The 230686-nt window shown below is 45.2% G+C and carries 188 protein-coding genes, 12 tRNA genes, 2 rRNA genes and 2 riboswitches (2 of these 204 running past the window's edge); of the genes, 43 read left to right on the top strand and 159 right to left on the bottom strand.

The window, feature by feature from the left end; genetic code table 11:
• Positions 1–1203: the 3' portion of a catalase KatA gene (katA, locus tag ACSQ8P_RS05165; RefSeq protein ID WP_436234200.1), read on the top strand. Its footprint begins 255 nt before the window's first position; only the last 1203 of its 1458 coding nucleotides appear in the window; its start codon lies beyond the left edge, outside the window; the stop codon is at positions 1201–1203.
• Positions 1204–1296: 93 nt separating this feature from the next.
• Here the strand turns inward: katA and ACSQ8P_RS05160 are convergent, their stop codons facing one another.
• The 5 genes from ACSQ8P_RS05160 to ACSQ8P_RS05140 form a co-directional block, all read right to left on the bottom strand.
• Entirely contained in the window at positions 1297–1521 is a 225-nt protein-coding gene (locus tag ACSQ8P_RS05160) for a DUF896 domain-containing protein (protein WP_436239457.1), read from the bottom strand.
• A 124-nt stretch (positions 1522–1645) separates the two neighbouring features.
• Entirely contained in the window at positions 1646–2083 is a 438-nt protein-coding gene (locus ACSQ8P_RS05155) for a Dps family protein (protein WP_436234199.1), read from the bottom strand.
• A 73-nt stretch (positions 2084–2156) separates the two neighbouring features.
• Positions 2157–2351, bottom strand: coding sequence for a CDGSH iron-sulfur domain-containing protein (locus ACSQ8P_RS05150; protein WP_436234198.1), 195 nt, complete (start codon positions 2349–2351; stop codon positions 2157–2159).
• 40 nt (positions 2352–2391) lie between these two features.
• Positions 2392–4224: an amidohydrolase gene (locus ACSQ8P_RS05145; RefSeq protein ID WP_436234197.1), complete on the bottom strand. Its 1833-nt coding sequence runs from the start codon at positions 4222–4224 to the stop codon at positions 2392–2394.
• Positions 4225–4323: 99 nt separating this feature from the next.
• Positions 4324–4497 carry a DUF1427 family protein gene (locus ACSQ8P_RS05140; RefSeq protein ID WP_436234196.1) on the bottom strand — a complete coding sequence of 58 codons (174 nt, stop codon included), beginning with the start codon at positions 4495–4497 and terminating at the stop codon, positions 4324–4326.
• A 300-nt stretch (positions 4498–4797) separates the two neighbouring features.
• Here ACSQ8P_RS05140 and ACSQ8P_RS05135 point away from each other — a divergent pair, with 300 nt between their 5' ends.
• The 6 genes from ACSQ8P_RS05135 (at position 4798) to ACSQ8P_RS05110 (ending at position 10967) form a co-directional block, all read left to right on the top strand.
• Positions 4798–5436: a hydrolase gene (locus ACSQ8P_RS05135; protein WP_436234195.1), complete on the top strand. Its 639-nt coding sequence runs from the start codon at positions 4798–4800 to the stop codon at positions 5434–5436.
• 73 nt (positions 5437–5509) lie between these two features.
• Complete coding sequence (locus ACSQ8P_RS05130) at positions 5510–6346, top strand: alpha/beta fold hydrolase (RefSeq protein WP_436234194.1); 837 nt, start codon at positions 5510–5512, stop codon at positions 6344–6346.
• 586 nt (positions 6347–6932) lie between these two features.
• Positions 6933–8390, top strand: coding sequence for a spore germination protein (locus ACSQ8P_RS05125; protein ID WP_436234193.1), 1458 nt, complete (start codon positions 6933–6935; stop codon positions 8388–8390).
• Positions 8387–9607, top strand: a complete 1221-nt coding sequence (locus ACSQ8P_RS05120; RefSeq protein ID WP_436234192.1) for a Ger(x)C family spore germination protein — start codon at positions 8387–8389, stop codon at positions 9605–9607. Before ACSQ8P_RS05125 ends, ACSQ8P_RS05120 begins: the two co-directional genes overlap by 4 nt.
• 8 nt (positions 9608–9615) lie before the next feature.
• On the top strand, positions 9616–9837 hold the full coding sequence (locus ACSQ8P_RS05115; protein ID WP_436234191.1) for a hypothetical protein: 222 nt from the start codon (positions 9616–9618) through the stop codon (positions 9835–9837).
• Positions 9838–9857: 20 nt separating this feature from the next.
• Positions 9858–10967, top strand: a complete 1110-nt coding sequence (locus tag ACSQ8P_RS05110; RefSeq protein WP_436234190.1) for a GerAB/ArcD/ProY family transporter — start codon at positions 9858–9860, stop codon at positions 10965–10967.
• A 432-nt stretch (positions 10968–11399) separates the two neighbouring features.
• On the opposite strand, the gene ACSQ8P_RS05105 is transcribed toward ACSQ8P_RS05110, so the two are convergent.
• The 23 genes from ACSQ8P_RS05105 to ACSQ8P_RS04995 all read right to left on the bottom strand — a co-directional run bounded on the left by ACSQ8P_RS05105 (position 11400) and on the right by ACSQ8P_RS04995 (position 49814).
• Positions 11400–13691, bottom strand: a complete 2292-nt coding sequence (locus ACSQ8P_RS05105; RefSeq protein ID WP_436234189.1) for a beta-glucosidase family protein — start codon at positions 13689–13691, stop codon at positions 11400–11402.
• Between the two features lie 24 nt (positions 13692–13715).
• A complete protein-coding gene (locus tag ACSQ8P_RS05100; protein WP_436234188.1) occupies positions 13716–14606 on the bottom strand; it encodes a carbohydrate ABC transporter permease in 891 nt (296 codons plus the stop codon).
• 12 nt (positions 14607–14618) lie between these two features.
• The gene (locus ACSQ8P_RS05095; protein WP_436234187.1) at positions 14619–15551 is read right to left on the bottom strand and encodes an ABC transporter permease; all 933 of its coding nucleotides are present in this window, start codon (positions 15549–15551) and stop codon (positions 14619–14621) included.
• Positions 15552–15740: 189 nt separating this feature from the next.
• Entirely contained in the window at positions 15741–18029 is a 2289-nt protein-coding gene (locus ACSQ8P_RS05090) for a glycoside hydrolase family 2 protein (RefSeq protein WP_436234186.1), read from the bottom strand.
• 105 nt (positions 18030–18134) lie between these two features.
• Positions 18135–19640, bottom strand: a complete 1506-nt coding sequence (locus ACSQ8P_RS05085) for an ABC transporter substrate-binding protein (RefSeq protein ID WP_436234185.1) — start codon at positions 19638–19640, stop codon at positions 18135–18137.
• Positions 19641–19782: 142 nt separating this feature from the next.
• Positions 19783–21390 (bottom strand): response regulator, encoded by a 1608-nt coding sequence (locus tag ACSQ8P_RS05080; protein WP_436234184.1) that lies wholly within the window; start codon positions 21388–21390, stop codon positions 19783–19785.
• Between the two features lie 17 nt (positions 21391–21407).
• Entirely contained in the window at positions 21408–23144 is a 1737-nt protein-coding gene (locus tag ACSQ8P_RS05075; RefSeq protein ID WP_436234183.1) for a sensor histidine kinase, read from the bottom strand.
• Between the two features lie 184 nt (positions 23145–23328).
• The gene (locus tag ACSQ8P_RS05070) at positions 23329–25974 is read right to left on the bottom strand and encodes a glycosylhydrolase-like jelly roll fold domain-containing protein (RefSeq protein WP_436234182.1); all 2646 of its coding nucleotides are present in this window, start codon (positions 25972–25974) and stop codon (positions 23329–23331) included.
• 104 nt (positions 25975–26078) lie between these two features.
• Positions 26079–27671 (bottom strand): ABC transporter substrate-binding protein, encoded by a 1593-nt coding sequence (locus ACSQ8P_RS05065; protein ID WP_436234181.1) that lies wholly within the window; start codon positions 27669–27671, stop codon positions 26079–26081.
• 68 nt (positions 27672–27739) lie between these two features.
• Positions 27740–28609 (bottom strand): carbohydrate ABC transporter permease, encoded by an 870-nt coding sequence (locus tag ACSQ8P_RS05060; protein WP_082562226.1) that lies wholly within the window; start codon positions 28607–28609, stop codon positions 27740–27742.
• A gap of 2 nt (positions 28610–28611) precedes the next feature.
• Positions 28612–29517: an ABC transporter permease gene (locus tag ACSQ8P_RS05055; protein WP_436234180.1), complete on the bottom strand. Its 906-nt coding sequence runs from the start codon at positions 29515–29517 to the stop codon at positions 28612–28614.
• Positions 29518–29773: 256 nt separating this feature from the next.
• Positions 29774–31969, bottom strand: a complete 2196-nt coding sequence (locus tag ACSQ8P_RS05050) for a helix-turn-helix transcriptional regulator (RefSeq protein ID WP_436234179.1) — start codon at positions 31967–31969, stop codon at positions 29774–29776.
• 24 nt (positions 31970–31993) lie between these two features.
• Positions 31994–33550, bottom strand: a complete 1557-nt coding sequence (locus tag ACSQ8P_RS05045; RefSeq protein ID WP_436234178.1) for an extracellular solute-binding protein — start codon at positions 33548–33550, stop codon at positions 31994–31996.
• Between the two features lie 139 nt (positions 33551–33689).
• Positions 33690–35996, bottom strand: coding sequence for a glycoside hydrolase family 2 protein (locus ACSQ8P_RS05040; protein ID WP_436234177.1), 2307 nt, complete (start codon positions 35994–35996; stop codon positions 33690–33692).
• On the bottom strand, positions 35993–38806 hold the full coding sequence (locus ACSQ8P_RS05035) for a family 78 glycoside hydrolase catalytic domain (RefSeq protein WP_436234176.1): 2814 nt from the start codon (positions 38804–38806) through the stop codon (positions 35993–35995). The genes ACSQ8P_RS05040 and ACSQ8P_RS05035 overlap by 4 nt, the downstream gene beginning before the upstream one ends.
• 73 nt (positions 38807–38879) lie before the next feature.
• On the bottom strand, positions 38880–40433 hold the full coding sequence (locus ACSQ8P_RS05030) for a glycoside hydrolase family 43 protein (RefSeq protein ID WP_436234175.1): 1554 nt from the start codon (positions 40431–40433) through the stop codon (positions 38880–38882).
• Between the two features lie 167 nt (positions 40434–40600).
• On the bottom strand, positions 40601–42133 hold the full coding sequence (locus ACSQ8P_RS05025) for an ABC transporter substrate-binding protein (protein WP_436234174.1): 1533 nt from the start codon (positions 42131–42133) through the stop codon (positions 40601–40603).
• A gap of 104 nt (positions 42134–42237) precedes the next feature.
• Positions 42238–43842 (bottom strand): response regulator transcription factor, encoded by a 1605-nt coding sequence (locus tag ACSQ8P_RS05020; RefSeq protein ID WP_436234173.1) that lies wholly within the window; start codon positions 43840–43842, stop codon positions 42238–42240.
• Entirely contained in the window at positions 43839–45596 is a 1758-nt protein-coding gene (locus ACSQ8P_RS05015; protein WP_436234172.1) for a sensor histidine kinase, read from the bottom strand. The genes ACSQ8P_RS05020 and ACSQ8P_RS05015 overlap by 4 nt, the downstream gene beginning before the upstream one ends.
• 129 nt (positions 45597–45725) lie before the next feature.
• The gene (locus ACSQ8P_RS05010) at positions 45726–46610 is read right to left on the bottom strand and encodes a carbohydrate ABC transporter permease (protein WP_436234171.1); all 885 of its coding nucleotides are present in this window, start codon (positions 46608–46610) and stop codon (positions 45726–45728) included.
• A gap of 14 nt (positions 46611–46624) precedes the next feature.
• Positions 46625–47587 (bottom strand): ABC transporter permease, encoded by a 963-nt coding sequence (locus ACSQ8P_RS05005; RefSeq protein WP_436234170.1) that lies wholly within the window; start codon positions 47585–47587, stop codon positions 46625–46627.
• A gap of 172 nt (positions 47588–47759) precedes the next feature.
• Positions 47760–48521 (bottom strand): glucose 1-dehydrogenase, encoded by a 762-nt coding sequence (locus ACSQ8P_RS05000; RefSeq protein WP_436234169.1) that lies wholly within the window; start codon positions 48519–48521, stop codon positions 47760–47762.
• Between the two features lie 15 nt (positions 48522–48536).
• A complete protein-coding gene (locus tag ACSQ8P_RS04995; RefSeq protein WP_436234168.1) occupies positions 48537–49814 on the bottom strand; it encodes a glycoside hydrolase family 1 protein in 1278 nt (425 codons plus the stop codon).
• A gap of 257 nt (positions 49815–50071) precedes the next feature.
• On the opposite strand from ACSQ8P_RS04995, the gene ACSQ8P_RS04990 reads away from it, so the two are divergent.
• Positions 50072–50881 carry an SDR family NAD(P)-dependent oxidoreductase gene (locus ACSQ8P_RS04990; RefSeq protein ID WP_436234167.1) on the top strand — a complete coding sequence of 270 codons (810 nt, stop codon included), beginning with the start codon at positions 50072–50074 and terminating at the stop codon, positions 50879–50881.
• 39 nt (positions 50882–50920) lie between these two features.
• Here the strand turns inward: ACSQ8P_RS04990 and ACSQ8P_RS04985 are convergent, their stop codons facing one another.
• The 6 genes from ACSQ8P_RS04985 to ACSQ8P_RS04960 form a co-directional block, all read right to left on the bottom strand.
• Positions 50921–51448, bottom strand: a complete 528-nt coding sequence (locus tag ACSQ8P_RS04985; protein ID WP_436234166.1) for a GNAT family N-acetyltransferase — start codon at positions 51446–51448, stop codon at positions 50921–50923.
• A gap of 22 nt (positions 51449–51470) precedes the next feature.
• Positions 51471–51923, bottom strand: a complete 453-nt coding sequence (locus tag ACSQ8P_RS04980; RefSeq protein WP_436239456.1) for a MarR family winged helix-turn-helix transcriptional regulator — start codon at positions 51921–51923, stop codon at positions 51471–51473.
• Between the two features lie 394 nt (positions 51924–52317).
• Entirely contained in the window at positions 52318–53676 is a 1359-nt protein-coding gene (locus tag ACSQ8P_RS04975; RefSeq protein ID WP_436234165.1) for a hypothetical protein, read from the bottom strand.
• Between the two features lie 28 nt (positions 53677–53704).
• The gene (locus tag ACSQ8P_RS04970) at positions 53705–54475 is read right to left on the bottom strand and encodes a DODA-type extradiol aromatic ring-opening family dioxygenase (RefSeq protein ID WP_436234164.1); all 771 of its coding nucleotides are present in this window, start codon (positions 54473–54475) and stop codon (positions 53705–53707) included.
• Between the two features lie 8 nt (positions 54476–54483).
• Positions 54484–55143: an alpha/beta hydrolase gene (locus tag ACSQ8P_RS04965; protein ID WP_436234163.1), complete on the bottom strand. Its 660-nt coding sequence runs from the start codon at positions 55141–55143 to the stop codon at positions 54484–54486.
• 22 nt (positions 55144–55165) lie between these two features.
• Complete coding sequence (locus tag ACSQ8P_RS04960; protein ID WP_436234162.1) at positions 55166–55570, bottom strand: DoxX family protein; 405 nt, start codon at positions 55568–55570, stop codon at positions 55166–55168.
• Between the two features lie 147 nt (positions 55571–55717).
• Between ACSQ8P_RS04960 and ACSQ8P_RS04955 the strand changes: the two genes are divergently transcribed.
• Complete coding sequence (locus ACSQ8P_RS04955; RefSeq protein ID WP_436234161.1) at positions 55718–56269, top strand: helix-turn-helix domain-containing protein; 552 nt, start codon at positions 55718–55720, stop codon at positions 56267–56269.
• Between the two features lie 84 nt (positions 56270–56353).
• Here the strand turns inward: ACSQ8P_RS04955 and ACSQ8P_RS04950 are convergent, their stop codons facing one another.
• Together ACSQ8P_RS04950 and ACSQ8P_RS04945 are read right to left on the bottom strand one after the other, a co-directional pair.
• Positions 56354–58717, bottom strand: coding sequence for an EAL domain-containing protein (locus tag ACSQ8P_RS04950; protein ID WP_436234160.1), 2364 nt, complete (start codon positions 58715–58717; stop codon positions 56354–56356).
• 53 nt (positions 58718–58770) lie between these two features.
• Positions 58771–59817: a galactose ABC transporter substrate-binding protein gene (locus ACSQ8P_RS04945; RefSeq protein WP_436234159.1), complete on the bottom strand. Its 1047-nt coding sequence runs from the start codon at positions 59815–59817 to the stop codon at positions 58771–58773.
• Positions 59818–60068: 251 nt separating this feature from the next.
• Here ACSQ8P_RS04945 and ACSQ8P_RS04940 point away from each other — a divergent pair, with 251 nt between their 5' ends.
• The 4 genes from ACSQ8P_RS04940 to ACSQ8P_RS04925 are packed head-to-tail and all read left to right on the top strand — an operon-like array spanning position 60069 to position 62823.
• Positions 60069–60398, top strand: a complete 330-nt coding sequence (locus ACSQ8P_RS04940) for a PadR family transcriptional regulator (protein ID WP_436234158.1) — start codon at positions 60069–60071, stop codon at positions 60396–60398.
• A 15-nt stretch (positions 60399–60413) separates the two neighbouring features.
• The gene (locus ACSQ8P_RS04935; RefSeq protein WP_436234157.1) at positions 60414–61280 is read left to right on the top strand and encodes a pentapeptide repeat-containing protein; all 867 of its coding nucleotides are present in this window, start codon (positions 60414–60416) and stop codon (positions 61278–61280) included.
• A gap of 13 nt (positions 61281–61293) precedes the next feature.
• Entirely contained in the window at positions 61294–62055 is a 762-nt protein-coding gene (locus tag ACSQ8P_RS04930; RefSeq protein WP_436234156.1) for an ABC transporter ATP-binding protein, read from the top strand.
• Positions 62056–62823: an ABC transporter permease gene (locus tag ACSQ8P_RS04925; protein ID WP_436234155.1), complete on the top strand. Its 768-nt coding sequence runs from the start codon at positions 62056–62058 to the stop codon at positions 62821–62823.
• A gap of 150 nt (positions 62824–62973) precedes the next feature.
• Here ACSQ8P_RS04925 and ACSQ8P_RS04920 read toward each other — a convergent pair whose 3' ends face one another.
• The 4 genes from ACSQ8P_RS04920 to ACSQ8P_RS04905 form a co-directional block, all read right to left on the bottom strand.
• Positions 62974–65166 (bottom strand): family 78 glycoside hydrolase catalytic domain, encoded by a 2193-nt coding sequence (locus tag ACSQ8P_RS04920; protein WP_436234154.1) that lies wholly within the window; start codon positions 65164–65166, stop codon positions 62974–62976.
• Between the two features lie 164 nt (positions 65167–65330).
• Positions 65331–65645 (bottom strand): DMT family transporter, encoded by a 315-nt coding sequence (locus ACSQ8P_RS04915; RefSeq protein WP_436234153.1) that lies wholly within the window; start codon positions 65643–65645, stop codon positions 65331–65333.
• Positions 65645–65986, bottom strand: a complete 342-nt coding sequence (locus tag ACSQ8P_RS04910; protein WP_436234152.1) for a DMT family transporter — start codon at positions 65984–65986, stop codon at positions 65645–65647. The genes ACSQ8P_RS04915 and ACSQ8P_RS04910 overlap by 1 nt, the downstream gene beginning before the upstream one ends.
• 27 nt (positions 65987–66013) lie before the next feature.
• A complete protein-coding gene (locus ACSQ8P_RS04905; protein WP_436234151.1) occupies positions 66014–66592 on the bottom strand; it encodes a TetR/AcrR family transcriptional regulator in 579 nt (192 codons plus the stop codon).
• A 183-nt stretch (positions 66593–66775) separates the two neighbouring features.
• On the opposite strand from ACSQ8P_RS04905, the gene spoVB reads away from it, so the two are divergent.
• Complete coding sequence (gene spoVB, locus ACSQ8P_RS04900; protein WP_436234150.1) at positions 66776–68326, top strand: stage V sporulation protein B; 1551 nt, start codon at positions 66776–66778, stop codon at positions 68324–68326.
• Between the two features lie 138 nt (positions 68327–68464).
• On the opposite strand, the gene ACSQ8P_RS04895 is transcribed toward spoVB, so the two are convergent.
• Positions 68465–69229 carry an ArsR/SmtB family transcription factor gene (locus ACSQ8P_RS04895; RefSeq protein ID WP_436234149.1) on the bottom strand — a complete coding sequence of 255 codons (765 nt, stop codon included), beginning with the start codon at positions 69227–69229 and terminating at the stop codon, positions 68465–68467.
• Between the two features lie 144 nt (positions 69230–69373).
• Here ACSQ8P_RS04895 and ACSQ8P_RS04890 point away from each other — a divergent pair, with 144 nt between their 5' ends.
• The 4 genes from ACSQ8P_RS04890 to ACSQ8P_RS04875 all read left to right on the top strand — a co-directional run bounded on the left by ACSQ8P_RS04890 (position 69374) and on the right by ACSQ8P_RS04875 (position 71355).
• Positions 69374–69925, top strand: coding sequence for an NADPH-dependent FMN reductase (locus tag ACSQ8P_RS04890; RefSeq protein WP_436234148.1), 552 nt, complete (start codon positions 69374–69376; stop codon positions 69923–69925).
• 79 nt (positions 69926–70004) lie between these two features.
• Positions 70005–70352, top strand: coding sequence for an ester cyclase (locus ACSQ8P_RS04885; RefSeq protein WP_436234147.1), 348 nt, complete (start codon positions 70005–70007; stop codon positions 70350–70352).
• A 45-nt stretch (positions 70353–70397) separates the two neighbouring features.
• Positions 70398–70799 (top strand): ester cyclase, encoded by a 402-nt coding sequence (locus ACSQ8P_RS04880; RefSeq protein WP_436234146.1) that lies wholly within the window; start codon positions 70398–70400, stop codon positions 70797–70799.
• Positions 70800–71139: 340 nt separating this feature from the next.
• Complete coding sequence (locus tag ACSQ8P_RS04875; protein WP_436234145.1) at positions 71140–71355, top strand: hypothetical protein; 216 nt, start codon at positions 71140–71142, stop codon at positions 71353–71355.
• A gap of 243 nt (positions 71356–71598) precedes the next feature.
• Here ACSQ8P_RS04875 and ACSQ8P_RS04870 read toward each other — a convergent pair whose 3' ends face one another.
• Together ACSQ8P_RS04870 and ACSQ8P_RS04865 are read right to left on the bottom strand one after the other, a co-directional pair.
• Complete coding sequence (locus ACSQ8P_RS04870) at positions 71599–72165, bottom strand: DUF1361 domain-containing protein (protein ID WP_436239455.1); 567 nt, start codon at positions 72163–72165, stop codon at positions 71599–71601.
• Positions 72166–72510: 345 nt separating this feature from the next.
• Positions 72511–72732, bottom strand: coding sequence for a hypothetical protein (locus ACSQ8P_RS04865; RefSeq protein ID WP_436234144.1), 222 nt, complete (start codon positions 72730–72732; stop codon positions 72511–72513).
• A gap of 46 nt (positions 72733–72778) precedes the next feature.
• On the opposite strand from ACSQ8P_RS04865, the gene ACSQ8P_RS04860 reads away from it, so the two are divergent.
• Positions 72779–73045 carry a TetR-like C-terminal domain-containing protein gene (locus ACSQ8P_RS04860; protein ID WP_436234143.1) on the top strand — a complete coding sequence of 89 codons (267 nt, stop codon included), beginning with the start codon at positions 72779–72781 and terminating at the stop codon, positions 73043–73045.
• 27 nt (positions 73046–73072) lie between these two features.
• Here the strand turns inward: ACSQ8P_RS04860 and ACSQ8P_RS04855 are convergent, their stop codons facing one another.
• Positions 73073–73567 carry a VanZ family protein gene (locus ACSQ8P_RS04855; RefSeq protein ID WP_436234142.1) on the bottom strand — a complete coding sequence of 165 codons (495 nt, stop codon included), beginning with the start codon at positions 73565–73567 and terminating at the stop codon, positions 73073–73075.
• 1111 nt (positions 73568–74678) lie between these two features.
• The gene (locus tag ACSQ8P_RS04850; RefSeq protein ID WP_436234141.1) at positions 74679–74978 is read right to left on the bottom strand and encodes a hypothetical protein; all 300 of its coding nucleotides are present in this window, start codon (positions 74976–74978) and stop codon (positions 74679–74681) included.
• Between the two features lie 721 nt (positions 74979–75699).
• Between ACSQ8P_RS04850 and ACSQ8P_RS04845 the strand changes: the two genes are divergently transcribed.
• Positions 75700–76104: a VOC family protein gene (locus ACSQ8P_RS04845; RefSeq protein ID WP_436234140.1), complete on the top strand. Its 405-nt coding sequence runs from the start codon at positions 75700–75702 to the stop codon at positions 76102–76104.
• 519 nt (positions 76105–76623) lie between these two features.
• On the opposite strand, the gene ACSQ8P_RS04840 is transcribed toward ACSQ8P_RS04845, so the two are convergent.
• From ACSQ8P_RS04840 to ACSQ8P_RS04825, 4 genes are all read right to left on the bottom strand, one after another.
• On the bottom strand, positions 76624–77406 hold the full coding sequence (locus ACSQ8P_RS04840; protein WP_436234139.1) for a copper amine oxidase N-terminal domain-containing protein: 783 nt from the start codon (positions 77404–77406) through the stop codon (positions 76624–76626).
• 288 nt (positions 77407–77694) lie between these two features.
• The gene (locus ACSQ8P_RS04835) at positions 77695–78144 is read right to left on the bottom strand and encodes a hypothetical protein (RefSeq protein ID WP_436234138.1); all 450 of its coding nucleotides are present in this window, start codon (positions 78142–78144) and stop codon (positions 77695–77697) included.
• Between the two features lie 1273 nt (positions 78145–79417).
• Entirely contained in the window at positions 79418–80893 is a 1476-nt protein-coding gene (locus tag ACSQ8P_RS04830; RefSeq protein WP_436234137.1) for a sulfatase-like hydrolase/transferase, read from the bottom strand.
• A 25-nt stretch (positions 80894–80918) separates the two neighbouring features.
• Positions 80919–82427, bottom strand: coding sequence for a sulfatase family protein (locus tag ACSQ8P_RS04825; protein WP_436234136.1), 1509 nt, complete (start codon positions 82425–82427; stop codon positions 80919–80921).
• A gap of 1026 nt (positions 82428–83453) precedes the next feature.
• On the opposite strand from ACSQ8P_RS04825, the gene ACSQ8P_RS04820 reads away from it, so the two are divergent.
• Positions 83454–84902 (top strand): hypothetical protein, encoded by a 1449-nt coding sequence (locus ACSQ8P_RS04820; RefSeq protein ID WP_436234135.1) that lies wholly within the window; start codon positions 83454–83456, stop codon positions 84900–84902.
• A gap of 302 nt (positions 84903–85204) precedes the next feature.
• Here the strand turns inward: ACSQ8P_RS04820 and ACSQ8P_RS04815 are convergent, their stop codons facing one another.
• The 6 genes from ACSQ8P_RS04815 to ACSQ8P_RS04790 form a co-directional block, all read right to left on the bottom strand.
• Positions 85205–85612 (bottom strand): DUF6210 family protein, encoded by a 408-nt coding sequence (locus ACSQ8P_RS04815; RefSeq protein ID WP_436234134.1) that lies wholly within the window; start codon positions 85610–85612, stop codon positions 85205–85207.
• 252 nt (positions 85613–85864) lie between these two features.
• The gene (locus tag ACSQ8P_RS04810; protein WP_436234133.1) at positions 85865–86866 is read right to left on the bottom strand and encodes a type I glyceraldehyde-3-phosphate dehydrogenase; all 1002 of its coding nucleotides are present in this window, start codon (positions 86864–86866) and stop codon (positions 85865–85867) included.
• 38 nt (positions 86867–86904) lie between these two features.
• Positions 86905–87468 carry an NADPH-dependent FMN reductase gene (locus ACSQ8P_RS04805; protein ID WP_436234132.1) on the bottom strand — a complete coding sequence of 188 codons (564 nt, stop codon included), beginning with the start codon at positions 87466–87468 and terminating at the stop codon, positions 86905–86907.
• A 161-nt stretch (positions 87469–87629) separates the two neighbouring features.
• Positions 87630–87854 carry a DUF896 domain-containing protein gene (locus ACSQ8P_RS04800; RefSeq protein ID WP_436234131.1) on the bottom strand — a complete coding sequence of 75 codons (225 nt, stop codon included), beginning with the start codon at positions 87852–87854 and terminating at the stop codon, positions 87630–87632.
• A 384-nt stretch (positions 87855–88238) separates the two neighbouring features.
• Positions 88239–88874 (bottom strand): MarC family protein, encoded by a 636-nt coding sequence (locus ACSQ8P_RS04795; protein ID WP_436234130.1) that lies wholly within the window; start codon positions 88872–88874, stop codon positions 88239–88241.
• A gap of 452 nt (positions 88875–89326) precedes the next feature.
• Positions 89327–90091, bottom strand: a complete 765-nt coding sequence (locus ACSQ8P_RS04790; RefSeq protein WP_436234129.1) for an SDR family oxidoreductase — start codon at positions 90089–90091, stop codon at positions 89327–89329.
• 181 nt (positions 90092–90272) lie between these two features.
• On the opposite strand from ACSQ8P_RS04790, the gene ACSQ8P_RS04785 reads away from it, so the two are divergent.
• Positions 90273–90608: a hypothetical protein gene (locus tag ACSQ8P_RS04785; RefSeq protein WP_436234128.1), complete on the top strand. Its 336-nt coding sequence runs from the start codon at positions 90273–90275 to the stop codon at positions 90606–90608.
• A gap of 107 nt (positions 90609–90715) precedes the next feature.
• On the opposite strand, the gene ACSQ8P_RS04780 is transcribed toward ACSQ8P_RS04785, so the two are convergent.
• Positions 90716–90958, bottom strand: a complete 243-nt coding sequence (locus ACSQ8P_RS04780; protein ID WP_436234127.1) for a hypothetical protein — start codon at positions 90956–90958, stop codon at positions 90716–90718.
• 117 nt (positions 90959–91075) lie between these two features.
• On the opposite strand from ACSQ8P_RS04780, the gene ACSQ8P_RS04775 reads away from it, so the two are divergent.
• Both ACSQ8P_RS04775 and ACSQ8P_RS04770 read left to right on the top strand, forming a co-directional pair.
• Complete coding sequence (locus tag ACSQ8P_RS04775) at positions 91076–91543, top strand: MarR family winged helix-turn-helix transcriptional regulator (protein ID WP_436234126.1); 468 nt, start codon at positions 91076–91078, stop codon at positions 91541–91543.
• A 43-nt stretch (positions 91544–91586) separates the two neighbouring features.
• Complete coding sequence (locus ACSQ8P_RS04770; RefSeq protein WP_436234125.1) at positions 91587–92525, top strand: NADP-dependent oxidoreductase; 939 nt, start codon at positions 91587–91589, stop codon at positions 92523–92525.
• A gap of 249 nt (positions 92526–92774) precedes the next feature.
• Here the strand turns inward: ACSQ8P_RS04770 and ACSQ8P_RS04765 are convergent, their stop codons facing one another.
• The 17 genes from ACSQ8P_RS04765 to ACSQ8P_RS04685 form a co-directional block, all read right to left on the bottom strand.
• Positions 92775–99701 carry an Ig-like domain-containing protein gene (locus ACSQ8P_RS04765; protein WP_436234124.1) on the bottom strand — a complete coding sequence of 2309 codons (6927 nt, stop codon included), beginning with the start codon at positions 99699–99701 and terminating at the stop codon, positions 92775–92777.
• A gap of 381 nt (positions 99702–100082) precedes the next feature.
• Complete coding sequence (locus ACSQ8P_RS04760) at positions 100083–100523, bottom strand: hypothetical protein (RefSeq protein WP_436234123.1); 441 nt, start codon at positions 100521–100523, stop codon at positions 100083–100085.
• Between the two features lie 50 nt (positions 100524–100573).
• A complete protein-coding gene (locus ACSQ8P_RS04755) occupies positions 100574–101998 on the bottom strand; it encodes a glycoside hydrolase family 30 (protein ID WP_436234122.1) in 1425 nt (474 codons plus the stop codon).
• A 169-nt stretch (positions 101999–102167) separates the two neighbouring features.
• The gene (locus ACSQ8P_RS04750) at positions 102168–106559 is read right to left on the bottom strand and encodes a family 16 glycoside hydrolase (RefSeq protein WP_436234121.1); all 4392 of its coding nucleotides are present in this window, start codon (positions 106557–106559) and stop codon (positions 102168–102170) included.
• A gap of 2 nt (positions 106560–106561) precedes the next feature.
• Positions 106562–108220: an S-layer homology domain-containing protein gene (locus ACSQ8P_RS04745; RefSeq protein ID WP_436234120.1), complete on the bottom strand. Its 1659-nt coding sequence runs from the start codon at positions 108218–108220 to the stop codon at positions 106562–106564.
• Between the two features lie 115 nt (positions 108221–108335).
• Complete coding sequence (locus ACSQ8P_RS04740) at positions 108336–110621, bottom strand: helix-turn-helix domain-containing protein (protein ID WP_436234119.1); 2286 nt, start codon at positions 110619–110621, stop codon at positions 108336–108338.
• A 119-nt stretch (positions 110622–110740) separates the two neighbouring features.
• Complete coding sequence (locus ACSQ8P_RS04735) at positions 110741–112288, bottom strand: extracellular solute-binding protein (protein ID WP_436234118.1); 1548 nt, start codon at positions 112286–112288, stop codon at positions 110741–110743.
• Between the two features lie 55 nt (positions 112289–112343).
• The gene (locus ACSQ8P_RS04730; RefSeq protein ID WP_436234117.1) at positions 112344–113228 is read right to left on the bottom strand and encodes a carbohydrate ABC transporter permease; all 885 of its coding nucleotides are present in this window, start codon (positions 113226–113228) and stop codon (positions 112344–112346) included.
• A gap of 23 nt (positions 113229–113251) precedes the next feature.
• Positions 113252–114220: an ABC transporter permease gene (locus tag ACSQ8P_RS04725; RefSeq protein WP_436234116.1), complete on the bottom strand. Its 969-nt coding sequence runs from the start codon at positions 114218–114220 to the stop codon at positions 113252–113254.
• 338 nt (positions 114221–114558) lie between these two features.
• Positions 114559–116064, bottom strand: a complete 1506-nt coding sequence (locus tag ACSQ8P_RS04720) for a malate:quinone oxidoreductase (protein WP_436234115.1) — start codon at positions 116062–116064, stop codon at positions 114559–114561.
• A 344-nt stretch (positions 116065–116408) separates the two neighbouring features.
• The gene (locus ACSQ8P_RS04715; RefSeq protein ID WP_436234114.1) at positions 116409–116537 is read right to left on the bottom strand and encodes a hypothetical protein; all 129 of its coding nucleotides are present in this window, start codon (positions 116535–116537) and stop codon (positions 116409–116411) included.
• Positions 116538–116612: 75 nt separating this feature from the next.
• Complete coding sequence (locus tag ACSQ8P_RS04710) at positions 116613–117401, bottom strand: polysaccharide deacetylase family protein (RefSeq protein ID WP_436234113.1); 789 nt, start codon at positions 117399–117401, stop codon at positions 116613–116615.
• 22 nt (positions 117402–117423) lie between these two features.
• The gene (locus ACSQ8P_RS04705) at positions 117424–118170 is read right to left on the bottom strand and encodes an MGDG synthase family glycosyltransferase (RefSeq protein ID WP_436234112.1); all 747 of its coding nucleotides are present in this window, start codon (positions 118168–118170) and stop codon (positions 117424–117426) included.
• Positions 118149–118541: an MGDG synthase family glycosyltransferase gene (locus ACSQ8P_RS04700; RefSeq protein WP_436234111.1), complete on the bottom strand. Its 393-nt coding sequence runs from the start codon at positions 118539–118541 to the stop codon at positions 118149–118151. The genes ACSQ8P_RS04705 and ACSQ8P_RS04700 overlap by 22 nt, the downstream gene beginning before the upstream one ends.
• Positions 118538–119131: an undecaprenyl-diphosphatase gene (locus ACSQ8P_RS04695; protein WP_436234110.1), complete on the bottom strand. Its 594-nt coding sequence runs from the start codon at positions 119129–119131 to the stop codon at positions 118538–118540. Before ACSQ8P_RS04695 ends, ACSQ8P_RS04700 begins: the two co-directional genes overlap by 4 nt.
• Positions 119132–119226: 95 nt before the next feature.
• A complete protein-coding gene (locus ACSQ8P_RS04690) occupies positions 119227–120642 on the bottom strand; it encodes a HAMP domain-containing sensor histidine kinase (RefSeq protein ID WP_436234109.1) in 1416 nt (471 codons plus the stop codon).
• Positions 120639–121313, bottom strand: coding sequence for a response regulator transcription factor (locus ACSQ8P_RS04685; RefSeq protein WP_436234108.1), 675 nt, complete (start codon positions 121311–121313; stop codon positions 120639–120641). Before ACSQ8P_RS04685 ends, ACSQ8P_RS04690 begins: the two co-directional genes overlap by 4 nt.
• Before the next feature lie 195 nt (positions 121314–121508).
• Between ACSQ8P_RS04685 and ACSQ8P_RS04680 the strand changes: the two genes are divergently transcribed.
• Positions 121509–122171: a phosphatase PAP2 family protein gene (locus tag ACSQ8P_RS04680; RefSeq protein WP_436234107.1), complete on the top strand. Its 663-nt coding sequence runs from the start codon at positions 121509–121511 to the stop codon at positions 122169–122171.
• A gap of 92 nt (positions 122172–122263) precedes the next feature.
• Here ACSQ8P_RS04680 and ACSQ8P_RS04675 read toward each other — a convergent pair whose 3' ends face one another.
• Positions 122264–122806 (bottom strand): hypothetical protein, encoded by a 543-nt coding sequence (locus tag ACSQ8P_RS04675; RefSeq protein WP_436234106.1) that lies wholly within the window; start codon positions 122804–122806, stop codon positions 122264–122266.
• A 113-nt stretch (positions 122807–122919) separates the two neighbouring features.
• On the opposite strand from ACSQ8P_RS04675, the gene ACSQ8P_RS04670 reads away from it, so the two are divergent.
• Positions 122920–123801 carry a YheC/YheD family protein gene (locus tag ACSQ8P_RS04670; RefSeq protein WP_436234105.1) on the top strand — a complete coding sequence of 294 codons (882 nt, stop codon included), beginning with the start codon at positions 122920–122922 and terminating at the stop codon, positions 123799–123801.
• Positions 123802–124009: 208 nt separating this feature from the next.
• Here ACSQ8P_RS04670 and ACSQ8P_RS04665 read toward each other — a convergent pair whose 3' ends face one another.
• The 5 genes from ACSQ8P_RS04665 to ACSQ8P_RS04645 all read right to left on the bottom strand — a co-directional run bounded on the left by ACSQ8P_RS04665 (position 124010) and on the right by ACSQ8P_RS04645 (position 128849).
• The gene (locus tag ACSQ8P_RS04665) at positions 124010–124252 is read right to left on the bottom strand and encodes an HPr family phosphocarrier protein (RefSeq protein WP_436234104.1); all 243 of its coding nucleotides are present in this window, start codon (positions 124250–124252) and stop codon (positions 124010–124012) included.
• Between the two features lie 48 nt (positions 124253–124300).
• Positions 124301–125728, bottom strand: coding sequence for an NAD-dependent malic enzyme (locus ACSQ8P_RS04660; RefSeq protein WP_436239454.1), 1428 nt, complete (start codon positions 125726–125728; stop codon positions 124301–124303).
• 5 nt (positions 125729–125733) lie between these two features.
• Positions 125734–127260 (bottom strand): tripartite tricarboxylate transporter permease, encoded by a 1527-nt coding sequence (locus ACSQ8P_RS04655; RefSeq protein WP_436234103.1) that lies wholly within the window; start codon positions 127258–127260, stop codon positions 125734–125736.
• Position 127261: 1 nt separating this feature from the next.
• The gene (locus ACSQ8P_RS04650; RefSeq protein ID WP_436234102.1) at positions 127262–127723 is read right to left on the bottom strand and encodes a tripartite tricarboxylate transporter TctB family protein; all 462 of its coding nucleotides are present in this window, start codon (positions 127721–127723) and stop codon (positions 127262–127264) included.
• A 67-nt stretch (positions 127724–127790) separates the two neighbouring features.
• Positions 127791–128849 (bottom strand): tripartite tricarboxylate transporter substrate binding protein, encoded by a 1059-nt coding sequence (locus tag ACSQ8P_RS04645; RefSeq protein ID WP_436234101.1) that lies wholly within the window; start codon positions 128847–128849, stop codon positions 127791–127793.
• 234 nt (positions 128850–129083) lie between these two features.
• Between ACSQ8P_RS04645 and ACSQ8P_RS04640 the strand changes: the two genes are divergently transcribed.
• Positions 129084–130721 (top strand): ATP-binding protein, encoded by a 1638-nt coding sequence (locus ACSQ8P_RS04640; protein WP_436234100.1) that lies wholly within the window; start codon positions 129084–129086, stop codon positions 130719–130721.
• Entirely contained in the window at positions 130693–131409 is a 717-nt protein-coding gene (locus tag ACSQ8P_RS04635) for a response regulator (protein ID WP_436234099.1), read from the top strand. Before ACSQ8P_RS04640 ends, ACSQ8P_RS04635 begins: the two co-directional genes overlap by 29 nt.
• 99 nt (positions 131410–131508) lie before the next feature.
• On the opposite strand, the gene ACSQ8P_RS04630 is transcribed toward ACSQ8P_RS04635, so the two are convergent.
• Genes ACSQ8P_RS04630 through ACSQ8P_RS04605 form a run of 6 tightly spaced genes read right to left on the bottom strand, consistent with a single transcriptional unit; the run spans position 131509 to position 136075 of the window.
• Positions 131509–131979: a YhcH/YjgK/YiaL family protein gene (locus ACSQ8P_RS04630; RefSeq protein WP_436234098.1), complete on the bottom strand. Its 471-nt coding sequence runs from the start codon at positions 131977–131979 to the stop codon at positions 131509–131511.
• A 53-nt stretch (positions 131980–132032) separates the two neighbouring features.
• A complete protein-coding gene (locus tag ACSQ8P_RS04625) occupies positions 132033–132806 on the bottom strand; it encodes a sulfite exporter TauE/SafE family protein (protein WP_436234097.1) in 774 nt (257 codons plus the stop codon).
• Between the two features lie 12 nt (positions 132807–132818).
• Complete coding sequence (locus ACSQ8P_RS04620) at positions 132819–133721, bottom strand: nitrilase-related carbon-nitrogen hydrolase (RefSeq protein WP_436234096.1); 903 nt, start codon at positions 133719–133721, stop codon at positions 132819–132821.
• Position 133722: 1 nt separating this feature from the next.
• The gene (locus ACSQ8P_RS04615; protein ID WP_436234095.1) at positions 133723–134502 is read right to left on the bottom strand and encodes an amino acid ABC transporter ATP-binding protein; all 780 of its coding nucleotides are present in this window, start codon (positions 134500–134502) and stop codon (positions 133723–133725) included.
• A 12-nt stretch (positions 134503–134514) separates the two neighbouring features.
• The gene (locus ACSQ8P_RS04610; protein WP_436234094.1) at positions 134515–135165 is read right to left on the bottom strand and encodes an amino acid ABC transporter permease; all 651 of its coding nucleotides are present in this window, start codon (positions 135163–135165) and stop codon (positions 134515–134517) included.
• Between the two features lie 31 nt (positions 135166–135196).
• Positions 135197–136075, bottom strand: a complete 879-nt coding sequence (locus ACSQ8P_RS04605; protein WP_436234093.1) for a transporter substrate-binding domain-containing protein — start codon at positions 136073–136075, stop codon at positions 135197–135199.
• 273 nt (positions 136076–136348) lie between these two features.
• Between ACSQ8P_RS04605 and ACSQ8P_RS04600 the strand changes: the two genes are divergently transcribed.
• Positions 136349–137938, top strand: a complete 1590-nt coding sequence (locus tag ACSQ8P_RS04600) for a PucR family transcriptional regulator (protein WP_436234092.1) — start codon at positions 136349–136351, stop codon at positions 137936–137938.
• On the opposite strand, the gene ACSQ8P_RS04595 is transcribed toward ACSQ8P_RS04600, so the two are convergent.
• From ACSQ8P_RS04595 to ACSQ8P_RS04555, 9 genes are all read right to left on the bottom strand, one after another.
• Complete coding sequence (locus tag ACSQ8P_RS04595; protein WP_436234091.1) at positions 137933–138547, bottom strand: fumarylacetoacetate hydrolase family protein; 615 nt, start codon at positions 138545–138547, stop codon at positions 137933–137935. The two genes, ACSQ8P_RS04600 and ACSQ8P_RS04595, sit on opposite strands and share 6 nt — an antisense overlap.
• A 24-nt stretch (positions 138548–138571) precedes the next feature.
• On the bottom strand, positions 138572–139339 hold the full coding sequence (locus tag ACSQ8P_RS04590; protein ID WP_436234090.1) for a hypothetical protein: 768 nt from the start codon (positions 139337–139339) through the stop codon (positions 138572–138574).
• A 50-nt stretch (positions 139340–139389) separates the two neighbouring features.
• Positions 139390–140313, bottom strand: coding sequence for an FTR1 family iron permease (locus ACSQ8P_RS04585; RefSeq protein WP_436234089.1), 924 nt, complete (start codon positions 140311–140313; stop codon positions 139390–139392).
• Positions 140314–140401: 88 nt separating this feature from the next.
• Complete coding sequence (locus ACSQ8P_RS04580) at positions 140402–141883, bottom strand: copper amine oxidase N-terminal domain-containing protein (RefSeq protein ID WP_436234088.1); 1482 nt, start codon at positions 141881–141883, stop codon at positions 140402–140404.
• Between the two features lie 47 nt (positions 141884–141930).
• On the bottom strand, positions 141931–143025 hold the full coding sequence (locus ACSQ8P_RS04575; RefSeq protein WP_436234087.1) for a hypothetical protein: 1095 nt from the start codon (positions 143023–143025) through the stop codon (positions 141931–141933).
• 71 nt (positions 143026–143096) lie between these two features.
• Positions 143097–144626 carry a nucleoporin-interacting protein gene (locus ACSQ8P_RS04570; RefSeq protein WP_436234086.1) on the bottom strand — a complete coding sequence of 510 codons (1530 nt, stop codon included), beginning with the start codon at positions 144624–144626 and terminating at the stop codon, positions 143097–143099.
• The gene (locus ACSQ8P_RS04565; protein ID WP_436234085.1) at positions 144623–145381 is read right to left on the bottom strand and encodes a glycosyltransferase family 2 protein; all 759 of its coding nucleotides are present in this window, start codon (positions 145379–145381) and stop codon (positions 144623–144625) included. Before ACSQ8P_RS04565 ends, ACSQ8P_RS04570 begins: the two co-directional genes overlap by 4 nt.
• On the bottom strand, positions 145374–146834 hold the full coding sequence (locus tag ACSQ8P_RS04560; protein WP_436234084.1) for an alkaline phosphatase family protein: 1461 nt from the start codon (positions 146832–146834) through the stop codon (positions 145374–145376). The genes ACSQ8P_RS04565 and ACSQ8P_RS04560 overlap by 8 nt, the downstream gene beginning before the upstream one ends.
• A gap of 1 nt (position 146835) precedes the next feature.
• Entirely contained in the window at positions 146836–147804 is a 969-nt protein-coding gene (locus ACSQ8P_RS04555; RefSeq protein ID WP_436234083.1) for a lysylphosphatidylglycerol synthase transmembrane domain-containing protein, read from the bottom strand.
• A 403-nt stretch (positions 147805–148207) separates the two neighbouring features.
• Here ACSQ8P_RS04555 and ACSQ8P_RS04550 point away from each other — a divergent pair, with 403 nt between their 5' ends.
• From ACSQ8P_RS04550 to ACSQ8P_RS04540, 3 genes are read left to right on the top strand one after another with little or no spacing between them, the layout of a single operon-like run.
• Positions 148208–149548 carry a spore germination protein gene (locus ACSQ8P_RS04550; protein ID WP_436234082.1) on the top strand — a complete coding sequence of 447 codons (1341 nt, stop codon included), beginning with the start codon at positions 148208–148210 and terminating at the stop codon, positions 149546–149548.
• A gap of 3 nt (positions 149549–149551) precedes the next feature.
• Complete coding sequence (locus ACSQ8P_RS04545) at positions 149552–150661, top strand: hypothetical protein (protein ID WP_436234081.1); 1110 nt, start codon at positions 149552–149554, stop codon at positions 150659–150661.
• Complete coding sequence (locus tag ACSQ8P_RS04540) at positions 150658–151743, top strand: Ger(x)C family spore germination protein (protein WP_436234080.1); 1086 nt, start codon at positions 150658–150660, stop codon at positions 151741–151743. The genes ACSQ8P_RS04545 and ACSQ8P_RS04540 overlap by 4 nt, the downstream gene beginning before the upstream one ends.
• 138 nt (positions 151744–151881) lie before the next feature.
• Here ACSQ8P_RS04540 and ACSQ8P_RS04535 read toward each other — a convergent pair whose 3' ends face one another.
• The 17 genes from ACSQ8P_RS04535 to ACSQ8P_RS04455 all read right to left on the bottom strand — a co-directional run bounded on the left by ACSQ8P_RS04535 (position 151882) and on the right by ACSQ8P_RS04455 (position 176048).
• Positions 151882–152589, bottom strand: coding sequence for a FadR/GntR family transcriptional regulator (locus tag ACSQ8P_RS04535; protein WP_436234079.1), 708 nt, complete (start codon positions 152587–152589; stop codon positions 151882–151884).
• A 13-nt stretch (positions 152590–152602) separates the two neighbouring features.
• On the bottom strand, positions 152603–153343 hold the full coding sequence (locus ACSQ8P_RS04530; protein ID WP_436234078.1) for a LutC/YkgG family protein: 741 nt from the start codon (positions 153341–153343) through the stop codon (positions 152603–152605).
• Complete coding sequence (locus tag ACSQ8P_RS04525) at positions 153336–154850, bottom strand: LutB/LldF family L-lactate oxidation iron-sulfur protein (RefSeq protein ID WP_436234077.1); 1515 nt, start codon at positions 154848–154850, stop codon at positions 153336–153338. The genes ACSQ8P_RS04530 and ACSQ8P_RS04525 overlap by 8 nt, the downstream gene beginning before the upstream one ends.
• The gene (locus ACSQ8P_RS04520; protein WP_436234076.1) at positions 154847–155575 is read right to left on the bottom strand and encodes a (Fe-S)-binding protein; all 729 of its coding nucleotides are present in this window, start codon (positions 155573–155575) and stop codon (positions 154847–154849) included. The genes ACSQ8P_RS04525 and ACSQ8P_RS04520 overlap by 4 nt, the downstream gene beginning before the upstream one ends.
• Positions 155576–155795: 220 nt before the next feature.
• On the bottom strand, positions 155796–155927 hold the full coding sequence (locus ACSQ8P_RS04515) for a hypothetical protein (protein ID WP_436234075.1): 132 nt from the start codon (positions 155925–155927) through the stop codon (positions 155796–155798).
• Between the two features lie 74 nt (positions 155928–156001).
• Positions 156002–157018, bottom strand: coding sequence for a sialidase family protein (locus ACSQ8P_RS04510; protein ID WP_436234074.1), 1017 nt, complete (start codon positions 157016–157018; stop codon positions 156002–156004).
• A 71-nt stretch (positions 157019–157089) separates the two neighbouring features.
• Positions 157090–159813, bottom strand: coding sequence for an exo-alpha-sialidase (locus ACSQ8P_RS04505; RefSeq protein WP_436234073.1), 2724 nt, complete (start codon positions 159811–159813; stop codon positions 157090–157092).
• Between the two features lie 124 nt (positions 159814–159937).
• Positions 159938–160987, bottom strand: a complete 1050-nt coding sequence (locus tag ACSQ8P_RS04500) for an SGNH/GDSL hydrolase family protein (RefSeq protein WP_436234072.1) — start codon at positions 160985–160987, stop codon at positions 159938–159940.
• An 82-nt stretch (positions 160988–161069) separates the two neighbouring features.
• Positions 161070–162770, bottom strand: coding sequence for an extracellular solute-binding protein (locus ACSQ8P_RS04495; RefSeq protein WP_436234071.1), 1701 nt, complete (start codon positions 162768–162770; stop codon positions 161070–161072).
• Between the two features lie 19 nt (positions 162771–162789).
• Positions 162790–163656, bottom strand: a complete 867-nt coding sequence (locus ACSQ8P_RS04490; RefSeq protein WP_436234070.1) for a carbohydrate ABC transporter permease — start codon at positions 163654–163656, stop codon at positions 162790–162792.
• A gap of 20 nt (positions 163657–163676) precedes the next feature.
• A complete protein-coding gene (locus ACSQ8P_RS04485; RefSeq protein ID WP_436234069.1) occupies positions 163677–164633 on the bottom strand; it encodes an ABC transporter permease in 957 nt (318 codons plus the stop codon).
• 155 nt (positions 164634–164788) lie between these two features.
• Entirely contained in the window at positions 164789–167530 is a 2742-nt protein-coding gene (locus tag ACSQ8P_RS04480; protein ID WP_436234068.1) for a cache domain-containing sensor histidine kinase, read from the bottom strand.
• Between the two features lie 23 nt (positions 167531–167553).
• Positions 167554–169125: a response regulator transcription factor gene (locus ACSQ8P_RS04475; RefSeq protein WP_436234067.1), complete on the bottom strand. Its 1572-nt coding sequence runs from the start codon at positions 169123–169125 to the stop codon at positions 167554–167556.
• 122 nt (positions 169126–169247) lie between these two features.
• Positions 169248–172169 (bottom strand): exo-alpha-sialidase, encoded by a 2922-nt coding sequence (locus tag ACSQ8P_RS04470; protein WP_436234066.1) that lies wholly within the window; start codon positions 172167–172169, stop codon positions 169248–169250.
• A gap of 532 nt (positions 172170–172701) precedes the next feature.
• Positions 172702–174396: an ATP-binding protein gene (locus ACSQ8P_RS04465; protein ID WP_436234065.1), complete on the bottom strand. Its 1695-nt coding sequence runs from the start codon at positions 174394–174396 to the stop codon at positions 172702–172704.
• 222 nt (positions 174397–174618) lie between these two features.
• Positions 174619–175089: a YhcH/YjgK/YiaL family protein gene (locus ACSQ8P_RS04460; protein ID WP_436234064.1), complete on the bottom strand. Its 471-nt coding sequence runs from the start codon at positions 175087–175089 to the stop codon at positions 174619–174621.
• An 11-nt stretch (positions 175090–175100) separates the two neighbouring features.
• Positions 175101–176048, bottom strand: a complete 948-nt coding sequence (locus ACSQ8P_RS04455) for an N-acetylneuraminate lyase (RefSeq protein ID WP_436234063.1) — start codon at positions 176046–176048, stop codon at positions 175101–175103.
• A gap of 231 nt (positions 176049–176279) precedes the next feature.
• Between ACSQ8P_RS04455 and ACSQ8P_RS04450 the strand changes: the two genes are divergently transcribed.
• Positions 176280–177077, top strand: coding sequence for a helix-turn-helix domain-containing protein (locus tag ACSQ8P_RS04450; protein WP_436234062.1), 798 nt, complete (start codon positions 176280–176282; stop codon positions 177075–177077).
• A 209-nt stretch (positions 177078–177286) separates the two neighbouring features.
• Here the strand turns inward: ACSQ8P_RS04450 and ACSQ8P_RS04445 are convergent, their stop codons facing one another.
• Positions 177287–178930, bottom strand: coding sequence for a hypothetical protein (locus ACSQ8P_RS04445; RefSeq protein ID WP_436234061.1), 1644 nt, complete (start codon positions 178928–178930; stop codon positions 177287–177289).
• A 253-nt stretch (positions 178931–179183) separates the two neighbouring features.
• On the opposite strand from ACSQ8P_RS04445, the gene ACSQ8P_RS04440 reads away from it, so the two are divergent.
• Positions 179184–180086, top strand: a complete 903-nt coding sequence (locus ACSQ8P_RS04440) for a helix-turn-helix domain-containing protein (RefSeq protein ID WP_436234060.1) — start codon at positions 179184–179186, stop codon at positions 180084–180086.
• Here the strand turns inward: ACSQ8P_RS04440 and ACSQ8P_RS04435 are convergent.
• From ACSQ8P_RS04435 to ACSQ8P_RS04375, 13 genes are all read right to left on the bottom strand, one after another.
• Positions 180070–181152, bottom strand: coding sequence for a Gfo/Idh/MocA family protein (locus tag ACSQ8P_RS04435; protein ID WP_436239453.1), 1083 nt, complete (start codon positions 181150–181152; stop codon positions 180070–180072). The two genes, ACSQ8P_RS04440 and ACSQ8P_RS04435, sit on opposite strands and share 17 nt — an antisense overlap.
• Positions 181153–181173: 21 nt before the next feature.
• Positions 181174–182328: a Gfo/Idh/MocA family protein gene (locus ACSQ8P_RS04430; protein ID WP_436234059.1), complete on the bottom strand. Its 1155-nt coding sequence runs from the start codon at positions 182326–182328 to the stop codon at positions 181174–181176.
• A gap of 414 nt (positions 182329–182742) precedes the next feature.
• Positions 182743–183471, bottom strand: a complete 729-nt coding sequence (locus ACSQ8P_RS04425) for an ECF transporter S component (protein ID WP_436234058.1) — start codon at positions 183469–183471, stop codon at positions 182743–182745.
• Positions 183438–185141: an ABC transporter ATP-binding protein gene (locus ACSQ8P_RS04420; RefSeq protein WP_436234057.1), complete on the bottom strand. Its 1704-nt coding sequence runs from the start codon at positions 185139–185141 to the stop codon at positions 183438–183440. Before ACSQ8P_RS04420 ends, ACSQ8P_RS04425 begins: the two co-directional genes overlap by 34 nt.
• Positions 185114–186007, bottom strand: coding sequence for an energy-coupling factor transporter transmembrane component T (locus ACSQ8P_RS04415; RefSeq protein ID WP_436234056.1), 894 nt, complete (start codon positions 186005–186007; stop codon positions 185114–185116). The genes ACSQ8P_RS04420 and ACSQ8P_RS04415 overlap by 28 nt, the downstream gene beginning before the upstream one ends.
• Complete coding sequence (locus tag ACSQ8P_RS04410) at positions 186004–186912, bottom strand: DUF4430 domain-containing protein (protein ID WP_436234055.1); 909 nt, start codon at positions 186910–186912, stop codon at positions 186004–186006. The genes ACSQ8P_RS04415 and ACSQ8P_RS04410 overlap by 4 nt, the downstream gene beginning before the upstream one ends.
• A 62-nt stretch (positions 186913–186974) precedes the next feature.
• The gene (locus tag ACSQ8P_RS04405; protein ID WP_436234054.1) at positions 186975–188612 is read right to left on the bottom strand and encodes an S-layer homology domain-containing protein; all 1638 of its coding nucleotides are present in this window, start codon (positions 188610–188612) and stop codon (positions 186975–186977) included.
• Positions 188613–188683: 71 nt separating this feature from the next.
• Complete coding sequence (locus tag ACSQ8P_RS04400; protein WP_436234053.1) at positions 188684–191830, bottom strand: DUF4430 domain-containing protein; 3147 nt, start codon at positions 191828–191830, stop codon at positions 188684–188686.
• A gap of 176 nt (positions 191831–192006) precedes the next feature.
• Positions 192007–192201: riboswitch (cobalamin riboswitch) on the bottom strand.
• Between the two features lie 141 nt (positions 192202–192342).
• Positions 192343–192627, bottom strand: a complete 285-nt coding sequence (locus tag ACSQ8P_RS04395) for a hypothetical protein (RefSeq protein ID WP_436234052.1) — start codon at positions 192625–192627, stop codon at positions 192343–192345.
• A 296-nt stretch (positions 192628–192923) separates the two neighbouring features.
• Positions 192924–193547: an MBL fold metallo-hydrolase gene (locus ACSQ8P_RS04390; protein WP_436234051.1), complete on the bottom strand. Its 624-nt coding sequence runs from the start codon at positions 193545–193547 to the stop codon at positions 192924–192926.
• Positions 193548–193567: 20 nt separating this feature from the next.
• The gene (locus ACSQ8P_RS04385) at positions 193568–194134 is read right to left on the bottom strand and encodes a thioredoxin family protein (RefSeq protein WP_436234050.1); all 567 of its coding nucleotides are present in this window, start codon (positions 194132–194134) and stop codon (positions 193568–193570) included.
• Between the two features lie 74 nt (positions 194135–194208).
• Positions 194209–194808, bottom strand: a complete 600-nt coding sequence (locus tag ACSQ8P_RS04380; protein ID WP_436234049.1) for a DedA family protein — start codon at positions 194806–194808, stop codon at positions 194209–194211.
• Positions 194809–195105: 297 nt separating this feature from the next.
• Entirely contained in the window at positions 195106–196020 is a 915-nt protein-coding gene (locus tag ACSQ8P_RS04375; protein WP_436234048.1) for a LysR family transcriptional regulator, read from the bottom strand.
• A gap of 112 nt (positions 196021–196132) precedes the next feature.
• On the opposite strand from ACSQ8P_RS04375, the gene ACSQ8P_RS04370 reads away from it, so the two are divergent.
• The 6 genes from ACSQ8P_RS04370 (at position 196133) to ACSQ8P_RS04345 (ending at position 202011) form a co-directional block, all read left to right on the top strand.
• Complete coding sequence (locus ACSQ8P_RS04370; RefSeq protein WP_436234047.1) at positions 196133–196612, top strand: HPP family protein; 480 nt, start codon at positions 196133–196135, stop codon at positions 196610–196612.
• Positions 196613–196692: 80 nt separating this feature from the next.
• Positions 196693–197139 (top strand): cupredoxin domain-containing protein, encoded by a 447-nt coding sequence (locus ACSQ8P_RS04365; RefSeq protein WP_436234046.1) that lies wholly within the window; start codon positions 196693–196695, stop codon positions 197137–197139.
• A gap of 150 nt (positions 197140–197289) precedes the next feature.
• Positions 197290–197970, top strand: coding sequence for a response regulator transcription factor (locus ACSQ8P_RS04360; protein ID WP_436234045.1), 681 nt, complete (start codon positions 197290–197292; stop codon positions 197968–197970).
• Entirely contained in the window at positions 197967–199346 is a 1380-nt protein-coding gene (locus tag ACSQ8P_RS04355; RefSeq protein ID WP_436234044.1) for a sensor histidine kinase, read from the top strand. The genes ACSQ8P_RS04360 and ACSQ8P_RS04355 overlap by 4 nt, the downstream gene beginning before the upstream one ends.
• Positions 199347–199420: 74 nt before the next feature.
• Positions 199421–201622: an MMPL family transporter gene (locus ACSQ8P_RS04350; protein WP_436234043.1), complete on the top strand. Its 2202-nt coding sequence runs from the start codon at positions 199421–199423 to the stop codon at positions 201620–201622.
• A gap of 71 nt (positions 201623–201693) precedes the next feature.
• Positions 201694–202011 (top strand): dehydrogenase, encoded by a 318-nt coding sequence (locus tag ACSQ8P_RS04345; RefSeq protein WP_436234042.1) that lies wholly within the window; start codon positions 201694–201696, stop codon positions 202009–202011.
• Between the two features lie 168 nt (positions 202012–202179).
• On the opposite strand, the gene ACSQ8P_RS04340 is transcribed toward ACSQ8P_RS04345, so the two are convergent.
• Together ACSQ8P_RS04340 and ACSQ8P_RS04335 are read right to left on the bottom strand one after the other, a co-directional pair.
• Positions 202180–207435, bottom strand: coding sequence for a M4 family metallopeptidase (locus tag ACSQ8P_RS04340; RefSeq protein WP_436234041.1), 5256 nt, complete (start codon positions 207433–207435; stop codon positions 202180–202182).
• 215 nt (positions 207436–207650) lie between these two features.
• Positions 207651–208949 carry an alpha-glucosidase/alpha-galactosidase gene (locus tag ACSQ8P_RS04335; protein WP_436234040.1) on the bottom strand — a complete coding sequence of 433 codons (1299 nt, stop codon included), beginning with the start codon at positions 208947–208949 and terminating at the stop codon, positions 207651–207653.
• A 146-nt stretch (positions 208950–209095) separates the two neighbouring features.
• Here ACSQ8P_RS04335 and ACSQ8P_RS04330 point away from each other — a divergent pair, with 146 nt between their 5' ends.
• The gene (locus tag ACSQ8P_RS04330; protein ID WP_436234039.1) at positions 209096–209956 is read left to right on the top strand and encodes an AraC family transcriptional regulator; all 861 of its coding nucleotides are present in this window, start codon (positions 209096–209098) and stop codon (positions 209954–209956) included.
• A 244-nt stretch (positions 209957–210200) separates the two neighbouring features.
• On the opposite strand, the gene ACSQ8P_RS04325 is transcribed toward ACSQ8P_RS04330, so the two are convergent.
• The 3 genes from ACSQ8P_RS04325 to ACSQ8P_RS04315 all read right to left on the bottom strand — a co-directional run bounded on the left by ACSQ8P_RS04325 (position 210201) and on the right by ACSQ8P_RS04315 (position 212951).
• The gene (locus ACSQ8P_RS04325) at positions 210201–210494 is read right to left on the bottom strand and encodes a Dabb family protein (RefSeq protein WP_436234038.1); all 294 of its coding nucleotides are present in this window, start codon (positions 210492–210494) and stop codon (positions 210201–210203) included.
• Between the two features lie 129 nt (positions 210495–210623).
• Positions 210624–211307 (bottom strand): NAD(P)H-binding protein, encoded by a 684-nt coding sequence (locus tag ACSQ8P_RS04320; protein WP_436234037.1) that lies wholly within the window; start codon positions 211305–211307, stop codon positions 210624–210626.
• A 21-nt stretch (positions 211308–211328) separates the two neighbouring features.
• Positions 211329–212951: a sensor domain-containing diguanylate cyclase gene (locus ACSQ8P_RS04315; RefSeq protein ID WP_436234036.1), complete on the bottom strand. Its 1623-nt coding sequence runs from the start codon at positions 212949–212951 to the stop codon at positions 211329–211331.
• Positions 212952–213128: 177 nt separating this feature from the next.
• On the opposite strand from ACSQ8P_RS04315, the gene ACSQ8P_RS04310 reads away from it, so the two are divergent.
• Positions 213129–215276 carry a DNA topoisomerase III gene (locus tag ACSQ8P_RS04310; RefSeq protein WP_436234035.1) on the top strand — a complete coding sequence of 716 codons (2148 nt, stop codon included), beginning with the start codon at positions 213129–213131 and terminating at the stop codon, positions 215274–215276.
• 65 nt (positions 215277–215341) lie between these two features.
• Here ACSQ8P_RS04310 and ACSQ8P_RS04305 read toward each other — a convergent pair whose 3' ends face one another.
• From ACSQ8P_RS04305 to ACSQ8P_RS04290, 4 genes are all read right to left on the bottom strand, one after another.
• Positions 215342–215677 (bottom strand): hypothetical protein, encoded by a 336-nt coding sequence (locus ACSQ8P_RS04305; protein WP_436234034.1) that lies wholly within the window; start codon positions 215675–215677, stop codon positions 215342–215344.
• Between the two features lie 93 nt (positions 215678–215770).
• Positions 215771–216247 (bottom strand): signal peptidase II, encoded by a 477-nt coding sequence (gene lspA, locus ACSQ8P_RS04300; protein WP_436234033.1) that lies wholly within the window; start codon positions 216245–216247, stop codon positions 215771–215773.
• A gap of 155 nt (positions 216248–216402) precedes the next feature.
• On the bottom strand, positions 216403–217038 hold the full coding sequence (locus ACSQ8P_RS04295) for an HAD-IA family hydrolase (protein ID WP_436234032.1): 636 nt from the start codon (positions 217036–217038) through the stop codon (positions 216403–216405).
• Positions 217032–217328, bottom strand: a complete 297-nt coding sequence (locus ACSQ8P_RS04290) for a hypothetical protein (protein WP_436234031.1) — start codon at positions 217326–217328, stop codon at positions 217032–217034. The genes ACSQ8P_RS04295 and ACSQ8P_RS04290 overlap by 7 nt, the downstream gene beginning before the upstream one ends.
• A 164-nt stretch (positions 217329–217492) precedes the next feature.
• Between ACSQ8P_RS04290 and ACSQ8P_RS04285 the strand changes: the two genes are divergently transcribed.
• On the top strand, positions 217493–218095 hold the full coding sequence (locus ACSQ8P_RS04285; RefSeq protein WP_436234030.1) for a hypothetical protein: 603 nt from the start codon (positions 217493–217495) through the stop codon (positions 218093–218095).
• A gap of 380 nt (positions 218096–218475) precedes the next feature.
• On the opposite strand, the gene ACSQ8P_RS04280 is transcribed toward ACSQ8P_RS04285, so the two are convergent.
• The 25 genes from ACSQ8P_RS04280 to ACSQ8P_RS04160 all read right to left on the bottom strand — a co-directional run.
• Positions 218476–220416 (bottom strand): ABC transporter ATP-binding protein, encoded by a 1941-nt coding sequence (locus tag ACSQ8P_RS04280; protein ID WP_436234029.1) that lies wholly within the window; start codon positions 220414–220416, stop codon positions 218476–218478.
• A 69-nt stretch (positions 220417–220485) separates the two neighbouring features.
• Positions 220486–221019, bottom strand: coding sequence for a spore protease YyaC (gene yyaC / locus ACSQ8P_RS04275; RefSeq protein WP_436234028.1), 534 nt, complete (start codon positions 221017–221019; stop codon positions 220486–220488).
• Positions 221020–221386: 367 nt separating this feature from the next.
• On the bottom strand, positions 221387–222046 hold the full coding sequence (locus tag ACSQ8P_RS04270) for a hypothetical protein (protein WP_436234027.1): 660 nt from the start codon (positions 222044–222046) through the stop codon (positions 221387–221389).
• A gap of 185 nt (positions 222047–222231) precedes the next feature.
• Positions 222232–223119, bottom strand: coding sequence for a C40 family peptidase (locus ACSQ8P_RS04265; protein WP_436234026.1), 888 nt, complete (start codon positions 223117–223119; stop codon positions 222232–222234).
• Between the two features lie 3 nt (positions 223120–223122).
• Positions 223123–223285: riboswitch (cyclic di-AMP (ydaO/yuaA leader) on the bottom strand.
• Positions 223286–223409: 124 nt separating this feature from the next.
• Positions 223410–223931 (bottom strand): GNAT family N-acetyltransferase, encoded by a 522-nt coding sequence (locus ACSQ8P_RS04260; RefSeq protein ID WP_436234025.1) that lies wholly within the window; start codon positions 223929–223931, stop codon positions 223410–223412.
• Between the two features lie 64 nt (positions 223932–223995).
• Positions 223996–224943, bottom strand: a complete 948-nt coding sequence (locus ACSQ8P_RS04255) for an acetylxylan esterase (RefSeq protein WP_436234024.1) — start codon at positions 224941–224943, stop codon at positions 223996–223998.
• A gap of 418 nt (positions 224944–225361) precedes the next feature.
• Positions 225362–225432, bottom strand: a tRNA-Gly gene (locus tag ACSQ8P_RS04250).
• Between the two features lie 18 nt (positions 225433–225450).
• Positions 225451–225527 (bottom strand) — tRNA-Pro (locus ACSQ8P_RS04245).
• Positions 225528–225547: 20 nt separating this feature from the next.
• Positions 225548–225624 (bottom strand) — tRNA-Arg (locus tag ACSQ8P_RS04240).
• Between the two features lie 6 nt (positions 225625–225630).
• Positions 225631–225705, bottom strand: a tRNA-Gly gene (locus tag ACSQ8P_RS04235).
• 102 nt (positions 225706–225807) lie between these two features.
• Positions 225808–226506 carry an AIM24 family protein gene (locus ACSQ8P_RS04230; protein WP_436234023.1) on the bottom strand — a complete coding sequence of 233 codons (699 nt, stop codon included), beginning with the start codon at positions 226504–226506 and terminating at the stop codon, positions 225808–225810.
• 26 nt (positions 226507–226532) lie between these two features.
• Complete coding sequence (locus tag ACSQ8P_RS04225; protein WP_436234022.1) at positions 226533–226982, bottom strand: hypothetical protein; 450 nt, start codon at positions 226980–226982, stop codon at positions 226533–226535.
• Between the two features lie 51 nt (positions 226983–227033).
• Positions 227034–227660: a GyrI-like domain-containing protein gene (locus ACSQ8P_RS04220; RefSeq protein ID WP_436234021.1), complete on the bottom strand. Its 627-nt coding sequence runs from the start codon at positions 227658–227660 to the stop codon at positions 227034–227036.
• 134 nt (positions 227661–227794) lie between these two features.
• Positions 227795–228304, bottom strand: a complete 510-nt coding sequence (locus ACSQ8P_RS04215; RefSeq protein WP_056620645.1) for a ferritin — start codon at positions 228302–228304, stop codon at positions 227795–227797.
• Between the two features lie 113 nt (positions 228305–228417).
• Complete coding sequence (locus tag ACSQ8P_RS04210; RefSeq protein ID WP_436234020.1) at positions 228418–228669, bottom strand: DUF1450 domain-containing protein; 252 nt, start codon at positions 228667–228669, stop codon at positions 228418–228420.
• A gap of 151 nt (positions 228670–228820) precedes the next feature.
• Positions 228821–228900 (bottom strand) — tRNA-Leu (locus ACSQ8P_RS04205).
• 19 nt (positions 228901–228919) lie between these two features.
• Positions 228920–228995, bottom strand: a tRNA-Lys gene (locus ACSQ8P_RS04200).
• Positions 228996–229013: 18 nt separating this feature from the next.
• Positions 229014–229090: transfer RNA gene (locus ACSQ8P_RS04195), tRNA-Asp, on the bottom strand.
• Positions 229091–229121: 31 nt separating this feature from the next.
• Positions 229122–229198, bottom strand: a tRNA-Met gene (locus ACSQ8P_RS04190).
• A gap of 71 nt (positions 229199–229269) precedes the next feature.
• A tRNA-Val gene (locus tag ACSQ8P_RS04185) sits at positions 229270–229345 on the bottom strand.
• A 17-nt stretch (positions 229346–229362) separates the two neighbouring features.
• A tRNA-Glu gene (locus tag ACSQ8P_RS04180) sits at positions 229363–229437 on the bottom strand.
• A 34-nt stretch (positions 229438–229471) separates the two neighbouring features.
• Positions 229472–229563: transfer RNA gene (locus ACSQ8P_RS04175), tRNA-Ser, on the bottom strand.
• 29 nt (positions 229564–229592) lie between these two features.
• Positions 229593–229668: transfer RNA gene (locus ACSQ8P_RS04170), tRNA-Asn, on the bottom strand.
• A 5-nt stretch (positions 229669–229673) separates the two neighbouring features.
• Positions 229674–229790 (bottom strand): 5S ribosomal RNA (gene rrf, locus ACSQ8P_RS04165).
• 72 nt (positions 229791–229862) lie between these two features.
• A 23S ribosomal RNA gene (locus tag ACSQ8P_RS04160) occupies positions 229863–230686 on the bottom strand; it runs 2091 nt beyond the window's last position.

The raw sequence follows: 230686 nt of genomic DNA, 5'->3' as shown, positions 1-230686 counted from the left end.
AAACGTACACCGATTTTTATACGCTTCTCCACGGTAGCAGGTGAACTAGGATCGGCAGATACCGTACGTGACCCGCGTGGCTTTGCTGTAAAGTTTTATACAGAAGAAGGAAACTATGATTTGGTGGGCAATAACACGCCTGTCTTCTTCATTCGGGATGCCATTAAATTTCCGGATTTCATTCATACCCAGAAACGCCACCCTCAAACTCATCTAAAAAACCCCAATGCTGTTTGGGATTTCTGGTCCTTGTCTCCCGAATCCTTGCATCAAGTCACTATCTTGATGTCCGATCGTGGTATTCCTGCGACTCTCCGTCATATGCATGGCTTCGGAAGCCATACGTTTAAGTGGGTCAATGCGGACGGACAAGGCATTTGGGTCAAATATCATTTTAAAACGGAACAAGGCGTGAAGAACCTGAATGTCGAGCTGGCCGCCAAGCTTGCCGGTGAAAACCCAGATTATCATATCGAGGATTTATTTAACGCCATTGACAAAGGTGACTTCCCCGCATGGAAGCTGTATGTACAAATGATGCCGATGGAAGATGCCAAGACCTATCGTTTCGATCCTTTCGATGTAACGAAAGTGTGGTCGCAAAAAGATTACCCTCTTATCGAGGTTGGACGCATGGTCCTCAACCAAAACCCGGACAATTATTTTGCCGAAGTAGAGCAAGCAACCTTCTCCCCTGGAGCGTTCGTATCCGGTATTGAGGCTTCACCGGATAAAATGTTGCAAGGCCGTTTATTCGCCTATGCCGATGCTCACCGGTATCGGGTTGGGACAAACCACAATACCCTTCCAATTAATAAACCTGTTGTCGAAGTAAATAACAACCAGCGCGATGGCCAAATGCGTTTCGATCCCAATGGGGGAAATTCGATATACTATGAACCAAACAGTTATGGCGGAGCTGTCGAAGCTGCAGCGCATAAGACAGCCCCGTTTGAAGTAACCGGTCCAGCCGATAGCGTCCCGTATGACCAGGATGATCATTACACTCAAGCTGGTGACCTGTATCGATTGCTTAGTGTAGAGGAACGCAGCCGTTTAATAAATAACATTGTAATTGCCATGAAGCCAGTAGAGAATGATGAAATCAAACTCCTTCAAATCTCTCACTTCTATCAAGCGGATCCCGAATGGGGGCAAGCGATCGCCGAGGGGCTTGGTTTAAGAGTTCCACAACTGACTTAATACGATCCGTCGAAAAAGAGCAGTTCACACAGCAAATAGTAGCTGGGGAACTGCTCTTTTTTTACTGAAGGAATTCTCCATTACACTAGCCAGCTAAATTTTCGGCTCTTCTTTCTCGTGCACCAGCTTTAACGGAGTTACGTCATTACCTTCTGGGTCTACAACGGATAAGCTTAACATGGTAGACAAAACTTGGCCTCTAATAAGCCGCAAATACTCTTGACGCAATGCTGCTTGTTCAGATTTCTCCTCTTCTGTCAAACCAATTCCGCGTTGTTTCCTGCTCAGCTGGTTGATACGCCCAAGAATAGGGATCATTCTCTTCACCTCAATATCAAAAATTCCTCATATTTAAAGGAAAAGACCTTCAAGAAAGGTAGCTTTTTAAGGCCGCTCTCTTTCAGGTCTTTCAGCAATCCATTATTCTTTGGAAAGATTTCAATTATCCTAAGTACGACTTCAACATCCATACATGCTTTTCCAGGGAGCTATGAATCGACAAAAGCATATCACTAGTTGTCTCATCGCCTTCACGGGATGCAATACTCATACCCTCTTTAAGCTCACCAACAATAATCCCAAAATCTGCTACAAGCGTGCGGACCATTTCATTTGCATCCTCATTGCCCACTGCATCTTTTACTGTAGATTTTTCAATAATTTCATAAAGTGTCGCTACTGGATTACCGCCTAATGCCAGCAGACGCTCGGCAAGATTGTCCACATGAAGTGCAGCTTCTGTATAAAGTTCTTCGAACTTTAGATGTAAAGTGAAGAACTGCGACCCTTTAACATACCAGTGATAGTTATGAAGTTTGGTGAATAACAGACTCCAATTAGCGATTTGAATATTAAGCACTTCCGTTAGTTTTTCTGTCATCAAAAAACTCCTTTCAAATTTAGCAAAATTTCCAACTATAAGCTTAGGCTATATAATCTTTTAATCTAAGTAATTAAGCTCGAGGTGCGCTTTCAAACTTACCTTTGTGAGCCAAATCGCAAAACGGTTTTTGACTGGATAAACCGCACCTGCAAAGAATAAAACTTTCCTTGGTCTCAAAGCGATTTCCCACCGCATCCACCATTTCTACTTTGCCTGTAATACGCAATGGTCCATTATCGTTTACTTTGATCGTAACTTCAGACATGATAATCTCGCCTCTTTTGGATTATTTTGGTGAAACGTACTCAGAAAACGAAGCAATCCAGGTCACAAAAGCCACTGCCATGGTGATGGTTGCATCCATGATGATGGTGCGCCTTTTGAGGTGCCTGAACTCCCGCTCCGCCTCCTCCGTAATTTGTTCCCTTGTAGTAACCTCCAAAGATATTATGCGGAGACCAGTCTGGACTTGCTTGGGGTGCTGGCGGCGACAAAGACTGAAATTCGTTAGTACCGTAGACAATCTTGCCTCCTACAACAGTGAAGACAGCTTCAATTTTTTTAATAGCTTCTTCAGAGATAAGAAAAAAGTTATCAGAAAGAATCGAAAAATCGGCATATTGACCTTCTTTAATTTGCCCTTTCACATCTTCCTCTTTTGAAAACCATGCATTTCCCGCCGTATACATGCGAAGCGCTTCATGCCTCTCTACACGATTGGAAGCAGGGTACAAAATTAGCCCACCAAGTGTCTTGCCCGTTACTAACCAATATAAGGCAACCCAAGGATTATAACTGGCTACTCTAGTTGCATCTGTCCCTACCCCAACACGCAATCCGGCTTTAATCATCTTGGTGATCGGTGGCGCATTTTCTGCCGCTTCAGCCCCGTATCGATCGACGAAATATTCACCTTGAAAAGCCATTCGACTTTGAACAGCGATCGAACCGCCTAATGCAACAACTCGCTCCAAATCCTTCTCCTGGATTGTTTCGGCATGATCCAAAATCCAGCGCAAGTCTTTGAAGGGAACCTCTTTGTTCACGCGTTCAAATACATCGAGAAAACGTGTGATGGATTCTCCATATGTGGCATGAAGACGAAATGGCCAACGTTGTTGAACGAGATGCTGAGTAACTCCGAAGAGCTCATCTTCCAGTACAACTGGAAGTTCCGGACGAGGTTCTACAAAATCTTCAAAGTCTGCTGCGCTATAAACAAGCATTTCACCTGCTCCGTTATGACGATAGTAGGGGCTGCCTGTATACGGCTGCGTTGTAGCGGTCCATGCTTTAAAATCGCTTAGTTCATTCTTGGGATGCTGGGTAAATAAATTATACGCCGTGCGAACCGTAATTTCTCCACGTCTATCAAGCTCATCAAATACCTGATAATCGTCAGGGTAGTTTTGAAAGCCCCCACCAGCGTCAATAACGCTTGTGACTCCGAATCGATTCAATTCCCTCATAAACAATCGGGTTGAATTGATTTGATCCTCGTATGAAAGCTTCGGTCCTTTCGCTAATGTAGCATACAAAATAGTAGCATTAGGTCTAGCGATGAGCATTCCTGTCGGATTCCCTTGGCTATCCCTTTGGATTTCTCCACCTGGCGGATTCGGCGTATCTTTCGTATATCCGATGACTCGCAAGGCTGCTTTATTCAAAAAAGCCTGACGGTAAAGATTGAGAATAAATACCGGTGTATGCGGAGCAATTCGATTGATTTCATCCAAAGTTGGCATTCGGCGTTCCGCGAATTGGAATTCTGTCCAACCGCCAACAACACGAACCCAGTGAGGTGCTGGCGTTCGATCCACCTGCTTTTTCAGCATCCGCAAGGCATCCGCAATGGATGGCACGCCATCCCATCGAAGCTCGAGATTATAATTGAGACCGCCTCGAATGAGATGAATATGGGAATCGTTCAAACCTGGAATCAACATTCGCTTATTTGCGTCCACAACCTGCGTGGTAGGCCCAACATATTTCATGATATCGGCATCGTCCCCCACGGCCAGGAATTGGCCGTTCTTCACTGCAATGGCTGTTGCAGTTGGATTAGAATCGTCCATGGTCACGATATTGGCATTATGAATGACTAAACTTGCTTCAACAATCCTTGCTTTCTCAGACATGATTTCGTTCTCCTTTGTTATTTATTGGGAACTAGGTTTACTTCAACAATCGTTGGTTTCTCAGACATGATTTTGTTCTCCTTTGTTATTTGTTGGGTGTTATTTGCGGTTTAACCAAAGTTGTATCCAAGGCATCAACCGTTGTCCTAAAAACATTCCTAAGAGACCAAGTAATCCCAAAAAAGGCGGCGCCGGAGAGGGAATCTTCAACAATTGAAAAACAACGCCAATGACGATACCTGTAGCTAAAGCGAGAAGCATTGAACCCCACATACAAACTTTCCTCCTTCAATCCTGTCATTAATGATGTTCTTTGTTCAATCATTTACCTTCTATTTAAGTTTATAAGTCAGGATTCTTTCTATCAATAAGGCTTTCTCTATAACAGCCATAGGTATTACTTATACATTATTTTTATTATTATGTTGTAATCTATAGTTTTTACCTATGGGCTATATAGAAAAATGAAGATTGTTCATCCGTTTACATTTCAATAGACTTGTGATGTGCAGCAGGTTCAGGTTCTCATATGTGAATCTGTTGTAACCATAAATAGAAAGTAGGGATTTTTACATGTTTAACGACAAGTCCGATTTACTAACAGCTGAGAACTCCGCTATTATCCTAGTAGACCATCAGCCTCAAATGCTTTTTGGCGTACAAAGCGCCGATCGCCAAACGATTATTAACAATACGGTTGGACTGGCTAAAACAGCTAAAGTTTTCAATGCGCCCATTATTCTTACAACGGTTGCTGCTGAATCGTTTTCTGGCCCTATTCATCCGCACATTCAAGATGTATTTCCTGATCAAAAGCCAATTGACCGAACAACAATGAACTCCTGGGAAGACGAAAACTTCGTGGAAGCAGTGAAGAAAACAGGTCGCAAGAAACTGATTATGGCAGCACTGTGGACAGAAGTTTGTCTTGCTTTCCCTACAATTTCAGCCATTAAAGATGGATATGAAGTATATATTGTAACGGATGCCTCAGGCGGGACGACGACGGAAGCGCATAACATGTCCGTTCAACGCATGATTCAAGCTGGAGCCATTCCCGTGACTTGGCTATCTGTTCTTCTTGAGTATCAGCGCGATTGGGCACATCAAGAAACGTATGATGCCGTTCTGGAGATTGCTAGGCAACACAGTGGTGCCTACGGTGCGGGTATTGTTTATGCTCAAACAATGTTTGGGGGCCACGGAGGGTAACCTATTCAAAGATAGTCAATTAATTTTGACTGTCTCAGCTTAAGCAAAACCAATTCGAGAGGAAATATGAAACATGGCTAAATTAACAGTAGGAACAGAAAACGAGCAACCCATTGAATTATATTTTGAAGATCTTGGCGCAGGCAAACCTGTCGTTTTGATCCATGGCTGGCCGCTGAGCGGGCGCTCGTGGGAGAGTCAAGTCCCAGCACTCATCGATGCAGGTTACCGCGTGATTACATATGACCGCCGTGGATTCGGACAATCCTCCCAACCGTGGGCCGGTTACGACTATGATACGTTTGCGACGGATCTCCATAAGCTCATCGAATATCTGGACCTTAAGGACGTGACACTGGTCGGATTTTCGATGGGTGGCGGAGAGGTTGCTCGTTACGTTGGTACATACGGAACAAGCCGTGTCAAAAAAGCCGTGTTGGCTGCTGCAGTTCCGCCGTTCTTCTACAAATCCGATGAGCATCCGGAAGGTGGTTTGGATGAAGGCACCATTCAGGGCTTCCAAGACGGTTTGAAAAAAGACCGCATCGCCTTCCTTGACGGCTTCTCTCACAATTTCTTTAAAGCAGGGGATAGAACCGACTTGGTCAGTGAGTCCTTCCGTGTTTACAACCTTAATATTGCTTCTTACGCTTCACCAAAAGGGACGCTGGATTGCGTTGATGCCTTCGGCCGGACGGATTTCCGTGGCGATTTGGCTAAATTTGATATTCCATTGCTTGTTATCCATGGCGATTCCGATGCGATTGTGTCGCTTGAAGTAAGCGGTCAACTTTCCAACGAAGCTGTTGCAGGCAGTCAACTCGTCGTAATTGAAGGTGGGCCGCATGGCTTGAACGCGACTCACCCTGAACAATTCAATACCGCTTTGATTAACTTCCTTAAAAACTAGATTATATGAAGAGGCTATCCCAAAAGTAACAATTATTGATGTTCGGGACAGATCTCATCGTAAAAAAGTGAATATTTGAAATGAAAAAGGGAGCTAAGCGGCCTATTTGCGCTTAGCTCTTTCGTTTTTCTAGAACTAGTTACTCTCTCTCTTGTACCCAAAAATACTGCCCACCATAATCCCTTCTTGCCACTTCAAAAATATAACTTCCAGCCATAGAAGAAACAGAGTCCAATGCATCATTATCTAATTCATAATCACACAATTCTTCAAGTATATCGTCTATTTTAAACCGGCTTCGTATAGTGGATCACTTACAAGCCGGGACTCGGATCAGAATAAGGTTAACAAAGCTCCAAGTAAGAAACATACACACAAACTTTTCAGTCCTACCGTTTCCCAGTAGGAAAAGGGGGCGTTTTCATTATTATGGGACACGTTCCCATTTACTCCTTTAATTTTCTATCACAAAAAAGTCCACTTTGGTGGAACTCCGAGTATATGGGGGCAACGAACGCGTATCGTACCTCTCTTCTGATTGAACTACCTTTTATTGGTAATAATAATGTGGTAAGGAGGGCTATTCATGATTGAACGGGTACCGGACCACGGATTTTCTTCGCATCTGCCAGACAATATTGCACTTATTCAATCTTTCATGGGAAAAAGTTCAGACTTCATAGTCCGCGAGGTCACAATTGCGACTCATCATCGAGTAGCACTTTTCTATCTGGACGGCATGGTCGATATGCAAACGGTACAGAACAGCGTCATCTCCGCTCTTCTCGACCGAAGCCCTGCCGGTGCTATAACAGTCCAAATGATCAAGGAATCTGTGCTTGATGCTGGTGAAGTCAGCGAAGCAATATCAATTGAAACCTCCCTGGAACATGTTTTATCCGGTGGATTGCTACTCCTGTTAGACGGCTTCACCGCTGGTATCATAATTTCCCTGCCGGGCTGGGAAGACCGCGCCGTCACTGAATCGAAAACTCAATCAGTCGTCAGAGGACCGCAAAATGCTTTCACCGAGACACTGCGTACCAATACCACATTAGTACGTCGCAGGGTGAAGGATTTGAACGTGCAAGTTCAAACGATTAAAGTCGGCAAACTATCCAAGACCGATGTCGCAATTATGTATATCCATGGCTTGGCTGACGAGGAGTTGCTTCACCAACTGGTTGAGCAGCTTAGTAATGCCCACCAGGAACGTGTTCTTGAAGGTGAATACCTGGAAGAGATTCTACTCGGCAAGAAGAAAGTGACGATTTTTCCTATCTTCTACAATTCCGATCGCCCGGATACGATTGCAGCTGGGATTATGGATGGGAGAATTGCCGTCTTCATTGATGGGACCCCCTTTGTCTTACTGGTTCCTTCACTCTTTGTCGACTTCATTCAATCTGCTGAAGATTACTATCAGTCTTTTATTTTTAGCTCATTAATGCGAATCCTGCGTTACATCGCCTTGTTTATTTGCATGCTTGCACCGTCTATCTATATCGCTCTCACCACCTATCACCAGGACATGTTGCCAACTACCTTACTGTTAAGTCTGGCAGCTCAGCGGGAAGGCATCCCATTCCCCGCATTCGTGGAAGCAATGTTGATGGAAGTTACGTTTGAGATACTGAGGGAAGCCGGTATTCGGATGCCGCGCACCATCGGACAAGCAGTCTCCATCGTCGGCACGATTGTGATCGGGCAAGCTGCCGTAGAAGCAAGTATCGTATCTGCTGCAATGGTTATTATCGTTGCCATTACAGGAATTGCGAGTTTTGTCATTCCATCCTATGCTATGTCTATTCCGATCCGCATCCTCCGATTTGCATTCATGATCATGGCTGCGACTTTCGGCGTATACGGACTGACGATCGGTATCTTCATTTTAGTCATTCATTTATGTAATTTGATTTCCTTTAATAGGCCCTATATGAGTCCGATTGCCCCATACAACCGCGACGAACAAAGTGATGCGATCCTTCGTTTCCCCTTCTGGTACTCGGGTAATCGGAAGTCAAAACGGAGACAACAGCCATGAGACGGACTTCGTCTTTGCTGTCGCCACTCTGTCTCGTGATTTGTATGGGGGTACTGATGATGCTGTTAACCGGATGCTGGAACCGCAGAGAACTTAACGAGCTTGCGGTTGTTTTGGCAGTAGGAATAGATTCGGCTGACGGTCAGTATGAAGTATCTGTGCAAGTCGCCGAGCCGTCGCAAATGTCCAGAAACCGTGGATCGGATCGTTCACCAGTCTCAATCTTTTCACAAAAAGCGTCGACTTTATTTGAAGCCCTTCGGAAAATAACGACAAAATCATCGCGGAAAATGTATGTTGCGCATATTCGGTTAGTCATTTTTGACGAACAGACAGCAAGGAATGGGATCAAAGAGCCGCTGGATTTCCTTTTTCGCGATCATGAGGTTCGGCCAGATTTCTATATAGTTGTTACTAAGGGCACAACAGCCAAGGATGTGGTTTCATTCATCACCCCGACCGAGATGCTTCCTTCAATCGGCTTGTACAAGACGTTAAAGGTTTCGGAGAAGGTGTGGGCTCCTACAGCAGCCGTTAAGGTGACCGAAATGCTGGAAAAGTTGAGCAAGACCGGAGTTGAGCCTGTATTGCCCTGGGGGAAGATCGTCGGGGATGTCGAGAAGGGCAAAACAATGGAAAATGTAAAACAGTCTACTAGGTTTTCGGAATTTCAATATTTCGGCGTCAGCGTTTTCCGGGATGATCGACTGGTCGGGTGGTTAAATGAGTCGGACAGCAAAGCATACAACTATATTACCAATAATGTATCAAGTACTGTCGGCAAAATAAAATGTCCTCAATCAGAGGGCGATTTTGTTGTGGAGGTAACGCGTTCCAAGGTCAAGATCGTTCCATCTATTCAACAGGGAGAACCACGTATCCAATTGGATACAAAAATAGAGGCAAACCTTGGAGAAATCGGCTGTCCGGTTGATCTGTCTGATGAAGCCACGTTGCATGCAATGCAGGAAGCTGCCCAGGAAAGTCTTGGGAAGATCTTTATGCACGGAGTCCGCGAAGCGCAATCCATGGGCTCGGATATTTTTGGATTCGGCGAAGCTTTTCATCGAAAGTATCCGCGTCAGTGGGCGCAATGGAAGGCAAACTGGAATCAGAAATTCAAGCAAATTCCGGTTGAGATTAAGATCGATTACAAGCTCCGTAAGATTGGCAAAATAATCAGTCCTTTCGATAATAGTCCAACGGAAAAGGAGTGAGGAAGCCAATGCTAGCTTCTATCCTGGTTCTATTCCTCGTTGCGGCGCTCTTGGAATATCGCAGTTTAAAAATACAGAAACGATACCGGGAAATGATCTCCAGCGCTTTTCTTTTAGCTGCTGGATTAACACTCGGCTTACTACGATTGCTTCATGTGGACATACCGAGTCCTATGTCCGGGATCAAGATGCTGTTTCAGCCATTAAGCCAACTTCTCACCATGTTTTAAATATAGAGAGGGGGAGTTTCATGACCACGCAACAAGACATGACCGCAAGGCAAGCTGCGATGTGGTTAATTCTTTTTCAATTGGGCAGCGCATTCCTTCTGCTCCCCAGAGTGCTTGCGGGTACAGCGAAGCAGGATGCATGGTTGTCCGTTCTGCTCGCGATCGGTGCTTTTTTCCTGCTAATGCCTCTTTATATAGCTATTGCCAAACAAGTCAAGGAAACTTCCATCTGTGACCATATTCTTGAACTGTTCGGTCGGATTGGTGGCAAAGTTCTGCTGTGCGGATTTATATTAGGATACCCCTATCTCCTCTATATTGTAGTATTGCGGGACCTAAGCGACTTTCTCACGACCTCTTTCATTCCAGAGACACCGGCTGAACCTATTCTGGTTCTCATGATGGTCGCTGTTATCTACATTGTCCGATCCGGTCCTGCCGTCATAGGGCGAACGGCGGAGATTTTGTTCTTTTTAGTGATGCTGCTGTTCGTGTTTGGGTATGCCTCGCTCATTCCAAGTTCGGAAGTGACCAATCTTATGCCTGTCCTAGAACACGGATGGAAACCTGTCCTTCTTGCTGCATCCATGATGCTTATTTTTCCATACTCTGAGACGATGTTGTTCCTCTTCCTGGTGCCATACATTCGTCAAACTCACAAATGGAAAACAGCGGTTATCAAAAGCGTCTTGGTGAGCGGCAGTATGTTTCTTCTTATGACACTTCTGACGATTACCGTTCTGAGCGATGGTGTTGTTTCGAATGTCATGTACCCGAGTTACTTTGTCGTGCGTACAATCAGCATCGGTGACTTTTATGAACGATTCGAAGTATTGGTTGCAGTCTTGTGGTACACCACCATTTTTTACCGCTTGTCATTGTTTTTGCATGTGTCCGTTCAAGGGCTGGCCGTTGTTCTCGGTCTGCAGGATCCGCGGCCCTTGCTAATTCCCTTGTCCTTGATCGCTCTGGTCATGTCGTGTATCCTCTGGGATAACACAGCAGAACAAACGGCAGCTCTCCAGGTATGGCCCTTCTACTCAATGTTCTTCGGGATTGCTTTGCCCATCCTGATCTGGGTGGTCGGCATTTTTAAAAGATCAAAGAATTCTATAAGGAAAGAGAATTAGCATGGTAAGTATGCCGGATGAAGGAATGTGAATAGGGAAATATGGTCGTAATCTAAGAAAACGACATTTTTTGTGGTATCAAGAGACGGACAACCGGCTTATAAACCGGAACACCTTCAGGAGGTCATTAAATAAGAAAAAAACTGAGGACGAAAAGGCAAAGCGCCCATTTAAGCAAACATTACCCCTTGAGCGACCCTACCAATGTCCCTTTTACGAAAAAAAAATTATCCAAAGTTTGAATGTGGGATCTCAGAAATGAAAAAACTGAAAAGCATCAATGATTCATTAACGGGCTATGATGATGACCTTGACCGAGATCTGTGTGGACTTGGTGGAAAATAAAAGGGTAACCGCGACTGCCGCTGTTACCCTTTTATAGTTTATTGTTTTGGTAAACAATAATTCCCAAATCTGTTCGTGCATTACCTACTATTTCACCACATTTGGTATGAAGTTTGCCTGATTCAGCCGCTCGAGCAATGAATCAAGAGACTCATCCGTCAGTCCGCCTCCACTGAATGCAGCTAATCCGCGCAGTGGCAAATACTTCAGGAAGGCAGCCATCAGTTCGGACATGCCTTCCTCTCCGCCACCGGAAGAGCCAAACGGCGAATGCTTCAATAAATCCCCTACGATTGCAGCTGCTTGCGGATTCTCCATCAGATCGCCAACTGTTGAATTTCGGGTATACGCTTTCGCTATCGTTATCGTCGAATTCACTCGCATGGTCCTCTTAAGTACGATATCCGCTGAAGATTTTCCGACCAGAATCTCGAACTCGCCTGTCTCAACATGCCAATTACTCATTTCGACGTTGAAATAAGCAAATGATCTCATGTCAAGCCTAAAGGTGACGGTTTTCTCTTCTCCAGGCTTAAGCGCTACTTTGACGAATCCTTTCAGTTCCTTCTCCGGGCGTGACACGCTACTATGCACATCCCGCACATAAAGCTGCACCGTCTCTTTGCCAACTCTGCTGCCGGTATTTTTAATATTGACAGAGACGTTGACCGAATCGGTGTCGTCCATCTCATCTTTGTCAAACACAAGTCCGCTGTATTCAAAAGTTGTATAGCTAAGCCCGTGACCAAATGGGAACAGTGGCCGAAGCTTCTTCTTGTCATAATAGCGGTAACCTACGTAGATTCCTTCCTTATATTCCACAAGGTCTCCATCTCCCGGGAAATTCAAATAAGACGAATTGTCGCTCAACTGAACAGGGAACGTCTCGGCCAGCTTACCGCAAGGATTGGCATCGCCGAAAAGCAAATCGGCAATCGCTCCGCCCAGCGCTTGGCCGCCTAAGTAAGCCTCGAGCACTGCTTTTACACTCCCGATCCAAGGCATTTCCACCGGAGCTCCATTGCTTAGTACGATTACTGTCTGTTTTTGCACCGCGGTCACCGCTTCTATCAACTCCGTTTGATTGAACGGGAGGTTCAAATGCTCACGATCAAATCCTTCCGATTCATATCGATCAGGCAAACCGACGAAGAGAATAACGACCGATGCATCTTCTGCAAGCTTGAGTGCTTCCTTCAAAAGCTGTGGATTCGTTTGGTCTCCGCTCAACTCATAGCCTTGGGCATACTCAATGTCCGCACCACTTCCCGCCGATTTGGCAAGCTCCTCGCTGATATCCTCGAGCTTGGTTGGCTTAATATGCGAGCTCCCTCCGCCTTGATATCTCGGCTGCTTGGCAAGTTGCCCGATGACAGCGATTTTGCCGGACTTCGGCAATGGCAAGATGCCATCATCGTTTTTAAGTAGCACCATACTTTCACGTGCGACTTCCCGTGCCAATAGATGATGAGCCTCCTGATCGAAGAAAGCATCCGGCTTCTTGCTGTCGACCGCCTTGAAGACAATGCTCAATATCCGCTCAACAGCCGCGTCGAGCTTTTTCTCTGACAGCCTGCCGCTTTTCACCACTTCGACGATTTTACGGTCACCAGCGCCGTTACTTGTCGGCATCTCCAGTTCAAGCCCTGCCGACAATCCATCTGCACGCTCGTTCACTGCGCCCCAGTCAGAAACGACAAAACCCTCATGTCCCCACTCGTCCTTCAAAATGTCCGTAAGCAGACGCTCATTTTCAGCGCAGTACTCTCCGTTAAGCTTGTTATAGGCGCACATGACCGTCCACGGCTGACCTTTCTTAACTGCTCCTTCGAAGCTGGCCAAATAGATTTCTCGCAGCGTTCGCTCATCGATGACCGCATCGGTCGTCATTCGGCGGTGCTCCTGATTGTTCGCCGCGAAATGCTTCAACGACGTGCCCACGCCCTGGCTCTGCACACCTTGGATGTGTGCGGCTGCCATCTCAGAAGATAAGTAGGGATCTTCCGAGAAGTATTCGAAGTTGCGCCCGCATAGCGGCGATCTCTTGATATTTGCTCCGGGACCAAGCAAAATGGCGACGTCTTCAGCCTGACACTCTTCCCCTAGCGCCACACCGACCTTGCCGATCAGCTCACGATCCCACGAAGAAGCAAGCCCCGCTGCAGATGGGAAGCACGTAGCAGGAACGCTATCAAACAGTCCCAAATTATCTGCCGACGCGCGCTGCTTACGAAGTCCATGAGGCCCATCCGTCATCATGACGGACGGAATGCCGAGCCGCTCGATTCCTTTCGTATGCCAAAAATCAAGTCCCGAGCAGAGTGATGCTTTCTCTTCCAAAGTCATTTGTGAAATCAATTCTTGAATATTTCTTTTCATGGTTACCCTCCTAATGTAATGAAATCAACCTTTAACAGCACCAATGGTCATGCCTTTAACGAAGTATTTCTGGAAGAACGGATAGGCGATCAGAACCGGGATCACGGCAATCACAGCAATCGCCATGCGGAATGTTTCGCTAGGCAGCTGCGCAATGCTCTCCCCAGCTTGCGAGCCGATATCGCTGTTACTAGCCAAGAACTGGATGTCGCTCATAATCCGGTTGAGTACGTTCTGTAGACTGAACAATTTGGGGTTGGTTACATAAATTAATCCGTTATTCCAGTCGTTCCAGTAAGCCAATCCTTGAAACAAGCCGACGGTGGCCAGAATCGGCAGCGAGAGTGGCAGTACAATTTTGTAATACATTTTAAATTCGCTTGCACCGTCTATGCTGGCTGATTCCAATACCGGAACCGGAACTGTCGTCATAAAGAACGTTCGCATAAGAAGCACGTTAAAGCCATTCATTAGAAGTCCTGGAACGATCAACGCCCAAAGCGTATTCTTGATATGGAATAATTGTGTATAAATCAAGTACGTTGGAACAAGTCCGCCATTGAACAACAAAGTGAAAAACAGCAGAAAGGCGAAGAACGTTCCGCCCGGCAAATCACGACGCGATAAAGGATAAGCGAGCAACGATGTGATTAATAGACTGATCGTTGTCCCTATTATGGTTATGAGAATTGTAATCCCGTAAGCATTAAAAACGAGCGACGATTGCTGCCACAAATATTCGTATGCGTTTAAACTGAACTGTTTTGGAAACAAAGAATACCCATTCTGCAGGATTGTCTTTTCGTCCGTTATGGACGACATTGTCAAAAGAACAAACGGAAGCAGGCAACTGATTGAAAACAAGATCATCACAAGATGTGCGGCCCACTGCCAAACACGATTTTCATTATTCATGTATATCCCCCTTTAGAACAGCGCGTTTTCTTTGTTGACTTTACGAACAACATAGTTGGAGACGATAACCAGCACGAACCCGACTATCGATTGATAGAAGCCAGCGGCTGATGACATGCCGATGTTACCAAGCTGCAATAGACCGCGGAACACGTACGTATCGATGACGTTCGTAGTACTGAAGAGGGCTCCTGCATTCATCGGGACTTGATAGAACAGGCCGAAGTCTGAGTAGAAAATGCGTCCGATCGCCAGGAGCGTCAGCATGATGATTACGGGAGTGATCAGCGGTATTGTAATCGTGCGGATTTGCTGCCACTTGGATGCCCCGTCCAGCTTCGCCGCTTCGTAATATTCCGGATCAATGCCGATGATGGCTGCCAGGTAAATGATACATGCGTACCCTGCGCCCTTCCAGGTATGAACTAAGGTCAGAATGACCGGCCAGTATTTCGGCTCGTTGTACCAAGAAATTGGCTCGATGCCCAGCGCCGGGAGGATCGTCTTATTCATAAATCCGCTCTCGATGCTCAGCGTCGAAAATACGAGATAACTGACCAATACCATCGAAATCAGAAATGGTAGAATGATAATGCTTTGATACAGACGGGACGCAAACTTGCTCTTGATTTCGTTCAGCAGAATGGCAAAGCCAACCGCAACGACGAGGCCGATCACAATGAAAGCTGCGTTATAAAGAATCGTATTGCGGGTAATCAAATAAGCGTCAGATGTTTGGAACAGAAACTTGAAATTCTGAAAACCAACCCAATCGGAACCCCATATTCCTTTAGCGAAATTGATGTCCTTGAAAGCAATCGTGAGACCGAACATTGGTAAATAATTATTGATGATCAAATATGCAATTCCTGGAAGCATCATTAGATAGAGCGGGCTGTATTTCCAAATTCTCTTCCTGGCATTGTTTTGCGTACGTTTTGTCATTCCGAAAGTTCCCCTTTCCATTTCTATCGCCTTGTATAGTATCTTGCTGTACTCTCATAGTAATGAAATCCCGTTCGTCCCACTACCGTTTCAACGACTTCTGGTTTGCACTTTGCCGACTAGCCTTCCACCTTCGATTCAATAAATTGTCCCTGTCAACAGGCAAAGTTGACAGGGACAATACAGTAATCATTTTTTTATCGCATTCAGTTCTTTGTCGATAACTGCCACCAATTCCGGGACAATACCCAATTGCACCAGTTGGGACATTTTCTGAATAGACATAACCCCTCTCATCACCTCAAAGAACGGATTATTTGCCATATCTTCAAAGTATTTAAGATATACCGTTTTCGCCTCTTCATTGCTATAGAGGTCTTCAATCGTGTCAAATGTAGAATAGTAGCCTTCTTTCAATTCGATAGGCTCAGCATTGGATAGATCAAATTTTTCGAACCAGTTGACGACATTTTTTGCTTTTTCCGGTTTAACATGGGTATAACTTTCGTCTATTTCCGCTGCATGATGAAGCACAATCTCATCCGTATGGATAACGCCTAATTCATCCGTAGCTTCGACTTTCACATAATTCTCCCCTGTGATCAATGGTACATCCTTTATGATTTTCATCGGTGCGCCGCTCTTGATTTCGGTAAGAAGGATATGGTTTAAATAAACTTTAACATGGTGCAAATTAGACAGGATCACAATATCATTGAGCTCTTGGTGTCTATTCACAAATCGTCGACCGGCTAAATGAACGAAAGGAACCTTAGACCAGTAAGCTTTATACAGATAAAAGGCATCCTTCTTAATTTTCCGGTCAATGGTAACAAGTCCCTTCAAGTTCTTTCCTGTTTCACCGCCTTCTTTTCTGTTTGCGCTGCCGAAATCAAACATGTTCCATACATAACCGCCTACTACAAACGATCGCTTATCGAAGGCTTCCAGGGCATTGTGATGGAATAAAAGCTGGTATTCCTCCGTATAATCTTGGACCCCAGGCGTATAAGAATGGTACTTGGGATTCGTATCCACCCCATATTCGGATACGAATACAGGGATTTTAGGTTGAGCTTGATGAAACTCATCAAGGCGATCTTGCAAGTCTTTGATTTCACCATAATACCAGCCGTAGTATAAATTGTATCCGATCAGGTCAGTAAAGCTATTTATAATACTTTCATTCTCGACACCGTTAATATTAGCTTGAACGGTTAAGCGACTAGGGTCTAACTGTTTGGCCAGAGCCTCTAGTTTTCTAATAGTCTTATAGGTTTGCTCCGTCTCTACAGCAATTGTAATCTCATTTTGGACCCCCCAACAATAGATAGAACAATGATTATAGGCCTGCTTAATAAGCTTTTCCAGTTGTTCTTCCGCATTATGATTCTCCGGGTCCTTGGTGGAAGGAATGCTGATAAATGGAATTTCTGCCCATACCAACAGTCCGTAACGGTCGCATAAGCTGTAAAAATAGTCATCATGCTGGTAATGGGCAAGACGAAGGCTGTTCGCTCCGATTTCCCGGATCAAGGCCATATCTTCATCCATATGCATTTTCGTAATAGCATTGCCTACATCGGCGAAGTCCTGATGACGGCATACGCCGTTTATCTTGACTGGTTTGCCATTCAAGAGCAAGCCTTGTTCCGTCGTTGCTTCAACCGTCCTAAATCCTATCGCGACATGCCGAGAATCGCAGACTTCTCCCTCAATGACGACAGATACCTCTACCGTATAAAGATACGGTTGATCTACACCGTCCCAAAGAATCGGATTTGCAATTTCGCTTCTTATGTTGAATTTTGCTTCATTTTCAAGAGCAAGTCCTGAGCTTGCCTCCATTATTGATCTTCCTGCTTCATCCTTGAGCAGTATCTTAAGGACTCCCTCTTTGGAGACAAAGGACTCATTCACGATTTGACCATGAACGGCCAATTCAAATGTTTCTGGGGCAATTTTCTGCTGCGTCAAATAGACGCCATCCCGTCCGTTGTCCATAACGTCAAAATGAATATCGTCCATCACAAGAAGCTTCACTTCTCTGTACAATCCGCCATAGAAGGTGAAGTCAGCCATTAGAGGAAACACCGTATTGTCGTAGCTGTTATCAACCATAATGGAGATAAGATTTTCTCCCTCTTTCAAGTAGGGGGTTAAAGGGACTCTAAACATAGCATATCCACACCGGCTGTCCCCGGCCAAGTTGCCATTGACATAAACATGACCCATATTTCCAGCGGCGCCGATTTCCAGGTAGATGCGTTTTGTCAAATCCTCATGGGAGATGTCCAAAATCCGCTGATACCAGCATTGCCCCCGATAGTACTGTTCGCTACCGCCCTGACCGTCTGTATCGTTCCAAGAATGAGGCAGTGTGACAGACTGACCATCTTCTATGGACTCGAGTACGTAGGTGGGATTATTCGTTTTCGTGAATATCCATTGATCGTTTAATGGCATGATTTGTACCATAATAATTTCCCCATTCGGTGTTTATTTCTGATGATTGGATTCCTGTCAAAAATTCCCCGACCAACAAGGATGTTGACCGGGGCAAATGAATAAGTGCCGAAATGATTATTTTCTGCTTTTCGCCCACTCGTCGAGCTGCTTTTGCTTCTCTGCAATTATTTTGTCAATTCCAGCAGATTTCAGCTTGGAGATAAACTCTGGCAAGATTTTCTCCGGTTCGACACTCCCAGTCTCAAGCGGAAGCTTGTACTGCGTAACCACGTTGGTTACCGCGGCATATTCAGCCTTGACCGGATTTGCGTCGAACGTAAAGCCCAGCGCCTTCGACTTTAATGCCGATTTGTTGAATTGATCCATCTTCTCCCAAATTTTTGGATCGTCACCTTTAAATACATAGGAGAGGAATTGATTACCGAACATATATCCCATATTCGGATTATAGCCTGAGGTTTTGGCGTCAACGCCTTGAGGGAAGTCGATGACGTTGTCCGATTTAACATAATGTTTTCCTTCCACACCCCAATCGAACAGGTTGACGATATCTTTGTCTGAATACATAAGGTTCAAGAAATCCATCGCTTTTTCCGGTGTTTTGGAGTTAATTGGTATCCCCCACATGACACCTGTGACGTTCGTAGTTGTAGAAACAGGCTGAAGTAAGTTTGCCGTGACCATAGGCACACCGCTGCTCTTCGTTTCTTGCTGTTCAAACCCGGGTTTCATATTGGAGAAATAGGCAAATCCGCGGTTCGACTTGATCAAATCAAACTGAGAAGTTTTATTCGTTGAGGCGTCTTTCAGAATCAAGCCAGATGTATACCATTTTCTCATCTTTTTAATAAACTGAGCATATTCATCCGTTTCGTACAAATTGACTACTTTAAGATTATTGTCAAAATTCGGAAGAACACCAAGTGAGTCCCCAAGCATGTCAAACGTACGGTACGAATCGAGCATCGTTTTGCCAATACTGCCTGGAATCAGTGGCGTCACATTTGGCTCTTTCTCCTTGATCGTTTTCAATGTGGCCTCCACATCGTCTAGCGTACGAATTTTACTGACATCGATTTGATACTTGTCGACCAAATCCTTCCGCATTGTCAGACCATTATACGCGGCAAAGTCGCGGATGGTAGGAATAGCGTAGACTGATCCAGCAATTTTGGCTGCATTGAGATAGGACGATTCCATCACTTTTGCAATCCCTTGGCCATGCTGCTCGAGCAGTTTATCCAGCGCAACAATTTGACCTTTTGAAACATAGCTGCTGTAGCCGGTGCCTGATACAAACATTAAATCCAGCTTTTCGCTGCTGCTCAGCATCAGGTTAACTTGCTGCTCCCAGTTCCCAATGCTGATCGGCGTCAACTTCACAGTTGCATTGATTTTTTTCTGTGCGATTTGATTAATGGAATCCTGCACCAAGGACATCTCCTTAGGCACGGCACCGAATATCGGGAAAGCAACCGTCAGTTCCGTCGGTTTTTCCTCCGGCTTTGCCGTTTTATCCCCGGCTACCGGCGCCGTATCTCCGCTATTGTTGCTGCAAGCAGATAGAACAAGCATAGACCCTATAATGAGTGCGCTTACCGACATGAATCTCTTCTTCATAGTACTCCCCCATTTACTGTTTGGCGTTTGCTTACTGAAACTGTTTGCGATACTTGGAATCTTCAGCAAGCATATTTTCATTTTACTTTTGCTGCAGATTCGGTTCTGCTCCGCTCACGACTTTTCGTTGTGCATTTGCCGACTACCTTTCACTTTGGACTGTTTGGTGCAGTTGGCGGTATTCAATCGGATTCAGGTCGGTATGCTTCTTGAACATTCGGGAGAAATGGGAGAAATTCGCATACCCGATATGCGATGCCACGGCGCTGATCAGCATATCGGTTTTCTCGAGCAGTTCCTGGGCAAGCTTAAGCCGTTCGTGGAACAGATAATCCGATACGGCCATGCCCGTTTCCTTTTTAAAGATCCGGGTCAAATAGTCTGGATTCAAAAACACGTGATTCGCAATCTCTTCCCTCGACAAGTCTTCTGCAATATGCTGCTTAATGTAACTAATAACTCTTTGGACAACACTGTTGGACTGTTCAACTGTGTTCACATACTCCATCGCTTTGCTTACAACGTGGTTCATCCATGCGATCAGATCGGTTACTGAGCGGGTCGCGTTTGTGGAAAACTCCAGCGAGATGGTATCGCTAAACAATTGGTGAGCTTGAATACCTTTCATCTGGAGCATATAATACATCGCTTGCTGAAAATCCTGGTAAAATTGGCGGAGCAGGTTTGCATCCAAACCATTCTGCCGCAACAGTAGATCCAAATAAGAGGTTGCTTCTTCCAATACTTTGGCGAACTCCCCCTCCTTCAGCATAATCGACCACGTGCTCATATCGGGGAGCTGTCTACTAACAGGTTGTAATTGATCCCCGGAAAGCAGGAAAATCTTATTGTTATAGGCCACGTTGTTTTTCTCATTTTCACCAAGTCGTTTTACCATCTCAAACATTTGGTGACCGTGTACTTTTTCACCAATATAACAGGAAAGATCGCAGTAAAAATACTTCCTGCAGGCGTCAATGAAGCGCTCGCAAGATTGTTTCAACAACAGCTCGATGTCGGAATTACTTTCGGCAGATAAGATAGCTAGCAATCTTCCGCTGTTTAGCGTTATAATTTGTCCGTTTTTTTTGTCTTCCAGAATGATTTCTTCAGCCGTATTTGTAAGTGCATATTCCAATATCTTCTCTTCGCGCAACGTCACATGCTTGTGCCATCTCTGCACGCTAATTAACACCGGGGCAAATGTCATTTTATCGGCATAAGGAATGTTGCGATCCGCCGCGGCTCGACTTACCGACTCCGCTCTAGGCGGTATCGTCTGGTTGATAATATCCAACCAGAACCGCTCAATCAGCATGGGTTGATGTTGGTACCAGAATTGGCCATATTGGCGGAATTCAACTAATTCCGAATCTTTATTGATTTTCTCAACCGCTTTAAGGATCGTTTTTTCCAACTCATCGAAGGGAATCGGCTTGAGAAGGTAGTCCAAACTCCCTAACTGGAGAGCTTGTTGGGCATATTTGAAATCCGCATGACAGGTCAAGAAAATCATCGCCGTGCTCGGATATCGTTCCATAACCCATTCCGCCAGTTCCAGTCCCGATACTTGCGGCATCTCGATATCGCAAAGCATAATATCGATTCGCTCATTTTCGAACAGCTCTTTCGCTTGTTTGACGGTAAAAGCCGAGAATACTTCAGTTATACCAAGCTTCTGCCACTCGACTCCCGACCGTACTCCTTCAACAGCATGAATTTCATCGTCTACAATCAATAATTGAAGCATACTAGGGAACCCCTTTCCTATCTTTCCGATTGATATGGAAGCTTGATTTCTATAACAGCGCCGCTAGGGAAACCATTGTAACAGGATAGGGTCGCACGCTCTCCATATAACAGTAGCAATCGTTTACGAACGTTCCAAATACCAATATGCTCGCCTTGTTCGTCGACCACGCGGTTTCCATAACGAATCTCGGCTAATACATCCTCCAAAAACCCTTTGCCAGTATCACGAATGATGATTTCGATATAGGGCTCCAGTCCGGTTTCCAACAAATCGATGGCAACTGAAATATGCACGGGTTCTTCCAGCGTGACACTGTGCTTGATGGAATTTTCCAAAAAAGTTTGAATCACCAAAGGGGGAATCGGAATATTTTCTAGGAAATCGGGTGAATCGATCGTACATGTTAAGCTGTTTGGAAACCGGAGCTCCTGAATCCGGATATAGTTTCGGACATGCTGCAATTCTTCCCGCAAAGTAACAAACGTCAAATTACTTCGAAACATGAATCTGAAATACTGGACAAGACATAACGTCATTTCCTGAATTAATTCATAGTTTTTCACTTGAGCCAGATTAAACAGGATGTTCAAAGAATTCATGAAAAAATGCGGGTTAATCTGCAGCTGCAAATGCTGAAGCTCTGCTTTGTGTTTACTAAGCTGTTCTTCGTACACATTGATTTTCAACTCTTCGATTTGCGACATCATGCGGTTAAAGGTTTGGTTGACCAATAGAAATTCATCAGAAGCCGGATAAGACTCGATTCGAACGTTCACGTTTCCATTATTGATCCTTCTCATAACTGCAATCATCCGTTTAAGCGGAACGAGCAGAATATGGCGGAGAAAAAAAAGACTTATCGGTATAAGCACAATGGAGGCAAATGAAATCACCTCTATGATACGCGTCAAATTAGGCAAATTTTGTAGAATTTGTTTGTCCGGCATAACCGCTACCAGGTTAAAGTCGCCTTTTTGCGAGGGTTCCCCGACAATTAGCAAGTTATTCTTGCTTCCCGATATATAAAAATGCTGAAAGCTTTTCGAGAAATCAATGTTTTCATCAGCCAATGGATTGGTGCTGACCATCAACTCTCCTTGATTTGTTACAAAAAGAGCGCTCCCTTCACTGCCCAAATTAATTAGATTCAACGGTATGAGCAGCGTCTTAGCGTTGACCCATGCCCCGACATAGAGATCACCCGATTGAATGACACGCAACATGTAATAGTCTTGTCCGATTTTCTGAACGAACCAGCTGTTGCGGATCTCAGCGAGATTAGGACGTTCGCTCAGCAAACGATGTAAATATTGCTCGACTTGATCCCTCTCCTGAAATGTAACTGATGCTTTGAAAATGTCCAACAAATCCTGCCTTGACTGTGAATACACATAAAAAGCATCAATCGATTTGTAAAGCACAATATCGTTAGATAGTTTATCCGAAACGCTATGTTTGGCCAGCTGATATTCATCTTCCGAATTAGGCGTATTCATCGAACGGAAATCATAATCCGACGTTACTAAGCTGAGCAAATTTCGATCCGCATCTTGCAGTTGGGTATCAATTTGCCCCTCATACAAAGAGATTAAATTTTTAATTGACGACGCCACCTGATTGTGTACGACATGAATGCTGTAGAAATTCGTGTAGATCAGCAGCGTGATGAGAGGAACTGTCACAAAGAGCAGCCCGGCTACCAGCTTAAACCGAATGGAATTCCATGATATATGCGGAAGCCGCAGTCCCATCCAATGTCTCTCCCTTCTGGAAATCTAAAAGGACCGCTGAGAATCCTCTCAGCAGTCCATCTTTATTCATTAGTATGCCAATGTAATCATATCGGATTCCTAGATGTCTTCGCTACCGTTTTGACGACATATCCCTATGCATTTAACGACTTTAGCCGTCTTTCGCTATAGACTGAGAAGGATTTCATAATCGGATCACCCGGACGGGTCCAAGAAGTCCGCTTGGTTCTTGCTGCGCAAATGCCGACAAGAAATCGGGTTGCTCTTTCGCCAACGTATTTGTAACTTCGATAACTAACTTGTTTTTACCCTTATTGATCAGGCCATTGATCTCAACGCGGTAAGGCGGACAGATGCGCACTCCTGCTTCCTCACCGTTTATCCATACTTGTGCGGTTTCATAGACCTCACCCAAGTCTAAAAGAACCCGGTCCGTAGACTCATCCCACTCAAACTCCGTCTCGTATCGGAAGGTGCCTGTAAATCGAGGTAAATAATCAGGCCTACTCATATTCGTCAGATCAGCCAGTCTTCCCCATTCTTTAAAATGTGGATACTGTTCAGCCTCAGAAGTGGATACGGTCCATTCGCCTTTTAGCTCAAATTCGGCCCCGGCTATATACTGCGGCAACGCATTATAACCTTCAAGGACAGTACCATGGAGCAGTACAATGGACTCATACGGATGAAGAATAACCTCCACCGCATTTGCACCGTTCTCCCGATTTACATGTAAACCAGTCAACTTATTCATGAATGCATCATAGGCATATACATCACCTTGGACAGGCAAAACAATTTTCCTACGAATAGTTTGATGCGGATGTTCGTTAAAGAACATAAAAACATCCAAACCGTCATGAATATAGTGATAGTTCCGTAGATACGGCTCGTGTTCGTCGACGCTAATCTCATAATGTCCGTCAGCAATAAGCAATTGTGCTAGATCGTCTAAAGCAACAACCTTCACATTCCGGTGATCGGCAAGGCAAGCTAGTTCAGCAGAAACCTCAGTACCCTCACTGGATCGTGCGGGCAACCCGCCGACAAAGCGAACAGCTAGTCCTTGTTCGGAAAACTCCACCAACCGGCGAATCATTGCTGCCGGAAACGCTTCTGCATAGGGCACGATAAGGCACTGGAAATCCTCATTATTGACATGCAGCTTGTTGTCTTTCACACTTGCTGCATCAAGTAGAATATCAATGGGAATCACATCGCAGTCGATCTGATGCTGCATCAATTGCTTCACAGGCTTTTGAAAATACATCGCTTCCCCAGACCATTCGGCTTCAGCGTGGTATACGACGCCTGCAGTGGCCACATGTCTTCCGCCTGAGATCAAGTGACTAATCCGATTCATGTAATGATTTAAATGTTTGTAATAGCGGTATTGTGGATTTTTCCCGCCTGCATACATATGCGGCGGGCAGTCCGGATCAGGAGCTTTTTGAGAAAAAGCATGCGGGACAAAGTAATTAACACCACGAACTAACATATGATCTGTGAGCCATTTCATTAGTTTCAGACCTTCTGCCCAGCCGTAAGCACCATACACCTCACACATGGTTCGACCTTGTTTTTTCGGATCGATATGTGCAAGCGATACACCAAGCTTAGCAAGGCCGTAGTGGAAAAATTCACTATCCGTATCACCGCCAGGCTTGCTATAAGACAATTCATCAAAGCCGGGAACAATCTGCCATAGCACCACATCGAGACCAGACATATCTTGTCCCCACATTGAGCGGAAGAAGTGTCCGGCTCCGGAGCCAAGCCTTGCATGTACATTGTTGTCTTCGAGGACATGTCCAATGTATTCTACACCGCGGTCTCTGCACCACTCTCCGATTTGGCTGCAAAAGTTATCCGCGTAGAGCTTGCTGACAATATTCATATAAGCGTACCGTACGATATTGGTCTGTTCTCCCGCATCATGCCAGAGAAGATATAGATGCTTTCGGTAGTCCTCACCCAATGCTTGCTCAAGCAAGGCCGGCATTTCACTGCTCCAAGGAAGCGGCACTCCTTTTTTTCCTGGTCTTGAATTGAAGTCAAATGTCGTCTTATCGTTGTAAAATCCGGGTTCGTCCGAGAAGAATCCGGCAAATGTCTTCCCGAAATCTGTCTTGTATCGTTCATACACTGCTTCATACACCGTATCAAGCAAAATACGAGCGGAATCTCGATCTAGCGGGTTCAGATAATCCTCCTGCTGTAGGCTGCCGCCATCCTTATTTTCGGAAATAATGAATACGCGCCAATATCCTTCAGGGATATCCCAATAGAGTATACCGTCTTGTACAAGATCCGTGATATCCATACAATCATCGAGTAATTCTCCACTAGAAGGATGTCGGCGGACCGCGACTACGGAGATTAGTTTATTCTTTCCACTCGCTTTTTCGGGCTGTGAAATGGTCGGTCGAAGCCCACGCATCAGCAAAGTATCCAGCAGCAGAGAGGTTCCTTGCGCAGGACCGAGCGTATCGATATAACGTTCACCCAAAAACTTGCGATGAAGCTCTTCTGGAGCCTCCTTTACCTTGCCTGCCGCATGTCCCGTTGGAAAATGATCGTCATCCAGCAGCCATACCTTCATACCGCGATTCCGAGCTTCATCCATAATAATGTCCATATCTGTCCACCATTTCGGTCCGAGAAAATCAGGATGAGGACGAGCCTCAACGCATACTGCCCCGATTCCAGATTCATGAACACGGGCTATTTCTTCCCGAATCACATGCTCTTCCTCACCATGCTGCCAGAGAAAAGGAAGGATATAATTATGTTCTTTACCCTCAAGCACTTCCTTAATACGATTACTCATTATTTTGTAGCCCCCTATAACAGCTAGGATTCTTCGATCCTAAACATGGATTAAAATATCCGCCCGACTTCGATGAGAAGCCGAGCGGATATTCCCGTTCATTCTTATTTTTTTACTTTTGCTAACCAGTCTCTCGCGCGTTTCGTAACCTCTTCCCCGCCCGATTTGTTCCATTTCTCTACGAATTCATCGAACTTGCTGATCGGGTACTGCCCTGTAATGATCTTGCTAGCGTACTCAATATAGAGTGTGCGATTTTGGATATCTGGGAAACCTTCATAGACGCTGGCTGGCATTCCGTCTCCAGCAATGACTTTCGCATACTTTTGGGCATCCTGCATGATTTGAACGGTTTGATCAATTTCCCACATTCTGTCTTCGGATGCAGTGCTTTTAAGGAGACTGCTTGTAAAATCAAGGGTCGAAATTTTGGAATAAGGATCAAGAATAAGATTCTCTTGGGTGCTTTTATCATCCGGAAGTTTAACGGCTTTGCCATCCTTCATCGTATAGTGCATGCCTTCAACACCAAGGTACAAAGCGTTCCAATTCTTCTTGTCATACATGTTGTTCAGCAATTTTAAAGTTGCCATCAACTTCTTTTGATCCTTGTTGTTCTTCACAACCCATGCCGGAGGTGTAAATCGCTTCCAAGTATAGAAACCCTTATAACCTTGAACCTCTGGCAATGGAAGAGAAGCAAATGTACCTTTGACACCACTGTTCTTTTGCAAGTTATCTAAATACAGATTCGTTTGTTCAGCCCAGTGGAAGTAGTTGCCTACCTTGTTAGCTGCAACCTTGCCATCCCACTTCGCTTTATCGTTCAGTAGGGATTCTTTATCGATTAATCCATCCTTGTACATCTTGGAGATAAACTCCAAGGCAGACTTCATATTCGGTGATACCGCGGAGTAAGTCAGCTTACCGTCATAAAGGTCCCAATCCGGATAGCCCTCAAACATAGCTACACCGTACATCGCAAACAATTGATCCATCCAGCGCGCTTCCTGACGGCCACCTGCCGGAAGCTCATCCTTCTGCCCATTGCCATTAGGATCCTTATCCCTGAATGCTTCCAGAACCTTTACATATTCGTCTTGCGTCTTCGGCATCTGTAAACCTAATTTGTCTAACCAATCTTTGCGGATCATGCCGGAATACCTTCCGTAGTCTACCATACCAGGGATATAGTAAATTCTGCCCTGACCAGTAGGGTCATTCGCTTTCACAATATCCCACATATCTTTCGGAATCGCTTCCCATAAATTGGGCGCATATTTAGGCAATAAATCGGTTAGATCAGCGATAGCTCCGTTTTTTGCCAACGTATTTTCAAGGCCTTGTTGTGGCAAGAACAAATCAGGTAATTCTCCGGATGCGATTTTAAGGTTTAACGTATTTAAATAAGCAGTTCCACCGTTCCATTCCACATATGGACTAATTACGCCAACGCCTAATTTTTCTTTATAAAATTCATACAATTTGCTGCCTTTGGTGGTTGGTTTATAGCCGATGTTTGTTCCCCAAACTTCAATATCAACAATTTCTTCCGCCTTGGGAGATGCCCCTTGGCTCGGCGCCGCCGATGAAGAACTTGCACTTTCGGAAGAATTCGATTTGTCGCTACAACCTGTCACTACTGTAAAAGCAAGGGCGCTGACTGCCGCAAGTACCCCAATCTTTTTGATGACCATTCCATGTTCCCCCTAATTATTAAAATAGTTTATGTTTAAGACTCAATGAGCCTACAAACCGATGTGGATTATCCTTTTACAGAGCCAAGCATAGCTCCTTTAACGAAGTATTTTTGCAAGAAAGGATATACAGCCACAACAGGGATCATAGCAAAAATAACAGTTGTCGCCCGAAGGGTACGCTCATTGTACGCTAAACCAGCTGTAGAAACGGCTCCTGTAACCAATATGTTGTCGTCGGTGATGAACTGCCGAATCTTAATTTGCAGTGGGAATAGATTCGTGTCTTGCAAGAACATCAGCGGATGCTGGAACTGGTTCCATAACACAACACCGTAGAATAAAGCCAGAGTAGCTAGTACAGCCTTGGAAAGCGGAAGTACGAATTGGAACAGCATTCGGAAATATCCACAGCCCTCTATAAAGGCAGCTTCTTCCAACTCTTTGGAAAACTGCTTGAAAAATGTACGCATGATGATCAAATTAAATGGATTTAAGATATGAGGTATGATTAACACCAATGGGTTATTGTAAAGCCCGATTCCTTTGACTGTCAGAAAATAAGGAACAAGAGGCGCCTTGAAGATCATCGCAATTACGACACCGATCATAATGACAGGGCCCCAACGAAATTCCGATTTAGACAACGGATATGCAAGAAGGGCCGTGACGAGCAGCGCCAAAATCGTTCCAATCACCGTTGTGCCCAGTGTTAAGAAGAACGACTTCCATAGATCGGGACGATACATCATAAAATCCCATGAGGCTAATGTAAATTCCTTTGGCCAAATTGTGACCAGATTCATGTCCACCATCCGTTTAGAACTAAATGAGGTCGAGAGTACGGATAATAGCGGAATAATTGCGATGAAAGATACAAGTAGGAGGATGATAGTAACGACTGAACCGAATAATTTTTCCCCTCTGGATTCAAGCATACTTACCATAACCCCCCGTCTGAAACTTTTTTCGACAACTTATTGAAAGTAAATACTAGGATAAATCCAATTAACGATTGAAATAATCCGACGGCTGTCGCAAAGCTATACTGACCTTGTTGAATGCCTGTACGGAACACGTAAGTATCTAAGATATCGGAAACACTATACGTCATTGGCGTCTGTAAATTAAACACTTGATCAAAGCCCAAATCCAAGAAATTACCGATTTCTAGTAATAGTAAGACTAATACCGTAGGTAGCAGCAGTGGAAATGTTATATACCGGATTTGCTTGAACCTGGATGCTCCGTCAATCATCGATGATTCGTACAACTGTGGATCTATCGAACTGATGGCTGCCATATAAACAACAGTTCCCCACCCCGCATCTTTCCAGATGGCAGAAAGCACATATACAATACGGAAATAGGAACTTTCCTGCATAACCAAGGTAGGATCATGGTGAAACCACCCGATCACGATGTTAAATAGGCCGCTTAGTGAAAACATATCAAATACAATGCCAGATACGATGACCCATGAAAGGAAATGTGGCACATACAGAGCCGTTTGAATCCCTTTCTTCAAAGCCGATTTCCGGATTTCATTGATCATGAGCGCCAACAGGACAGGAATTGGGAACACAATAACAATGCGCAGAAATCCAAGCACCAGTGTATTGCTGAACACCCTAATAAAATCCGGATACTGGAACAAGGTTTCAAAGTTTTTGAATCCAACCCATGGACTATCCAAGAATCCTTTGAATACAGAATAGTTTTGAAATGCGATTACGGAGCCCGCAAGCGGAATGTACTTAAATATAATGAGAAAAACTATACCTGGTATAGCCATGATATACAGCGGCCAAAATACCTTCATACGATGAGATGCAACTACTTTCAACTTATTCCCCCCTGAATCTGATTCTTAGTTGTTAGTTACTGTGATCGGCTCAGCTCTACCTGACCCCTCCACTTCTGTTTGATCCAACAATACGGTCATCTGTATCCAGACTCAACATTGAAGTTGCCCAATCCACCACTGAATCCAACAAATTACCGTATTAATGGTGGATATAGTTATGAATTGTTGAAAATGAAGATAAAAAAAATAGAAGCGGAGATGCTTTTTCAGCTTCTCCGCTTCACATATAAGTCTTTTATTCTTTAAATTTGCCAGGTGTAATCCCTTTAATTTTTTTAAAGTTACGTATAAAACTATTTTCGCTAGCGTAACCAACTTTCTCAGAAATCTCAATTACCTTCAAATTCGTATTTTTAAGTAATTCTTCCGCTTTCTCAATTCGTACTTGTGTAATATAATCGTAAATCGAAGTTCCGGTTTCTTGTTTAAAAAGGACATTTGCCTGAGACTGACTAATGCTTCCAGCCTCGGCTACATGCGATACGCCAATATTTTCTGGATAATGCTCTTGGATGTACTCGACCATCTTCCTAAAATAATTCTCATGCTTTGTTGGTTTTCTTTTCTTCACTTCTTCTGCTAGGTAGGTAGCTTCATCCAATGTCATTTGATGCAAATCTGAAAACGTCAACGTTTGAAGGGAATCCAACGAATCCATGATTTCCTGGAATTGTTCATCTTCTGGGTCTCTGAATTTCGTTATCATTTCCTTAATTACATTGGAATACCAGCGGTATACGTGTAGAGGTTTTGCATTTGACGTTTCCCACTCCATCCGTATTTTCTCTAGGATGTTGTTTGTATATTCCGTCTTTCCTTCTTTAATCCCTTGAGCAATTTCATGCATGGTTTCATTTTTAGAGCCAGGGCCTTGCGCTTCTGAGTAGGGTAATGCTTGCTCCGGCACATGAAGTTTTTTATACCCCATATACAAGCGATCCAGCAGCAACACTTCAGCTTGCTTGTAGCGACTGCTGAGATCACCGCTAATCGGATATAGCGATTCGGCAACACCTACTGATAATGAAATTTTCAATAGTTTTTCTGCGATTTCAATCCCATTTGAAAGTTTATTATAGAGCATTTGCAAATCCATATCAGAAGACAAGGGTTGTACAATGAGGGCACTGCGATCCTGGGTTAAATCCTCAAACTGCACCCTAAAACTCTCTCCCAGAATTTCCTCGAAAATATTACCTACTGCAAACTTAAGTAATAACTGATCATCTTGCTTGTACCCATTCAACCAATTGTAATAGGCATCCACCGAAACAATAACAGCATAAACAGGTAAGTCAGGACGCCATTCTGAGTAAAGCAGCCGCCATTTCCGATCAAATTCCTTACGACGTAGTCTTCCGTAAACCATATCTTGAATAAATTTGGCTTTTAGTTCTTTGTTGCTGCCATGCAAAAAAGTTAGTTGCGTGAGCAGTCTGCCGACATAGGACTCCAATTGAGTGAAGTCAACTTCTAACGCCTCATTCCGATGGCTCTGAACCGTTTTAATCAATCGTTCAATAGGTCTGAACGTAATGCGGTTAACTTGGAAGATAATCAGCATTCCGATTAACATGGTAACCGCGGACACTACGAAAGTCATGGTCCGAATCCAATACAATTTGCCGAAAATTTGTTTTTGAGGAACTGCATACACGTAATTCCATTGCGTTGAAGTTGAAGTCAGGCGAGTAATAAAGTATTTGTTGGGGTTCACCTGCTCTTTCTTATTTTCACCAATTGAGAATAACGTTTCTCCCTTTGCGTCTTGAATGATTCGAACTGCTTCATTGTTAGATGAACCTTCCGGAATGATCTGGGAAAATAGTTTGGAAGATTTCAAGTTTATGATCAGGTATCCGGATATTTGGTTACCCTCGTATATCCGTTTAATGAAACTTATCATTTCGCCTTGGTCTTTCATCCTTTTAGCGAAAGTCACATTGTTTGCGTCCTGTTCAGCTAAAGACAATTGAGACAACCAGCCTTTGTCACCAAAAGTCTCAATACTGGAATTAAACCCGAAGGGAGAACTGCCAACAACATGACGATTTTTCTCATCATAAATATAGATACTATCTATGATCGAACTATTTTGAGTTAATGTATCCAACATGGACACAACTCCAAGGATGGTATCCATACTTTTATGATTGTCATAACGCAAGAAATCGATCGTCAGCGGGTCAAGAACTGCATAAATTGATGTTGTCATAATATCGTTCATTTTCCTGTCAACATCATCCCTGACAAAGGTCAACATCTGTTGGTGCGGAACTTTAATCTCCTCTAATAGTGAATGTCTGGCGAGGCTGTACATGACAGTACCAACCAATGCAATAGCAAGGCAAATAACCAGTGTCAGTATGAGGATTAATCTTGTTTTGATATTCGAGAAAATCAGTTTCGCTTTGTACTTGTATACATTCATGCTTTCCCCTGCCGTTTTCCCTCGTTATTTCTTCTTTGCATACCACTCACGCGCCCGATTCGTGACGTCGTCTCCGCCACTACTTTTCCATCTTTGAATGAATTCATCAAATTTTTCAATCGGCCAATCACCAATAATAATTTTGGACATGTATTCTTGATACAGCTTGTTCGATTTAATGTCTGAGAAGCCATCATAGATCGATACAGGTATTCCATCGCCGGCAATCCGTTTACCGTCTCTTCCACCTACCATCATGGCATCTATCATCATCTGGGCAACCTTCGGTTCATACTGATCCTGAAGCGTCAGTGCCATCTGCTCCGTTGTTATAACTGGAAATAAATCGATCAGATAAGTTTGATCCGAACTGATAGGCAGCCGCTTTTTTATGCCATCCTTCATTTCATAATGTTCGCCTTCAATTCCAAAAGACGCAAAATTACGATTCTCGGGCTTCGCATAAAATTCAAGGAGCTTCAAAGCTTCTATTGCGTTCTTGGATGATTTGGGAATGGCCCACTCCATATTATTGATAAGCGGTCTCGGAGTAAAACCATCAAACCCTTCTACTTTAGGGACCGGCATTCCGACAATATAGGCATTCGGATTTATTTTAGGCAAATTCTCAAAAAAGTTTTGCTTAATTCCATACGGAACATGATACCAAACGCCAACTTTATCCTGCTGAATCTTAGCTTTCCATGTCAATTCTTTATTCAAAAATGTTTCATTATCCAGCAATTTGTCTTTATAAAGTTCTCTTGCAAATGTAAGAGCTGCTTTCATATTGGGAGTGACAGCCGAGTACGTAAGTTCATTGTTATACAGATCCCAAACCGGGTACCCTTCTACCATAGCGACACCGTACATCAAGAATATGTCATCCATCCATCGCCCCGCTTCTCGTCCGCTGGTAGGAATCTCGTCCTTTATACCGTTACCGTTGGGATCTTGATCACGAAATGCCTTAAGGACAGCAACATATTCATCCTTTGTTGTCGGTATCTTCATATTTACCTTGTCTAACCAATCTTTGCGAATTAATGAACTATATCTTGGATACAAATTAACTCTCGGAATAAAATAAATTTTTCCATCCGGAGAGTTGGCTCGGACACTTTCCCACACATCTTGAGGAATTGCCTTCCATAAGGTAGGTGCATACTGTGGCAGCAAATCATCCAGGGCAAGTAAAGCACCTTGCTTGAGTAGCGTATCTTCAACCCCGTGAGGTAAGAACAGATCTGGTAGTTCGTTAGCTGCAATCTTCACATTTAAACCCTTTGTAAAGTCCGTGCCGCCATTCCAAGGAAGCGTTGATGTGTTAACTGCAATACCTGTTTGCTCTGTAACGTATTTCATCTGCTTATCGTTTGGCCCAGGCATTCTCCCATAATCGCTGAACATGAGAATGTTCACTGCCTTAGCTTCCTTCTTCTGTTCACTCCCTGAAGCACTTCCAGTTGCGGTGTCATTTCCACCTGAACCAACACTTGAACATCCTGTTACTGTTAGGGCAAGCAATGCGCCTACGGTTAACAATACGATCATCCGCATTATTCTTGATTGTACTGCCATCTTTCTTGCCCCTTTCAATTTGCAACTATTTAAATAGTATATCATTGTGAGGACTCAAGCCCAACATTGTACTTGCTTTAGGTGAAAATGCGAAAAAAAGCCGGAATCACCGGCTTTTTTCGATACTCTTTAATGAACATTACTTGTTCTTGTTAATTTTCGTAAGCTCTCTATTTAGTGCATATAATAGCTTGTCTGTGAAGTGCTCTGGCGCCATTTCAGCCAAGGTATCAATCTTAAATCCTTGCGTCATACTATACGTTGGTCTCTCCCTGAAACTTTCTCCTAAATATTTATTTAAGACCACAGCCGCATCTTTATTCTCGAAAAGCTCTTTAAACGTGCAACGCGTAGAATAAACATCGTCCGTGAACTGTAATTCCTCGATCCCTCCATCCAGATCAGGCATTTGGAACCAGTTCGTAACTTCGCCGCCTTTTTCCTCTACGGGAGCTTCATAACTTGGATTGGGTTCTTCCACCTTGTTAAATTTGGCGATATCAACGTACTGCGCGTTATCTTCGGTGGCCACTGCACGTATGTCATTCAACCCTTTAACTAAGGATACATTCTCGAAAATGAAAACCTTATCCTCGCTGATTTTAGATTGAAATTCAGTTCCATTGACATATAGCACTACGTTGTTGCAGTTTGAGTACACTTTAACTGTCATGTTGCTCTCTGCTCGATCCACATGGCGCTTACTCGTGATATGAACAAATTTTTCCTCAGACCAATGAGCTTTATACATGTAGAAGGCATCCTTCTTGATCTTTCTGTCATAGGAGACAAGACCCTTGTTGTTTCTTCCCTGGACTCCACCTTCATCTCTGATATTCGCTCCGAAATCAAACATATTCCATACATAAGTTGCCCAAAGGAAAGGTCTCTTCTCGAAAGTCTTCCAAACCGTTTCATGGAACAGTGCATGATATTCTTCCGTGTAGTCTTTTACCTTGGGATCAGCACTATGGTATTGGACAATACCTTCTGCCCCATATTCAGATATACAAAGCGGCACATCGGGGTTAATGCGGTGAAACTTATCAAGCCAAGGTGCAAAATCCCCCGCGTTTCCGTGATACCAACCATAATATTTATTGTATCCGATTACATCCGTCATACGATTATATTCATCTTCCTCACTGACAAATAAAACATTAGCCATTGTCGTAAGGCGAGTAGGGTCTTCTTTTTTCGTTAAGTCATGTAACTCTTTAACAAGTCTTCTGACCTCTGGTCGTTCACCGCCGATTTGAATTTCGTTCTGTATCCCCCAGAATACGATGGAAGGATGATTGTAATTCTGCCTGATCAATTCGACCATCTGCTGCTTCGCATTGATCCCTTCTAACTCGTTTTGCGACATCACGGAAATGAATGGAATTTCAGCCCAAATCACCATACCTTCTTTATCGCATAAATCATAAAAATATTGGCTGTGCTGGTAATGCGCTAATCGAATGGAAGAGGCTCCTATTTCCCGAATGAAAGCCATATCTTCAACTTGTTCTTGTTCCGTAATGGCCCAGCCCATATCCTTCCTGTCTTGGTGTCTAGATACACCATGCAAAGGCAGATGCTCGCCGTTTAAGAAGAAGCCCTTTTCAGGATCAACATGAAAGTATCTTACGCCAAAAGGAATCGATACTTCATCAATCGTGTCATTAAAGCTAGTCATAGATAGATTGGCACTGTACATATAGGGATTTTTTCTACCGTGCCAGAGTGTTGGATGGTCAATGACACAAGGCATCTCTTCCGTTCGAGTTTCTCCTGCAGCCAGTATAACTTCCTTAGAGGCATAAGTTACACTATGATGATCAGCATCGAAAATATCTGCCCACAGTCTAACTTTTTTCTCTTCATTACTGTCATTTACAAGATTTGCTCTAATGCTTAGTTGGGCTCTATCCTTTGATACCTCTTCCTGAACTATATAAACACCCTGTGAGCCATGGTCCATCAAATCGAAATGAACAGGATTCGTGACTACCACTTTTACATTGCGGTAAATCCCCCCGTAGAAGGTAAAGTCTGCTTTCTGAGGATAAACATCATCCACAACTCTATTGTCAACTTTTACTGCAATTACATTTGTAGCTCCATGTATAACGACGTCTGTGATATCAAACCTGAACGTGGAGTACCCTCCTTTGTGCTGCCCTAAATGCTGACCATTTACGTAGACATCCGTAATGCTGTTAGAACCATTGAATTCAATAAACAACTGACTTCCCTCGTAAGACGGCTCAACGGCAAAAGCCTTTCTGTACCAACAAGCGCCTTGATAATATTCATAGCCATTTGCCCCATCGATCGCGTTCCATGTATGGGGAATATTCACCGTATTCCAATGATCATCCTTGTACAATTTGCTTGCAGCTTGTTCTTCGTCCTGACGAATAAATCTCCAAGTCTCGTTGATCTCTATACTTCTTCTCATTGTGCAGCCACTCTCCCTACCAAAATTGTAAACTGATATTCGCCGCTCCCTGCCGTACATACAATTCGACCATTTTCATATCGGGCATCTGGGAATTCGATGGATACTTGCTGAAGATCTTCTTGATGACCTGGAAGCATGATCGTCGCTATCGTATTCGCCGGTACCTCGAAACGATAGTTTACAGCCTGATTCGTTTTTTCCCAGCTAGATGCAATGGTTCCATAGAGAGATTCATACGTAGCGGATGCTTGCGTCAGCGTTCCTCCAACCATTGGTTTCAATATGAAATGCTTGTAGCCTGGTTTCTCCCAAACAGGACGTATTCCGGCTATGCCCGAAAAGAGAAAATCACATACGGCCCCGTACGAATAATGATTCAATGAACCTGATAGTTCTCCGTCAGGCGAGATTCCTTTCCAGCTCTCCCAAATTGTCGTAGCACCCTTACTGACAGCAAATAGCCATGACGGACACGTATCTTGCTCCAACAACCGGAAAGCGATATCAGCGTAACCGTAATCCGCCAATACTTGTAGTATGAATGGTGTCGAAAGAAATCCCGTATTTAAATGATAATTCTGTTCTACTACTAGCTGCGCCAGCCTATCGGCGACTGCTTGTTGCTTCTCTTCATACGCCAAGCCAAATGCTAGCGCACGTACATTCGGGGCCTGTCTGCCTTCCAAAATACTGCCATCATCTTTAATAAAATACTGATTATATACGCGTTTAATTTTCTCATAAAGTGCTTGGTATTTGGCTTCTTCCTCCGTCTTTCCTAGAACAGAAGCCATTTCTTCCAGCAAACGGGTTGAATATGCGAAATAGGCGGTTGATACATCTGGATGGTTTCCTTTGGTTTTGCTCAAAACGGCCATGAGATCACTGAACTCCGTATCCGTTTCAAGCCACTCTCCCCAATGGAACCTTGTATCCCAGATGTAATCAGCGTCAAGCTCCCCGTCCGTAAAATTTTGATAGGCAGGCGAATCTTGGTATAGCTCATTCGCATTCTTCGCACAGGCAGCCATGTAATCGACCCATGCCTTCGCTGAGTCAAACTGCCTCTCTACAATAGCCTTGTCTCCGTAACACAGATACATCGTCCAGGGAATGATCACAGCCGCATCGCCCCAACCTGCAGAACCGTCAAGTATACTGGCTGTACCAGGTTTGGGCCTGCGCATAGCCACCATCGGGTTGTTATTTTGCTCCATGAATCGTTGCCATTCCTCCACGCTGTGATGCCCAATAACGGTTGGCACTGTGCTGCCGACTGAACCGTCAGTAAATTGTTCCGCCGCAACGTCGGCCATCCATTTTTCAAAGAATGGGTACACGTTCATGAAATCCGACGCCGTTCTAGCGAATACTTGTGCGTCCCCTGTCCATCCGGCTCTTTCCCTGGTTGGGCAATCGGTAGGCACCTCCATAAAGTTTCCCTTCTGGCTCCATTTGGAGTTAGATACTAACTTCGTGATTAATGGATTTGAACAGGTGAAATCTCCCGTTTCGTCTAAGTCGGAATATACCGCCACGCCAGTAAAATTTTCAGGTATGATTTCTCCTGGATAATTCTTAACGAGTACATAGCGAAAGCCAAAGATCGAAAAACGTGGACGATAGCTCTCTACACCATGTCCAGACGTAATGTAATGAACCTCTTGGAAATCCTCCAATGTTCCATGACTCGCCAGATTTTGTAAAGTAAAGTTCCCGTGCATATCTAAAGCTTCCCCATGGATTAAAACAATCTCCGTCCCTGCATCGCCTTGAACCTTCATTTCTACCCAGCCTGCGATGTTTTGACCAAAATCGAGAATCATTTCGCCATTTGGCGTTCGTATTACTTTTGGCGTAAATCTTTCTCTTTCTCTTACCGCGACGCTTCGGGTAGCAATCAAGTTGTCGAATCCATCGGCAGCGAGCTGGGCAGGCTCCCAGGAGGAATCGTCATAGGAAGGTTGATTCCATCCCTCTATGTTGATTCTGGCATCATAAAGATCTCCCGCCTTCATATCCGATTTCAACAAAGGCCCATGGGAAGTCTTAAAAGAGGCATCACTGCCGATGATCTCGCGGCTTCCATCTTCGTAGTCCAACACCAGTTGCCCCAGAAAAGCTACTTTATAGCCAAAATTGTTCTTTAAACTTGCTCCACCCGTAGCCCCTCTCCACCAACCGTCCCCGAGAATGACACCTAGCGCATTTGCGCCTTCTTGCAAAAATGAAGTTACATCGTAAACTTGGTATTGCAGGCGTTTGTAATAAGAAGTGAACCCGGGCGTGAACAGATGATCCGTACCCTCGATTCCGTTCAGATAAAAGCTGTACAATCCCTTCGATGTCAGGCAAGCTCTGGCCGATTTGAGCCCCTTCTTTACCGTGAATTCCTTCCGGATATACGGAGCCGGCTTATAGGCGTGAATATCCACTTCTTTCTCCGGTTCAATCCATCGAGCCTTCCAATCCGAAGCGTTCAGCAATCCAGTTTCAAAGAAAACAGGATCGCTGAAAGTTGACTCCTCTTCATGATTACTCCAAACTTTAACTCTCCAATAGATCCGTTCAAGCGATTTTAATTCCGCACCCTCATACAGAATGCCCTGCGGTTTGTCCGTCTCAACCTTGCCGCTGTCCCAAATCATGTTAGTGAAGCTCTCGGTTGCAGATGCTTGAACTTGATATGCGGTTTGTATGACGTTCCTGCCGTCACAACGGAGCTTCCAACCTAGACGAGGCTTTTGCGTATCCAATCCCAAGGGATTTTCCAAATACTCCGTTCGCAATGATACTACTTTCAACATTGTGGTAACCTCCCAAAGCTAAGATTGATAATTAAAGTCCGGAATCGATCTTTAACGCAATTCATATGCCATTTCACATAGTAGGGGTATATTGAAACCAATCGAACGATGCGGGAACCGTACACGATTTGCCGTTACCCGTTGCGTACAGCCCAAAGTACACGCCCGTAAAACCACCGGCTACCTCGGTCGAAAGCAGCGCGCACTCACCGGACCCAAATGGTTTACGCTCCCCATTCGGGGAAGAGTAATAGAACGCGTATTTAGCTGGCTCCGCTTCCAAACCGAGGATAATGTCTGAGCCTTCAAACTCATCTTCGAGCTCTACTTTCCAGAGCGACCCGATTCGCCTGCGAAGGATCACTTGGCGGCGTCCTTCCGCTCCACAAGTAAGTGCTATCTCATAATGGAATCTCTCATTCATATACACCGTAAGTCCAGCTTCTTCGCCTTCATGTAAAGGATCGAATGACATTAGCGTAGAAACGCTGCACCTGAAATGCTGCTGTCTCCGTCCGATAAACGCAGGAGAACCGACTTCATTTAAAGTTAAGGCTGAACCGCGAAGTGTCAACCAACCCGGTCTTTCTTCCAGTGACCAGTCCTCGTCTCGCGGATTTCTTAAGAAGTTCCACTCAAGCTGCAGCTGATTGGAATTAAAATCATCAACGTCAGGCGTAGGCGTCTCATCGACTACAAGAGGAAGCGTTCCGGCATCCATCTTCTCAGCAATCTTGCCGCCATCCCCGATCACAGGCCATCCGTCCGTGGACCAAGTAACCGGAGCTAGGAAAGTCTCACGCCCCAAATGGTGGTGCCGCCCGCTAAACGGAACGGATACGGGACGAATCCCTAGGAAAACGGCCCACCAGCTTCCATCCTCCAGTTGGACGAGATCCGCATGGCCCGTTGCCTGGATGGAACTTCCCGAACTCCGGTGAGTCAGGATAGGATTGTCAGGATTGCTTTCGAACGGTCCGTATGGCGAATCGCTCCTTGCGATTGTAACCATATGACCATATTCGGTCCCTCCCTCTGCAATCATCAAAAAATACTTCCCGTTAACCCGATACAGATGCGGGCCTTCCGCAGATTTTGCGCCCGTTCCTTGCCAGATGAGACGTCGTTCGGATAACAATTCTCCGGACTCCAGGTCGATTTCCGCTTGATAAATCCCCTTCGGCTCGTCCCCGAAAAAACCGCCGGTTCCTGTAATGTAAACGCGCCCATCTTCATCAAAAAATAGGGACGGATCCACGCTTGGCCACTCTGGCCATATCGGTTCAGACCATGGCCCCTCAGGACTTTCAGCCCATACGTAGAAATTGCGAAACATTTTAACATTCGTTGTAATCATATAGAAACGGCCGTTATGAAAGCGAATAGTTGGCGCATAGATGCCCATTGAGCTTCTGCAGCCTTCCAGGTCCAACTGGCCTTGACGGGTAAGGCAGTGTCCAATTTGCTTCCAATGAACGAGATCTCGGCTATGGAAGATCGGAACGCCAGGAAAATATTCAAAAGAACTTGTAACCAGATAAAAATCTGCACCTACCCGACAAACACTTGGGTCAGGATGAAAGCCGGGGATTACTGGGTTTGAATATTGAATTGTTGACTCCGCCATTTTGATCGCCCTTTCTTTGTTTAACGCTCTACTAACATCTTAATGTCAATCTAAATATGGCACTAACACTCTCACGACACATCCATAACGTTTTACCGACTTCCTTTTAAGTATGAAGGGCAAATAAAAACCAGGCCCATTAAAATGGAAACCTGGTCTTAACGTTCTTATTTTTTGTTTGCAACCGCCCAAGCATCTAGCTGCTTTTGCTTCTCCGTAATAACTTTATCAATACCCGCGGCTTTCAGTTTAGCTCTGAAGTCAGGCAATTTATCGGCCGGATCGAGTGTTCCTGACTCTAAACCTTTTGCATACTGATCTGTTACATTTTTAAGAGCAATAACCTCATTTTTAACAGGTTCCGAATTGAATGTAAATCCAAGTGCTTTAGACTTGATAGCTTTTTGATTAGCTTCTGCAGTCAATTTCCACATGTCCTGTAAGTCTGACTTCATTAGATAGGCGATGGATGGATTAGCGTAAATCCAACTTTGAATCGAATATCCAACTGTCTTGGAATCAATACCTGCAGGGTAATCGATTGAATTCTCCGACGCCTTCACATAGTGCTTCCCTTCGATTCCATAAATAAACAAATTTGCAAGTTCCTTATCTGTGTACATCAAATTCATAAGCATCATGACACGTTCAGGATTAGTAGAATTTACGGAAATGGTCCACAAACCACCTTGCGTATTGGACGTAGTCGAATAAATATTAGACATCAAGGGCGCATACACGAGCTCTTTGCCGTTCGCTCGGATTTCCGACTCCAAGTTGCCCGGTCTAAGGCCGATGAAATAAGAAAATGCCTTGTCAGCCTTCAACAAATCTGAGGCGTTAGCTTGGGTTGTAGCAGCATCCTTATTGATATAGCCTGCCTTAGCCCAACTATGAACCTTATTCAAATAATTTTCATACTCTTTGGTCTCGAACAAATTCACGACTTTCAAACCATTGTCATACTCAGGCAATACACCTAAGCGATCCCCCAGTTTATCATACCAGACATAAACATCTGACGGCATGGATAATCCTGCTCCGAGTGGAGCGATAGTTGGCTCATTTTCCTTAATCGTCTTATACACTTGATCCAAGTCATCAATCGTCTTAATAGATGCTACATTAATTTTGTACTTTTCCACTAAATCTTTCCGCATAAGTACTCCAGGAACTCCTGTCGTGTAATCCTTATAGACAGGCACGCCATAGGTCTTCCCATCAATTTTAACGCTAGACAGAAAGGCAGGATCGATCTGTTTTTTTATTCCGTCGCCATACTTATCCAATAGATTGTCGATCGCGACAAAGTTTCCAGTCGCCACACTTGAGCTGTACCCTGCACCAAATTCAAAGGACAAATCCAGTTTCTCACGGCCAGAAGTCATTAAATTCTTTTGTTGAGCCCAAGCCCCGATACTAATAGGTATTATTTTGACTGTTGCGTTAATTTTGGCCTTTGTAATTTTGCTTATTTCATCTTGCACGGCTTGCGTATCCTTCGGAACTGCTCCGAACGCCGGCATGGCAATTGCGATCTCATAAGGATCTTTCGTCGCACTACTCAGAGTTGTGCTAGAAGTTGGAGTTGCAGTTGCACCACTATTTCCATCAGTTTTCGAAGATGAACATCCAGTAATTGCTCCCGTTAACATAACTGTGACAAGCGATAATGTCGCCAACTTTAATTTCCTTTTCATCTCGTATCCCCCCCCCAAAGTATCAATCATTTACACCTTCATCATATCCTTCAATGAAGTGGGCGACTAACACTCTACCGACATCATAATAGCGTTTTCACGACTTATTGATCTTTGTTATTTTGACTTCGATACTCCATTGGCCCTAAGCCAACGTGTTTTTTAAATAGTTTTGTAAAATAGGAAAAATTCGTGTATCCCAAAGTCGATGCAATTAAGCTTACAGGGCGCTCTGTATGTGACAATAACTCTTTGGCCACTTTGACTTTTTCAATCACAATATAATCCGATAAAACGTAACCCGTCTCTTTTTTGAAAATTCTAGTTAAATAATCGGGATGTAGAAAGACTTGGTCTGCAATCATTTCACGTGTCATATCTTGATCCAGGTTATGTGAGATATATGTTTTAACGATCTGAACTATTTTCTCTGTCTCTTTAATCGCTTCTGCATGGATCATCGCCTTGTTAACAGCATGACGAGCCCAGATGAGCATATCCATGATGGACCGCACCGCCGATTCCGAGATATGTCTTGATTCTTCATCACCAAATAATTGATTGGCTTCAATCCCTTTCAAGTTCAGAAAGGAGTATACAACTTGGGTAAAATTTTGATTGAATTGGTGTAAAATATCAGCATTCATTCCTTGGTTTTTGACAAGACTGTCCAAAAGCGTTTCCACTTCATGAACGACAGCATCCTTCGTCGCTGTTTTCATAAGTGAGGCAACTATGCTGAGTGCTGGCAGCTTTGCTTGAGGCATAGAAGTGCCTTTATCAGGCTGAAGATAGACTTGGTTTACGAATGCAACATTATTCCGATCTTGTCTCCTTAACTCTGCTACCATTTCGGCCATTTCATAAGCTTCTACGGCGTGTCCAAAATAACAAGAGAGATCACTATAAAAATATTCGTTACACGAATAGATATACTGTTCACAAGCTCGATATAGATGTTCGTATTCCCAATTCGTCCCCCTATTTGCGACCATAATCAACAAGAGCATTCCCCGATCCAAATGAAAACATATTCCATTTGAACCTTCACCAATTATGATTTCTTCGGCTGAATTTTTAAGGGCATATGCTAGAATCTTCTCGTCTCTTCGATTTAACTCTTTTCTCCACTTTTGGACCGAAATGAGAATGGGAAGAAAGACCGAATCTTCCGTTATAGGAATGTGATGCAATTCCACTTGATCTCGTATCGCGGAGGGCTGGCTAGGTATTGAATGGTTGATCAAGTCCACCCAGAACCTTTCAATAATAAAGGAATGGTGCTTGAGCCATAGTTGATGGGATTGACTGTTTCTATTGAACTCACTGTTTCGATTTATGATGTCCTGCGCCTTTCGAATGGCATTTTCCAAGTCAGCTGCACGGACAGGCTTAAGTAAATAATCAACACTACCCAGTTGAAGTGCTTCTTTCGCGTACTTAAAATCAGCATGACTTGTAAAGAAGATCGTTGCTGTATTCGGATGATGCTCTCTCACCCAAGTCAGCAAATCAAAACCGCTGCCTTGGGGCATCTCGATATCACACAACAAAATGTCGATTCTTTCCCTTACGAATAAGTCTTTGGCTTGTCTGACATTAATGGCTGTATGCAGTCTGCTGATGCCTAATTTATTCAGATCAAGGTCGGATTTTACCCCTTCAATAGCCAGAACTTCGTCGTCTACAATGAGCAGATGATAATTCATCTCGTTTCCTCCAATCCTGGGTTTGTAGGGACAATAATTTCTATTTTAGCTCCAAAGGTATGAAGATCGTTATCATATACGATAGATGCGACTTCACCGTACAAAAGTCGTAATCGCCGTTCCACATTCCAAATCCCAGTATGCTCACCACGTTCATTTTCCACACTTCTGCCTGCCTGCAGTTTTTCAAGTATGTCTTTCTTAAATCCTGGTCCTGTATCTCTTATGCTTATTTTCATTCTGGAGCCATGCTCTTCAATCAGAAATTCAATCTGAACCTCAATAATGAGCGGTTCATCCAACGTAACGGCATGCTTAATTGAATTCTCGACAAAGGATTGAATGACGAGTGGAGGGATCGGGACATCTAATAAGTAATCCGGTGAGTGGATCGTCCATTTCAATTTTTCAGGAAAACGCAAGTTCTGGATCTTTAAATAATTACGAGTATGTTCAAGCTCGTCTTTAAGCGGTACGAAAGACGTATTGCTCCGGAACATAAATCGGAAATATTCGATTAAAGACATGGTCATATCCAAGATCAAATCATAATTCTTAATCTTAGCCAGATTATAGATAATATTGAGTGTATTTAAGAAGAAATGAGGATTGACTTGCAGTTGTAGCCTCTGTAATTCCTCCTTTTGCTTATTCAACTGCTCCTCATAGACGTTAATTCGGAGCCGTTCAACCTCTGACATCATGGCATTAAACGCCCCACCCATCAGTTGAAATTCTCCCGAAGTATTGCTAAGCTCTACCCTACTGCTCCAATCTCCTTCTCGAACTTTTTTCATTGTGCGTAGTAATCGATAAAGTGGCACCAGAACAGATTGCCTCATAGCATATAGGCCTATTGGGATAAAGAGAAATGCAGCGATCGTGATAAACCAAACAATGGACTGCAGATAGGGAAGCTTAGCTAATATATAATGATCGGGTATTAATACATTTAAACTAAAATCTCCTCGATTAGACAGAGCACCCACTACAAGAAATTTCTTTTTCGTGCCTGAAATATAATATTCATTTACTTTCTGTTGAAGTTCAATCCCATATTCACTTACTAGTTTTGAATTGGAAATAGGTTCGCCTTGTGTATTGGCTAATAAAACCTCTCCCTCTTCTCCAATTTGAAGCGAACGAAGGGGATTTACCAATTCCTCCGTATTAATCAAAGCGCCCAGGTAGGTGTCACCAGCACGCACAATATCAACAAGGTAATTAACTTGGTTAATTTGCACATATTTCCAAACTTTAGAGGAACTACCCTTCAAAAATAAATCAGAATGAATATATTCAATCAGATATTTTTCAATAATGTCATTTCCCTTAATGTCTGAAGCATTCTTCTTAGAAATAGTTAAGAAATCTTGCCGATGATCCGTATAGGCAAAAAAAGAACTAATCGGATCGTACAAGTTAATATCCTTACTTAACTTGTTAAACAAATATATTTTAGCACTGTAATACTCCCCATCAGCTGCCTCCTGGCTAAGCGATAACAAATCGTATCCTGTGCCGGCAACCGTACGTATATACGAATCGATGTCGTCTAATTGAGAATCACTCTGATCCGTATACAGATTCAACGTATTCTTATAAGAATCCGCAACCTGACCCCTTACGACATGAATAGCATAGTAGTTGTTGTATAAGAGCATCCCCACCAGCGGCATCGTCATAATGAACACGCTGACGATTAACTTGACTCTCAATGACGCTCGTCTCCAGTACCATGCGGGTGTTTTCATGTCGTTTCGGCTCCTTTTGTTACTCAAATTTAAATTTCAGATCTATCATACTCTTATAAGAACTGGCAACGCCACAACCATAATAAGTCAGTTGTGGCGTTGAGCATATAAGAGAATCCAACCGGCACCTTATCCTTTTACAGCACCAATCATAATTCCTTTGATAAAGTATTTTTGGAAGAATGGGTACGCCACCAGGATAGGGAGGACCCCAATGACTGCTATGGCCATTTTTACAGCATCTGTAGGCATTTGTTGCATAGCATCACTTGCATTATTCGTCATATTCGTGCTTATGAATTGAATATCCTGCATGATTCGATTAAGCAGATTTTGTACACTGTACAGATTAGGATTGGTAATGTAGATCATACCTAGCTGCCAATCATTCCAGTACATGATACATTCGAAGAGCCCGATCGTTGCTAATATAGGGCCCGAGAGCGGAAGCACGATGGACCATAAAGTCCTATATTCACCGGCTCCGTCTATTTGTGCAGATTCGATCAAAGCACTAGGAATCGTCGTCTGGAAGAAGGTTCTCATCAACATCACGTAAAATCCGTTCATCAGGAGCCCCGGTACAATTAGTGCCCAGATCGTATTTTTAATATGGAAGATCTGTGTATAAACCAAGTAGGAGGGAACCAGTCCTCCATGAAACAACATGGTAAAGAAGACGATAAACATAATCAAATTGCGATATGGCGTAACACTTCTGGATAAAGGATAAGCCAAAAGAGCCGTCATGGATACACCTAAAACTGTCCCGACTACCGTAACGAAGATTGTCACTCCGTAAGCCCTGGCGATCTCTCCCCCTCTTTCGTATAAATACACATACGCAGCCGTACTAAACGTATGTGGGACGAACGAATAACCATATGCGATAATATCATTCTGATCCGTTAGCGAAGCAGAAATTAGCAGTATGAACGGGAGAATACAAATGACGGTGAACAAAAACATCGTGATATGGCTGAACCATGTCAATCCTCTACTCTCTTTTTTCATCGGCGTCTACCTCCTTAGAACAATGCGCTATCTTTGCTGTATAGTCGCACCATATAGTTTGCAAGCATAACAAGTAAAAATCCAACGAGAGATTGATACACTCCTGCCGCTGTGGACAAGCCAATATCCCCATTGCCCGTTAATCCTTTAAATACATACGTATCTATCGTGGCTGTTGTATTAAATAATGCACCAGAATTCATTGGAACCTGGTAAAATAAACCGAAATCAGAGTAGAAAATTCTTCCGATACTGAGCAGCGTCAGCATGATGATAACTGGTGTTAGAATCGGCAAGGTAATATGGCGGATCTGCTGCAATCGGCTTGCACCATCGAGCCTAGCAGCTTCATAGTACTCTTCATCAATTCCCAGCAATGCCGCAAAGAAAACAATGCTCGAATAGCCAACACTTTTCCAAAAATGAACCATCGTTAGAATCCAAGGCCAATACTTTTCCTCTGTGTACCAAGAAACGCCATCCTTTATACCAAACCAAGGAAGTACAGTGTGATTCATGAATCCCGTATCTGCACTTAAGAGGGCATATACCAAATAGCTGACGATGACCATGGAAATCAGATGCGGTAAAGTGATCACACTTTGATAAAACTTAAGCAATACTTTGTTTTTAATCTCGTTTAACAAAATCGCACAGGCTAAGGACAAGAAGGTTCCAACAACAATAAACAATAAATTGTAAAGAATGGTATTTCGGGTAATAATATAAGCGTCCGATGTCTTAAAGAGATACTCAAAGTTTTTCAATCCAATCCAGTCACTTTCTAAAATGCCTTTAGCAAAATTTATTTTTTTGAAGGCAATGACGATCCCGAGCATCGGGAGATAATTATTAAACAACAGGTACAGGAGTCCAGGGGCCATCATGATTAGAAGTGGCAAATATTTACGAAACCTATTCTCTTTCTTCTTGTACTGGATACCCACCCGTGGTACAGTTGCCGATGCTTTTTCCATCTTAGAAACCCTTCCTTTCCGTATATTCTATAATGTCTTACTTTGATTTTAAGGGATATGCTTTCGTCCATCTAACAATCTAACGACATCATAGTAACGTTTTAACGACTTTCTCTTCTTCGAAATAAAAAAGGACCGATCGGGGAAAAGCCCGTTCAGCCCTTCATTTGCTTTAATACGACGTCCAACCACCATCAGCTGCGATGACAGTCCCATTCACAAACTTTGAATCCTCAGATGCAAGGAAAAGAGCAACGGTAGCAATTTCACTCGGGTTCACTGGTTCGCGCCGTTGCGTGCCCGCTCCATTTTGGAACTCCTGTAAAGCTGCCATGTCGATATTGCCCATGGAATCCATGATACTGGTTAGAACACCGCCTGGTGCAATAGCGTTACAGCGAATGCCGGATTTCGCGTACATGTATCCAACGTTTTTGGTGAGTCCTACTAGACCATGCTTGGAAGAGGTATAAGCTACGCCTCCCTTACCGCCAGTTATCCCAGCGGCGGAAGCAATATTTACTATTGCCCCCTCCCCCTGTTTCAACATGAACGGAAGCGCTTTGCGAATGGCGCGCATTGGACCTGTCAGATTAATCCCTATAACCCTGTCCCATAAATCGTCCTCGATCGTTTCAATTAATCTGAAGCCGTCCATGATTCCTGCATTGTTAACGAGGATGTCGACTCTTCCAAATGCTTCGGCAGCCCTTTCCACCATAGCCTGGATGTCTTCTTCCTTCATGACATTAGCGACAACGCCTATAGCTGTACCGCCATTTTGGTTAATCGCGTTAACAACTGCTAAGGTGGCTTCTTCATTCATATCCGCTACCACGACCTTGGCGCCTTCCTCCGCATATAGTTCTGCAATCGCTTTGCCAACACCTGAGGCTGCTCCTGTTACAATCGCTACTTTATTTTGTAGTTTCATACCTGTCTCCTCTCATTAAATTGCATTTTCTTTAGCAATATGACCTAGATGAACACCGCTAGATTTAACAGTACGTTCCTGTGTAGAACGATCTACAGCAATAAGTCCAAAGCGCTTAGCGAACCCAAGCTGCCACTCAAAATTATCCATCAAGGACCAATGCATATAGCCCAAAACCTGATATCCGTCTGCAATACAATCTTGGACACCTTTCAGGGCTTGATCGATGAAAGCAACACGACGTGTATCATCATCCGTTGCTATGCCATTTTCAGTAATCATAATTGGCATTTTAAGATGCGAGCTAACATATCTGACAACGGCCCCAAGTGCCTCTGGGTAAAATTCGTTCCCCATTTGTGTTGTCTCTGCATCTTCAGGCACGGGGAGAAGACCATCTGGTCCATACACGGCACGCGTATAGTTTTGTAACCCGAAAAAGTCATCATCATGCAAGTATGGAACAAATTGAACAAACTCCTCTTGCCATGCATGTCTCGCGTTTTCTTCACCGCCAGGAATACTTTGGATATCGTAGAGCGACAAGGTAACTCCTACTTTGGTTTGCGGACTAACCAGCCGAATGGCTGCTCGCGCTTCCACATGCGCTTGAAAGATAACTGCCAAGCCTTCCTCCGAACGTGGAGCTAAAAACGAGTGAACTTCGGTAGGAGCCACTCCAAATGCTTTACTTAACCCCATGAAGTATTTTTGCATCTGTGCCGCCATGTTCTCCATATTCATGCCGACTTGTGCACCAGGAGAACCAGATTTGAGTGCGTATCGCTTCATAATCTTCTTAATCCCAATGGAGATATTCGCCTCATTAATTGTACATACATATGGGATCAACTCGCCTAATTCACGCATGACATGTGTACAATATCGTGCAAATCGGGCAGGCGTATCCGCCGACTCCCAACCCCCTAGCCGAATGAGCCATTGTGGTGAGCTGAAATGATGGAGTGTCACAATCGGAGTTATCTTATTTGCTTTGCACGCAAGTAAAACTTCCCGATAATGTTCAATTTCTGACGCTTCGAATTGCCCCTCCTCTGGCTCGATTCGAGCCCATTCAATGGAGAATCTATAGGAATTCAATCCCAAATTAGCCATTTCAGTAATATCACTCTTAAAACGGTTATAGTGATCTACCGCGCTGCCTGAGGGTTCCTTGAACACCGAGCCCTCCAAGTTTTCCATCAGCCAAAAATCAGAATTCGTATTATTGCCTTCTACCTGATGTGCTGCAGTGGATGCCCCCCATAAAAAGCCTTCTGGAAAATGTGCCATGCCTACTCCTCCTTAACTTCGGTTAATTGCTGCATCCTCATTTTATAAGGATCTTATAGCCACAACTAACAATCTAACGACTCTTCTCTGACGTTTTGACGACTTTCTACAAACGCAAAAGAGTCGTTTAATTACCACAATGAAGTCGTCAAAACGTTAGTGAAGAAACATCATTTGACTTAAGGTTAGTAGTACTGCAAGTCATACTGCCAAGTTCGAATTACCGTATCTACTCGATCAATAGGAGGATTTTATTCATGACAGACTTCACTAGTGTACAAAACAAAGTCGCAATTGTTACCGGAGCTTCAGATGGTCTCGGTAAGGCAATAGCCATGTGCTATGCAGAAAATGGGATGAAGGTCGTTGTATCGGATATTAATGCCGAAAAGGGTTATAGGGTCATTGAAGAAATTAAATCTACAGGTGGAGAAGCGTCTTTCTTTCAAACGGATGTCAGCAAAGAGGAAGATGTTAATGGTATGGTCGACTTTGCTATTGAAACTTATGGCCGTTTAGACGGTATTGTAAATAATGCCGGTATTAGCGCCGAGAGTAGGCCAACTCATGAATATTCAACATCTGAATTTGATAAGTTAACATCCATTGACCTAAAAGGTGTATTTCTTGGTATGAAGTTTGGCATTGAAGCGATTCTCAAGTCGAAAGCATCTGGAGGATTCGTGATCAATGTTGCATCTTTAGCTGGCTTGTTAGGCAATAGTTCTATGGCTATTTATACTTCAGCCAAGCATGGCGTTGTAGGTCTTACGAAGAGTGCGGCACTCGATTATGCTCCATACAACATTACCGTCAATGCAATTTGTCCGGGGACTATCAAGACTTCAATTTGGGGAAATGCTCCTGAAGAAGTTATTCAACAATATGCAAAATTGCTATCCCCGAATGGAAGACTAGGCGATCCCAAGGAGGTTGCACACTTAGCACTATTTTTAGCCTCAGATTTAGCTCGTTACATAAGTGGTTCCGCAATCACAGTCGATGCTGGCTCTAGCGCTGGTAAGCTTACGCCCACCCAATGGTCCCACCCAGAAATATTGGATTAAATTATACAAAAAAATGGAGTGCTATGAAGTAATTAAACTTCAATAGCACTCCTTGAGTGTTTTGATCATAATTAAATCTATTTGTTCTTCATCACCCATATAGAAAGAGTGGGCTCCTTTTTGCACAAAGTCCATTTTTTTATAAAAGGTAATTGCGCTCTCATTTTTCTCCCAAACCCCTAGCCAGATTTTCTCTTTTTTCCATTCCATCGCTTTTTCTATAGCTATATTTATTAGATATTTCCCAAGCCCCTGTTTATGATGTTTTTTCCTTATATAAATTCTTTCGATTTCAAGCGAATCATTGCCCATTTTTTCAGTTTGAGCATCATTGGTGTTTACCTTTAAATACCCGGCAATTTCTTCATTAGAATAAACAAAATAAAATTCGGAAGAGATATTTGATAATTCTTTTTCTAATTGGTTTAAATTAAATGCTTTTTCCAAGTAGTTTTTCATATTTTCTGGTGAATTTTGATTCTTAAATGTCTCAATAAATGTTTCAATACTAATTTCCTGAAGTAATCCTAGATCTCCAAATGTACATTTCTTTATATTTACTGTCATTTTATTTGTCTCCTTTACTAAATCAGTAATTTCTCTTGTTTCCTTTTTTTACAAACTCCCAGTCTTTTACTACATTTTTTCTGACTCTTTGCAGCAGGTTACAAATCGTTTCTACTTCACTTTCGGAGAACCCAGATAGTGCGACCATATTGGAATAATCATTTTCCCTTTTTATCAAAGGGTAAACAGATTTCCCTTTCTCTGTAGGAAATAGTTTTTTAATTTTCAGGTTATATTGATCATCATTCTTTTCAATAAATCCATTAATCTCCAGTTTCTTTATAGCACGAGCAGCTGTTGTTCGGTCTACCTTTATCATTTCAGCTAACTTCTCTTGAATAATTCCTGGATTTTCACATATTCGCACGAGATACAAGTACTGTCCTTTTGTAAGGTCATATTTTTTAAATTCTATATTACTAATAGAATCCAATGCCCTAGCAATCATTCCAACCTCACGTAGAATTTCCTTCATAAATGCAACTCCACTAATTTTGTATTTTTCAAACGTATTAAAAAAATAGTACTTTATTTTTGTTGTATTTACAACAAAAATTCCTGCAGGCTTTTCCATACTAATCTGCCCTTTACTTGAAAAAAGGCAACCAGTCCATCTGGACTGGCTACCTTCTTGTTTTATGAAGAGTAAATCTGTTGGATTTTACATTTGGGAATTAATGTTACCAAATATTCCCTCGAATCACCAGAGTTTAATAGACAGAACCCCAGTTAACCATCACTAGATTAGGTTGACAAGAACTTTCCATTCGTGAAATATATAGACCAAAAACAAAATACCCTTTACCAGGCCTGAAAGCCAAGTAGAGGGTAAACTGTGCTCACTTAAAGGAAATCCAATGTACATAATTTCACGACACAACAATCATCAAATAAATGATCAGAACTATCGCCATACAGCCAGCGAATTTGTAATTCGGCACGGCCACCTCAAACACTGGCTTCTTAAACAGACCCGCAAGCAAATTGTTCACGGCCGATGCTGGTGATATAGGATTGGACAAGCTCCAGCTTCCCAACAGCAGTACTGCGAAATACATCGAACTGATCTGCACGCTCGCCGGATCAATGCCGCCAGCAAGAATAGTTACCGGCACGATCGGATGAAGGCCGATTAACGATGTTCCCGCAATGAGAGCCACCGTGAATAGCGAGAATGTTAAGGATACCGACAGCGGTATTTGCTCCAGCATTGCCGGAACCGAGGATCCGAACCTGGTTGCGCCAATTGAACCACTGAAGAAGCCGGCAGCCAAGAACAGTGTGATTTCCTTCTGTAAGGCGGGTAGCGTGACGGTAACATGATTCATCAAACCATGTCTGTATACGGACATCGCCCCCTTAGTCATGCACCAAAATAACGGAAACAATACAGCCGCCATACAAATTAACATCACCATCGGAAGCTCGACCAATCGCTCCAATATGAATATGGCGATTATTGCGGTTATTAAATATAGGCCAAGCCCTATCGGGAAAACCGCACCCCCTTGCTTCGCAGCCAGCTCCTGTTGAGGCGGCTCCGTAGCTGCCTCCTGCAGTTCTCGGAAATCGACCGCCAAGCTTATGACAAGGCTTAAGACAGCCAATCCAAGCAAATAAGGAAGAACGGACGACCAAGGTAAATCAAGCGCCGATGTGACAAGCGTCATCGCAGCGAAATAGGGCGACCATAGAATCGCCCCCGCAAATCCCCGGTTTAGCGCATTGGCAAGCAGCCGGGACATACCAGGTTGCGGCTTTACAAAAACCATTTGATATACGACAGGGATCGAGCCGACGTTGATAAACACACCCATGATTTGTGTAAGAAACTGCGTTCCAATGAATAAAGCTGCTTTGCTGCGAAAGTTTTCTTCGTAGAAACGCTTCAGGGCTTCGACGTATTCGGGAAGCCGGACCGGAATCCCAAACAGCGGCGCGAATAGGAAAAGCGTAACGATCGTCACGTTTATTCCCGCCGACGCAAACCAAACCGACGCCTCCACTCTTTGCAGCAACATGAGGACTGTCCCGCTAACTATAAAGGACACTGTCAGCCAGAAGGTTAACCCCTTAAGATTCGGCAACAAAAGGGCGATTGCCAAAAAGACAAGGCATCCCAGTACAGGAGTAAGCATCTCCAACTCTGTCAGCTGCTGTACAATATAAACCGCGGCAATGGAGAATATGATTGTCCTCTCCATTGCCGCTTTAACTGCGGATTTCATCCGATCCGCCCTCTTTCACTTAACATCATTAATTAAATTGCCAGCAGCTTAAACTTAGATTCCCATATTGATAGCTGCGGTGAAGAAGTTTCGCCTGACGATTGGAGTCACCGGATCCCATTGCTAGAAACAGCGGAATGAAGTGTTCACTCGTTGGTACGGCTTCTTGAGCATTAGGAGCCAGTTCATGATATTGAAATAGCGCCTCTGTATCCCATGACTCAATCTTATTCTGGAGCCAGTTGTCGAACTGCTCAGCCCAATCGTCGTTTCCTTCAGACTGCCACTTTAATCTTCTTAAATTGTGGACGGTTCCTCCGCTTCCGATAATGAGAACATCCTGTTCCCTAAGTTCCGACAACGCTTTACCAATTTGATACTGCTGCTCGTTACTCAGATGACGATTCACAGATAAAGCGACAACCGGGATATCCGCCTCCGGATAAAGCAGCTTCAAAACCGCCCAAGCCCCATGGTCAAGTCCTCTACTCTCATTCAGAACGCTCTGAATGCCTTGCTGTTCAAACAGCGCTCGAACATGCTCGCTTAGAGCACGATCGCTCTTGGCCGGGTAGGTCATCGTGTAAAGCTCATCCTGAAACCCGCCAAAATCATAAATGGTTTCATACGTTTCAGCAGCGCTAACCGTCTGTACCGTCTCTTCCCAGTGAGCGCTAAAGAGGACGATTGCTTTCGGTCTAGGTGTATAATCCTTAAAGTTTTTAAGCAGTTGTGTATATTCGTTATCCTCAAGCACGATCGATGGGGCGCCATGCGCGAAAAAATAGGAAGGCATCATACCATTTCTCACTCCTTAGTTGTAGTCAAACCAGCATCCTGCTTAAGCCAATTTAGAAAATCAAATTGGTTCTCTTCCGATACCCCGTGATCCGTCGGATATAAATGAAATGCTAGGCGCGGCGACTGCTCCTTGAAATACGCCGCTGTCTCGTGGCCGATCCGAACCGGGAACACGGAGTCATACTCTCCATGGGAAATAAATACCGATACGTCCTTCACACTTCGTAGTGGATACTCCGTCTTCACAAAGTCAGGAACGTACCCGTTCAGCGCAACGATCCCATTCAGCTCATCTCCCATCGTAAGCGCAAGTGTCATTGACAGAATTGCACCTTGGCTAAATCCAAGCAAATACCGTTTGCCTGGATCGATGGGATACTTTTCCGTCGCATCATGTATGAATGCTTCGAGTTGTTTAACCGCTTCGTCAAACATCTCGCGGATGGGATTGCCCAGACTCTTCAAATCATAATACTGGTATCCCGCTCCAAGCGGCAGATTACCGCGTATACCGATAATGATGAAATCATCAGCCAACGGAGCGACCAAACCGAACATATTTTTTTCATTGGAGCCTTTGCCATGCAGGGTAAATACTACTGGATATTTCTTGTCCGGGTCCATATTAGCCGGTAAATGAACGTCATATTGATAAAATGGATTCATCATAATCCCCCTTAGTAGTAAGTTATGCTCTGCGTTTGTTCATAATAAGACGGTCGACTGAGAGAGTCGATTGCTCAGCAACAACCAGATACAACAATACCAACATAAATCCAAGATCCAACTCATAACCAGACATTTGCCCATCTCCCAGAAGTCCTAACGAAAGCTTCGTTGTTACAATTGCACCGATTAGCATAATTACAAACAATCCAGATACATAACGTGTAAACAATCCCACAATCAGCATAATACCGCCAACAAGCTCAAGTATTGCTATGAAATACGCCGAAAATCCCGGTATACCGATAGAGCTGAACCACGCCTCAACATTGGCGAGACCCATTTGAAACTTAGCGATTCCATGAGCCATTAATATGATTCCCATCACCACACGCATAATAATTGAAACAACTGCTGTTTTCGTCATTCCTATACCTTCTCTCCATAAAATATTAGTAATAAAGAAATAAATTTTATATGACTAATTTAAACCCAAATGCATTGACTTGTCAACACGAAAATTGCTAATATAAAATTATATTTCTTATTACTAATATTTAAGGGGTGCATTAGGATGGATATCGGCTCCACGATACGAGCGATTCGGAAGAGAAAAAATATTACCATCGCTCAAATTTGCGAAGAAACCGGCTTGTCCCAAGGCTTCATGAGTCAGGTTGAAACTAATAAAACCTCCCCCTCCATATCAACGTTGGAACATATAGCACAGTCTTTGAATGTGCCATTAGCTTATTTGCTACTAAAGAAAGAAGATCGAATGAATATTGTTCGAAAGAATGAAAGAAGAATCACAACAAGCGGCTCCGAAGATCTGAAGGTGGAGCATCTGAGCTCTACAAAGAACGTAAAAATGATGCTTGTAGAGTTCCCTCCTGGGAGTTCGACAGGGGACGTACCTCATGCTCATGAAGGTGAGGAGGTCCATGTCGTCGTTAAAGGAAGAATATACGCAGAGCAGGGAGAGGATGCGGCTGAATTCGGTGAGGGCGATTCGTTCAGTTGGAACGCATGCACACCCCATGTGGTAAGGAATATCGGGGAAGATACGGCAATCGTGCTTATATCCATCTATAAAGAAAGCGACAGCGGACAAGACCTTATCTAAATGTGTAAGGGTTTGGTGAGCGTAAACCACGCTAAAAACAGTTGGAGCTAAGCGCAAATAAGCCACTTAGCTCCAACTGTTTTTTCATTTTTTTCTTTCTTCTAAAAATTTATATATCGATGCAAAATCAAGGGGGGGGCTAATATAATAACCCTGGATTTCATCACATCCCAAAGCTTTTAACAAATTAAATTGTTCTTCCGTTTCTATCCCTTCCGCAACTACCTTTAGCTGTAAATGGTGTCCTAGATCAATAATGGCCTTGGATATCGTCCTATCATAATCAATGACAGTCATTTCACTAATAAACGACTTATCAATTTTTATGGTATGAAGAGGGTAGCGGCGCAAATAACTGAGTGAAGAATAGCCCGTACCGAAGTCGTCTACTGAAATTTTCACACCTAGATCTAAGAGCTTCATTAGAGTTCCAGCAGCTTTCCCTTGTGACATGGTCGTACTCTCCGTTATTTCCAGCTCAATGTCTTCAGCTCGAATCTGGGATTCCGATAGGATCTTGGTTATGACATCTAAGAATTGATCCTGCTCCAATTGCAATACGGAAACATTTACGGTAACAATCAGATCCGGATAGCCGCTTTGCTTCAGTTCTTTAATATCAGAACAAGCTTGACAAAGAACCCAATTGCCTAATTTTAGAATAGCGCCTGACGATTCAGCTATCGGGATAAACTCCGAAGGAGAAATCCATCCCATTTCAGGATGTTCCCATCGAAGCAGAGCTTCCACCTTAACAACTTGTAACGTCTGCGCGTCTACAATTGGTTGGTAAAATACATGAAATTCGTTGTTGACCATGGCTGATGCCAACTGAGTTTCCAACATAATCTTACGCTCAAGATCTTCCAGCAGTATATTCGAGTAAGCACTCAGATGGTTTCTTCCCGATTCTTTGGATTTAATCATGGCAATGTCTGCATATTTCACTAATTCTTCCGGGGTGCTTCCATCGTCTGGGTATATACTGATTCCAATGCTAGCAGTCGTATCGAATTGCACACCTTTTATTGAATAAGAGGTAGCTAACGCCGTATGAATCTTATTAGCTTTTAAATAAGCTGCTTCTTTTCCAGAAATTTTTGTTAACAGCACAGTAAACTCATCCCCGCCTAATCGCGAGACGGTGTTCTCTGGCTCCATACCCTCTTGAAGCCGGGAGGCTATTACTTTTAGAAGATCATCCCCATAATCATGGCCCCATGTGTCATTCACCCATTTAAATCGGTCGAGATCAATGAACAAAACGGCAAGCCGCACTTTTTGCTCTGCAGCCTCTCTGATAGCGCTTTCCAACTTATTGAAAAAATGAGCTCTATTCGGTAAAAGTGTTAAAGGATCGTAAATGGCTTGCTTCTCCAATAAATTTCTGGAACTCTCAAGAGAAGACATCATGGTATTAAATTCTTTTTCCAATTGGGCAAATTCATCAGAACCTTTGCTGCTGATCCGTAATGTAAAATCTTGTTTTTGCGTGATGGAACGAAAATTAATGACAAGCCCTTCCATCCTCTTCAGAATCATTCGATCGATTACAACCATGATACCTACAGAAATAAAAATAACAATAAAGGTTAATACAAGAGCATACAGCTTTACAGCAAATTGGCCTGGATTGTATACATTCCGTGTTTTTTCTGAGGATAGAACAAGATAAGGATTCCCGAATACATCCTTTAATAACGAATGGACAATGACTTTCTCATTTGAAATATTATCCAGCCAGATAAAAGGGGTTCCGTCCGCATTTTCATGGATTGCTGGAATCTCCAGATCTTTAGCTAACTGAAATTTAAATTGGGAATGGTTTAAAATAGTCAAACGTTCAATTTCCATTGCATCTAAAAAGCGACCGATAACCAAAGCACCTTCAATAGGTCCCTCCATAGTGCTTTTAATAACGGGAAGTGAAACAACAAGCATAGGTCCCTCGCTGGTAGCAATAACCCCTGTTTTACTCTGGAATTCTCCCTGGAAATGAATCAAAGCTCCCCTGTTTGCTAATATGGAATCTATCATCCCCGCCGGAGGTTCGGTTTGCCTACCTGCTGCTACATCATAGAAGCGATTGTAAATCACCTGATCTTTTGTGCCGAGCAGCGCTAAAAAGTGGATGACGTTAGTCTGGAAGAATGCGTCGTTGAATTTGTTTTGAATGTAAGGATCATTTTCTAACTGCTCAGGTCTCCTCATTTTTTTCATAAAATCATAGGTGGCGTTGGATGCCGAATAGTCGATCACATTTGATTTCAAATTTTCCGTTTCATGTTCCACGGTTAATATCATATTTTTCATTTCCGCATTGAGTGCTCTTGCATCCAGTTGAGCAAAACGGTTCAGCAAAATCCGGTCTAATGAAAAATAAGTACAAGCAAGCCCGAAAAGTACAATCATCCCGACAAAAATCAATACTTTCTTGCGTAAAGTCATATCTTCATCCCCCAATGACCTGCTAGTCCTCTATGTTGTCCTTAAAAAGCGGGTTATCTGGCATCATTAAGGTTATCTTTCGTAATTTTTTTATAAGCAGTCCAGATATATTTTCCTTCCGTCAACTCATATCCGCCTATATTTTCTTTATTTGGCGTTTGTTTATTAGCTAGAACCTTAGCCAAGTTAAATAAAGCGTTCGCTTGGTTCTTCGCATCATTTAATACCGTTCCAAGCAAAGTCCCATCCTCCAATGCCTTGATCGCATCGGCTGTCGCATCGACACCCACAACCGGTATGTATTTGTTTGCTTTAAAATATCCCCATTTTTTAAGGGCTTCGATAGCACCGAGTGCCATTTCATCATTATTTGAAAAAACAGCCTCGATTCGGTCACCATGCGTTGCCAAGAAAGCAGCCATCTTCTCACGTCCCTTATTCCGGTCCCACCCTGCAGTATCCTCAGCCAGCTTCTGGACTTTGATGCCTGCATCTTCAACGGCTTTTACCGAGTATTTCGTGCGAATTTCTGCATCTTGGTGACCTGGCTCTCCTTTTAACATGACATATTGCATCGTACTGTCTTTATTTTTGTCTGCTTCCGGATGTTTTTTAAAATAATCGGCCATAATCTCACCGGCCATCGCACCGGATTGTTCTGCTTTTGCACCTACGTAGTAAATTTTATTCCATTTTTTCATATCATCCGAAAGCGGTTCCCTATTATAAAAAACAACCGGTATATCAGCATTCTTAGCTTTATCGATGATAATACTCGTCGCGGTCCGATCCACTGGGTTAACCACGAGAGCGTCAACCTTATTATTTATGTATACTTCCATATTCTCATTCTGAATCTGTTGCGAATTTTGACTGTCCTTAAAATAGACAGATGCTTGACTTCCTGCCACTTGCGCGAAGACATTCCGCACCTGAGCTATATATGTATCACCAAAATTATAAACCAAAAAACCAATTCTCTTGGTTGATGCGTCGGATTCTGCTCCGGTTAACTTCCGGCCCGATTCCTTCATTTGACTACAGCCTGCAGTGGCTACCAAAACTCCTGCGAATAGAAGGCTAATCACCTTTTTATTCATTCTGTTACCACCTTCATTATTGAGGTAGATACGACCATGGAGCGGATCCCCGTGACTACTTTTGAATTCAACTTGAATTATTCGACAGCATTTTTAATGACTCCTCCCAAAAACGACCTGTGTTACGATTTACTCTCTTCTATTGCAAATACTTTTTCAAAATGAATATTTTTAAACAAAGTATTTGATTCAAAATACTACCTTTACAGACACAGTAGTATATCGTATTATGTGTATACGGAGGTGATGACATGAGCGAGAACAAAATTACATCCGACCTGCTGCGCGGACATACCGATACGATGATTTTACGGCTCTTATCCGAAGCTGACCGCTACGGTTACGAGATTGTCAAAACGATTGCCGAGCGCTCAGGCGGCGAATATGAATTAAAGGAAGCCACGATGTACTCCAGTGTCCGGCGGCTTGAAACAGACGGCGATATCGAGTGGTATTGGGGTGACGAATCTCAGGGCGGACGGCGCAAATATTTTAGGATTACCGAAAAAGGCAAGGAAACTTATGAGCGCAACAAAAGCAATTGGGAGTATTCAAAGCGCGTACTAGAAAATTTATTATAAAGGAGATTTGATGAGATGAATCCGAAATTAACGAACTATTTGAACGGTGTTTTCACGCCATACGATGGGGTAAAAAGTGTCACCGAATTAAAGGCGGACCTGCACTCCGATTTGCAGGAGCGATATCTCGAACTCAAAGCCGAGGGCAAAGACGATGAAACAGCGTTTAAGATGACCATTGAGAGCATCGGCGACATCGAACAAACGATTCTGGAGGTCGCCAACCTCTCCCGCTCGCTGGAACGGCAAGTAGTGACAAACTTTAGCGCGAGCAACCTGGCAATGGGCGACTTTGCAGGCGTTAGGGCCCATAAAGGTCAATTTAATGCTAGCGCGTTACGCGGTGCCGACTTTACGGGCGCTGACTTGACCGGAAGTTCGTTTAAGACCAGTGATTTACGTGAAGCCAATTTTGACGGCGCAAATCTGACGGACTGTGCCCTAACTGCAACTGACCTTACGAATGTAAGCTTCAATGAATCGATCCTTGTACGCACCAACTTCAGTGTCTCGGGGATGGAAGGAGCCAAATTCACAGGTGTAAAACTGACCGATGTCACGCTAAGCAAGATCGACCTTAGAAAAACAATCTTTGAAGGTTGTATCTTTGACGGCGTGGACTTCGAATATTCCGACCTGAGCGGGGTGCGTTTTGACGGGCAAACCTTTATCGGCGTTAAGTTTGACAAATCGGCAGTAAACGAAGTTTCATTTAGGGGCGCTATACTCAAGAATGTTTCTTTTCAGGCGTTCTTTTCATTGACCAATAAGTATTACCGTGCCTTCAAAACCATCTGCTTTGACGGCGCAGTCATGGATAAGCTGACCTATGCTTCACTTAAAGGAATGGGGGCCGATTTGTCTAAGGTTACTGTTCGATAAGGAGGGGAACTTTATGCCAAACAAATCAATTAAAGTGATTGGTCTGCAAAAGTCCTACAAGCAGCATCAAGTCTTAAAGGGTGTGGATTTCGAGGTTGAAAAAGGTAGTATTTTCGCCCTGCTCGGCTCCAACGGTGCTGGCAAGACAACGGTTGTCAAAATCCTCACCACCCTGCTTAAACAAGACAGCGGAACAGCCAGCGTTAACGGATTCGATGTTGCGTCAAAACCCGATCATGTGCGGCAGGCAATCTCTCTGACAGGGCAATTTGCCGCGGTGGACGAAATTTTGACCGGACGAGAAAATCTGATCATGATTGCAAAGCTGCGATACCTCAAGAATCCGCGTCAGGTTGCGGACGACTTGCTTAAACGCTTCAACTTGACAGACGCCGCCGACCGCAGGGCGTCTACGTATTCCGGTGGTATGCGCCGCAGGCTAGACATCGCCTTGAGCCTTGTGGGTAATCCGCAGATCATTTTCCTCGACGAGCCGACAACTGGGCTTGATCCCGAGGCGCGCATCGAGGTTTGGAAGATTGTTAAGGAGCTGGCGAGCGGCGGCACGACGGTGCTCTTAACCACGCAGTATATGGAGGAAGCTGAACAGCTTGCCGATCGAATTGCCATTCTGCATGAGGGTAGGATTATCGCTAGCGGCACACTAGCGGATCTAAAAAAGCTGTTCCCATCCGCCAAGGTGGAATATGTTGAAAAACAGCCATCATTAGAGGATATCTTCCTCTCTATCGTCGGCAAAAAGGAGGCGAAGTAAATGGAAACGGCAAAAAATCATTTTTTCACCGATATTAGCGTTATGCTTGGACGTTCCATGCGCCATATTTTCCGCAGTATGGACACCATCATCACGGTCTGCATCACGCCAATTGCCATGATGCTGCTGTTCGTCTATGTGTTAGGCGGTGCCATTCAAACTGGAACGGATAACTATGTGAATTACCTGTTGCCAGGCATACTGCTTATGGCGATCGCAAGCGGCATAGCCTATACGTCTTACCGCCTGTTTATGGATAAGCAGCGAGGCATATTCGAGCGGTTTCACACCATGCCGATTTCACGTTCCGCCTTGCTTTGGGGACATGTGCTGACCTCTCTGGTGTCTAACGCCATATCACTTATCGTCATCATTCTTGTAGCGTTGATTATGGGTTTTCGTTCGTCCGCGGGCATACTGCCTTGGCTTGCCGTAGTAGGCATACTCGCGTTGTTTACACTGGCCTTAACTTGGGTCGCGGCGATTGCCGGACTGTCCGCAAAAACGATTGAAGGTGCAAGCGCATTTTCCTATCCACTTATCTTCCTGCCGTTTATCAGTTCGGCGTTTGTGCCGACCGAGTCCATGCCGTCCGTCGTTCGCGCCTTTGCCGAAAACCAGCCGGTGACCTCGATCGTGAACGCCATCCGTGCACTACTGGCAGATCAGCCGGTGGGTAATGAGATATGGGTCGCTCTTGCGTGGTGCGTCGGGATTTTATTGGTAGCCTATTTCTTTGCAATGAGGGTGTATAAAAATCGGGTGTAAAAAATATCAGCTCAGCATAAAGCACCTAAGTGGTGCTTTTTATTTTGCCTTACGACTACAGCCATGATGCAAATGGAATAGCGGTATCCATGAACTTGAAAATCAAGTCGTGAAATACCGCTATGATTGTTGAACACATTGAAATTATTGTTAAGATGTACATCCCTCTTGGTGCTGCAACAGATGCTCCAGCTTCGTGCCGTCGTAACTCAGCTTGATCCGCCCCGCAGGCACCGTCAACTGCAGCTCGAACGGCTGAAGATCAGCCCGCAACTTAGTCTCGCACGTATAAGATCCTCCTCCTGAAGTTACTGGGATGAGACCGATAATATCCTCGATGAGCACGGGAATCGGCGAACTCGCCCACGCGTGGCAAAGACTCGTATTCCACTTCTGATCCTTTCCCCAAGCCTCATACGCGGTTGTAGCCCCTTCCCGCAGCATATTTTGCCAAGAATGCTCGTCGTCCGACATCATCAGTTCGTAGATCAATGCGTACCCTCCGGCTTTTGCCAAGCTTTTCAGCACAAAATAAGACATATACACACCGCAGCTGAATCGCTTGTGTCGTATTAATTCAACAATTGCCGGGACGGCCTCCTCTGGCGCCAACCCGAAAAATAAAGGCAATACATTCGCATGCAGGGAAGCATGGTCCGTAAACTCAGCATCCGCAAATAAGCGTGTGGACGGACGGTAAAAACGTTGACAGAACGCTTGCTTAAGCACCGGAAGGAGATCATCATACGGAATTGCGAGTATGTCCTTAATTTCTTGAACGGCACCGATACAGCCGATATAAAAGGCGTTCATCACCGCATGACAGCCGTCGCCGACAGGGCGGGTAAGTGGAAAATCGTAGCCATCTCTGAGATTGTCGGGCCAGTCGACCAGGTTCCATTTTTCCTTCACATGTTCAATGAGCCCGTCGCCCCGCTGGTAGCGTTTAAAATAGGCAACGATCCCCTCTGCATACGGGAGCATCTCCTGCAGAAATTCTTGATCACCGGTCAGCTTGTAATACGTCAGCAGTTGCATGGGCCACTGGCAGGAAAAATCCGCGATCTCCTGCATCAGATTTCCTGGCACTACTGCCATCAGTCCTGGGCATACGGCGGCGCTCAAGGCAAACTCGTGCAGCGCTTTCTTCCACATGCGCGGATCGCCGCTCACGTACAGATGGCCATGGCCAATCACGGTGTTGTCGCCTAGGTACTGGCCCTTCTCTCTGCTCGGACAATCGAGATACGATTCTTGCGTGCAATTCCGCAGCGCCCGCTCACAAATATCCCAAATCCCCTGCAGGATTGGGTCCTGACTTTTAAAAGTAGCATAGGTTTCCTTTACTTGCGGATAATGACGAACGACAGCTGAAACAGCTCGGGTATCAACCACGGCCACGGACGATATGACCTCGACATACCGAAAGGTTTTATAATCGAAATTTTCAAGTACCTGCTCCTCATCCGACAACGTCCAAATCTCCTTGTAATTGCAATTGCACCGCATCTGGAAGCGTACCGTACCGTCATCGTTCAGTTCCTCACCGCACCTGACTTCAATCCGATCCCCTGCAGCACCCGACGCTTCCAAGGAAAACTGGCCGGTTATTTCTTCCCCGAAATCAACGATGAAATGTCCTTCATTCAACTGTGTGATCTGTACTGGACAAATACGATACGTATCCACTACCGGCGTTGGCTGGCTATACAGCGCATAGTCGTGCTTCGCTAACGGAATGGCATGCCCCCAATTGTTATCGTCAAAGCCCGGCAAGTTCCATCCGGGAACATCCAGCCGATTATCGATATGCTCCAAATACTGCGTGTCGTATCCGACCGTTTCGGTCTGCCAGTCGCCATATTTCCAGATTCGCTTGCATGTCCAGCTTTCATCGCTCCGACACACAACTTTGTCTCCCGCCTTCAGTTCAGCAATGAGCCCCTGTCTCAAATCGCCGCTGCTGTATGCTCGGTTTACAAGTCCTTGATAATAGACGTGAACGGCAATGACATTCACCCCATCCATAACGAAAGGAGAAATATCAAGTCGGTTGTAATAGTAATGAAACTTGTAGTTTTGAGCGGGTCCCTGGGCAACATAACGGCCGTTCACATACAGTTTGTAATAATCGTCGGCACTTAGATCAAGCAGCAAGGGTATCTCCCCCGCCGCCGCAAGATCCAACTTAAACTTCTTGCGAAACAAGGCGTGGTGATGCTTGAGCTGAACCGGGTGCAAGAAAGGTTCGGGTGGAAGCATTTCTTTATAGAGAAGGTCGACGGGACTCATGTCCGCAAAATCGGAATGCTGAATCCATAACGCTGCCCATGTTTTATCCATTTTCACAATCCCCTTTACGGATGAAATTCATATAGAATCGTTTGCGATAATCGACCTCATAAGTGAATTATAATCTATCAGCAGTCTATTAGGACATGCTTACAGTGGAAAAAAAAGGACCAAGCCACTCTCCTCGGAGTTCTTGGTCTTTTCCCTTCTAACGGTTAAGCTATTAATTTCAATCCTACTGCAGCACTTAACACCATCGCGATGAACACAACCCTCTTCCAATTCTTTGATTCCCCATAGAACAGCATTCCTACGACTGCACTTCCAACCGTCCCAATCCCTGTCCAAACCGCGTAAGACGTACCCATCGGCAAGCTTTTCATCGCTTGGCTTAGGAAAGCAAAACTCATGACTATACCTACGATAAAAATAACGAAGGCACGAATGTTTTTCGCTTTATTAATTTGGTTCATACCGACGACGCCTACAATTTCAAACATCCCCGCAAATATGAGAAAAAACCACCCCATTAGGCTGCAGCTCCTTTCTCACCTGAATCGTTTGTCACAAATTTCAATCCAAATACACCGGATAATAGAAGTAGAATTAGGAATACTTTAAGAAACTGGAATGGCTCTCCGAAAAATAGCATTTCCACGATGACCGTCCCCGCTGTCCCCATGCCTGTAAAGACGGCATATACGGTTCCCACTGGCAGTTTGGTAGACGCACTAATAACGAGATGAAATGAAATATATATGGCAATGATCGTAGCTATCCACGTCCATGTCGTATCCGAATGTTTTAATCCTGTCACCCATATCACTTCAAAAATTACACCAACGAAAATAAATATCCAATAACGGTTCATGTGTACAAACCTCCTGCTGCTTTTACTTTACTTTTTGATACCACGCCAGAAAACGAACCAGGAAGACTCAATCCTTTTCATCGACCGCGCAGAACCTCCAAATAGCAATTCCACAAACATGCCATCCAATACAGCAGAGAAAGCAATTGTTGCTTTTTCGCTACTAACTTCAGGGCTAATAGTTCCATTGTGTAAAGCTTGATCAAATAGAGGCATTATCATGGTTTCAATCGTATCTAGATAACCGTAACCTTGCTTAACGATCTCATCATAGAGATGGGACGGTGGGAAAAAGGCCACGCGCAAGAAAAATTTGGTGTTATCATCCTGTTCATAACGATCTTGATATTGGATTAGAAAGCCATAAAGAAGTTGATCAATTGATAGATGCTTATTACTGTCGAGATACGTTTGAACGAAATTCAATTCTTTCGCCAGTACCTCAACAAACAGAGCAAGGAATAGTTCATCTTTCCCTTTAAAATGCGTGTAAATGGATTGTTTTTTGATGCCTACATCAGTAGCAATATCAGCAAGCGATGCACCTTCATACCCGTTTTTAGCAAAATGAGTGAGCGCTACTTCTTTGATCCGTGTTGCCGTCATATCATCATTCCTTCCGAACGTTCGTCAGGTTAATGATATCATGTTATCTTTCCCAGGGCAACCTGCGATAGTCGTAAATCAATTAGGCCTTCATCAAAAATGACATCAACACCAGCTTGTTCGCATGCTTTTCCAATTATTGAATACATATTTAAGTATTCGATAAACAGGAGGACACAAGTCATGTCACAACATGGGCAATCGTTCATGAAAGGTACGTTAGTCTTATCAGTCGCTGCTTTCATCAACCGTATTCTCGGTTTTATCAGCGGCATGTATATCGCTCGCGTACTGGGCGCCGAGGGAATCGGCATCTTGATGATGGCTCATCCGCTCGTTCCGCTCGTCATTACGATTACGGAGCTTGGATTGCCGGTAGCTATTTCAAAGTTGGTCGCAGAGGCCAACGCTCGCGGCGAACGGATGAAAGTGAGACGCATCCTGCATGTCTCACTCGCTGTCACGAGCGTTTTGAGCGTAGCGCTCACAACCGTATCATTACTCGGATCGGAGTGGATCGCATCCATTCTGCTAAGCGATCAACGCGCTTATTACGCGATGCTGGCAATTACGCCGATCGCGCCAATTGTCGCTGTCTCCGCCGTATTAAAAGGATATTTCCGCGGCATGCAGCAGATGAAGACCATTGCCGCTTCAGATGTGCTGGAGCATACCGTGCAAATCGCCTGCGTACTTGCGCTGGTCCACCTATTGCTCCCTTACGGCGTCGCTTACGCGGCTGCTGGAGCTATGGCTGCCTCTGTTGTCAGCGAAGCGATCAGCCTCCTATTCCTGGTGACAAGCTACAAGCTTCACGGCGAATCGAAGATGCCGGGCGAGACTTGGGCAAGCCACCTGAAACAAGGAAAAAGCACACTCGGCGAGCTGCTACAGATCGGACTGCCGACGACCGGGCACGGTGTCATTCATTCGTTATACAGCACCTTTCAACCGTTGCTTATTACAACCAGCCTTGCGCTGGCCGGCATCGGCACGGCATTAGCGACGAAGCAATTCGGTATGTTAGCCGGATATGCGTTTCCGCTGCTGTTCATGCCAAGCTTCATCACGCAGTCCTTGTCTACCGCTCTCATACCTGCGATTGGCGAGGCAGCGGCGAACAAGAACAGCCTGCTCATACATGAGCGGATGAATCAAGCAATGATCTTGGGACTCCTGATCGGCGCACCCGCGACCGTTATCCTGTACGTGTGGGCAACTCCATTAACGACACTTGTCTATCATGCGCCGGAAGCAGGCGTGCTGCTGAAAATACTGGCGCCGATGTTTTTTCTGCATTATTTCGACGCGCCACTTCATGCCATTCTACTTGGGCTCGGCCGCGCGAAAGCTACGCTGTGGAATTATGTAGTAGCCACCTTATTCAAGAGTGTCTCGATCTTCGTGTTCGGCAGCCAATATGGCATTATTGGCGTTGCGTACGGCATCGGTATCGGCATTGTGTTACAAACACTGCTGAACTTCTTTTCCATCTCAAGCTCGATCGGATTTTATTGGAGCATTCGTCCTTATGTCAAGGTTGCGATCTGCATGATACTGATGATGATTTGCGGAAACTGGACCTATCACTATTTTGTCAGCAATGGTATGCCACAGTTATGGTGCGTGATCACTTCAATCGTCTGTTCCTTGTTTCTCTATTTCGCCACACTCGTATTGACGGGTACGTTGAATTGGAAAAATACACGCCTCCGTTTTTCGATCCCATGGTAAGTTGAATCTAGAAAAGTGCCGCTGCAGCCCCCGGTCTCACTCGAGTTAGTCGGTTTTGTCTACTAACTCCAGAAAGTAAAGCAAAAAAGCAGCCATAATTGGCTGCTTTTTCGTTTTAGCATCATAAACTCCTCCAGATCATTCGCCAGCGAGCCTCTCCCCAGTTTCAAGAAATGTCTTCATACCCGAAAGCACGATCGGCAACCCGTTCTCAAGAATCTTGGAGGTGCTTACCGCCATGTCGAATTCATCATGTACAACAGTTACCAATGTCACCCCAACTAGTTCGGCATGCGGACAGATCTCCCACGTAATGCGCGACGGGGTGTCACTCTCCGTACCTGGAACGGAAATAAAACGCCAGCTCATCATGAGTTTGTGGGGAGGGTCCATTTCGAGAATGATCCCTTCTGCCTTCTTCTCCTCTCCGTTCCATAGCTCAAATGCGCTATCTGTTTCCCAGGTGGACCGGATGGCACAATTGAACCAAAATTTCGACGTCTTGGCAGGATCCGTGAGTGCTTGCCAAACTTGTTCAGGATTTGCTTTAATCGCTATTCGATTTACATGACGTGGTTTGATTGCCATATTCGTTTCACGCTCCAATTCGTTTTGAAGATTTGTTAATCCAAATGCCCATGGTTCAGCGTATTTGCTAACCCATCGCTCGTAAATATGACGGATAGGCACTGCATTCAAATAATGCAGCTTTTCACGGCCAACTTTTCTTGTGGTAATGAGCCCGGCTTCCTCCAGTATATTCAAATGCTTCATGACGCCGAATCGAGACATGTCCAGTGGCTCACAGAGATCATTCAGCGTCCGCCCGTCAGAGGCGTGAAGAAAATCTAATAGCCTACGGCGGCTGGGATCCGAGAGCGCTTTAAATATGTCATTTTCCAAATTTGGCCCCCCTTGACGATCATATTCGTTTGAACCACTTGACATGTTACCTATAGGTAACATATTATAAAAACATAAAAGTGACCTTATAGTCACATAATATCACATACCCCAACGATTTGAAAATGAAAGGTGATGTTGAAAATGAAAGTAACCTTGATCGCAGGCAGTAATCGAGCAAACGCAAGCAGCACAAATCTTCTCCGGTACATTCAAACCCTTTTAGAAGCCAAGAAAGTGACTGTCCAATTCATTGATTTATCGGTGCTGCAGCTGCCTCTTTTTTCGCCCGATAACTGGGATTTCCATCCCAATGTTAAGCTGCTATTGGAAGCAATTGTAGATGGAGACGGTTTGATCCTTGCTACCCCGGAATACCATGGCTCCGTATCAGGAGCGCTTAAAAACGCCCTAGACTATATAACTGGTAGTCAGGTTGCAGGTAAGGCAGTTCTTTCTGTAAGTTCCGCAGGCGGTCCGCTCGGAGTAAGCTCTCTCACACATTTGCAGACTATCATACGCAATTTGCATGGGATTAATTGTTCGGACTGGGTTTCAGTGGGATATGGATCGAACACATTAGGTCCCGACAACGCTCCGTTAGATGAGGGAATGAGAGACCGAGTACGAGATGCAGTCAACAGTTTCGCGGATCTGACCAGTAAACTTACAGCAGCAGTTGTTGCAGCAAACTAACAGCATCGATCTTTTTTTTCATCGATACGTTACCAAATGGTAACATTATACTGCAAATAATAGAATAGGAGATGTTTTCATGAACATGATGGAACAAAAAAGTGTAGAAGCCGTGATAGCCTTTATCGAGGACATTGCGAACCAAAGTTTGTTGGAAAAGACTAATCAATTCTTTGCCCCGCAAATTGCGGAGGCATTTATGGACCGGCGGTTTGTTGTGGATGAAATCCTGGCACAAGATGAGAAGGTCATCGCTAGAATCTTCATGACAGCTGTGCATGCTAGCCATTTTGCTGGTCATGGACCTACAGGCAAATCCGTGAAGTTAACACAGTTCCGCGAATTTCGCGTCATCGAAGGGAACATCGTGGAACACCACGGTTGGTTCGATACAGCCACACTTTTGCCTCAAATCCAGGCTCAATAACCACCGATACATCAAATAATCAACACATAAGGAGATGTTTATACAATGAAAACAATGGAACAAAACAATGTAGATACGGTACACCAATTTATCGAGACCTTTTGGAACCAGAATGAATTGGACGTTGTGGATCGATTTCTGTCCGATGATTATCAAGAATTCTCTTACCACTCCAAGGATGGACTAAAAAAATTCGCAGGAACGATCTTGGAAGCATTTCCCGATAAAAGCTACACGGTAGAAGAGATCATCGGTCAAGGGGATAAGGTGCTCGTGAGAATGACTGTAAAAGGGACACATCAAGGCATGTTCTTTGGAACAGCGCCTACGGGCAATACGATTGATGTCACACTTTACCGTCAATATCGTGTTGTGGACGGCATGATCGCCGAGCATCGCGGGTGGATCGATATGTTGACCATGTGGAGTCAAATTCGCGGCAACTAAAGAGTTAATTCTATTGCAGAAAGGACAGACGAATGATTGCATTCAGCCTGCCCTTTCTTTTTTATACCCAGTTTTGTGCCAACCCAATGTCCTTTCGATGCTTGAAAACGCGGAATTTCGAGAATTCATCTCCATCATCGCTATACCTGAGGGAACAATAATCCGCCATCTTCAACCTCAACTTGTAGATACAATGCCAACGAATTTATGGGTTTAGCCCAAAGTTGACGTATATTACGATTCATTCTCCATTATCGTTTTCCCGCACATAAAATCACCATTATTCGAAAATTATATAACAGTTGTTTAGTACAAATACATTATCTTGGAGGTTCGAGAATTGGCACAACAAATTGATCCAAACCAGTTGAAGAAAGCAGAAGCAGCAACAACACTTGCTAAAAGTCTTATTAGTCAAGCTATTGAACAATCTGCAGCTAATCCTACACTTTGTGAAGAAGCTCTAAAGCAAGCATCAAATGAAATAGCACAAGCTCAAACAATGATTAGTCAAGCTCAATCGACACTACAAGCTTCGTCTCAACAATCTGTGTGAAATAAGAAATATGAGAACATTTACTTTGTTTGTATTTCATGCCTACTTAACAGAATATTTCTAAACGTTAATCTAGACGTTCTAAAAAAGACTGGTGGGAACAATGTACGTCCCTCCAGTCTTTTTTTTTAGTCACAAGAACAAGCAGTAGTGAAATGAACTAACGTTCTTCGTTAGCTGTGTTTTGTTGCAATCCGACGGGCAGACCAAGGAGCCGTTAAACTCCGGCGCGTGAATATGGTGTTATGTGAAGGTCTTGCTTCCCTGATTTGATGCACTCATACAGTTAATTAATAAATAAATCGTTACATACACGATTCCAATAAATAAGCCAAATAATAAGCAAAAGAAAAACGAATTACTTGTTAAACTTCTTTCTATGATTCCAGTCACTTTACTCCAATCAGTTATTGCTTCCCAGCTATTTAATCGATATTCTCTTCCTAACAAAATTCCATACCCACCTGTAACTGAAGCTATAATAACAAAACACCAAGATATTATCTTGTTATATAAACTCATTATTATGTATTGAATTTGATATATTGAGAATGCCCCAAGTAACAAGCTAGTCCAAGAAAATAAATTTATTACTATAAAATCAATCCAATAAGCAAAACTAATATTTCCATTATTTGCATACAAATCCTTCAATACAGTTAAATGAATGAGATCAGTTATAACGTACGGGGAATTCGGAAAGAAAAGTAACCATAGCGTCCCCAATATAACAAGAAAAATAGACTTCACTTTACTACGCTTGTAAATAAGATACACCAAGTTAGACAGAACAAGGGGAATCCAAGCCAAAAATAAATTCCAGTTCAAGAAATCAAAATAGGAATTATTTCTACAAGTAATATAAACAACAACGTTTACTAAAGACAGAGTTACTAGAAAAATATATAGGTTTTTATGGTTTAGATCCTTCAAAGAAAACCTCCGTCAACAATTAATGATTTCAACACCTTCTCATACTGGCGAGACCCAATACGGCATATTTTACTATCTTACCACAAAATTTTCCTGTCCGTTAGTTGAGAAAAGGCCACCGATTCACCGGCAGCCCTGTTTTGGTTGTTTATTTAACTATCGTTATCCGTTAGCGTAGCGATCTGGCCATTCTTCGCTGGACGGCCTTTCTGAGTAGTAATTCTATAGATGTCTTAACTTTTCCGGATTTGCGACAGTATAAATCGCTTCGATCTTATGATCTCGATAAGCAAAAGAATAAACATATTGAATCCCTTCATCCAAACAAATGCGGATTCCGGGGAGCCCATTCACCATGAGGAACGAGTACGTAAATTTCCCCGCATGCATGTTGATCACATTTTGATGAAGCTTCAGCACTTGCTCAAACCCGACAACAGGCACTTGTGCCGCGCTTGCTTTGCCTCCGCCGTCCGTTTTTTACAAAGCGATGTTAGTGGAAGAGAATAGAATTCATGGTTTTCAAACGAAAATGGAGAATATAATAAAAAGTACAATAAACGAGGGACTGGAACATACCCAATTAGAAATTTCAAAGGACTTACTGCTTCAATATATCGCGTCGGCTTTTATGGGTATCGTCGTATGGTGGCTTAATAATGATTTAACCTTTGCGCCAAGGGAACTTGCGTCCCAGTTCGGCAAGATTCTTACCCAAGGACATTTAAAAGCTGCTGGAATTGCCATAGATAAATGAATTTATAGTAAGAATTTTCGTTCTGCGTTAGGTTAATGACTTAAGACGAAAGCTATACAATCTAAAAACACAGTACCCCAGTAGGCCTCCAGAGGTATTCAGGATCAGATCATCCACATCAAAATTTCCAATGGAAAAAAAGACCTGCAAGCATTCCAAGAGTAAGCTCATTCCCAGTGATTGGATAAATACTCCAATAAGTGAAATCGTTTTGCTTTTAGACAATAATAAGAGGAAAATTCCATATGGCATAAATGCCAAGATATTCCCGACCACATTGATTACTTCATGACTTGACGGACTTAGAACAGTATCGGAAATTGTTTTAAGCGGAATAAAATTACCATACTGCATTCGGTGCATACTATTCTCAGGATTTTCCAGATTTTTCTGCAGTCGATACCAAAGAAAGTCTATATCAATTGAGCCGTACTTAAATAAAATGACTCTAAATAAGGTGAGCATGTACAACGCAAACAGTCCTGGTATTACAAGGCGATTCATTAGTTTCGTTAAATTCATTGTTCTCGTCCTCGCTCCTCGTTACCTCTTTCAATAAGGATAAGAAAAACTGTTTAATAAAAAAGTGGGGTATTTATAAAATTTTTCTTAAAATTTTATTCTTCTGAATCAAGATTGTACCCAGTACGGGATTTTAGAACTCAGATAAACTAAGCATACTATTATGTAAATATTGCTCAAGAGTGAATGTTATATAAGATTCTTTATCTTCAGAGTAAATTCTAAAGTCGTAATCTGTAATACGTTCAAACATAACGTTCACCTCTTATTTTTCCAAATATTATATAATGAAATAGAACCATTGATGTGCTTATCTCCGTTATAATTTTCCTTCCAAAAATATATCCAAAGCCCTTCTGTTCTCTAGTCAGTACAAGTGCTGTAACTGTAATCACATTTTGATATCCTCCATAAGCAGAGCACTATTTTATTTCTATTAATTCTGTAATTCTTACAACTCTATTTTCAGTCTAACCTACATTTCATTCAAGAAAAATCTCAAGAAAAAAAGGGCGCTTTTCAGCGTCCTTTTAGCCTATAATACGGAAATGTCGCTTGGCATTTTGCCTGTGCGTTGAATGGTACGTATCTGAGTAGTATTTATCCGGAATCCAACCAGAATAAACGACGAGGTTACATTGTTAAAGTTAAAAGCTCGTAAGTCTGCAATGTTCTGGCTACCACGGAAAATTCGAAAATTCCCTGTAAAATTACGCCCTGAAAACAGTATTAATGTAACTTGATTAGGAAATACAACATTTCTTAGCCGGAAACTGGAGATGATATTGTTAAAACCGAATAATCCCAAATTTGAAACTGCCACGCCTCTTCTAAATGTTAAACTTCTTCCAGTAAAGTTAAAACCCGAGAAAAAAGTAACTCTAACATTTCGATTAAATATAAATCCCATCCCTATCACCCTCTTAATCACAAGATAGTAACAGTGTATGAATTGGTTAATATAATCGCTTGGACTTATGTTATTATTTTGTGGACCGGCTGCCTCTTCATGTTGTTATTAAGCTAGAGTTCTCAGTTAGCCATCCATGCCCCTCAATAGGCACCACAAAAAATGAAAATTAGATTCTTGCTTGACTACTTTCAGGGTAGTTCAATTAACAGTTCCTAAAAATGATACAAACAGTTCTTTCTTGTGATGAAGTTCAGGAGAATCAGCAGGTAACAATCCACATGCATACTCTATAACCACTTTCCGACCGAACAGAACTTTTTCTGAGGTTTTAACACCACAATCTTTGCAATTGAAGCCACATCCATCCGATACGTTTTTCCATTGTCCCTCAAACGCGTTTATAGCTCTTTGTTCCGCAAAGCTTACAGTTACCCATGGTGCAAACATAATTCCTGAAACGATAAAAATAAGAACTACACTAAAAACTTTTTTTTTCATGATTCACCCCCTAAATTGCCTTACCATGCTTTTCATTTATTTGTTCAAGATTCCTGCCCGTAAGCACAGTAAGGCTGCCCGTCGTTCTCGCGGCAGCCTCGTAATGTGGGTTATTGAGCTATCGTTCTCCGTTTGTTGAACAAATTAAAGGTCATCTTTGCTTTCTGAATTTCTGTACTTCTATTATCAATTCTATCGAGAAAAAAGCCACTGTTAAAATACCAATAAAAGATAAAATATAGAGTATGCATCTCACTGTAATATATGCGATTGGCATGCTATCGAAAAGATTTTGTATTGTATGAAATGCAATCGAATTATTTAAAAACAGAAGAATTACACCAGCTAATACTCCGTAAAGTAAATTTTTTTTATGATCCATAATCCATAAAAACCTCCTTTTTATGCAGTTACTTACAGTTCTTCGCTGTTATGTTTCCATATTCCTTCCAATCTACCGACATGGACTTTCTGAACAGCTACACCAAGGTTGAGATTGGGGAACGCAGCAACATCCATATCGTGTACTGACGCATTCCGAAATCGAATTCGGGAGTAAGCCCCAAAAATGTTAAAACGCTACTGACACACTGTTGTCAGTAGCGTTTTTTTATAATCGGAGTAAGTAAACATAAAGGAGTGGGAGATAAATGCGAAGTATTCTAGCCCAAAATGAAATGATACGGTATTGTATCATTTATTATAGGAAGGATGGTATCTCGTGAATTTTGCTTCTGTACGCATCATTACCGACGACGTGGATCGTCTCGTCAAGTTTTATGAGAAAGTCATGGGTGTTTCGGCGGAACGCCCCGCGCCCGTCTTTGCCGAACTCGTTGTGCCATCGTGCACCCTGGCGATCGGCCACTCCCAGACGGTGCAACTGTTCGGCGCTGGTTCCGCAGTGGCGGCCGAAAATCACACTGTCATCATCGAGTTTCGCGTCCACGATGTCGACGCCGAATACGAGCGCTTGAAGCCGTTTGTCGACGAGTGGGTAAAGGAACCAACCACGATGCCGTGGGGGAACCGTGCTGTGCTGTTTCGCGATCCCGACGGCAATCTGGTTAACCTCTTCGCGCCGGTGACCGAGGAAGCGATCAAACGGTTCAGCGGTAGGCGTTGACGGACAGTTGAAGTGAGTGCAGCCCCAAATTGGGGAGTGACAACGATTCGATGGCCATTTGAGCCGAATGTGCCGATAACATTTCTCCGATGATAACTTCGTCTTTCCCGGTATGGCAATGAACCCGAATGGGGCAACACGACTACCAATGTGTATATAGCTTATGGTAGAAACTACTCCAATTTGTGGTCATTATCATTTCGTATGTAAGAATTTTCATGAACAATTCAAAGGAGCAGCTACGGCTGCTCCTTTACTGTTTTCAGTTCTGCTTGCTTTCTGGTGTCAGCAGAAAATAAAGTATTAGACTGGGTGTCTTTATTCCATGCGGCTTTTCGAATAACGTTTCTTGCGCAACAATTGATTTCTACCCGAGAGGTGCTTAAGGCGCGTTAGAGCCAGGGGGGCTTTCGCAGGAGTTGTCTTCCTGATACGACTCCTCGAAAAACTTCTGGCAGACCAAGGTGTGTTAACCCCGAAGCATTAATACGATGTAAGACGCTATTGCTCCTTCTTCGATTAATCCCCCTTTATCTCACTCTCCTGTATAACCTTAAACTTCATATCTCCAAATCTGAAAAGCCCCCACTCATTCTCATTCTTCACTAGCTTATAATTAAACTCAATTAATATTTCCTTTTGAGGCTTAATTACAATATTCTTTCCTTCTTTATAAGTGGCACTTATCTCAAAACCCGTATCAAATACAATTTCACCCAAATTATTCTCTTTATCTACTATTATCTTTTTAATGAGAGTCTCGTTTCTTTTAATGCCAGTTCCTTTTGAAATCCGCAAAGCAGTCATTAGAAAAGTATCTCTCTCCATGTATTCTTCTATCGTGTTTATTATTGCTATCTCATCCAAATATGTATCGGTAACAAGTTTTATAATCTTTTGTTCATTGTCCCAATAGACGTAAGCACCAGATGTTTCTGAGACAAATCTAAGTGGAACAAATGCATTCCCATCTATTAGTTTAATTGAATTATCAAAAGTTTTTACTTCTTCATTGACTCTTACTTGATCACTTCCAACAGTCATTTCTATTTTAGTGTTCGCATTCCTAGCGGTTATCGTATTTGTAGTATCATCCCAACTTATTTCATAATTAAATTGCTCAAAAAGAGGACGAAACTGTACAAAGGTACTGCCTTCATTAATAAAAGGGTGATTATCAAACTTTATCAATCTGTCATTGTAATACACACTAATTTCTTGAGCTTCTTGAGCATAGCCTAATGTATTTGCAAAGTTATAACTGAAAGATAATAGTAACATTAATAATAATATTTTTTTCATGTGCTATTCTCCTTTAATTTAAATAAGATTTTAGGCAATAGCGTCAATTTCATGATTTTTCCTCTTTATCTGAAAATGCCAGGGATTATCTATACATTACTTATTCATTAGAATAGCACATTTTCCCTGCCCATTAGTTCAGCAAACGAAAAAGGAGCAGTCTCGAACCATGCTCCTCAACTATATTTATCCGTTAGCATAATGTACCACAATGTGTTCCTTAACAATCACTTCCCATGTAATAAGACTATAACAAACTATATAAAATAAGTGTTTTTTCGTCCATAGTTATCGCCTTTTCAATCGTAAGCATTCGATGCTTCCAATTTGACTTAAAGGGATAATGTGATTAAAAATGGTAATTGTTTGTTGTTCATGTTCCACAAAAACTTGAACAAATTCAACATAGTCTTTTCCCTTTTTTACGTTAAAAGCAAGAAAGCTCGCTTGTTTCGCATGAATAACCGCGACATTTTTTATCGGCGGAACTCCTGTTGTTATTTCAAATCTGTAATCAGCCAATCTTGTGAACGGAATTATCCTTAGCCGATTAGTATCCAGTTCCCTTAGTGCAAAGGCTTTGTTTCCCACTTTTCGAATGACTCCGTTAATTGACCTTCCATTTGTAGTTGTAAAAACAGGATCTGAACCAAATCCGATTTGCTGGGTGAGACGTTGTTTTAATGTCAGATTAACGGGAATGGGGCATTTCCCACAAATTTTTCGAATGATTTTCATTTCGTGACTCCCTCCTTAAACTCTTATGATTCATGGTATGAGCATGGTTTTTATCCGATTGGGTATTCTGTCAACAACTTTTACCTCTCTCGTTGAAAGTGCACTGAAATCTTGGTGTCAGCAGCCTTTTTTTTTATTTTTCAGCTATTCTGCACGTTAGCTTAAGGAGCTGGAGGCAGTCTAGAAATTTATTTTCACAGTTTATCAAGACCTAAATTCATAAATTTCAGTTATAATAAAGGGTTCCGCATATTAGTCATGTATAATATGTGGAACCCTTTATATTTAATATCGTCCCGTTAGCCATCCATGCCGCACAAGCGCGGCACCACAGAGAATGAAAGTTCATCCGTTCTTTCATGGTAGTTGAATGACCGAGCTTCTCTCTGTGATACGGTTCACCGTAATGTATCTAAGCACAAAGTCCATTTTGACCATATATATCAGCATATAAAGACAAAACCACTCCTGCCAATGGAGTGGTTCTTTGGATAGAACTTGTCTTTTATCGTACTTTTTCTTTTCTACGCAAAAAATTAATATAGTTTTTCTCGTCCACTAAGAAATCAATAAGGATTAAATTCCCATTAATGGTTGCAATATGATATAAATCAGTTGGATGATCAATAAATTTTGCTATGAACTTCCGGTATCTCCTCTAAGGAAAGAAGGCGGATATATCCTCCATGGTCTAAATCGAAAATAAAACTGAACCGTTATGTATCTACCTATACCAGGCAAAATATCGTGTTTCTTCCCAGTTCTGTTCATAGTAATCCTTGAAATCTTCTCGGTAAGTAATGAAAGATCATGTAGATCACCGTAGTTGTCCATCATTAAGAGAATTACAACGAAAGATTGACTGTTACACTTCTTTAACCTCGTAACTTATACCCTTTTCCGCCTGGTTTCAACAACTCTTTTACAAGTTAAACTTAAATCATTATCACCAAATTTATCTTTGGATGAGTCTTTAATAATATTAATAACATCTCCGTGCTAGGTAAGATTAAAATTGGATCTCCTTCTTTTGTAAACCTTTTAATTCTAACTTCAGATGATTTTCCAACTTAACGTTAGAAACAAAATTATCAAATTTATCAATATTTCCGACGACCCCATACTCCTGAAACGACTACACCGTCTTTTTTTGCAGACTCTGGGGTTATGTTATTTAAACAAGCAGTCACCAATAAAAGTAAAATCATGATTAGAATAGCTTTCGGTAAAAAAGAAATGCTTCTGACTAGGAGTTGGGGTTAACTGAAAACTGCTATTCATCCTCCACACCCATGCCAATGGCCAGCGCTGGCCCCACTTCCGCCATCGCAATGGACGGATACTGATTGAAAATACGGTCGCCGTTTGCTGCTGCCTCGCACCACATTTTCCGATACAGTTTCGCTACTAGCGGTTTGAGTTCCGGATCGTCGGCTAAGTTGACCATTTCGTAAGGATCCTCCTGTAGGTCGTAAAGTTCATCAAAATCACATGGATTATAAACAAATTTATACCGGTCGGTTCGGACCATCCGCTGTGTGTAAAGAATCTCAACACCATTGCATTGATTGAAGACGGCGCCACGCCAATTTTCGGCCTTTACTTCTTCATTTCTCAGCCAAGGAAGTAGGCTAAGCCCCGATCCACCTCTGTTCAGTGTGCCCGCAAGCGCAACTTCCAGGAACGTTGGCGCGAAATCCATGATGCTGACTAGCGAATGGACATGACGGCCGGGCTCTTCGATCCCTTCAGGCCAACGTATCACGCAAGGGATACGGTAGGTTTCCTCGTACGGGCTAATCCCTTTCAGATATATGCCGTGAGCACCTCCGCTCTCCCCATGATCGGAGAGAAATACAACCAGCGTGTTATCGGCTTGCCCCGTACGCTCCAACGTTTCCAGCACTTCGCCGAAGAGATCGTCAACCATTGTACAGTAACCCCAGTAATGGGCGATGGATTCCTTCACCTCGCGCTCCGGCAACTGGCTCCACACCTGCCTCATCCGCTGGTATATGCGCGGTTTGGTCTGGAGCGAATCGTAATAATTCGGGGGCAGTTCAACCTCATTCGGGTCATACATACTCGCATACTTGCTCGGGACGATGAACGGATCATGAGGACCAAGCACACCTACGTACATGCACCACGGCTGTTCTGCTCTAGCAAGTTCCGCCAACCGCTCCTTCGCCTTCGTCACCACCTCATAATCGTCCGTCTCTTCATAGCTCTTCTCATTCGTCCCATAGAGCACGAATTCATCCCAGCCCGGCCGCAGTAACTCCCCCGGTTGCCGCCCGGCGTGCTTCTTCACGTTCACGTCCTTACTACGCCACGTATCAATCGTAGCCCCCATGAAAACGTCCTTGCCAGCATTCACTTTCAGTTCATCCCAGCCCCGGTCAGCGGGATTCTCTGCTGCGGAAATGTGCCATTTCCCCGAAAAATGCATCGAATATCCCGCATCTCGAAGCTTCTCTCCGAACGTTTCCACGCCGGGATTAAGCTCCTTCTGAATAGCGGTCGCAGTGCTAACATTGTTATGTATGCCGTGTTCGGACGGATAGAGTCCAGTAAAAAAAGAAGCTCGCGACGGGCAGCAATGCGCCATCGTCGTGTAGGTGCGGTCAAACGTAAGCCCCTCACGAGCAAACTGCTCCACATGCGGCATCCGGCAGGGATGGGTCTCGTCAATGACCTGCGCCTGCTGTTGATCCGTCATAAAAATCAAGATATTCGGTTTTCTCATCGGCACAACGCTCCTTGTCTGTCCATTAGGCATTGCTGATTCTTGGCATCCACATCGGTTCAATACCTAACTGGGCCCAAATGAATTGTTGCATGAGCTCTGCTTTTAACGCGCTGTATTCGGGTACATGCCACAAATTGCAGATCTCCTGTGGGTCTTCCTGCAAATCAAATAACTCACCATAGCTTTGATTGTAGTAAACCGTGAGCTTATACCGCTCATTGACGTACGTTTTCAAATGAATGGTCGTGGCTTCATGATGATTCTCACATAGAATATGATCTCTAGCCATCGGCTTCTCTCCCGTCCAAACGCTGGATTGATCTATACCCGTCATCGCTCGGGGAACGGGCAGATCAGCTAGGCTCAAAAGGGTTGGCGCCAAATCCACTAAAGACTGCATCGCTTCAGACGTAACACCGGCAGGAACCTCGCCTGGGTAGCGCACGATGAACGGAATTTTAATGAGATCTTCGTAATGAAAAGCTCCCTTGGTCTTCAGCCCATGCTGACCGAAAAAATGGCCATGATCGGACGTAAAGACGACAATAGTATTCTCGGCTAGCCCAAGGCGGTCCAAGCCATCGAGAATTTGTCCGATATATTTGTCCATTAAGCTAATCATCCCGTAGTAGGTAGCTACGTTTTGTTTCATTTGCTCCTTCGTATGAAGATGCGAGGAAAAACCATGCATGTTATAACCGGACTCTCGGTAGGCGGAGAAATCCGGCGATTCTTCTTGTGTCATTTTAAAATGAGGCGGATTATGCTGGTGCTCCCCTTCTACGATACCTGGGATGGTCAGCGCATCAGGGTCGTACATCTTATCCCATGGTTCTGGCACCAAATAAGGCGGATGAGGGTCAAAAAAACTAGCCCAAAGAAAGAAATTCTCCTCGTTCTGGCTGTACTGCTCCAGCATTGCGTTTGTTCTCTCCGCAATCCAAGCATCGTAGTGAAACTCCTCTGGAATTGGCCATGTGTGTTTAATCGAGCTATCCATCCGACCTGTAGGCGCGGCAAAATAATCACGCCACTCGCTGCAACCCTTCGCTTCAAGCCAGAGCGCATAATGCTGACCCACATGGGCTTGGTTCGTATGATTTCTAGTCAATTCGACGTGCTCGAATCCGTAAAATTCATCCTGAAATCTTTTCCAAAACATCAGGTCCTGCAAAACGGGATAAGCCTCAAGAGACGTATAGGCCTCGGTTGACTTCAGCGGTTGAAAATGAGCTTTCCCGATCAACGCTGATCTGTAGCCCGCTTCTTGAAAATCTTGACCAACTATATGTACGCTTTCCGGCAGCTTCGTGCCCAGCGACCAAGCGCCATGTTGACTCGGATACATCCCTGTAATGATTGAAGATCTAGAGGGGGTACAGGTTGGATTCGGACAATACGCTCGCGTGAAGGTTGTTCCTTCTTCAGTGAGCCGATCTAAATTAGGAGTCTTAATCTCCTTATTAAACGTGCCTAGGGTATCCCAATGCTGCTGATCACTCGTAATGAGTAAAATATTAGGCTTTTTCATCCTGCGTTTGCTCCTCTTCGAGGTGTTGGCCTTGTCGCTATAAAGAGACCCGATTGCGATTGAAGCTGTACGCGATGATATAGCGAACTGGGTCGGGTTGCTGTCTTGATACACATCATAGCCAGTGACGCCTACATTATAGTGCGGCTCACTTATGTTCTTGGGCAGCTCTCGTGTTCATTTTATTCGACTGCCAGATATTCAATTTTCATGGTAGTTGAGAAAAGGCAACCGATCATAAGGTCGACTGCCTTCTCTTGTTGTTATCGAACTAACGTTCTCCGTTAGTTCAATTCCTACTGACTACTTCGTATAACTGTACCAAATAAATTAGGTCTATTGATATTAAACTGTTTTATTAGCTCTGCTCCAAAAATAGTAATTGTTTGTTCTCATGGATGACCTAAATACCCCCACTTGAACTCTTGATTTAGGAAAAAATATTACACACTTCTTCTCTAAGTCATCTAAGTCATCTTCTGAATAATTGGTAATTCCGTAAGTGATATAAGGAGCACGTAAAATAAAAGAAGGTCAATCTTTACTATAAACACTGGGGCAAAATTTGAAATCTTTATAAAATTTGTCCCAGACAAACCGATACTACTCGTTAGTCAATGGAATCCAATTTTTGATTATGGTGTATCTCATACACAAAGTCCATCTTCACGTCGATGTAATTTGCTTCAGTTAGTCGAATGGATTGTAGTTTTGTTAGGAGCCGTGGTGAATAAGCTGCTTAAACATGCTTATTTCAAGCACCCTCGGGAAAGAGGCGTGCATAATTGCTTTTCCTCTTCAGTTACGTTGAAACCCCCAGCTCGTCGGTTAACGATGAAAGAGCTGGTCGACCCGTTTACGGGTGAGTGGCTATGACTGATAGCACAAAAGTGCTACTTTTAGATCGAAAGACTCAATTTGGATGCATTTTACAGGATACTTGTGGATAAATGGCGAATGTTTCCATAAGAGGTTCGCCTTAACTGCAAAGAGAGGTGAAAGCTTTTGAAAGGCCTCGTCATCACATTGATCTTGCTTGCATTGCCTTTTTTGGTAGGAATCCATTTAGCTCATGCTACGGGGGCCTTGGGTTCCATTGAGCCATTGAATAAAATCGCTCTACCGATAGCGGAAGCGGTGACGGACCCACTGAAGCCTATCGCGGAAGCGACTGGGGAGCTGACGGACAAAGTTGTGCAGCCGGTCGCAGAAGCGGTGACGGACCCACTGAAGCCTATCGCGAAAGCGGCTGAGGAGCTGACGGACAAAGTTGTGCAACCGGTCGCAGAAGCGGTGACGGACCCGCTGAAGCCTATCGCGGAAGCGGCTGGGGAGCTGACGGACAAAGTTGTGCAACCGATAGCAGAAGTGGTGACGGACCCACTGAAGCCTATCGCGAAAGCGGCTGAGGAGCTGACGGACAAAGTTGTGCAACCGGTCGCGGAAGCGGCTGGGGAGCTGACGGACAAAGTTGTGCAAGCGGTCGCAGAAGCGGTGACGGACCCGCCGAAGCCTATCGCGGAAGCGGCTGGGGAGCTGACGGACAAAGTTGTGCAGCCGGTCGCAGAAGCGGTGACGGACCCACTGAAGCCTATCGCGGAAGCGGCTGGGGAGCTGACGGACAAAGTTGTGCAACCGGTCGCGGAAGCGGTAGGTGTGCAGCCGGTGTTGGACTTGGCTATTTCGCCCGCTGAGAGCGCCTCTGCGGATAAATCGCCGACCCTGAAAGCTGGTCCTTCGGGCATAGCACCATCGAATGCCCCCTCATTGCCTGTTGCAAGCCGTTTGGAGACTGCGGGAGGTTCATACACCGCTGAAATTCAATCAATCCCGAAGCCTACGCCGCCTTTATCCAAGGAAAAAGGTCACCAATCGGCAATCGCGAATTCGTCGAATAAATTTATGTCTGCAAAAACAAACCAATTTCCGGAAAGAGAAACGATCCCGACTATACCGTCATCGGAACCTACGCTGCCTCCGTCTGCATCAGCTGTAGGCTCGCTGTTGCCTTTGGCTGCTAGTATCAAAGATGGCAAAGCGAAGCCTTCGTATTCCGGAAGTAATTGCAAAGCGGTGCTGATTGATACAGCCGATGCTATGATACAGTGTAGCCGAATGTCATGGCATTGCCGGACCCGACATTACTTAAATTGGTCACATGCTCCGCCGCTACGTCCTCCTGTCGCTCCTGCTCTCGATAATTGCTTCAGCCAATCGAGAACAAAGGAGTGTATCTTAGATGCGCTGCACAAAAGCCAAGATCAAGCTAACGTTAAACGACAAACTGATTATTATGAACGTTTTGGTGCAATGGTCAAAGAAGACGGAGAGTCGATTTCAGTCCAGAATGTACCGCGAGCTGGCGAAAAAACTGATATACAAAAATGTGATAGACGCCTTCGACGGTCAGGAGCTAACCATGATGGCACTCGCTTTGGAACAGGCGGCGGACAGCTCTCCGAACCCTCGGTATAAGCGAATCTACAAGCAAATGGCTCAGAAATTGATGCTTGATAAGAAAAAGTTCCACCGGATCGCATTTCAAGAGCTATCCAATCGTTATCTCTATAAGTAGATTAAAAAGTACCGCGTTGTGGGAAAATAAAGTTTTAGACTGGATACATTGAAACCACGCGGTTTTTCGCGTCACAATTCGTTAAATAAGTCTTAGACTGACCATATTATTTAGATCAGCGGCAGCCATGGACGTGAAAATAGTCCTTGACTGTCGCTTTTTTATTGAACAATCGTTACCCGTTAGTTCAGTGTTTGCCGACCTAATCACTATTACTCCAAGTCAATATTCCTTCGTCTTCATCAAATCCATTAAGAAATGCTTTATCCATAGTTTCATTATCAATAATCACATTTAGCCACGCTTCCATTGAGTCGTTCAGTCTTTCTCTATCTATTGACAAAAACTCCCCTGTTCTATTATTCCGAAGTAAATCATCTAAAAAGTTTGCATCTTCTATCGTTAACTTTGTTTTATTCAAGCAATAATTAGACAGGTTTTTCAATAGTTGCTTTGTGTCATCATCAAGTATTGTAAGTATTCCTTCTACTGAAGGTTGCAAACATGAATAACCACCAACTTGATTAAAGTAAAAAACTCCAGACTCAGATTTTATAATAAGTGCAAGCTGTTCCAAGCCATATAGACAGACTTTACGTTTTTTCTTCATGAGAGTTACCTCGTTTCATATCTTCATCCAGCTACCATTATATTACCATAATTAGGATAATACTTTGATGCTAATCTGCCCGTTAACGCAATGTTCTTGTCACCCGATAATTTACTAGAAAGGAAACAAGAGCTCCGCCGTATCCACGACCCTGTATGACGAGAAAAGATGCATCTTAGAATGTATTGGCTGTCGCCTTTGGCTTCGCTCATACGTTCAAAGATGCATCCAATTCAATATCAATCGTCTAACTTATGATTTTGCAACAAGATAAGAGGCTACCTCAGCCAACCGTGAAGCATAACCCCATTCGTTGTCGTACCAAGTAGCGACAGACAATAGTTCACCTTGTACTTGGGTTAAAGGCAAATCAATAATCGAAGAATGGGGATCAGCTACGATACGGGACGAGGCCCATTCCCCTTCCAAAACATCAAGAACGCCCTTTAATTCGCCTTCTCTCGCAGCTTCTCGAAACATATCGTTAATCTCTTGAACGGTGCATCGTTTTTCCGTTATCAAATTAAGTTCTGCGATGCTCCCGGTACGGGTCGGAATCCGATAAGCTTTGCCTGTGATTTGCAGGTCATTCCAAATGAATTTCAGAGCTTTGGCTGCACCTGAAGATGACGGAATGATGTTCTCGGCAGCTGCCCATGAATCCCTGCGGTCCTTCATCGGCTGATCCGTCAACGATTGCGTGTTCGTATACGAGTGTACCGTGGAGAATAAACCGTATTGAATGCCATAGTTTTCTCTGACCAATTTGACTACCGGTGCAAGCGCATTGGTCGTGCAACTCGCCATACTAATTATTTTATGCTTTTCCGGATCGAAGCTTTCTAAGTTAATTCCTTTAAGAAGTACTGCGTCGCAATCTTCTAAGGTTTTGCTCGGACCGCTGACAAGCACCCTTTTGGCGCCTCGCTCCAAATGCAGTTCAGCTACTGATCGCGTAACGGCTCGTCCGGTACAATCAATGACCAATTCAACGCCTAATTCACCCCATTTCGGCAATTCAGCGGCCGAATTCAAATAACGAATCTCCCGGTCGCCGATTACGATTGCGCCTTTTTGAGCAGATACTTTCTCATGCCAACGCTTGTAATTTGTATCCACTTCAAAAAGTGCGGCAAGTGTTGCTTCGTCTTTAATATCCGAGATGGAAAAGGGGACAAACAAATTTTGTTGCAACGCCGCCCGAAGGAGCTGTCTTCCGATACGTCCAAATCCAAAAAGCGCAATTTTACCCATAATAGCCTCCATATATATTAGATTAGTTATTATCCTTACTACTCATTAAGCCGTTCTACCTGGTTAATCCATTGCAAAAATGATTGAACATAACGTTGCAAATATTTGCGAGTCGTATCATCCGTGAGCTTACGAGTATTTGAATCAATCTTGTCCGTGATTTGAGAAATATACATTTTTTGAGCCGGCATCACATAGGACTGGGTGGCATCCAACGTTTGCCTGATTTGCTGCTGCGAAAGAATCGTCCCTTTTGCGCCAGGTGTTGCGCCTATCACACCTGCAGGCTTATGAATTAAAACGGCTGTTTTGGTAGGTGTCGATGCCCAGTCCAGTGCATTTTTTAGTACTCCCGGTATACCTGAGTTGTACTCCGGGCTAACAATGAGAATGCCATCCGTCTTTTGAATCGCCTCGCGATAATGCTTAACTGGATCTGGCCCTTCTTCATGATCCAAATCCGCGTTATAGAGGGGAAGATTAGCAATCGATATGTATTCATATTCCGCGGAATCTACAAGTTCTGGAATCGAATTCGCAATCATTTGATTAAAAGAGCTTTCCCTCAAACTTCCTACAATAATCCCTATTCTTTTTGACATCAGCCAACCTCCAGAATTCATTCTCATATAATCAACAATACTTTCCTTACTATGCGTGGGAAAACATTAGTTTAGGTGCCACGGATATTAACCTGGCTGGTTGCCAACCGGCGAAACTGTCTTAATTTACATATTCTTAAATTTAAGATATATGACAAAAACTATTGATCATTAGCTGCTCTTTTATCGATAAGCCTTTTAGGCGTAACATCGTTCCCAAATTCATCCATAACAGACACGTTCAGAAGCGTTGTTAATAGTTGCCCGCGTAAAATCTGTAAATACTGCGTCCGAAGCGCTGCTTGTTCCGCTTTCTCAGTATCAGATAGACCTGAACTGCGCTCAATTCTGCTCAGTTCATTAATACGGTTCAAAATTGGAATCATTCTCATTACCTCCTTGAAGTCGTCTAAATAATATCTTAAAATAATTTATCTCAATTTAAAGATATATGATTTTAAGATAACTGTCAATAACTTGTTTTCAATTAAGTTTATTTCCCGTTCAGTGATCAAGAGCTTCCTTTGATGTTAGGCAGCTCGAAAATTAATCGTCCCCCATTGATATAGCGATCTAGTATAGATTCAAATCGTGTGCCGGCTGCCGTTGTATTGTGATTAAACTAACGTTTCCCGTTAGCTGAGAAGGCTGTCGATCAATTATAGTCGGCAGCCCATTAGACAAATATCGGCTTTACTTCCGATTCGCCCTAAGTACAAAAACAAAGAAACCAGGTGCCTTCTGTCTCATTGAACAAGGCACCTGGTTTCTCATTTATTAAGAATTTGCTGGATAATCGGCGTAATTCCACTTACCATGAACTCTATAGCAATCACCATAACAATTAATCCCATTAAACGCATAAGCACATTATTGCCTGTTGGCCCAATAAATCGATATATAGTAGCTGAGTTAGCAAGAATAATGTATGTAAGTATGAGTACAAAAGCAATCACAAGTATTAATAAAATTTTCTCCATAAAATTTGTTGTAGATTCCATCAGAACTATTCCATTAGTAATAGCACCAGGACCACAAATCATTGGAATAGCCAGTGGTGTAATTGAAATATCATTTACATATGTATCAACATCCGCTTTATCAACCTTTGTACGAACAAGTCGTGCCTGAAGCATATCCTGTCCCATTAAAATGAAAATGATCCCTCCGACAATCTTTAAACTGTTAATTGAAATGTTGAAAAAGTGAAATAACCATTCACCAGTGGTTGAAAAAATGAGTAATAGAAAAAATGAAACAACTACTGCTTTACGAGCAGTATGAACTTTCATTTGTGATTCAAGGTCGGCTGTCATCGACATAAAAATTGGCATGATGGCAAGTGGATTAATGAGTGTAAAGAATGAAGTGAGGCTCAGCAATAAAAATGATGTGTAAAGTTCCATATAGTATCTCCTATTTGTATGCTCAGTTTCCTTGTTCCTGTTGACAAGCCCCTTCAACTGGATTTATATCACTCAAGTCACCCCAATCTCCACAAACAACTGGGATAATTATATCACATAGTCTGTAGTGTTGAAGGTACAGGCGCACAACATGTAGTATTACCGTTAAACCGCCGATAATCAACATCCAATTGTTCAATTTCATAATCTGTTTTAATCAAAAAGAAAATAAACTATTAACTTTCCTAATTATTAGTAAAAAAGAGATCATCGACTGCGCGGCAGCCATGATCCCTTTTAAGTATCGTTTTCCAATTGTTCAATGGAAAACAGACCGCATCGCAGGTCTGCCCCACGTACTTACCTTCCCATTCAACATTAAAGATCCAGCCTCAGGAAGTGGCCAGGTTATACTTAGAACTTAAAAAGAGCAATCCTAGTTCCGGATAACTTTACAAATGAGATCCCCCACTGGCATCGATCAATTGCCCGGTTACCCAGCGACTGTCAGAAGAAGCTAGAAAAGCAGCAATATCCGCGACATCTTCTGGTTGCCCCCATCTTCCAAAGATAGAAAAATCAGCACCAAATTTTTGTGAGGCAGGATCTTGCAGCATTGCGGCATTCATATCAGTGGCAACGAATCCAGGTTGGATGGCATTGATCGTAATTCCACGTGGACCAAGTTGGTTGGATAAAGCGAGCGTTAGTGTGTTGATTGCCCCCTTAGTCATACTGTATGCAGGAATGGCAGGCAGGGAAATTCTTGTTACAGAGGATGACAAGTTAATAATTCGACCTTCGTCTCGTAAACGTGGCAAAGCTTGTTGAGTCAGGAAAAACGGCATTTTCACATTGATTTTCATGATTTCATCGTATGCCTCTTCCGTAGTATCCTCAATTGGTGCTACTAGGGCGATCCCTGCGTTGTTCACTAGTATATCGAAGTGAGTGTCACCTGTACGTTCTTTCAACAATTCATCCAATGTCTTATAAAGTGTTTGTATGCTTTCTGAAGAACCGAGTTTCATACCAATCGTGAATGCAGTCCCTCCCTTCTGCTCAATATCATGTACTACTTCTTCTGCAGCTTCTCGGTTCGTGCCATAATGAACAGCTACTAATGAACCTTCATGCGCTAAACGTGTCGCAATGGCACGACCAATCCCCCGGCTTGCGCCCGTAACCAAAGCAACTTTACCCTTCAATCTAGTCATGATTTAAATCACCTCTTGTATCTAATACGTACACGATATTTATAACATAAGGTGAATATTGAAATGTTGCTCTCTTATTCATGGAAAACATACCATCGAAGTCATACTGGGATGTTTCAACTAATCTGCCAGTTACTTCAACCAAATTTTAATAATGACTGTTTGAAGGTGGAGATCCCCATTGTACGCTAGATTAAGTATGTTTAGATTAAGACCTGATGCCCCTTTATCGTTCGCAGAGCAATGGGCTGAGAAAACTCACATGGTCCATCGATCGTTAAAGGGATTTAAAGGTATTACGTTTTTGGGAGAAGATATAACTAAAGAGTTTGGAGCCATCAGTTATTGGGAAACGAAAGAGGACGCTTTAGCAGCTGGAGACGCAATTGCTGTCAAAGTTTATTCCACCTTATCAAAAACTTATATCGAAACCCCACCTATTATTGCTATTTATGGCGTATATGACCTACCTACGGGGAACGGTAAATTAATATTTTCTAGTAAATTTAACTGGTAGGAGTTCTCAGGTGGAAAATCACCTTTTTCCTACGTCTTGATATCGCTTGGTTACATAGTTCCTGTTAGCGTAATCCCCCACTTTTGTTCAGATATCCTAAGCTACCGTCACGATGATGGGTTGATTATGGTGTGCTCATGTTGTGCCGCAAAGCCGCCTTTTCTAGCCTCGATTTCAATAATCCTTCCGATTTCGTTCATTTTTACTCCCTGCTTAAGTGAAGAGATTACTTTCATCATCGTATTGTTTGTGTATCGACAGAGACGCATTAATGATGAGTTGAATAATTCGATTTTTCGATTTCCCGGTATTCCGTGGGCATCGATATCGTTTTGAGATCCTATTGTCATAAAATCCCCTCCATTTTCCAGATGTTTTTTATTTATGTTGACGGCAACATATTTAAATGATATCTTTTGTTTAATCTAATATGTTGCCGACCACACAATAAAGGAAGGATGAAACTATTGAAGAAAAACATCAATAACGAAGCCATTGAAAATGAAATCAGTTCGGTAACGCATTTCCCTGTAAGTTTCTCTATATTCAGCATGGCTCGTTCACATCATAGAAATGCAGGACAGCTGCTTCGAGAAGCAGGCCTATACCCAGGGCAGGAACTGGTACTGATGCAGTTGTGGTACCAAGACAGCCAATCACAGAATAGACTTTCAAGGTCGCTGCGCCTTGATCACTCGACAATAGCTAAATCCGTTCGTCGTTTGGAAGATGCAGGGCTGGTCACCTGCAGCCGTTCCCTGGAAGATAAACGCGTAACTATTGTATCGCTCACTCAAACAGGGCGTGAAGTTGAACCCAGAGTGATTCAGGCTTGGAGCAAGCTGGAAGAGATCACAACGAAAGTTCTCAATGACGAAGAAAAAATACAGTTTGTAGCTCTGGCACAAAAAATAGCCGCTTCTTTAGAAAACTAACAGTAATTTTTTGAAAATGATGAGTGATAAAGGAGAGATACGCATGTCTAATAAGTCGATGCAAGCCATTCTGGTCAATGAATATGGTGGTCCAAATGTCTTAAAAGTAGAAACAGTTGAACGCCCCCAACAGCAAACGGATGAAGTGCTCGTTCGCATCGTATATGCTACGATCATTCCGCTAGACTATAAGATCCGTAACGGTTGGCTTCAAGAAGTTTTCCCTGTAACCCTCCCCTACATTCCTGGATTTTACGCTTCCGGAGTTGTCGAAGAGGTAGGGCAAGGTGTAACTGATTTCAAGCCCGGTGACCGCATTTTTGGTAGTATTAGAGGAGCCTACTCAGAATATGGCATTGCGAAAGTCCAGGAATTAGTTAAGATGCCCGATATTCTCACCTTTGAAGATGCAGCAACGATTAAAGCAGGAGCCGAAACGGCTTGGAAAGCGTTGTTCACTGAAGGTGAACTCCGGTCTGGCCAAACCGTTCTCATTCATGCTGCAGCAGGCGGCGTTGGACAGTTTGCCGTTCAGCTGGCCAAGTGGAAGGGAGCGACCGTGATTGCTACGGCTTCAACCTCTAACATGGACTTCGTCAAGTCTTTGGGTGCGGATCAAGTCATCGATTATACCATGACGGCTTTCGAAGACGTCGTCAAAGAAGTGGATCTGGTCATCGATTCCATTGGAGGCGACACCGAGAATCGATCATGGTCCGTTCTGAAGAAGGGGGGAATTCTCGTCTCTTTGACACAGAATCCATCTCAAGAGAACGCTCAAAAGCATGGCGTTACAGCTAAATTTAACACCAAATTCCCAACATACGCGAATCTGAAAACCTTAACGGAATTAATTGCCGACGGTACGATTAAAGCAGCGATCGATTCCGTATTCCCGCTAAACCAAGCGAATAAAGCACTTGAGAGAAGCGAAGCTAGACATGGACGCGGAAGAATTTTGCTGCACATAAACTCAATCTAACAACAACATGTATGAAATAATAATTTGGATATTAAAGCACGGGAGCAACACGAGTGTATACCACACTAAGTGTTGTTTTCTTCATTCACATCAAACTATTCTGGCTAGTCGTATTGTTAGGTCACTTCCCCAAGAAAATTTTTCGTCTCCACTTATGGTATGGTTCACCGGAATTAATCTTCAATGTGTATTCTAAAAACTAGAGACCATCTCCTTAGTGGAAATGGTCTCTATGTGTGGTGCTTAAAGTTATATTCCCAACGCGGCCAGCAACTTGTAAATCATAGCGGCTGCTTCGCCTCTCGTCGTTGTTTGGCCCGCGCGGAAAGCGCCATCCTCGTAACCATTCAGGATGCCCGCAGATAGAGCCTTATCGATCGATGGTTTCGCCCAGGACGGAATGTCCGAGGCGTCTTTCAGGCTCGGTGCTTTGCTCATCAAGCCGGCGGTACCGTTTCCGTAAATCTGCAAAGCTCTTGCCGTCATCACGGCTGCTTCCGCCCGCGTCACGGTGAGCTCGCCTTTGAAGCTAGTCGTGCCGGCTTCCTCGTAACCTTGAATCAGGCCCGCTTCCACTGCGGCCACGATGTGCGGCTTCGCCCAAGACGGGATATCCGCTTCATCCGAGAAGTTCGTGTCGCGGGAAGCTGCTTCAAGACCTAAGGCCGAAACCAGCATCTTAGCGAATTCGGACCTCGTTACGGTTGCGTCCGGTCGGAACCTTCCGTCCGGGTATCCGGCTGCGACATTCATCCCTGCGAGGCGACGAACGTAGCTTGCTGCCCAATGATTCGCCATGTCCTTCATCTCTGCCTGTTCATTGGAGAAGACAGCGAACTTCGTGAAATGATCGACATTCACCTTGATCGTTCCGCCTTCATTTACGGTTCCGCCGATGAATATCCAACGTTTCTGGCTTTCGTGATAATAGTACACGGCCGGTTGGTTCCCCGGCTTTAATTGCTTGGCTTCGTAGACGAATGAAAGCTCAAGCGGTTTTGAAAACCGATCGCCCGTCGTACTGGACAGTTCGAAAATCCGGCTGACCGATTGAAGATCGCCATTCGCGGGAATCTGGCCTGGTTCGACGACCGCGATATGAATCGTCCCCTTCGAAGACACGGCGCCCGCAGGAACTTGAATCTTTACTCCGCCCTCCAACTCCAACTGCTTGCTTGCTTCCGGGCTCACATCCGTTTGCTGTTCCTTGCTCCCGGAGGCCGGCGCAGTACTTTCTCCGGCAGGGGTTTCCACCGATTGATTGCCTTCGTTGGCAGACCCCTCACTTTCGGATGAATTCCCTTGCACCGCGACCGTCACCTTGCGTACCGTTTCCGCAGCAGCATTCCCTGCTTGGTCGGAAACATTGTATTGCAGCGTATAAGTGCCTGCCGTGTTGGTATTAACTTCACCTATGACAGTAATCTCGCCTACAGGACCGATATTATCGGTTGCCGTTGCGCCTTGCTCGCTATAAGCGCCGCCGAATGGCACGGTCACGTTGGACAGTCCATTTAACGTGATGACCGGCGCGGTCTTATCGATGCTGATGGTCAACGTTGCGGTCTCCGTTGTATTCCCGGCTCCATCGTCGGCGTAATAGCGGAGCTCACTGATACCCTCGGCGGAAATCGCGATCGGGTCGCTGTACTCGTGCCATGTATCTCCCGCATCCAAGCTGTAGTACATGTTGACATGATCCAAGCCTTCGCCTTCCGGACGCAAAGTGACATGTACATCCGAAACGTACCATCCGTTGCTGCCAGCTTGGCCAGCCACCTCCGCTTTCACAGCCAGGGAAGCGCTACCGTCGTCGCTCGCGGGAAGTTGTCCCGATACGTCGAAGCCAGTAAAGGCGTTGTATGTCGCCTGGATTCCATCTGAATAAAGGCCTGCCTGAGCGGGTCTATTTTCGAAAGGATCCACGGCATCAAAGATCAGATTGTTGTTCACCCATACATAGATTTTCCCCTTCGATCGAACAATCTTATAGAAATTTTGCGCACTGATCTCTTCCCGAAGGGCGAAAGAGAACGGACGATTCAAGTCCGAAGGAACGCTCAATCGAAGCTGACTGGTTTTCACATTTTCCATAAAGTCAGCGATATGATAATCGCCTTTTCCCTTGTCTTGATACGTGAATGGTACCGCATTCCATCCGTCATTCCAGCTATCGAACTTGAAATCCGCCGAGTTCGACTGGGGAAGCTCGAAATTCTTGTTTACGTAAGAGAACGGACCCTTGGACCACAGCATTTTGGCCGCCGAGATCTTCGCTTCACCGCGCAGATCATACTCATACTCGCGCTGACCGCTCTCTTTGTAATTGCTGTGCCCATAGATCGTATCTCTGGCTGTGGATGCCACGGCTATGATCTCCTCTTGACCATCCACGACCTTGCGCAGCTCGAATTCGTTCGTGGCGTAATTCGTACTTGCCGTCACGTAGTTTTGGTCGTCGATATACGCGAGAATGACGCCTGCTTTACCAGTGTCTGGCAAGGCTCCCGTATTCACATTCACCGAAAATTCATGCTCGAGCATCCGATCACCCTTGACCGTGAGCGCATTCACAGCCGCAGGGGACTGCAAGCCTTTCTCCGAAACCGACCATGCTTCATCCCAACCGTTGATGTACGTGCCGTATTCGCTCCAACCTGTCGTCACGGTCACGTTATCCATCCGTACCTTCGCCTTGTTGCTAATCAAGCCGATTTTCCCTGGAGTCGCTATCGCCTCATGCTCGAACACCGGACGATCATCGTTAAGGGTGTAGTGATCCAACTCCGCGAATATTTTGGGGCCGTTCTTGTATATCCTGAGCGTGTGATAGGACTCCGCGAAGTCCACAGCACGCGGATCATCATGCAGGTACGAGAACGTCGACGGCAAATCTGTTACCGAGCTTCCTGGAACCCCGTCGATGCGCGACTGAATGACGAGCTTCCGGTCATTGCGGTCAATCAATAGATTCACGTAGTTGTTCTCATCCTGATGCCATGCGACAATACCTGCCTGCCCCTCTTCTCCGAAATCTTTGTCATCGAATCGAAGATTCGTCTCCATAAAGAGGTTTTCCGCTTTGTATCCGTTCAGCAGCACCTGTTTCGAATCGCCAGGCGCGTTAAAGTACAAAGCTTCATTGTCAACAGATACATCCGTTTCTGGGATATCGTAATGTTGAAGATTCGCTTCCGTATCGAACCGATCTTGGAACGTCGGTGTCCAGGCATCTGGATGAATTCCTTCAGACTCATAAGAGGTCGGTCCGTCGACAACCATCTCCTGGTCCCAGAAGTAGATGCGATCTTTTCCTTGCCCTTCATTACTGTTCCAAAATGCCTTATAGGTGACCCAGTCTTCAAATCCGTTCGGCCCTTTAATGACATTCGGTTGAGACGGTCCGACAATGTCGGGTTCGATTGGATGACCGTTCGTATCGTATAGACCGAAATCTAGATGATAAAAACTCAATGCAGGGCCGCCGTCTTTGCTGATTTCCACGGCGATCACGTTTTCCCCGACCTTCAGCAGATTAGCAGGAATCTCGACCATCTTGTAAGCTCGTTGCTGACCGTTTAACGTGATAAGCTCTACACCGTTCACATATAGCTTCCCATAGCCTTGCAAACGATAGCGCAAGGCCGTCGTCTCAGGCACCGTATCCAGATTAAAGGAACGTTTGGCCCACATAGAAGCTGGACCGTTCGGATTCGCCCAAATCTCGGCTGCCGCCTTTTTTCCATCGTTGTAAATGCTCGGAATTTTCGTCCGGTTCTCTTCCGGCCAGCCGAAGCCGCCTTCCCCGCTCACCCAGCCGTTCGTATCGGAGCCTATACTGTTCCAACCCGACTGGGGCGCCTGGAAGGTGTATTGATACGGCTGACCACCGTGCTCAGCCGTCGGCAGAATTACTTTGTATTTCAGGAGTAACCCCTCAATATTGCGGGCGAGCAGCTTACCTGGATATTTGGAATCGTTCGTAAATTCATTATAGTTGTCGGCTTGCGCCACTCCTGTTTCGTATAGACCAGTTTCTGGGAACATCTGATTCCCAACATACATCATGTAATACTTGCCGTTATGGTAGGATAGCTCCGCTCCCTCAAAATTGAAGAAGTTCAAATTGGCCCAGTGGCCCATCTGTGTGGTAACCGTCTCGAGCGCCTCACTACGGCCCGGATTACCCTTCTCGTCGAAGAACGAATTTACGTTCCAAATCCATGCTCCTGCGAGCCCTGGCTTTGCCGCCCCGGTATTCGGATCTGCTTCATCCGGATTTACCTTGCGCTGGAAGACCAAATCTCCGTTGTGCGCGACGAACAGCTGCGGGTCAATCCCCAGGTCAAATTTCTTATCCCAGAGGCTGTTACGGAAATCGGGCGCCGTGTTCATTGTGCTCGGATCCCCGTAGAGCAACGTGGTGCCATTGAAGATGTAGAACATCACCCCGTTATGATAGAACAAATCGGATGCCCCTAATTCCTTGTAATCATCTGGGTTCACAACCGGGGGAGCCTTGCTCGGATCGTTCGAAATGAGCATATAGGGGCTTTCCCAATGAATCATGTCCTTCGAACGATACACATAACCTAATGTACCGGTTCCCATCGCATAATAGTAGCCATTATACTTCTCGATCGTTCCGTCGTAGAGGGTCGCCTTCTTTCCTTGCTCTGAACCTGAATCGACACGGAACATGTTATCGACTTGATCGAGAGCGAACGTACTGACAGTAACCTCGCTGCTCGCCGTTAAGCCTCCGTCCTCGCTCCTAGCTATAATCGTCGCGATACCTGATCTCACTCCCGTCACCCTGCCGCTCGCATCGACTGTTGCCACAGATGGATCGGAGGATGACCAGCTTACGTTAAGATTTGATGCGTTCTTAGGCAAAATCGCTGCCGATAACAAATACGTGCGGTCCACGGCTAGCGTGATTTTGAGATGATTCAGAGAAATCCCTCCGATCGATATACCCTTGACTGTAACAACCGCAGACGCCATCCGACCTTCGTCCTCAGTCGTTACGGTGATCGTCGCTGTTCCCGGCTTTAGCGCCGTAACGACACCCGATTCGTTAACCACTGCGATAGACGGATTGTCGGAAGCCCAGCTTACCATTTGATTTGACGCATTCGCCGGGATAAAGGTCGGTGTTACGACCTGCGTCGTTCCCACGACCAGCTCCAAGTCCGCAGGCGTAAGGCTTACCCCCTCAACTGGGATCTGCTCGACGGTCACGACACTTGTTGCCGTATATTCCCCATCGAAAGTCTTCACGGTGATTGTGGCCGTTCCTACCGATATCCCTTGCACGACTGCCTTCAGACCCCCACTTGGCGTAACCGTAGCAACGGATTCGTCGCTGGAGGTCCAGATGACATTCTGATTCGTCGCATGCTTCGGGATAATCGTTGCAGCAAGCTCCTGCGTAAGTCCCTTCGCAAGCGTGACCGCATTCCGATCCAGGAGGACGCTTTGTGCAGGGACCGCGCCTACAATGGGTTCGACGGCAGCATTGTATAATCGGACATCGTCGATAATCCCTTTGAAGTAAGCTCCTGTCGCTGGTCCCTCGAAAGCATCAACAGCGAATCTTGCGCCGAGCGCCCCCTCGTTAGCTGCTGCGGAGACTTTATCAAAAGGTGTTCCCGTATCTTTGGCCAATTGTCCGTCAAGGAACAGCTTGAACGTGCTGTTACCGAAAGAGACAGCGACGTGATGCCACACATCCGCGCCAGTCAGTTCTGTGGAAAGAATGACCCGCTTGACCTCAGGCTTGTTATTCACAACAGCAGCTTCGAGCTTCCCTCCGTTAATTTGGATTGCAAGCCCAGCCCCATTCCCTCCGCGCTCGAACAATACCTGTCTGGTGTTCAAATCTTTCGGCTTGAACCACATGGCGGCGGTGAATGCAGAAAACTCATCCCGCAAGAAGGTAACATTCGTCGTATTGAGTTGAACGATACTCGTTGATCCATTGAATGAGAAGGCTCCTCCATCGACACCTCCGTCAGGCAGCCAATCGCCGATAGCGCTGAAGGAATGATGCCCTTTGCCGGAGGAATCCTCTGCAACATTCTTGCCGTTTTGGCTGAAAGGCCCATCTAGCTTGTACCAAGCCCCTAAGGGCACTAGATCGTCGAGGGGCATGGAGATCCGCGCCGGAAGGACGGTTACTACGCTTGCAGCCGTATAATTTCCATCCTCCGTTGTCACGGTAACGGTCGCACTGCCCGCTTTTTTACTTTCGATAGCCGCTTGTGCTGAACCATAAACGGCGACCGTCACGACGGATTCATCGCTGGAAGTCCAGGTGACATTGCGATTCGTCGCAAACGATGGCTGGGGAGAAGCGGTAAGATATACCGATTCACCGACCGTCGTGGTCAACTGCGTCTTACCCAAGCTTACCCCGGTCACTTCAATCGAAGGTGTAACCGCTCTGTCGTACAAACGCACATTATCGATCATCCCATTGAACCAAGCCCCAGTCTTGTCATCTCCACCGAATGCATAGACTGCAAATTTGGCACCGATGGCAGCTTCGTTAAGTGCGCTGTTCACTTTATTAAACGATGTAGTCGTCGTTGCAGCGACCTTTCCATCCAGATACAACGTGAACGCGCCGTTGTTGAAAGTAACCATCACATGGTGCCAAGAAGTGGTATCTGTAAAACCAACAGACAAGGTGCCCCGCACACCACCACTCACTACAGCGGCCTCCAGCTTGTTCACGTTCAGTTGAATCGCCATACCAGACGCATTGCCTCCGCGTTCGTACAGCACCTGCAGCTTTTGCGTATCGTTGGCTTTAAACCATAACGAAGCGGAATGCTCAGTGAAGGCATCTTTCAGGTACGATCCTGCTGGAGTCGACCCCACATTCAGCTGAATCAGATCGCTGACGCCATTAAACGATAAGGCCCCGCCGTATACACCGCCATCCTCAGCCCAAGTGCCGATTGTACTGATGGAATGATGACCTTTGCCGGAGGAATCCTCTGCCACGTTAGTGCCGTTAAGTTCATATGGCGAATCCAGCTTGTACCAAGCCAACAATCCTGGCTCCTCATTTTTCTCCAAAGCATTCGCTTTACCTCCTGGAATAGCGCTGCATACAAGTGCTATGATGAGGATAAATGCGCATAACTGCCGTAAGTACTTGATCAATTTCCCTCTCCCCCCCAAAAATTAGTATTGCTTCATAAAAGAAAGCGCTTTCTAATAAGCTTTTTCATTATAGTCGATGGATTCCCCCCGGCGGGCTCCAATAATATGACATTCCACTCCAAATTTTTGACTTTTTCACATCCATAACTGCTTTCAATGATCTTAAGGATAAAGTAAGTCCATTCAATAATACTCCTAGTATTTTAATGCTGTGGCTTCTACTCGCAACTCTACTTTCTGCTGTACCAGTTTCATTTAGACTATATATATCAGCATATAAAGACAAAACCACTCCTGCCAATGGAGTGGTTTCTTTAATAGTACTTACTCTTTTATTTAAAAAACGTTTTTAGGCTTTTCCACAATGAACTCGATCTCTTTTTATCCGGCAACTTTACTGCATTCAATGACAACAAACCCCAAATCGTAATTGTGTTTGAATCTGATTTGATACTCTTCAGCTTTCATTTTTTCATTGTTAATGACTTCGTGAACCCTTGCAAAAACGGTTAACTCCAAAAAACCGGCATCATCCTTCTTCATATTTGTTATTTCAAAGGGGTCGATACAATATAAGAATTCTTTGCCTGACTTTAAGTATTTTCGCTCTTGTAGAGCAAATAACGTGCGTCTTTGCAACTCTGTGGGCAACATACGCTCTAGTTGCCCTTCTCGCGAATGTGGAAAATCCCAAAAAGCGATCCATTCAATCGAATCCTGCTTATTCCCATTTTCATCATAGGGACGAGCTAGGGTAGACTGTCTAGTTGTCAATAAAGTCCCAATGAATAGGCATAATGTCAATATTAATTTGATTCGCACAAAATCACCTCATTTCAGGTTTACCTATTTTGCGCGAAATTATATCCTGCCTATTTCTCCGAAAAAGAATAGACAGATTTGGCTGAAAAGGTTTGCGTAAACGATCCCCCTGAGAGTGTGACATCCGTCATGTTCGTCAGGTTATCGGTGGCACTGGTTTTCAGCTTGGACGCTGCGGTTGAGGATGTACTGAACCCGCTCACGGTAGCCGTGATATCCGATGATGAGGTATTGATGACGACGAGCTGCGCTTTGCTGGTTGAGTTGATTTTCGTCGCCACAACCAATAAGGACGGGTTGCTGGAAGCCGCTTGAATACGGACATAGCCAGGTCTCATCACACGGCTGAAATTACCCATCGCGTATAAAACCTTACTCGTTGCATACATGTCTCCGCTCGTGTCCAGATTGATTAACTGTTGCGCCAAGCTCTCATTGCTGCCAACACTCCACCAATACAAGAACCCTTTGGCCGCATTCGAGCCACCGGTGGTCAGTGCACGATGGATTCGGACAGCGAGATCGATCGCTTGTTGATTATCATAGGTCGTATTGCCAGGATCCCAGAGATTATTCGTCTCATCCTTAAAATTATATTCGGTCATTAATTTCGGCTTTGTTTCCGCATAAAGCGTGCTATTGTCATTGCCATAATTATGATAGGCCACATAGTCCACGAGGCTTTTGTTCGTTGGCATATTGTTCAGAAAATTCATCGCGACATTCTCCGATGTTGCCTCAGGAGACGTTAACTTGACCTGCGACCTAATCCCTTTGCTGGTCAACGCGCTATCAACCTCACCAATGACACTGTCCATTTCTGCGTTATAGTACCGTGCAGTTGCCCACAAGGGATTCTCATAATCAGGTTCATTTTGAATGCTTAACCACTTGACGTTGTAGCCGAAATCAGCCCGATATTTCTGGACCCACCTCGCTACATAGTTGGCATAATCCGCATAACGAGCGGGAAGCAAATGGCCGCCTTTTACTGTAGCTGTGTCTTTCATCCACGAAGGAGGGCTCCATGGAACGGCATAGAACTGCATAGCACTGTAACGGGACAATGCCTGGTCAGCAAACCACCTTTGGTGCGAATCCGTGGTCCAGTCCTCTGTGCAATTGTTCCATCCGCAATAGGAAATCTCAATGCCCGATGAGTCCTCGCTTAGCTTGAAGGGATTGATTTCCCATCGAATCATTGTAAGACCAGCGTTAGAGCCACTGTTGAGAAAAAGTTTATCCAGAATAGCGCTCTGATTCACCGCGCTCATATTGTGCTGCAAATCGTACACCGGCTTATTCGCCGCCGCTCCAAAACCATCGATCGCTTGGTATGTCGTCCCTTTCGTAAGGGTAATCGTATCAGCCGCTGCGGCAAGCGGAATGCTGAGCGGTAAGCACGTAAAGCCTATCGCAAAAGTAAAAAGCATCATCACTACCTTGATCACAAAGCTCGAACAATTCGTGTTCAATTGATTACCACTCCTCGCCTATTGGGTGCTTCCTCGGCCGCGCGTACCGCTGAAGACAACGTAATTGTAAGCGGATTCAAACATTGTCGTCTATAGTCATATCACGACTTTCATCAGAAACAGGCCGTAACCACGACGCTTATGTCGGATTACAGCCTGTCTATTTCATTTATTCCAAATTCAGTTTATTCGATAGAGAAAGTGGCAAGCTTTCGTTCAGGAGATCCCATGAACTAACCACGAAAGCATGCACGTGATAGCTCATATTCTCAGGGTCCGCTACATCAAAGTGTCCGACCACACGATTTCCCGCGCCAATTTCGCTTTCCATAGCGACATAAGAAACAGGTGTTGTGCCTTTGAGTAGTTGGAAAAGGACAACTTCCGTTCCCGGGTGATCAGCTGCATTTGCCGTACGGCTAACAAGTACACTCGCACTAAGCCCATTACTTCTGTTCAATTGACCTTCTATGGAAAATGGTACTGGCGTTTCAACCGGCGGCACGACAACGACGTCATCTGTCAATTCGGTCACAAGAAAATCGTCGATTCTAGCTGCTTGGTTGGCGACTCGGATACCCGCCTTCCCTTGTATTAATACAGGCAGATTCCCAGAAAACAAGGCGCCATTATCGATTTCATCGAAAATGAGGTTGTCATCGACATAGCCCTTAAGATGACTGCCATCCACGACCAGCCTCAATTGATACCAATTCCCGACGATGTAAGGATAAGGAATTTTTTTGCTATCCAGCTCCTTCAGACTGCCATTCACCATGCGGCCCAAGGACACATAACCCGTACTGCCGCCCGCTAAGCCATTGGTACCATTATGAATGCGCAGCATATAGAAGTTCTTCCCATCATCGGAAGCACGCGCAATCACGCCTGGCAGTGAAGTTCCGACTTGCGCTTTAACCCTTGCCCGCACATCGTAATTCGTCCATGCACTTTGGCCCACGGTAAAGGCCATACTCGTCGTTGTATATTTCTCAAGCACCTTACCTTGATCTTCATCCACGACTCGCAAATGCGAGGAGGCACCATTCGGTGTTGCCCCATTGTTCCACCCTGTAGAAGGATCGGAATTGAAGCTGCCATTTTCAAAATTTTCTTGATAAAGCACCGCTCCGGTCGGAGCCTCTGCATTCGCTACCAAATGCAGCGTATATACCGTAGTTGTGCCGGCCTCCGAGGTAACCGTCACCTTCGCAGTACCTGTTCCATTTACCATAACGCCATCTGAGATCTGCGCTGTTGCCACATTGCTCGCTGTCGGTACAGCCTCAACGACTTTGACATAATTCGTTCTGGAAGGTACGTGAATCGTATATTCCGTTTGCCCTGGGATGAGTGCAATACTCATGGCTGGCAGCTTCTGAACTGGAGATGTCAATGGATCAGTGACAACGGACAGCCTCAAGCTGCTTAGCGTCGCATCAGAGCTGGCTTGCTTAAGCCTAAGCGAATAATAATTCGCGCCATTCCCTTCACTGGATAAGGCAGCAATCGTGTAGGTTTTCTCTTGTCCTACCGCATCAAACGTCACTTGCCCTGAAGCTGGCGAAACGGAGATGCTGCCAGTCCCATAGGCTGAGCCAGTAACCGTCACCGTGCTCGTCGAAGAAGGCACAAGTACCGTGTAGCTGTTGATTTTAGGATCAAAGCTATTGATCGTCACGCCATCTACTTTGATACTGCCAAGCAGCGGTACGATCGGATATACCCTCACATCATCAAAGCTCGCTAAAGCATCATGACTGCGCAATCCGAATTTACCACTCGTACGGCTTGTATCCGTCGTTTCAATGACAAGAACACCATCGACATACCCTTTAATTGTCGTGCCGATCGTTTCCAGATTGAGCTTATACCATTTCGAGGAATCAATCGGTGTCTGCAAATCGACCGTCGCAAGAACCGTCGTCGTTCCGCTGAGGCGTTTTTCCAAGATCGCTTGATTCGTCGTGCTCGTTCTCATTAATTTAAAATAATAATGACTATTATAGGTGCTCGCTCTAGCCAGCAACCCCATCTGCACATTACCTGTATAGCTGCTATTCGCTACCTTTACACGCGCTTCCACCCCGTAGTCCTTTAAGTCATCCCCAAGGATGGCAAAGCTAGGCGTTGTGCCATACGTATTTACCGGAATTGCGTAAGTGTTGTTCGTCACGCTGTCGGTTGCGAATGTCCATGGCGTGGAGGCGCTGCTATACCCTGTCATCGTCCAAGCGGAAGTATCCCGATCCGCAACGGATTCGAACCCATTTTTGTACATCCCATCTGCAAATACTTTCACTTCATTAATCGACAGCGGGCCATCGTACGTAGAGCCTGTTACTGTTAGCTTGACATAACGCGCTTTCCCGGTGAACCACGCCAGACTATTTCCCAGAGGCGGTACGTAGGCGGGGTTCGAGCTAAATGTCATATCCGATGCTAGTGTAAAATTGATACCATCCAAGCTGGTTTCGATTTTATAGGTGTACCCTCTGGAGGCGCTATTCGTCCAATCGATGCCCATCCCCGCAAGCTGGTAAGACTTGCCTAGATCGACTGTCACCGTTTGCGGATACGCATTAGTAGCAGCAATAGCTACCGTTGCCTCATTGCCATCCACAAGGTTGGCCCCGCCTGTCATGCCGGGAGATAGGGTTACCGTTTTACCTGCGGACACGATATTTTTGATACTCGGATCTACGGCTTCCAGCTCGATGAGCATGACCGCGTTTTTCTCCAGCGTTTGGCTTAACACGATCGTGTCGGTAAGATTGATGATTCCTTCATCGACCATTTGCAGGTCATCTATTTTGTTATACGCATGATTACTGTGAGACTCATCGACAAGCAGTTTTTTGTAGCGTACGCTTTTCCCTTGGAAGCCCGCAGGTAAGTTCTTCACGCTAATATCCACATTGGCGGATGCTGTACCGTCACCTTGCTTGTTCCAAACCATCATCGTAGCTTTCGTATCACTATTCTTCGTGGCTAACATCCGCGTCCCATAGATGTCTGTGCTGCCACCGCTGGCTTTAACGCGCGTATCCCCTAACTGAGCAAACATACGCATTGTGTTGAAATAAGGTGTGAAAAAGGTATGCCCGAGCACCTCGTAGTATTTCAGCTTATCACTCGTCCCGATGAGTTGGAACGTGTTGATGTCTGTGCTCCCCCATTTAATATCCACTCTCGCGATCGCTGGCGCATTGGAACCTAAATCAAACTTCAACCACGTCCAATAATCGGATTGCGTGAAAAGCGTTGCATCGTCATTGTCTGTTACAGCTGCAATGCTAGGATCATTGAGCACATTTGGAATCGGGATCGGATTATTGCTGCTGTCAAAGAAGCGAATCTCTTTGATTTTCATCGGCTTCGAGGTCGAAGCGGATTCACGCCAACCGCGTAAGTTCAAATACTGCAAGGATCTAGGATCGCTATTGGTAAAAGATTGCCAATTCGTCGTATCCCCGTTGCTTAACGCGTAGTCGACATCGAATTGGTTTTTGAAATACGCGTTGAGCGTATGCACCGCGACCCAGTTCATCGGGATGTCGGTGCCTCCGCGCGCATAGAAGTATGCCGAATCGGTCATGAAGGCCGCTTGCTTGGCGAGACCGACATTGTTCGTCGCGTCGCTTAAGCCACCACCGCCCTTCCAACCGTATTCACTCACAATCGTGGTGGCATTCGGATAAAACTGATGCAGATAGCCCTTCATCTGAATTTCTTGTGTCTCATTCATCCGCACATCCTCTTGATAGCGGTGCCAAGAAACGAAATCCACTTGATAACCATTGGCATAGGCGATATCGACAAACTGTTTCTGCTTTTCAAAGTTGTATCCAGATAAAACCGGGCCTCCCACCTTAACGGATTGGCCAGTGAGTCCTTGTGTATTGACCCATTTCACAGCTTCCGACATCCCTTGATACATGCGCATATAACCGGGGATATCTTCCTTGGTATGCCCGTAAAATGCTGGCTCCAGGTTAGGTTCGTTGCCGACCTCGATGTACTCAAGTTCTGGATTCTTTTCCTTCAACGTATAAATGATTTTCTTCATGGCCTTATCAAATTCCGGCCAATTCATCGTTGTTTCGCCTGCGATCAAACGGTTCTTCTCCGGATTCGCATCGCCGCCATAGGAATAGGCCAGGGAGATGAGGAGGGAATCGGAAAATTGTGACATGAAATCATACGTTTCTTTGCGTGCGCTCAGCAAATCTGGATTCGTCGCATTCCGTGCATCGTCGATGGAGTAGGCCAAATAGTCGCTATTCGCACTATCTTTATTGTAATACCAGTTGATTTTGACAAAATCCCGTACGACTTTCGTCTTAATCCCTTTCAATTCATCCACGACATGGACAGGCAAAGGGGTGTAATTCGTATTGTTAAATTGCTCCGTTCTCACGAGCGGCCCTTCAGAGACCGCATAGTCCGCCTCCATGTTTACACTCGCTGCATGGACAGATTGCGGGGCAAAGTTAATGGCCACTGAAGTGAGCATGAGGGCTGCGGTCAGCGCAGCACAATGCTTTTTAAATAATCCCATCCTTACCTACCTCCCGATAAATGATAAATCCGGTACAGCATAACGGCTGTCTCTGCTCTGCTCGTACTAGCCAACGGTAGCAGCAAGCCATCGCTGCCTTCGATGATCCCTTGCTGAATCAGCGCTTTGATGCTCTCCGAAGCATAGCTCGCTACATCAGCAGCGTCCTTGAATACGGCCAAATTCGCGCCGGATCCGGCAGACTTCAACTTACCGGAGATAGTCAGCGCTCTCGCTGTAAACGTCATCATTTCCTGTCTGGAAATGGTTTGGTTTGGCTTGAACTGGTTATCGCCAAAGCCTTGAGTAATGCCAAGCGTTCTTGCCGTCTGAATCGCATCGTGATAGTAATCACTGGCGTTAACATCTGCGAAGCTTTCCCCAGCTGGCGCTGTCATTCCTAATGTCCGCATGAGAAGCAGGACAAAATCAGCCCGTTTGATCGAGGCCGCTGGAGAAAAGGCCTGCTCCGAAGTTCCTGCTATGATTCCTTTGGCTGCGAGGGCCTCTATCTGCTTCTGAGCCCATGGAAATTTGGCGATATCTCCAAATGTCTTCGTCACGTAGACGACGGCATATTGGCTAAAATGTATGGTGGTAAACGTCACCGTGCCTGATCTCTCGTCGTATTTGCCACTTGTTACAGGTACGGGCTTTCCACTCTCATCAAGATACCAAACCGTGATGTTATCCGGGTGATTCCGCTCCGTTACCGTAGGTTGGTATGGGATCGATACGTTGACAGGCGCTTGGACATTAGTCCAAGGCACAGGTTTACCATCAAGCTTCACATGAATGTCAACGATGGGGCGATCGCCAATTGCTTCCTTCACTTGCTCCGAGAAGCTATCCGCTTGGACATGGTGCAGCGTGATGGACACATTCGCTTTCCCTACCATGTCCTCTGTTGTAAACATGTTGCTCGGCAAAGTTAACGAGCCGAACTCGGTTTGAAGCTTCAGCTGTCGCACCCTGCCTCCTTCGGTAAGGGCTGCAGCAGGAAGGGTGGTTTCATAGGCTTGCGCGCCCTCCACTTTCTGTACGTCGAGCGTCAGCTTGGACAAAGCAGCGCCCTGCACGTTGGCGAAGGCCTGGTCTAGCGCTTCCAGTGTTACAGCTGCTTTCGCCACGCCAGCTGCGTCAGGCTTGCCCACAGCTTGAAGTTCTAGCTCACCGATGCCGTCAGGCTTCACGCTAGGAAGCTCAGGCTTTGTCGGAGTATCTGTTACAGGATCTGTTCCTAAATCTGTACCTGGGTCCGTTTCCGGATCTGTTCCTGGGTCTGTCCCTGGATCCGTCCCCGGATCTGGATCACCGCCCCCGCTTGCAATAACGACGAACGTTGCCACGCTAACATCGCTTCCGGAACCAACCTTCACCGTATAGCTCCCCAGTGGTGCATTCGTCGGCAATGTTATGGTTTTGCCTGTGAGCAGTTCCGCCTTCGTCAGTTGGTCCATTTCCAACAGCGTATGGTTAGGCCGCATAATCTGAACGATGACCTCTTGCAAGCTAGTTGTTCCTTGAATCGTCAACGATTCGCCCTGCTTCTTCTGCCCGATCGCTGCAAGACTCGTTGACGGCTCAGCTGCTTCAACAATGCTTGCCGTGAAGAGCAATACCAAGAGCAAAAGCATACTTGTTAATCGTTTTATTAACACCGAATTACCTCCTGTTCCCATCAAAATAGTTGGATATATAATAAGGAAGCGCTTTCCAAATCGTGATGAAGGTGGACTTTAGGTCAGCAGACTACCTGTTCCTAAAGTCCTTTCCTTACTTCTCTGGTTTACCCCGATACTGTCCGGGGGTTATGCCTTCCATTTTGCGGAAATAGCGAATGAAATTCGCCGGATTGTTGTATTTGAGCTTCTCGGCGATATCCGTGACCGTCATATTCGTCTCACGCAGCCAACGTTTGGCAATATCGAGACGGTATTGAGCCAAATACTCGGCAAAGTTAATGCCTGTCTCCTGACGGAACACCCGACTGATGTACTGCGGGTGATAATTAATGCGTGCAGCGCATTTTTCCAACGTTAAATCCGTATCAAACGCTTCCTCAATCAGTCGCTTCACATCATCCGAAATCGTGCGGAATTGCGTTTCTCTCCGCTCTTCCAGCAAGCCGATGCTAGGCTCCACAATTTGCTCGTAGAACCAAGCCTCGATCTCTCGGGCAGCATGAAGGTGCAGCAGCTCGTCGAACAAGGAACGCTCCTTCTGATTCAGCGCATATAACGAGATGCCAGAATCTTGCAGCAGACGGATCAAATCTACCAACAGACGCACGAGTGAAAGCTGATAATCGTTGTGGTTATCGACGGATTTGGACGCATTCTCAATGAATATCGCTAACGCTTCATGCGCACGCGTCTTATCTGACGACTGAATCGCATCAATTAATTGCGCAGCCGCTTCCTTCGGATACAGACTCTCCTTGCCTTTCTTAGGCTGCACGTCCTCAATGAACAATGCCGCCTCCCTCCCGAGCTGCACGCGATATTTCAGCGCCACCACGCATTCCGCGTAGCCTTGCTCCGCATCCATCCAATGCGTGAAGCTCCGGCTAATGCCTACGCTTGCTTCTACGGATAAGTATCCTTTCACCGCTTCCTGGATGGCTACGGCCATATCGAACACTTTATTCTTGAAGGCTTCTTCGGAGCCTATCTGTGTACCTGCAATCAATAGCACCGCATCTTGAAAAACGATCGGGGCCAACCGCTCCTGACTTGGCACCAGTTCCGAAACGATATTACTGATAGCGAAGAGCAATAAATCACGGTCCTTCTCATCAAACCGACTTTCCGCTAAATCATCGATTTGGAAGAGCAGCACGCGCATTTTATCCCATTCCAAGGTATAGCCATAATACTGGAGTCGCTCTTGAATCTCGGATGACTTCGCCTCGCCCGTGAGCATTTTGCGAACGAGCAGCTCGGTCATATGCTCCTGTTGGCCCTCTAACTGAAATTGCATACGCGATTGATTGGACAAAAGCGATTGAATGCCTTCGCTGATAACGCCTAATTCGTCCTTCGCCTCACGGGAAGTTTTGGCATCTGCAAGTGAGCGATAAATGCTCCTTACAGGCCTATACACGCTGCGTGTACCAAGTACTGCGATGATAACAGACGTACATAAAGCGATGACACTGACCCATAAGGACGTCCATGCAATGCTTTTGGCCCGCTTCGTCATCTCGCTGATCGGGAGCACAGACACGTAAGTCCAACCATTGTAGGCCGACTTGCGATAGGAAATGGACATATCCTCGTCTTGCACTTTGGACTTGAACAGCCCAGTTGCCTCACTAGATTCTGCAATATGACGAATGAACGCCTCTTGCGACATATCCTTCCCGATCAGTGTTCGGTCTCGATGAGCAACGAGCTTGTTCATTTCATCCACGATGTACATTTGCCCCATGTTGTCGTCTTCTAAATCGATCAGGTTGTTCGTTTCCTTCCCTGACAACAGAACCGCCATCATCCCCTGAGGCTTCAGGGAGTTGATCGGCCACTTTTTCACATTCATAATCGTATAGTTATTGCTCACGACCAATGATTCCGCATCATAGCGCTCGGATAAGTCCATGCTGACCCACTTGGAGCCAGGTTGCATCGTAGCGAACTCACGCAACAGATCCTTCATTTTCACATGACTATATTCGTTAAAACCTGAATTGTTAATTAACCAGTCATTCTCCAGGCTATACAGGAAGACGTCCTTGATCCCAAGCTCGAAGGTCTGTATCCCCAGAAGGTTATCATAGAGATCGTTGATAAGCTCCGCATCCGTGATGGTAAGCCGCTTGCCAATCGCGCTCGCCATCAGGGGGGTATTCAGCAATTGCGACGCCGTGTAATCGATAGTCTTCAAGGTTTGCTCGACGCGCAGCTGCGTTTGACGCAAGATTTGTGCGTTGCTTTCGTTTACCTTTTCCAGAACGGTATGAGAGGAATACGTATAGGAGTACCACCCCAAAATGAGAACTGGAAAAGCCCCCACAACGAGCGTCAGCACGATTAATTTGCGTAAGTAAGTATGTGTCTTCATGCCCCGGTTGTCTCCTTCAGCAGGCTAGTCTTGGTTACTGTCAATTCCTCTAGTATAACAAATAGGATCTGTGTCATGGGGAAAAACACAGACCCTGACAGCGGGGCACAAGACTTTAATTATTTCTTGGCTGATTTGTTATATTCGGCTGTGTACTCTTCGATTACCTTGCTGCCGCCGTTTTGCTTCCATTGTTCCACGACTTTATTCCAGCCGTTCTCATCAAGCGCGCCCATAATAAATTTCGTTCTCGCGTCCTCGATCAATTTATCCAGTTCCTTGCCTTTTTCGCTAGCCGTGTCCGAAATAAAAGCGTTTACTGGATTCTCAATCGCGATTTTCGCGTTTTCTTTCCATACATTGTCCCGTTGGTGAACAAGCTCAGGACCGAAAGTTGTCACTTGATCTCTCAATACAGCAAGCTGAGAAGAATCGCCCATCCCGTATTCTACGAGTAATTTAGGATCCGCTGTTTTCTTGTATTCACCGTTTTCAACGGTATATTGACGGCCTTCAATTCCGTTATAGAGCATATTCTGCATGTCTTTATCAGATAATTTATCGAAATAGTTCAAAATCGCTTTCAGCTCAGTTTCCGTTTTTACAGATGTTTTGGGAATCATGAAAATCCCGTAGGATCCTGTTCCCGCAATGCTGCGAAGTCCCTTAGGCCCTTCCAATGCACCAATTATCGTGACTTTGGCTTTCGGATCTACCTTCTTCGCTTGCTCTTCAATCCCATTCGCATCATTCAAGTTAGCAACCCAAGCTCCCGCTGTTCCTTTGTTCATCACTTGGCGGCCGTCTTTGACTACCGCGAAATCGAGGTTGATCAGCTTCTCATCGTATAGCTTTTTGTAGAACTTCATCGTTTCCAAGTACGCTGGTGACAGGTGAGCTGGACTCATCTTGCCGTCCTTTAATTCCCAATCCGCAGGGCCACCATGCCAAGCCAGCATGTCTCTCCAACCCGCTGGAACTTGCTGCTCGACGAGACCAACCGTATCATTTTTACCATTTTTATCGGGATCATTATTTGTAAAAGCTTTCAGCACATTGTAGAACTCATCAATCGTCTTCGGCACCTTTAAGCCCAGATTGTCTAACCAATCTTTACGCAGGGTAATCCCGTCTCTCGCCAAATCCCGCTCCCGATAAATCCCGTACACTTTCCCGTCGATGGAAATCGCGTTCAAGGCAATTGGGTTCATACGGCTCAGGTTTTTGTAATCCTTCAAGTAAGGTCCGAGCTCCCAGAACATGCCTGAGCGAACGGAATTCACAATGAAAGGTACCTTCTGATTCAAAACGGTAATGACACTCGGCAGCTCGCCTGAGGCGACCGTTGCACTTAATTTATCCGAATAGGTCGCAGATGGCACCCAATTCAATTTCAGTTCTGTGTTTGTCACGCTTTGAATTTTCTTGAAAATCTCACCGTCGGTTGCCATCGGCTCCGGATTGAAGCTCGGCATCATGATTGACATTTTATAAGGAGTTGCCGGCTTCGCGGCTTCCGTTGTTGCAGCGGATGGCTTCGCGCTTGCATCAGCGCTTACCGCTTCCTTGCTTCCTCCGCCACAACCTGCAGCCACCCCAGCAGTCAGTGTTAGAACGGAAGCTAATGCGATGGATTTACTCATTTGCGGATGTAACCTTTTTTTCATGATAAACGTCCTCCCTTTTTATATGATACATCTATCGAGAAACTGTGGAAACAGTTTACCCTTTAACGGAACCCAGCAATACGCCTTTGGCGAAATGCTTTTGCAAAAACGGATACACAATCAGGATCGGCAATGTGGAGATAACGATGACAGCCATCTTCACACTTTGCTCAGGCGGTTGTACAAAATCAGCTGCGAGTGAAGTCGAATCCCCTAGCCCGCCGCCATCTGACATGATGACAATCTGTCTGAGCAGCACCTGAATCGGCCATTTCGTAGAGTCATTGATATAGAGCACGGCACTGAAAAAAGTGTTCCAATGTCCCACTGCGTAAAACAGCGAGAAAGTGGCAATGGCCGGCAGGGAAAGCGGAATGACGATGCGGAACAAAATTCCCGGATCGGAGCAGCCATCGATTTTGGCAGATTCCTCCAAGCCGTCGGGCAGCTGCTGAAAGAAATTTCGCATAATGATGAGATTGAACGCGCTAATCGCGCCGGGAATCAACAAAGACCAATACGTATCAATCATGCCCAGCTGCTTAATCACCAGAAACGTTGGGATCATACCACCGCTAAACAACATGGTGAAAATGACAGCGATCTGAATCGGCTTACGGTAATCCAAATCCTTTCGCGCCAAAGGGTAGGCCATCAAACAGGTCATCATGATATTAATGAGCGTACCTGCAATCGTAATGAAAATCGTGACGCCCATGCTGCGCATCAACGTTCCAGTGGAGAAGATGTACTCATAGGCACTTATCGAAAATTCCGTCGGGAACAGGATAAAGCCTCTCTGCAGTAATTCCTTTTGGGTCGCAAACGAGCCCGCAACGATATAAATAAAAGGGATCAACGTCACTAACGCAAACACAATTAACAATGTGATATTGACCGCATCAAACAGTCTGCTGCCAAACGAACGATCTTTAACCATGGGATAACCTCCGTTCCATTGTCTTACACGACACCTTCCTCGCCCATTCGCTTGGCGATAAAGTTCGAAGCTGCCACAAGCACCAGTCCAACAATTGATTTGAACAAGCCTACAGCCGTGCTATAGCTATACTGTCCTTCCGAAATCCCTGTCGAATACACATACGTGTCGAACACTTCGCCAACCTCGCGATTCATCGCATTCAGCATAAGCCAAATTTGTTCAAATCCGGTGTCCAGGAAATGTCCAAGCCGCAGGATGAGCAGAATCACAATCGTGGAGCGAATAGCCGGAAACGTCACATGCATCATTTGTTGCATGCGGTTCGCACCATCGATGCGAGCAGCTTCATATTGCTGGGGGTCCACACCCGACAACGCAGCTAGGAAAATGATCGTCCCCCAGCCTGTTTCCTTCCAGATCACCTCTGCTGTGATGAACGTTCGGAACCAATCCGCGCTGAGCAAGAAGTTAATCTTTTCACCACCAAGTGACTTAATCCCCTCATTCACCAGTCCCCCTTCGGTTGTGAAGAACAAGTAGACAATGGATACGATGACGACCCAGGACATGAAATGTGGGATGTACACCACGGTTTGAATCGTTCTTTTGAACAGCTCGACTCTAAGTTCATTCAGCATCAGCGCGATAATAATGGGTAATGGAAAAAAGAACACAATATTATAGATGGCTAATATGAATGTGTTGCTGAGCAGCCGCCAGAACAGCGGGTCTCCGAAGAAACGATTAAAGTGTTTCATTCCCACCCATTCGCTGTCCCAGAAGCCGAGAAACGGCTGGTAATTCTTGAAAGCGATGAGCACGCCGTACATTGGTACGTACTTAAAAATGAGAAAATACAAGATGCCAGGGAGCAGCATCAGATACAGCCATCGGTTACGCAGCAAGCGTTTCACATGTTGCTTTCGATGTATCCCTCTCGCGGATGTCGCGGACGCCTTGCTCGCGGCTAGGGCTGATTCCGTGTGCATAACTGCACTTCCTTTCCTATCAGACTGAAGTGGTGATGTTCATGTTCGAACACGTCAATTGCTACCTCTGCATCATAGGGAACACGCGCTATTGCCGTCCATAGTCATTCCTGCACGTGTTTCATGCGAACGTGCAAAGCCTGTCGTACCAAGGGTTTTCGCCGCATGATAGTCATCATCCAACACCGCATAGTCATTGTTATACTCGGTGTCGGAAGGAGAAGAACAAATGACAAAGAAACGACGAATAACCCTATCCGTTCGGCCTTAGGCCGGTGGATAGAGCTTTAGACAACAAAAAGAGGAGTTCCGCCGCGAAGCTGACTCCCCACTATTTATTAACGTGATACCTCTAACGATGTCTTTCCACTTAGACCGAGAATCCGAGCAGTTGACGTATGAATTTCATCAATAAGCTCTGGATGCTTCAGAAGTGACACACCGTAACTCGGAATCATTTCTTTAATTTTCGGTTCCCATTCTTTGATATGTTCTGGGAAACATTTTGTTACTAGCTCAAGCATGACCGAAACTGCCGTAGAAGCTCCTGGAGAAGCGCCGAGCAAAGCCGCTAATGAGCCGTCAGCTGAACTAATCACTTCCGTACCGAACTGAAGTGTTCCTTTGCCAGCAGCCGTGTCTTTAATAACTTGTACACGTTGACCCGCTACAACTAACTCCCAATCCTCGGTTTTGGCACTTGGGATAAACTCCCGCAGCTCTTCCATGCGCTTTTCTTTCGACAACATGACTTGCTCGATCAGGTATTTCGTCAATGACATGTTCTTGGCACCTGCCGACAACATCGTCACAAGATTATTCGGTTTAACAGATGTAACCAAATCGAACATGGAACCGGTTTTCAGGAACTTGGGTGAGAACCCGGCGAATGGTCCAAATAACAACGATTTTTTATTGTCGATAAATCGTGTGTCCAGATGCGGAACTGACATTGGCGGTGCGCCAAGCTTCGCTTTGCCGTATACTTTGGCATGGTGCTGTGCGACAACAGCTGGATTATTACATACCATGAATATGCCGCTTACCGGGAATCCTCCGATATTTCTACCTTCTGGAATACCGGACTTTTGCAGCAGATGCAGGCTTCCACCACCACCGCCGATAAAGACGAATTTAGCCGTATGGCGCTCAACACTGCCACTGTTGATATTGCGTATTTTCAATTCCCACGAGCCGTCGCCAGTACGTCTCAAGTTATCCACGCTGTGCTTGTATTTGATATCAACGTTCTTCGTTTTTAAGTGATCAAATAGTATACGCGTTAAAGCGCCAAAGTTAACATCCGTACCGGAGTCAATTTTGGTTGCCGCGATCGGTTCATTCGATGGACGATCCTTGATAATCAGTGGAATCCATTCCATTAGCTTTTTAGGGTCATCGGAAAATTCCATCCCTTTGAATAGGGAGTTATTCGACATGGCTTCATACCGTTTCTTTAAAAACGATACATTTTGTTTCCCGAGGACCATACTCATATGAGGCAATGGCATGATAAAGTCCTGCGGATCATGGATTAGCTTGCTGTTTACAAGATAAGACCAGAACTGCATGGAATGCTGAAACTGTTCATTTATTTGGATTGCTTTACTAATATCTACAGATCCGTCTGGTTTTTCGGAAGTGTAATTAAGCTCGCACAGTGCCGCATGCCCTGTACCAGCATTATTCCATTCGTTAGAGCTTTCCTCTCCAGCATTTTCGAGCTTCTCAAAGACTTTAATTTCCCATTCCGGTACTAATTCTTTTAGCAGTGTCCCTAAGGTCGCACTCATGATTCCTGCACCAATTAAGATGACGTCTGTTTTAGTTTCTCTGTTGCTCATTTTTACCATCCTTATACCCTGAAATTTGCAGAAAGGATATAGACGCACCTGCTTAAGCGCTACAGAAGCCAGGTCGCAGCCTAGACACACACCTTTTCTGGATCATTAATAAGCCAATCGATAAAATATTTATTTACTATTATATGATAGTTATAAGCACTACGACAAGAAGTGAGTCGAAGAAGTATTGACGATTAAACGAATAACTACTAAGAAAGACCTGCAGCACTCAGCTGTAGGTCCATTGATAATAAATTTCAACACATATTTACTCAGTCAAATGACAAAGTCTGTTATTTTTTTGCTGGACCGACTTCATTAAATCGACGTTCACGTCCTTATCCTCAGCGTCCGATCCGGGTACTCGAGCCGAACTTCGCGCAATTCATTATAATCGATACCGCGCGCTCCAGCAATATCTTAGAACGAACTTCCATCTCATCTATATCCTGCTCCTCCTGTCGATAATCCATCCATAGTCTTCCTAACTGTTACGCAGCCACTATGTCTTCGTGGCTGTCCTAGTTTCGACTATGCAGCGTTCAAGCCTACAATATAACATTTGATTTTCCAGATCCAAACTGATCTATGTCAAATTTGGTTTGGTCATCCATCTGCATTCTTTTATCAATCCGCATAAAAGGCATCCCTTGCCTCATGCATTCTTCCACAAATTCCTTTAACGCATCCAACATATGCAGCGGCGCATTTTGATTCGCACCAAGTGTCTGCCCACTATCGTGCAGCAAGATGATGTCGTTGCTTTTCAACCTCGCGAATAACTTTTTATTGATCCTTTCTGTTCCTCCGCGACAACTCCAATCACCAACCATTAAGGACCAAAAAACGAGTCGAAATTGTTTCATGAGCAGAAAGTCAAACACATTAATAATTCCCCATGGCGGTCTATAATGGATGGGTGCCACACCAATAATATTCTCGATGACCGCTACGGTATCATATAATTGTTTTCTCACCTTCTTGGGAGTCAGTAAAGCATTTGTCCAATGCATATAATTATGAATGCCGATTAAATGTCCTTCTTTATGCATCCTGCTGATAAGTTCAGGGTATTTCTCTGCTTTGGAGCCAAGAACAAAAAAAGTCGCTTGAATGCGGTGTGATCGCAAAATATCTAGGAGTTGCGGCGTGTACACCGGATCTGGTCCATCATCAAATGTCAGCGCGATTCCTATCGGCCTCTTTCCTTTTCGATAAACTCCCAGGCCACCTAATCGAACAATGAGAGTAGGGATAATTGTATATACAAGAAGCCCGATAAGTATCAACCCTACGATTTGCGATCCATAATGGTTGTCATGTAGATGTACCCTCATCTGGAGCCCTCCCCATTCATTTCTAAATCGACAATGGTATCGACTCCCTAGCCCATCTGTGAGAAATATCACTGACGATATGAGCAGCTGCTTGACTTCGTTGCATGGCTGCCATGCGTTTTCTTATTTCTTCATACAGACTTGGACGTTGAAACAAATAATCCATATTCGAGATTAACTCCTCCAAGCTATTCGAAATCGAGGCAACCCCCCGACTTGAGAGGTATAGAGCGTTCTCCTTTTCCTGCCCTGCATGCGGTTTATAAATGAAAAGTGGCAGTCGAAGGACAATCGCTTCCGTTACTGTTAATCCTCCCGCTTTCGTTATGATGCAGGCTGCTTGTGACATCCATTCGTGCACGTTGTCCACATATCCCAATATGCGGATGCTAGGGTTCGTTGTAAATATCTCAAGAAGTCTGTGACGTAATTTCACATTGTAACCACAAATGATAATGATACGAAATTGAGAAAACATAGTTAAAGCACTGAGCATATCCTCCATATAGCTATTTACACTGTTATCGGTTGCCATTATGAGAATGAGCCTTCCTTTTCTACCTCGGGCTATCGTGCTTTCAGTTGCGAATTCTTGACGAATCGGAATGCCGCTTACCTCGACACAATCTTTATTAACACCTTTAAAGACCATTTGCTGCTTTAATTCTTCTGTAGCCACATAATATTTATTAACATTCGTATGCAGCCAACTTGCGTGCAAAGCGTAATCCGTAAGTACCGTGAAATTCAGAACCCCATCGAGCTGCAAACTTCAGGAGATGCTCCAAATGGAAACGTATTGACGACAACATCCGGTTGTTCTTGCTCAATGAGCTCTCTTAACTTCCTCTGTCCTAGATAGGTCATCGACTTCTGAAATAGTGCCGTCTGCTTCGTTTCACGGGTTAAATAATAACACCAGCCATAATAATCAAAACCAAATCGTGAACTTTTAACACTGGTGTTAATCAGCGTAGTCGTAATTAAATTAATGAATGGATGCCCCTCTTTCATGAGGTTAACGATTTTCACGCGCTCTATTCCTTGCTCTAAGAATTGCTGATACAAGGCTTTTGAAGCCTGTAGGTGACCATTCCCGTAGCTTGCTGTAAGTATTAATACACAAGGATTAGCGTTCATGCAATTCGTCTCCATAATTTAGATTCTGTCGCTTCATACAAGTGAATAATGGCTTCTAAGCACTTCAGTGCTCTTGTTGAGCGCATAAAAAGTTGATGAACAGCAGCCGCGGCAGTGATGCCAATTCCTGCACCAGCTAGTACATCTAATGGATAATGAACACCAGTCCATACCCGTGAAAACGCGATACAGGCAGCTAAGAGAAGCCACATAGTTCCTTCTTTTCGACGAAATAACCAAATAGACGTCGCGATCACAAATGCCCCAATCGCATGATCACTTGGAAATGAGGTATTAGCAGGGTGTGAAATCAATTGCAACACAGAATGTGTCACGAAGGGACGATCCCGGTAGAAATAATGCCCGATCAACCCGCTAACACCTAATGCAAAAGAAGCAGATAAGAGTGACTCTACAACCATTTGACGCTTGATCGATTGTCTCGTAAACCAATAAACAACAACGCCGAGATAAAACACATATTCCGCATAGGAAGCAAACAAACGCATGATAGGATTTAGAGCCGAAAAGATATGTCCAAGCTCATTAATCCGTTGAAACCATTGATAATCCAAATCTGATATACTCACAATCATCATCCTCTTTCATTACTGAATGCCTAGAACAGGCAATACAGTAACTTTACTTGATGAAAATGAGAGGAAGATGAGAAACTAGGCATCCATCATTTAGTGTAGTGAATGGGGAAAGTTAGTTGTACGCGAGTCCCTTCGCTTTCCCTACTTGAAATCGTTAAGTTCCCCTGGTAATTGAGAACAAGCTGCTTGGCTATCGCAAGCCCCAGTCCAGTTCCTGCAATTTCACGATTTCTCGCCTTATCAACCCGGTAAAAGCGATCAAATACGAAGGGTAAATCCGCTTCAGGAATCCCGATACCATGATCTTGTACATTGATTTGCACTTCATTGAATGAGATATTCCCCTCAATGACGATCTTTTTCGTTATGCTTGAATATTTCACTGCGTTATCCAGAATAATCATCAGCATTTGTTCCAAATGCAGTGAGTTCATTAGCAGCATGACGTCACTAATGTTTTTCGTGTTTTCAACAAATTCGAATTCAGGATTAAGGACTTCAAAGCGTTTTATCGTTTCATGAATGACAGGTTCCACTTGGATAGAAGTAGTACTTTCACTTAACAAATTCGCCTCAACTTTGGTTAACGTTAATAGCTCTTGAACCAGCTTTTTCAATCGCCTAACTTCTTGCAGCGAGGCTTCCAATGATTCATCAAGAACAGCAGGGTCCGATTTACCCCATCGATTTAATAAAGACAAATGACCTTCAACTATCGTGATCGGTGTCCTCAGCTCATGTGAAGCATCTTCTACAAACTGCTTTTGTTGCAGAAAGGAGAATTCCAGTTGACTCATCAATTCATTAAATAGCTTAGCTAAGCTAGACAACTCATCTCCATTTTGAATATCGGTAACACGTTCGGATAATCCTTTCTCTTTCACGCTGCGTATAGTTGATGCCAGTGCTCGTATCGGCCGCATAAACTGCCTCGAAATGGCTAAGCCGCTGATCCCGCTTATGAAAATTGCCAAAATCCCACCGATCAACATCACCCATAATAAAGTCTCACTGAAATGATCGAAGGTTTCCAAATTACTCGCTAGCTCTATGGTTCCAACGAAATTCCCTGAAACTAACGGACTTCGATAAATGAGAATATGCTCCTCTTTGTGCGTCATATCATAAAGTTCAGGAATAACTACTGGCTTCGGTACCACCCAACTCACCCCAAAATGGTTCGAAACGCTTACAAGCGGCTTACCCTCCTTGTCGAGAATGCGCACCAATTGGTTTTTCCCAGTCAATTTCTCAACATAGAGTTGACTATCCGCAATTTGCAAGTCGTTTGTTGAAGCTAATTTATCCTGGAAATAGTCTTGGAACTGTACCATATTGACTTGAATTTTATCTTCCTCTTGTTTCATCATCCATTGCTTAAGTACTAAATATTGCGCAAAATTATAGGAAGCAAATAACAGGAAGATAAGCAATGCAGCTCCCAACATGAGCTTCCATTTAATAGGAAGACTTTGAATAGACCCCGTTAAACGCCTTCTCATCTCATCACGTATCCTATTCCCCGTACAGTATGAATACAACTATTCTCGCCAGTTTGATCTAATTTGTTTCGTAAATATCTAACATACACATCAACCACATTCGTTTCTACAGGTGAATCAAACCCCCATACTTGGTCCAGCAGCATATCTCGCGTAAGGACTAGATGATGATTTCTCATGAACATCACTAATAAATCAAACTCCCGTTTCGTTAGTTCAATGAGCTGCTTATCTTTATAAACCAACCTCGCGTCCAAATCCACTTTAATATGTTGAAAAGAAAGCTGTGTATGCTGCGCATTTCCTTCTAACTCCATGCGACGAATAATAGCCCTAATGCGTGCTAATAGCTCTTCAATCGCAAAGGGTTTGGGAATATAATCATCCGCCCCGCTATCTAACCCAGAGACTCGATCCTCTACACTATCTCTTGCTGTCAGCATCAGGATTGGCGTTTTTTTAGCCGCTCGAATGCGTCGACAGACTTCAATTCCGTTCATTTCAGGCAACATGATATCCAGAAGAATCAGATCCCAATCCTCTTGGAGGGCTAATGCGAGTCCCGTTTTCCCATCATAAGCAGGCATTACCTCAAAAGTTTCGTGTTCAAGTTCCAATTGGATAAAGCGGACAAGATTTTTTTCATCCTCTATTAGTAATATGCGCGTCATCAGCCGCATCTCCCTTCAAGTGCTATTCTCCTTAATATAAGGGAAGTATATGAGAAAACAATGAAAATACAGAAACCTACCTAATGTGGCAGGTTTTTGATTTGGTATCATTCAATCTTTGACATCATTGCATCATATTAATAAATTGGTATACTACTCGTATCTTACTCATTAAGAATTGGAGCTAACTTGGCAATGAATGCTAAATTAAAAGTTACTATTTTCCTTATTCTAAGCATTACTTCTGTTCTTTGCTTTACAATAGTGGCTTCCCTCATAAGAGGGCGATGGATCGCACAAGTCGACAGCAGCGTTATTTCTGCGATTCAAGGAATGGAAAGTCCATGGTTGACTTCCGTCATGAAAGGTTTTACTTTCATTGGTTCTACGCCAGTGGTTATTGTCATTTCAGTAACCTGCCTACTCCTATTTTTTAAATTCCTAAATCACCGATTAGAATTAATTCTATTCGTAGCCCTTGTTGCCGGCACTGCCATCTTAAATCAGCTCCTGAAAATTAGCTTTCAAAGGGAACGCCCCTCCCTGCACAGGCTAATTCAAGAATCAGGATACAGTTTTCCCAGCGGACACTCCATGGTAGTCTTTGCGCTGTATGCTGCACTTGCTTTTCTACTGTGGCGGCATGTCCCTACAAGACGTGGCCGAACGGCGGTCATTCTGATTAGTATCATGATGATACTCTTGATTGGGATTAGTCGGATCTATTTGGGTGTCCATTACCCTAGTGATGTCGTTGGTGCTTATTTCGCTAGTGGATTTTGGTTTACTTTCAGCGTGTGGATCTTTCAATGGTATATGGAGAATCGCTTTAAAAGGACTAGTCCTACAGGAAACTAATAACATGATCGCGCCGAGCATGGCGTAGCTAATAGGCCGAATGTCAAAGAGACCTCCTTCATTTTTAAAGTGAAGGAGGTCTTTCTATCTATTCAAAGAAATGCGTGAATCAAAAATAGAATAGCAAAGATAAGCCCAAACCGCATATGCCATCTCCGATCAAGTCTTCGGTAACGAAACACCCCCGCGATAGGTACTGGTAATAAAGCAACACCAGCAACAAGACCGCTCATATGGGCAAAGTCTAACTTGAACTCATAAAGAAAAGCTCCAATGATATGCAGTACGATAAGTCCGATTGCAAGAATAGCAAGCGGCGAATGCCATTTTCTAGTGATTCCAGACAGTAAAATCGCACCTTCTTTTAAACGTGAGCCATGTTTCATCCAACGCTTTTGGAGCAATGTTTTCAAAATATAATAAGCCAATACAGCGAACAAAATGATTCTTGCTTGTGATCCATAATTTTTATATAGACCCTTGAATGCGCGATCGTGCCATTGTGTAGAAGTTAAATGAAACATGTTCCATATGCCGTAAATAACGAAGACAAGTGTAATTGCGCAACTTAATAAAACCCACTTTTTATCTTTTGTCCATAATGTCCTCAATTCCTGTTCCGCTCCCTCTTTCATATAATTCAGTGCCCATGAGGAACAAACGCATCCTCCTCATCTGTTATAAACATTACATGATAAAGATGAGAAAAAAATGAGAAGCATAGACAACTAACACATTTGCCATCACGTTGAGTGATTTCAAAAAATTAATTTCCCTAATAGACGCCACTCCAAGTCACACAACCTTATTTGAATATGATAACTGGTATGATCCAAGCCAATTTCCAAGTAAAGGTGCTGTGTTGACAATGAACCGTACAAGAACAGTAGGCAGTAAATGGGTAAAAACGAAAGTTCTTTTACGAAATAAAGAACTTCGCAAATTTGTTCCGGAAACAAGGATCTACAATCAAACCAACCTGCTTTATATGTTAATCAAACATAAGATGGTTTATGTGAAGCCCGACAATGGCACTGCCGGACAAGGCATTATTCGAGTGGTAAAAAGTGATAAATACCACCTTCAAACCGGTAAAGTTACTAAGTCTTTTGTAGCATTTCAAAGCTTATTCGCTGCTCTGAACAAAGCCAAGTTAAACCGATCCTATCTGGTCCAGCAAGGCATTCCTCTTTTAACCCATCACAATCGAATATTCGATATACGTATTATGGTGCAAAAAAACCAAATGAAGACTTGGGAGACTACTGGTTATATCGGGCGAGTCGCGCATCCCAAAAAAATAGTAACAAACTTTCACAATAGCGGAAAACCGTTACCTTTAGAATTGTTACTTAGTTCCTATCTAAATGGGAAAAAGAAAATGAATTATATCAATAGCTTGCGAAACTTAGGGTATAGAATTGCTAAGCATTACCAGACGAGCTATCCGGGATTCAAAGAGATTGGTATTGACTTCGGAATCGATAAAAAATTGAAACCATGGGTACTAGAAGTTAACACAGTACCGGATCCCTTTATTTTCAACCAATTAAAAGATAAAAAAATGTTCTTCAAAGTTCTGCGTTACGCGAGAGCAAACGGACGGTTCTTACGGCTGAAACGTAAGTAAAACAAAAAACTCCAATCCATCTTAAACATGGAGTTGGAGTTTTTTCAATTTCATTAAATTAAGACGAATCTGAGAATTTGGCGAATGAAAAGAAATCTAAAAACGATAAAACCTCTCGCGTTCATGAATTTAATTCTTATTCTAATTAACCCTCTTGCCACAACTCGTGCATTCGAAAGGCAATTGGCCCTTCGCTTCTTTTCTGTCTTCATTTAACATTTAAATTAAGACCATGTTTGTCAAAAATCCTCTTCATGACCTGGATTGCTTCTTCTTCATCGGGTCCATGAATATCAAGCTTGTAAGCTTGATTGTTAAAAAGGGTAACACTCAGACCCAGAATGCTCTTCACATCAATAAACCTTGTGCCCACTTGAATCACGATACTAGATTTGAACTGATTCGCGACCTGATTTATTTCTACAATAGCCTTCGTTTCCAAACCACCCATACGAATCCCTCCACTTTAGTTCCATTGTTGGCATCCGTTTCGGTAGGACTATTCCACCTGACGAAACTCACGTGGGATCCGCCTCGCGGTCCCTGTTTGAATAGCCGCACGGATAACCGCTTCACGAATCCGTCTAACCACTTCTTGATTAAACACACTTGGAATGATATATAACTTGTTCAATTCCTGCTGCGTGACAACCGACGCAATCGCGGCGGAAGCGGCCAGCTTCATTTCTTCATTGATGGAGGAGGCTTGGCAGTCCAAGGCTGCACGGAATATACCCGGAAAGCAAAGCACATTGTTAATCTGATTCGGGAAATCCGAACGCCCCGTAGCAACGACACCCACGATATCTTCAATTTCATCGGGATGAATTTCAGGCGTTGGGTTCGCCATCACGAACACCACAGGCTTAGCCGCCATCCGCTCAACATCAGCCCGCTTCAGCAAGCCTCCTGCGGACAGTCCGATGAACACATCTGCTCCTTCGATGACGTCATGTAGAGTACCTGATCGCAGGTTAGGGTTCGTCTTCTCCGCGTATTCCTTCCAATGCGGGTTTGCGTACTCGTTCGTGCGTACCAACGCGCCTTCCCGGTCAACCCCGATCAATTCCTTCACGCCTGCAGCCAGTAATATGTTGGAGCAAGCCATTCCCGCTGCGCCAATACCGCAGACGACAACTTTAGCCTCACTAATCTCCTTGCCGACTACTTTCAGCGCGTTGATGAGCCCAGCATATAAGACCACTGCCGTACCATGCTGGTCGTCATGGAATACGGGGATGTCCAGCTCCTTGCGAAGACGCTCTTCAATTTCAAAACATCGTGGGGAGGAGATGTCCTCTAGATTAATACCGCCGAACCCTGGTGCCATATGCTTGATGGTCGCAATGATTTCTTCGGTACTTTGCGTGCTTAAACAAATTGGAAAGGCATCGACATCGGCAAACTGCTTGAACAACATCGCCTTGCCTTCCATGACAGGCATTGCCGCATAGGGGCCGATGTTGCCAAGCCCGAGCACGGCACTACCGTCGGAAACAACAGCGACCGTATTGCGCTTGATCGTAAGCTTGTAGGCGTTATCCTCATTTTCATGGATAGCCATACAGACCCTGGCAACATCCGGCGTGTACACACGGGACAGATCGTCCCTGTTCTGGATCGGTGATTTGGGCTTCATCTCGATTTTGCCGCCGAGATGAAGCAGGAATGTGCGATCAGACACGTGAACGAGTCGCACGCCAGCGAGATCCTTCATCCTAGCGACAATACTGTCCAGCTGTGACTGTTCGGATGCGGATACGGTAATGTCCCGAACCGTCCAATTCGCGCCGGTTTGAATAACGTCAATCGCGATAACATCCCCGCCGTTTTCGGTAATTAACGTAATTAATTGACCGAAATGGATTTGCTCTGTCAGCAATTCCAGACGCAAAATAATACTTTTGCCACCCATCGTATTGTTCATATTCATTACCCTTCCTCATTCACAAGTACATTTTTTCCTCTGAGTTTCATTATTAGTGGAATGGTAATCCAGATCAGACCGATGATAAGAAATACAAGCGAAACCGGTTTTTGCAGGAAGATCATGAAATCACCATTTGAAATGGTAAGTGCTCTACGCATGTTATTTTCCATCATCGGTCCCAGAATAAGACCAAGCACGAGTGGTGCTAGTGGATAATCGTTCTTAGACAAGAAATATCCCACAAGACCACAGCCCATAATGAGCATTAAATCAAACGTCGAATACTGTACGGCATACACCCCGAATACGGAAAAAACGATAATTAATGGAATTAAATACTTAGCAGGTGTTTCAATTACTTTGGCAAACACTTTTACCAGCGGCATATTAAGAATTAGCAGCATGAGATTACCGACGAACATACTTGCAATGACGCCCCATGCTAACTGTGGATGATCCTGGAATAGCAAAGGACCTGGCTGGACATTGTACATAATGAAAGCACCCATCAGAATAGCCGTCGTCCCTGAGGATGGGATCCCCAATGTCAACAGTGGAATCATCGCGCCACCCGATGCAGCGTTATTCGCAGCCTCCGGTGAAGCCACCCCTTCAATCGCTCCCTTACCGAACTTTTCCGGATTTTTGCTAATTTTCTTCTCTACGATATAAGCAAAGAAGGAGGCAAGAATAGCACCCGCGCCTGGAAGTAAGCCTATGAAAAAGCCAAGCACAGAACCGCGCGCAATAGGAGCCGCGCTATCTTTCATATCTTGTTTTGTCGGCAGAATGCGATTGATTTTGGCAATCTCGCCATCGTTCCCTTCGCGTTGAAGTATGGTTTTGAACACTTCACCGACAGCAAATGTACCCACTGCCACAGTCAGGAATTCCAAGCCCTGATATAGCTCAGGAATGCCGAAGGTGAATCGCTCCACGCCTGACACGTTATCGATACCGATCGTCGCTAACAACAGACCGAATGCCGTCATCATAAGCGCCTTCACCATTGATTTCCCAGCCAGTCCGCTGATCGCGAGCAAGCCGAGCACCATCAAGGAGAAATATTCAGCAGGTCCGAACTTGATTGCGACTGCCGACAAAGGACGAGCCAAGAAGATAAGACCGATCAGCGAAATAATGCCCGCAGCGAAGGAACCGATTGCTGAAATCGCGAGCGCTGCTCCTGCTCTACCCTGTTTGGCCATTTGATAACCGTCAAGTGTTGTGACGACAGAAGACGATTCTCCAGGTGTGTTTAATAGAATCGACGTCGTCGAACCTCCGTACATCGCCCCATAATACACCCCTGCCAGCAAAATGATTGAACTCGTAGCGGCTTCTTCTGGACCTAAGCCAGCTGTCATTGTTGCCGTGATCGGAATCAAGAGAGCTACACCGCTCATCGGACCAATTCCAGGTAGAACGCCAACCACCGTACCAATCAATACGCCCAAAAATACAAAAATAACATTATGCCACTGCATCGCTGTGCCCAAGCCGTGAAACACATAATCCAAAGTGCTCATCTTATGCCCCCCCTAACCATGTTGGAAATCCGGGAAGCGATCCATCCAGCAGATTCACATATAAGTAATACACACCATAAGAGAAGCAAGCTGCAATCAGCAAGGAAACCCATACTCTACCTTTTTGCATCGTTTGAAATCCAATCATAAGGAACAGGAACGTGGAGATCACGAACCCGATATCTTCAAGGAAATAGGCATATAAGACAGCCGCAATGAAAATAATGAGAAATCGTTTGTAATCCAAATTTTCTTTGCCCTTCGCAGCACGCTGCCTACGGAACGTCTCGTACATAAGACGCAAACTCATCAGAGATAAGAACGACCCTAAAATCATCGGAAAAATATTGGCACCTACATTACTACCGTAAGCACTTGTTGAAATACCTAAGGAACCAATCACAAAGGCAAGGCCAATGGCGAAAAATGCAATGCCTGCATAACGATCAAATGTTGTATTCATTTCTCTGCCTCCTACCTTACTAAGGGCAAGGGAGAAGAGGTCATCTTCTCCCTTGTCTCGTTAGGTTTTATTTCTGCATACCAAGCGCTGTCAGCATATCTTTCAATTGTGTTTCTTGCTGCCCCAAGAAAGCTTTGAAATCATCTGCTTTCTTATAATCCGACTCCCAGCTGTTCGCTTGCATTTCTTTTTTCCAAGCATCGGAATCTACCATTTTCTTAATCGTATCTTCCCAGTATTTTTTTGCATCTGCTGACATGTCCTTCGGTCCGAAGAAACCGCGCCAAATCAGGAATTCTGCATCAACGCCTTGTTCCTTCATAGTCGGAACATCTTTCAGGCTGCCACTAAGACGGGCAGGTGCTGCAACAGCAAGTATGCGGATTTTTCCAGCTTTCACGTATTGATCTAAGGAAGAAGCATCTGTACCTAAGACATCAGCATTACCGCCAAGCAATGCAGTTACGGCTTCACCGCCACCGTCATAGGACACGTATTTCACCTTTTTCGGGTCAATGCCATATTTGAATGCTGGTAGAATAGATACCAAGTGATCCATGGAACCAGGTGCCGAACCGCCCGCAACCGTTAGCTTCGTAGGATCTGCTTTCATATCATCCAGCAGTGACTTCAGATCTTTGTATTTCGAATTGGCTGCTACCGCGACAGCGCCATAATCTTTGGTCAATTGCGCTAGCGGCGTCGTATCATTGTATCCGTAAGGTGTGTTTCCTTCTTTTTTCAAATGATTAATGAGGATTGGAGGCGAACTCACGAACAGCTTGTAGTTATCTTTGATATCTTTAGTCGCATATTCCGCCATAAATACAGTACCGCCGCCGCCTGGTTTGTTTTCAACTGAAACGGGCTTATCGACTGCTTTTGTTTCCGTTAATACTTTAGCGATGGTACGCGCTGTCATATCCCAGCCGCCGCCAGCACCAGATGGAGCGATAATGCTAAGTGCTTTTTCTGGATAATTGGATTTCGCAGCTGCTGGAGCTGATGACGATGATGGTTTAGCTGAATTGCTCCCGCAAGCGGCCAAACTAACTGCAAGCATGCTAATAGCTGTTACTTTCCAAGACGCTGAAAAAAGTTGTTTTATCAAATGAAACCCCTCCATGTTTGGTTTAAATTTGTCATGTATCCGCTTTCTTTAAAGCGTTTTCAGAATAACACCCCCTTGTGCCTATTGGGAAGTTTATGGCGATTAGTTGTAATAACAGCGTTTTGACCATTTTGTTCATATTGTTCACGGATCTGGAGACTCTATTACCATCAAAATGAGAAAGCTTTATGTTACAATACCAAACACATACATTCTTCTAAAAAACAAAACGGGAGGCCTACGTGAAAAATGAGGCTTCAGACCAAGCTTATCCTCATTATTTGTTCATTCCTTTCCATCGTCATCATCAGTTTAGGCAGTATATTTTATTACATGATGACCACAGCACTAGAGGATCAAATCGGAACTCGGGCCTTAAAGGTGGCTGAAACCGTTGCTAATATGTCTGATATTCGTATGGCTTTTCAAACTTCGGATCCGTCCAAGATCATCCAGCCTCTCGTCGAGAAGGTCAGAGATCAAATCGATGCTGAGTATATCGTTGTAGGGAACCGCGAAGGCATTCGCTATTCACACCCGCTCCCTGAACGCATTGGAAAAGAAATGGTCGGCGGGGACAACGGTCCTGTTCTTGCAGGACAATCGATCATCTCTAAGGCCATCGGCTCACTCGGCCCTTCACTTCGCGGCAAAGCGCCCCTATTTGATGATCAAGGCAATGTCATCGGCATTGTGTCCGTCGGATTTCTTACGAAAGATATCAATTCGATTACCTACGCTTATCAATCGCGAATCGAGCTAATTTCCCTCATCGTCCTTGTCGTTGGCCTGATCGGTTCCGTCCTTATCGCACGTAACGTCCGAAGCTCCATACATGGACTTGAGCCTAAGGAAATAGGTGATCTGTACACCGAGAAACAGGCCATTCTGCAAACAATCCGTGAGGGAATTATCGCGGTAAACCGAGATGGCATCATCACGATGGCAAATCGTTATGCTTTGCAGCTTATGCAGCTGCCCCTCAGTGCTAGAATCACGGGCAGACACATTGAAGATGTAATCCCGAACACTCGATTGCATGAAGTAGTACGTACGGGCGAAGCCGAGTTTGACCATGAAATGCTTATCGGCGATCATGATGTCATCGTCAATCGTGTGCCGATTGTGAGCCGGAAACACGGTGTCACTGGCGCCGTTTCAAGTTTTCGAAGTAAATCCGAGCTCTACCGGTTGGCCGAGGAGCTGTCTCAGGTGAAACGCTTCGCTGATGCGCTGCGTGCTCAGACGCATGAGTTCTCCAACAAGCTGTATGTAATCTCTGGGCTCATCCAGCTGGAATCGTATCAAGAAGCTGTCGATCTCATCTCCAAGGAAACAGACGTGCACCAGAACTTGGTGCAGTTCATCATGACCGAAATTCCAGATCCCATGATCGGGGGGCTGTTGATTGGCAAATTCAATCATGCGCAGGAGCTGAAGCTAACTTTTGAAATTGATCGCGAAAGCTCATTTCGAGATATCCCTGCGGAAATTGATCGAAATTTACTCGTCACCATCATCGGCAACCTGATTGACAATGCCATGGAAGCGGTTCTGGCAGTTGAGGTACAGCGAACGCCGTTTGTAAAATTATTTTTAACCGATCTTGGCGCGGATTTGATTATCGAATGCGAAGACTGCGGCGTGGGTATTCCTGACGAATTAGGTAACGCCGTATTTGAGAAAGGATTCTCAACCAAAGCAGGTGAACATCGCGGCATCGGGTTAGCCTTAGTCCAGCACGCAGTACATAAGCTTAACGGGTATATCACTTTTCATAAAAATCCAGAGTTCGGCACACTTTTCACCGTCGCTATACCGAAACATCCGATGTCCACAGAAAGGAGTTCAACCTCTGATGATGGAACACCAACAACCGACAATTGAAGTTTTAATCATCGAAGACGATGTGAAAATCGCCGAGATCAATCGAAGGTTTATTGAAAAAGTAGACGGTTTTCACGTTGTCGGAATCGCTACAGACGATGCTCAAGCCAAAGAACAGCTAGACATTTTGCGGCCAAATTTAGTTCTGCTGGATATTTATATTCCTGGCTCCAATGGATTGGACATGCTCTCTTATATTCGTCAACATTTCCGAGATACTGACGTCATTATGATCACAGCTGCCAAAGAAGCCGAGGCTATACGGGAAGCCGTCCGAAGCGGAGCATTCGATTATATTATGAAACCGCTTATTTTCAATCGGTTGCAGGAAACGCTCCTGCGTTATCTGGATTTTCATCGTGAGCTGAATCGATTAAATCTCAGTGGTTCTATTAATCAAAGCGATGTCGATCGCCTCATTTCGGTAACAGGGAAGAAAGATTCCCGCCATGAGATTTCCTATCTCCCTAAGGGCATCGACAAATTAACGCTAATCAAAATCGTACAAGCGATTTCTGCCGCGGCAAACGGCATGTCCGCGGATCAAATCGCCAAAGAAATTGGCGTTAGTCGATCAACAGGACGCCGGTATTTGGAGCATTTGGTCTCCTCGGGTGAAGTATTCGCCGATCTGACCTATGGTGTCGTTGGTCGCCCCGAGAGAGTTTATCGTAAACGGGAATCGTGATTAATCTCTGAAAGTTTTCTATACATTTCTATAGAAAAAGCCCAGTAAATCAACAATCTGATTTACTGGGCTTGGCTTTTCTATTTTCCGTACTATTGTTTATATCACAAAAATAGGTACCTTTAGCAACGCCTTCCTGACATAATCCGCCTCGTTACTCTTGCACCAAGGTCTATGCACATCCAAAGGCAGAAAGATCGCATACTGCCCTGGATATAGCGTCAATACCATTTCATGTTCTACAGCATTAAAAAAGGTATGATCATCAATGGCCGGACTCACCTCAACCGGTTGATTCTTCTCGCAATCTCGAGCAACCCCAATGGTCTCAGATCCGGCAAGGATATAGTGAATATCCATATATCGCTGATGCCGCTCTGGCAATGCCTCCGAGAAGGGAATCGTTGCGGTCGTTTTCACAACTAGATAGGTCCCGTCTTCTCCCACAGGATATACCCCATCCTCGATTTTATCGAATGAACATGTATAGAGGTAGTCCAAATGCTGCGCAAGCCGCTCTGAGCATAACCACTTTTCCTCTGGCCACTTGCGAAAATCCCCTATGATCAACTTCGGTTCCTCCTAGCCAACACAACAGTTTCTAACGAATGAAGTCTTCGTACTTATGTTTTCACTAGCATCAATAACGATCCCGCTATCGGTGTCATGATCATCGCAGAGCGAAGAAGCAGCTTCGGAGCTCTCTTCGTAAATTTAGCCCCAATATACGAGCCGATCATCGTCCCTGCAACGACTTGAGCGAGTAATACAAAATCCAAGTATCCGGCCTGGAAAAACCCTATCGAACCGAACAAAGCGATCGGTAGAATAACGACCATTGTCGTTCCTACCGCCTGTCGCAGTGGAAAGCCGAATAAAATGAGCAACGCCAGTTGAATAAATGGGGTAGATCCAATTCCGAATACACCAGACAGCGAACCCGTAACGAGCCCCGTCAGTCCGGCTAACACCCAGAACCTCAACTTCTTTACCTCATCATATTCCTCAGCAAGCACTCGCTCCTTCGCAGCGAACACTTTGCTTGTCCGAAGCCAGATGAGGAGCCCTGAGACGAACAGCATACCACTGGTCAGCCAGATCAGCTGATCGGCTGCAATCATGCGAGCCACGAAGGTTCCGGCATACGCACCACCCGCTCCGAAGGCCCCAATAATGAGGCCTGAGCGAAGCCTTGCATTCCCTTCTCGGAAATGACTGATTGAACCGGATAAGGTTGTAAATACCATCGCTGCAATCGAAGTGCCAAGCGCCGTATGAACTGGGATATGGAATACCGCCAGGAGAATCCCGATTATAAAGCCAGATCCCCCCGTCCCGGCAAACCCTAAGATCATCCCCATCAGAAGCATGGTTGCTAGAATGTCCACATTCGCCATCTACTTTCTCATTCAGGTTGTTTGAAAGGCATATTGTTGATAGAAAGAAGGCCGCATATCGGTGCGGTTCCGATTATGTCCATTTTCGCGAATGAACTTCAGGTAGTCCAAATTAATATCCCCAACGACGACCATTTCCACATTCGCTTCCCCTTGGCTGACAATCGCATTTGGCGTGCCAATCATCGGTTGAATCGGTGAATAGATGCCGCTTTTACCCGTGAATGTAAATCCGTAAGGAATATGCGTTGGGAACGGAATCGATCCAATCATGTGACTGTTCACGACGTACACCTGATTCTCCGAAGCTCTTGCCTGAGCGAACAGGATATTGCGGCTTTGCCCCCACTCATCGAGACAACAGGTTGGCGCGAGGATAATATCTGCGCCCATTTGACTAAGGATACGCGCTACTTCTGGAAAAGAGTTATCATAGCAGATGGAGATGCCATAGGTCACACCATTTATTTCGAAAACATCCAGCTTGTCGCCAGGCGTGGTCAATTCTTTGTTATACACCATTTCATAGGAAGGATGGATCTTGTTCTGTTCGAATACAGCACCGCTAGCCGTGAAGACATAAGCGGTATTGTAATAGCATTTGCGTTCTGGTTGGTAGGCGAAATGCGTCCCAGCAGCGAGTGTAATTTGATACTCTTTAGCAAAATTGGCACATAATTGCTTGATCGCAGCTGTGTACTCTTTGCCAAACCATTCGAATATTTTCGTGACATCTTCCGTACTTTTAATTTCAAAATGGTGCAGCGTGAGCAGCTCGATCGCAAAGAATTCCGGCAATAAGAGCAGCTCCGCTCCTTGTGCTACGGCTGATTCAACGTGCCAACGAACATGATCCTCAAAGTCCTTCATTGATCTTAACTTTTTGGCCCGAAACTGGCTGCTGGCAATCTTCATCCTAGTTAACTCCTCTCAGTTCGACCTCATGGGTGATCTTGCGCATGAATTGATTCATCCGTGCATTTTTCATATGGAAGACTTCATCTGGTTTCCCGCTCATCGTAATTTGACCATCCTCCATAAAAAGAACGCGATCAGATACGTTACGAGCAAAGTTCATCTCATGTGTGACAACAACCATCGTCATGCCTTCTTTGGCCAGCTTAACCATAATATCGAGCACCTCATGGACCAATTCAGGGTCTAGTGCAGACGTCGGTTCGTCGAACAAAATAACCTTCGGTTCCATGGCCAGAGCTCTTGCTATCGCCACACGCTGCTGTTGTCCACCTGATAAATTAGCGGGATACTCATTAATTTTCTCTTGCAAACCAACCTTCTCCAGCAGTTTGATCGCTTTCGCTTCTGCTTCCTTACGCGGAACCTTCTTTACAATACGCGGACCTTCGGTTACGTTATCAAGCACAGTTTTGTTCGGCCACAAATTAAATTGCTGAAAAACCATACTGACTTCAGAACGAAGCCAGGTCAATTTCATATACGATTGCAGCGTTAAGCGACCGCGGGCGTTCGTCTTATATTCCGCTTTGCGCGTATCTACGTAAATCTCCCCTGAGGTTGGCACCTCCAGCAGATTCATGCAGCGGAGCAAAGTGCTTTTCCCCGCACCGCTCGGCCCGATAATAGAGACTACCTCACCCTCTCGAATTTCGAGATTGATTTGATCCAGTACCTTTTTCGACTGAAACTGTTTATTTAGTCCACGAATATGAATCATATCTCATGCCTCCTACCTCTTAGCAATGCGCAGCTTCTTTTCGATGAAGAATTGCAACAGCATGATCGAGCTTGTCATGGTTAAGTAAATAACCCCTGCCACACCCAGCGTTTCAATCACGCTGTATGTACTGTTATAAGCACGTTGTGCGCCAAGCATTAAATCCGGCACGGTAACAATGGATACGATGGCTGACTCTTTCAGCATAATGACACAGTTATTAATGTACGGCGGCGTTAACAGTCTAATTGCCTGCGGAATGGTGATGCGAATCATCTTCTGAAAAGGGTTCATCCCAATCGAATCCGCTGCCTCCAATTGACCTCGATCCACGGACATGATGCCTGCTCGAATGATTTCCGACTTAAAGGAAGCGGAATTGATCGACATGGCCGCAAGCCCTGCGATAAACGCAGGAAGCTTGAGACCGAATGGTGTTGCATAGTACAGCCAGAACAAAGTCAGCATTAACGGAGTTCCTCGAAACACCCATACATACACGAAGGCAATACCGCGAACCACACTGATACTGGAAAGTCTCATCAGAGCAATAAAGTAGCCAAGTATTGTTGCGCACAAGATGGCTAGTATGGAGATTTTGAAAGTCGTCAGCGCCCCCTCAAGATAGAGGGGCATATAATTGGATACAATTTCCCAGTCCATGCCAATCACTCATTTTCTGCTTATTTTTGGATTACTTCGGAAGAGGTGCCCCTACCCATTTGGTTGCCAGCTTATCGATGGTTCCATCCTTCATTTTCTCGTCTATAAGACTATCAATGATTGCTTTTAATTCCGGTTCATTTTTACGCATACCTACACCCATATTTTTCACTGCAGCTACTTTACCAACTAATTTAAGTGGTTTATCACTCTTATCATTCTTGATGTAATCATTCGCTGCAATGTTACCAACGGCATAGAGATCAATTCGACCTGCTTTCAAGTCTGTAAATGCTTCTGCATTCCCTGGGTATTCCTTCAGCTCTTTGAAGCCTCCGAATTCCTTAATGACGGTATGTGTCGCCGATCCGCCAATGACCCCCGTAATCAGACCGCTTAGCTTCGTTACGTCCTCTACTTTCGAACTATCCTTCAAAGTCACTGCTACCGTGCCGTCTTTGCCATAAGGAATAGAGAAATCAATACTTTTCTTTCTCTCATCCGTTTCGGAAAGGGCTGACATCACGAGATCGAATTTCCCTGCTACGAGACCTGGAATTAAGCCTGCAATATTTCCTGGCACGAACTCCACCTTGACGCCTAGCTTCTCTGCTATCATCGTCCCGATATCAATATCTAGACCAGTAATCTGACTTTGTTCATTCATGAAGGTCATAGGACGGAAATTCCCGCTTGTTCCAATGACAAGTTTGCCATTCTTTTTAATTTGTTGAACCGTTTGCGATGTTGCTGGAGCGCTTGTTGCTGCCACTGCTGGTGTCGGTGAAGCTGCTGATTGATCGGTAGGCTTTGCAGATGAACCTGTTGTCGTTGCCTTAGTTCCACAAGCCGTAACTAACAAAAGCGATGCGATAACCAAACCCTTACTCATCCATTTAACATGTTTCATTTCCCCAGCTCCCCGTAATGTATATTGTCTTTATATGTTAGATTATATCTCATAACATCTTGATTTACATTAGAGTTGCTTCACAAATCTACCATGATCCCATTGTGAACATTTCACAATGGATCTGCACTCACTATGGTACTATTGAACGATTCCCTCTGTTTCCCCTCTATATATGTATGTTTTTTTAGTAATTCCTACTAAATCTTCTCTTTCCTCCACCTTCATTTTATGTTAGGTTTATTAACATAAAACAATGAGGAGGTTATTCCCATGAATGGAATCAGTGTGAATGAATTAATCGCTCATAAACCCTTTTTATTCGGAAAAGACCCCATTATTAGCGGAGCCAACGGTTTAAACCGCCGAATTACGAACGTGAATGTGATGGAAGTGCCGGATGTCTTTAATTGGGTAAGGCATGGCGATCTCCTCCTCACAACTGCCTACTCGATTAAAGACAACCCCAATGCCCAGAATGAGCTAATTCCCAAACTTGCTGCAACAGGAATAGCTGCAATAGGCATCAAAACCAAGCGGTATCTCGAAACCGTTCCAGAGGAAATGGTCGCACTTTCAAACCAATATGAACTGCCCATCTTGGAGCTTGCATTTCAAATTGGCTATTCCCAAACCATATCGGAAGTACTCGAGGAAATTCTCAATCAGAAAACAAATTGGCTCATGGAGCAGCATCATAAAATTCAACTACTAACCAGCACGCTAATTATGGGGGAAAATAGCAAAACCTTTCTTGAAACGTTTTCTAAATGCACCGGTTTGCAAGCTGCTTTAATTACCTATGAATCTGACATGTATAGCACCGATCCAACATTCAAGAAGGAATGGCCTGATGCCAGGCACCTTCAGCCTGTTGCATCGCATTTGTCTACCTCAGCTCTTCCTTCTTATTGGCTCGGCGATGACACAACCAAAATCTATCTGCCGATTGAGAAAAACAATGAAACGATGGCCTACTTTGTCTGTTGGGGATGCGACCACGGGGAATGGGAGCCGCTGCAGCTCCTGTTACAGCACACAGTCAACTTGCTAACCCTGCACCTGAGTAAACAGCATTCTTTACGAAGCTTAGAGGATAATCAGAAAGATCTTTTTCTCAAAACCTGGATTCTCGGTGAGATCACCGATCCACAGGCCATAGCGCTGCAGGCAGCCTCTTGCGGACTTCAGCTGCAAACGAGCTATAACGTTTGTCTTACCTCGCCGCTCCCGCCTTTTTCATCAAGAGAGCTTATGAATGTCAAAGCTTATTGCATCCTTCAAGGCATCATCTTGCTTTCCATGGGGAATGAATGGGTATTTCTTATCCCGAAGCCGCTGGCTAACCAAAAAAATGTCTATGTAAAGCTCCAAGCGGAGCTCCACAAATGCTTGAAACAACCACAGATCCGTCTTGGCATCAGCAGCGTGAAAAGTATTTCCGATATACACGAGGGGTATAAGGAAACCCTAACCGCGCTAGAGCTCTGGGATTTCATTCAACCTGTTGAAACCCTGTGCTACTACGAGCAACTCGGCATGTATCCGATTGTTCATGTACTATCTGATCAAGAGTCCATCAAAAAGCAGCTGTTTCAATACATTCAGCCCCTGTACGCATTCGATAAAGAGAATAACGCCAAGCTCGTTGATACGTTAATTACTTACTTGCAATTCGGAGGAAACATTAAGGAAACAGCGAAAGCTTCCTTCTGCCATTACAACTCCATTGTCTATCGGCTAGAAAAGGTTCAAACCATATTGGGTGTTGATTTAAAGGATCCCGACATTCGTTTTCAATTGCAAATGGCTGTCAAAGTGTTCGCTTTTTCCACAAAAAAAGGAACTATGATGGGCTCATAGTTCCTTGTGAATCGTAAATTGATGGTTGCCGAGCTGTGGACTCTTCATCTCAATGACATCGCCAATCTGACAAGTTAAAGGATTTGACGGTGTCCCTGTTAAGATGATATCCCCCTTACATAACGTTGTCATGCGTGAAATATGTGAGATCAACCAGTTCGAAGAGAATAACAGATTCGCTGTATTATCTTTCTGTATGAGATCACCATTCACCCACATTTCAATATCCACCTGACGGGGATCAACAACCGACACCAGGGGTCCTATCGGGGTCATCTGATCAAACATCTTAAATCTTCCTGTATCAAAATGCGCACTCGCCGTAATGTCGTTGGCAATTGCATAGCCTGCAACAATGGACGGTACATCCTCTTCTGCAATGTTTCTGGCTTCTTGACCGATAATAACGGCCATCTCCACCTCACAGATGAATTCCGTGAGCTGCGGTGGCAAATAAATATCCGTCTCTACCGTTAAGCTTTGCGGTGATTTAATAAAAAGGAAGGGGTCCTCCTCATGGGTGATCCCTTTTTGAGCGCGAAAAGCTTTGAAATTCGGTCCCACACCAATAATTTTACGAGTTTCATTCAGGTATGCTTGGATATTCATGAGATGAGATCCCCCTTCATTTCCCTACTCCGTCAAATCCCGAAGTCGACTATTTTTCTGTTGGACCGATCTCATTAAATCGACGTTCACGTCCTTCTCCTCCGCCATGCTGATGAGTGCGTGAACATCCTTTGGCAGACATTTGCCCCCATAGCCACGGTTATCCTCATAGACGAACGTATGACTTCGCCCGATTCGAGGGTCCTCCAGCCACACTTCACGCAGTTCATTGTAATCAATGCCGTGAGCGCCTGCGATATCGTAGAATTCATTACAAAACGATACCTTCAGCGCCAGGAAACAATTCTCCATGTACTTCGCCATTTCTGCTGTACGGGCATCCGTCAGCCTAATCCTCACTTCAGCGTTATACACCTGCTGATAAGCACGGACCACAAGGCTTGCATCTGCAGATGCACCGCCCAGAGTGAGCCACGTGCGGTGACGCAGGTCCGCAAAATGGTGATCCACCGTTTCCCCATAATATTCTGGCTGGAACACGATTCTTTTCCCGGTCCGCTCCTTCATAGCATCCGTGAAGCCTACGGGAATGGTAGAACGAATGACAATCACTTTGGCTGTCAACCATAACATGACTTCTTCCACTATGGACGTATCGCATTTGCCGCTTGGAAGCGAAGGTGTCGGAACACAGACGAATGCCATATCACATGCGTTCACTTCATCTTGGCTGCCAATCTGAAGAGGTCCATCATATACAGCAGCCTTGGGAAATAAGGCATGAATCGCTTTGCCTACATGGCCATATCCAACAATTCCTATCTTCATCATTATCCGCGCTCCTTATGTTGATCATTCATCCAAAGTCTCTTCCTCATCTGTTAAGCAGCCACTTTATCTTCGTGGATCTGCTCCTGTTGCTGACGTTTCTTCTGAACGGCCAAAAGGATGAATATCAAGAAATAATATCCCCAGTAGCCAACGAATTCTTCCAGCGAAGGATTCTGTGTATACCCCAGAAAGGCTTTAAAGAAAATACCTACTTGACCGTTAATCAGCGGCTCTTTCCCATAATCACGAAGATATTGTACACCATCGATGGGATGCTCCGGCATAAATGCTGTAATATTGTAAATTTCACCAATCTGGTGACCTGCTGTTCGATATAAACTTCCGATAATTCCTAAATCCTGCATGATGCCAATGGCTTGAACAAACAGCCCCGCAGAAATCATCATGAGGAAGACAGCGGTAATGCGGAAGAAAGTACTCAAACGAATCCTCTTTGTCCCTTTGAAAAAGAGAAGTCCCACCACTGCGGCTAGCACAAGACCGATTAAGGCACCCCAGCTTTCAAGAGCTTTCTGAATGTCGCCACCCGTAATAGCAGCGAAAAAGAATACCGTCTCCACCCCTTCGCGCACAACAACCAGAAAGGAATGAACAACCATATTAATGGCGCCGCCAATGGTCAAAATATGAGCAACCTTGCTCTGAACCTTGCCTTGCATCTCACTACTTTGCTTGCCCATGAACATAATCATATGTGTCAATAAACCGGAAGAGATGAGCATGATCCCGATCTTCATATAATTCTGGCTGCCCATACTAGCAAATCCAGTTAAAAGCACTTGGAAAGCAAGGGCTAAACCATAACTAACGATTAAAGCGAAGAACACGCCCACCCATACCCATTTATGCCAGTGAATCGCATCAATACGCGTTAAATATGTAAGGATGACACCTACAATGAGAATGGCTTCAAGCGCTTCGCGAAACGTAATGAGAAATGCCTGTAAATCCATGATCTGCCTCCTGTCTCTACCTTGCATCTGAACATTGAAAGACACTTGCGCTCAAGCAGCACAAGTGTCTCCCATATTAACGAAATGATTAACGAAGAATAATGATGTCACCGTTTTGATAGAATACGCCATAGCTGAACAACTCGGCTACTGCACGCAATGGGATGAAAGAGCTGCCGTTTTGAAGAAGAACCGGCTGATCCAATTTGACCTTCTCATTTACTTTACCATTCTCAACAACTTGATCGGAACCAGCTGTGATTTCTGTTTTCTTGCCATCTTTCGTGATTACAACTGTTTGAGTAGCTTCAACCCATTCAACTTGCGCATTGATTGCTTGTGCAATAAGACGAACTGGTACTAGCGTACGGCCGCTTTCTTGATTGACGAACGGAGCATTCTCAGCTGTGAAAGCAGCACCATTTACTTGATATCCTTTGTCGCCAACTTTTAAGCTGGAACCATCTTTGTCAACGAGGAATTTTACGATTTCAAAAATAGACTCTTTTGTAGCGGCAACATCGGATTTATCTACTGCTTCTGTTAATTTTGTAGCCGCAACACTTGCAGCTGCATATTTCTCTTTACCCAAGAACACTTCTTGGCTAGCAAGGAACATTGTACCTTCAGCAACATATCCGCGAGCACCTTGTAGTTCGCCAGCTTCTTGTTTAACTAGGACTTGGTTAAGGTACTCCGACACTTTACCGATCATTGTACGTTGAAGTGCTTCACCGATTTCATCTTTTTTGATTTTGCCAGCATCACCTGAAGCGAAGGCATTCTTCACGAAGTCAGCGTCAGCTGGGCTTCCGCCTTTAAGATACGTGTATACAGGCATGAAGAGGAAGTAGCCTTCTGTGATCGCTTTTGATTGGTCAGCCGGAGCAGCCAATCCAACGTTTTCTGCGTATGTATACGTTGCAAGTGCGTAATTTTTGATCAATGTTTTGTCAAGGATTTGACGGTGGAAGTTAAAGTCATTTACGTTGTTGTCTTTGATATCTTTTTGGATCAATTCAATTGTCGTTTTCAAAAGTGGTACCATGTTTAAGCTATACTTCGTATCACGTTTTACAACGTTAGGTTGTAGTGCACCTTCATAAATTTGAACGACTTTATCGAAAGCAGCCGTTGCTCCAGCAATGTCACCCTTTGTCAAAGCAGGACGTACTTGATTGCTCATCAAATCACGAAGTGCGAAGAAGAAATACCATTGTAAACCTTTGTCGATTGCTTCTTTCGCTGGACCAACTGGCAAGTCACCTTTAATGGCAGCATCCAAAATAAGCAAGATGTTCGCATCTATTTTAGGGTCATCTGCTTTGATGTTTACATCTAGACGTTTTACTTCCGTTTGGAATTTATCTACATATGATTTCTTAACACTTGCAAGATCTGTTTTATCTGTGAAAAGTGCTTTAATATCTGTGAAAGATTGAAGTCTTGCTGATATTGTTTGATCTTCTTTGATTTGGAATTTGGTTTCTGCAAAAGCAACGGATGTTACAGTAACAACGCTTGATAGAGCGATTGAAGCACTTAAGACTACAGATAAAAATTTACGCATGATAAGTTTCTCCTCTATTCATCTCAATTTTTGGGTTGACCTAACGGTTAAATCCACTTTCTTTTGCGAGCGAACCATACCGCCCCGCCCAATACAATGATGACGCCACCAATGACACCAACGCTGACCCATGGATTCGTTTTGTCTGTACGCTGCATGGGTGCATGCGCTACCGCTTCTTTCACAGGCTCAGCCTTCACAGCTGTGCTAGCTGTCTCCGTAGCTTTAGCTGGTGCTTCTACTGTTGCAGTAGGCTTAGCCGCTTCAGTCGTCGGTGTTGGGTTTGGACTTGGACTTGCCGATGCCGATGGCTCAGGAGAACTTGTCGCAACAGCAACTGTTGAAGCTGTGTCTGGCGCCTTCGTCTCTACTGCTTTGGCATCCGTCGTTGTGGCAGGCTGTTCTTGCTTAGGGCTAACTTCCGCCTTCACAACGGGCTCTGGCTTTGTCGTCTCTACCGGCTTAACGGTAGGTGTAGGCGTACTTGTGGCAGCTGGTGCACTGTAAGCTTTATAAGGAAATAGCGGTTTTACCTTACCAAAGATAAAATCAACCTTTTCCTTAAATACAGCAGGCTGCACTGGCTTCTTCCCTACGCCAAACAATCCTGGATTACCTAATGCATCAAGAGCAGCGTCAAAGGACTTATCAATTTCCGTTTTGCCTGATCCGATGTAAGGCTCTAGGGTATCATAGGTTGCCTTGGCTTTGGCCAATAGAAGCTTGGCACCCGCATAATCATCAATTCCCTGCCCAGCATACGTGAATCGACGATCCAAGTTCATGACAAGAACGGCTTTAAAATTAGCAATGACTAATTTATTGTCTTTTGCCTGGAAATTAGCATCCAAAGTGGCGCCAACTTCTTCACCAAAATGAGCTACGATCTCTGCTCTTCTTTCTTTATAAGCACCCTCAGCGGCTCCCCAATCATTCGCTCCATCTCCTATACTGGCTTGAACCAATTTAAAGGTTTCAGCGACATCTTCGGTATTCGCGTCACCGTAAGAATAGGCCAGCGCGGAAGTCGGCAAGATGAATAATGCCGCGAGAACTAAAGTCAATCCGGCTAGTAGCCATCGTTTCATATCTTCACCTCTGCTATGAATTTGATTCTCAATGTCATTGATAATGATAATCATTAGCTGTAGTGGTGTCAACCATTATTTTACACAATATTCTCACCTATTTCATGATTTGTTCACATATCAATCTAGCGAACCCACTCATATAAAATGATCTGCCCATATGCGGGATCGAATAAGAGATCCGATGTAAACTCGGTAACCTTCTTTAGGTGCTTTTCCACACCCTTCCCTTGCTGTGCAAAGCCTCTTACAACATGATCCGTAAGGAATACTCGACGATTCAAATCAGCTCCCGCCAAGGATTGAAAATACCCATACGTATAAATCCGTTCATGCTCATAGTCAGCCTGCAAATACTGAAGGACTCTCGTTTCTTCCCACGTAAATAGAATGAGCGGCTCCTGTAAGCTGCGTAGATAACCATCCAGCTGATAGACCGCCGGCTCCTCAACCGCCTGTCTTTTCAATAGCTGAGAGCCGTATATGACTTGTACTGATATGAAGCCAACAAGGAGTAGAGACACCACCTTCGGTGTTATCCTCAGTAGACGTATCCTATGTTCGGATGCCTTCATCACATTTGCCGTTTGGAACATATAAACAAATAAAATAAGTAAGATCGGAGCAACGACAGGCACGATGTGTCGTGGTTTTTCAATATTTTGACCCATTAGCGCCCATAAGGAATAAAAGGCAGCACAACCGACCAACCAGATGAGATAGTGTCTGTTCTCTTTATTGGGTTCCTTTGGAACCGCAACGAATCTCCGTACGACCAAGATCATGACGACTATGCATCCGAAATACAAACCAATGAGTATGGAACCGCCAAATAGGGCTGAACCAAGCAAATTATGCCCGAAGAGCTGGAAGATTCTTTCTCCTATCGGCATTGGCGTTGAGATCACACCTCCACCCCATTCAGAGAAATGTCCTTCTACGAATGCTAAGGACAGCTTCCAAAAGCCTACTAAGTTTCCTTCGGAAAGCACCAAGCCAGCTACCCAAATCAGCTGAAATAGCCCAGCTGCCAGAGCAGATCCACCTAAACGCAGCCACCTTCTCAAACCTATCGATTCCTGCCGCCATAACGAATACCAGAGAGGAACTAAAGCTAAACCAAAGGGAAAGAAAGATAGGCGTATACCCATTAAAAAGCTGAACATGAGCAGAGCTAGCCCGTGACGAAGCACGGAATGCGGACGATCCATCGCAAAACGGATACTCCAAAGAAACCACCACAGCATGGCCATACCAGCGCATTCGGACATGGGACGCGAGGACATTAGCCAAATGTAGGGGCTGCTTAATACGAGTGCTGGCAGTAAAAGACTCTTGATACCGCTGCCCGTCAGTCGATGTGCTAATAAAAACATAGGAATCGCGGAACTAAATGCCGCTAAGGTATTGAAGATAGATAAGGCTACTGTCGGATTATTCATCCACTGGTTAATAAACCAACCACCAAGAATAAAGTAAGGATATCCAGGAAAATGAGGCTGCATGGCGAGTAAATCATACCGATGCAGTGCCAGAGTAAAGTCTACCTCGTCCCATGTACGCACGTAGGGGCTGGCGTACAACAGACTAAGGCAGGTCACTCCGGCGATAACGGAAGCTGCGAACAGCGCCAATAACACCGGATAACGTGTCATGTGCTTTGTTCATCTCGATGTATGGGGAGAGTGACTTTGCTGACTTTGCGCTTCTTCGAGACCGGTCGTCTCATTTCTTTGTAGATCGCAGGAAGCACGGAAGTTACATACTGTCTGAACTTGATGAAGGATTGGCCTTTGGTCCGAACCTGGTACGAGATCGGGATCTCCTCCAACCGGTAGCCCTGACGAACCAGATTAATCGTGAGTACTTGGGCGTAATTATAGTCATGGATAATGACGGCATTCTCCATCGCATCGCGCGAGAATCCGCGCATTCCTGACTGGCCGTCATAAATCCATCTGCGCAGCAAGATCGCCTGCAGCAATGTAAAGGTATAGTTGCCCAAGCGGCGATGCAGCTTCATCCCTTGAATGTGGCCTTTGAAGCGTGAGCCAAAGGTGTAGTCTGCGCGCCCTAGCATAATGGGCGCAAGGACGTCAGGGATTTGTTCTGGCGGATACTCATTATCCGCATCGATCATAATGCCAATGTCGCCGCCGAGCTGGCAGCATTGCATCAGCCCTTCGCGAACGGCAGCGCCGAGCCCTCGATTGTGCGGGAACGACACAATATGGTCGGCCCCCGCATCGCGCGCTACTTGGACGGTGCGGTCCTTCGACCCATCGTCGATCACGAGCACTTCCACCTCATACTGCGGGTGGAAATCTCTCGGAACGCGGGCAATGACCCCGCTGATGTTCTCTTCTTCATTATGTGCAGGCATGAAAACGATAATTTTTTTCTTAGTCATGATGCTTGATAGCCTCCGTTAGAACAGGTCCGCGACTATGGCTTGGGAAGGGTGCGCCCAGCAAATAAGCCAGTGTCGGTGCCATGGATACGAGTGAATGCTTCTCATCAATGCGGCGGCCCGCTTCAATGGTGGGACCGTGCAGGAAGAAAGGCACATAACGCTCGCCTTCGTCGAGATGACCATGTCCGCCAATGCCGTCTGCCTGCCCGTGATCAGCACAGATGATGAGTGTCGTATTCGCCATCATGCCGCGATCTTGGAGCCAGCCGACGAACTCTTCAATGAGTTGATCCGCTTCGGCAATTTTCTGCGTGTAATCATCATAGAGGACCCCACGACTGTGCCCCGTTTGGTCAACCCCTATTAATTGGGCAACGAGTAAATCCGGATTTTGTTCCGTCATAATTTTCTTGGCTCGTTCAATAATATTACGATCCGCTACATCGTTGTGCATGACAGCCGTCACGCTCTCAACGTCGTCTCCCATAGAGTCGATTAAGTGTGCGATTCCCAGCAAACGCCCTTTTTTCCCTACTTTGCGCAGCGAGTCGAATATACTCTCAACCCGAATCCCCAGTCTCCACACCATATTAGAGCGAATACCATGCTCGCGCGGATATGTACCTGTAAACATCGAAGAGAAGCACACTACCGTTCGCGCTGGATACACGGTTTCCATTTGAGCGTATTCCGTACCTTCTGCTCTTAGTTTCTTCATGAATGGGGCATCGGCTTCTTCAAATCGTTCCTTGCGCATACCATCAACAACGATAACGATGACCTTCTCGTTAAGCGCTTCTCCGCCAACTTGTACAGCGCTTGAGTCGCGTGTATAAGTAGGAATTTCTGCCGGCTTCCAGTCAAATAAGTACCGATGAAGAATGAACGCGTAAATCAACAAGCCGCCTGCAAAAAGAAGCCCAGTTCCTACATCAGCAGATCCATCTGCTTCAAACTGACGATAATAATGACTCCATACGAACAGGAGCAGCAAAAACTTAGGCATCTGCTCCTGAGCGTTGCCGCTCGTCGAGTCACTATTTTTCAAGACAAGCTTCCAAAAGCGTGTGAAATTCCACCATGACGTACCAATACGCAAATGGTAGTAAAACGTGCCCCAGAAATAAATCGTAAAGAAGTAAAACAGTCCAAGCGCTAGTATGTACAAAGAGAAATCATTTCGTTCCCAAATGAGAAGTGCAGCAATCAATGGCATCCATAAATAATTTCGTAAAAATAGCGGGAAATCGAAGCAATAATAGAGGACAAATAACGGCATGGTTATAACGAGTCCTAAACCAGCCGCACTCCAAAAGCTAGGATCTGACCATATCCCGATATGGTAAAGTAAGAAAACGCCGACAACGAAGATGGGGGTAAACGGTTTTCCCTCATTTAACAGGTTCCAGCAGCGTGCTGCAACGATTTCAAAGGATGAGGCTTTTTTCATATTAATCTTCCTTCCGCACTTGACTAGATGACGATGACTTGGTGTGACTTGTAACTCGGCTAATCCAGACTTTCATTTCCCGCCATTGCAGGGGCATCCGAAGCAGTGAATAGCAACCTAGCGAATAGGCAAAAAGAAATTTGAACGTATGCGACAAAAGGGCCGCTCTATACGCATCTTTCCCCTCAACACCCAGTAACGCCAGCGAACCGCTCATCGTACTTTCATAGGTGCCAATGCCTCCTGGTGTAATATGGAAGATTTGACCAGCAATTGTCATACTATTGGCCCATACGAGTGAAACACTCGCCAACTGTACACCGATAATATGGATAACAGCATATATGACCCCCGCTTCCAACACCCAGCTGAATGTGATTAAGCCCAGAATGACGAGCCCTTTGACTGAAAACATTTGCAACTGGAAGTAGGACGTATGTTTGACGACAGCTGGGATTCTTCGTATTAAAGGCAAATAATGTGCGGTTGCAAGAATCACAGTGCCACTAGCCAGAAGAGTGACCCACATCCAAGAAGAAGGCAATCCCATGCGGACAATACCGATGCCCCCAATGCCTGCAAGTACAAGCATATCAAGCAGACGCATAACCGCAACCGAATGAATCGCATCCTCCCAGGACTTCCCGCCATTCTTCATTAATAAGCCAGCGCGAACACCATCCCCCACCTTGATCGGAAGCACATGATTCACGAGTAAACTATAGCTAATTGCATGAAAGTAAACCGCTAATCTAACTTCTTTTCCTGCATAACTGCGCCAAGCAATCGCTTTTAGGAGAAAGGATGCTAGGTAAACGATAATTATGAAAATCAGCCACTTCGGTTGATGGAAAAGCAGCCCAACATCATGAAGCCATTCCTTCGAATCAAACCATCGCCATGTTAAAAAAATCGAACACACGACCAGAAGGAACGCAATCAAACGAACAACTTGTTTCCTCGTTAACATATCTATGTACCTTCTTTAAGATTAAATTCTGCCTTATTCGAGAATGATAATCATCGTCAGTATAGAAGGTTTATATCGTTACGTCAATGAAAAAACTTCATTTTTTGCCTCATGCTCAATCTCCGAATACAACCGTGGAACTGACTTTCCCCAACCAAACAAAAATAGCCGCATTTTACGCGACTAGTACAGGCCCATATTAACTCAAATGATTCCTTTACCTATTCTCACTAAAAGGCTTCAACTGTAAATCCCCTGTAAACACTAATTTTTAGCTAAGGACGCTCAGAAGGATGCTGGTAATCGCCGCTTCATCCTTATAACGTATCCATTTCTGATTATTCTCCCCCCTTTCAGGGCACGCTAAGCCGCATGGTAATGTAAGGGAATTGGGGGAATTGGCATGATCGAACGCATCCGTGCTGAGTTGAACAATCCAGCTGACCTATTCTATGACACCCTAGACAATGGCTATATGCAAATGGAAGTGATTTACTTCCCATCTCTTTGTGACTTGGCATTAATCAAAAATGGATTAACCGTTCCTTACTCTTACTGCTTTAATCCAGAAGAATTCGATCGCATGCTTAACGCGAACCCTACCTTCGGCAAAGCGGACCACGCTGAGCACTGGACGTCATTGCTGCTCAAAGGCACTGTCCTCTTTCAAATTGAAGAGCAGGTCTACCAATTCAACGTGCAGCGGAAGTTTCAAGATAAACCTGACACCGTTCAAGTCGAAGTTGCTATTCAAGGACCTCAAAGTGCGCTTACCGAAGATTTGGATTTAAATATTAGCCTCGTTCGGATGCGTTTTAATGCGCCCTCCCTTTGTGTAGAAACACATACGATTGGACAAATTTCGAACACACGAGTTACCGTTCTTTATGACAAAAATCTGGTTAACGAAGATGTACTTGGACTATTAAACGAGCGGATTTCCAACATTCATATCAAAATTCTCCAGGCCACAGGCCAGCTCATGCAGTCGCTCTCGGGACGGAGACATCGTTTTTTTCCTATCATCCTCCAAACAGAGCGGCCTGACCGTATCGCAGCCATGCTCGAACGCGGGAAAATTGCTCTTCTTCAAGATGGGAGCCGCTTCGGGCTCGTACTTCCTGTGCGGCTCTTTGATTTCCTGCATGCCATGGATGATGACTATGAATCATACTGGATGAGCAAGTGCCTCGTCCTGCTTCGCTATTTCGCCATGTTATTAACAATTACATTACCTGCCCTCTATATTGCGATTGTCTCTTATAATCCTGAAGTACTTCGCGTCCAATTGACACTCTCAATCGCAGGAAGCCGCGTCGTCGTACCCTATCCGTCCTTTGTCGAAGTTTTCATCATGTTATTCATGATCGAAGCCTTGAATGAGGCTAGTCTCAGGCTTCCGCGCTATGTGGGCTCGACCGCAACAACAGTTGGGGGTCTCATTTTGGGTCAAGCCATCCAACAAGCAGGGTTAGTCAGCAGCATTATGATTATTGTGACCTCCGTTGTCGCGATTTCTAATTTCGTGATCCCGAATAACGGCTTCGGCTACTCAGTCCGGTTCGTTAAATACATTTTTGTGATTGCCGCCATTTTCTTCGGGCTGCTTGGTGTCGTCGTTCTAGGCTTCATTCTCATTAGCTACTGGTGTAGCCTTAGAAGCTTTGGTCAACCTTATTTGGCCTTCTACATCCCCAAACTTGAAGCGAAAGCACACCACAACTTTAAAAAGGGGGAAAAGTAAGTCATGTCGCGGTATACCTACTATCATGTGCTTTATGTCGGCATGATTAATATCATGATGTTTGTCCCCTCTTTACTGATCCGAGATCGGTTTACTGGCGCCGTTTCGGGCATGCTTATTGCCATGGTTATCGGCTCCATCCTCTCGCTCGGAACAATGGCTTGCTTTGAGCGGTTCCCAGGACTCGGCTTCCCAGAAATATGTGTTCGGTACACGCCCCGTTGGTTTAGCCAAATCAATATCTTATTTGCCGCGCTGTGCCTTTGGCTGCCTGCTGGCATCATCGTTATTTATGCTTACTCCGAAACGGTCCGTATGTTTTTCTATCCAGACATCAACCCCTATCTGAATCTGTTTCTCATGGCAACCGCGGCCGTATGGGCATGCAGCAGATCTACACGTACGGTCCAATTCATTCATGAAATCATGGTGATTCTCAGCTCACCCCTGCTTATTTTGTTTATCATGAAAGCTATTTTCAATGAAAATATTAACTGGGATGCGATTCGTTATGTGGCTGGTTATGTCAATAAACCACCTTCTTTCGTAACGGTCGCTGCCTCTACCTTTCTATTCTCTGGCTATCTCAGCCTCCTCATCTTCAATCGGCTGTATACAATAGGATTTAAGTTTCGCTATCGCTGGATTGTACCTGTATTCGGCATTTTATTCTTGGTGATTACTTTTTTTGTGCCTATCGGATTTCATGGAACGGTTGGGGTTGAACATTATGTTTACCTATGGAGTATGACGGCGGATTCCATGGTGACGGAGTACGGGTTTATTAACCGTGTCTTGTTCGTCTTTCTTCTCCTCTTCACAGGGTTATCGCTATTATTCGTCATGAACACGTGGCATACGACGATCATGTTGCTCCGCTACTCCTTCAATGGGGCGATCGAAGTTGAAGAGGACCCTGTGCCTTGGCTGAACGTATGGCTGGGTTTGGGCATTGGCTTGCTTACCTTCCTTTTCATGCGATTTATCAATTTAGAGAAAAGTCAGATTCTTTCCGAAGCCTGGTTAGTGCTTCGCTTTTTCGTCGAAATCTATTTCCTTTTCTTGATGCTCTATTTCGTTAGGAAGCAAAAAAAGGAACAGGTACACCTATGAAAATAAAACCATTTCTCACCTATCTATCCCTTCTACTTATCTGTACGTGTCTTGTCGGATGCAGCTTTAAGGATATCGACAAGCGTTTCTTTGTCGTCGCCATGGGTGTCGATTGGACAGGCAAGGAGGATAAACCTTATCTCGTTACTTTGCGTCTCGCCATTCCCGCTTCTAAGGTTGGTGAGGGGATGGCAGAGAGCCAGATCGAATATCAAGAAGCCAAGAGCATTGCGGAAGCCGTAAGAAATCTCAAAGCACACGTCGATAAGGAACTTGATTTCGGTCATTGCCGTATGTTCCTATTTGGCGCTAGCTTAACGAAGGAATCCCTCGAAGAGCCCTTGAATTGGCTTTCGCGAAGACGCGACATTCAACTGATTTCTTATACAGCCGTTGCTGAACCTAATGCGCGTAAGCTTCTTGAAGCGAACCCAACAACCGAGCGACTTGCTGGAAACTCTTTTTTTCTCACCTTCGGTAAAGAGGGAACGGTTTCTCCTTACACAGTAACCGAGCTTTTGTTTGACACCTTCCGACGTTTCAAGGAAAAAGGGTTAGATCCGTATTTTCCAATCATTAGCTTCGATGGTGATTCTTACGTCGTTGAGCAACTTGCTTTACTTAATAAAATAAATCAAAGTATCGTCCTCAACCCGCAGGAGACTCAGCTTTATAATATGAGTGCGAATGACTTCAGCAAGTCAGGGATTACGATCACATATAATGGAGAGCCATTAGCCTTCTATGTAGCGCGTGTCTCGAAGCATATCTCGGTTTCCAAAGCGGATATTCCCGTCGTCAAGCTGAAACTCAATCTTACAGGCATCGTTGAACAAGGCGCGTTGGGTTTGGACATTCACAAAGTACAGCCACAGCTTGAACAGCATGTCAACCAAACTGTAGAGGAACTCCTCTACAAAATTAGAGATGCCAAGGTTGACCCGTATGGCTTTGGTCTTCACTATTTGGGGCAGCATTTTGGCAAAGAGAAGGATTGGGCGTATTGGCAGTCCGTTTATCCAGAGGTTAAATTCGAGGTGGAAACGCATGTGAAAATTGAGAGTACGGGATTGGTACATTAAAAAGAGTAGTGGGCTACCTTCGAGCCTGCGCCCGAGTTAGTCGGTTTCATCGACTAACTCGTCTGCGTGTACCTTAAATATCAAAATAAAAAGGCCTTCCCCTCACCTTATTCAGATGTGGGAAGCCCCTTTAGGTATTCATATATATTTGATCAAAATACTTTCCACATGCTCCAGATGCTCGCGCATCGCCTCGGATGCCAGCACCGGATCTCCGCCGCATATCGCTTCATAGATGACCTTATGCTCCTTCAAAAGCTGAACCGCCACTTCCTGATTCGCATACAGCTCCGCGCGGCGGATATCGCGAATCATCATTTCCATCGCATTGCGGATCGAGTCACACGTCTGCACCATGATGGCATTGTGTGTCGCTTGCACCAACAGCTCATGAAAAGCAAGATCGGTTCGTTCACCCTTAGCATCATCGCCTACGGAGTTCTCCATGTCTTGCATGATGCGCTGGAGCTGCGCTAAGTCCTCAGTCGTTCGTTTGCGCGCAGCTATAGCAGCGATCGAAATCTCGAGAGATTGTCTCACTTCCATGAGCTCCAGAAGCGTCGTTCGATTCATCCGAAGAGACGTCCACTCCGGCAGGGATACTTCGGAAGGTGCCTGCCGAATGACACGGCAAGCACCGCCTTGCCGAATTTCGATAAGGCCCATCGCTTTCAATGCGCTGAGCGCCTCCCGCATTGTGGAACGGCCGACGCCGAAGCGCTCGGACAGCTCTTTGGTAGAGGGAAGCTTATCACCCATCTTCAACTGACCCTGAATGATCATCTCTTTGATCTGCTGAGCGATCTCATCATAGTGATTCTGTTTCTGCAGCTTCGTAACTTCCATAGGAATACCTCTTCTATCCGATAAGTAGCACGTGCACAATCCCTGGACCGTGAACACCAATCGTCAAATCGTTCTCAATATCCGCCGAGCGGCTCGGACCCGAGATGAAGTGAATGCCGGCAGGCAGATCTTTCCTTGCTATCTGATCGAGTGGGGCGAGAATCTCGCCTAGTCTCGTTTTCAACCGTTCAATCGGAAGCAGGACGATTAATGCTGTAGGGAGCAAGCTCACCGATCGGCCCTTTTCTTTCGATGATAACACAGTTAGAGAGCCTGTGTAAGCCGCCGCATGATCGGCTAGGACAATTCCTAGATCGGCATTCGCTGCACTGGCCTTCCAGTTGGTGTCCTCATCGGTATTCCAGATCGAGAGGTCTACGTCTGGAAGAGCTTCGTCTAGTTCCAGCGCATGTAATTCCGCTTGATCCTGGTGGATAACCCGTTTGATGCTTAACGTGTTGACGAGCTCTTGGATGGCTGCCTTCGCCGCTTCCATCGAAGGTACTCGGACAACGTGCCCGCCAGCGGCATGGAAGTTCGCCGTGAAGTTCTCGATGCGTTCTTCTGGAGACCAGTTGAACGCTTTCCAGCTATCGGAAGCCCCTTGGAAAGGATGCGCAGGCTTCTCAGTTACTCTAGGGCGCCCCAGCTTCTGGGCAATGCCCTGGATGAAACGCTCCTGCTCAGCCAGCGATTGCTGGTCTAGCTTTGTTAGCTTCTCCTGCCAGTCCGGCGTAATGTCTCGTTTACCCATGTTGGTGTCCTCCCTTTTTGCCTCGTGCTGCCATAGCGGCTGCCATCCTTGCTTGGATCGCAGGATCAGCCTCCGTAAGCCCGTGACGAATTTCTTGCTCGAGTGTTTTCCAGCCATCTCGGAAGGATGCCTTCGGTAGGCTTGGCGTCACTCGGTAAGAGTTCCACCCTTTGAGTGGCCCTACCTTTAGACGGATGCCGCCGTCGCGAACGACGAGCTTTTGACCGATTCTGCCCAGCTTGAGCACGGCGTTTAACCGCTTCGAGTTCCCCATCAACGCAGCAAAGCCTTTCATACCTGCGGCCTCGATCTTATCGCCGTGGCCGCTTTCGACCTTGCGCCTGCGCAGTGACACGAGCATGTCGTGCAGCGGGATCTTCACTGGGCATGCCTCATAACAGGCGCCGCAAAGACTTGAAGCATTGGCGATATCGTCCCATTCCGCCACATTTTTCTTGAGCGCCGGCGTGAGCACCGCGCCGATCGGGCCGCTGTACGTGCCACCGTAGGCATGGCCGCCGATATGGCGGTACACCGGGCATGCGTTCAGACAAGCGCCGCAGCGGATGCAGTTAAGCAGCTCTTGGAACTCGGGATCGCCGAGTTGCTGCGAGCGCCCGTTGTCAACGATGATGATGTGCATCTCTTCCGGACCATCGGCATCTGCGTCTCTTCTTGGACCTGTGATGCCGGACATGTACACGGTTAGCTTTTGCCCTGTTGCTGAACGCGGGAGCAATGTTGCCATGACCTCAAGGTCCGCCCACGTCGGGATAATACGCTCCATCCCCATGAGCGTGATTTGTGTCTTGGGCACCGTTGTGACCATGCGGGCGTTGCCTTCATTTTCGAACAAGACCATCGATCCGCTCTCCGCAATGGCAAAATTGCAGCCCGTCATCCCAATATCTGCTTCAAGGAATTTCTCTCTTAATTTCTTGCGAACGTAGCCAGCCAGAATCGTCGTGTCGGGAGCCAACGTCTCTCCCGCATCTTTCGATAATAGCTCAGCGATCTGATATCTATTTTTATGAATCGCTGGAATAATAATATGGGACGGTGTTTCGTCCGCCAGCTGAATGATGTACTCGCCTAGATCCGTCTCAATCGCTTCAACCCCAATGGAGGCAAGCGCCTTGTTCAAATGCAGCTCCTCGGTCACCATCGACTTGGATTTGACGACGGTTTTGGCTTGTTTCGCAGCAGCAATCTGGAGTGAAATCTGTACCGCCTCAACATCCGTATCAGCAAAATGCACATGAACCCCATTGGCTCTCGCATTATTCGCAAAGGTCGTTAAATAGTAATCCAAATGCGCGATCGTATGCAGCCGAATCTGTCTGCCGCGTTCGCGCCAATCGTCCCAATTGCCGTGATCGGCAGCTGCTTTCAACTTGCCGCCGCGAAGCCGCTCTGTCGTAAACTTCACCGCTTTGCGCAAAAACTCGTCGTTCAGCGCGAGGTCTGCCCGCTCCTTAACCGTTGACTTACTCGTCGTGTGACTCATGCTCGCTTCACCCCTTCATATAGCAGCTCAGCTAGATGCATCACCTTCACCGGCTCATTCCGATAGCGCAAATTGCCCGCAATATTCATCAAACAAGCCAAATCCAGACCGACAAGTACTTCGGCCTCGGTTTCCTTCACATGATCGACCTTCTCCTGCACCATCGCACCTGAAATATCGGCCATCTTTACCGCAAAGGTTCCACCGAATCCACAGCAATCTTCAGCAAAAGGAAGCGGCACGAGCTCCATATCTTTGACACTTTGAAGAAGTGCGAGCGGCTCAGACTTAACGCCGAGCAGCCTGCTTCCGTGACAGGACGGATGATACGTTACTTTATGTGGAAACACAGCGCCTAAATCCGTGATATTAAGGACATTGACTAGGAATTGTGTAAATTCATACGTTTTGTTCTGGAGTTGCGTGGCTTTCTCCAACCACTCCGGTTGATCCTTAAATAAATTCGCATAGTGATGAATCATATATGTGCATGAGCCCGAAGGCGAAATCACAAAATCACTATCCTCAAATGCGGTAAGAATCGTCTTCGCTGTTGCTCTCGCCTCATCCCAGTAGCCGCTGTTATATGCAGGCTGACCGCAGCAGGTTTGCACCGTTGGCAATTCTAGTAGAACACCGTAATGTCCTAGCAGACGCGCAATCGCTTCGCCCACCTTGGGATATAGTGCATCACTTAAACACGTAATAAATAAGGAAACCTTCATGAGAAGCCCCACTTTCTTTTCTTAACTTATCAGGTTGTCAGACAAGTTGAGTTTAACATAAAACCCCTTGTCTTGAGAAGGGGCTTTTGAGTGAATATTTCACTTTGTTCAATTACCTAACCAGGTAGTACCATGATGCCGAACTGCCCGAAGGCTGAGAAAATGAGGAAAAGGATCATCAGCGGTAAAATCTATAATTCTGCCACTGTAGCATAGTGAATTAAATCCCGTTCAGCCCGAGCCCAGCCATGTAATCGACGACCTTCTCCAATCGGATAAAATCAATTCGATCATCCTCATTTATGGGAAGCAAAAGGGTTCCCCAGTTTCCTATAATTTCATGCGCTACCATAGGCTTCAGTGGCTCTATCTCCTTCTCTTTGAGAAAAGGCCAACAGCCCTTTATCGGCATATTGGCCTTTCCTTTTATTCAGTTGCCAGCAAAAAGTCGTCTTCTCGCAGGCTGTATCCCCGGATTTGCCCCTTAGGCGCGTCGTCCACAATGTATTGCACAACGTAGATTTCCCCGTCCTCAAACTGTACCCAGCCGGAATAGCCGAGATCGGCCACCGGACTGCGGTCAAAATCAACCGGCAAGATCCGTGTCCACTGATCGCGCCGCTCCTGAGCCTTGGCTGATTCCTGATCGGTCAAAGCAGCAAAGAAGTTTTGCGTCCATGTGCCGAGCCACCCCTTCCCGCCTTGCATGAACCGGTATGTGATTAGGACGCGCCCACTCTGCAGCAAACCGGATACAGGCCGATGACAGCCTGGCAACGGCATCCGATAAAGCCCGCTCCAGCTCTCGCCCTGATCGTAGGATATGGCTTTATAACAATCCCAGCCTTCACCGGAGTTTTCTCGCAAAAAGGCCACAAGTGTGCCGTCTTCTAGTGGAAGGATACTAACTTCACACAGCTTCAGGCCTTCCTGTGCTGCAACTAACACCGGCTCCGACCATTCCTTCCCTTGATTATCTGAATATCGGAGCCACTGCCCGCTGGCTGAGTGCGCCGACAGCAGCCAGCGACCCGACGGGAGCTCACAGAGCTTGTCGGGAACAATCCCCTCCAGCGGAGTCTCGATCGGCCCCGTCCAAGTCGTTCCTTCGGCGTCACCGATCCATAAGTAATTACGACCGCCGCCTTCTCGTTCTTTCGTTATTTGGTCTGCGACAATGACGAGCCGTCCGTCACTGAGACGGGAAATACGGGCACAGTTCCAATACGGCCGACCGTTAGTCAGCTCAGTGAATGGTCTCTTGTTCCCCCAGGTTCTTCCCCGGTCTGTACTCTCCGTGATCATCAGGCGGGTAGCTGACCGATCCCCATGGTGGGTGCATTGCGAGAATACGCAAACAAGCTTTCCGCCTTCCGTCAGAGCTACATCTGGCCATGCTTCATACCATTCGTCATCTCGGCTTACTGCAAATTTGTTTATCACAGTTTCTCCATCCTCTCTCTATTGCATAACCTAATTCAATCTGGGTCAAAACCTACCATCTTCATTCGTTGTTAATAGGATTGGTCGTGTTTCACCAATACGTTAGCCGTCTTGCTTGTAACATGACCGGCTTGGTCAGTAACCGTATATTCAATTGTATAGATACGTCCTGAACCGCCACCGTCCCGTTCGGCTCGCAGTAAAAAAGTCCGATCGTCAGTTCCATATTCCGCACCTTGGATATCAGCTTCCCCGTCCGCCTTTCCTTTCTTGCCATCAGTTTCATTACTGATAATAGAGATAAGTTTGATCTCAGCTACACCGGAAATATCGTCTACCGCTTGGATGTCAACCTGAATCGGAACCAACTTGCCATTAGACGGCCATAACTCAGTTTTATCCGGCACAATGTTTAGCATCGGAGCCTTCTTGTCGATACGGAGGGTCTTGCTCAAAGAATCTTCCATATTGCCCGCCCGATCTACGCTTCGGTACTCCAGCAAATTCGTTCCTTCTGTAGAGACAGCAAACGTTCCTTCATAAGCTTTCCACTCCTGACTGTTCAACCGGTATTCCGTTCGAGCAACTCCGGAAAAATCATCATTAGCGGAAAGTGTCACTGCGACATCAGAGGTATACCAGCCGTTTGCACCGTTCGGTTCGCCGGGCACTACAGCAGCCTGTGTCACCGGTTTCGCCTTGTCGATACCTAAGTAATGCTTCCGGACATCCGCTTCATTCATGGCATACTTGTAAATCTGCAACTCATCCATGTACCCTTTCCAGTCACGGTTGGCAACCGCCCCTTTATCATAACCAACCAATGGTGGCGCACTGGGGTTCGTTACATTCATCGTTGGAATGTCAAACTTGGCAGAAGTGGCAGCCAATTCGCCATTGACGTAAATTTTGTTTACTGAACCGTCTCGAACAGCTGTAAGATACGTCCAAACCCCCGTCTTGACGAGTCCCGCTTGTGTAGCAAGGCCTACTTCCTTCCCGGATGGCAGACCTGCCATGTTCATGCGAACCGCTCCGGTATTATGCACGGCAAACCACCATTGCGGAACTTTACTTCCAGCCTTGCCGTACCAATACAAAACGTGCATGGGCTGAAACAACGCCTCGGGGTTGACCCATACCGAGAACGTGAAGTTGTCCGTACCGGGATGCAAATCTTCCTCGTTCGTGATTTCCACATTCGCCCGAGTACCGTTCAAGTACAACGCATTTCCGTCCAAGCCCGGACGAAGCTCAGCGCCGCTACTCATTACTCCGGTATGCCCCTTGCCAGTCAAATCCGAGATGCCAGTTGCATCCGATTGATCGAAATCCCAATGCATAAGCAGCTCCGGCTTCGCACTCGTTCTATCAAGGTGAAGATTATACTGCCGAACTCTTTGACCAAGCTTCGCCTCGATCGAAATGGCCTGTAAGTCACCCAAAAGGATCGTTTTCGGTATTCCTGCCGCTGCCGGCTCACCGTTCACCGATATTGCGATGGTTTTGTTCGACGTAACAGGTGTAATCGTCAATTGTTCGGTTCCGCTATACAAGGTAAGAAGGTAGTCCGAGATATCGCCTCGGAACATGGGAGTCATGCTGCCGTCGGAAAACAGTATATTGTCCAAATCTGGTTCAGCGGCTTGAAACCACTCGAGATTGAATACCGCAAACATGATCTTGTCATAAGGCGTATACTCGCCCCCCTCGAAGAGCAAGGAAACTTTCCCATCAGGCAAAATAGCCAATGAGGAATAAGCGGAAGGTCCTTTGTAAACCGTCTTGGACGTTGCCCACGATTGCCCGTCGTCATTGCTGATTCGAACGGTCATCTTTTCTCTGCGCACAGTGTCAGCTGGGTTGGAGAACAGCAGCATGCGGTTACTCGTCACATTGTCAGAAGGCATATACCTGATGATGCTCGCCTCACAAATCGGATCGATCAGTGCATTATCGTAAGAAATCGGTGACCAAGTCGCACCTTGATCTGGGCTGGTCGATATTCCCCGCCTTCTTATCTCCTGGTTGCTGGACAGCCGATCATTGCGCATCAGGGTTCCGTCCGTCAGTTCCACGACGGTCGGTTCACCCAAACCCGACGGCAGCTTTCCGCTCTCGTACCAAGTCGCGCCATGATCGTCGCTTTGAATATTTCTATCGATGGCAGGGATCACGAGTCTTCCCTTGGCCGCGCCTTGCCGAAGTTGGATACCGATCCCCGGACCGGTTCCGTCCCATCGGGTGTTTGGAGCCTGCACTTCGCTAAAGTGATTGACCGGCTGTGTCCATGTCGCTCCATCATCGTCGCTATAGGTGCTCCAAATCGTGCGCACGCCACGGCTCGTTCCACCCACAATTGTAGCGTATGTATCCGCACTGTAATTTTGGGAAACGAACAACCATATTCGACCTGTAGTTTCATCCTGCACAGGCGTCGGATTGCCGCACGTATCGACCCCTGCATCGCAAACGATCTGAAGCGGTTGCCATGTTCGACCCTGATCGAGGCTTCGTTTTAGCACCAAGTCGATATTGCCATTATCGGCAGCGCTGTTTTTGCGTCCTTCAACAAACGCCAGCAGCGTCCCAGCTTTGGTAGTTAAGAGGGACGGAATGCGGAACGTGTTATATCCTTCCGTTCCCGCTACGTACAAATCCATGTTATGAAAATAAGGTCCCGTTTCAGTGGAAGCATTTGCTACTTGACTTCCCACGCCACCAGCCAAAGAAGCCGGAATTTGGACAAGTACTAGCACGATGATGAAAACGAATAAGATCGATTTTTTCAACATTTTTTATACCTCTTCCCTATAGGTTTCAATGATTGGAATGATAAATTATTGACCCGCATCACACTTACTGGATTGGAGAAAAACCATGTAATCGTTTACAATATCCGAGAATGGATCAGTGACTTTAAGCGCTATTCCGCTGATCAATTCCTGCATATTTACTTATGGCATCGCTCAGATTTCCAGCTATTTCCTCCATACCAAATGCAGAGGGATGTGTCAGATCTATTGTCAGTCCTATTACAGATTTAAGTAAGTCGGCACCAGATAGATGAATAAGTTTCGGCAGCTTGTATTTCGCAACTTTTTCTTTAACAATTTCTCTAAACTTTTTGATTTTATCGCTATTTTCATAATCCAAATAACAGGTAAATAAATCAATGCAGAATATCCACTTGTCCTTATTGGCTAAAGCTATTTTAGAAATAAAATAGTCGATTTTATCTGCAAACTGTTCTACACTCCATTGTTCAATTATATTTATCCCCATTTCTAACGTTGCAAAATCCCAATCATTTCTTTCTGCAATATAATCTGCCATTGCTGCTTCCATGTAAGCGCCACCAGCAAAACCTAGATTTATTAAATCCGCTTCTAAAAGTTCTGCAGTTCTCATGGCATAAGATGCATAAGGTCCAATCGTTGAGCTTCCGTGGGTAATAGAAGAGCCATAAGCCAAATATCTTTTGCTTGGAATCTGCTCAACCCTTGAAGGTGTACAATTCCCTTCAATATCTATGAGGTAGTTTTTCCAATCATAAGGCAAAATCACTCTTACTAAGTTTGGATCAAAGGGAAGTCCGCGTTCCTTGGTAAGCCTTTCTAAAACATTTATATTTTTAGGCTTCTTGATCATAATCTCCGTAATTGCTTCAGTTGTTAATATTCTGGGGCTATATTCCCAAGAAGCTTGGAAACTTCCAAAAAATATTTCTATAATTCCTGTATCAAGTACTGCCCCTTCCTTCGGAGTCCTCTTTAATACAAGTTTTACATATTCATCTTCAATATTGAATCTTATTTCTGTGCCACAACCGAAAAAAGCAGCCCTCTTAGCTTTTTCATTAAGCTCGACCCTTATTCTTTCTGGAATACGGGATAATGCATAAACACCCTCTGCTTTTAATTCATGAACTTCTTCTATATTAAATAACTCTACATTTTTAAAAATCATTTATAATATCTCCTTCAACTTACATGAAGCTCAATTAGAAGAAGCCAGACTTGCATCTGGCTTCTTTTGCTAAAAATTTAAGTTACTTGTTTTTCTTATAATATTCCTGTCCAGCAGTAATAACATCTTGACCGCCTGCTGCCAGCCACTTCTTCTGAAGTTCATCCCAAGCACCGTCAAAGTTGTCGCCCATAATAGCCTTCAACCAACCTTCTCCGAACGCTGATCTTAATTTCCCTTGGTCTCCAAGAACTTTCTCATCAAAAACATTCATTAACGGTGGAGCCATGGCATACTTAGCGTTGGTAGAAAAATAATCTGGGAATGCGCCTGTTGCCATTTCTGATGTAATCATTGGCTGTATGTTCTTAAATGCCTCGTCATAATTATAATTCTTTTCCTTGATCGGGATGTAAGCATATTCAAAATAATTCATCGCACCCCATGCTAGTGGATACAGATAACCATTCTTTTTAGTGTCCCAATCTTTATCAGCTTCCGCTTTATTTTGGGTATAAACGATACGGCCATTTTCTTCTTTAACATCTGTGAAGTGAATCCCCTTAATTCCGAACTCGGTTAGTTCTCTGCCTTCCTTAGTAAGGGTATATTCGATTAGTTCTAAAACCTTCTCTGGATTTTTAGCAGTTTTCGGTATAACGTTCCCTCTCCAGTAACCGCCTGAATGACCTAAGTTAGCAGGTACGCCATTCACACCGTTAAGCGGTGGAAGATAGGCAACCTTAGCATTAGGATTAAGTTGCTTAACCTTATCTACAAATGTGTCAGGCTTAGTGGTAGCAGCTATACCGTATTTCCCTGATGCAAAATCATCCGACTCAGGACCTTGGCCACCATCCGGTTTTAAGCTAAGCCAATCTTTGTTAATAAGATCTTCTTTTACTAACTTTCTAAAGAAAGCAGCCGAATCTTTTCCAGCTTGAGAAGCTTCAAATCGTGTAACGTTTCCATCTGGAAGTTTCACCCAATTATCTGTCCTGCCTGCTATGGCATATGCTCTTTCTATATATTGGCTAAGCATAGTAACGGAAGGATCGGCCATTCCGCCTGCCCTCGTATAAACGCCATAGGTGTCAGCTTTGCCATTCTTATCAGGATCTTTTTCCTTGAAGGCCTTCGCGACGTTATAAAATTCATCGATCGTAGTCGGCATTTTCAAGCCCAAATTATCCAACCAATCTTGACGGATAATAAAACCCCACTGCATGGGAGCAAGTCCCAGCGGCTTGAAATAAGATTTTCCATCTATTTTAAAGCCTTTGTAAACTTCGGAATTCACGATAGCATTAATGTTCGGATACTTGCCGCTTTTCAAATAATTATCATAAGGCAAAATCAAGTCATTCTTGGCCCATTCGATTAATGTCTTGCCGGGGTCAACCGTAGCTAGGTCAAATTGTTCGCCAGAAGCCATCATGAGGTTAAGTTTGTTTGCAAATTGATCGTTGGGAATGCTTACAATTTCAAGCTTAATATTCAATCTTTTCTGCAATTCCAGAAGGATACGATCCTTTGTGGGGTCCTGCTCATTTGCTGCACGCACCCAGCGGATTGGAACTGGTTCAGTCTGTTTTTGCGCGGTTGTTGCAGTTGGTCCGCTCGAATTTTGCGGGCTGCTTCCTGTGTCTTTTTGAGAACATCCGCTTAATGCTGTAGTTGCTAATAGTGACATAGACAAAGCACTGATTATCAAACTCTTTTTCATCTTTTTACCTCTCCCTTTTAATTTTCTTGTTTGAATAATGCCATATATATAATCCACCAAATGTGGAGGATTCCCGCTATTCTTTTACTGCACCCATCATGATTCCTTTGGTAAAGTATTTCTGTATGATTGGATAAATGATAAGCACCGGAATGATTCCAATGAAAATGCAAGCCATTTTAAACTGCTCAATATTCGATCCCGTGGTCATGACCCCTACCTCCGCAGTGACCAAGTCCTGAATAATCATCTGTCGCAATAACACCTGAAGCGGAAACATATCATTTGAATTTATGAATAATATCGCTAAGAAGTAGTCATTCCATAATGCTACTCCGTAAAATAAACTGACAGCAGCAAAAACAGGCATAGATATAGGAATAATAATTTTAAACAGGATTTGGATATCATTATAACCATCAATTTTCGCAGCTTCTTCTAGACTTGGCGGAAGACTGGCAAAATAATTTTTCATAATGATCAGATTATACGATGAGATAGCAGTAGGTAAAACCAACGCCCATATCGTATCTATGAGATGCAGATTTTTGACCAGTACATAAAATGGCACCAATCCGCCGCTAAAAAACATAGTAAATACGATTAAGCGAAATATGATTGCTCTGCCTGGAAGATCCCTTTTGGATAGTGCATAAGCGCCAAAACTGGTGAGGATCATGCTTAATGTTGTTCCAAGTGCCGTTATTTCCACGGATCTAAATAAGGCTTTTACAATTCCTCCAGCGCTGCCTAGTGCTCTTTTATACTCTGTCAGACTGAAACTCTTGGGAATCAGGTGATAGGGGTCTGATAAATATACTTCTTGCGTGGAAAATGATATAACCAAGAGTCTCCACAGTGGTAGTATTATGATAAGGGCTGATAGACCGAGCATTAGATATATGATCGTATCAGTCAATGAAAACCTTTTTTGTAAATACATGATTTAAACTCCCCCCTATGTTAATAGACACTCTCTTGACCAAATGCCTTTACAATCCTGTTTGCAATTATTAGCAAAACTGCGCATATAACAGACTTAAGCAAACCTGCCGCTGCTGCGTAACTGAATTTGTTACCTCCCATAGAGGTTCTGTAAATGTAGGTATCCAGAATGTCGCCTGTTGCATACACCATTGGATTGTAGAAGTTATATACTTGGTCAAATCCCCACGTCAACACCTTGCCGATAATTAAGATAAACATGATAAATATTACGTTACGAATGCCGGGTATTGTAACATGCCTAACAAGTGACCATCTTCCGGCTCCATCTATGACAGCTGCTTCATAATGTTCTGAATTGATGCTTGCCATGGCCGCGATATAGATGACAGTGGCAAATCCCGACTCTTTCCAGATATCCGTTAAAATCAACACCGGCCTAAACATTTCCGGTCTTGTCAGCAGATCAGAAGCATGGCCATTAGTCATTGCTGCAAGAAGCCCAGTCTCCGGACTAAAAAATGTGATGAATATGGATGCAACGATAACCCACGAAATAAAATGCGGTAAATAGATAATCGTTTGAACCGCTTTACGGAATTTGAGATGCCTTACTTCGTTTAGAAGCAATGCAATAATGATCGGTACTGGAAATGCTGTGAGTAGACGGTAAACCGCAATGATTACGGTATTCCAAAATGCCCGCCAGAAATCTTCTTCACCAAATAATTCTTTAAAATGTTTCAATCCGACAAATGGGCTGTGAAAAAATCCTTTGCTCATGGTATAGTCCTGAAAAGCCATGGTAATTCCATACATCGGGACATAACAGAAAATCGCATACCATATGAGCACAGGGATAAGCATGAGATACATATATTTATATCTTAAAATATGTTTCAGATTTTTATTAAAACCTGGCTTTGAATTCTTCTTAATAAACAGTTCGGAGGTTTTTATTACTTCAGCATCCATATTTCTTCTCCTTAACATTTTCGTATTGGATATCCATTAGTAGTACTACTAGTGTTAATTATAAAGCGTTTACAAATAATGAGTATGACTCAAACATAACATTTGCTCCGTTTTTTTAACCTCTTTCTGCAACGAAAAAAAAACAGCAAAGCTACTTATAATAAGTAACCTTGCTGCTGCGCGATGAGTGGGAAATACATGTTGACCGTAGTCCCTTTTCCTAAAGTGCTCTCTACGTCAATTCCGTATGCTTCTCCAAAATATAGCTTAATACGTTCATGCACATTGGTGATCCCGATGCTCTCGCCTTTCGTTTTCCCTTCGAGTGTCGCCTTGATTTCCATCAGCTTGGTTTCTGTAATCCCTACACCATCGTCACTGACGGTGATTTGCAGTCTATCCTTCATTTTTCGCACGTCGATGACGATGGTGCCGCCATGTTCGGTTACCTCCAGACCATGGTAGATGGCATTTTCCACGATCGGCTGCAGCGTTAGCTTCAGTACCGGAATTTCCAACATATCGTCACTCACGTCATAACGAAGCTTAATTTTATCCCCGAACCTCATTTGCAGGATATCCACGTAGGTTTTCACATGATCGATTTCCTCGCTTAACTTCACTACCTTTTCTCCCCGAGTAATACTAGTCTTAAACAAGGCGATAAGCAATTTGATCATTTTCTCTGTTCGGGGATCCTTCGCAAAAGCCATATATTGCGCTGTTTTTAAGGTGTTGTACAGGAAATGAGGATTGATCTGTGACTGTAGAAGGTTTAATTCATATTCCTTGGCCTTCAGTTCAGCATCTTTTACCATTACATCGGATATAAATTTTTCTTCAATAAGTAGATTAATACGCTCCAACATCTCATTAAAGCTATTGCCTAATTCATAGATTTCATCAACCGAAGTACTCTTAAAACGCGCTTGGAGGTTGCCTCTTTTCACGTTTCTTACCGTTTTGAGCAAGGAGGAGATGTTCATTAAAAGGATAGATGAAAATCCATACGAGAACCCAACGGTTATGAAAATGAGTCCAAAAAGAACCACTAAACTGTAAATCAGAATGTATTCATTCTCATTAAAGTTCTTTAATAGGAAGACTAAACTCCACCCATTTTCTTCAAAGAACTTCGAAATCACGAGGAAATTGTTACCGCCTTCTCGGAAGGATACCCTTTCATTCGCATCAAAGGACGGTTGATTGTTTTGCAATACCTCCGATAAGCTTGTCTTTTGACTTCGGCCGATATCACTGAATATATCTTTGCCTGAAGGATCAACAAGATATACATCTAGGTAGCTATATTTTGTAAACACATTCAGCATCTTCTCGATATCTTCCCCATTGAAATCGACCAAAATAAACCCTAACAGCTTGCCTGCCTCAATGCCGTCTGCCACACCTCTAATTTGCATGCCGACACGGATACCTTTCTTATTAAAAGGGGAATCCGTATAGCTTCGCCATAATAGCTTGCTAAAATGGTCTCGTACATAATCCAAATCTGATTTGGCATCGGGGCGCAACATAAAGGGTCTTCCGTAAGTAGAGGAATAGACCAAACGTTCATTTGCGTTATAAAGAGTAATATTAGATATGCCTTTATCAAATAAATTTCGGGTCAGAATAATATTATTCATCGCATCCCGAATTTCTTCGTCTACGTCTTTGGAAATGCTAGTATCCAGAAGCTTTTGAACCTTATCGTTGAAGGAAGAAGTCTCGATGGTCATCCTCCGATAGTTACTATATACAAAATCCATCTGTTGATAGAGAATTTGAGCACTGTACTCAAAGACAGACCCTACCTTACTTTCAACAGTGTTCTTCGCCGATACGTATGAGCTACCTGTGATTAATACAACGGGAATCGTGACGATGGCAGCGTTCAACAAAAGCAGTGTCAGTTTGAAGCTGATTCTCCTCTTCGACAAGGCCATTGGTTTATTTTCAAGGTTGTTGTGATTAAGTAGGCTGATTTGCTGCTCCATATGTTTAATGGGCTTAACAATTTTTTTACTTGTAATCGCGAGCGCGAGGATCGATATAATTAGGCATATTAACCCTACCCGAATATTCAAATGCAGATTGTTCGCAATAGATTTCTGCAGCTTATCAAAGGTAAACGTATTTGTAATCGTCCAGCCTTCAAAGTTGAGCGAGTTTTTAAATGAATATTTTTGATCCGTTAATTCGCCTGCATGTGGAATGTTGGAAACCTCAGCAGAGTTCCCCGTATGATCCGTAATAAAAATTCCATTCCCTGCAAACTGCATCTCCTCAATAAGCTTGGTACTGAACACGACAACCATATGTGCCTTGATTTCATTGGTATATGGTTCAAATATAGGACTTATAATCGCTAATCTTTCGTAGTTCCCCTCTGTATACCGATCAAGGAAAAACTGACTTTCCTCGTTTTGTATGGATGGTTTCTTTAATGTGTTATAGAACGCTGCAGAACCGTACTTGTCATAGTCTTTTCCTACCGAATTATTAGCCTTGATAAAAATATTTCTATTCGTATCAACAACAAGTATGGAATCGACTTTATCATTCGTCAAAATGAGATTTTTCAGAAACTCCTCATAATCCTTTTGCGCTTTGATGAGTTGATAAGGGTCTAATTCATCAGAAGAGATAATCCGATCAAAATACTCATTCTTCATCGACAAACTAACTGTATTGGCGATTTCCGCCAAATACGTATTCGCCTTTTCGACAGCAGCGCCTGTAGCTATTTCATTAACACGTTCAAACTGAAACAAAATAAATCGATTTGTGACCCAATTACAAGTAAGAGTAGTTAAGGCGATTGCAATCACGGAGAAGATAATACCGGTTAACATAATTTTCTTCTGCAGTGACTTTTTAAAGTTAAATGGTATCATATAGACTCCTCATCAGCTTTAGGTTACCCTTTGTATTGTTCTCTATATTCCAATGGTGTAAGTCCTGTCACATTTCTGAAAAGTTCACTAAAATAACGGGGCTTCTCATATCCAACCAACGTTGATATTTCATATACTTTATAGTTAATATCCTTTAATAATCGTTTGGCTTCCTCCATCCGTGCTTCCGTAAGGATATATTTAAAGGTATTTCCCAAATCCTTACTGAAAAGTCTGGACAGATGCACAGGATGCACATTGACATACCTTGCTAATTCCTCAAGACTAATTTGTTCTGCATAATTTTTCTTAATATAGGCCAGCGCTTCATCCACAATCCTTCTATTTTTCATCGTATTCTCTTCATTAATTAATTCAAATGCCTCCATGGTAAACGCTTCCAGTTTCTTGAAAATCATCCCAAGCGTATCACAATAGCTAATTTCCTTCATGAGATAGTTCGTTCTCTCTAAAAACACATCTGATTTCTTTCCCATTTCCCCTAAAGCGTTGAATATAGCGAGAACTAATTTAACAGCAAAACCTGAAATCCTATCCAAATCCGTTAATTTGGACGCGATCCATTCATTTTTCAATGCTTCTAGGTATTCAATCAATTGGGCATGCGCTTTACCATTCACGAGCTGCATGATTTCTTTCATCAGCTTCTCTTCTTCCGCGAACGTAAGTATACGCTTGCCGTTAGGATCTAGTTCCCTATACGTAATCAGACGATTGCCCGTGTAAGGTGAGTTTAGGAAGGACTCCTTTAGACTCATAAAGGAATTACAAAGCTCTTGCACATTAGCTGACGTACTTCCGATCACACAAGAAATATCCAGGCATTCTTCTTCATTTTTCTTAAACATGCCTAGCTCTTCCTTTAAATTCCCGTAGAACTCCGTAACCGTTTGCACAAAGCTGTGTTCCGAAACAGTTCCTAACAAGATGAACATGTCATTGAGTGAAATAACCATGCCCTTATTTGGAATTTCGAGCTGTTCATATAGATAGACTCGGATGAATTCATGAATACTGCGTACGCGATGTGCTCCGGAACAATAGGCCATATGCTTATACTCATCCATCCGGATCAAAGCAAGGGGATATTCTTTATGGTCGAAATGAACACTCATACTGGCAGGACTTTCAATCATGTTTTTAAAAAATGACTCCCGCTGCCGCCAGAAATCTTCGCTATCTATTCTGATTTGATTTTCTTTATCCAGTACGTCTCTAAGCTTCGCAAAATGAGTAACAATTTCATCTTCCCCATCAGACTTTAGAATGTAGCCGTAAATCCCGCACTCTAAGCCTTTCCTTGCATAGTCAAATTCATTGAAAGCGCTGAATAGCGTTACCTTCGTCCTCGGGTATCTGCTTTTGACTTCCATTGCCAATTCAAGACCATTCAATACTGGCATACGGATATCAGTTAGAATCGCATCTACTTCTGTTTTATCTAGAAATTCCAGTGCTTTATATCCATTTTCGCATACCCCAGCTATTTCAAATCCTAGTGAATTCCAATCAATAATGGATGGCAGCACTGTCCTGAAAATGGCTTCATCTTCAACAATAAGCAGCTTGTACAAGCCATTCACCTCCTGAATATTTCAAATTATGTTCAGTACACCTATTGTAGCACGGAAGTGGGGTCGACAGATGTCGACCCCAGTGTACTTCTTATTCATCAGTTGGATCTCTCTGAAAACGGCTAACTTGACAAACCCTGAATTTCTTGGGAGCTTAAAGACCTTTCATACACACGCACTTCATCGATCATGCCATCCCAGTAACGTGTCGTTCCATTCTTATCTTTCCCTATGGTAAGACCGTTAGAGGCACTCGAAACGTCGGGTACGTTGCTTGTATAGATGCCCTTCATTTCTATGCCATTCACATAAATTCGAATGATCAGATCTTCTCGCGTCACTGCGATGTGCGTCCATGCTCCAGCTGACAGCGCGACAGCATCCGTTGACACATAATTGCCGGTAGGCGCTGATGTGCCATCAATTTGGAAAGCTAGTTTACCCGCTTCCATACGAACCCACCATGACGGTACAGCCGTACCCACATCCCCATACCAGAAGATGAACTTCGTTCCAGACACCGTATCCGGTTTCACCCATGCAGACGCCGTAAAGTCGCCTTTGCCAAACTGCAGGCTATTCTTGTTGCCAGCATCTACATAATCATTGGAGGCATCCAGTAGCAGCCCATTGTTTACCTTACCGGTCGACCATGCCGCGCCATTGTACACCGTTCCCGAATTTCCATTGCCAGACGCATCAGCAGCGGCAGTACCGCTTGTTTCATCGAATTTCAAGTAGGCCACAGGAGCTGAACTTGGCAGTTCGGTGTACAGCCTAGTGGATTCTACATGAGCATTCACCGCATCCGTGCTTGTGCCAAGCACCCAATGCGTCACAACATCGCTATAGTTGCCAGACTGCATGGCGAATTTCCCCTGGAAGACACCGTCCATATACACTTCAGCATATCCATAATTGACTCTTACCTTCCATGCATGCCAGCTGCTATTCACATTCACGGCTTTCACACGCGTCCAGACACCGTAATCGGTTATGGCATAGATGCCGTCCGTCCTGAAATCCAGCATCAGTCTGTATTTCCCATCCCCGATCTTCGTACCCAAGGATGCAGGATGTGGGCTGACCCCTATAGTCCCCGTGCTGAAATCATCGATTTTTGCCTTGAACTCAAGGGTGTAGGATTGCGGAATACTAAGATCTGTCCTGCTCACAGATGAATTGGTGCTTGTGTTGCTGGATAGGTTAAGCTGTCCCGCTGGGCTAATGATCGCAGTGCCAGCTGTCGTCCAAGCTGGAAGGCTGTTCCACTGCTCATCGAGATTGACAGATGCGACATCCCATGTCACAGGCGTATCTGTGTACAGCTTGGAATATTCGACATGGGCATTTACCGCATCCGTGCTAGTGCCTACAACCCAGTGCTGCAAGACATCACCATAGTTGCCAGATTGCATCGCGAATTTACCCTGAGATACGCCGTCCATGAAGACTTCGGCAACCCCATGGTTCACAACAGCTTTCCATGTATACCAGCCGCTCGTAAGTGTTACGGCTTTAATTTGCGTCCATTCACCCAAATTCGTTATCGCATAGATGCCATCCGATCTGAAATCTAGCATCAGCCGATATTTCCCATCCCCGATCTTGGTGCCCAAGGAAGTTGGATATGGACTGACCCCCATCGTTCCATTGCTGAAGTCATCGACTTTCGCCTTAAACTCAAGCGTGTAAGATTGTGGGATACTAATATCAAATCGGTTAACCGATGAGGTGGTGCTATTATTACTAGACAAGTTCAGCTGTCCCGCAGGGCTGATTACCGCAGTTCCAGCTGTATTCCAGGCTGACAAGCTGCTCCATTGCTCATCCACATTCACTGTCGGGATAGAAGGATATGTTGGCGCTGTTCCTGATAACGGATCTAGACTCTGTTCGCCATCGGTTAGCCACTCCAAATTAAACCTAGCCAGAACCATATAATGATATTTGAGCGTGCCATTCCATTTTTCATAAAAGCAATAGATCGTCTCTTTATCATTACTGACGGCGAGGTCGGAGTAGGCTGCACCTGTCGGACTTATCACCTTGGAGTAGGTCCAGCTATCTCCCTCATCCATGGACATTTTCACCGTCAAATTCGATCGATCACTCGGGTTATTCGTATTGGTAAACAGAAGTCTGTTGTTATAGTAGTCGTGCTGATCGGTAAAACGTAAAATGCTGCCATAGTCATTCGGGTCATTCAATTCACTGTCCAAAACTGGCGTAGTCCATCCGCTGTTCCCATTGGGACTTGTTGCGACAGAACGCAGCGGGGAAACCTTCGTGCTATTTCGCATATTGAGCATGACGGAACCGTTATACAACTGCACGGAGGTGGTTTCATTCGGACTTGGAATATCCGGTGTATCCCAGATGATTTCACCTCTGTTCCAAGTAGCTCCGCCGTCATCACTGTAAATGGTGGAAACAACGCCAGGTGCATGGCTTGTGTTCAATGTAAGCCAGACAGGGACAAGCAGCCTTCCATTGTCCAGTTGAATTCCATGTCCGGGTCCTGTGGCAAAAGCTGCCCAATTAAACTCTGATTTATACTGATTAAAGACAGAGGTTATTTCCACTGGTGTGGACCAAGTGGCACCGTGATCTGTACTCTTCATGTAAAAAGCCTGATTATACTCCTTACAGTATAGGAAGTGTACAGTGCCATTGTTCTTCTCAGCAATCATGACGGGATTGTTGATCGTATTAGCGGTAGTCACGCCATCCACCAGCTTAACTCGGGACTGCCACGTATTTCCCCCATCTGTACTTCTTCGCATATAAATATCGATATCCGCCCAGTCGGATGTCGTCTTCCTTGCCTCGGCGTAAGTAATAACAGTCCCGTTACTGGTAACGACTACACCTGGTATGCGGTACTGGGTATATCCATCCACCGTCGATTCGTAAAGAATCGTTTCATCATAAAAGGACGCAGCGGCGTTCGCCACATTCCTCGAATGGAAGGGGACTACGACTGCAATTAATATTGCTGCTAATAACAGGACGAACATCTTGCTTATATTGCTTTTTGACATTTTTACACGCTCCTTTAATTACGAATTGTCTTAGACCGTAATCGTCATTGTGAGTGGGTCTATGCACATGGCATTGAACACCTATCACCTCCCTCCGTTGATAAAAGCCGAAAGTAAGCGATTTCAAAAAGCGGCGATGTCAGTATTGTAGCTCGCCTAGCTCCTACTTATATTTCATTTCTTTATAAATTCTATCATTTCTTTAGGAAACAGTAGGCCGAATATAAAAACGGGATTCGCAGTCGCAGATCCCGTTTCAATAATGGAGTTCACTGATATAAGACATTCCTCGCCGTTGCCCATGACCGTGAAAAATGCAAAAAAGCATCTTTTTATATCTAACTAAACGCTCTATTCGAGATTAGTGCAATTGTGCAACAATTTCTGCTGTCACTTCTCATTTGCACCATTTCGGTATACATAGTTGCACTTTCGCACTAATTTACTTAATTTCTGGTTGGTGCAAACGATTGTTCATAGTGCAAATTAAAAAAAGAGCAGTCGCCGGCTTAGGCGATCTACTCTCATAACATCAGCGCAATGCAGGCAATGTAATGGTGAACGTAGTCCCCATGCCTACCTTGCTTTCCAATTGAATCGTTCCATCATGACTTTCAATGATTTGAAAGCAAACCATTAGACCGATACCTGCCCCTTTTTCTTTCGTTGTATAAAAGGGTTCACCAATCTTGTTCATGATCTCGCTTGGAATACCGCTTCCTTGATCAATAACCAGAACTTGAATAGTATCTCTAACTTCCTTGATTTTAAGAATAATAGACCCACCATTTTTCATCGCGTCAATTGCGTTTTTTATCAAATTAATAAAAACTTGCTTAATCTTCGTGTTTTCGCAGCTTATGTATAGTTCCTCGCTATTTGATTGCACAATTATTTCAATATTCTCCATGTTTGCTTGCGGAGTAAGTAATATTTTCACTTCATCTATGATTTGAATAAGGTTATGCGTTCTACGGTTATCAGAGTGAGGCTTGGCTAAGGTTAATAGTTCGCTTGCTATCTGCTCGATTCGAGAAAGCTCTTCTTCGATAATTTGATAGTACATGTCTTTTCTCTCATCTGTTTTCTTTAACATTGAAAAAAAGCCCTTAATGGCAGTAAGCGGGTTTCGTAATTCATGGGCAATACCTGCAGCAAGCTCACCTGCAACATTCAACTTCTCTGAACGGATGATTAGATTTTCATTTTCTTTCTCATGAGTAATATCTACAAAGGAATGGAGAATTGCTGTCTCCCCTTCAAATATCATATCAATGGATTGGACTAGGTAGTATATTTTCTTGCCATTATTAACACTACATTGATGTTGTTGGACCCTCCTGTTATCTGAAACAACCGCATCTTTATCATACTTTTCAAAAAATTGATGCAAGTGTTCCCCTTCCACACTATTCCGTGTGGCAATCGGGAATTGTTTCTGTGCTAAACGGTTCAGGAAAAGAATACTAGCTTTCCTCCTAATGATGACAGGAATGGGCATTTGATCAATAATGGTTCGAACCTTTTGCTCACTTTGTACAATCAAATTATTCTCAACGGTTAATTGATCGTTTCGATCTCTTAGTTCACTATTTTGCTTTTCTAACCTTTGCAATCGCTCTAACTCTTCGCCAGATGGAATTTTAAAATTGTCTCTATTATAGAGAGGTGATAAACAATATTCGCTATCTGTCATAAAGTAATTATGTGTCTTCATTAACTCGTTCTGGAGATAAGCAGGTGTGGTCAAGCCATTATAAACACAGACTGAAATCAAGCCCGTTAGAGCAATGAAATTATCACTGTTGCGTTCAAAAGTTCGAAGACTTTCTAAAAGAAAATGATGCTCCATCAAAGGAACTTTTCCCCAAGTACGTATTTTACAGTTTTTTTCAAAATACGGTTGAAGCAGGTCAATTAACATCCCAGCTCTATCAGCGTCAAATTGATCTCCCGCAAAATATGCGTGCGTACTATCCGCAAAAATTAGGTTTTGGAAGTGATTGTCCGTAAAACCTTTTGATCTCAATTCAACCTTCATTTTATCAATCAAATTTTCCGTATCAACGAATAAGATAACTTCATTTTTTACTAATCCTTCAATGATGAAACTGACTGCATTACCTATATATTGATCGATTTCATTAAAGACGTAGAGAATATGAGCTCCAGTTCCTTGTATAGCATGATAATTTGTTAATTTAGTTATCGTATGTAATTCATGCATGTATAATCCCCTCACTACCGTTTGACTGTCTCTATCTAGGTAAGTGCCAGCTCTCTGTTTAATAAAAATTCTATAGCCACTATATAAATCCCTTTAATCCCCGTTTTAAAGCCAAGAGTTATTCAACTCTTCTGTTCGTTAGTTTAGCGAAGTCGAACTCCCCCTAATACGAAAAAAACCTAAAACCGATGGGTTTTAGGCAAAATAAGACGTTTTTTAGTTTCATTCAAACAAATCGCGATGAATCTTTACAACCAGCTTCACTAAAGGAACGACACCCTCTGGATGACAGTTCGGACGGTGAACTTCTCCGGGCCAGTATATACTGAAATCACCCGGTCGAAGCAGGATACGCGACTCCTTGTCAACTTGCTCATACAGCGCATAATCGCTCTCTGCCAAGCGATCTTCCACGCTGCTATTGTTGCTAGAAGCAGCAGCGAAGCCCTGCCACTCTTCCCCTCCCACCACGAGATGAATGTCAGCATACTGCGCATGCTTCTCAGCAAGTCGTTCCTCGAATGGACTTGTCACTGGACATTGCTTCATCACATACATTCGCTTCCCGTCGATCTCAAGCAAAGACGGCATGTCAGCGACATTCAAATGGGTGATATATTTCAGCGCTCGACGCACGACATCACTGTACTGACTCCTGTTGTACTCCCAATTGCTAATCGTATCGAAAATCAAAGCAGCCCCTCCTAACGCTCGGCGCTCGCAACGAGTCGGTGACGACGCAATACGTCGCTCTGCGCGTAATAGGACTCCATCCGTTCACGCTCTTCCGTCGTAAATTGTTTCAAAGGCTGCCGGACGGTCGGTGTCGTGAAGACGCCTTGGAGATATAACATATATTTCTCATAGGCGATCACATCGAACTGAATCATATGTGCGATTAAGTCATTCGCTTCCGCTTGCATCGAATGCAAAGAAGCCATAGCCGGACGCTCCTCCGACGAGATGATCTCGAACATCCCTGCAAATAAAGCAGGCATCATATTGAACGTACTGCCGATGGCTCCATCCGCACCCGCGTATGCACCGCCGGTATATACTTCATCGTGTCCGTTATAGATGAGGAAGTCTTGCCCGCATCTCGCGCGAATTTGCTGCATTTCAAACAGATTCAGCGATGTAAATTTAACGCCAATGCATTGCGGGTTGCGACTCATCTCTTCGTAGAAGTCCATTGATAAGTTAACGCCCGTCGCACCAGGGAAGTGATACACAATCATCGGCAGTGACACTGCTGCCATAATCGCTTCATAATGCTCGCGTATTTCTTTCATCGAAACTTTATAATAAAACGGAACGACCGCAGACACGGCATGAACGCCTTGGCGTTCAGCATGCTTAGCCAGCTTGATCGATTCTCTTGTACTGATGTTACCCACATGTGCAATGATGGTGACGCGTCCTGCCGCTGCCTTAACAACCGCTTCCAACACCTGTTGGCGCTCTTCAGTAGTCAAAATAAATCCTTCACCCGTACTTCCACCTACGTAAAATCCTTGGATACCTTGTCCGATTTGATGCTCAACCAGACGGTCCAGAGACTGAAAATCAATGTCACCGTTCTCAAACATCGGAGTCAGTAGTGCTGTAAAAATGCCGCGAAACGCATCGCGATTTGTGATTGTCTTGTTCATGTTGTTCGTTCACTCCTTTGCGCTGCTTGCGCACAATTTAGTTAAGTAATGCCTGTATTGTAGCTCGAAGGATAGCTGCTCATATTTCATTTTTTTATAAATCCTTTCATTTCTTTACGAAATCGGAACAGCTATAATAGAGCTACAAAGGTCTGGAGGTGAAGTCGAAACATCATGTACCCACAATACCTTTTCGAATACCCCAATATCGACTCTGATTTTCCTTTTCATATGAAAAAGAAGTGGTACACCTCGGTCCCCTCCCATCGTCACGATTTTATTGAGTTTTCGCTGGTACTTGCAGGCAAAGGCAAAGAACGGATAAACGGCATCGAGCATGATATGCGTCCTGGTACGATTGTTTTGTTGCTTCCGTATCAGATTCACGAGTACCGAGCCGACATTGACGAGAAACTGTTGATGTACATTTGCAATTTTGACATGAAACTAATTACTGCTGGACCCGAATCCGCTTGGGGTTTGCATGATCTGTTCCTCGGCCTCGGCAGCTCTCAACCCGCTTATATTCAATTACAGGGCGAAGCTTACGAGGAATGCCTACGACTGTGGGAACGGATATACAAGGAACACAATTCGTCGTTACCCTGGAAGCCCATCATGCTCAAAGCTCTGTTGCTGGAAGCCTTGTCGTTATTTGTCCGAAGCAGAGATAGCCACGAAACAACACGGTCTGAGAAGCAGACTTCTGTTTCTTCGAAAAGTATTTGGTCCATTGTACAGTACGTATACGACCATTACTTGGAGCCTTTATCCTTAACGTCACTAGCCGAAAGGTTTCACATTCACCCGACTCAGCTGAGTACGCATTTCGGGGAATCCTTTGGCATCCATTTTGTCGATTTTCTCCACGAGCTTCGCATTCGTCATGCTTGCAGCCTATTGATTTCCTCTGATCTCCCCATCTCACAAGTAGCGTATGAATCGGGATTTTCCTCTTATCCCACGTTCTCACGTACGTTCTTGCGTATTAAAGGGCTGACACCGAGCGAGTATCGGAAGCGGAAGTAATAAATGAGGAAGCGGAGTGAGGGGTATAAAATGAAACGAGGAACACGCTGCACTCTGGACATTCCTAAATTAGAAATGGATTAGAACGTAAAAAAGCCCAAGACAGATGTCTTGGACTTCTTACGCAGTATTTCTACGCCACGTTAAGTTACGGAACCTGGTTCCGTAACTTAACGTATCTGACTTTAACCCAGCGAGCATCACGATGCCTACCCGGCATGGCGAATCGTAAAGTGCATCCGATTTGCTTCGCCTGGCACATACATATAGACGAGCTCCAAATACCCCTCCCGCGTGGCGATGGATGGCTCCGGCGCTTCCGCTTCTACAGCAAGGACAATGCCTGGTTGTTTCCACAAGGATGGCGTCAAGCCTGCGGGATCCAGCCCGGATCCTCTGAACTCGAATAGCAATTCAATCGGCTGCTCCGCCGTAAAATGCACATCAATTTGCAGTCCATCCTGATCTGCCTTGGCATTATACCTGATCCCTCTCATGTGCTTACTCCAGTGACCGCCCACCTCACGGCGCACAAGCCTTACCGAGTAGACCTCGCCGTCTTCTCCATGCCAATGCACGGTAGCTGGATGCAACTGACCACTTGTGTTCTCACTTCCCGACAGGCCGCCCATCATGTAGCTCTCAGTAATCCATGCCGTAGCGGTACAGAGAGGTGTATTCTCTCCGGGCTTATTTCGCTCACATAGCTCGCGGAATTGCTTCGTCACTTGTCTCGATTCACTTTGCTTAACGAGCTTTGGCTGTACATGACTAGGCGCTCCTCCACTGACATAAATCAATAACGGATCCAGCTCCTCATCATCGCCATTTTCAACCATATGCTCATAGCCCGCTCCCAGAGCGAGATACAGATGCGCGCCTAACGAGCTGTGATGCAGCATTTCCATTTCATAGGCACGTGTATAGGGACCTGACAGATTTTCGAGATTCGGGTTATAAAATAACGCAATATTTTCCCATAGCCCTTGCAGCACTTGGTTACCGACTTCATGCATAGCAGCCGATTTGCCGAATGCACGCCATAGGCCCAACGCCGTCAAATCCACCGCATAATAGGTCGTTGAATTAAACTCCGCAAAAGAGTCAAACTCACTAAAATGCGACCGAAATTTGAGAATTTCCTTTTGCGCATGCTGGGTCCAAGCCCCATGCCCAAAGCGATCCCCGAAGAAATCAACGATGAATATATGCATGACCTCAATATTCGTATTCATCGGAATCGCATCAGACAGACGCCGAGCAATCGAGGCGCTCACTGTTTTCTCCATCGCCTCATCTATCTGTGCTACAAGCTCAGGAGACAGCTTCTCCTCGAACAGCGCCAGAATCGCTCCGAACGAACAGCCAATGAACTCACGCCAGTTCGGATCATAGCTTGCCCATACCCGAGGGAGCACGCGATCTACGGCATTCCGGAATTGCTCTTGTACACCGTCCCCCTGGCCCATCATCTTCTCCAGCTCAGCGCCAATACGTGTCAACGTTTCTTCTAGGAAAAATGCGAAGCCCGGCTTATCCATCTGTTGCCAAGGATAATTTCCGTTCGGCGGATCCAGGTCCTTGTCTGTGCGACGGAAGGTGCCGTGGTAAATTTCCTCTGGCGCATCCAATTGCAAGCGAATGATGCTGCTAATGAGGTCGCTTGCCCGCTCCACATCCCCTGTTTGATCCCGCAGCAGAAGTCCGAACGCATAATGCGAGCTAGCGCGAGTGTCATATTTATGAGCGAAATTGCGAAGCAATCTCGTATCCCCGTCATAGCGAGCGTCACACCCTGTAAGATAGTGCCGCAGTGCGAAAGTCTGTTCCTCGTTCAATTGGATCTGTGCCATCCTTCTTCCAACTCCTTTTATGTGCGACTACCCTTTGTTTTCGATTATACCTTGTATGTAAACATTGTTGGAGTGAGAAATTACGTCATATGCAAAAAGCCCTCAACTGCCAGCATTACGCTAGCGTTAAGGGACTTCCTGCTATTTTCTCGATCTATTATCGTTGTCACCTTGCCGATTCAATCTTCATTCCTGTATACTTTGGCTGTAGCGAGCGCCTACTATCCCACGCCTTGGAGAGGAAGTGACCCTGATGCCCTATGTTCAGAATAATATCGGTATGAACATTTTCCCGCTTTATTTTACCTATCAGCGACAAACGATCGGAACCGAACAGTATCAGGGTACGTTCCACGCCCATCAAGGCATTGAAATCCTAATCGTTCACGAGGGCCATGGCACGCTCATTGTAGATCAGAAGAGCTATGAAGTAACTTCCGGTATGCTATGTGTCTTTCAGCCCTATCAGCTGCACCATATTCAAATGGACCCCGAGAAGCCATTCGTGCGCTCTATCGTTCATTATGAGCCGTCCCTATACGAATCCTATTTCGAGCAATGGCCGAAATTGTTGGCTTTTTTCAAACATATGCATACAAGCAAGCTGCACGCTCCTTGCCTTTACGAGCTAAGAGAGACGGACCAGTTTCATCTGCTTTTCGAAAGCCTGAATAAGAAGCTTCCTTTTTTAGGCAAGCAAGACGAGCTGGAAGAGTATTCCCTCTTTCTAATCGCTTTCTTCCGCAGCTTCATGCCTTTGTGGGAGCAGCGCGAAGGTCAGATCCACTCTGGCACAACACGTAAATCCCATCAAGCCGAGCGTATCCTCAGCTGGCTGGAGGAGCATTATACCGAGCCGCTGCGATTGGAGACGATGTCCGCTGATCTGCATCTCTCTCCTTACCACTTGTCCCATCTGTTCACCGAGTGTACCGGCACCAGCATTTCTGATTATGTGACAGCACGGCGGCTTCAGCAAGCGGTAAAGCTGCTAACATCGACGGATCAGACAGTCGCTCGCATCGGCGAAGCGATAGGTGTGACGAATTGCTCGTACTTTTGCAAAATGTTCAAAAGCCAAATCGGCGTGACGCCACATCAATATCGCAAGCAATGGCAGAAACGGCCAAATGCATCGGTTACTCGCCTGTCGTAATCATCATCGCATCGCGCTGTGCGATAAGGCACAGCTCCGCTGCTTTAAAGGTATGCTCCTGCGTCATCGCGACTTCCGTACGATTCAAGCAATCAAGGATCAACTGTCCAAAGTAAGGATAACCGACTTGGCCGCTGACGGCGAAATGCTGCTCTCCATCCTTATTCACAAGGTACACGTGATTACTCGTCTGTTCTCTGGCGATATCGACATATTTGCGAAGTTCAATATATCCATCACTCCCCAGAATCGTCATACGGCCATCCCCCCATGTACTTAAGCCGTCCGGCGTCATCCAATCCACTCGGAAATAGCCCGTTGCACCATTGTCACCGACCAACGTAGCATCCCCAAAATCCTCAAAATTTGGATACTGCGGATAATTGTAGTTTGCTACTTTACTGTGTACAACCTTCGCATCTTTTGCCCCCGTAAAATACAGGAACTGCTCGATCTGATGACTCCCAATGTCACACAGAATGCCGCCAAATTTCTCCTTCTCAAAAAACCAATCCGGTCTACTCGACAAACTAATGCGATGCGGCCCTAATCCAATCACTTGATGAACGCGACCGATCGCGCCTTGTTCAATTAGTTGCCCCGCGTAAATGGCGCTTTCCACGTGCAGACGCTCGCTGTAATAAACCGCATATTTCTGTCCAGTTTCCGCTACCTTGGCACGAGCTGCTTCGAGCTGCGCAAGTGTCGTAAACGGTGCTTTATCCGTAAAGTAATCCTTCCCGCTATCCATTACGCGCAGTCCGAGAGGACCACGATCGGAAGGAATCGCTGCAGCTGCCACAAGCTTGACTTCTGCATCCTGCAGAATTTCCTCTAGCGAGCTTGCCGCACGTACGCCAGGGTATGTACTCAGAAATTTGTCCACCTTGGCTGGGTCCGGATCATACACCCATTTCAATTCCCCGCCTGCTTCCCGCAGACCGTTGCACATCCCATATATATGACCATGATCCAACGCCGCCGCTGCGAAAATAAACTCCCCTGGCTGACATACCGTTTGAAAACTCCCTTGTGGAGCGTAATTCATACCATCACTTTTTTGCATCATCGTCTGTCTCCTCTATTGTTATTTAAATGAACTTCCTGTAGTAATCGTCTGTGGCGCGAAATTTTCGATGGACGTGTTCTTCTCATAAAAATGGGTCGCATTCGCCTGCACGCCGCTTCTCGTATAGAATGCGTCTTCCGCGCCAAGTGGAAATTTCACAAGCTCGCCTGTGCTCGCTGATTTGTAAATCCCCGTGATCAGCTCCAAAGTTTGACGGCCGCTAATCCCATCGATCAGCACAGGAGCACCAGTCTCAATCGCCGTTAACACATTATCGATTTGACCTGCATGACCCTCATACTTTACTTCCGGCAAGCTGCTGTACAACGTTTCAAGCTCTTCCTCCAGCTCCTTGTTCGGCTCTGGGAAACCATTCGACGTCGAGTTCGACGCCTTCACCTTCCATGGCGCAGATACGCGTGCCTTCGATCCTTGGAAAATCAACTGCTGTTCCTCGCCATGATGAACGACTGAGCTCGTGATTTGACCTAAGGAACCATTGGCGAAGCGAAGCATTCCTATTGAAAGATCCTCAACTTCAGCGTTATCATGCGACACATTGCTCATGAACGCTTGCACTTCCGTCGGGCTGCCCATCATCCAGAGCAGGGCATCGATATGATGCACCGCATGGTTCAGCGTCGGACCGCCACCTTCCTTCTCCCACGTGCCGCGCCACCAGAGATCATAGTAGCAATGGCCGCGCCACCAGAAGGAATCCACTTGGACATGGACGACTTTGCCCATGAGGCCGCTTTCCAGCACGGATTTCATTTTCATCATCGGCGTCTTGAAGCGGTTCTGCGCCACAACAGACAGAAGTTTACCCGTCCGCTGCGCAGCCGCATTCATTAGGTCGCACTCCTCAAGTGAGGAAGCCATCGGTTTTTCCACCATGACATGCGCGCCTGCTTCCAGAAACTCAACTGTAAGCGAAGCATGCGTATACGGCGGTGTACAGATGGAGACAAGATCAATGTCCTCTTGCAGCAGCTCCTTGTAGTCCTTCACAGCCCTCGCATCTTTTAGCTCAAACTGACTAATACGCTCCTGCGCTTTATCCTCATAAATATCGCTAATCGCGACGATTCTACAACGCTCCGGAAATTGTAAATACGCTTCAATATGCGCCTTCGAGATTGCACCAGCTCCAATAATTGCTACCTTTAGCATCCAATTCATCTCCCCGACATTTGCTGCTCCAAGCATACCAAGAATACGGTTACAATTGTGACGCTATCTTGTGCAAAAATACCGTTACTTTGCGGTTTTGGTATGCAATCCTTCTTAACGCTTAGTAAACACCGATGCCGAGCCTAAAGTCTGTGAGACTTACGTTTGCGTCTGACCAACGCAGAATGAGGTGAATGTTTAACCTTTAACTGTATTAACTACAGTTAATCCATCAGGCAGGCGAAATTTACTTCAAATAAATGGAGGAAATCCCGTTAATTTAGCCAAGCGTGTTTGTGGAGGGTGAGGATGGTGGACTTGGTTGGGTTTAAGCTTAATGTGCAAAAGAAAAAAACCAGCTCATCCGAGCTGGCTTACCCTCTTGTAAACAAATCGCCTCTGTGTGATCTTAACTTACGAATCCATTAGTCCATACTTGATTTTAATCCGCTCCAGTTTCTCAATCATCGGACCCGAGATCAAGAACAGGAAGAACACTGTCGCTATCGCATGCACCAGATCAAACCAGAAGCCTGAGATGTAGATGGCGAGCAACGCATCCCATGAAAAACTTGGGGTGACCATCAGCAGCGAACCCAGATTTATTATGCCCCCGTAGATGATCAGCGTCGCTAATCCCCCAAAAACACATAAGGAAAGCTTCGTTTTCCTTAGCAGTCCTTTCTTGAATAGGATGCCCGCCACGAAGCCAATAAGGCCAAAACAGAACATTTGCCACGGCGTCCACGGCCCCTGACCAAAAAAGAAATTGGACACAAAGCCAGCCGTCGCTCCAACGAGAAAGCCCGCTTCAGCGCCAAAGCATACACCTGCTATAATCACAATCGCAACCACTGGCTTGAACTGTGGCAGCATGAAGAAGGCTCCACGTCCAGCAACCGCAATCGCAGCCAAAACGGCAATCACGATGAGTTCTCTCGCCTGCGGCTTGCGATTTTCAAACACCATCGCAAATGGCATCATCGTGTATAGTACGATCAAAAGACTAATAAAATAATACTTGCGATCATCCAGCACGAAAATCCCTAACAGCATTGTTGCGGGAATGACGATGAGGATTAGCAATGCTGCGAGGACTGTTCGCCGACTCAAACGTTTACTAACTGCGTGCTGCTCTTGCATAACTCCACCACATCCTCTATCGTAACTGCCTCACGCCATAAATGGCGCGCCATGCGATTCGCTGCTGTTGTGTAGAAACTGTTTCCCGCGAAAAACGCGTGCGCAGGTTTCGACGTCATGATGCTGCCATCAAAAAACATCGCACAGTCCTCGCCGTACTTCGCACAAAATTCAATATCATGCGAAACCATGACGATGGTTACACCGTCGCTATGCAGTTTTCTAAGAAATGCGCCAAGCTTTTCTTTGAAAAAGCCATCCAGCCCCTTCGTCGGCTCGTCTAGCAGAAGGATTTTCGGCTCTAGGAGGAGCACCTTGGCAAGCGCCGCTCGCTGCTGTTCTCCTCCGCTGAGATCATAGGGATGCATCCCGAGCAATGTCTCAAGCTCAGCAAATTGGACCACAGCCTCCACTTTGAGCCGCTTTTCTTCCTGCGTGAATGGACTGTCTGAGAGCATTTCATACAAATCCAGCTCCACCGTCTTTTTCACAAATAAGGTTGCTGGATTTTGCGGCAGAACACCTAATCGATTGACGAAAAGTTGCTTGGCCTTCATTTTAGCAGGGTTATGACCCCCGATCAGCACTTTGCCCCGATACGGCTGCAGGATGCCGCTGATGAGGGATAAGGTCGTTGTTTTGCCTGTCCCGTTCCCTCCGACTAGGCAGTAAAACTGACCTTCTCGAACTTCAAACGTGAGGTCTTTGATCGTATCAGGCCCATTTCGTTCATGCCGGAACCACACATCCTTGAATTGAATCGCAAGCGGACTTTGGCTGGCAATGGCAGAGGTGCTGATTGGTAGATCCAACTCGGGAGCAGCTGACTTATCCGCCATGTAGGCGCTGAGCCATTGTCGCCCCTCTTTCACGGTGATCGGACATGTTTGTTCCAGAAGTTCCTGATCCACTCCCGCATGAATTTGCATTGGTGTAGGCATAGCCGCAAACATCGGATGCCCCAGCCTGCGTAAAATCCCACCTACCTGCGTTGGCGTATCGTCAGCAATGACTCGCCCTTGATCCAATACGATGAGCCGATCCGAGATCGGCAGAACCTCCTCCAACCGATGCTCTGTCATCACAATCGTCGTCCCTAGCTCTCGATTGATTTTGCTGATCGTTTCTAGGAAATCCGCAGCAGCAATCGGATCCAGCTGTGAAGTAGGCTCATCCAGAATAAGCACTGAGGGATGCATAGCCATGATAGATGCCAAATTCAGCAGCTGCTTCTGCCCGCCGGAAAGCTCGCTCACACTTTTGTGAAACCACGTCTGAATACCAAAGAAGCTGGCCATTTCGGCTACACGTAATCGAATTGTCGGCTGATCGCAACCTAAACTCTCCAGCCCAAAAGCCAGCTCATGCCACACCTTATCCGTTACGATTTGATTATCTGGATTTTGCAAGACGAATCCGATCTCTGCTGCTTGCGTGCGTTGATCTACCTCGCTCAACGCCTGTCCCCGGAAATAGATATCCCCGCTCCGTTCGCCGTGCGGCGTGAGCACCGACTTCAGCTGTCTAAGCAACGTGCTCTTGCCACAACCTGATTTACCGCAAATGGTGACGAACTCCCCGCTCTGTATCGTAAGCTGAATCGCAGACAAAGCTTCTTTCTGTTGCAAAGGAAAGGCAAAGCTTAGATCCTTGATGTAATAAATCGCCATTTGAACCCCTCCACAATTTGAATGAACACAGGCAGTAGGCACAACGAGCCATAGGCCATATACACGGCCACACTTAGCGGCGATATGTCGTTAACTCGAATCGATGGGAAGTAGCGTATCGTATTTTCTCCCTTCCAAGCACCTATGCCTACAACGATCAGAAGTCCGATCATAATTAGGCTAAGCCATTGATCTCGTCGATCAAATCGGAACATAGAGAAGCTCGTACGGCCCGGCAAGCCGTATCCCCTCGACTTCATAGAGTCGGCGGTTTCAATCGCATTTTCCAGCGCCCACGTCGTCATAATGGAAAGAATGCGGATCCCGTTGCGAGCTCTATTCACGATATTGCCCTGCGAAGCGTCCCTGCCGATACACCGTTGTGCATTCGAAATTACTTTTAACTGTGTTAAATATCTCGGAACAAATCGCAATACCATAGAAAAAATCAGCGACAGGGCTGGCATCATTTTGCCAAACAAATAAATGAATTTATCTGATGTCATCACAGCGTTGTAGCAGGAAAACCACACAATAACCGTTACGTACATACATGCCGCCGCGATACCGTACAGCATGGATTCGAGTGTAATAGGATTTCCATTATTCAGGTAGAACAGAATCGTCACACCTGCATGATTAAAAACCGGGTTTATCACAGCCATCAGCACGAGCAACGGAATCAGATAAAGCGTATTAAATTTGGCGGCATTTTTTCCTTTTAACGTAACTGAATAGAGAGCGCTGCTCACGAGTGCAATCGCTTGAAAAATCGGGTGCATGAACACCATGCTGCAGATGAGTACCGCTATGAAATACACCAAATTAACTAACGGGTGAAACGTCGAAAAGGCATCTCGCCTCATTGTCTTCCACCTGCCCCAGCCTGTCCTCCACCTACGTCGCGCCCTAAATCACACGTGTATACCCAGTCGATGACATCCCCGTCTTTTAACAGAAACCGACTTGCTCCATAATTGGGAAACCAGCCGTTCACCTTATACATCCAGCCGCTTAGCTCTCCGCAGTCAAACTCATATAAATTGTTAATGCCCTCAATATAATTGCTGTTATAAATCGGTGTCATGGCGAATTCCATATGAATTTTGTTCTTCTTCATCTCTCTAAGCAGGACATCGAACACCGATTCTCCCTCGAAAAAAGTTACCGTTTGCGCCTTATAAATAATGCCGTCAGCAGGCAGCACTTCCAGCTTATCCTTATTGAAACTGCTCATATGGTTCAAAATCGTCTTGCAAGTTACGGATAACGTAGCTGTTAACGTTTTTTTCTTATTAATCGTAACATCCTGCCACTCGACAGGTTTTGGTTTGCCCTCAGGTACTGGCTCGGTAAGGAATTGATCCTTCGTTGGTTCTGGAGCTTGGGAGGGTAGGGCTGTTGGCTTGGCTGTTTCAACCGATGGTTCAGGACCAGTCGTTTCAAAGGCTGGTTTCTTTGCAGCCTCGGTTGGTTTAGGCTCAGTCAGATCAGGCTTTGTGACTGCTTCAACAGTAGGCTTATCAGCCTTAGCAATGTCGGCTTCTGACTCCTTAACCGTTTCTTGAACCGGTATCGTCGACTCTATTTCCTTCGGTGCAACCGTTGGTGGTACAACCGTTGGTGTTGCAGAGGGGCTAACTGAAGCATGAGCATCGGAGCTACTTAACTCGGGAACCACTGAGCTTTTCGGACTATTCCCGCCCCAGAAGAACGCAATAGCCAGCACGCCAACTATGCCTATCCCAATAAGCCACTTCTTCATCGACATGCGATTATTCACATCCTTAACTAACAAAGCAAGGGCATTCCTATGCCCCTGCTCGTTTCTTCTTATTCTACGTTTACATCCGTCATATCGTATAACCGAGTTTGACCTTTGATGAGTCGGTCGTACGCCACAAGTGCATACATTGCCTGATCAGTCGCCATCGGATCCACTTCGCCAGGTTTGCCGCCGCCATTATTAACTCCGCCGGATTTCACATGGTAGAAGCCGCCGCTCCCGGAGGAGAAGCTTAACAAAGCATCAATAGCCGAACTGCCGTTTTTGATAAAACGCGCATCCGTGTGCGGATTAATCCCAAGGCTGGTTAGTGCTACAATCACTTGTACGACGCTTTCTGAATTCGTTGCCCCTTGGCTGGCATACCCGCCATCAGCGGTTTGAACCTTAGATAACCAGATAAGAGCGCGGTCAATAGCCGCCTGCACGTTCTTATTTGTTAGGTAATACGGCGCCAGTCCTTGGATCGCCATCGCCGTAATGTCCGGGTCAGACTCTGCTGCGTTCTCGCCTAGAGCCCATCCACCGCCCGCTATTTCCCTGTTCAAAATGAAATTGATCAACAACTCTCTCGTTGTCTGTTTCTTAACGCTATTAACAATTGGGATTTCATAGGCTTTGCTATCTAGTGCAATAAGCGCGAAGATAGGGCCATTGATTCCTTGCTTAATTAATGTTTCGTAATCAGCTAGCCATTCTCTTAGGTTGTAGCCAGCTACGTCATCAACACTACGACCAATCGAAGTTAGCGCTAAGATGACTCGATCATATTCGGTATATTTGACCGCATGAAGCTTTCCTGATTTTTCCTTCAAAATCTTTTCCACATTCGCGTAATATTTCGCATAGTAGGCATCAGGAACCGGAACGCCAGAGCGTGCCAGTCCTACTACTGTCCAATCCCCACCGACTGAAGCAATCACAGGATCTGTTACCGTTTGCTGCAGGAATGCAGCGGTTTGATTAATTTGCTTCTCAACCGCAGCCTTTTTCAAGCTATCCGGCTGAATGGTTCCTTGCCCTGCATCATGTTGATCGTGATAAGCTCTCATGGCAACAACCGTTGCCATTTCTCTCGTCACCTCAACACGTGGATGGAATGCTTGATCCCAACCCGACATCAGCCCACGTGCCAGGATCGTTTGCACATCCGCTTTGGCCCAATCGGAGACTTGGTCCACATCCATAATGGCATCCGACTGTCCAGCAGAGGGAAGCCCCAGTGCTTTGACCATATTGACCGCCATTTGTTCACGAGTCAGCTTCTCGTTGGGAAGGAATTGATCTTGGCTATGGCCTGAGATGAAACCAGCTTTGTAACCTGCATTCACATAAGGGTAGAACCAATCATCCTGTGTAACATCCTTGAAGCTTATGACCTTCTCCGCATTCACATCTAGCCCGAGGACACTTACAAGTATCTTCGTGAACTCAGCTCTAGTAATCGTAGCCTGTGGATTAAATGTCCCGTAGCTGCCGCTGACAAAAGCTTTTTGTGTGGCCTCGCTAATCGCGTCGAGAGCCCAGGTTGAGATTGTGTCCGCGTCTGCGTACGTAACTGGGGTTACCTCAGCAACGTTTTCACGCTGAAATGACTCTGCTTGCGTCTTACCCGCCACACATAAAACAATAGCTATCATGGCCAATAGTCCTGCAAGTCTCTTTACTCTCCAAAAACTCTTCAATTCCGATCACTCCAAGCGATACTTAAATGCGGAAAGAAGAGGATTTCTCCCCTTCTTCGCTAAAGTTAGTTCTACTTTTTCTGCTCGTGCAGTCTCAAGATAACCACTGCGACCATCTCTCTGGTTACAGGTAGCAAAGGGTTGAAATATCCGTTATCCTCTGTCATTAATCCCGATTTAATGGCTTGATTGATGTAAGGTAATGCCCATTCAGCAACGAGTGATTGGTCTTTTAGGACAGCTGCTTGCTGCCCCTCCGTGGATACGCCTTGTACACGGCCAAGAATTACAGCCATTTCCTGTCTGGAAATCATTTGATTCGGTGCGAAGGCATGGGCTGAAATCCCTGTGATCAATCCCTTAGATTTCGCGGTTACTATATATTTGAAATACCAATCTTCTGTACTAACATCCTCAAAATCTGACTCACCGCTTACTAACTCACTTCCTGTATAACGGACGATGAGCGCAGCAAACTCTGCTCTCGTTAATTCGCGTTTCGGCTCGAATTTAGTTCCAGTTCCTTCCATATACCTCAAAGTAGTGACTTTGGCCACCGCTTCCTGTGCCCAACTGGAAATAGCAACAGCATCTTCATATTCTGCAGCCAGTGTATTTTTGATTTCTTCTGTAGGCTCCGCAGGCTTATCGGGGTTATTAGAATTATTAGGGTTATTAGGGTTAGCACTACCTCCCCCTACTGGCGGGGTATAGGCATTACCAATGTCTTTCCCAAGATCTTTCGTGTACTGCCAACGAAGAACATCGTTATTTTGTAACGTATAAGAACCAGCACTATAGTTTGGAAAAGTGCCATTCACAGCGTACATCCATCCGCTTAGCTGCCCTTTGTCAAACTCCCCTAAGTGATCAATCGATTGTACATAGAGGCTTGCACCAGAACCTGTATAAGACAGAGCTATACTTTGGGAATCAAGTACTCGTTGCAGCAGTGTGAAAGCTGTATCACCAGACTGTAAAGTAACAGTTATAGGAGCAATGATATCTCCTTCACCCAGTGAGCGTTTTTCAACAGAGAGTGTAACCTTTTGTGTGGTACTAGGTCCCGATCCACCAGGTCCAGGCGCAGTTACTAACGTCGATTTAAAGGCTAGAAACTCCGTGAAATGCTTCGTTTTAATAATTAAGTCGCCATTCTCGCTGTAAGCATAAACATCATCGTTTCGATAATTGCTATTGTCATATTTGGGGATTGCGGTAAAATTACCGTTTTCATCTATGAAACCGGCATTTCGATCACCCATCCCCTTCAATTTAAGTGTTACATGTTGATTAAACTGGATGCGGCTATCACCGCCCACCTTAATGCGTGAATCGATACTGTCCAGCTTACTACCGCTGTTGGTAAGTACTCCGTTCACTTTATTCGTTACGGTGTTATCGGTTGTGTTCAGAATTCTTGGCAATTGAATCTCATTATTCCATGCAGCTGATGTAACTTTCGTGTAAGCCGGTATGTCCAATTCCGTATTGCCTCGTTTAGCAATAACCTCTGGCAAAGCTGTTGCCGTGAAAGAAAGTGTAATTTTGTTCGTTGCTTGGTCATTGTCATCCGTTGAGAAGGATACGTTGGACTCACTCGCGCCAACATTGACGATCTGATCACTCGAAGTGCTCACATTATGAATGGTCAACTTGTTACTTGCCGAGTTACTAACCAATGCGGCTGGCAATGCTTGGAGTTTTAGAGTCCCTTGATGACCTTGACCTGCAAAAGTAATCACAATATCTTGTTGATTGCTTTCTTGCGTTACATGATCAATCGTCAAACCCGTAGTGCCAGGATCGAAGCTCCAATTCGCTGCCATATTGGCACCAGAGGTGAACGTATCGCCAACTAGCTTAATCTGCAAACTAGGGTTAAGATTTCCGATGTTCGCATTCGAAGCGATCGCAATGGAAGGCCAACGGCCGTAATAAAACGTAACGACATCATCGTCATTTAATATATAATCTGCTGCACCGACTTGCGGTGAATTACCATTCACTTTATACATCCAACCATCATATCCGCCAAGACTTCCTGCTGTTTGACCTGCTATTGAGGAGAGATAGGGACCATAACTACTGTTTTGAATGACAAAGTTAATGTTAGACTTCTCTAGCGCTTGCTTCAAAGCATCCATGGCTGTCGGCTGGCTGCCATAGACTGCTGCAGTTATCGACTGCTGTGGAAGTATCGAACTGTTAATGCCATTAACGTTTATTTTTACGGTAGTTAGATTTGGCTTATCCGCAAAACGCTGCCAAACTGATTTACCCTGCTGAATATCCGTGAGAGCAATTAATACTTGCTCCGTTGCCATCAAGTTTTGGCTTGGCGGCGTTACTTTCCAAGAAAAAGCTCCATTTGGCAACTGGAAGCTATAAACGGCATCAACAACAGTATGATCATTGACGACCCAATTTGCGGACAACATGTCTTCTCCAACTGCAACCAGACCTGATACCGATGTGGCCCAACTGTTGGAGTTGTCTCCATTGCCCCATTGACCTGGGGAATCAAACCCAGCATTAGCTAATTGTCTTTGCTTCAATAAAGCCTTGGCACGGTTGGTCGCAGTTACTGCAGCACTATTGGATTGATAATTGCCAAGTGCAAGCAGCGCCATCCCTGTAATGTCTGTATCTGATTCATCTCCAAAGAAAGCAAACCCGCCATCAGACAACTGTAAGCTAAGTAAATAACTTAACGCTTTTTCTTTGGCCGCATCGTTCCAGCTCCCAACGTTATGTCCCCTTTTCTTGCCTGTATCAAGAGCAAGCATCGTCCAAATCTGTCGATTAGAACCTCCGAAGGAACCTGTTGATGGATTTTGCTGAGCTGCTAACTCTGCGTACAAATTACGATCCGTTTCCCATGCATGGGAAGGATCCAGATTCATGGCCAACAGGCCAAATATTAAATTGATATGGTATGTACTGCTGTCTGTTTCTAGTAAATCGCCAGGATCACTTTGTTCCCAAGAAGGCAGCGTCCATTTGCTATTGTGCAGATCTTCCCCAGCTCCCCATAGCGCCACCATCTGCCACCAAGAATTGAGTTCAGGCCGATTTTGCTCATAAAATGAGACGGTATCCGAGATCATGGTATCCAATTTCGTACTTGGATTTGCATCGACTGCTCTCGCAGCTTGTGGGACGAGTAATAAAGTAATGAGAGCCAAACTTAATAGTGCTGAAACACCTTTTTTCATCAAACGGAACAAACCAATCACCTTCATCTTCCTTAAAATAGTGGATAAACGAAAAAAACACCTTTCCCCGAGTTCCAGAGGAAAGATGTCTTTGTAAGAATCGTGTTAATCCAACGATTAACCATTCTTTTTGGCAAATGCAAAGAAACATCTTCCTCCCATCCTCGTGAGAAAAAAAATAAAATACTTATCAGGCAGGTCTCCTGGCTTCGCTTCATCGCTTGTACAATCTCCTTCCCCTCGTGTTATCGAGAGTGGCTATGATTGTTAGCTCAGCGTTACAGTGGCGGGACCGCATCGGATTTCAACCGAACTTCCCTTTTAAGCTTCCGCTAGATTCAGCGGAGAGCACCTATTAAGCTAGTTTATGAAATTGTCTGTAATCATGACGAATTGTACATGACTTCAACGTAATAGACAATCCTTTTTTTTCGCAAACTCAAAAAGGCAACCCCACCAAGACCCATAGGCCCCGTGGGATTACCTCTCTTTTTACCCGTGCAATCCGTAAATTAATATTTACAAATGCTGCGCGTAATAATAACTAGCAAAATGAAAAGTACTAGGATACTAGCGGCTGAATTGTTTTTCGGAGGACAAGCAACAGCTTGCGTGTGGACCGGTTTCGGGAATACAAATTCAGTTTGTTGGTAGGACGCGTGCAGGTGGATGTTATTGTGCATTGGTTGTTGCATAATTGGCGCTGGCGCTGGAAGCGGAGTAGGCATTGGCATCGGGGTTGGCATTGGCATTGGCATTGGCTGCATTGGGTAATTCGGAACTTTTACATATTCCATAAAAAGAGCACCTCCTTGGTATTTTCCCTATCGGGACCTTTCACGTACATAAACGGGCTAAACAGAATTGTTATTGTTGAAGTTGGGTGAATAGCTTACAACATCAGTCTATGGGGAACCACCTACGTTGAACACGGTAAATACCCAGTTTATAAATAAATTGGGTGGGTATCATGGGCGAACGAGCATAATCAGGATATAGTCGATTATTTCGACTTACAGCAGCTACATCTCCACTTTCTCATCCATATACAAAAAGGACCGCCCCCTCATCAGAGGGAGCAGTCCTAATCTTCTTACACGTATGGGTTATTCTCACGTTCGAAGCCGATCGTCGTCTTGGCGCCGTGCCCGGAATAGACGATGACATCGTCATCCAGCAGGAACAGCTTATCCTGAATGGAATCCAGCAGGGTATTATTGTCTCCACCGAGGAGGTCTGTACGACCAACCGAAAGTTTAAACAACACATCACCGCTGAACAGGTGATTGTCATACAGGAAACTCACACTCCCTGGCGAATGGCCTGGGGTGTGGAACACCTTAAGCTGGATGCCCAGGAACTCAAGCGTTTGTCCTTCATCCAAAGCGAATTCTGCTGGATCAGTCACAATCGGAGCGCCGAGATCGGGCCAGCGAGCTGAACCATTCTTCTTCGGATTCGTCAGCCAATCGGCTTCCAGGTCGTGAATATACACGGGGCAGCCCTTGAGCTTACGAATCTCGTCTACACCACCGATGTGATCAAAATGCGCATGCGTCAGTAGAATAGCGACGATATCCATGTCGGCAATTTTTTTGATCAGCGACTTCGGATTCATACCGGGATCGATAATAATACCTTGATTCGTCTCTGGATTCGACAGTAAGTAGGCATTTGTCTGAACCGGACCCAGAACGAAAGATTGAATGTTAATCATCGTGATGCCACCTTCACCTTTTAGAACGACTCGATTAATGAACGAAGTTCCTTCACAATAACAGCATGATATCCGTTACCTTCGCCATATTGACGGCCCATTTCGGCTCTGGCTACTTGAATTTTTTCGTTATAATCTGCCGCATCGCGATCTGGATTTTCTTTCTTGAACTGCGTCATAACCGCTTGCACGTTCTTCGGACGAGGTCCCCAGTGTCCAAGCACGAAACCGCCTGTATCCGTGAAAATAACAATCGGAATAGCACGTCCGCCACCTGTTAGGAACTGATCAATCACGTCATAATTTTGCTCAATAATCAGAACTTCCGTCGGAACGCCGCTATTTTCCAAAGCCTTGAAAACAACAGGCACGTTGCGAACAACATCGCCACACCAGTCAGCAGCAACAATCAAGCAACGAAGATCGTCACGATTATTCAGGGATTCGAAATATTCCTTATCCTCTTCATTGTCCCAAGCGAAGCCATCATAATACGCTAGGAATTGCTCTTTATTTTTCTCCATACCGTCAATAAACTGTTGTGGCTTCAAGCCTGTGCGCAGCTTACTAGCAAGATTCGTGCTCATTGATTTCATCCTCCCAAGATCATCCATATTCTCATTCATTGTAACAAAAGCAAACGAATCCGCCAAATCGACCACTAGACTTTCGTTTTTCTTTTGAGATAAAATTGATAGCCCGCATACAGAATCGTCAGCACGACCGCAGCGATAATCAAAGGTTTAATATAAGGCCCTGCATATTCGCCAATCGTCTCCCAATTATCCTTCAATTTCATGCCCAAATAAATATACAGAAACGAGTAAGGAACTAGAGCTAAAGCCGTGTACAGAGAAAATTTTCCCAAAGGCATCTTCGCCATACCGCCTGGCAATGAGATCGCATGACGCACAATTGGAATAAATCTCGCTGTAAAAATCATCCCCGTGCCGTACCGATTAAACCAGCTTTCCGCCACATCGATATGATGCTTGCTGATCAGCAGGTATTTGCCATATCTCTCCAGAAAAGGCCTGCCGCCATAACGCCCGATCCAATATAGTACGATTTGGGCCAAAGTCCCCCCGACGACCGCGCAAACCATGCCACCTACGAAGTTAATTTGACCTTTGGATACGAGATACCCTGCGTAGGCTAAAAGCAATTCGTTCGGAATGACCTCTAACATGAGTCCAAGGAAAATCCCCCAGTACCCCAAGCCTTCCAAATACACTAAAACACTATGAATCAACTCACTCATCCGTAGCCCTCTCTTCGCTTCACTTTTCATCACCACATACATTAGTTGGAAAAACTACATCTAATTTTTACAAATAGGCGTAAAACAAGAGATTAACTGGAATTTCTCCATCTAACCCCGACCGTTCGCCTCTAAATCACCTAAAAACCGCTAAATAGCTGGATATTTTCCATGTAATCTACTTTTCCAGTTAAAACTCTCATAATTAGCTGTAGATTTTCCCGTTAAATGATTTCAATTTCCTTTATGAGGGGTCTGTATTTGCCTTCTCCTCCACATTCTATCATAGACAGGCTGCTATCCTCTACTTGTATGCAACTCATCGTTGAAATACGCCAAGATATGCGATTTACAAGCTTCTACAGGTGCGCTGAGCTCTTTGCCGGCGCGGTGAATCAGCCCGTGTTCCAACGGGATCGCTGTCTCCGACGCAACGCGAAGCAGCTGACCCGCTTCCAGCTCTTTCTGAACGGAGGTGACAGGCAGCAAGGAAAGTCCCATGCCGCACATCATCGTCTGTTTGAGCATTTCCGTGCTATCGAAGGCCATTTCGGTAAAAGTAGCAAGCCCTTTGTCCGTCATCAGTACCTGAGAGGCCAACGATTGATAAATGCAGCGGCTGCCAAAGCCGATGACCTGTGTCTGTGCGATCGCTTCCCAGCCTTCCAGCTCGATGCGCTTCACTAGCGCCGGTGCCCCTACCCACACCAATTCATCCGCGAGCAGTGGGATAAAAGAGAGATTTCGTACCTTAGGGTCACGCGGCACGATGCCTAAATCTACGCGGTACGCCGATACCTCCTGAATAATGTCACGTTGAAAGCCTGTTTCCAGCTGCAGCTGGATGTGCGGGAACCGTTCGAACAACGACGGCAGCATCATTGGTAGATGCGGGACGCAGAATGATTCCAGCGCACGCAGGCGCACCACGCCTTTGGGCTCCTGCAAGCCCGTTAATTTCTCCTGCAAGGATTCTCCCAACTGCAAGAAGCGATACGCAAAAGGTGCCACCTCTCGGCCAGCCACTGTCAATTCAACCCCGCGCGGCAACCGTGTAAAGAGCGATTGTCCTAAGGTTTGCTCCAGCTGCAGAATATGCATCGTGACAGTGGACTGCACATAACCAAGCTTCTGAGCCGCTTTGCTGAAGCTCTTTTCCTCCATCACTGTAACGAAGGTTTTCATGCTTCGACCATCCAGCTGTTCTAACATAGGAGAACCACCACCTATCGAATTATCGAATATCAAATATCGGAATCATTCGTTATTCAAATATATAAACTCATGATACCATCAGAGATATTACGATGAAAAGAGGCCCTCCATGATGACTCATCTTCGTTCGCTTTCCCCTTTGCTCCTCAAGCTCGTTCCCGGCATCGGCGGCTTCCTCGCCATCCTGCTGTGCAGCTTGCTCGGTGACCTCGTCAGCATCTCGCTGCTGATGGCGCCCTTCGGCGCCTCCTGCGTCATCGCCTTCGCCCTCCCGCAGAGCCCGCTCGCCCAGCCCCGCAGTCTCATCGGTGGCCACGTGCTGAGCACGCTCGTCGGGCTCTGCGCCCTCACCGCGTTCGGCGTGCACGCGTGGAGCCTCGCCCTCGCGGTCGGCGCCGCCATCACGCTCATGCAGCTGACGCGCACGCTGCATCCGCCCGCAGGCGCCGACCCGCTGCTCGTGATGCTCACGGGCGCCGGCTGGAGCTTCCTGCTCACACCGGTGCTGCTCGGCGCAGCGCTGATCGTGCTCGTTGCCCTGGGGTATCACCGGGCAACCAAAACCCCGTACCCCACGAAGTGGTGGTAACATCGCCGTACAAATCCAATTCATGCGCTGACAAGCCTCCGCATAAGATGTACAAGACCCTTGTAATGGAGGCGGACCCTATGTCCCGAGTATGGATTATCAAACGCAAGCACGTCGTTCAGCTAGCAGCCGCACTTCTACTCCTTCTTATCGGTTGGCTGTATCTAAATCGGGAAACCATCCTGCCAACCTTAGGCGAACCCACATCTGAACGCACCATTCATATGGTTGTTGGAGAGTTCAAATCAACTACCGCTGATGGCAAAACAATTGAAGCCTATCGCTGGGACCCAGGCTCAATTCCCGTAAAGAAGGGCGAGCACATCAAGCTCAGCATCCTCGGTATCAATGGCGAAAGTCACCCCTTTTTCATCGAAGGACTTAATATCACCGGTGAAATCAAAAAAGGAAAAGAAACCATCGTTCATTTCACCGCCAACCAAGCGGGTACGTATCGACTCATCTGTATGACACATACCGATATGGCCCATAATGGTCCGATGATCGGCTATATCGAGGTCTATTAAAAGACCTCTCCAGCGAAACCTTAAGTCCTCCTTCTACGACCTCGAATCGTCATCATCAGGCGGCTCGATACCAGAAGTGGCATTAAGGTTTTTTTTCGTTTACACTGAGGCCAAGCTCAATTGATTCTCAACGAAGAAGGTGCTTCCCCTTTGAAAACACATGTACTCGTCGTCGATGACGATGCCCATATACGCGAACTGATGCGCTTCCTCTTTTCCAAAGAAGGTTATGCTGTCTTTGAAGCAAGTGACGGTGAACAAGCTTCGAGACTGCTGGAAACGGAACAAATCCATCTCGCTGTTGTTGATGTCATGATGCCGCTGCGTGACGGCTTGGAGCTGTGCGCTGAAATCCGCGAGCACTACGATATTCCAGTTCTTCTTGTGACAGCCAAAGGAGACATGGAAGATAAAGAGCGAGGCTATGCCTCCGGCACCGATGATTACTTGGTAAAGCCGTTCGAGCCGAAGGAACTGCTCTTCCGAGCGCGCGCCTTATTGCGGCGATACCAGCTGGTTTCCTCGGAGATGATTACACTTGGTCATACTGTCATCAATCGCAAAAGCTATGAAGTCACGATCGCAGGTGAATCGCTGCTGCTGCCGCTCAAAGAATTTCAGCTGCTCGCCCAATTGGCGAGTTACCCAGGGCGTATTTTCACACGTGAGCAACTGATTCACATGCTGTGGGGCACAGATTATGAGGGTGACAGCCGAACCATCGATGTTCATATCAAGCGACTGCGGGAGCGTTTTTATGAGAAAACAAGTGACTTTATGATTACGACGGTGAGAGGACTTGGTTACAAGCTTGAGGTGACGGAAGGGTGAAAACATTATATTTTCGCATCGTTGTTACATTTATTCTCATCGCGATGGTCAGCTCCGTGCTCGCACTCTTTCTTTCGAACTGGTATTATCTAACGAAATTAAGGGATCAGAACGAAGAACAAATCTGGAAAATCACGACGGAAATTCGATCTCTTTATGAAGAAATGCCCAATGTAGAGCCTGCCACTTATTTCACTCATATCGCCAATATGGGGTTCCAGCTGTATGTCGTGAATGACCAGATGACAGGGACCTTCTATGGGACGCCATATAAACATACGCAGTTCGATCCGGAACAGATTCAGCGTGTTTTAGCGGGAGAAACGTACCGTGGGATGCTACAGGAGCGGCATGTTCTGATGGTGATCGGCTATTTTGAAAATAGCCTGCGCAACAGCATCGGTGTCCCTGTTCAGGTGCAGGGGAAAACGTATGCCTTGTTTGTTCGGCCTAATCTGGAACAGCAGATCGGCGGCGTGCGCGTGCTGATGGCTTTTCTGCTCGGACTTACCTTCCTGTTCAGCATCGTTCTTATCATTATTTTCTCCCAATTCATCGTGAAGCCTGTCATAAAATTGCGAGAAGCTACGAGACGGATCGTTGGCGGGAGCTACGAAATGAAGATGGACGTTTCCCGTCAGGATGAAATCGGGGAGTTAGCGCGAGATTTCGCCTACATGGCGCAATCGCTCAAACAGGTTGAAGATATGCGGCAAGAATTCGTGGGCAATGTCTCGCATGAAATCCAATCTCCGTTAACCTCGATTCAGGGCTTCGCCCAATCCATATTGGATCAGACGACCTCCGAGGAGGAGAAGGAACGCTATCTTCATATCATTTTAGACGAAAGCAAAAGATTGTCCTCTCTCAGTAAACAGCTCCTAACACTAGCCTCATTAGATAAAGAGAGTCATGTACTTAAGCGCACTTTGTACCGGTTGGATGAACAAATCCGTCAAATTCTCATTCACACGGAGTGGCAATGGTCGGAGAAAGATTTAACGATTGAATTAGATCTTCCAGAAACAACCGTCTCAGCCGACCACCAATTGATGCATCAGGTTTGGCTTAACCTCATTACGAATGCCATCAAATACGCTCGTCATCATGACTCGTTACACCTTGCGATTCAGTCATCAGAGACGGAGATCACTGTCGTGGTCAGCGACACAGGGATTGGCATGTCTGAGGCGGAACTGCCTCATATTTTTACCCGCTTCTACAAAGCGGATCGGTCCCGAAACCGCGCCAGTGCTGGCACGGGCCTTGGTTTATCGATTGTTCAGAAAATCATCGTGCTGCACGGTGGTAGTATTCATGTGCAGAGTGAGCTCGGTAAAGGGACGACTTTCACTGCCCACCTGCCGCGATTGTAATCTCGTATTCATCATCCGTTCATATTCCTCTCCTACAATTCGAAATAGATTTAGGAGAGGGGAATGATCCTGCCATGAAACAAGCTTTAACACGTCTTGCCAAGTTCGTTAGCAGCGCCAAAGGTGTCAAAATCGTACTCATTAGCTGGCTAGCTGCCATCCTTTTATTAAGCGCGTTTGCGCCATCTTCCAAAGAGGTTGCCCAAAGCGGTGGTGAAGGCAGCCAAACTGGCCATACACTGTCTGAAAAAGCTGAACAGTTATTACAACAGGCCTACCCTTCCCAAGACGGTTTAACCGCCATCCTCGTGTTTCATTCCGAACGACCCATTACGGAAGCTGAACGTAGCAGCATTACTAGCATAAGTGCTTGGCTGGCTTCTGATCAGAAACCGCCATACATCACGCGTTCTGCACCCTTCCATCAAATGCCCGCCGCGCAGCAAGAGCTTTTATTTTCCGCAGATCGTACAACGCTCTTGTTAACGCTCTCCCTCCAGAAGGATCTGGCATCTGGTCCTGTCTATGATACGCTCGAACAGATTCGTCAAACGTCGGATGAGGTTGGTTTAGGGACGATGAAGCTTGACATCACAGGTCCCGCGGGCATCTCATCCGATACCATTATGCTCTTCAAAAAGGCCGATTTTGTGCTAATGCTCGCCACACTTGGGATCATTCTCATCATTTTAATCGTCATTTACCGATCCCCTCTGTTGGCCTTGTTACCCTTGGTTATCGCAGGCATGGTGTATGCCGTCGTCGATAGAGTCATAGGCTTAGCAGGCAAGATGGGCTGGATTTTCGTCGAGAAGCAGTCCCTCTCCATCATGATGATCTTGCTTTTTGCCGTGTTGACGGATTACTGCTTATTTATCATTGCGCGCTATCGTTCCGCCCTGCGGACAACGGACTCCAAGTACGATGCGATGTCGAAGGCTTTCTCCAACGTGGCTGAACCGATTTTCTTCAGCGGCGGCACCGTGCTAATTGCCATGCTCACGTTATTCGCAGCTGTGTTCAAGCCCTATCATAACTTTGCACCTGTCTTTTCAATTGCGATGGTGGTTATTTTGCTCGGTGGGCTGACGTTAATCCCAGCTATGTTTGCCTTGATTGGACGGAGAGCTTTTTGGCCGTTTATTCCACGTACGGAGGATGTCGGACTTGTGAATGAAGAGCCTCGCGGCTTCTGGGCGTGGGTAAGTACTCGCGTTACTACCAAGCCACGGATAACCGCTCTTGTGCTCATTATCGTTCTGGTAGCACCTGCTCTATCTACGTTAGGTATGCGCTACTCGTTTAATCTCATGAAATCCTTCCCTAGCGATATTTCTTCTAGACAAGGCTTTGACACGTTAGAGGCGCAGTTTCCTCCTGGGCAATTAGCTCCAGTCACTGTTCTTTTGGAGTCGAAGAAAGAAATCGTTTGGGATGAGGCATTTATTAGCAAAATGAATACACTGACCGGACTTATCCGGGGGCATGAGGGAATCATTTCCCTTACGCCGGTGTCTGATCCCGCTCAGTTAGCTTCTGAGAATGCCGATTTACCTAAGCATACGGTGAAGCTTCAACTAATCCTAAAGATGAACCCCTATGATCAAGCGGCGCTTGAGGTGATCTCCGGCTTACGCAAGGATAGTGATGCCATGCTTGGGCAGAGTGGCTTCGAGCCTGGCCAGTTCACCCTGCATTACGCAGGCCAAACTGCCGAGCAGCTTGATGTCCGTACGATGAATAAGCGTGATACGTTAGTTATTTTCTCACTCATTACACTATTGATCACCGTTATGCTGATCTGGCAGGCCCGCTCCATTCGATTGGCGCTCACTATGATGGCCACCATGCTGCTGTCCTACGCGGCTACGATGGGAATTGTGTGGAGTGTGTTTCATTTCGGATTTGGACACGATGCCTTCAGCTACCGTCTGCCTGTGTACACCTTTATTTTTCTCATCTCGTTAGGCGTGGACTATAACATCATTTTGGTCTCTCGTGTGCAAGAGGAAGCGCGGCGCCATCCATGGCGAGTAGCCGTTCAGCGCGGCGCGGCGTTAACTGGCGGCGTCATCTCTTCGGCTGGCATCGTGCTGGCAGCGACCTTCTGTGTCTTAATGACACAGCCTTTGCAGGAGCTGCTCCTGTTTGGGTTCGCAATGGCGGCAGGTATTCTCATCGATACCTTTCTCGTTCGAGGCATGCTGTTACCGGCACTCATGACCAATTTAAGACCACGTGATGTGAAGCATTCTCCACGAACTTGGGCGCAATAGGTTCTTGTCCCTAGTCGCTCTCCGCCCTCTCTGTGCATACACATATCAGAGAGAGGAGCGTCGATCCCTGTATGGTGTATCAGAAACAAAGTGAACGACATAAACAGCAACTCCCCAACGCTCGTGCCATTCGGAGAGCATGCAACAAGGAGCTATATCGGACCATTAAGCGGTTAAAAATATGGCTCACCCCCGAGCAAATCAAGTCTGCCGAGACCATTTACGTGAAAAAGGTGATGCTGAATCTCCCTTTTATCGTCGAGAATGGCAGCAACCGTCGATTGCTAGCCGACTGGTTCGGCGAACATGTTGCCCCCGAGGTCGCTCCTATATGGAACGTGGAGTTGGAGAGCTTGAATGAGGCGTTTCGCGACGCATTTGGCGGGTAATCTCCGCCTTCGGTGTTCCGTAAAGAACTATGGATTGCGCAGCCTGAAAGCATTCGAGTAATTTTGTACTGCTTGCAGTGATCTGGTCTACGCGCTTGCGCACACAGAAAAGCCTGACAGGTGCAATTTCCCGTCAGGCTTTTCCGTATAAAGTAGTAAATCCAATGATTAGTTAATGAATTTCAAATGTTGTAGCATTCGTTTGAGCACTGTGACAGCTTGCGCTCTAGTAACAAGAGAACCAGGTTCAAAAGAATCTTGAGTTACACCTTCCATGATTCCATTGTTTAGTAAGGAAATAATATCTGCTGAAGCCCAGCTCGGAACATCCCCTCGATCAGTAAAGGAATTTATTTTGCTTTGATCTTGTCCAGAATTCTGGATGGATTGAGCTGTATTCGCATACTTCATTGCACGACCAATCATAACTGCCATCTCTTGACGTGAGATTGAGCCATTGGGATTAAATTGCCCGTTCTCATACCCTAAAACTAACCCTGCTCTCGCTGCTGCATTAACTGACTTAGCATACCAGTCGGTTGCAAGGATATCATTAAACTTGGAATTCTCTTCAATCACGTTAATACCAAGTGCACGGATCAAAATCGTTGCAAACTCTGCTCGTGTGATCTGTTTATCTGGCATAAAGGATTGTTCTGTTAATCCTAATACAATTTTCTTGGAAGCCATTAATTCAATATCCGTTTTAGCCCAATGCTGTTCAATATCATTAAATGTTTTGGACGCTTGAACAACGGTATAAATACTATTATGAGGTGAAGTAATATCAACAATTGTTTGACCATCTACATTTCTAGCAAAAGCAGGAATAAAGGTAGATTCATTCGTTTCTGGGTTAAAGACTAATACAGAAATCTTGGAAGTATCAACATTTCCAGAAATTGCAATCGACCTCGTGACATATGTCCCGTTAAAGTCGGAAATTTCCTCTGAGCTACCGTTACCAACTATTGAAATTTTGAAATCTATTGAATCACTTATTGGCGAATATCCTTCCGATGCCATCGAACTTTTAATTTGATCATTGAGATTACTATCCGGCTTTTCAACGTTAATAGTAAGCTTCTTGTCTTTTGTATTGCTGTTAATACCCGAAGCGCTTGTTAAATTGGCAAGCAGTTGAACTGGAAGTACAAATGAAGTAACTCCGGATTGAATAGAAATAACAGCAGTTGGCGCTTGCTTGGCAGCTTCAATAAAGAATTGTGCAGGTAACTCTACTTGAATGCCATTTCCAAAGTTTTCAATTGGCATCTTAACAGTGGGGATAGAAGACTGCTTATTTTTTTCCGCTTCATCAATTGAACCCGTAAGTGCTAATTGAATGGCATCCATAAGCTTGTCAGTATCGGGCTTTACACTAAGTATACTTTTGCCTTGACTGTCGATTATCGTTTTCGTTTCGATCGCATCACTGTCTAAAATTTGTGTTGAACCTGGCTGCTGATTCGAATTACCAGGTGGCATAAAGCCTCCCCCGCCACCTGGACCACCAGGAATGATTCCTGGTGGTTTGTTGATAACGGGTGCTGCGCATCCATTTACCGAAGCAACGGATTGGGTGGAAGCATTAATAGCATTCAAAGTTGCAGCTACAGGAATTGTATAAGTGGTAACGGATGTACGCTTACCACCTAATTCTGAACTGACTAGATATAGCTTATTAGACTGTCCACTGCTCAAAATATTCGTTACAGGCTGACTCAATTGAATCTGCCCCAGCTTCTCGAACGTGCTGTTTTTCCATGTGATTAACACATTATCCTTAAGTGTGTAGAAGCGGTCTTGCCCTAAATCAAAGGCAATATCGGTGAATGAGTCAATAGTCCGAACATATCTCATGTCTGTAGATTGTTGGGATGTACTAGTAAAGATAGTACCTGCTCCGTTAAATAAATACTTTCCATCAGGAGAGATGCGCATCAATGTTGACATCGCATAGTCTCCATGATAGGGAGAATCATAACCGCCAAAATAGTGACCTTCAAGGAATATGCCTTTGTCACTGACGTTGAAAGCCTGAATATCTCTAGGACTGACGTCAGTATTTATAGCATATATTTTGCTCATATTTGGACTCATTTGCAGGTAAGATGCTTGGCGAATGTTTGCATAGTCATAAACGCTTTTCGTTACAGAGGAATACGAATTAAAATATGTCCATTGACCGGAACCAGAGGAAACATAGATGACTCCTTGATTATCAACAACTAAATCGAACGGATCTATGCTAATCTGGAATTCATTCTTCAGCCTTAGGTCAGCGCCATCTAGGATAGCCAAACTCCCCGTTTGTAATTCGTTCCACCAGTATGAACTATGCGGTTGATGTGCTAAGGCGACAACAACTTCATTCTCTGTTGCGAAGATTCGCTCAGCAGGATAGTCAAGTTCTACGATCTTAGTTGCCCCAGTTGCTAGATTGGCAGAAACAACATGTGTATCTCCTTTGAAAATGGAATAAACCACTGGTTTAGACGGGTGTTTAATAACTTGCTTAAGTGAATTGTCGATATAAAATTTATTAGGCTCGCCTACAGGCTGTGATACCACAGTCCGATTAATGACGGGTAATTCATTGAAAGCAGGAGCTGCATTGTTATTCCAGTCGACTATTATGCTGGAATTTGATTGCTGTGAATATGAAATGGCGACCGAATCGCTAGGCCTTACTTTTTGTGCCAAATACAGTGTAACCGCTCTTGCATTTGCTTCTACGTTATTAACAGCAATTTGTTTGCCATTCAATTTAACCTGAAACCCAGCAGAACTATAAGAATAGTAGTATCTGACATATTCATCATAAGTGAGAACTAATTGATCATTATCAACTCTTGCCGTAAGTAAGTTAGGCGGGTTGGTATCCCCAACCAGTACATAACCGACGTTACGATCAGGGCGCAAAGGGATGTTACTGCTCGATTTAGCACCCGACACAGTTATTTTATAGGCTACTTCAGAAATGAGATTTCTTACCGTTAATGTAACTCTAGAAGCCGTATTGTCGACGATTAAACTACTAATCTGAGCCGCTGGCGCGGAAGAAATTAGTGGTTCAACCACGTAATTAGCAATTGAATTAATCGTATTTGGATTCATTGCCTGATTAAAGTACAAATTAATTGTCGTTTGTGAAGAAGATTCTGCACCAAGTAATTTAGGACTGGTCGAATCTTTAATTCCTCGCACAGTCCACTGTTCGATTGAACCATTCTGTGCCGTAACCGTATATGTTACCGGATTCGTAAAGTTTACACGAGTACCACTCGCGGGAGAAACGGAGGCTCCAGGTGACACCTCTACATAAGGAATCAAGGCGGAGACATCCGTATTTCCTTCAACGTAGAAGGTTGCGGTGTGTGCTGCGGGATTAATTAATGTTTCTCCCGTTTGTTCGTTTACAGATAAAGAAATAATATCACCGAATGAGACAGCATTTGCGGCTACGCCCCTAATTGTCCACACTTGTGAAAGCCCGCTCTGAGATCGGATTGTATAAGAAACTGGTGAGGTAAAATCCTGCGAACTGGATGCTCCTGATATGATTGTCGCACCAGGTGATAGAAAAACATTTGGCGCTAAAGCATTCAAACATGAGCTATAAGTAACAGTAAAATCAACTGTATGTGCTGTATTATCAATGATTGGAGTTCCTACCATATTGGGTACATAAAAAGAAACGATATTATTCTCATCATTAGTATAAGGTAAGCCAACAGCCGCCCAAGCGCTTTTGACGACTTGAATAATGCTTGCTTTTTGTTCAGCGGTTACGGTTAGGTCGCCAGCAGCCAAAACAAAAGAGTCGCGCGCATCTGCGAAGTCTGAAGTTGGCGTCAAATAAGAAGTCATTGCGTCATATGCAATCTGTCCAAGCAATTTCTTTCCTTGTCCATTAAGTCCTTGTATTTGCTCGATTCCGGTTCCTATTAAATAAGCAGCATGGTTTGGAATGCCACTGTTAATGTGGACTCCCCCGTTGTCGTGTTGAATATCAAGAGGTAAATTTCGATAGTCATTCATATGAGAAGGCTGGGCAGTTAATCCGCGAGAAGGACTCTTCAAATCACGAAGCACATATGTCGCTTGCGTAACGCCAATATCCTCTCCGATCGTCCAGTCATCAGAATCAATAACAACTGCCATAATATCCGATAAAGATTCATTCAGTGCTCCTGGTTGACCTGCGTATTCCAAACCTGCGGTGTATTCAGTTATACCATGAGTAAGCTCGTGAGCCACCACATCCAAACCACAAGACAAGCAGGCGAAATCATGGGAACCATCCCCATACATCATTTCATAACCATCCCAGTAAGCATTATCTATCGCTCCTACATTAACAACAGAAACAATTGACATCCCCTTATTGTCAATGCTGTTTCGTTGCAAATTTTGCTTGTAATAGTCATACACAATGCTAGAAGAATAATGCGCGTCTACAGCTGTCGGGTCGTTAAACGTCTGTGAATAGCTAGATATCGGACCCGCAAACGGCTTCATAAAATCATAAGTAGCAATAACGCCGTCTTCTTGGTTATTTACAATACGATACATCGGTTTGGATTTATCAACGAGTGAATAATAACCATCGGAGTCACGTGTAATGTTCAAGGTTTTTGAATCGCCATAGTAGCCCTTCCCTGTTCCAGACGCACTGTCAGCACTAATCTCCGTCAGACGACTAAATTTATGAATAACGACTCCTGTTTTGGCATCGACAAAGCCAACCCAACGATTATAGGTTGGAGTGATATATTCGATATCTATTTGATAGGCAAGCAGATATTGGTTTTGATACGGATATACAATAAGCTCCGATGTAGGCTCGGTTAAATTTCTTGGACCAATATTGCCGCCCAACTGAATAGAATAGCCTACTGAGTTTTCAATATCTTTGTGCAAGTTCTCAATGGCTTGATCGGCGTTAATTGTAGGATTAGTATCAAGTATGAGTGAATTGAGTTCGGAATTGGATTGATTGGTAATGGCATATATAGATTGTGCAGTATTTAAATGAGCACGCATATATTTACCATAAATAGGAATACCATTGTAATTTTGTTGAAGCAAATAGTGGGTTTGACCCGCTTTATCTATATCTTTCTTTAGAATTTGCAGATCATTCTGTGGGCTTGTGAAGCCAAATACACTTTTTTGAGACGTGAGATAATTATAAATCTCTGTATCACTACGAATAGCACCTGATAGATTGCCTTGTAACATGCGAGGAGCTGGGGCTTGGATTTTGTCGGATAGGATAGGTTCTAATTGCTGTGAAATTGTCGACTGAGGCTGGACTATTTCAGAGGCAAATACAATATTCTGGAGTCCGAGGCTAGAAAAGAATAGCGAAAAAGCTAAAAAAAGATAAAGCTTTGGCATAATACGATAAAATCTCAATTAAATATCCTCCTTGGCTATTAAAACGACTAAAAAATATATTGCTAGAATTGGAAATTGCTAGGATCTATACACACTATAGTATAGAGCGCAATCTAGTACAAATTATTTTTATATCAATCTAGCGGAATCACCCAGAAGAAAGTAAAAAGACCAATGCAACAAACTGCATTGGTCTTACCCTTGCCATGTAGACATATGAAAAAAGCTAAATCCTACTTATACTCTGGCAGCCACTTGCCATGAGCCTCAATCAACTCATCGCACATCGCGATGATATCGTCCATCGACAGCTCAGCTGATGTGTGCGGATCCAGCATCGCTGCGTGATAAATATGCTCACGCTTACGTGTAATTGCCGCTTCAATCGTCAACAGCTGCGTGTTGATATTTGTGCGGTTCAACGCCGCAAGCTGTGGTGGCAGATCCCCTACGTACGTTGGCGTAACGCCATTACGATCAACCAAACAAGGCACTTCGACACACGCTTCGCGCGGTAAGTTCGTGATCAAGCCGGTATTCATGACGTTACCGCCGATTTTGAACGGAACATCGGTCTCGATCGCTTCGAAAATGTACGAAGCATACTCATGTGAACGCACATGCGTCAAATTCGCATCGTTCACGAGATCCTCACGCATTTGCTTCCAGCGGCTGATTTGATCAATACAACGACGTGGATACTCATCCAGCGGAATGTTGAATCGGTCAACCAACTCTGGGTAGCTCCGTTTGATGAAATACGGGTGATATTCAGCATTATGCTCAGAAGATTCCGTAATATAATGGCCGAATTTCAGCATCATTTCATAGCGAACCATGTCTTTGTGCTTCTCCTTTTGCTTCTCAGCCGCCCGCTTCTTAATCTCCGGATAAAGGTCAACGCCGTCCTTCGACACTTCGAGCAACCAAGCCATATGATTGATCCCAGCGATTTTCGCTTTGACTCCTGTTTGATCAATTTCCAAATGTTTAAATAATTCCGGCACACAAGTTTGCACGCTATGGCACAAACCAACCGTACGCACACCGCCATACGTGTTCATAACATTTGTCAAAACAGCCATCGGATTTGTGTAGTTGAGGAATAAAGCATCAGGACATACCTCGCGCACATCGGCAGCAAAATCCAGCATAACCGGGATCGTTCTCAAGTTTCTGAAAATACCGCCAATCCCGACCGTGTCTGCAATCGTTTGACGCAAACCGTACTTTTTCGGTATTTCAAAATCCGTAATCGTACATGGATCATAGCCACCTACTTGGATCGCATTTACCACAAATTTAGCACCGCTCAACGCTTCTTTACGGTCTGTATACGCTTTAATAATAGACGTGCTTCCACTCGTTTTCTTGATGTTATTCAGCATATTAGCAGAGTCTTGCAGCCGTTCGTGATCAATATCAAAGAGAGCGATTTCAAAGCCTTGCAGCGCGGGTGTAAGCAAACAATCACCGAGTACATTTTTTGCAAAAACCGTGCTTCCTGCACCTAAAAAAGTAATTTTGGACATGTGAGATTCTCCTCCAATAGTTCATCTAATATCATATCCTTACTATAGCGCAAGCTCACTTTGAAAAATATGGATTGAAACAACTCCAATATGGACATTTGTAGTTTTTTAGATTACGCTCTTAGTAAAAACAAAGCGAGGCTTCTATGAATCCAGATCATACTTACTTCAACATAAGCATTAATCCTTTACATAGCAATCCAGATTTATCTGTCCTTTTCAGTGGCGAAGGCAAGCCGAACCCCCAGCACAAAATGGGGCCTGCCGTTCACGATTATTACTTGATCCATACCGTTCTCTCAGGGAAAGGTACCTTCGAAATGGGGCAGCGAACCTACGCTTGCTCCACCGGCGACACCTTTATCATTTATCCAGGTGAGTTATTCTCGTATACGGCAGATAGTGCTGCACCTTGGCACTATGTTTGGGTAGCTTTCATAGGTCGATCCGTGGATTCATTACTTTCACAAATCGGGGTCTCCCCACAGCAAGCCGTGATATCGGGGAATGAACCGCGCACCATTCGTCACTTTTACCGACATCTGCGCGCTTGCTTCAGCCAGACCTCTTTCCCGCAATTAGAGGAGCTGGAAGCCGAGGGCTGGCTGCGCCTGCTTCTTCGCGAGCTTGGACGCGTGAATACGCACCATATTTCTGCCAAGCCAGTGGTTGAGACTGATATCCAACGCCAAATCGGACAAGCCATCCGCTATTTAGAGCTGCAATACACACAAGCGGTCTCTATCGAGCATCTCGCTCGCAGCTTGGGGTATCACCGTACGTATTTGTGCAAAATGTTCAAACAATCCACCGGATTATCCCCGATGCAGTATCTATTCAACATCCGCATGGAACGGGCCAAGCAGCTACTGATGACAACCGCCATGACCATTGATCAAGTCGCCTCCTCCGTCGGCTTCAATGATGCGCTCTATTTCTCGAAGCAGTTCCACAAGTGGAGCGGCTCTGCGCCATCTGTGTATCGGAAAGAGCTCCGAAGTGTATAACTCTATGACTGCTCGTACCCAACGAATGAAATGATTCGTCAACGAAATAAATGGAAAAAATCCAGCTATTTCTGCCCAATTTCATAGAAATAGGAAGATAACTGGATTTTCTCCATTTATTTTTGGGTCTTTCCACTGAAACGCTAATAATCGATTAAATTAGATGTAGTTTTTCCCGTTATTCTCCAATCGAGCGGGTCGACTCACCACATCGCGATCCAGACCGAATTTGCCGCCATTTCCTCTAGATCTCAATATCCACGATTAAGCTGTCTACACGACCAACTTCACGAATAAACGCGGCTACCGCCTGATGCTCAGGGTTCGGACCGTAAGCTGCTAATGCGGCTTTATCTTCAAAACGAACGGAAAGTACGACTTGGAAGCCTTGATTCTTCTCGGAGAAATTAATACCCGCTTGGATATCAACAATACCTGTCAGATGAGCTCGCAGCGCTTTGAAACGATCAACAACCTCTTGCAGCTGCTCTTGTGTAGTTGTTTCAGCAAATTTAACAAGGACAATATGATCAATCATGGTGTGAACCTTCTTTCTATACTCATTTAGGACATTAATAATGAACGACACTAATCTTAACAAAAACGCAAGCCGAGTACCACTCCCATTTTTGAGGATCTAGGGCAGACATGCGGCCGTCCTAGCTGGTCATCTACCAGCAATAGAGGCAATCCGGTCGGAGCTCAGCACTTGAACTCCCGTTTTCCCAGATTTCGCAGCTCTTATTAAGCCCGTAGCAATCGTTCGTGCATGAATGGGACGATACTTGCGAAGGCGACCCGTCATCAGCGGAGCAATGGCCCGCGAAACGATGCCTCCCAGTTTCTCACCTAATCGGAATTCCCCACGGTTACCAAGAATGAGAGAAGGCCGAAGCAAGTGAAGCGCGCGAAGTCGCATCCCCCTCAGCTTGTCTTCTACTTCTCCTTTTACCTGATTATAGAAAAAGGAGGATGTGCGGTCTGCTCCCATTGCTGTCACAATAGCAAAGCTATCTGCTTGCCCCTTGCTCGCCACTTCAGCTAACATGAGGGGATAGTCTCGATCTACTCTGCGGAATTGCTGCTTCGAGCCTGCTTTTTTAATCGTTGTTCCTAAGGTACAGAAGACATGAGCATGCGCGAACTCCGAGGACTTCAGACTCTCACTCAGCTTAGCGAAATCAATCACTCGCTGTTCTAGTTTCCCCTGTCCATTAGGCTGCTCTAAATCCATTTTCTTACGAACTAACGCAATAATCCTATCATAGTCCGGATCGTTCAATAGCTGTTTGATCAGTTCCTTGCCGACTAAGCCCGATCCTCCCGCAACAATCGCCGTTCTCCCTTTCATAGCACGCCTCCAGCGTCATATTTATACACGATCATCTTCATCATACAACCTTTTGGCATTAACTTCGACACGATTTCTTCCGCCTGACTTTGCGCGATACAGCGCATGGTCTGCCCTAGAAACCATATCTTCCAGCACCATCGTTCCGTATTCTAATGTCGGTGAGTATTCTGCGACTCCGATGCTTGCGGTTATTTTGACCGTTAGAGACTCTTTGATAAAAGGGGCATCTATTAAAATATTTCGTAATTCCTCAGCAAATAAAGCGCTCTCTTGCGCGTCTTTCCGCAGTAATAATAGAATGAACTCTTCGCCGCCATACCTCGCCACAATCGCATCCTCTCCCGCATACCGTCTCAGGATATTCGCGACATGATGTAGGACACCATCACCAACCAAGTGCCCATAAGTGTCATTAATTTTCTTAAAATGATCAATATCCATCATCAAGACGGAACAGGTCTGTCCGGAGTAAATACACGACTGCAATTGCTTGTTGCCTTCTAACATCATATAGCGTCGATTATGAACCTCTGTCAATTGATCCATCCATGCTGAATGTTCCAATAACGAAATGTTGGACTTCAACCGATCGGACATGAGATTGAATGTAGCCACTAATTGTCGCAGCTCCACGGGAGCTTTTCTAATTTTATCCACATTGATCTGGTAATCGTAATTCCCCTTCTGAATGATCTTCGTGGCACGCAGCAAATAGCGAATCGGCCTCTCAATCTTGGAGGCAATCATCACTGCAGCCGCGACACTGAGAAGCAGTGCAATCAAGGAAATAATAATAATTGTCATACTTAATTCATTTAGCTTTCGAAAAATTTCTTTCTGGGTAATTTCCCCAACAACAAGCCAACTTTTCTCCTGAGACCAACTGTATTGACCATACACGCTCTCCCCTCGGAAGCCAATATACGCACTATGATCCGTACTATTCGTCACAGCACGTTGATAAATTTCCGATGTAACACGTTGTGTAATTGTGCCATTCTCCGCACGGTTTGAGGCTGTTACAATATTGCCTTGTGCATCCAACACATAGACTTCTCCCGTATCCCCGAAGCTAAGCTGAGCCATCAGTTTATTCAACATTTCAAGTGTAATAATCCCAAGCACAATCCCCTTGAAATCACCGTGATCGCCAAGTACCGGAGCCGAGAATGTAATAACAGGTGCTCCATTTTCTTTGGACATCACAACGCCCGAAACGAAGCTCTTCTTTTCCGTTCCGCGTTTGTAGTACTGACGATCTCCCACATAAATTGAAGTCTTATCTGTGCGAATATTACCATCCGGCTCAACGAAAGTAATCGAATAAAACTCCGAATTCACCTTTGCATAATCTTGAAACTCCCGTTTCAAATCACCTATGCGGTGGAACTTGGCATTATCTGAAAGTGCGAAACGTTTAATCGCATCCAACTTTTCCTGATTCCAGCGTTCGATATATAAGCTCTGTAACGCAATCACTTGTTTGAGTTGAACCCTAGCCTCTTCTAACCGATTGCTCTTCTCTATAAAGTAAAAAGGAACGATGATTGAAAAAGCCAGCAACAAAATAATCGCGCTTATCCAGAGTTGAAGTCTTGTTTTAATAGTGTGATCGGAAAAAAGAGAAAACAAATGCCCCATCGAGGTTTCCCCCCTTTTTTTTCAATATATCTCATTATACCTTATATTAGGATGAAAATAGACAAATTCCGCTGTATTTCGGCATAAAAGTACGAATATTTCGAAATATTGTTCGTTTGAAAAGTAGGACCCTTTCGCTTATGCTATTTGGTATGTAGAAAAGAGGTAAATACCCCCATGAAAATTCTCGTACTAACCGAAAAACCAAGTGTAGCCAAAGAAATTGCTCGTGTGCTGGGCTGTAACCAGAAGCAAAAACACCACTTCGAAGGTGCCAAATATGTCGTCACCTGGGCACTTGGCCATCTCGTTACGCTCGCTGAGCCCGATGATTACGATCCCAAGTACAAAACATGGAATCTTGAAGATCTGCCCATTATCCCTGGCAAAATGAAGCTCAAAGTCATGAAAGAAACCTCGCAGCAGTTTCGTGCTATCGAGCATCTCAGTCGCAGGGGTGACCTGTCGGAGCTGGTCATCGCAACCGATGCGGGGCGCGAAGGCGAACTCGTCGCGCGCTGGATTATGGAGCTGATCCGCTGGAAGAAGCCGTTCAAACGGCTTTGGATCTCGTCTCAGACGGATCAGGCAATTCGCGAAGGCTTCGCGCAGCTGAAGCCTGGCACCGACTACAACCGGCTGTATCAAGCAGCCGTCTGTCGTTCCGAGGCCGATTGGCTCATCGGCCTCAATGTGACCCGCGCGCTGACCAGCAAGTTCGGCGCGTCGTTATCCGCTGGGCGCGTGCAGACGCCCACGCTGGCCATGATGATCAACCGTGAGGCGGAAATCCGTGATTTCCGGTCCGTCGACTATTGGTTGATCGAAGCAGAGCTCGGGTCCTTCCGCGCCCAGTGGCGAGACCCGAAAACCGGCGACTCGCGTATATGGGATCGCGAGCGCGCAGATAGCTTGAAAGCAAAGCTGCAAGGCCAGAGCGGCCGCATCGTGCAGGTGAATCAGACCGAGAAGCAGATTCCTCATCCACTGGCATATGATTTAACCGAGCTGCAGCGCGATGCAAACCGTAAATTCGGGTTCTCTGCCAAGCAAACGTCGAATGTCCTACAACGACTGTATGAGCAATACAAATTGGTCACCTATCCGCGAACGGATTCGCGCTATTTGACCTCCGATATGGTACCGACCCTGCTTGGCCGTTTGAAAGGGGCTGCCATTGGCCCATATGCAGCGCTTGCAGCACCTTTTATCCGGAAGCCACTGACGATCACAAAACGAATCGTCGACGACACGAAAGTAAGCGATCATCATGCCATTATCCCGACAGGTGAAGCCATCTCACTCGCAACACTAAGCGCAGATGAACGTCGACTCTATGATCTGATTCTCCGCCGATTCTTAGCTTTATTCAGCGGTCCGTGCCGCTACGATGAAACGAAGCTAACGATTGAAATTGCCGGAGAGAAGCTTTACGCTTCAGGCAAAGTCGTGAAGCAAGCGGGCTGGAAAGAAGTGTACGGCGCCACCGATTTCACTGATCCCGATCGGGAAGACAATGAATCCGAGGAAGATACAGGGCAGCTGCTGCCACAAGCTTCAGAGAAAGACGCGGTTACCGCTCGCAACGTCCGCCAAGTTAGCCGCCAAACGAAGCCGCCTTCTCGCCATAATGAGGCTTCCTTGCTATCTCAGATGGAGAAATTCGGTCTTGGTACACCTGCAACTCGCGCAGATATCATCGAGAAGCTTGTGTCCTCTGACACAATTGAGCGTCAAGGCTCCTTGCTCATCCCTACTGGCAAGGGCACACAGCTCATCGAGCTTGCTTCCGAGGAGCTCCGTTCACCCGAGCTTACCGCACGCTGGGAGCAGGAACTTGAACGCATCTCCAAAGGCAAAGGGAGCATGGAAGCTTTTCTCAGCGGCATTCGCAAGAAAGCAGCCGAGCTGGTCGATGAAGTCAAACGCAGCTCCGCAGCGTATAAGCCGCATAATTTAACCGGCAGTAAATGCCCCGATTGCGGTGAGTTCCTTCAGGAAGTCAAAGGCAAACGAGGACGCTATCTGGTTTGTTCCAGTCGTGAATGCTCGTATAAACGTGAAGCTGACGGGCAATTAACAAACCATAGATGCCCACAGTGCCATAAGAAGATGGAAATACACACAGGTAAAGCAGGCAAATATTTTCAATGCCGTCCCTGCAATGTTGTTGAGAAAATCGACGGCGAGTCTAAGGGTGGAGGTCGCAAGGCTACAGCCAAAGTCAATCGCCAGCTGATTGAGCAATTCTCCGATTCTACCGGAGTTGGGAACTCACTCGCTGACAAGCTGCTCGCAGCCCTTCAGCAGAAGAAGGAAGACTGAAATACCAAGAATAAAGCCCAAGCGACATGCTTCTTCGCTTGGGCTTTTACATATATGACGACTCTTTATGCTCTGGTTAATATCCTGCCTTTAACCGCTAATTCGAGATCTTCTAACGTTGTGATTCCCAAGCTAACCAGTGCATCTCCTGCTTCCATGTGAACATTGGCTAGGATATGCATGCTTGTATGAGGCACTAGTGATTTCCGAAACTCATGAAAAAGCACCGCATTATAAGCTTTGAGAACGGTCATAAACTCAACATTTGGCGGGACAAATCCGCGAATTTCAGACGATCGCCAGAAAAACTCCCTCACATGCATAATATCCGATCCCGTGCGGTTCAGCTTTCGAATCATCGCAAAAAACTCATCAACAAGCACTTGTCGATCCGTTTTCATGTGACCATCCCTCCAATGACGTATTCCTACTTGAAGGATACCACAAATAGTTCTTTAGATCTATACCATTACCTCTTTCAAGGGCTTAAATACCTAGGAAATTTGTGGATCCTTCCCATTTCTCTTCCATCTGCCTCTCTGTGATAAAAGCATGTCCACCACATACAGTACAACACCCAAATTAATCGCAATATCCGCTAGATTCATAATCCCATTCCCGGAGTTAATGACGATGAAATCAGTAACCTTGCCGAATAGAAGCCGTTCAATTCCGTTACCAATCGCCCCACCTACAAGGAGTGCAGCTGCACTTTGTTTTAACGTCCCAGGAAAGCCGCCTCTTTTACGGTACCACCAAATCCCTGCGACAATAAGAACGGCTAGAACACCGAGTATAGGAGCCCATCCCTGCAGCGAACTGCCAGCTGCCCCGCTATTTTGATAATACGTAAATGAAATAAAATCTTTATAAAAGGGCATGGATTCACCAACCGTCATCACCGAGCGTATCCAATACTTAGACAGTTGATCGATTGCAGTAATCACCAGAACAATTGAATAAAATAGCATACTACCACTCCTATCGACTCTCAGACTTCAACCTTTCTCTAATTTTACTTGAAAAGAGAGGATAACCGTTAATTCTGCGTATTAACCCTTTTTGCCAACATAAAAAGCCCCCCCAGTCCTCCTGCGGCGGCTCCTGCCTATCTATGCTTCTGTCCTCAACTTAGGCTCATGAGCGTTCGGTACAGCTCCCCAGGCGTGTTAGCCATATGGTCCGGATTTCCACTGTGGAGTAGCTGAGGTGAATCATATCCCCACGTCACAGCTACGATTGGCACACCTAACTTCTTACAGGACTCAATATCCCTTAATTCATCACCAACATAAATCATCCGTGTAGGCGTGGTTCCCCATTGCTTCATCACTTTGCGAATCGAGTGGTGTTTGCCGAAAATATGCTTCGCTGAAATGATCTCCTTAAACGCACCTTCCAGCTTATTTTTTCGTAAAAAAAGCCGAATATTTGCTTCTGAGTTGGAAGAAAGAATCGAGCTCTTAACCCCTTGTGTGGCGAGCTTCGCAATCACCTCTTTCATACCAGGTACGATTTGCAGGGATCGAATGTTCTCGTGATACAGCTGCCGCCCTGCCACCATCAGTTTAGGAATTTGGAGCACAGGCACCCCTAAGCGATCTACACGTTCGGAAATCGACATTGAGCGTAACGGACCCAAGTCCTGTTCACGGATGGGACGGAAACGATATTGAATAGCCATTTCATTATAAAGCTTAACCAGGAGCGCCCTGGAATCGACAAGTGTCCCGTCAAAATCAAATAAGATGTGCTTTACCATCTGGGTGTATATACAAATAAGGCCGGACCCTCGGGCGGCACTTGGCGAATTTGATTATCTTTAAACTCTTGAGCTGGATCTAGGACCACATGCGGATTACTTACGGTTCGCAAATCCTCCCACGTACAAGAAACACCGCGGTCGTAGCCCGCTGCACCACCTGCGAACATCTTACATCCTTTGCAAAATTGCTCCTTTTGCTGCGCGTCCAGCTTCACAACTTTATTACGAAGACAACAGTAAATTTCATTAACTGTGTTACATACATTAACATGAGTGATCATAGCCATTTACCGTCAACTCCTTGCGGCACTTTGAGTGTGTAATAGTAAGTTTATCGAACTACTATTAAGTGTATGACACAATTTTGTAAACGGAATAACATTTCTCACGAAAGGCCGTCCAAATTTGCTATAATTAGGAAATATATTGACAGATTTGGAGGTACCTCCCCATGCAGGATTCCTTGCATTATGTGATCCCATGTCTTATCTTTGGCATTTTTATTTATCGACGGGCGAAGCGCACCATTGGCTTTCAAAAGCTTTCCCGTGGCAGACTCACCTTTCGTCTATCCTTATTTAGCCTGCTCGGAGTGATCATTCTCATCTTGGGCTTCGTGCATCCCATCCATTTCATCGGCTATTTGATCGGACTTGCCGGCGGCGCGTTGCTAGGGCGAACTGCGATTAGCCATACCCGCTTCGAGCATCGGAGCGATGGCTGGTACTATCGCACACATCTCTGGATTGAAGTCACCGTTCTCGTTCTCTTCCTTGGTCGCATCGCGTACCGCTACGCGGCTGTTGCCATTTCCACAGGTTCAACGACTACCTTTACGCCTGCTGATTTCTCTCAATTTACTAAAGATCCCGTCACCGCTGGCGTTTTCTTCATCATCGTGTCGTACTACGTTTTGTTTTTCGGCTACTTACTGCGCGAAGGAACCAAACTGGATCCGGCAGGATTGGCGGATAGCGAAGTTAGCGTGATCGGGAGCCATGGAGCTCCCAGCACTGGGGTTTCTAGTCCGCAAGCGAATGTTCGGGTGGAGTAACGCAAACAATTGGCTACTTGTAAGGGCAGCTACTTCTCTCCCCACACCTGACCATTTAAACAAATTTGGCACTTAACGAGAAAGGGATATTCCCTAGGTCAATTGACCTGAGGAATATCCCTTTCTATCTGTCGCAGCGGGTGAGCGACCTGACTGTAAGGGCGATGCTCGCTTTTAGCGCCCTTTTCGGGCGCTATTTGCTGCGCCGAGGGCGTCTCGCCCTGCAATAAGGCCCTTTTCGGGCCTTATTGCTCGCATTTCCGCCCATGCAGTGGGCGATGCTCGCTTTTAACGCCCTTTTGGGGAGCTATTTGTTACGCCGAGGGCATCTCGCCCTGCAGTAAGGCCCTTTTCGGGCCTTATTGCCCGCGTTTCCGCGGCTACGCTAAGCCGCCCTTCGCTGCCTCAGCGGTAGCCTTCGCGAACTGCGTGCTGTACAGCCGCGCGTACAGCCCTTCCAGTGCGAGCAGCTCGCTATGCGTGCCCCGCTCCACGACGCTCCCCGCTTCGATCACCAGAATGTGATCGGCGGCCAGCACCGTGGAGAGCCGGTGCGCGATCACGAGCGTCGTGCGCCCTTGCATCAGCTCCTCGAGCGCTGCCTGCACATAGGACTCGGATTCCGAGTCCAAGTGCGACGTCGCCTCATCGAGGATGAGAATGCGCGGGCGCTTCAGGATCGCGCGAGCAATCGCGATCCGCTGGCGCTCGCCACCGGAGAGCCGGTGGCCGCGCTCTCCGACCATCGTGTCGTACCCTTCGGGGAGCGACACGATGAAATCGTGGATGTAGGCCTGCCGACAAGCGGCCTCCATCTCCTCACGCGTAGCGTCCTCCCGCGCGAAGCGCAGGTTGTCGCCAATCGTCGCGTGGAACAGAAAAGACTCCTGCGTCACATACGCGATCTGCGCGCGCAGCGACGCTAACTCCACGTCGCGGACGTTCACGCCGTCGACCTCAACAACACCGGCTGTCGGATCGTACAGCCGCGCGATCATCCCGATCAGCGTCGACTTTCCGGCGCCGCTAGGCCCAACAAGCGCGACCATCTCACCTGGCTGTGCCTCGAAGGTGATGTCGCGCAGCGCATACTGCACCTTCTCCCTTTCCCCGCCTCGGTCCGCCAGCCTCCCTATCTCAGCTCCTACGCCTCGGTCCGCTAGCTTCCCTCTCTCAGCTCCCTCGCCTCGCTCCACCAGCTTCCCTTTCTCCCTCATTCTGCTTTGCTCCCCAACCTTATAAGCAAAAGACACCTGCTTATATCTCACATGCCCCGCCACAGGCCCTAGCTGGCGCGCGCCCTCAGCATCCATGACATCAGGCACCATGTCCTGATACTCAAAAATCCGCTGGAATACCCCAAGCGCTGTCGCTACCTCGACATGTAGATTCAGCAGTGTCCCTACAGGCATATACAACCGTCCCAAATACGCCGTAAACGCGACGATCGAGCCTAAAGTCATATCACCATGAATGACGGAGTAACCGCCATAAATATAAATAATAGCCGTGCCTAACGGCCCTAACGTGCTCGTTGCCATTCCGAACCAACGGCCAACAAGATTGAGCCGCAGCTCGAGATCCATCACCTTTTGATTCATCGTTGTGAATTCTTGCTCTTGCTGCTTCTCTCTGCCAAAAATCCGCGTCAACAACGCACCCGAAATGCCGAAATTCTCATTCAGCTGCGAGGTGATGTCGGAACGCACCTTTTGCGTTTCAATCCGTAAGTCTTTCCGCAGCTTGGATACTTTTTTCACAGGCAGTACGAAAAGTGGCAGGATAAGCACCGATATGATCGCCAACTTCCAATCTAACGCAAACAATATACCTATTGTTGTGAAAACAATGACAATTTGCGTGATCGAAGAGACGACAATAGATGTAACCACACTTTGTACAGACTGCACATCACCTGTGATACGCTGAACAATTTCGCCAGATCGCGCGTCCGTGAAGAACGACATCGACTGCCGCTGCAAATTGTGAAACAACGACTGCCCCAAATCCCGTATAACCCCTTGGGTTACTTTGGTATTGAGATGGTTCTGCCATACGCCAACTACGCCACTCAAGACAGGCAACACGATTAACAGTAGCGCCATCACAGATAATAGCTGAACACGCCCCTGCGGAATTGCTGTATCAATAATTTCCTTCATGACTAGAGGCGGGATCAACCCCATCACTGCCGCAAGCAGCGCCAAGCCGATAATCACCAAGAGCTGTCCCCAATACCTTTTGAACAATAACAAAATCCTTCGTACCGATACATCCTTCAACTTAGCCTTTGGACGATTCCGGTCGGAAAGCCGCCCCATTCCCCCTGGTCCACCTGGTCCGATCACTCACCAATCACTCCGATCTTTCTCCTCTTTGCTGCCCCTCAGCTACAAAGGAATTGCATAAACAATTGCACGGGTTACTTCTTCTGCCATCCGAATCACATGATATAACGAAGTCGTTTGTAGTACATTGTACTGTCTAGGTCCATCCACATTCACGATCGCCGCAATCGTGTAATCACCAATAGGAGGTAAATCTTTACCTACTGATTTTCCTGGAGCCAGTGGTTGGTTCGACAATTGGTATAAACCCACACTCAATTTCCGTCCCAAACAAGCATCTATCGCAATAACGACAACATTCGGTGGAATTTCCTCCAAACGCATGGCCAAGTTAGTGGCATCACACGGTGCTGCAAGCGTGCCAATGACGTGTGGATAGCCTAGCTCTGCAAGCTTACTTCCCACTAGCGGACCTAGTGAATCGCCTGTAGAGCGATCTGTCCCTATACACACAAAAGCAAGCCGACTAGGCTCCAGCCCCTCGCTCAGTGCAATCTTTTGTAGAACCTGCCCTAACTGCTCGCCATCTACTTTTTTCCAAAACTGCTCTTGCAGCTCCATCGGTTCTTTCTCCATCTTTGCCTCCCTTTCAGGCATGTAGACCTAACCTTCACCTGACGCATGATAGTTCCATTCTTTCATATGGAGGTGGGCTGTGTCCACTTGCACACTCTGTCTTCGCGCACACCAAATAAGCGTTACTCGACGACCGAGCAAAGCCTATTCATGCCGCTTATAGAGGTTGTTCACAAATTCCACTTTTGATCACGAAGTAGTTCATGAAGCGTATTCGACATCGAATATTGAATTCAGCCGGAACTTCCGGTGCTCACGTAGCTTACACTACACTCCGCTCCTCATTTCCTATCTTCTTTCAATCTCCTCGGTGCTTAAAACCGGATTTTTTGAACATGCCGCTTATAGATCTGGCTATTCAACCTTCTTAATGTACGCGATTCATCCGAACAATGCGATAATAGAGCTGACCGCTAATCTCTTGCTCCACTTCCAAATAGCCTTCCGAGTGAACATAATCCCCCAACATATAGGTGGAAGCATCCGCCGAATCTGCATGAGTTAGAAAGAGTAGCGCTACCTTATCATCCCCAACCACAAATCCAACCTGTTCCTTCACCTGAAATTTCTCAAGAATTTTGCCATGATGTGATCTCACGATATGATGAAACCGCCAAGTGCCTTCTTCCTGTATGATAAAATAAAGCACACGATTGCGATGTGCATTGCTAAACTCCCGTGTCACACCGATCATACACACCTTCTCACCAACACGTAAATACTCATCAATCACATAGGATTTCAGTCGTAATCGATTAACATTCTTACTCTGAATATAAGTTTCCATCTCATCTATGGAGCGGTGATCCCTCGGATCTTGCTTCGTCGCGTAAAATACTTCTTTAATAAACGTATCCGTTTGGAATTGCCTAGCCCCTTTGAAATGGTTATACGTATGAAAAAATTGCTTAATCACGACCCGAATGTCTTCCGGTATGGCAGGACCCGTTTCCACGTTATACATGCGATCTGTTCGACCCGACCATTTAATTTTATGAAACCAGCTTTTCCAGACACTGACTTGCATGCCGTACGCGTCACCTACTTTCTTCCAACCATTGTTCCATTATAGGCTATAATTCTCAAAAATTCGATAAAAATCGCACAAATACGCGTAAAAAAAAGAGCATCTGCCGCTTTGCTTTCAAAGTAGAAAGACATAGCGAACATACGCTCTTACATAGCTTGCTTATACTTGATTTCGCAACTACCTTATAGCACGCGTTTGGCACCTACATATCTTGAGCCCCAATAGGAGCTATCTAGACTATCAACCGTTACACCAACGGACGTTGTCGAGGAAATGAATTGATTATTTCCAATGTAAATGCCCACATGATTGACGATACCGGAAGCAAAGAAGACAAGGTCTCCCGCTTTCAAATCCGTCACTCTCGCCCCTGCTTGATCGTACATTTGCACAGAGGTGCGTGGCAGCTCGATGCCTTTGGCCTCGTATAAATAACGAACGAATCCAGAGCAATCGAAGCCCTTAGGCGTTGTTCCTCCCCATCGGTAAGGCGTTCCTTTAAAAGTCGTTGCAGCTTGAATAATTTGAGCTGAAACGGATGGCTGAACGACCTTCGCTGCTGGGGCTGCTTGCGGCGGTGCTATCCAAGCCGGCTTGTGGGACTTACCGTCCTCTTCCACGATGGCGATTTTATTCGCATCGTTCCACGCAATCGCAGATCCAAACGTCTCTGTAACAAAGCGTAGTGGGACATAAGTACTTCCCTTAACCAAAGTTGGACTGCTCTCTAATTCAACTAACTTACTGTTCACGATCGCTTTCTCTTCGTCCGTTGTGAGTTGAATCGCCTGTTCCTTGTTCATAAGCGTGACGACGACTTCATCGCCTTCCTTCGCCCATCCCACTTGATAACCTAATTTCTCCGACAACACACGTAGTGGCACCTGAAGTGTACCTTCCGTATCAATAAACGGCTGTACTTCCGGGAACTGCACCAATTCATCATTGACCTGAACCTTTACCGAAGAGGTGTCTGGGGCAGCTGCATACGTGGATGGAGCGGCGTACAGGGAAATGGCTGCGCTTAGAAGAGCGCATGAACAAATAAAGCTTTTGGTAAAAAGTTTCAAAACGTTTTGCCTCCTTGAAGCCTCCGAGGTTAGTTGACGGGTTCGGGAAGAGGTTTTCCCTAGTGCGCCCCATTAGCCTAAGACTAACTGAGCACTCATTCACCCCAAGTAAAGAAGTCCCCCGTACCAGAGCTTTCGATGCTCCGAGATTCGGCATTTTTTGTCTATATTAGACTAGCATAGTTCGTTTTAGGCTGACAACTTTTGCGCATAGGTAAGTGTTTCCTTTTATGTAAAACCGCACAAAAACAGCCACTCTATACAGAGTAGCTGTCTCTTCCACAATCGCTTCACACCAAGCTTACAGGCTGCTTATACACCTCGGTAAACAATATATGCTTACAGGAATTAAACTCACTTTCCGTCAATGGACCTGGATAACTCATGATGTTGAGAGGCAATTTCAGTTGCCCTTCTCTAAGTGGAGGCTGCGCATAAGGAAATAGGTTCAAATGGAAATCGCAGCGCTTATAGAATTCAATTCTCCGCGTAGCATCTGAGGTATTCGGAGGCTCGACTTCAAGTACGATAGGTGTAGTAGCACTGCTCATATACGTTGTCAGCATCTTTTTACCAATCCCGCCACCTCTTATGGCAGCGTTGACGGCGATATGCTCCACAAATCGAAACGTGCTAAAATTCCAACTTGCCAAAAAACCAAGCAATTGCCCATGAACATCTCTCTCGACATCGATTCTATAATTGGGATGAGATAACAGCGCCCGCTGACCTTCATACGTCCTTATTTCCGTTACAGGAAAAGCCGTTTCCATCAGCTCAAATACATCTTCAAATGAATCTTCTTTTTCCATCTGTCAGCACCTCCCTTCAAGTTAGCAATAGGTTATCCAACCGGGAAGCTTCTTACTTCAGTCCCTACCATTTTGAGAAAAAAGCATGTGCTGCTGCATGGGATCCAGGAGGTGTCGCATGCCCCATGAAGGGGTACACTTCAATGGATTTGTGTGCAGATTCGATTCGGTTATACGCAGCGAAAATCGCCTCTGGTAAGCAACACGTATCTTTCAACCCTACCGTAACGTGAACAGGCTGCTGAATACGATCACCTAGATTCATGATATCAAAATAAGAAACTGTCCGCAGTACATCAGGCAGATACTCTGGGAAACGAGTAACGAATTCCGCTGCCTCACTTAGTGAGCTAACGGATTGCAACAGGCCTAGATCCATGTGACATAGGTTCGGCACATGGGCAATTGTTGCTCGAATGCGCTTCTCAAGCGCGGTCACGAGTAGGGCAAGTCCTCCGCCTTGGCTTCCGCCATATACGAATACTCGCTCACTGTCGATTTCTGGCTGCTCTAACGCACATTGCACTGCACGCAAGGAATCGATCGCAACCGCTCGGTAATAGCTCGTCTCAGCATCGAGAATACCCTGTGTAATCCATCCCCTCGTCATGCCGGTCTCCTGTGGCAGCAGGTTGCCGCTATCGCCGCCTTGCCCGCGTACATCAACAGCAAGTACCGCATACCCCATAAGCAACCAGGCTGCATGATCCTCGGGTCTCCCCTTGGAGCCAGTATAGCCTGGGAACGTAACAATACAAGGTACCTTCTTAGACTTGCTCTCTGCATTAGGCAGTAACAACCAAGCATGGATCGGTGTTTCCGCAGCACCCTGCAAGACGATCTTATTCACTTCCGCTTGTACAAAAGGTGATGCCACCGGCTCCCTTGTATAGGACGCAGCTTGTGTTGCTTCAGCGTAGGCGCGCTCCCAGAATGAAGCCAGATCAGCAGTCGCCGTTAACTCCGAATGATACTGGTGTAACCCATGAATACGATTTTCAATAGCGTTCATTTCGGTAAGTCCCCTTTGCATGTTTTTCCCATTTTAACCTAGATACATCTGTATGACTATTGGAAAATATGAAAAAATAACCCCAATTCAGCAGAAGTAGGGTTTATTTCTATCTCCTATGTTTCCATGTTCTCAGATCTGCGAACGGACGGTCGAACCCTCATGGGCCTCTTCCACATGTATTGTAAATATAAAAAAGACCACCCGAAGGCGGTCCTTTTAATTGTAAGCGGGCGGCGGGAATACTCCAAATTCGGATTTATAAGGCTTCCTACGGAAGCAACTAGTGGTATATTTGGACGCTCGTCCTACTCAGCCTATTCAACGAAGTGTTCACGGACGGTCGAACCTCTACGGGCTCTCATCCCTGCCTAATACAATGAAAAAAGACCACCCGAAGGCGGTCCTTTTAATTGTAAGCGGGCGGCGGGAATCGAACCCGCGCGATCAGCTTGGAAGGCTGAAGTTCTACCATTAAACTACGCCCGCATATAAAAAATTCTAAAATGGTCGGGACGACACGATTTGAACATGCGACCCCCTGCTCCCAAAGCAGGTGCTCTACCAAGCTGAGCTACGTCCCGTAGTGAAGATAAAGTGTAAATGGCGCGCCCTGAGAGATTCGAACTCCCGACCTTTTGATTCGTAGTCAAATACTCTATCCAGCTGAGCTAAGGGCGCAAATATTGGAGCGGAAGACGGGGATCGAACCCGCGACCCTCGCCTTGGCAAGGCGATGCTCTACCGCTGAGCCACTTCCGCATGGTGTAAATTCTCATTCGCTCTGCATGTGTTTCTCAGAGGCGACAAGAAATAATATATCAGGTATTTAGAACAAATGCAACTATTTTTATATATTTTTTATTATTTGATGAAAACTCCGCCAAATGGAAGAACTTCCCTTGCTATACGGCGCAGTATGCTATCTGATTTCAAATGCTCATCCAATTTGGGATCAGGCTTACATGGCTGCATGAGTACGTGACCATGCCCTGTAATCTCCCAGTGATAATTCATATGCTGGCTTGCCAGTGTGTTGCCGTATACACAGAGGCGCAGCTTAGCCTGCCGCGGATAGGCAACAAGACAACTGACATCAACATACAGAGGCTCCACAGCATCCAGGGCCATGTGATGTATAGGGCCAGCTGTTAGCAAACCTAGATTGCCGGGGCCGTGAAACTGCATTTTAACTAAATCTTGCGTGATCAACGTGTTCTTCACACTCTGTAGATGCGTTGTAAACGTCACACCTTCCGTATAAAACAGCACATGACGAAATTCATACAATAGATCGGCCTCGGCTTCCAACGGCACGACAGCCAAACTATACGCTTCTGGCAACCCCATTAACACACGCCCAGGACCGAGTATGCGTGATTGGATCAACCGCTTCTTCCTATACATACTAGGAAGCTTCATCAATGCGTCTTCACGCTGCTCAGGCCTTCCCTGAAACGCAACAATTTGGTTGGGATGCAGCACATGCACAGCCTCTCCCTTTAGAAGCTGCAGCGTAGCCATCCTGGCTTGTGAGCTTGCATTTTCATAGATGATCTCCAAACCACACAACCTCCTCGCCAATCCTGTTAGCGCATCCCACGCTTCCTTCTCTGCCATACGAAGAAACGAAACACGCGTCCAAGCAAGAAATAGCCTACTACTAATGCCGCAGCCGTAATGATCATGTAGATGATTTTACGATTACGTTTATCTTTGTCTAACGCAACTTGTTCCATGGCCTTCAAGCGTTCTTGTAACTGCTCGTTGTCCTTCTTAAGTGCCTCGTTTTGACTGAGGAGACGATCCTCGATTTCTTGTGACTGTCTGACGGCCTCAGATAACTTGTCCTTCTGTTCTTCCAATTGCTGCTTCGTATCCTCATAATCCTTCTGGATCTGCTCCACATTGCTTGGCAATTGATAAATATCTTTGATCCGATCGAACCAAGAAGCGTGGGCGGAAGGTGCCGGATACAGCAAACCTAACAAGATCACGAGGACAACCACAGCTTGTCCAATTGCAGCTATTTTACGCATCTGCACTCACTCCCACCGTTCTCGACATTATCTTCTATTTTACAGCAAAAATCACCCCTTCACCACTTCTATCGCTTGAACTGGATATCGCAATATCGTTTTCATTTTGGCAGGATCAATCTTCCTCGGGTCTGATAAGTAAATTTCGTGATGAAGTCCACGGTAACTGAGCTGCTCTTGCGATATGAAATGCTCCATCTGTGCCAGTGTTTCCGGTTCTGTCGCATACGGTCCCACATGCAGCATCTGGACACAGAGTCCCTCATGCAAAGTTTCATACCCAACATCCGCAATAACCTTAAGCTCTTTTTTCTTGGCCATTGCTGCTGAGCGCGCTTCTTCTACGATCTCAGCCGACACATACGTTGGCATACGAATCAATAACTTCCAGTGCCATTCTTCCCTCGATACCTCCAAGGCAGTTCGGGGATCCCCATCTACCCACCATTGCCCTTCTAGCTTCGCTACTGTGAAGTCTTTCTCCAGCTTCTTGTAATGTCCCTTAACACCGTAGGCGACCGTATACAGCGCTTCTGTAGCGTTAGCGAAGGCGGCACCATTGGGGTCCCCTTTCCCTACGATAGTAACATAGGAAATAGGTTCAAAAACAACGAGCTCAGGCTTCGTTGGAGCTGTGTAATAAGGTTTATAGGCTTTGGCTAAATCTAATTTCTCCATGATGTACTTCCCTTCTTTTTCCTACAACTATACAAAATCAACCCTGACAACACTATGTCAACAAACAGAAAAAAACTTACCTTTCGCACATTTGCGAAACAAGTAAGTTTTTGACTCATGAATAGGATATGTAATTATTCCGCAGCTGGAGGCGTGAAAGAACGTTGTGCAAATTCTGCATCCAACATGTAGAACGCATTGCTATCTTTATCGATACGTTTCAGCTTGTTGATAATGCTATCGAACATTGCTTCTTCTTCAACCTGTTCGTCAATGAACCATTTCAAGAACTGCATAGTCGCATGTTCTCTATCATTCAATGCCAAATCGGATAGGTGATAAATCCGTTTCGTTACTTCTTGCTCATGCAGGTAAGCATGTTCAAATGCATCCAAAATCGATTCGTACTGATTCACGGGCGTGTTCATACCAGCAAAGCTGACCTTTTTCCCACGGTCATTAATAAATTTAAAAATCTTCATGGCATGGAACTTCTCTTCTTCTGCTTGTACCTTAAAAAAGTTCGAAAATCCATCCAAGCTTTCCGCAGCGCAATAACCAGCAATAGCTAAGTAGACGTGCGCGGAATAAAACTCATAATTCATCTGCTCATTGAGCGCTTCTGTTAGTGTATCGTTTAGCATCTGTGCACACACCTTTCTGTATGGTTATCTCTTGCGTATTCCCCATACATACAAGATTAACAGAATTGTGCATACAAATACAAACGGAAGAAACAATTTTAGCAGATTTAGGTTCAAGCCATCACACTTTTGGCCTTAGACGCCGTTATGATTTCCTTAATCTGAGCATACAAATGGTCCGGTGACTCCGCGCAAAGCAGCTTCTTCTTCCCGATCATAGCGATACATTCTTTCTTACAATGCCGGCAATTACCTAAACATTCCTTCTTCTTCTGTTTCAAGTCTGGGTACTCGTGCTTCAATGACTTATATATTTGTTTCGATCCGAATTTCTCATTTCTGCAGCAGTACTTAATCGTTTTCAATTGCGATCTCCTCCCGCCATTTCGCGTCAATCACTACTCTTGATATTAGTGATAATAATAATCAATGTCAACCAAATTTTAAATATGCATGTACAAAAAAAGCTTTCTTCAATCCTTGTTAAAGGATGAAAGAAAGCTTTTTTTGTTTGGATGCGCGTAGAGGGACTTGAACCCCCACGGTCGCCCGCTAGATCCTAAGTCTAGTGCGTCTGCCAATTCCGCCATACGCGCATGCTGTAAATAAGGCAAATGGTGAGTCATGTAGGATTCGAACCTACGACACCCTGATTAAAAGTCAGGTGCTCTACCAACTGAGCTAATGACTCATGTCTTGTAAAAAAAAATGGCGGAGCTGACGGGATTCGAACCCGCGGTCTCCTGCGTGACAGGCAGGCATGTTAGGCCACTACACCACAGCTCCACACTATGTAATTCTCCTCTTAGTAAGAGGTTGGTTGCGGGGGCAGGATTTGAACCTGCGGCCTTCGGGTTATGAGCCCGACGAGCTACCGGGCTGCTCCACCCCGCGACGTTACTAGCATGATATTTTATTATTCCCAGACAAAAAGGAAGACATCCGAATTTTATCTGAAAAATAAATGGTGGAGGCTGACGGGATCGAACCGCCGACCCTCTGCTTGTAAGGCAGATGCTCTCCCAGCTGAGCTAAGCCTCCATGGGATGAAGAATAAATGGTGACCCGTAGGGGACTCGAACCCCTGTTACCTCCGTGAAAGGGAGGTGTCTTAACCACTTGACCAACGGGCCTCGTAAACAGGCACTTCTAATATGAAAGCTCTTATGGCGGAGAGAGAGGGATTCGAACCCTCGAGACGCTTGTGACGCCTACACGATTTCCAATCGTGCTCCTTCGGCCAGCTCGGACACCTCTCCATAAAAAGGCCTGGTTTTTAAAAAATAAATGGCTCCCCGAACAGGACTCGAACCTGTGACAACTCGATTAACAGTCGAGTGCTCTACCAACTGAGCTATCAGGGAACAATGCTTGGCAACGTTCTACTCTCCCAGAACCCTGCGGTTCAAGTACCATCGACGCTGGAAGGCTTAACGGTCGTGTTCGAGATGGGAACGCGTGGATCCCTTCCGCCATCATCACCAAACAGTCAAAGCGTTTGTTTGCGCCTTGAAAACTAGATACGAAACTTCAACGTAAAGTACTATACTCAGGAATTTTGGTTAAGCCCTCGACCGATTAGTATTCGTCAGCTGCATACGTTGCCGCACTTCCACCTCGAACCTATCAACCTCGTCGTCTACAAGGGGTCTTACATACTGGGAAATCTCATCTTGAGGGGGGCTTCGCGCTTAGATGCTTTCAGCGCTTATCCCCTCCGTACATAGCTACCCAGCGATGCCTCTGGCGAGACAACTGGTACACCAGCGGTACGTCCATCCCGGTCCTCTCGTACTAAGGACAGCTCCTCTCAAATTTCCTACGCCCGCGACAGATAGGGACCGAACTGTCTCACGACGTTCTGAACCCAGCTCGCGTACCGCTTTAATGGGCGAACAGCCCAACCCTTGGGACCTACTTCAGCCCCAGGATGCGATGAGCCGACATCGAGGTGCCAAACCTCCCCGTCGATGTGGACTCTTGGGGGAGATAAGCCTGTTATCCCCAGGGTAGCTTTTATCCGTTGAGCGATGGCCCTTCCATTCGGTACCACCGGATCACTAAGTCCGACTTTCGTCCCTGCTCGACTTGTAGGTCTCGCAGTCAAGCTCCCTTATGCCTTTGCACTCTGCGAATGATTTCCAACCATTCTGAGGGAACCTTTAAACGCCTCCGTTACATTTTAGGAGGCGACCGCCCCAGTCAAACTGCCCACCTGACACTGTCCCCATACCGGATCACGGTACTAGGTTAGAACTCCGATACGATCAGGGTGGTATCCCAACGGCGCCTCCACCCAAGCTGGCGCTCAGGCTTCAAAGGCTCCCACCTATCCTGTACAGATCGTACCAAAGTCCAATATCAAGCTGCAGTAAAGCTCCA

This window comes from Paenibacillus sp. LjRoot153 (assembly GCF_964253085.1).
In the GTDB taxonomy this organism is placed as follows: Bacteria; Bacillota; Bacilli; order Paenibacillales; family NBRC-103111; genus Paenibacillus_E.
The sequence above is the reverse complement of the archived record's forward strand: the minus strand, read 5'-3'. Positions and strand labels throughout refer to the sequence as shown.

Excerpts from the sequence above, each read along its gene's own strand:
- ACSQ8P_RS05160 (WP_436239457.1), bottom strand. The coding sequence starts at position 1,521 with ATGATCCCTATTCTTGGGCGTATCAACCAGCTGAGCAGGAAACAACGC.
- ACSQ8P_RS05155 (WP_436234199.1), bottom strand. The coding sequence starts at position 2,083 with ATGACAGAAAAACTAACGGAAGTGCTTAATATTCAAATCGCTAATTGG.
- ACSQ8P_RS05150 (WP_436234198.1), bottom strand. The coding sequence starts at position 2,351 with ATGTCTGAAGTTACGATCAAAGTAAACGATAATGGACCATTGCGTATT.
- ACSQ8P_RS05145 (WP_436234197.1), bottom strand. The coding sequence starts at position 4,224 with ATGTCTGAGAAAGCAAGGATTGTTGAAGCAAGTTTAGTCATTCATAAT.
- ACSQ8P_RS05140 (WP_436234196.1), bottom strand. The coding sequence starts at position 4,497 with ATGTGGGGTTCAATGCTTCTCGCTTTAGCTACAGGTATCGTCATTGGC.
- ACSQ8P_RS05135 (WP_436234195.1), top strand. The coding sequence starts at position 4,798 with ATGTTTAACGACAAGTCCGATTTACTAACAGCTGAGAACTCCGCTATT.
- ACSQ8P_RS05130 (WP_436234194.1), top strand. The coding sequence starts at position 5,510 with ATGGCTAAATTAACAGTAGGAACAGAAAACGAGCAACCCATTGAATTA.
- ACSQ8P_RS05125 (WP_436234193.1), top strand. The coding sequence starts at position 6,933 with ATGATTGAACGGGTACCGGACCACGGATTTTCTTCGCATCTGCCAGAC.
- ACSQ8P_RS05120 (WP_436234192.1), top strand. The coding sequence starts at position 8,387 with ATGAGACGGACTTCGTCTTTGCTGTCGCCACTCTGTCTCGTGATTTGT.
- ACSQ8P_RS05115 (WP_436234191.1), top strand. The coding sequence starts at position 9,616 with ATGCTAGCTTCTATCCTGGTTCTATTCCTCGTTGCGGCGCTCTTGGAA.
- ACSQ8P_RS05110 (WP_436234190.1), top strand. The coding sequence starts at position 9,858 with ATGACCACGCAACAAGACATGACCGCAAGGCAAGCTGCGATGTGGTTA.
- ACSQ8P_RS05105 (WP_436234189.1), bottom strand. The coding sequence starts at position 13,691 with ATGAAAAGAAATATTCAAGAATTGATTTCACAAATGACTTTGGAAGAG.
- ACSQ8P_RS05100 (WP_436234188.1), bottom strand. The coding sequence starts at position 14,606 with ATGAATAATGAAAATCGTGTTTGGCAGTGGGCCGCACATCTTGTGATG.
- ACSQ8P_RS05095 (WP_436234187.1), bottom strand. The coding sequence starts at position 15,551 with ATGACAAAACGTACGCAAAACAATGCCAGGAAGAGAATTTGGAAATAC.
- ACSQ8P_RS05090 (WP_436234186.1), bottom strand. The coding sequence starts at position 18,029 with ATGGTACAAATCATGCCATTAAACGATCAATGGATATTCACGAAAACG.
- ACSQ8P_RS05085 (WP_436234185.1), bottom strand. The coding sequence starts at position 19,640 with ATGAAGAAGAGATTCATGTCGGTAAGCGCACTCATTATAGGGTCTATG.
- ACSQ8P_RS05080 (WP_436234184.1), bottom strand. The coding sequence starts at position 21,390 with ATGCTTCAATTATTGATTGTAGACGATGAAATTCATGCTGTTGAAGGA.
- ACSQ8P_RS05075 (WP_436234183.1), bottom strand. The coding sequence starts at position 23,144 with ATGGGACTGCGGCTTCCGCATATATCATGGAATTCCATTCGGTTTAAG.
- ACSQ8P_RS05070 (WP_436234182.1), bottom strand. The coding sequence starts at position 25,974 with ATGAGTAATCGTATTAAGGAAGTGCTTGAGGGTAAAGAACATAATTAT.
- ACSQ8P_RS05065 (WP_436234181.1), bottom strand. The coding sequence starts at position 27,671 with ATGGTCATCAAAAAGATTGGGGTACTTGCGGCAGTCAGCGCCCTTGCT.
- ACSQ8P_RS05060 (WP_082562226.1), bottom strand. The coding sequence starts at position 28,609 with ATGCTTGAATCCAGAGGGGAAAAATTATTCGGTTCAGTCGTTACTATC.
- ACSQ8P_RS05050 (WP_436234179.1), bottom strand. The coding sequence starts at position 31,969 with ATGAATGTATACAAGTACAAAGCGAAACTGATTTTCTCGAATATCAAA.
- ACSQ8P_RS05045 (WP_436234178.1), bottom strand. The coding sequence starts at position 33,550 with ATGGCAGTACAATCAAGAATAATGCGGATGATCGTATTGTTAACCGTA.
- ACSQ8P_RS05040 (WP_436234177.1), bottom strand. The coding sequence starts at position 35,996 with ATGAGAAGAAGTATAGAGATCAACGAGACTTGGAGATTTATTCGTCAG.
- ACSQ8P_RS05035 (WP_436234176.1), bottom strand. The coding sequence starts at position 38,806 with ATGTTGAAAGTAGTATCATTGCGAACGGAGTATTTGGAAAATCCCTTG.
- ACSQ8P_RS05030 (WP_436234175.1), bottom strand. The coding sequence starts at position 40,433 with ATGGCGGAGTCAACAATTCAATATTCAAACCCAGTAATCCCCGGCTTT.
- ACSQ8P_RS05025 (WP_436234174.1), bottom strand. The coding sequence starts at position 42,133 with ATGAAAAGGAAATTAAAGTTGGCGACATTATCGCTTGTCACAGTTATG.
- ACSQ8P_RS05020 (WP_436234173.1), bottom strand. The coding sequence starts at position 43,842 with ATGAATTATCATCTGCTCATTGTAGACGACGAAGTTCTGGCTATTGAA.
- ACSQ8P_RS05015 (WP_436234172.1), bottom strand. The coding sequence starts at position 45,596 with ATGAAAACACCCGCATGGTACTGGAGACGAGCGTCATTGAGAGTCAAG.
- ACSQ8P_RS05010 (WP_436234171.1), bottom strand. The coding sequence starts at position 46,610 with ATGAAAAAAGAGAGTAGAGGATTGACATGGTTCAGCCATATCACGATG.
- ACSQ8P_RS05005 (WP_436234170.1), bottom strand. The coding sequence starts at position 47,587 with ATGGAAAAAGCATCGGCAACTGTACCACGGGTGGGTATCCAGTACAAG.
- ACSQ8P_RS05000 (WP_436234169.1), bottom strand. The coding sequence starts at position 48,521 with ATGAAACTACAAAATAAAGTAGCGATTGTAACAGGAGCAGCCTCAGGT.
- ACSQ8P_RS04995 (WP_436234168.1), bottom strand. The coding sequence starts at position 49,814 with ATGGCACATTTTCCAGAAGGCTTTTTATGGGGGGCATCCACTGCAGCA.
- ACSQ8P_RS04990 (WP_436234167.1), top strand. The coding sequence starts at position 50,072 with ATGACAGACTTCACTAGTGTACAAAACAAAGTCGCAATTGTTACCGGA.
- ACSQ8P_RS04985 (WP_436234166.1), bottom strand. The coding sequence starts at position 51,448 with ATGACAGTAAATATAAAGAAATGTACATTTGGAGATCTAGGATTACTT.
- ACSQ8P_RS04980 (WP_436239456.1), bottom strand. The coding sequence starts at position 51,923 with ATGAAGGAAATTCTACGTGAGGTTGGAATGATTGCTAGGGCATTGGAT.
- ACSQ8P_RS04975 (WP_436234165.1), bottom strand. The coding sequence starts at position 53,676 with ATGAAATCCGCAGTTAAAGCGGCAATGGAGAGGACAATCATATTCTCC.
- ACSQ8P_RS04970 (WP_436234164.1), bottom strand. The coding sequence starts at position 54,475 with ATGATGCCTTCCTATTTTTTCGCGCATGGCGCCCCATCGATCGTGCTT.
- ACSQ8P_RS04965 (WP_436234163.1), bottom strand. The coding sequence starts at position 55,143 with ATGAATCCATTTTATCAATATGACGTTCATTTACCGGCTAATATGGAC.
- ACSQ8P_RS04960 (WP_436234162.1), bottom strand. The coding sequence starts at position 55,570 with ATGACGAAAACAGCAGTTGTTTCAATTATTATGCGTGTGGTGATGGGA.
- ACSQ8P_RS04955 (WP_436234161.1), top strand. The coding sequence starts at position 55,718 with ATGGATATCGGCTCCACGATACGAGCGATTCGGAAGAGAAAAAATATT.
- ACSQ8P_RS04950 (WP_436234160.1), bottom strand. The coding sequence starts at position 58,717 with ATGACTTTACGCAAGAAAGTATTGATTTTTGTCGGGATGATTGTACTT.
- ACSQ8P_RS04945 (WP_436234159.1), bottom strand. The coding sequence starts at position 59,817 with ATGAATAAAAAGGTGATTAGCCTTCTATTCGCAGGAGTTTTGGTAGCC.
- ACSQ8P_RS04940 (WP_436234158.1), top strand. The coding sequence starts at position 60,069 with ATGAGCGAGAACAAAATTACATCCGACCTGCTGCGCGGACATACCGAT.
- ACSQ8P_RS04935 (WP_436234157.1), top strand. The coding sequence starts at position 60,414 with ATGAATCCGAAATTAACGAACTATTTGAACGGTGTTTTCACGCCATAC.
- ACSQ8P_RS04930 (WP_436234156.1), top strand. The coding sequence starts at position 61,294 with ATGCCAAACAAATCAATTAAAGTGATTGGTCTGCAAAAGTCCTACAAG.
- ACSQ8P_RS04925 (WP_436234155.1), top strand. The coding sequence starts at position 62,056 with ATGGAAACGGCAAAAAATCATTTTTTCACCGATATTAGCGTTATGCTT.
- ACSQ8P_RS04920 (WP_436234154.1), bottom strand. The coding sequence starts at position 65,166 with ATGGATAAAACATGGGCAGCGTTATGGATTCAGCATTCCGATTTTGCG.
- ACSQ8P_RS04915 (WP_436234153.1), bottom strand. The coding sequence starts at position 65,645 with ATGGGGTGGTTTTTTCTCATATTTGCGGGGATGTTTGAAATTGTAGGC.
- ACSQ8P_RS04910 (WP_436234152.1), bottom strand. The coding sequence starts at position 65,986 with ATGAACCGTTATTGGATATTTATTTTCGTTGGTGTAATTTTTGAAGTG.
- ACSQ8P_RS04905 (WP_436234151.1), bottom strand. The coding sequence starts at position 66,592 with ATGACGGCAACACGGATCAAAGAAGTAGCGCTCACTCATTTTGCTAAA.
- spoVB (WP_436234150.1), top strand. The coding sequence starts at position 66,776 with ATGTCACAACATGGGCAATCGTTCATGAAAGGTACGTTAGTCTTATCA.
- ACSQ8P_RS04890 (WP_436234148.1), top strand. The coding sequence starts at position 69,374 with ATGAAAGTAACCTTGATCGCAGGCAGTAATCGAGCAAACGCAAGCAGC.
- ACSQ8P_RS04885 (WP_436234147.1), top strand. The coding sequence starts at position 70,005 with ATGAACATGATGGAACAAAAAAGTGTAGAAGCCGTGATAGCCTTTATC.
- ACSQ8P_RS04880 (WP_436234146.1), top strand. The coding sequence starts at position 70,398 with ATGAAAACAATGGAACAAAACAATGTAGATACGGTACACCAATTTATC.
- ACSQ8P_RS04860 (WP_436234143.1), top strand. The coding sequence starts at position 72,779 with ATGTTAGTGGAAGAGAATAGAATTCATGGTTTTCAAACGAAAATGGAG.
- ACSQ8P_RS04855 (WP_436234142.1), bottom strand. The coding sequence starts at position 73,567 with ATGAATTTAACGAAACTAATGAATCGCCTTGTAATACCAGGACTGTTT.
- ACSQ8P_RS04850 (WP_436234141.1), bottom strand. The coding sequence starts at position 74,978 with ATGAAAAAAAAAGTTTTTAGTGTAGTTCTTATTTTTATCGTTTCAGGA.
- ACSQ8P_RS04840 (WP_436234139.1), bottom strand. The coding sequence starts at position 77,406 with ATGAAAAAAATATTATTATTAATGTTACTATTATCTTTCAGTTATAAC.
- ACSQ8P_RS04835 (WP_436234138.1), bottom strand. The coding sequence starts at position 78,144 with ATGAAAATCATTCGAAAAATTTGTGGGAAATGCCCCATTCCCGTTAAT.
- ACSQ8P_RS04830 (WP_436234137.1), bottom strand. The coding sequence starts at position 80,893 with ATGAGAAAACCGAATATCTTGATTTTTATGACGGATCAACAGCAGGCG.
- ACSQ8P_RS04825 (WP_436234136.1), bottom strand. The coding sequence starts at position 82,427 with ATGAAAAAGCCTAATATTTTACTCATTACGAGTGATCAGCAGCATTGG.
- ACSQ8P_RS04815 (WP_436234134.1), bottom strand. The coding sequence starts at position 85,612 with ATGAAGAAAAAACGTAAAGTCTGTCTATATGGCTTGGAACAGCTTGCA.
- ACSQ8P_RS04810 (WP_436234133.1), bottom strand. The coding sequence starts at position 86,866 with ATGGGTAAAATTGCGCTTTTTGGATTTGGACGTATCGGAAGACAGCTC.
- ACSQ8P_RS04805 (WP_436234132.1), bottom strand. The coding sequence starts at position 87,468 with ATGTCAAAAAGAATAGGGATTATTGTAGGAAGTTTGAGGGAAAGCTCT.
- ACSQ8P_RS04800 (WP_436234131.1), bottom strand. The coding sequence starts at position 87,854 with ATGATTCCAATTTTGAACCGTATTAATGAACTGAGCAGAATTGAGCGC.
- ACSQ8P_RS04795 (WP_436234130.1), bottom strand. The coding sequence starts at position 88,874 with ATGGAACTTTACACATCATTTTTATTGCTGAGCCTCACTTCATTCTTT.
- ACSQ8P_RS04790 (WP_436234129.1), bottom strand. The coding sequence starts at position 90,091 with ATGACTAGATTGAAGGGTAAAGTTGCTTTGGTTACGGGCGCAAGCCGG.
- ACSQ8P_RS04780 (WP_436234127.1), bottom strand. The coding sequence starts at position 90,958 with ATGACAATAGGATCTCAAAACGATATCGATGCCCACGGAATACCGGGA.
- ACSQ8P_RS04770 (WP_436234125.1), top strand. The coding sequence starts at position 91,587 with ATGTCTAATAAGTCGATGCAAGCCATTCTGGTCAATGAATATGGTGGT.
- ACSQ8P_RS04750 (WP_436234121.1), bottom strand. The coding sequence starts at position 106,559 with ATGGGATTATTTAAAAAGCATTGTGCTGCGCTGACCGCAGCCCTCATG.
- ACSQ8P_RS04740 (WP_436234119.1), bottom strand. The coding sequence starts at position 110,621 with ATGAAGACACATACTTACTTACGCAAATTAATCGTGCTGACGCTCGTT.
- ACSQ8P_RS04735 (WP_436234118.1), bottom strand. The coding sequence starts at position 112,288 with ATGAAAAAAAGGTTACATCCGCAAATGAGTAAATCCATCGCATTAGCT.
- ACSQ8P_RS04730 (WP_436234117.1), bottom strand. The coding sequence starts at position 113,228 with ATGGTTAAAGATCGTTCGTTTGGCAGCAGACTGTTTGATGCGGTCAAT.
- ACSQ8P_RS04725 (WP_436234116.1), bottom strand. The coding sequence starts at position 114,220 with ATGCACACGGAATCAGCCCTAGCCGCGAGCAAGGCGTCCGCGACATCC.
- ACSQ8P_RS04720 (WP_436234115.1), bottom strand. The coding sequence starts at position 116,064 with ATGAGCAACAGAGAAACTAAAACAGACGTCATCTTAATTGGTGCAGGA.
- ACSQ8P_RS04715 (WP_436234114.1), bottom strand. The coding sequence starts at position 116,537 with ATGGATTATCGACAGGAGGAGCAGGATATAGATGAGATGGAAGTTCGT.
- ACSQ8P_RS04710 (WP_436234113.1), bottom strand. The coding sequence starts at position 117,401 with ATGAGGGTACATCTACATGACAACCATTATGGATCGCAAATCGTAGGG.
- ACSQ8P_RS04700 (WP_436234111.1), bottom strand. The coding sequence starts at position 118,541 with ATGAACGCTAATCCTTGTGTATTAATACTTACAGCAAGCTACGGGAAT.
- ACSQ8P_RS04690 (WP_436234109.1), bottom strand. The coding sequence starts at position 120,642 with ATGAGAAGGCGTTTAACGGGGTCTATTCAAAGTCTTCCTATTAAATGG.
- ACSQ8P_RS04685 (WP_436234108.1), bottom strand. The coding sequence starts at position 121,313 with ATGACGCGCATATTACTAATAGAGGATGAAAAAAATCTTGTCCGCTTT.
- ACSQ8P_RS04680 (WP_436234107.1), top strand. The coding sequence starts at position 121,509 with ATGAATGCTAAATTAAAAGTTACTATTTTCCTTATTCTAAGCATTACT.
- ACSQ8P_RS04675 (WP_436234106.1), bottom strand. The coding sequence starts at position 122,806 with ATGAAAGAGGGAGCGGAACAGGAATTGAGGACATTATGGACAAAAGAT.
- ACSQ8P_RS04665 (WP_436234104.1), bottom strand. The coding sequence starts at position 124,252 with ATGGGTGGTTTGGAAACGAAGGCTATTGTAGAAATAAATCAGGTCGCG.
- ACSQ8P_RS04660 (WP_436239454.1), bottom strand. The coding sequence starts at position 125,728 with ATGAACAATACGATGGGTGGCAAAAGTATTATTTTGCGTCTGGAATTG.
- ACSQ8P_RS04655 (WP_436234103.1), bottom strand. The coding sequence starts at position 127,260 with ATGAGCACTTTGGATTATGTGTTTCACGGCTTGGGCACAGCGATGCAG.
- ACSQ8P_RS04650 (WP_436234102.1), bottom strand. The coding sequence starts at position 127,723 with ATGAATACAACATTTGATCGTTATGCAGGCATTGCATTTTTCGCCATT.
- ACSQ8P_RS04645 (WP_436234101.1), bottom strand. The coding sequence starts at position 128,849 with ATGGAGGGGTTTCATTTGATAAAACAACTTTTTTCAGCGTCTTGGAAA.
- ACSQ8P_RS04640 (WP_436234100.1), top strand. The coding sequence starts at position 129,084 with ATGAGGCTTCAGACCAAGCTTATCCTCATTATTTGTTCATTCCTTTCC.
- ACSQ8P_RS04635 (WP_436234099.1), top strand. The coding sequence starts at position 130,693 with ATGATGGAACACCAACAACCGACAATTGAAGTTTTAATCATCGAAGAC.
- ACSQ8P_RS04625 (WP_436234097.1), bottom strand. The coding sequence starts at position 132,806 with ATGGCGAATGTGGACATTCTAGCAACCATGCTTCTGATGGGGATGATC.
- ACSQ8P_RS04620 (WP_436234096.1), bottom strand. The coding sequence starts at position 133,721 with ATGAAGATTGCCAGCAGCCAGTTTCGGGCCAAAAAGTTAAGATCAATG.
- ACSQ8P_RS04615 (WP_436234095.1), bottom strand. The coding sequence starts at position 134,502 with ATGATTCATATTCGTGGACTAAATAAACAGTTTCAGTCGAAAAAGGTA.
- ACSQ8P_RS04610 (WP_436234094.1), bottom strand. The coding sequence starts at position 135,165 with ATGGACTGGGAAATTGTATCCAATTATATGCCCCTCTATCTTGAGGGG.
- ACSQ8P_RS04605 (WP_436234093.1), bottom strand. The coding sequence starts at position 136,075 with ATGAAACATGTTAAATGGATGAGTAAGGGTTTGGTTATCGCATCGCTT.
- ACSQ8P_RS04600 (WP_436234092.1), top strand. The coding sequence starts at position 136,349 with ATGAATGGAATCAGTGTGAATGAATTAATCGCTCATAAACCCTTTTTA.
- ACSQ8P_RS04595 (WP_436234091.1), bottom strand. The coding sequence starts at position 138,547 with ATGAATATCCAAGCATACCTGAATGAAACTCGTAAAATTATTGGTGTG.
- ACSQ8P_RS04590 (WP_436234090.1), bottom strand. The coding sequence starts at position 139,339 with ATGATGAAGATAGGAATTGTTGGATATGGCCATGTAGGCAAAGCGATT.
- ACSQ8P_RS04585 (WP_436234089.1), bottom strand. The coding sequence starts at position 140,313 with ATGGATTTACAGGCATTTCTCATTACGTTTCGCGAAGCGCTTGAAGCC.
- ACSQ8P_RS04580 (WP_436234088.1), bottom strand. The coding sequence starts at position 141,883 with ATGCGTAAATTTTTATCTGTAGTCTTAAGTGCTTCAATCGCTCTATCA.
- ACSQ8P_RS04575 (WP_436234087.1), bottom strand. The coding sequence starts at position 143,025 with ATGATTATCATTATCAATGACATTGAGAATCAAATTCATAGCAGAGGT.
- ACSQ8P_RS04570 (WP_436234086.1), bottom strand. The coding sequence starts at position 144,626 with ATGACACGTTATCCGGTGTTATTGGCGCTGTTCGCAGCTTCCGTTATC.
- ACSQ8P_RS04565 (WP_436234085.1), bottom strand. The coding sequence starts at position 145,381 with ATGACTAAGAAAAAAATTATCGTTTTCATGCCTGCACATAATGAAGAA.
- ACSQ8P_RS04560 (WP_436234084.1), bottom strand. The coding sequence starts at position 146,834 with ATGAAAAAAGCCTCATCCTTTGAAATCGTTGCAGCACGCTGCTGGAAC.
- ACSQ8P_RS04555 (WP_436234083.1), bottom strand. The coding sequence starts at position 147,804 with ATGTTAACGAGGAAACAAGTTGTTCGTTTGATTGCGTTCCTTCTGGTC.
- ACSQ8P_RS04550 (WP_436234082.1), top strand. The coding sequence starts at position 148,208 with ATGATCGAACGCATCCGTGCTGAGTTGAACAATCCAGCTGACCTATTC.
- ACSQ8P_RS04545 (WP_436234081.1), top strand. The coding sequence starts at position 149,552 with ATGTCGCGGTATACCTACTATCATGTGCTTTATGTCGGCATGATTAAT.
- ACSQ8P_RS04540 (WP_436234080.1), top strand. The coding sequence starts at position 150,658 with ATGAAAATAAAACCATTTCTCACCTATCTATCCCTTCTACTTATCTGT.
- ACSQ8P_RS04535 (WP_436234079.1), bottom strand. The coding sequence starts at position 152,589 with ATGGAAGTTACGAAGCTGCAGAAACAGAATCACTATGATGAGATCGCT.
- ACSQ8P_RS04530 (WP_436234078.1), bottom strand. The coding sequence starts at position 153,343 with ATGGGTAAACGAGACATTACGCCGGACTGGCAGGAGAAGCTAACAAAG.
- ACSQ8P_RS04525 (WP_436234077.1), bottom strand. The coding sequence starts at position 154,850 with ATGAGTCACACGACGAGTAAGTCAACGGTTAAGGAGCGGGCAGACCTC.
- ACSQ8P_RS04520 (WP_436234076.1), bottom strand. The coding sequence starts at position 155,575 with ATGAAGGTTTCCTTATTTATTACGTGTTTAAGTGATGCACTATATCCC.
- ACSQ8P_RS04515 (WP_436234075.1), bottom strand. The coding sequence starts at position 155,927 with ATGGTAGCGCATGAAATTATAGGAAACTGGGGAACCCTTTTGCTTCCC.
- ACSQ8P_RS04505 (WP_436234073.1), bottom strand. The coding sequence starts at position 159,813 with ATGTTGAAAAAATCGATCTTATTCGTTTTCATCATCGTGCTAGTACTT.
- ACSQ8P_RS04500 (WP_436234072.1), bottom strand. The coding sequence starts at position 160,987 with ATGATTTTTAAAAATGTAGAGTTATTTAATATAGAAGAAGTTCATGAA.
- ACSQ8P_RS04490 (WP_436234070.1), bottom strand. The coding sequence starts at position 163,656 with ATGTATTTACAAAAAAGGTTTTCATTGACTGATACGATCATATATCTA.
- ACSQ8P_RS04485 (WP_436234069.1), bottom strand. The coding sequence starts at position 164,633 with ATGGATGCTGAAGTAATAAAAACCTCCGAACTGTTTATTAAGAAGAAT.
- ACSQ8P_RS04480 (WP_436234068.1), bottom strand. The coding sequence starts at position 167,530 with ATGATACCATTTAACTTTAAAAAGTCACTGCAGAAGAAAATTATGTTA.
- ACSQ8P_RS04470 (WP_436234066.1), bottom strand. The coding sequence starts at position 172,169 with ATGTCAAAAAGCAATATAAGCAAGATGTTCGTCCTGTTATTAGCAGCA.
- ACSQ8P_RS04465 (WP_436234065.1), bottom strand. The coding sequence starts at position 174,396 with ATGCATGAATTACATACGATAACTAAATTAACAAATTATCATGCTATA.
- ACSQ8P_RS04455 (WP_436234063.1), bottom strand. The coding sequence starts at position 176,048 with ATGAACAAGACAATCACAAATCGCGATGCGTTTCGCGGCATTTTTACA.
- ACSQ8P_RS04450 (WP_436234062.1), top strand. The coding sequence starts at position 176,280 with ATGAAAAAGAAGTGGTACACCTCGGTCCCCTCCCATCGTCACGATTTT.
- ACSQ8P_RS04445 (WP_436234061.1), bottom strand. The coding sequence starts at position 178,930 with ATGGCACAGATCCAATTGAACGAGGAACAGACTTTCGCACTGCGGCAC.
- ACSQ8P_RS04440 (WP_436234060.1), top strand. The coding sequence starts at position 179,184 with ATGCCCTATGTTCAGAATAATATCGGTATGAACATTTTCCCGCTTTAT.
- ACSQ8P_RS04435 (WP_436239453.1), bottom strand. The coding sequence starts at position 181,152 with ATGCAAAAAAGTGATGGTATGAATTACGCTCCACAAGGGAGTTTTCAA.
- ACSQ8P_RS04430 (WP_436234059.1), bottom strand. The coding sequence starts at position 182,328 with ATGCTAAAGGTAGCAATTATTGGAGCTGGTGCAATCTCGAAGGCGCAT.
- ACSQ8P_RS04425 (WP_436234058.1), bottom strand. The coding sequence starts at position 183,471 with ATGCAAGAGCAGCACGCAGTTAGTAAACGTTTGAGTCGGCGAACAGTC.
- ACSQ8P_RS04420 (WP_436234057.1), bottom strand. The coding sequence starts at position 185,141 with ATGGCGATTTATTACATCAAGGATCTAAGCTTTGCCTTTCCTTTGCAA.
- ACSQ8P_RS04415 (WP_436234056.1), bottom strand. The coding sequence starts at position 186,007 with ATGAGGCGAGATGCCTTTTCGACGTTTCACCCGTTAGTTAATTTGGTG.
- ACSQ8P_RS04410 (WP_436234055.1), bottom strand. The coding sequence starts at position 186,912 with ATGTCGATGAAGAAGTGGCTTATTGGGATAGGCATAGTTGGCGTGCTG.
- ACSQ8P_RS04400 (WP_436234053.1), bottom strand. The coding sequence starts at position 191,830 with ATGAAAAAAGGTGTTTCAGCACTATTAAGTTTGGCTCTCATTACTTTA.
- ACSQ8P_RS04395 (WP_436234052.1), bottom strand. The coding sequence starts at position 192,627 with ATGGAATATGTAAAAGTTCCGAATTACCCAATGCAGCCAATGCCAATG.
- ACSQ8P_RS04390 (WP_436234051.1), bottom strand. The coding sequence starts at position 193,547 with ATGATTAACATTCAATCTTTCGTTCTGGGTCCGGTTCAGACAAATGCC.
- ACSQ8P_RS04385 (WP_436234050.1), bottom strand. The coding sequence starts at position 194,134 with ATGAGCACGAATCTTGCTAGTAAGCTGCGCACAGGCTTGAAGCCACAA.
- ACSQ8P_RS04380 (WP_436234049.1), bottom strand. The coding sequence starts at position 194,808 with ATGAGTGAGTTGATTCATAGTGTTTTAGTGTATTTGGAAGGCTTGGGG.
- ACSQ8P_RS04375 (WP_436234048.1), bottom strand. The coding sequence starts at position 196,020 with ATGTTAGAACAGCTGGATGGTCGAAGCATGAAAACCTTCGTTACAGTG.
- ACSQ8P_RS04370 (WP_436234047.1), top strand. The coding sequence starts at position 196,133 with ATGATGACTCATCTTCGTTCGCTTTCCCCTTTGCTCCTCAAGCTCGTT.
- ACSQ8P_RS04365 (WP_436234046.1), top strand. The coding sequence starts at position 196,693 with ATGTCCCGAGTATGGATTATCAAACGCAAGCACGTCGTTCAGCTAGCA.
- ACSQ8P_RS04350 (WP_436234043.1), top strand. The coding sequence starts at position 199,421 with ATGAAACAAGCTTTAACACGTCTTGCCAAGTTCGTTAGCAGCGCCAAA.
- ACSQ8P_RS04345 (WP_436234042.1), top strand. The coding sequence starts at position 201,694 with ATGGTGTATCAGAAACAAAGTGAACGACATAAACAGCAACTCCCCAAC.
- ACSQ8P_RS04335 (WP_436234040.1), bottom strand. The coding sequence starts at position 208,949 with ATGTCCAAAATTACTTTTTTAGGTGCAGGAAGCACGGTTTTTGCAAAA.
- ACSQ8P_RS04330 (WP_436234039.1), top strand. The coding sequence starts at position 209,096 with ATGAATCCAGATCATACTTACTTCAACATAAGCATTAATCCTTTACAT.
- ACSQ8P_RS04325 (WP_436234038.1), bottom strand. The coding sequence starts at position 210,494 with ATGATTGATCATATTGTCCTTGTTAAATTTGCTGAAACAACTACACAA.
- ACSQ8P_RS04320 (WP_436234037.1), bottom strand. The coding sequence starts at position 211,307 with ATGAAAGGGAGAACGGCGATTGTTGCGGGAGGATCGGGCTTAGTCGGC.
- ACSQ8P_RS04315 (WP_436234036.1), bottom strand. The coding sequence starts at position 212,951 with ATGGGGCATTTGTTTTCTCTTTTTTCCGATCACACTATTAAAACAAGA.
- ACSQ8P_RS04310 (WP_436234035.1), top strand. The coding sequence starts at position 213,129 with ATGAAAATTCTCGTACTAACCGAAAAACCAAGTGTAGCCAAAGAAATT.
- ACSQ8P_RS04305 (WP_436234034.1), bottom strand. The coding sequence starts at position 215,677 with ATGAAAACGGATCGACAAGTGCTTGTTGATGAGTTTTTTGCGATGATT.
- lspA (WP_436234033.1), bottom strand. The coding sequence starts at position 216,247 with ATGCTATTTTATTCAATTGTTCTGGTGATTACTGCAATCGATCAACTG.
- ACSQ8P_RS04295 (WP_436234032.1), bottom strand. The coding sequence starts at position 217,038 with ATGGTAAAGCACATCTTATTTGATTTTGACGGGACACTTGTCGATTCC.
- ACSQ8P_RS04290 (WP_436234031.1), bottom strand. The coding sequence starts at position 217,328 with ATGGCTATGATCACTCATGTTAATGTATGTAACACAGTTAATGAAATT.
- ACSQ8P_RS04285 (WP_436234030.1), top strand. The coding sequence starts at position 217,493 with ATGCAGGATTCCTTGCATTATGTGATCCCATGTCTTATCTTTGGCATT.
- ACSQ8P_RS04280 (WP_436234029.1), bottom strand. The coding sequence starts at position 220,416 with ATGGGGCGGCTTTCCGACCGGAATCGTCCAAAGGCTAAGTTGAAGGAT.
- yyaC (WP_436234028.1), bottom strand. The coding sequence starts at position 221,019 with ATGGAGAAAGAACCGATGGAGCTGCAAGAGCAGTTTTGGAAAAAAGTA.
- ACSQ8P_RS04270 (WP_436234027.1), bottom strand. The coding sequence starts at position 222,046 with ATGCAAGTCAGTGTCTGGAAAAGCTGGTTTCATAAAATTAAATGGTCG.
- ACSQ8P_RS04260 (WP_436234025.1), bottom strand. The coding sequence starts at position 223,931 with ATGGAAAAAGAAGATTCATTTGAAGATGTATTTGAGCTGATGGAAACG.
- ACSQ8P_RS04255 (WP_436234024.1), bottom strand. The coding sequence starts at position 224,943 with ATGAACGCTATTGAAAATCGTATTCATGGGTTACACCAGTATCATTCG.
- ACSQ8P_RS04225 (WP_436234022.1), bottom strand. The coding sequence starts at position 226,982 with ATGCGTAAAATAGCTGCAATTGGACAAGCTGTGGTTGTCCTCGTGATC.
- ACSQ8P_RS04220 (WP_436234021.1), bottom strand. The coding sequence starts at position 227,660 with ATGGAGAAATTAGATTTAGCCAAAGCCTATAAACCTTATTACACAGCT.
- ACSQ8P_RS04215 (WP_056620645.1), bottom strand. The coding sequence starts at position 228,304 with ATGCTAAACGATACACTAACAGAAGCGCTCAATGAGCAGATGAATTAT.